The following is a 230,686-nucleotide window of genomic DNA, read 5'->3' on the forward strand; positions in this document are numbered from 1 at the left end:
CCACCAGAATCGACAGCGACGGCACGCCTTTCCCGGCCAGCCACAGCGCCCACAGCGTCGGCCACAGCAGCAGCAGCGTGCCGATCGGTTTATCAATGCGCATCAAATGGCTGTAAGCCCGCCATTTACTTTGAGTCACGCTTCCCTCCAAGGTCTTGCTCTCCTCTCTCATGCGGGAACCGCTGAATACAGCGGTGAAGCCGGTAAAAACAGTTCGGTCAGCAACAGCGGCTTGCCCGCCAACCGCAGCCGCGAACGGCGCGCCCAGAGCGCGTCCTGCCGGCCGATATGAATATAGTCACGGGTCAGATCGCCGCTGCTGAACAGATAGCGCCCGAGCGGCAGCGTGCCCAGATCCACCAATGCCTGATCGGGGCCGGTCAGCGTATTTTCCGGGATCACCGTGCGCCCCAACAGCCAGGGCTGGCCGTCGCCCAGCAGCACCACTTCGCGCAGCCAGTAGCGCGGGCTGTCGGGCAAGTGGTTCGCCTCGTCGCCCAGCGCTTCGCGCGTGACGAAGCATTCGCGCTGCGGTTCGACGCGCACCTGGGCGCAATGGCGTTCAAATCGGCGGGTCATGGAGCCTAACTCCATCAGCCAGTCGCTGACGGCGGCGGGCGCCGGAGGATCCTGTTCGGACAGCCACTCCAGCGGCGGCAGGATGGAATCCCTGATGCCAGACATTGTTTTACTCCTCGCCTGGACCGCAGCCGGTACGGCGCGCCAGACGATACAAACTGTTAACAGGCCCCCATTGTAGCGCAGAAATGCGAAAGCGGCAGGCTGATTCGTGGCGAAAACGGCGCTCGCCTCGTCCGGAAAAACCGAAGTTCTGTCATCTTTTTGCCATCCGCATTCTCTATCTTCATTCCCCGGCACGCTGACGATTCTGTGATCGCACGCAAAGTTTCAGCTTCCTCGCGTTGTGTTATCTACGCGCGTAGATACTCTGATGCCGCAGCGTTGAATCGCCATGCGTCCGACATGATTTGCCGGCACACCTTTGTCGCCGACACCAGGGAAACCATCTTTAACCGCGCCCCTCAAGGCGTAGAACAAAAGAGGATAGCACTGCCATGAGCGAAACAACGCTTGCAACTCCACAGTCCGCCGACGCCGCGCTGGCGGCCGATGAACGCCTGGCAACCAAAGAGGGGCGCAGCCAATTTTGGCGCGCCACCTTCTCCTGCTGGCTCGGCACCGCCATGGAATACGTCGATTTTGCGCTGTACGGCCTGGCGGCCGGCATGGTGTTCGGCGACGTGTTCTTCCCCGAAGCCACGCCGCTGGTCGCGCTGTTGGCCAGCTTCGCCACCTACTCCGTCGGCTTCGTCGCACGGCCTATCGGCGCGTTGGTGTTCGGCTGGATCGGCGATCGCAAAGGCCGCCGCGTAGTACTGATCACCACCGTGGCGCTGATGGGCCTCTCCACCACGCTGATCGGCCTGATCCCGTCCTATGCGCAAATCGGCGTCTGGGCCCCCGCCTGCCTGGTGATCCTGCGCTTCGCGCAGGGGTTCGGCGCCGGCGCAGAGCTGTCCGGCGGCGCGGTGATGCTGGCGGAGTACGCACCGGCCAAACGGCGCGGGCTGGTGGCGTCTATCATCGCCATCGGCTCCAACAGCGGTACCCTGCTGGCATCGCTGGTATGGCTGCTGGTGCTGCAGCTCGACAAAGAAGACCTGATGAGCTGGGGTTGGCGCATTCCGTTCCTCGCCAGCATTCTGATCGCCGGGGTGGCGCTGTATCTGCGCCGTCACGTACGGGAAACGCCGGTTTTCGAACGCGAGCTGCAGCAAAACCACCAGCGCATGCTGGACGCCGCCCATGCCGCGCCAGATACGCGCAGCTACCTGCAACGCACCAAGGCGTTCTGGGTGATGCTCGGCCTGCGCATCGGCGAGAACGGCCCCTCTTACCTGTGTCAGGGCTTTATCGTCGGTTACGTCGCCAAGGTGCTGATGGTCGATAAATCGGTGCCGGCGCTGGCGGTGTTGATCGCCTCGCTGTGCGGTTTTCTGGTGATCCCGCTGGCCGGTTGGTTGTCTGACCGCTTCGGCCGCCGCATCACCTACCGCTGGTTCTGCCTGCTGCTGGTGCTGTACGCCTTCCCGGCGTTCTGGCTGCTCGACAGCCGTGATCCGGCGATCGTCATCTCGGTGATCGTGGTCGGCATGTGCATCGCGTCGCTGGGGATCTTCGGCGTGCAGGCGGCCTACGGCGTCGAACTGTTCGGCGTGAAGAACCGCTACTCCAAGATGGCGTTCGCTAAAGAGCTCGGCTCGATCCTCTCCGGCGGCACCGCGCCGCTGATCGCCACCGCGCTGCTGTCCGGTTTCGGTCACTGGTGGCCTGTCGCCTGCTATTTTGTTGTAATGGCGGCCATCGGCTTAATCACCACCTTCTTTGCTCCCGAAACCCGCGGCCGCGATCTCAACCTGCCGCAGGATGCCGCGTAGCAAGAAGGCGAACAGGATCCCAATTTGGATAATCACTCCGCGCGACGCGTTACCCGCGCCGACGTGGCCCGCGTAGCGGGTACCTCCGTCGCCGTGGTCAGCTATGTGATCAACAACGGCCCGCGCCCGGTGGCGGAAGCCACCCGGCTGCGCGTGCTGGCGGCGATCGAGCAAACCGGCTACCGCCCGAACGATATCGCGCGGGCGTTGGCCTCCGGCAGTACGCAAACCTACGGGTTGGTGGTGCCGGATATTTCCAACCCGTTCTTCGCCACGCTGGCGCGAGCGCTGCAGCAAGAGGCCTTCAGCCGCGGCCGCGTGTTGCTGCTGGGCGACGCCGGCGACGACCGGCAGCGCGAGTATGAGCTGATCAACAACCTGTTACGTCGCCAGGTCGACGGCCTGCTGTACACCAGCGTCGATCGCCACCCGTGGTTCGATCTGATCCGCGCCTCCGGCACGCCCTGCGTAATGATAGACACCATCGACAACCAGGCCGACATCTGCGCCATTCGCGTCGACGAACGCGATGCCGCCTGCCAGGCAACCCGCCATCTGCTGCAGCACGGCTATCGTGATATCGGCATTTTTATCGGCCCGCTGACCATGCTCAACGCGCAGGATCGCCTGAACGGCTGGCGCGATGCACTGCTGGAGGCGGGCATCACGCCGCGCGACGAGTGGATTTTCGAGGTGCCCTACACCCGCCAGGGCGGCTACCAGGCCACCCAGCGCCTGGTGCGGGGCCCGCGCCCACGCGCCATTTTCACCTCTAACGAACAGCAGGCGCTCGGCTGCCTGTCGGCGCTGGCGGAGCATGGGCTGCGCGCACCGGACGATCTGGCGCTGATCTGTTTTAATGGCACGCAGCAATCCGAATTCAGCGTGCCGCCGCTCAGCGCGGTCGAGCAGCCGATCGACGCCATGGCCAAGCGGGCCATCGCCATGCTGGCCGCCGGCGCCGTACCCGCCGAGCCGCACGAATTCGCTTTTCAACTGCGCATCCGCCGCTCGTGCGGCTGTTAGCGGTTTTTCAGGACACCTTATATGCGTTTGATCATTGATTGCGATCCCGGAAACGGCGTTCCCGGTGCCAACGTCGACGACGGCCTGGCGCTGGCCCTGGCGCTGGCGGCCAAACCGCAGCTGCAGCTGGAGCTGATCAGCATCGTGGCCGGCAACACCCCGCGTGAAGTGGGCTTTGCCGTCGCCACCGATCTGCTGGCGCAGAGCGGCTATCAAGTGCCCCTCGCCCTCGGCGCAGCGCGCGCACTGAGCGAACCGCCGGAGCCGTGGCGCGCTCATCTGGACCGCCCGATCGCCGATCCGAAACTGGCGGCGCTGTGGCGCGGCCTGCCCACGCCTTCTTTCGCCAATGCGCCCGCACCGGACGCCGCCATCGCCATCGGTGAGTTGATCTGCCGGCATCCCGGCGAGGTCACGTTGGCGGCGATCGGTCCGTTGACCAACGTTGCGCACGCCATGCAACTTTACCCGCAGATGGCGCAGGCGGTGAAAGAGATCGTCATCATGGGCGGCGTGTTCAACGTTGAGGGGTACATCAAGGACACCAATTTCGGTTTGGATCCGGAAGCCGCGCGGCTGGTATTGAACAGCGGCGCCAATATCACGCTGGCGCCGCTGGACGTCACCACCCAGACCATGCTGACCCAGGCGGATCTGGCTACTCTGACGCAACCGGATACGCCGCTGTGCCGCTATTTACGCGCCACCACGCAGCCGTGGATCGACTATTCGCGCCATACGCGGCGCCTGCCGGGCTGCTGGATCCATGATGCGCTGGTGATCGCCTGGCTGCTGGAACCGCAGCTGGTCACGACCGAAATGTTCCATGTGGATGTGGCGCTGGAAGGAGCGTTGACGCGTGGCAGCTCACGCCGCTGGCGGCCGGACAGCCTGCGCCTGACGGTCGGCATGCCGCCGCCTCCGGGCAAGCCGGTGCGCATCATGCAGCAGGTGGACAACGCCCGTCTGCTGGCGCTGATCGGCGCAACGCTGGCGCGCGGATGAAAAAAGGTGCGCCAAGGCGCACCAATCATCGAGCCAGCATCGGCAGCGCCGGGTGTTACCCCTTGCCTTTAACGCTGCTGATAAAGGTTTTACGCGCGGTGGTCGAGCCCAGCTTTTCGGCCTCATTCATCAGCTTCAGCGCCTTGTCGATATCGCCCGCCTTCACCGCCTGTTTGATGCCGTTATTGAAGTAGCTTTCGGTATCGTTGAGCATCGGCTCCGCCGGTTTCTCCGGGGTCGGTGCTGGCGCGGCGGCCGGGGCGTTCGACCCCACCACCACCGGCGCCACGGTCGGCGCAGGCTGCAGCATGCCAATCATCACGTTGCCGGTGCCCTGTTCGGCGGTCACTTTGAGCTTCAACGTGCCGGTCGTCGCATGACCGGCGATCGGATCCGGGATATCCGGCACCGCGTTGCCCACGCCCTGCGCATAGGCCTTGGCCGGGTTGGTCAGCTGCGTGGTCTTCGCCAAATCCTGGCGGGTGGTGTACACCAGCAGGTAAATCTGTTTTTGACCGAGCGCCGGCGTCAGTTTCAGCGTGCCTTCGAGACGATCGGAGGACATCGCCCCCGGCGGCTGATACGGGAAGTAGCTGCTCGGGTAATACGCCGCCGGGCGCAGATGCTCGTCCAGCACCAGCACGCTCGGCGCGTACAGCGAATTGTTTTTGGCGAGGCTGCTCAGCGTCACTTCCAGCGAACCGCGATCGGCCGGCAGCGTATAGGCGGCGATCGCCCCCTGAATCTCGCCCTGATTGAGTTGCGGGCTGACGGCGTCGAGCTTCACCTCTTGCGACACCGGCGGCTGCAGCGGCTGCCACGGCAGGCTTTGCAGCGTGGCGGCGCTGATGGCCGGCGCGACGGAGACATTGGCCGGCGTATCGGCGTTGGCCGCCAAAGGCGCGCCGACGGTCAGCGCCAGCGACAGGCAGAGTGACAGCAGATTCTTTTTCATCGTTATAGCCTCTTTCAGCGCCGCGAAGGATCAGGCAAGAGATCCGGCTGCGGCGAATGCGGTTGGGGGAGAGCCTGCGGCCCTCCCCATCCTGTCGTTACCACCAAATTTCCATCTGGGCGCCGAAGGTGACTTCGTCATCCTTGCCGCGGCTGAAGGTATGCATGCTGGTGTCGTTGTAAGCGGTACCGGCGTTATACCCGGTATCGTCACTGGTGGCGTAACCCCATTTCTCATCCCACTTGGCGTAGGTGGCGAACAGGCGGATGGCCGGACGCGACCAGATGCTGTTGCCCGCCTGCCACTGCTGCGCCAGGGTCACTTTGTACTGCCCGTTGCGATCGCCGGTGCGCTGGGATTTAACGTTGTCGTAGCCGGCTTCCAGCAGGGTGCTCATGATCGGCGTCCATTTGTACATCGGGCGCACGCCCACGGTGTACCAGGTGGTGCCGTTATTGTTGTCGCGGTCGATATCCTGGAACATGGCGACGTACATCAGCGCCCATTGATCGTTGAAGTCGATGGCGCCGTGATCCAGCACGCGGATCATCTTGCCGTTGTTATCGATGGTGGCGCCTTCGTTGCGGCCGTTGTTCTGCGAGGTCATCGAGTCAGTAGCGTACTGCACCACGAATTTGTTGTAGCCGTTCAGGATGCTCTGCGTGTGTTCCGCAGTGAACATCCAGCCGTCTTTGCTGGCGCCGTCGGCCAGGTGATAATGGTCCTGCGCATTAGCGCGGCCGTAGTCCACGCCCAGCTCCAGGGTGCCGCCCGGGTTCAGCTCCAGCCCGGCCAGACGCAGGTCGAAAGTGTCGTTGACGGTCGGACGTTGTTTCCATTCGTTATCCAGGTAGCCGTAAGAGCCGCCGGATTCGGAGTTGCGGGTCACGGCAGCGGACAGCTTGCCGAAGCCCAGATCGATATTTTCCAGACCGGCGCCCGGGCCGGAGATATCCCAGTAATAGAAGTCGATCATGTGAACGTCATGACGCTGATAGAAGCGCTTACCGGCCCACAGCGTGGAGCCCGGCAGCCAATCGATCAGGTTTTTACCCTGCACGTTGACTTCGCGGAAGCCCGGGGTCACGTCTTCCCAGTCGGAACGTTGCGAGACCGAATAGGCCAGGTTGGTGTCGAAATAGAAGCTCTTGTCGCCTTCTTTCCACACTTCCTGCCCCAGTTTCAGTTCGGCGTAGGTTTCGCATTCGTTGCCGAGACGGTACTTGCTCGCGGCGCCGGTGGCCTTGAAGCACTGTTGCTCACCGCCGCTGCCGGTCCAGCCGATGCCGGAACGGGCGTAACCGTGGAAATCCACGGCCAGCGCCTGGGTGGAGAGAACACCGGCGGCGACAGCCAGTGCCAGAGGAAGTTTGCGCAGAGTAGTCATCATTATTCTCCTGTTATACCGACTTTGATGCTTTAAACGCCCGGCTCCTGGTGCAGCCGTTTACATGCCGTACCGTCTTCACGGAACAGGTGGCAACGGTGAGGCGGCAGGCCGATGGCGAATGTGGCACCTTCTTCTACCAGCACCACGTCGTTCTGGCGGTACACCAGGTTTTGACGGATGGCCGGGATTTGGATGTGGATTTGCGTCTCGTTGCCGAGCTGCTCCACCACCTGTACGTCGCCGGTAAGCCGTACTTCAGAGGCTTCACCGGGCAGCAGATGTTCGGGGCGAATGCCCAGTGACAGGTTGGCGCCGGGCTGAACGCCCGCGCCCTCCACCGGCAGCCACACCAGCTGGCGGTTGGGCAGTTCAACCTGCACCTGCCGTGATTCCGCTGCGGTCACCTTGACCGGCAGGAAGTTCATCTTCGGCGAGCCGATAAACCCGGCGACGAAGCGGTTGGCCGGATAGTGGTACAGTTCCAACGGCTTGCCGACCTGCGCCACGCGCCCGGCGTCGAGCACCACGATCTTGTCGGCCAGCGTCATCGCTTCGACCTGATCGTGGGTGACGTAAATCATGGTGCGCTGCAGGCGCTTGTGCAGGCGGGAGATCTCGATGCGCATCTGCACCCGCAGCGCGGCGTCGAGGTTGGACAGCGGCTCGTCGAGCAGGAACACGTCCGGCTCGGCCACCAAGGTGCGACCGATAGCCACGCGCTGGCGCTGCCCGCCGGACAGTGCCTTCGGCCGCCGATCGAGCAGGTGCGCCAGCTGCAGCACCTCGGAAACCTGATTCACCCGTTGATTGATCTCCGCTTTCCTGGCGCCGGCCAACTTCAGGCCGAACGACATGTTGTCCGCCACCGACAGGTGCGGATACAGCGCGTAGGACTGGAACACCATGCCGATGCCGCGCTCGGAAGGCGGCACCTCATTCATGCGTTGGTCGCCGATCAGCAGATCGCCGGAGGTGATGTCCTCCAGCCCGGCGATCATGCGCAGCAGCGTCGATTTGCCGCAGCCCGACGGCCCGACAAACACCACAAACTCGCCGTCGTCGATGGTCAGATTGACGTCTTTGGAAATCACGGCCTCACCGAAGGCCTTATAAACGCTGCGCAGTGTGACGCTAGCCATGCGTTACTCCCCTGCTTTCGCAGTTAACATGTCGTGTGAAAATGGCGGAGGCAAAGCCCGCCAAAACCCATTGATGACCCTCTTGCTGCGCGCCGTGCTGCCATGCCAACGGCAAGGTCGCCTCAGACGGCGCGGCCGCCTGAGTATAAGGCTGCAGGTTTATCAGCGCTTCAAGGCATTGATCCTGATGGGTAATAAGTAAGCGCACCACGCCATCCCGCTGGCTGATCGCGTTCAGTTCGCCGCGCTGGAACAGCGGCGAACGGCGCAGGGCCAGCAGCGCCTGGCAGTAACGTAAGGTGGAATGGCTATCGTGCTGTTGGCGGCTGATGGCCAGCTCGCGGTGTTCGATCGCCACCTGCTGATACCAGCTGATTTCGCCGGCGGTGACCTGTTCGGGGGCTTCATGCCACGGCATCGGCGTTTGCGCACCGCGCGGATCCTGCAGGCCGGCGGCGTGCGGCAGCCCCAGCTCTTCGCCCTGATACAGGCAGATCGGTGCCGGCAACATCGCCAACAGGGTGAGAAAAGCGGTAGCGGAACGCAGGTCGCCCTGCCCCCAGCGGCTCACCACCCGTGGCTGATCGGCGTCGCCGGTGCTCCACAGGCTGTCCGCCAGCGTCGCGCGGCGGGCGTGCAGCACCGCCACCAGCTTCTCCGCGCTGAACGGCATCACGTCCAGCGCCAGCGCGCCGTGGGCGAGCCGCTGCGGCGCGACGGCATTGCAAACGCGGTTGGCTTCATCGCCATACCACAGCGTCAGCCCTTCGCCCGTCACCGCCGCCTCGACCTCCGGTGCCAGCATCTGCGGCAGCAACAGACCGTCGATAGACAGCGCTTTCAGGTAAGGCAGTGCCGCCAGCATGCCGTGCGCGTCGCCCACACCGTCCCCGTTTCCGTCACGGAAACTGGCCGGATGGATCCGGTACAGGGTGGGCTGAGTGGCGATAGGCATTGGTGACATAAATCCGGTATCCCTGCTGCGCGTGGCGTTGAAAATCAATGGGGCCGATAGTGCGGGAGTCGCCGGAAAGGGTAATCATCCGTAACAGGATTTTTCATGGGGGAGGAGACGGGAGGATGAGAGAACGACCGCAGCGATGAGAAGTTCCGCGCCGAGGGCAAATCTGTGATCAAGCTGGCAAAAATCGCCCCCCTATTTTGTGCCTGACGCCACAGAATAGAGCGCAACGTTAACTGGATCACACTCCTCATCTCAGGGGCGTAGAGGGGGGGAGGATGAGAATATGTCGCGTTGTGACCCACTATGATCGCGAAACGTCTCTCCTTGATTTATGTGCCCACAAAAAGAAGGACTGGATTATGACTCGCAGCATTACCCTCGCCCGCACGCTGGCGCTCTCGGCACTGGCCACCCTGGTGCTCTCTTCTTCCGCCTTCGCCAAGATTGAGGAAGGCAAACTGGTTATCTGGATCAACGGCGACAAGGGCTATAACGGCCTGGCCGAAGTCGGCAAGAAATTCGAAAAAGACACCGGCATCAAGGTCACCGTCGAGCATCCGGACAAGCTGGAAGAAAAATACCCGCAGGTGGCCGCCACCGGCGACGGCCCGGACATCATCTTCTGGGCCCACGATCGCTTTGGCGGCTATGCGCAGTCCGGCCTGCTGGCCGAAATCCACCCGTCCAAAGCCTTCCAGGACAAGCTGTTTTCGTTCACCTGGGACGCCGTGCGTTACGACGGCAAGCTGATCGGCTATCCGATAGCCGTCGAGGCGCTGTCGCTGATTTACAACAAAGACCTGGTCAAACAGCCGCCGAAGACCTGGGAAGAGATCCCGGCGCTGGACAAACAGCTGCGCGCCAGCGGCAAAAGCGCCATCATGTGGAACCTGCAGGAGCCCTATTTCACCTGGCCTATCATCGCCGCCGACGGCGGTTATGCCTTCAAGTATGAAAACGGCAAATACAACATCAAGGATGTCGGCGTCGCCAACGCCGGTTCGCAGGCCGGTCTGCAGTTCATCGTCGATCTGGTGAAAAACAAACACATCAACGCCGATACCGATTACTCGATCGCCGAAGCTGCGTTCAACAAAGGCCAGACGGCGATGACCATCAACGGTCCGTGGGCCTGGAACAACATCGAGCAGAGCAAAATCAACTACGGCGTGACGCTGCTGCCGACCTTCAAAGGCAAACCGTCCAAACCGTTCGTCGGCGTGTTGACCGCCGGTATCAACGCCGCCAGCCCGAATAAGGAGCTGGCGACCGAGTTCCTCGAAAACTACCTGCTGACCAACGAAGGGTTGGCGGACGTCAACAAAGACAAGCCGCTGGGCGCGGTGGCGCTGAAGTCTTATCAGGAGGCGCTGGCTAAAGATCCGAAGATCGCCGCCACCATGCAGAACTCGCAAAACGGGGAAATCATGCCGAACATCCCGCAGATGAGCGCCTTCTGGTACGCCGAACGCAGCGCGGTGATCAACGCCGTCAGCGGCCGTCAGACGGTGAAAGCCGCGCTGGACGACGTGCAGACCCGTATCACCAAGTAATGACGTCGTGCGGGGCGCCACGGTGCCCCGCCATTGCTTCACAGAAAGGAACGCCCTATGCAATTCGCTCACGCCGGGACGCCTGCGCGTAAAAAATCGAAGTGGTGGCAAAGCGACGCGCTGAAATGGCTGGTGGTCGGCCTGTTCAGCCTGGTGACCTGCTACCTGATTGTGTTGATGTATGCACAGGGTGAATACCTGTTCGCTATCCTGACGCTGATCCTGGTCAGCGCCGGACTTTACGTCTTCGCCAACCGCCGTGCCTACGCCTGGCGCTATGTGTATCCCGGCGTCGCTGGCATGGGACTGTTCGTCCTGTTCCCGCTGATCTGCACCATCGCCATCGCCTTTACCAACTACAGCAGCACCAACCAGCTGACCTTTGAGCGCGCGCAATCGGTGCTGATGCAGCGCCAGTTCCAGAGCGGCAAAACCTTCACCTTCGGCCTCTACCCGGCGGAAAATCAGCAATGGCGCCTGCAGTTAACCTCGCCGGACAGTGAACAGCCGTTGATTTCCGAGCCTTTCCGCCTCGACGCCGCTGCACCGCAAACCCTGGCATTGACCACCCAGAGCGCCGCACCGCAGGGCGAGCGTGCCACGCTGCGGGTGATCACCCAGAACCGACAGGCGCTGAGCCAGCTGGTGGCGCAACTGCCCGACGGCGGTGAACTGCGCATGAGCTCTCTTCGCCAATTCTCCGGCACCCGCCCGCTGTATGCGCTGGACAAAGACGGCAGCACGCTGACCAATAACCAGACCCAGGTGCGCTATCGGCCGAACGGCGACATCGGCTTCTATCAGGCGATCAACGCCGACGGCGGCTGGGCGCAAGAAACCCTGAGCCCAGGCTATACCGTCACCACCGGCTGGAAAAACTTCCTGCGGGTGCTGCAGGACGAGGGCATCAAAAAACCGTTCGTGTCGATCTTCATCTGGACCATCGTGTTCTCGGTGATGACGGTGATCCTTACCGTAGCGGTCGGCATGGTGTTGGCCTGCGTGGTGCAGTGGGAGGCGCTGAAAGGCAAGGCGATATATCGCGTGCTGCTGATCCTGCCCTATGCGGTGCCGTCGTTCATCTCGATCCTGATCTTCAAAGGCTTGTTCAACCAGAGCTTCGGCGAGATCAACATGATGCTCAGCCATCTGTTCGGCATCAAACCGGCCTGGTTCAGCGATCCGCTCACCGCCAAGAGCATGATCCTGATCGTCAACACCTGGCTCGGCTACCCGTACATGATGATCCTGTGCATGGGGCTGCTGAAGGCGATCCCGGACGATCTGTACGAGGCCTCGGCGATGGACGGCGCCAACCCGTGGCAGAACTTCTTCCGTATCACCTTCCCGCTGCTGATCAAACCGCTGACGCCGCTGATGATCGCCAGCTTCGCCTTCAACTTTAACAACTTCGTGCTGATCCAGCTGCTGACCAACGGCGGCCCGGACATGATCGGCACCACCACGCCGGCCGGCTATACCGATCTGCTGGTCAGCTACACCTACCGCATCGCCTTCGAAGGCGGCGGCGGGCAAGACTTCGGCCTGGCGGCCGCCATCGCCACGCTGATCTTCCTGTTGGTAGGCGCGCTGGCGATCCTGAATTTGAAAGCCAGCAAGATGAACTTCGATTAGGGAGAATAACGATGGCCATGGTTCAACCCAAATCCCAGCGCCTGCGGCTGTGGATCACCCATATTTTGATGCTGTGCTTTATCGCCCTGATCATGTTCCCGCTGCTGATGGTGGTGGCCATCTCGCTGCGTTCAGGCAACTTCGCCACCGGCAGCCTGATACCGGAAACCCTCTCCTGGGATCACTGGCGGCTGGCGCTCGGCTTCAGCGTCACCCACGCCGACGGCAGCGTGACGCCGCCGCCGTTCCCGGTGCTGCTGTGGCTGTGGAACTCCATCAAGATCGCGGCGATCACCGCGATCGGCATCGTGACGCTGTCCACCACCTGCGCCTACGCCTTCGCCCGCATGCGCTTTCGCGGCAAGAGCACCTTGCTGAAAAGCATGCTGATCTTCCAGATGTTCCCGGCGGTGCTGTCGCTGGTGGCGCTGTACGCCCTGTTCGATCGCCTGGGGCAGTACATTCCGTTTATCGGTCTGAACACCCACGGCGGGGTGATCTTCGCCTACATGGGCGGCATCGCGCTGCACGTATGGACCATCAAGGGCTATTTCGAAACCATCGACAACTCGCTGGAAGAGGCGGCGGCGCTGGACGGCGCCACGCCGTGGCAGGCGTTCCGTCTGGTGCTGTTGCCGCTGTCGGTGCCGATTCTGGCGGTGGTGTTCATTCTGTCGTTTATCGCCGCCATTACCGAGGTGCCGGTGGCGTCGCTGCTGCTGCGCGATGTGAACAGCTACACGCTGGCGGTGGGAATGCAGCAATATCTCAATCCGCAGAACTACCTGTGGGGCGACTTCGCCGCTGCTGCGGTGCTGTCGGCGATACCGATTACCGCCGTGTTCCTGCTGGCGCAGCGCTGGCTGGTGGGCGGCCTGACGGCCGGCGGCGTGAAGGGGTAATGTGTGCCACTGCAGTGCGTTGGATGTCTTTCCTTATCTTTTACCCTATGGATTTCAAGTTACAGCTAGCGAGTGCAGTCAACAACGCTGTAGCTTGAAAGACGACGGGTAATGATATCCTGTGTCTTTGGCGGCCATTGGCCGCCATTTTTATCTCCGCTATTCCCGTTTCAGCCGATCGGTGTTGGCCAGATAGAGCGTCACCACCAGCACCAATATCGCCGCGGCGTAGATCAGGGTATCGATGGGATTCTTGTGATCCACGATAATCAAACGAATAATCGCGGTAATGCCGATATAAATAAAATAGCGCAGCGGGAAATGATAACCCGACTCAAAATACTTGACGATCAAGGCGATAAATTCAAAGTACAAGAAATAAATCACGATGCCTTCAATCAACAGGTATGAAGAAGACTCTTCGCTATTGATAAAGAGTACCTTCGCCAGGTGAATGGTCTCCTTGACCAGAAACACCACCAGAATTGCCGCCAGCAGCAGCAAGCCTACGTTCAGCACCCGCTGCAGCCCTTTCGCTATCATGATCGAACGCGACGTTTTTGCCATAAAACCTCTCTCTGAATACCGCTAATATGATTCAACCGTGCCAATATAGGCATTGTCTTAAAAATCATGCCCCGTGCGAAAGCACTTTAAACCCCATTTAATTCATAAAGTTATAATAAGATGTTTCTGGCTTATAGATTTGTAGCAAATCGAAATGTCAACTATCATGGGTCACAGAGATCTTTACATAAAACCAATAACCTCGAATTAACAAGGGAATTCTTTATGCGCGCTAAACTTAACGGACTGGTCGCTGCGGGCCTGTTTACCTGTGCATTGTCCGGCCACGCCGCCGGCCTGGTAACCCCTGACAACGATCTGCGTAACGATCTCGCTTGGCTGTCTGACCGTGGCGTCATCAACGTCAGCCTGTCCACCTGGCCGCTGAGTCAGGAAGAGATCAGTTCCGTTATCGCGCAGGCCAAGCCGGTCACCAATACCGAGAAAAACGTCATCGATCGCGTGCAGCGCCGTGTCGATGCCTTGAAAGCCAACATCCGCGTCAGCGGTTACGCTTCGACGGATAAGCCCGGTACCCCGCAGGGCTTCGGCCAAAATGAGTACGCCGACGATCGCCTGACCATCGGCGCCGGCGCCAACGGCGAGTTCTGGGACGTACGTCTGCAGGGCTCGGTGGAAGGCGACCAGCGCGTCAGCGACGGCTCCAAATTCAATATGAACGGCTCCTACGGCGCGGTGAAAATCTGGAACCAGTGGCTCTCCTTCGGCGAAGTTTCCCAGTGGTGGGGCCCTGGCTACGACGGCAGCCTGATCCGTTCCGACGCCGCACGCCCGGTGGCGGGCTTTATGCTGCAGCGCGCCGATCAATCGCCGTTTGAAACCCCGTGGCTGTCGTGGATCGGCCGCTGGCAATACCAGCTGACCGCCGGCCAGCTGTCACAGTACAGTTCCGTACCACACACCAAACTGATCGGCGCCCGCTTCACCATGATGCCGACCGATTTCCTGGAGCTGGGCGCATCGCGCGTCATGCAGTGGGGTGGAGAAGGCCGGCCACAATCCTGGAGTTCGTTCTGGAAAGGCGTTAGCGGCCGTGATAATGATGATTCCGGCAGAGGTGATGATCCGGGCAACCAGCTCGCCGGCTTCGACTTTAAGCTGAAAATGCAGCCGTTGATCGGCATGCCGGTCAGCCTGTACGGCCAGTTGGTGGGCGAAGATGAGGCAGGCTATCTGCCGTCGCAAAACACCTATCTGCTCGGGTTGGAAGGCCACCCGGAATGGGGCCCGACCACCATCAACTGGTATATCGAAGGGGCAGACACCCGTTCGGATATGAGCCGTAAAAACTATGTGTACAACCACTACGTTTACAAAGGCGGCTATTACCAACAAGGTTATCCGCTGGGCCACGCCATGGGCGGCGACGGCCAGATGTTGTCCGGCCGCGTAGAGCTGGTGTTGGACGACAGCCAGCGTTGGAGCACCCGCCTGGTATACGCCAAGGTGAACCCGCTGAGCCAAAGCATCAACAAGGCATTCCCGAAATCCGATACGCTGAAGGGCATTCAGGTCGGCTGGGGTTACACCTTCCCGTCGCAGGTTAAGTTCGACACCAGCCTGTGGTACACCGACAACGATCACAGCACCGCCGATGACGTGGGCGCGGGCGTCAGCTTCGAAGTGCCGATCAACCTGTAATTTTCTGCAGACGTAAAAAAACCCGCCGCGGCGGGTTTTTTATTGGCTTCAACTCAGGCGCTTAACGCCATTCCTTGAAGCGGTTGATCAGCGCATTGGTCGAGCTGTCGTGGCTGCTGATTTTCTCACTGCCCGCCAGTTCAGGCAGGATACGGTTAGCCAGCTGTTTGCCCAACTCCACGCCCCACTGATCGAAGGTGAAGATGTTCAGGATCGCGCCCTGGGTGAAGATCTTGTGCTCGTACAGCGCGATCAGGCTGCCCAGGCTGAACGGCGTGATTTCGCGCAGCAGGATCGAGTTGGTCGGGCGGTTGCCTTCAAACACTTTGAACGGCGCCACATGCTTGACCTGTTCAGGGGTTTTACCCTGCGCCGCGAACTCGGCTTCCACCACCTCCAGCGATTTGCCGAACGCCAGCGCTTCGGTCTGCGCGAAGAAGTTGGACAGCAGTTTGGCGTGATGATCACCCAGCGGGTTGTGGCTGATGGCCGGCGCGATGAAATCGCACGGCACCAGCTTGGTGCCCTGGTGGATCAGCTGGTAGAACGCGTGCTGGCCGTTGGTGCCCGGCTCGCCCCAGATGATAGGGCCGGTCTGGTAATCCACCGGGTTGCCGTTGCGATCGACGTACTTGCCGTTGGACTCCATGTTGCCCTGCTGGAAGTAAGCGGCAAAACGGTGCATGTACTGATCGTACGGCAGAATGGCTTCGGTTTCGGCACCGAAGAAGTTGTTGTACCAGATGCCGATCAGCGCCAGCAGCACCGGCAGGTTTTTCTCCGCCGGCGTCTCGGCGAAGTGCTTATCCATGGCGTGCGCGCCGCTCAGCAGCTGCTCGAAGTTGTCATAACCGATGGACAGCGCGATCGACAGACCGATCGCCGACCACAGGGAGTAACGGCCACCGACCCAGTCCCAGAACTCGAACATGTTATCGGTATCGATGCCGAACTCAGCCACCGCTTTGCCGTTGGTAGACAGCGCGGCGAAGTGCTTGGCCACGTGCTGTTGATCGACGGCGCTGCTCAGGAACCAGTCGCGCGCGCTGTGGGCGTTGGTCATGGTTTCCTGGGTGGTGAAGGTTTTGGAGGCCACCAGGAACAGCGTGGTTTCCGGGTTCAGCGGCTGCAGCGTTTCGGCGATGTGGGTGCCGTCAACGTTGGAGACGAAGTGCATGTTCAGGTGGTTTTTATACGGGCGCAGCGCTTCGGTCACCATGTAAGGGCCGAGATCCGAACCGCCGATGCCGATGTTCACCACGTCGGTGATCGGCTTGCCGGTGTAGCCTTTCCACTCGCCGCCGATGACGCGCGCGCAGAACTGTTTGATCTTGGCCAATACCGCGTTCACTTCCGGCATCACGTCTTTGCCGTCGACCAGGATCGGGCTGTTGCTGCGGTTGCGCAGGGCAATGTGCAGCACCGCGCGATCTTCGGTGCGGTTGATTTTCTCACCGGCAAACATCGATTTGATGGCGCCTTGCAGATCGGTTTCTTTCGCCAGCGCCTGCAGCTTCTCCAGGGTTTCCTGCGTGATACGGTTCTTGGAATAGTCCACCAACATTTGGTCGTTGAAGGTCGCGGAGAACCTGGAGAAACGATCGCTGTCCTGGGCGAACAGGTCGGCGATCCGTACGTCTTTCATCTGTGCATAATGTTGCTGCAGGGCTTGCCAAGCAGCGGTTTGACTAGGATTGATATTTTTCATAGCAACACTCTTAGGCTTGAGAATAAAAATGACGCGTTTGTCCGATTGTAGCCTGTTCGACTGTGATTATGATCTCTTTTCTTGCGATAGGCGCTAACTGTCAACACATTGCCGCCTCGTTTCAGCTTTCACTCTATACTTTTGGCTAACGGCCTGTTATCGGGGTTGCCGAATTGTCATCAGGCTGTGTCATCGTTGCTCATTTGGTCATTTGAAAGGGATCTCGCTTATGGAATTATCCGCCCCGCTCATGTTGGTGCTTATCGGTCTGGCGTCGCTGCTGGCGCAGTGGCTGGCCTGGTTGCTGCGCCTGCCGGCCATTTTGCCGCTGTTGCTGTTCGGTATCGTGCTCGGCCCAACGGTGCATCTGGTGCAGCCGGATCTGCTGTTCGGCGATCTGCTGTTTCCGCTGGTGTCGCTGTCGGTGGCAATCATCCTGTTCGAGGGGGCGCTGACGCTGCGTTTCGAGGAGATACGCGGCCTCGGCGGCGTGGTGCGCAACCTGGTCACCGTCGGCATGCTGGTCACCTTTCTGGTCATCAGCCTCGCCAGCTGGTGGCTGCTGGATTTCCCGCCGGAGCTGGCGGCGCTGATCGGTGCGGTGACGGTGGTGACCGGGCCGACGGTGATCGCCCCGCTGATGCGCGTGGTGCGGCCGAATGCCAACATTAACCAGGTGCTGCGCTGGGAAGGGATCGTCATCGATCCGGTCGGCGCCATCTTCACCCTGCTGGTGTTCGAGTTCATCGTGCTGAAGCAGAATGCCGAATCCTATACCCACCTGTTTTGGACGCTGGGCGTGACCGCCGCCGTCGGGCTTATCGCCGGCGCGCTGTTCGGCTACCTGCTCGGCCTGGCGCTGCGTCGCGTCTGGCTGCCGCGCTACCTGCAGAACCTGGCGGTGCTGGCTATTATGCTGACCGCCTTCGGCGTGTCCAACGCCATCGCCGACGAGTCCGGCCTGTTGACCGTCACGGTGATGGGCATCTGGCTGGCCAACATGCGCGACGTGGACACCAGCGATATTCTGGCGTTCAAAGAGGAGCTGTCGGCGATCCTGATCTCGGCGCTGTTCATCATTCTGGCGGCGCGGCTCGACATCCAGGCGCTGTGGAACATGGGGTGGCCGCTGCTTTTGCTGCTGCTGGCGGTGCAGTTCATAGCCCGGCCGCTGTGCATCGCGGTGTCGACCTGGCGCTCTTCCCTGCACTGGCGCGATAGGCTGCTGCTGTGCTGGATAGCCCCGCGCGGCATCGTCGCCGCGGCGGTCAGCTCGCTGTTTGCGCTGACGCTGCAGCGCAGCGGTTATCAAGGCGCCGACCGGCTGGTAACCGTAGTGTTCGCCATCATCATCGGCACCGTGGTGCTGCAAAGCCTGACCAGCAGCATGATGGCGCGCTGGCTGCGCGTGCAGCAGCAGAAACCGCGCGGCGTGCTGATCGTCGGCGCCAACAGCGTGGCGCGCATGCTGGCGCAGGCGCTGATCAAGCTGAACGTGCCGGTGATCGTCACCGATAGCAGCTGGGAATATTACCGTCAGGCGCGCATGGAAGGCATTCCGGCCTACTATGGCCACGCCTACTCCGAACACGCCGAGAACTATCTCGATCTGAGCAATATCGCCCAGGTGCTGGCGCTGTCGCCGAATCGCCACCAAAACGCGCTGGCGGTTTATCACTTCGGTCACCTCTTCGGCGAGGATCACGTGTTCGCCATCCGTTCGGGGGCGCCGTTGAAAGGACGCGGCGCCAGCGCGGAAAGTTCGCGTTTCCGCCGACATGAAATTTTATTTAATCAAGAAGCCACCTACGGCCGCCTGAGCAGCCTGCTCGCCAGAGGCGCCACCATCAAGGCGACCAAATTGAACGAAAATTTCGGTTGGCTGGAGTATTTGGAGAAACATCAGGGCGTTATTCCGTTATTCAGCCAAAAGGAAGACGGTTCTCTGCAACCGATTGGCGCCGGTTCCACGCCCGCGATGCCCTGTACGCTTATCGCGCTGGTACAAGATGAAAATCCCTCAACGTCTGTACGTTGACAGAATGGCGATAACCGGCTATTCCTAACAGCCTACTTGCGCACCCGGTGCGCAAGCCAGAAGAGGCGCGTCGCCCAGGTAGAGTGTCAGAGGAGCCGTTTCTCCGTTGACGGCACCCGAGGGGGAGCGACGCCGAGGTAGGGTAATGGCCGGCCATTATCGTATCGACTACAGGGGCTGAATCCCCTGGGTTGTCACCAGGGGATCGCCCACAGGGCGATCGACAAGGTGGGGCGCTTCTGGGTGTATCGTAGCCTGACCTCTACGCCTGCCCCCTGTTTACCGCTCTCCCCTTGTGCCAAGGCTATGGAATTACAGTGCCCCCAAACGGGCATCCCTGACACGAGGTTTCTACATGAACCAAGCAGTACCCCAGAATTCCACCGTGGTGGCCAAGTTCGGCGGCACCAGCGTCGCCGACTTTGAAGCCATGAACCGCAGCGCCGACGTCGTGCTGGCCAACCCACAGGTGCGCCTGGTGGTGTTGTCCGCTTCGGCGGGCGTCACCAACCTGTTGGTCGCCTTGGCCGAGGGTTGCGAGGCCGACAAGCGCAACTACCAGCTTGATGAAATTCGCCGCATCCAGTACGCCATCCTCGATCGCCTCACGGCGCCGGCGGTGATCCGCGACGAGATCGACCGCCTGCTGGAAAACATCGCCATGCTGTCGGAGGCCGCGTCGCTGGCCACCTCGACGGCGTTGACCGATGAGCTGGTCAGCCATGGGGAGCTGATGTCCACCCTGCTGTTCGTTGAAATCCTGCGCGCCCGCAACGTGCAGGCCGAATGGTTCGACGTGCGTAAAGTGATGCGCACCGACGATCACTTCGGCCGCGCCGTGCCGGACAGCGCCGCGCTCAGCGAACTGGCTCAGGCGCAATTGCTGCCGCGCCTGCAGGAAGCGCTGGTGGTCACCCAGGGCTTTATCGGCAGCGAGCCGAAAGGCCGCACCACCACGCTCGGCCGCGGCGGCAGCGACTATACCGCCGCGCTGCTCGGCGAAGCCCTCGGCGTCAGCCGGGTGGATATCTGGACCGACGTGCCGGGCATCTACACCACCGATCCGCGCGTGGTGCCGGCGGCCAAGCGCATCGACAAAATCGGTTTCGAAGAGGCGGCGGAAATGGCCACCTTCGGTGCCAAAGTGCTGCATCCGGCCACCCTGCTGCCGGCGGTGCGCAGCGACATTCCGGTGTTCGTCGGCTCCAGCAAGGATCCGGCGGCCGGCGGCACGCTGGTGTGCAACACCACCGAGAATCCGCCGCTGTTCCGCGCGCTGGCGTTGCGCCGCAAGCAAACGCTGCTGACGCTGCACAGCCTGAACATGCTGCACGCACGCGGTTTCCTGGCCGAGGTGTTCAACATTCTGGCGCGCCACAATATCTCCGTCGATCTGATCACCACCTCGGAAGTCAGCATCGCGCTGACCATGGACACCACCGGCTCCACCTCCGCCGGCGCCAGTCTGCTGACGACTTCGCTGCTGACCGAGCTGTCGTCGCTGTGTCGGGTGGAGGTGGAAGAGAACCTGGCGCTGGTGGCGATCATCGGCAACCAGCTGTCGCGGGCCTGTGGCGTCGGCAAAGAGGTGTTCGGCGTGCTCGATCCGTTCAATATCCGCATGATCTGCTACGGCGCCAGCAGCTATAACCTGTGCTTCCTGGTACCGGGCGAAGAAGCCGAGCAGGTGGTGCGCGCCCTGCACCACAACCTGTTCGAATAAGTCATTACCCCTGATTGCGGGCGCAGCACGCTGCGCCCCTGCGTCTAAAAAAATCCGTTCAAAACCTGCAGGGGTTCAGCATGTTGAACCCGCAATAAAAAACACAACCACACCCACCGTTCTCAATCTGGCTAAGGAAAACCTGCATGCTGGCACTATTCACGCGCTTATTCCCCCTGTGGGCGATACTGCTGTCCGTCGCCGCTTATTACACGCCGACCACCTTTACCGGCATCGGCCCCTACGTCAGCCCGTTGCTGATGCTGATCATGTTCGCCATGGGCGTCACGCTGCGGCTGGATGACTTTAAACGGGTGCTGGCGCGCCCCGGTCCGGTGGCAGCCGGCATCTTCCTGCACTATCTGATCATGCCGCTGGCGGCCTGGATCCTGGCGATGCTGTTCCGCATGCCGCCGGATCTGTCCGCCGGCATGGTGCTGGTGGGCAGCGTGGCCAGCGGCACCGCCTCCAACGTGATGATCTATTTGGCCAAGGGCGACGTGGCGCTGTCGGTGACCATTTCGGCGGTCTCAACGCTGGTGGGCGTGTTCGCCACGCCCCTGTTGACCCGTCTGTACGTCGACGCCGAGATCAGCGTCGATATCATGGGCATGCTGCTGAGCATCCTGCAGATCGTGGTGATCCCGATCGGCCTGGGCCTGATCGTCCACCATACCCTGACCAAGGTGGTGAAGCGCATCGAGCCGCTGCTGCCGGCGCTGTCTATGGTATGCATCCTGGCGATCATCAGCGCGGTGGTGGCGGGCAGTCAAAGCCACATCGCCTCGGTCGGCCTGGTCGTTATCATCGCGGTGATCCTGCACAACGGCATCGGTCTGCTGAGCGGCTACTGGGGCGGTAAACTGTTCGGTTTCGATGAGTCCACCTGCCGCACGCTGGCGATCGAAGTCGGAATGCAGAACTCCGGGCTGGCGGCTACGCTGGGTAAAATTTACTTCTCACCGCTGGCCGCGCTGCCGGGCGCGCTGTTCTCGGTATGGCACAATCTCTCCGGTTCGCTGCTGGCGGGCTATTGGTCCGGCCGCCCTATCAAGAAAAAATAAACCGCCTGTGGGGGACGCAAACATTTGCGTCCCCACTCTGCTCTGCGAAATTTCGTATTTGCCACTGGTCGGATTGTCATAATTCCCTTCATCCCCTATCATCCGTGGAAAATAAAAATTCAGATTCTTCCTATCCATGCCGATAATGTTGGTAACAGGAAGAGACGTTCTACTTTTTTTAATTAATTAAGTCACCAGGGTTGCCCGCCAAAAAATGAGCAGCCTAATTATTATTTAGATCTATACCCACCGTCTTATTTGCTGCGGCAAATCAAGATACCTCGCAATGTGCATGTCGCTCATTATTTCGGGCCGGCCGTCGGCCGCCCGTGGTTAACCTCATGGATTGGGCTGGCTGCCCCGGCGGCCTCTCAGAATGGATTACAATGATAAAAAAAATCACCGCATTGACACTGCTGGTCAGCACGGCCCTTTCCGCCGAAACCTTGCCGGACTCCCATATGATGATGGACATGTCGATGGGGGAATCACGGCGCGCGTTGCAAGACAGCACGCGTGAAGTCAATCATTTGATCGAGCAGCGCCGCTACCAGCAGCTGAAGCAGCAGCGCTTGCTGGCGGAGCCGGAACCGGCCGCGCCCGCACTGCCGCAGTCCGCGCAGTGCCTGCCGATCGCCGGCGTTTATCTGCAGGGCATTACCCTGCTCTCGCCGGGCGATTTATCTGCGCTGAGCGCGCTGCCGGAAAACTGCATCAGCAGTAACGATATCAATCGCCTGACCCGCGAATTAACGCGTCTTTATGTGCAAAAAGGTTATATCACCGCGCGCGTGCAAATTGTTCGCCCTAATTCACAGGGGGAATTGGGGCTAAGCGTGACGGAAGGATTTATCGAAAAAATAGAAGGCGGCGATCGCTGGGTCAATAGCCGGTTATTATTTCCGGGCCTGGAAGGCAAGCCGTTGAAATTAACCGAACTCGACCAGGGATTGGATCAGGCCAATCGTTTGCAATCGAATACCACCAAGCTGGATATATTACCCGGCCGCCAGGTCGGCGGCTCGGTAATTCGTTTACGCAATCAACACGCCAAACCCTGGTTGATTACCGCCGGTACGGATAATTACGGCCAGAAAAGTACCGGCCAGTGGCTGGCGCGCGCCACCGCCACGCTGGACAGCCCGTTCGGCCTGTCGGACTTCGTCAGCCTGAACGCCAACAGCACGCTGGAAAACCCGGCTCACCGCTACAGTCGCGCCTATACCCTGCTCTACTCGCTGCCGTACGGCGCCTTCACCTTTAGCGGGTTCGCCAGCTTCTCGTCCTATGAGAACCACCAGCAGCTGCAGCACAACGTGGTCAAACTGCACGGCCAGACCCAACAGTACGGGCTGCGCAGCGACTACGTGTTTTATCGCGATCACGATCAGATAGACAGCCTGAGCGGCCAGCTGACCTATAAGCGCATCGACAACTACTTCGAAAGCGTGCGCCTTGAGGTCAGCAGCCCAACGCTGACCCTGGCCGAACTGAGCGCCAGCCACCTGCAAATTCTGCCCAATGGCGTGTTCAGCGCCAACCTCAGCGTCGAGCAGGGGATGCCGTGGCTGGGGGCCGGCCGCCACCCGAGTTCGGTGCACCTCGACAGCCAGTTCACCAAGGGCAAGCTGTTCGCCAACCTCAGCCAGCGCCTCAGGCTGGGCGAAGCCACCTATCAGCTCAACAACCTGTTCTACGGTCAATACAGCCGTGACCCGCTGCCCGGCGTGGAGTGGCTGAGTCTCACCGATCGCAGCGCCGTACGCGGCTTCAGCCGCAGTACCCAGTCCGGCGACAACGGCTGGTATCTGCAAAATACGCTGTCTCGCAGTTTCAATCTGGGCGCCACCACGCTGACGCCGCGCCTCGGCGCCGACGTCGGCCGCATTCTGCCGCGTCAGGACAACTCAGGCTGGCGCAGCAGCGCCGGTATAAGCACCGGCGCCACATTGCGTTATCAGCGAGCGCTGGTCGATCTCGAAGTCAGCCGCGGCTGGATTTTGTCTAACCACGCCACGCCGGAAGATCCCGTTCAGGTGTTGGCCCGCTTTTCTTACACCTTTTAATCAACAGTTTTGCAGGACCCCACGGCAACATACGGAGATACATGGATGAAAAATAATAACTTCAGACTTTCGGCGGCAGGCAAACTGGCCGCCGCGCTGGCGATTATTCTCGCCGCTTCCACCGGCGCCTACGCCGCAGAGATCGTTGCGGCCAACGGCGCCAACGGCCCCGGCGTCTCTACCGCCGCCACCGGCGCGCAGGTGGTCGATATCGTCGCGCCGAACGGCAACGGGCTGTCGCACAACCAATATCAGGACTTCAACGTCAACCAGCCCGGCGCGGTGCTGAACAACTCCCGCGAGGCGGGACTGTCGCAGCTGGCCGGCCAACTGGGCGCCAACCCAAATCTGGGCGGGCATGAAGCCAGCGTGATCCTCAACGAGGTGATCGGCCGTAACCCGTCGCTGCTGCATGGCCAGCAAGAGATCTTCGGCATGGCGGCCGACTACGTGCTGGCCAACCCGAACGGCATCAGCTGTCAGGGCTGCGGGTTCATCAATACCAGCCACTCCTCACTGGTGGTCGGCAACCCGCTGGTGGAAAACGGCGTGCTGCAGGGCTACAGCACCTTCGGCAACCGCAACACCCTGAGCCTCAATGGTACCCTGAACGCCGGCGGCGTACTGGATCTGATCGCACCGAAGATCGACAGCCGCGGCGAAGTGATCGTGCAAGATTTCAAGCATTCGGATGGTAACGTGACCTCGGCGACGATCAACGCCATCAGCGGTCTTAACCGGGTAGCGCGCGACGGCACGGTGCAGGCCAGCCAACAGATGCCGACCGCGCTGGACAGCTACTACCTCGGCAGCATGCAGGCCGGGCGCATCAACATCATCAACACCGCACAGGGCAGCGGCGTGAAGCTGGCCGGCTCGTTGAACGCCGGCGATGAACTCAAGGTGAAAGCCTATGATATCCGCAGCGAAAGCCGCGTCGACGACGCCAGCAGCAACAAAAACGGCGGCGATAACTATCAAAATTACCGTGGCGGCATCTACGTCAACGATCGCAGCAGCAGCCAGAAGCTGACCCGCACCGAGCTGAAGGGCAAGAACATCAGCCTAGTGGCGGATAATCATGCGCACCTCACCGCCACCGATATCCGCGGCGAAGACATTACGCTGCAGGGCGGCAAACTGACGCTCGACGGCCAGCAGTTGAAGCAGACGCAAGGCCATACCGACGATCGCTGGTTCTACTCCTGGCAATACGACGTTACCCGCGAACGCGAGCAGCTGCAGCAGGCGGGCAGCACCGTCGCCGCCAGCGGCAGCGCCAAACTCATCAGCAACCAGGAAGACGTGAAGCTGCTGGGCGCCAATGTCAGCGCCGACCGCGCGCTGAGCGTCAAAGCGGCGCGCGACGTACACCTTGCCGGGCTGGTGGAGAAGGATAAATCCAGCGAGCGCGGCTACCAGCGCAACCACACCTCCAGCCTGCGCACCGGCAGATGGAGCAGCAGCGACGAAAGCGAAAGCCTGAAGGCCAGCGAACTGCGCAGCGAGGGTAAGGGCCAGGACAAGGGTAAACTGACGCTGGAAGCCGGCCGTAACGTTGCGACCCAGGGCGCCAGGCTGCATGCCAACAACGATCTGACTATCGACGCGAAAGACCAGATTCAGATCGGGGTGCAGAAAACCGCCAACGCCAAAGCGGTGCGCGATGACAAAACCTCCTGGGGTGGCATCGGCGGCGGCGACAACAAAAACAACAGCAATCGCCGCGAGATCAGCCACGCCTCCGAATTGACCAGCGGCGGCACCCTGCGCCTGAACGGCCAGCAAGGCGTCACCATTACCGGCAGCAAGGCGCGCGGCCAGACAGGCGGCGAAGTCACCACCACCCACGGCGGCCTGCGCATCGACAACGCGCTGAGCACCACCGTGGACAAAATCGACGCGCGCACCGGCACCGCCTTCAACATCACCAGCAGTTCGCACAAGGCCGACAACAGCTACCAGAGCAGCACCGCCAGCGAGCTGAAATCCGACACCAACCTGACGCTGGTCAGCCGCAAGGATGCTGACGTGATCGGCAGCCAGGTCGCCAGCGGCGGTGAGCTGAGCGTCGAGTCGAAGGCCGGCAACATCAACGTCAAGGCCGCCGAGCGGCAGCAGAAAATCGACGAGCAGAAGACCGCGCTCACCGTTAACGGCTACGCCAAAGAAGCCGGTGACAAGCAGTACCGTGCCGGTTTGCGCATCGAGCACACCAGCGACAGCGAGAAAACCACCCGCACCGAGAACAGCGCCTCAGGCCTCAGCGGCGGCAGCGTGAAGCTCAAGGCGAAGCAGGACGTGACCTTCAGCGGTTCTCAATTGGTGGCCGACAAAGGCGACGCCAGCGTCAGCGGCAACAAGGTTTCGTTCCTGGCGGCCGACGACAAAACGGCCTCAAACACCGAGCAAACCAAGATCGGCGGCGGTTTCTATTACACCGGCGGCATCGACAAACTCGGCAGCGGCGTGGAAGCCGGCTACGAGAACAGCAAAACCCAGACGCAAAGCAGCAAGGCGGTCACGTCCGGCAGCGACGTCAAAGGCAACCTGACGATCAACGCCCGCGACAAGCTGACCCAGCAAGGCGCGCAGCACAGCGTCGGCGGCACCTATCAAGAGAACGCCGCCGGTGTCGATCACCTGGCGGCCACCAACAGCAACAGCAGCACCACCCACAAGACCGACGTCGGCGTGAATATCGGCGCCAACGTCGATTACAGCGCCGTCACGCGTCCGGTCGAGCGTGCGGTCGGCAAAGCGGCCAAGCTGGACGCCACCGGCGTCATCAATGATATCGGCGGCATCGGCGCGCCTAACGTCGGCCTCGATATCGGCGCACAGGGCGGCAGCAGCGAAAAACACAGCAGCAGCTCGCAGGCGGTGGTCAGCTCGGTGAAAGCCGGCAGCATCGACATCAATGCCAAAGGCGAAGTGCGCGATCAGGGCACGCAGTACCAGGCGAGCAAAGGCGCGGTCAACCTGACGGCGGATAGCCACCGCAGCGAAGCCGCGGCAAACCGTCAGGACGAGCAGAGCCGCGACACCCGCGGCAGCGCCGGCGTGCGCGTCTACACCACCACCGGCAGCGATCTGACCGTGGACGCCAAGGGCGAAGGCGGCACCCAGCGCAGCAACAGCAGCGCCAGCCAGGCGGTGACCGGCTCGATCGACGCGGCCAACGGCATCAACGTCAACGTGAAAAAAGACGCGGTCTATCAGGGTACCGCGCTGAACGGCGGCAGCGGTAAAACCGCCGTCAACGCCGGCGGCGATATCCGCTTCGATCAGGCCAGCGACAAACAGAGCGAGAACCACAGCGGCTTTAACGTCAAAGCGTCCGCCAAAGGCGGCTTCACCGCCGACAGCAAAAACTTCGGCGCCGGTTTCGGCGGCGGCACCAACAACGGTGAAAGCAGCAGCAGCACGGCGCAGGTCGGCAACGTCAGCGGCCAGGGCGTGGAGCTGAAAGCGGGCCGCGATCTGACGCTGCAGGGCACCAACGTCAAGAGCCAGGGCGACGTCAGCCTGAACGCGGGCAACAAGGTCGCGCTGCAGACGGCGGAATCGACCCAAACGCGTAAGGAAAGCAAACTGTCCGGCAATATCGATCTGGGCGCCGGCAGCAGCGACAGCAAGGAAAAAACCGGCGGCAGCCTCTCCGCCGGCGGCGCCTTCGACATCGCCAAGGTCAATGAGTCCGCGACCGAGCGCCAGGGTGCCACTATCGCCTCAGACGGCAAGGTCACCCTGTCCGCCAACGGCAAAGGCGATGACGCGCTGCATCTGCAGGGGGCCAAAGTCAGCGGCGGCAGCGCCGCGCTCGAAGCGAAAAACGGCGGCATCCTGCTGGAATCCGCCAAGAACGAGCAGCATAAGGACAACTGGAATCTGGGCATCAAAGCCAACGCCAGAGGCGGCCAAACCTTCAACAAGGACGCCGGCGGCAAGGTCGATCCGAACACCGGCAAAGATACCCACACGCTGGGCGCCGGTCTGAAAGTCGGCGTGGAGCAGCAGGATAAAACCACCCACGCCAACACCGGCATCACCGCAGGCGACGTAGCGCTCAACAGCGGCAAAGACACCCGCCTTGCCGGCGCACGCGTCGACGCCGACAGCGTACAGGGCAAGGTGGGCGGCGATCTGCGCGTTGAAAGCCGCAAAGACGTCGAGACAGGCGTGAAGGTGGATGTGGATGCCGGTCTGAGCCACAGCAACGATCCGGGCAGCAGCATCACCTCCAAGCTGTCGAAGGTCGGCACGCCGCGCTACGCCGGTAAAGTGAAAGAGAAACTGGAAGCCGGGGTGAACAAAGTGGCCGACGCCACCACCGACAAGTACAACAGCGTAGCGCGTCGCCTCGATCCGCAGCAGGATACCACCGGTGCAGTCAGCTTCAGCAAGGCTGACGGCAAAGTCACGCTGCCGGAAACGCTGGCCGGCGAAAAACCGCAGGGCCCGCTGTGGGATCGCGGCGCACGCACCGTCGGCGGCGCGGTGAAAGACAGCATCACCGGGCCGGCGGGTCGCCAGGGGCAGCTCAAGGTCAATGCCGACGTGGTGAACAACAATGCGGTCGGTGAGCAATCGGCGATTGCCGGTAAGCACGGCGTGGCGCTGCAGGTCGGCGGCCAAACCCAACTGACCGGCGGCGAAATCCGCAGCCAGCAGGGCAAGGTGGAACTGGGCGGTAGCCAGGTCAGCCAGCAGGACGTCAGCGGCCAGCGTTATCAGGGCGGCGGCCGCGTCGATGCGGCGGCCACGGTAGGTGGACTGTTAGGCGGCGCGGCGAAGCAAAGCGTCGACGGCAACGTGCCGTTCGCCAGCGGCCATGCCTCAACTCAGCAGGCGGACGCCAAAGCCGGCGTATTCAGCGGCAAATAACGCACTCCCCTACGCAACGCCCCCGGAAAACCGGGGGCGTTTTTTTTACAGCGTGCTTGGGGTGTCTTCCCAGTCGCGATCGTCGTCTTTCGCATCCTGATCCAACACGTTGTAGGCCACGGCGCAAAACAGCGAGTTCAGGCGCTTCATGTCTCCCAACAATCCCAAATGCAGCGAACTGGTCTCGATGCTCTGCACGTTTTGCTGATGCAGGCGATCGACGTGCGCATGCGCGTAGCGGCGATCCAGAATGCGGAAGCGGTGCTTGGAACGACGCAGGCGTTTGGCACTGGTGACGTCGCCGGACAGGAACACCGACAGCCCCAGACGCAGGTTGCCGATCAGCCGTTCGTGCAGCCCGTCCAGCTCCGCCAACCCTTCCGCCGAGAAGGCGCGGCGCGCGGCGTGCGATTTGGCGCCCACGTCGCCGGCCATGCGCTCGATGATGTCGCCCGCCTGTTCCAGGTTGAGCGCCATTTCGATGATCTCCGCCCAACGACGCGAATCTTCCTCGCCCAGATCTTCCTTCTGGATCTGCGCCAGATACAGCTTGATGGCGGTGTAAAGCACGTCGACGTCATCGTCGAGTCGCCGCACCTCTTTATCCACGCCTTGCTTACCGTGCAGCACTTCGCGCTGCAGGATCATCATGTGTTCCACCACGTCGCCCATGCGCAGCGTTTCGCGCGCCGCGTTGGCCAGCGCCAGCGTCGGCGTATCCAACGCGCTGGCGTCCAGATGACGCGGCCGCATGCGCGGGTCGTCGGCCGCCACGTCGACGATCAGCCGTTCGCACAGCGTCGCCATCGGCCCGGCCAACGGGATCATCACCAAACAACGGATCAGGTTGTAGAACACGTGGAAATAGATCACCAGCTCTTCGCTGCCACCCGGCAGCTGAGCCATCACATCCGCCAGATAGGAGACGAACGGCAACACCAGTATGCAGCCCACCAGCTTGAACAGCAGGCTGCCGAGCGCCACGCGCCGCCCGGCGGCGTTCTGGCCGCTGGCGTTGATCATCGCCAGCAGGCCGCTGCCGAGGTTGGCGCCGATCACCAGACAGAGCGCCACCTTCAGCGAAATCACGCCGGTGGCGGTCAGGGTGGCGGTCAGCAACACCGCCGCCAGGCTGGAATAGCTGACGATGGCGAACAGCGCGCCGGTCAGGGCGTCGAGCATCACGTCGCCGGTCAGCGACGAGAACAACACTTTCACCCCGGCCGCCTGGGTGATCGGCGTGGCGGCGGCCACGATCAGCTCGAGCGCCAGCACGATCAGCCCCAGACCGATCAAGACGCGCCCGATCTGGCCGATCCGCATCTGCTTGCGGCTGAGGAACAGGAATACCCCAACCAGGATCAGCAGCGGCGACAGCCAGGACAGATCGAAGGTCAACACGCGCGCCATCAGCGCGGTGCCGACGTCGGCGCCGAGCATGATCACCAGCGCAGGCGCCAGCCCCACCAGCCCTTGCGCGACGAAAGAGGTCACCAGCAGCGCCGTGGCGTTGCTGCTTTGCACCAGCGCCGTCACGCCGATGCCGGAAACGAACGCCAACGGTTTTTTCTCAACGCTGTCGCTCAAAACGCGCCGCAGATTGGCGCCATAAACCCGCATGATCCCGGTGCGCACGATGTGGGTTCCCCACACCAATAGCGCCACGGACGAAAGCAGGTGAAGAAGGGTCAGCACGGAAGATACGCTCCATTAACGCCCGGCCAAAGGAGGCTGGTACCCGATGCCTGTCAGGCGCTGTGGATGGGCGGAACGGTGCTGTTCGCCCCAGCCGCAGCCGGTAGGCTAAAGATGACGGGTACAGCGCGCGGTCCCGCCTGCCGGGCGTGGGTCTGGCAGGACAGCGGGCGGGGGCAGACCGCAGAAGAGAAGGGTTAAGGCGGCGGTGGGAGAGCCCCGGTGCCGCGCTGCGAAGTCATGCAACTTCCCGCAATACAACAGGTTCCAAGTGTAGCCCAATTTCCGCGCCGTCGGGCCGCAGATCGGCCACCGAACGGTTGAGCACGTCAACCAGCAACTCTACCTCGCGAACCTGAATCCGATAGCGTACCACATTCCCGAGCAAACTGTGACCAAGGATCACCCCGCCGATCCCCTGTCCGGCCGGCAACAGGCCGATAGACTCTGGGCGGATCGCCACCTTGCCGGCATAGCTGCGCCCGGTCAGCCGGCCGGCCTGTTCGGCGCTCAGCAGGTTATAGTTGCCGATAAAACCGGCGGCGAAGGCGTCCGCCGGCTGGGTATACAAGGTTTCCGCATCGCCGCTCTGTACGATCTGCCCCTTGTTCATCAGGACGATGCGATCCGACAGGGTCAGCGCCTCTTCCTGATCGTGGGTGACGAAGATCGCCGTCAGGTTCAGCTCGCGCTGAATGCGCCGGATCTGCTCACGCAGATGTTTGCGGATGCGTGCATCCAGCGCCGACAGCGGTTCGTCGAGCAGCAGCAGACGCGGGCGCGTGACCAGCGATCGCGCCAGCGCCACGCGCTGACACTGGCCGCCCGACAGTTGGTGCGGATAGCGCTTCGCCAGATCGCTCAGCTCCACCAGCGCTAGCACCTCCTGCACCCGCTGGCCGATCTGCCCGGCCGCCAGCTTCTGCATTTTCAGGCCGAAGGCCACGTTGCCTTCCACCGTCATATTGGGAAACAGTGCATAGCTTTGGAACACCATGCCGATGCCGCGCTTTTGCGGCGCCAGCGGCACCAGATCCTGGCCCTGCAGTAAAATTTGCCCGCTGTCGACCGGAGTCAGGCCGGCCAGACAGCGCAACAGCGTCGACTTGCCGCAGCCGCTTGGCCCGAGCAGGGTGACGAACTCCCCCTCTTCGGCGGTGAAATCGATATCCTGAAACACCTGGGTCTGGCCATAGTGTTTGTTCAGGCGGGTGACGTTGAGATAAGCCATCGGGTTAACCCTTGTTTTTATTCAGCAGGTTCGCCAGCCAGGTGACGAGCAGCACCACGGCGAAATAAGAGATGACCAGCGCGCTGGTGAAATGCCCGCTGCCGTTGCGCATATTGAACAGATAGACCTGCAGCGTTTCATACTGGCTGCCCACCAACAGGTTGGCGAACACAAACTCGCCGATCAGGAACGAGAACGACAGCAACACGGCGATCATTCCGCCCTTGCGCAAATTTGGCAGCACCACCCACAGCGCCGCCCGCCAGGTACTGGCGCCGAGCAGGTGCGCGGCGTCCATCAGATCGCGCAGGTTGATCGCCTGCATGTTGTTGCTGATGGCGCGGTAGATAAACGGCAGCGCGATGGTGAAATAGCAGCCCACCAAAATCCAGGGGGTGCCGAGCAGCGGCAGCGGATCGGCGGCGAACAGTTGCATCAGCCCCACCGCCGACACCACCGGCGGCACGGCGAACGGCAGCAAAATCAGCACGTTCATCACCGCGTCCAGCTTGGGAAAGTAGTAAGCGATCACAAACATCGCCGGCAGGATCACCACCACCGACAGCAACAGCGTGCCGAAGCAGATCAGCAGCGAGTGCCACAGCGCCTGCAAAAAACGCGGGTCGCTCCACAGCGCCGTCAGCCACTTCAGAGTAAAACCGTCCGGCAAAATGGTGGCGCCCCACTGGGTAGCCAGCGCGTAAATCAGCGTCGCCGCCAGCGGCAGCAGCAGGATCAACAGCAGCAGGCCGGTCACCGTGCGGTGGTACAAGCGTTCAACACGCGACATGAGCATTCTCCAGCCGGTTATGAGCGTGCATTGAGGTAGCTCCTGCGCAGCATCCATTGGTGGATCACCGTGATAAACGCCATCATCACCACCAGCAGCATCGCCAGCGCGCTGGCCAGGTTCGGATCGAGGGAGATGTCCCCCGCCACCAACGCCGAGATGCGGATCGGGATCACGTTGAAGTTGCCGGTGGTCAGCGCGTACACCGTGGCGTAGGCGCCCAGCGCGTTGGCCAGCAGGATGACGAAGGTGCCCATCAGCGCCGGCGCCAACACCGGCAGGCCGATATGCCGCCAGTAGCGCCAGGGGCCGGCGCCGAGCAGCGCCGCCGATTCGCGCCAGTCGGCACGCAGCGCGTCAAATGCCGGATACAGCAGCAGCACCCCGAGCGGGATCTGGAAGTAGGTATACAGCACGATCAGGCCGCTCTTCGAATAGAGGTTGAAGCTCTCCATCAGACCGTATTTGCGCAGCAGCAACGTCAGGCAACCGTTCAGCCCCAACAGTATGACGAAGGCGAACGCCAGCGGCACCCCGGCGAAGTTGCTGGTCATGTTGGTGAACGACATCACGAAGTCATGAAACCGCGTCTGGCCGAGCTGACGCAGTGAGTAACTGCCAACTAACGCGATCAGCAAGCCGTAGACGCTCGACCATAGCGAGATCTCCAGCGAGAACTGAAACGCCTGCAGGTAGAACGGCGAGGTGAGGATATCGACATAGTTGCCCCATCCCCAGCCGCTGGTCTCACTGAAAAAGCTGTGAACGGCGATCCACACCAGCGGGGCGATCTGAAACGCGCCGAACAGCACGATAAACGGCAGCAGGCACAGCGCGGCGATCCATTTGGTTTTGCTGTTCATCGCGCATCCTGCGCCAGCAGCGCCCGACAGCGCGGCTTGTCGTGCGGCGCTTGCAACAGATCGCAGATCGTGCCGCACAGCTCGGTTTGCTGCGGATCGGCGTCATCCAGGCTGAAGCCCGCGCCGAATACGAACAGCGGCACCTGGCGCTCTTCCGGCAATACGCCGCCGTGGCTGCGATCGTCGTTCATGCCGTGGTCGGCGGTAACCAGCACCTGATAACCGGCCGCCAGCCAATCGGGCAGATAGCGCGACAGCGAGCCGTCGGCGCGCCGCGCCGCGTTGCGGTACTGCGGCGAAGAGAGGCCAAAGCGGTGGCCGGCGTCATCGATGTTCATCGGATGGATCAACAGAAAGTCTGGCTGATGACGCAGACGCAGGTTTTCGGCGTCGTCAAACAGATGGCTGTCGGGATAACCGTCGTCGTAATAGAAATGCCCGTGTTGAATCGGCAGCTCGGGGGCGTCGGTATGGCGGTCGCGCGCGGCGTCGAACGGCGTGCGGTTATACAATTCGCTGAACCAGTGGTAAGCGGCGGCGGCGGTGGTCAGCCCGGCGGCGCGCGCGTAATGAAACACACTTTGTTGATGAGAAAGGCGCGAGACGTGATTGTGCACCACGCCGCTCTCCACCGGCGTGACGCCGGTGAGGATGCATTCATACAGCGGCCGGGAGAGCGAGGGCAACTCGCTCTCCAGCAGATACAACCGCCCGCGTCCCGCCGCGCATTCGGCCTGCAGATAACCCATGGCGTCGTGCGCCACCCGGTAGTTGAGGCCGTCCAGCAGCACGAGGATCGTTTTCATGGTGCGTTAACTCACTGCTGCATAAACATAATGACGTTTTCCTGCCACAGGCGCGGCAGCGCTTTGGCGCTCTGTTCCCAGGCCGCCGGATCGGCGATCGGGTGCGCGTTCTTGTACTGCTCGGCCGGCAGCAGCTTGGCTTTGACGTCGTCCGGCAGCGTCAGATGCTCGGCGCGGATCGGGCGGGCATAGCCGCGCGCCAGGTTGATCTGACCGGCGTCGGAGAAGATGTATTCGCGCGCCAGCTTGGCGGCATTCGGGTGCTTGGCGTATTTGTTGATGATGGTGGTGTAGCCGGAAGTGATCGAACCGTCCGACGGGATCAGCACTTCAAAGCGGGTTTTGTCGATCTGATCGCGGTAGTTCAGACCGTTGAAGTCCCATACCACGCCGACCTGCACTTCCCCCTTCTCCAGCGACGCGATCACCGGGTTACTCAGGCTCAGGCGGCCGGCCTTGGCCAGCTTGCCGAAGAACTCCAGGCCCGGCTTGAGGTTTTTCTCGTTGCCGCCCATGGCGTAAGTGGCCGCCAGCACGCCGCTGGCCGCCTGCGAAGCGGTGCCGACGTCGCCGATGGTGACCTGATAGCTGCCCTTCAGCAGATCGGCCCAGCTGTGCGGGATGTCTTTCACCTGTTGCTTGTTAATGATGAAGGCGATGGTGCCGGTGTAAGCCAGCGCCCAGTGGCCATCTTTGTCTTTCGCCCAATCTGGCACCTGATCCCAGGTGGAGGGTTTGTACGGCTGCGTCACGCCCTTCTGCACCGCCACCGGGCCGAAGGCCGCGCCGACGTCACCGATGTCCGCCGTGGCGTTGTTCTTTTCCGCATCGAATTTGGCGATCTCCTGCGCAGAGCTCATGTCGGTATCGACATGCTTCAGGCCGTATTTGCTCAACAGATCTTGCCAGGTGCCTTTCCAGTTGGCCCAGCTGTCCGGCATGCCGACGCTGTTGACTTCGCCTTCTTTTTTAGCGGCCTGCTCCAGCGCCGCCAGATCGGTATCCGCGGCCCAGCTCATCTGGCTGGATAACACGATGGCACTGGTTAACACAGAAGCGCACAAACGTTTCATAACTGATGCTCCAGGTGGTAGTGTGGGGATGGCTGGACTAGTCCAGCAAGGGCCAAACCAATCTAACGGACGAATGTGATAATTATATGTCAGCTTAAAAAAGCGACAGTTTTATCACCCATTGCAACGGCGAAAACGCGACGCTGGTCTACCTTAAAGGCCAAACGCACTGAAACGGGACACCCGCTGTATGAGTGAAGCACCGACGACCGTCGCCACCATCTGCCAAACGCTGCACGCCCGCATCACCGCCGGCGAGTTCGCCGTGGGCGGCAAGCTGCCCTCCGAGCGAGCCCTGAGCGAACAGTTCGCCACCACCCGCATTACCCTGCAGGAGGCGCTCGGCCAATTGGAGGCGCAGGGCGTCATTTACCGTCAGGTGCGGCGCGGTTGGTTTATCTCGCCGCCACGTCTGATCTATAACCCGTTGCAGCGCAGCCATTTTCACGCCATGGCGCAGCAACAGGGGCGCGCCGCCCATACCGAAGCGATCGACAGTGCGCTCGTCACACTCGACGCGCCGCTGGCCGGCCGCCTGGCGCTGCCCTCCGGCGCCAAGGCCTATCGCATTCGCCGGCTGCGCTACATCGACGGGCGTGCGGTGCTGTACTGCGAGCACTACCTCAATCCGGCCTATTTCCCCGGTATTCTGGACGAAGATCTGACCCAGTCGCTGACCGCGCTGTACGCCGCACGCTACGGCATTCACTACGGCCGGGTACGTTTCGACATGCTGCCCACCCTGCTGCCGCAACAGGCCGCCGCCATGCTGAAGGTGACCTACGGCAGCCCGGCGCTGTTCATTACGCGGGTGAACCGCGATCAGCACGACAGAGTGATCGATTGCGACCTGGAGTATTGGCGTTACGACGCGCTGCACATCGACGTGGAAGCGCTGTAAATGACAAGGGCGCATCGCTGCGCCCTTGAAGAGGAAAATCAGTCGGCGTCGTAGCCGAGGTTTGGCGCCAGCCAGCGTTCTACCTCGCTCACGCTCATCCCTTTACGCGCCGCGTAGTCTTCCACCTGATCGCGCTGGATCTGCGCCACCGCGAAATACTTGCTCTCAGGATGGCTGAAGTACCAGCCGGACACCGCCGCTCCCGGCCACATGGCGAAGGACTCCGTCAGCGCCATACCGGTGTGGCGGTTGACGTCGAGCAGCTGCCAGATGGTCGCTTTCTCGGTGTGCTCCGGGCAGGCCGGATAGCCCGGCGCCGGCCGGATGCCCTGATAGTTTTCGCGGATCAGCTCCTCGTTGCTCAGATTCTCGTCAGCGGCATAGCCCCAGTGCAGCTTGCGCACCTGTTCGTGCAGGTATTCGGCGAAGGCCTCCGCCAAACGATCCGCCAGCGCCTTGACCATGATTTTGTTGTAATCGTCGTGCTGTGCGTCGTACGCCGCCGCCAGCGCGTCCTCCTCCAGCCCGCCGGTTACCGCGAAGGCGCCGAAGTAGTCGGCCTTGCCGCTGCTTTTCGGTGCCACGAAGTCCGCCAGGCAGTAGTTTGGGAAGTCGGTTTTTTCTGTCTGCTGGCGCAGATGGCGGCTTACCGCCAGCACCTCGCCGCGCTGTTCGTCGCGGTACACTTCCACATCGTCGCCGACGCGGTTGGCCGGGAACAGGCCGTAAACGCCTCGCGGGTTGAGGCTGCGCTCGGCGGCCAGCCGATCCAGCATCTGATTGGCGTCATGGAACAGGCGTTTAGCCTCTTCCCCCACCACCTCATCCTCCAGGATGCGCGGATATTTGCCCGCCAGCGACCAGGTCATGAAGAACGGCGTCCAGTCGATATAGTGGCGCAGCGTCTCGATGCCGACCGCCACCGGGAACACACCCAATTGCCGTGGCGCCGGCGGCTGATAATCGGCCCAATCCAGCGCCATGGCGTTGGCGCGCGCCTTCTGCAGATCGACCGGCGGCGTGCGCGGTTTTTTGCGCGCGTGCTGAATGCGCACCGTTTCGTACTCTTTGCGAGTGCGCGCCACAAACTCGTCGCGCTGGGTGGCGGACAGCAGTGCCGACACCACGCCCACGGTGCGCGAGGCGTTCTGCACGTAGGTGGTCGGGCCGCTGTAGTTCTGTTCAATTTTCACCGCGGTGTGCGCCTTGGAGGTGGTGGCGCCACCGATCAGCAGCGGCAGGGTAAAACCCTGGCGCTCCATCTCTTTGGCCACGTTGACCATCTCGTCCAGCGACGGCGTGATCAGCCCCGACAGGCCGATGATATCCACCTTCTCTTCGCGCGCGGTGCGCAGGATTTTCTCCGTCGGCACCATCACGCCCAAATCGACGATTTCATAGTTATTGCACTGCAGCACCACTCCGACGATGTTCTTGCCGATGTCGTGCACGTCGCCCTTCACCGTCGCCAGCAGGATTTTCCCTGCGGAGGTGCCCTGCTGCTTGCTGGCTTCGATGTACGGTTCCAGGTAAGCCACCGCCTGCTTCATCACGCGGGCGGATTTGACCACCTGCGGCAAGAACATCTTGCCCTCGCCGAACAGGTCGCCGACCACGTTCATCCCCGCCATCAGCGGCCCTTCGATCACTTCGATCGGGCGTTCGGCCTGCTGCCGCGCTTCTTCGGTATCCAGCTCGATAAACTCGGTGATGCCCTTCACCAGCGAATACTCCAGCCGCTTTTCCACCGGCCAGCCGCGCCACTCCGCCTGCTGCACCGCCGCTTCGCCGTCTTTGCTGCCGCGGTACTTTTCCGCCAGCTCCAGCAGGCGTTCGGTGCCGTCCTCGCGGCGGTTAAGGATCACGTCTTCTACCGCCTCGCGCAGCTCGCCAGGCAGATCGTCATAAATCGCCAGCTGCCCGGCATTGACGATGCCCATGTCCATGCCGTTGCGAATGGCGTGATACAGGAACACCGCGTGGATCGCCTCGCGTACCGGATCGTTGCCGCGGAACGAGAACGACACGTTGGACACCCCGCCGGAGATCATCGCGTGTGGCAGGTGGGTTTTGATGTCGGCGCAGGCTTCGATAAAGTCGACGGCGTAGTTGTTGTGCTCTTCGATGCCGGTGGCGACGGCGAAGATGTTCGGGTCGAAAATGATGTCTTCCGGCGGGAAACCGACGCGTTCGGTCAAAATTTTATAGGCGCGACGGCAAATCTCGAACTTGCGCTCGCGGGTATCCGCCTGGCCCACTTCGTCGAACGCCATCACCACCACCGCGGCGCCGTAGCGGCGCACCAGCCTGGCGTGGTGGATAAAGGCCTCTTCGCCCTCCTTCATCGAGATCGAGTTGACGATGCCCTTGCCCTGAATGCACTTCAGACCTTTCTCGATAACGGACCATTTGGAGGAGTCGATCATGATCGGCACCCGAGCGATATCCGGCTCGCCGGCGATCAGATTGAGGAAGCGCACCATCGCCGCCTCGGCGTCGAGCATCCCCTCGTCCATGTTGATGTCGATGATCTGCGCGCCGCTCTCCACCTGCTGGCGCGCCACGTCGAGCGCTTCGTTGTATTTCTCTTCTTTGATCAGGCGTTTGAAACGCGCCGAGCCGGTGACGTTGGTGCGCTCGCCGACATTGACGAACAGGGTGTTGGCGTCGATGGTCAACGGCTCAAGACCGGCCAGACGGCAGGCGACCGGGATCTCCGGCAGCCGGCGCGGCGGCACGCCCTCAACCACCTTGGCCATCGCGGCGATGTGTTCCGGCGTGGTGCCGCAGCAGCCGCCGATGATATTGAGGAAGCCGGCCTGCGCCCACTCCCCGACCTGGCGCGCCATCTCGGCCGCATCCAGATCGTACTCGCCGAAGGCGTTCGGCAAACCGGCGTTCGGGTGCGCGGTGACGTAGGTCTCCGAGATGCGCGCCAGCTCGGCGACGTACTGACGCAGTTCATCCGGCCCCAGGGCACAGTTCAGGCCGAAGGTCAGCGGCTTGACGTGACGCAGCGAGTTGTAAAACGCCTCGGTGGTTTGGCCGGACAGGGTGCGGCCGGAAGCGTCGGTGATGGTGCCGGAGATCATGATTGGCAGTTCCACCCCCAGCGCTTCGAATTCGGTTTCCACCGCAAAGGCGGCGGCCTTGGCATTCAGGGTATCGAAGATGGTTTCGATCATGATCAGATCGACGCCGCCCTCCACCAGCGCGCGGGTCGATTCGCGATAAGCCGCCACCAGCTCGTCGAACGAGATGTTGCGGAACGCCGGATCGTTGACGTTCGGCGAGATGGATGCGGTGCGGTTGGTCGGCCCCAACACGCCGGCGACATAGCGCGGTTTTTCCGGCGTGCGCGCCGTCCATTCGTCGGCACAGGCGCGCGCCAGGCAGGCGGCCTGGTAGTTAATCTCGGCGGACAGCGACTCCATGTGGTAGTCGGCCATGGCGATGGGGGTGGAGTTGAAGGTATTGGTTTCAAGGATATCGGCGCCCGCCTCGAGGTAGGCGTAATGAATGGCGGTGATCACTTCCGGCTTGGTCAGCACCAGCAGATCGTTATTGCCTTTCAGATCGCTGCCCCAGTCGGCGAAACGCTCACCGCGGAAATCGCGCTCATCCAGACGGTAGCTCTGGATCATGGTGCCCATGCCGCCGTCCAACACTAAAATGCGCTGCGCTAACTGGCGGCGCAGTTGTTCTACTCGATTCGTCACTGTAACCCCTTCCATTGCCATCCAGCCCATCGCTCAACTGCCGCAAAAACCAACGGGTCATCCTAGCACAGCTTGTAGGGACAAAGGGGGAGACGACAATTGAGAGTTTTTCAGGTTGTGCGCCAACACCTCCGATGAGCTGGCGGCGGCTTGCAATTCATCGACAAAAAACGAAAATGAATTCCATCATACGGAAAAAGGAATATCACCCATGGCCACCCCTGCTCCCGCCAAACGCGGCAAGAAGCCCCGCGCAGCAGCCCCGGCCGCCAGTTCGGCGACCGGCCAGGTACAATCGTTGACCCGTGGCCTGAAGCTGTTGGAATACATTTCGGAAGCCCAGGGCAACGTGGCGCTGACCGATCTGGCCCAGCAGGCCGGCCTGCCGAACTCCACCACTCACCGCCTGCTCACCACCATGCAGCAGCAGGGATTCGTGCGCCAGGTCGGCGATCTCGGTCTGTGGACCATCGGCTCGCACGCTTTTGTGGTCGGCAGCAGCTTTCTGCAAAGCCGCAACCTGCTGGCGATGGTTCATCCGACGCTGCGCCGACTGATGGAAGAGTCGGGTGAAACGGTCAACCTGGCGGTACTGGATACCAGCGAGTACCAGGCGATCATCATCGATCAGGTGCAGTGTACGGCGCTGATGCGCATGTCGGCGCCGATCGGCGGCAAACTGCCGATGCACGCCTCCGGCGCCGGCAAAGCCTTCCTCGCCACCCTGCCGGACGATCAGGTGACCAAGCTGCTGCACAAGAAAGGCATGCACACCTACACGCCGCACACCCTGACGCCGCACAACCTGAAAGAGGGACTGGCGCAGATCCGCAAGCAGGGCTTTTCCTTTGACGACGAAGAGCACGCACTCGGCCTGCGTTGCGTGGCGGCCTGCATCTTCGACGAGCACCGCGAAGCCTTCGCCGCCATTTCTATCTCCGGCCCGGTATCGCGCATCACCGACGATCGCGTGATCGAGCTGGGCGCGCTGGTGATCCACGCGGCGAAAGAGATCAGCCTGGCCTACGGCGGCGTACGCTAATCCAGCCCATCCGCGGGGCGCCGCAGTGCGCCTCCGCTCCCCTTCCTTGCTCTGTTGTCAGCATGTAAATGGCTGTTGGTATCCTGTTTAGCCCACAGGAAAAAAGCTTGAAGCCGATCACAGTTAACGATCCTCACGGCGAAAGCCCATTGCAACCGCTCAAACTTCCTTCGACAATGTTACCGATAACATGTTACCGGTAACAATCAAACTGAACGAAGGTAACGTCACCCGGTGTTTTGGAGCCAAGACATGACCAACAATCAAAATCGCATTTACGTCGTTATGGGCGTTTCCGGCAGCGGCAAGTCCGCCGTCGCCGCCGCCGCGGCCCGCCAACTCTCCGCCGGCTTCCTCGACGGCGACTTCCTGCATCCGCGCAGCAATATCCTGAAGATGGCCGCCGGCGAAGCGTTGAACGACGACGATCGCGCCCCGTGGCTGGCCGCGCTCAACGAAGCCGCCTTCGCCATGCAGCGCACCAACAGCGTGTCGATCATCGTCTGCTCGGCGCTGAAAAAGCAGTATCGCGACCGCCTGCGCGCCGGCAACGGCAACCTGTCGTTCATCTATCTGCACGGCGAGTTCCCGGTGATCGAATCCCGTCTGGCGGCACGTAACGGCCACTTCTTCAAGCCGCAGATGCTGGTCACCCAGTTCGCCGCGCTCGAGCAGCCGGGCGCCGACGAAAACGACGTGATGGCGATCGACATCAATCAGCCGCTGGACGCGGTGATTGCCGATACCGTGCGCCATATCCAGAGCTTCCTGCCACAGGACGTGTGCGCGTGAGTACCCTGACGCTGGTCGGTACCGCAGTCGGCTCGGTTTTACTGCTGTTATTCCTGGTGATGAAGGCGCGCATGCACGCCTTCGTCGCGCTGATGCTGGTGTCCATCGCCGCCGGCATTTTCTCCGGCATGCCGCTGGACCATATCGCCGACACCATGCAAAAAGGCATGGGCGACACGCTGGGCTTCCTGGCGATCGTGGTGGCGCTGGGGGCGATGTTCGGCAAGATCCTGCATGAGGTCGGCGCGCTCGATCAAATTGCGGCGCAATTGCTGAAACGATTCGGACAAAGCAAGGCGCACTATGCGCTCGGTATCGCCGGCCTGATCTGCGCGCTGCCGCTGTTCTTCGACGTGGCGGTGGTGCTGCTTATCGGCATCGTGTTCGCCGTGGCGCGCCGCACCGACGGCAATATCGTCAAGCTGGCGATCCCGCTGTTCGCCGGCGTGGCCGCCGCCGCCTCCTTCCTGCTGCCGGGACCGGTGCCGATGCTGCTGGCTTCGCAGATGAAGGCCGACTTCGGCTGGATGATCGCCATCGGCCTGGTGGCGGCGGTGATCGGCATGCTGATCGCCGGCCCGCTGTACGGCAGCTTTATCAGCCGCTTCGTCAACTGGCCAATGCCGCCGGAAGAGAATGAGCCGACGCTGACCAAGGGCAATCTGCCGTCGTTCGGCTTCAGCCTGGCGCTGGTGCTGTGCCCGCTGGTGCTGGTCGGCATGAAAACCATCGGCGCGCGGCTGGTCACCCCCGGTTCGCAGCTGCAGCAGTGGCTGGAGTTTATCGGCCATCCGTTCACCGCCATCCTGCTGGCCTGCCTGATCGTGATTTACGGCCTGGCGAAGCCGCGCGGCATGAGCAACGAACAGACGCTGGCCATCTGCTCCGCCGCGGTGCAACCGGCCGGGATCATCTTGCTGATGACCGGCGCTGGCGGGGTGTTCAAACAGATCCTGGTGGATTCCGGCGTCGGGCCGGCGTTGGGTGACGCCATGATCGGCGCCGGCCTGCCGATCGCCGTGGCCGCCTTTGCGCTCTCCGCCATGGTGCGGGTGATCCAGGGCTCGGCCACCGTCGCCTGCCTGACCACCGTCGGCCTGGTGCTGCCGGTCACCAGCCAGCTCGGGCTGAACGGCGGGCAACTGGCCGCGCTGGCTATCTGCATCGCCGGCGGCTCCATCGTGCTGAGCCACGTCAACGACGCCGGTTTCTGGCTGTTCGGCAAATTCACCGGCGCCAACGAACTGCAAACGCTGAAAACCTGGACGGTAATGGAAACGATTCTGGGCAGCGTCGGCGGCGCCATCGGCATGATTGCATTCACGATGTTTTAACGCCCAAATCGCCCCCGGCCTTGCACACCAGGGCTGCAAATCACCACCGGGGGCACCGCCACAGGCGGCGACTATAACAACAGCAATGTGAGGAAGGCATGATTAACCCAACCTTGTCCCGTGTCACACAGCGCATCATCCACCGTTCCGAGGCCAGCCGCGCCGCCTATCTGGCGCGCATCGAGGCGGCCCGCTCCCAAACCGTCCACCGCGCGCAGCTGGCCTGCGGCAACCTGGCCCACGGCTTCGCCGCCTGTCAGCCCGATGACAAGACGGCGCTGAAAAACATGGTGCGCAGCGATATCGCCATCATCACCGCCTACAACGACATGCTGTCGGCCCACCAGCCCTACGAACACTACCCAGAGCGGCTGAAGCAGGCGCTGAAGGCGGTGGGTGCCGTGGGCCAGGTGGCCGGCGGCGTGCCGGCGATGTGCGACGGCGTGACCCAGGGGCAGGACGGTATGGAGCTGTCGCTGATGAGCCGTGACGTGATCGCCATGTCGGCCGCCGTCGGCCTGTCGCACAACATGTTCGACGGCGCGCTGTTCCTCGGTATTTGCGACAAGATCGTGCCGGGGCTGGTGATGGCCGCCCTCTCCTTCGGCCACCTGCCCGCGCTGTTCGTGCCGGCCGGCCCGATGAGCAGCGGTTTGCCGAACAAGGAAAAGGTGCGCGTGCGCCAGCTGTACGCCGAGGGCAAGGCCGACCGCCTGGCGTTGCTGGAAGCCGAGGCCGCCTCTTATCACGGTATCGGCACCTGCACCTTCTACGGCACCGCCAACACCAATCAGATGGTGATGGAAGTGATGGGTCTGCATCTGCCGGGCGCTTCCTTCGTGCATCCGGACACGCCGCTGCGCGACGCGCTGAACGACGCCGCCGCGCGCCAGGTGACCCGGCTGACCGACACCGCCGGCAACTACCTGCCGATCGGCCGCCTGGTGGACGAGAAAGTGGTGGTGAACGGCATCGTCTCGCTGCTGGCCACCGGCGGCTCCACCAATCTGACCATGCATCTGGTGGCGATGGCGCGGGCGGCGGGCATCATCATCACCTGGGACGATTTCTCCGAGCTGTCGGAAGCGGTGCCGCTGCTGTGCCGCATCTACCCGAACGGCCCGGCCGACATCAACCAGTTCCAGGCCGCCGGCGGCGTGCCGCTGGTGGTGCGCGAGCTGCTGCAACACGGCCTGCTGCACGAAGAGGTGCACACCGTGGCCGGTTTCGGCCTGCACCGCTACACCCAGGAACCCTGGCTGGATAATGGCCAGCTGGCGTGGCGCGAAGGTGTGGCCGGCTCGCTCGACGCCAAGGTAATCGCCAGCGTCGCTCAGCCATTCGAACATCACGGCGGCACCAAGGTGATGGCCGGCAATCTGGGCCGTGCGGTGATGAAAACCTCGGCGGTGCCCGCCGACAACCAGATCATCGAAGCGCCGGCGGTGGTGTTCGACAGCCAGCACGACATCGTGCCGGCGTTCGAAGCCGGCAAGCTGGATCGCGATTGCGTGGTGGTGGTGCGCTTCCAGGGGCCGCAGGCCAACGGCATGCCCGAACTGCACAAACTGATGCCGCCGCTGGGCGTGCTGATGGATCGCGGCTTCAAAGTGGCGCTGGTGACCGACGGTCGCCTGTCCGGCGCCTCCGGCAAGGTACCTTCCGCCATCCACGTCACTCCGGAAGCCTATACCGGCGGCCTGCTGGCGAAAGTGCGCGACGGCGATCCGATCCGCGTCAACGGCCGCAGCGGCGAGCTGCAGGTGCTGGTCGACGCCGAGGAGTTGGCCCGGCGCACGCCGTGCCAACCCGATCTGAGCGCGGAACACATCGGCTGCGGCCGCGAGCTGTTCGGCGCGCTGCGCAGCCAGCTGTCCGGCGCCGAACAGGGTGCCTGCTGCATCAAATTTTAATCGATAGCCTGGCCGCATCGCCGCCTGGCGACGGCCACAGAGGAGAGCGTCATCATGAACAAGTGGAAAACAAGCGCCGAACAGATCCTGACGGCGGGGCCGGTGGTGCCGGTCATCGTTATCAACAAGCTGGAACATGCGGTACCGTTGGCGAAAGCGCTGGTCGCCGGCGGCGTGCGGGTGCTGGAGGTGACGCTGCGCACCGCCTGCGCCATGGACGCCATTCGCGCCATCGCCCAAGAGGTGCCGGAAGCGATCATCGGTGCCGGTACGGTGATTAATCCGCAACAGCTGCGTGAAGTGACCGAGGCCGGCGCCCAGTTCGCCATCAGCCCGGGGCTGACCGACGAGCTGCTGAAAGCGGCCACCGCCGGTTCAATTCCGTTGATTCCAGGCATCAGCACCGTTTCCGAACTGATGCAGGGCATGGATTACGGCCTGCGCGAGTTTAAATTCTTCCCGGCGGAAGCCAACGGCGGCGTGAAGGCGCTGCAGGCGATCGGTGGCCCGTTCCCGCAGGTGCGCTTCTGCCCGACCGGCGGCATCTCGCCGGACAACTACCGCAGTTACCTGGCGCTGAAAAGCGTGCTGTGCATCGGCGGCTCCTGGCTGGTGCCGGCGGACGCGCTGGAAAGCGGCGACTATGCGCGCATCACCGAACTGGCGCGCGCCGCCGTGGCGGGCGCCCAGGCCTGATTTACATCGCAGCGGTGGCGGCCGGCAGCGCCGCCCCGCTGCGCTGGCTGAACCGCTGTTTCTTGCGGTAAGCGAACACATCCTCCACGTGCCCCTCGCGGATACGCTGCTGCAACCCGCGCCAATACTCCGCGGTAAACAGATCGCTGTGCAGCTCTTCAAACACCTGCCGGATGCGCCGATCGCCGCACAGGAAATGGCGGAACTCCTCCGGAAATACGTCGTTGGGCGCGATGCTGTACCACGGCTCGCTGGCCAGCTCATCCTCCGGATAGCGCGGCGGCGGAATGTCGCGGAAGTTGACCTCAGTCATGTAGCAAATCTCGTCGTAGTCGTAGAACACCACTCGCCCGTGGCGCGTCACGCCGAAATTCTTGAACAGCATGTCGCCGGGGAAGATATTGGCGGCGGCCAGCTGCTTGATGGCGTTGCCGTACTCTTCGATCGCATCGCGCATCTGCTGATCGTTGGCCTGCTCCAGATACAGGTTCAGCGGCGTCATGCGGCGTTCCATATACAGATGTTTGATCACGATGCGATCGCCGAGATCTTCCAGCTTGCCCGGCACTTCGCGCCGCAGCTCTTCCAGCAGTTCCGGGCTGAGGCGCGCCTTGTCGACGACAAAATTCTCGTACTCCTGGGTATCCGCCATGCGCCCGACGCGATCGTGCTCTTTCACCAGCTGATAGCAAGCCATCACCTGCGCCTGCGTCACCTCTTTTTGCGGGGCGAATTCGTCTTTGATCACTTTGAACACCCGATCGAAGGACGGCAGAGTGAACACCAGCATCACCATGCCCTTCACCCCCGGCGCGATGATGAACTGCTCCTGCGACTGCGCCATAAAGGTCAGGTATTCGCGATAGCATTCGGTTTTGCCGTGCTTCTGGCAGCCGATCGCCATGTACAGCTCGGCGGTGGTCTTGCCCGGCAGGATCTCGCGCAGCCATTCCACCATCGCCGCCGGCAGCGGCGCGTAGACCATAAAATAAGAGCGGGCGAAGCCGAAAACGATGCTGGCCTCCGCCTTGCCGGTCAGGCAGGCGTCGATAAACAGTGCGCCCGATTCGCTGTGGTGGATCGGCAACAGGAACGGGTAAACGCCGTCGGCCAGGCGCAGCTTGCCAACCAGCCAGGCGGCCTTGTTGCGGTAAAACAGTTCGTTGGCGATCTGAAAGGTCGCGCCCGCCAGCTGCTGTGCGCTGAAGGTGCGTTGCAGCGCTTGCGTGATATAGCGGATATCGCGCGTCAAATCCTCCCACGGCAGCCGCAGCGGCAGATCGCTCAGCAGGCTGCGCAGCATCGCCGGCAGATCGCCATGGGGAGTGAAATCGCGCGCCAGCGGACGCGGAATGTCGCGAAAGCGCCGTTCCGGCTGCGAACTGAACACGAACAGCTTGTCCGGCGTCAGATCGCGATGCTTGAACAGCCGGCAGTAGACCGAGTTAAAAAAGCTTTCGGCTATCTCGAAACGCGGATAGTCCGGCAGCAGATCGATATAGACCGCTTTGACCCGGCTGGGGAAGTCGGCGTCGAAGTATTTCTGCCCGGTGATGCATTTGAGCTGCTCCACCACCAGGCCGACATGATGGTCGTACAGATGGATGCGCTTTTTCATCGCCTGCTGTACCGCCGGCCAGTCCGCCTGCTCGAAGCGCTGCTGCGCGCCGGCGGTCACCTCCAGAAAGCGGCCATACTGCGCATCGAAGCCTTGCAGGATCGTCTGTGCGATCAACAACTCCAGTTTTGCCGCCATCCTTACCCCCGCCAGAAAAAGGAGCCTGCGCATGCAGGCTCCGGGTGAAACGTCTTCAAGCTTGCCGCGTCAGAACTGCTGTTCTTCCGTCGAACCGGTCAGTGCGGTCACCGAAGAGGCGCCGCCCTGAATGATGGTGGTGACCTTGTCGAAGTAGCCGGTGCCCACCTCTTGCTGGTGCGAGGCGAAGGTGTAGCCGCGATCCACTGCGGCGAACTCCGCCTGCTGCACCTTCTCGACGTAGTGTTTCATCCCTTCGCCCTGCGCATAGGCGTGCGCCAGATCGAACATGTTGAACCACATGCTGTGGATGCCCGCCAGCGTGATGAACTGATACTTGTAGCCCATGTCCGACAGCGCCTGCTGGAAGCGGGCGATGGTCTGGTCGTCGAGGTTCTTCTTCCAGTTGAACGACGGCGAGCAGTTGTAGGCCAGCAACTTGCCCGGGTATTTGGCGTGGATGGCGTCGGCGAAGCGCTGGGCAGCATCCAGATCCGGCGTCGAGGTTTCGCACCACACCATATCGGCGTAAGGGGCATAAGCCAGGCCGCGGCTGATCGCCTGCTCGACGCCGGCATGGGTGCGGAAGAAACCTTCCGCCGTGCGCTCGCCGGTGACGAAGGCGCTGTCATACGGATCGCAGTCAGAGGTCAGCAGGTCGGCCGCGTCGGCGTCCGTGCGGGCGATCACCAGCGTCGGCACGCCGAGCACGTCAGCCGCCAGGCGTGCGGCAACCAGCTTCTGGATCGCTTCTTGCGTCGGCACCAGCACTTTGCCGCCCATATGGCCGCATTTCTTCACCGCTGCCAGCTGATCTTCAAAGTGCACCCCGGCAGCACCGGCGGTGATCATCGCTTTCATCAGCTCGAAGGCGTTCAACACGCCGCCGAAGCCGGCTTCAGCATCGGCGACGATCGGCAGGAAATAGTCGGTGTAGCCTTTGCTGCCCGGTTCAATCCGGTTCGCCCATTGGATCTGATCGGCGCGGCGGAAGGTGTTGTTGATGCGCTCGACCACCTTCGGCACCGAGTCCACCGGATACAGCGACTGGTCTGGATACATCGCCGCCGCACTGTTGGCGTCCGCCGCCACCTGCCAACCGGACAGGTAGATGGCCTCGACGCCGGCTTTGGCCTGCTGCAGCGCCTGGCCGCCGGTCAGCGCGCCCAGGCAGTTCACGTAGCCTTTACGCGCCTTGCCGTTCAGCAAGGACCACAGTTTAGCGGCGCCGTTTTGCGCCAGGGTGCATTCCGGGTTGACCGAACCGCGCAGGTTGATCACGTCTTCAGCGCTATAAGGGCGGGTAATGCCTTCCCAACGGGCCGATTTCCATTCCTGTTCCAGCTGCTGGATCTGTTGAGAGCGAGAGGTAGACATAATTTTTATCCTTTCAGTCATGTAGGGTTGATTGGGAAAATTCAGGCCAGCAGCGCATAGCCGGGCAGCGTCAGGAAATCGATTAATTCATCTTGCGTGGTGATGCGCTCCATCAGGCGCGCCGCCTCTTCGAACCGGCTGGCGTTAAAGCGCGCCTCCCCCACTTCTTCACGCACCACCAACATCTCTTCTTGCAACATCTGGCGGAACAGCGCCTTGGTCACCGGACGCCCATCATTCAGGCTCTTCTCGTGGTGGATCCACTGCCAGATAGAGGTACGGGAGATCTCCGCCGTCGCGGCATCTTCCATCAACCCATAGATCGGCACGCAGCCGTTGCCGGAGATCCAGGCTTCGATGTACTGCACCGCCACGCGAATGTTGGCACGCATTCCCGCTTCCGTGCGTTCGCCGTCACAAGGTTCCAGCAGTTGCGCGGCGCTGATCGGTGCATCCTGGTCACGCAGCACGTCCAGCTGGTTTTGGCGATCGCCCAATGCCTTGCCGAACACCTCCATCACCGTGTCCGCCAGCCCCGGGTGTGCCACCCAGGTGCCGTCGTGGCCGTTATTGGCCTCCAGCTCTTTGTCCGCCCGTACCTTGTTCAGCACCCAGGCGTTTTTCTCGGCGTCTTTGCTCGGGATAAACGCCGCCATGCCGCCCATGGCGAACGCACCGCGCTTATGACAGGTTTTGATCAACAGACGCGAATAGGCGCTGAGGAAGGGTTTCTCCATGGTCACCGACTGACGATCCGGCAGCACGCGATCGCCGTGATTTTTCAGCGTCTTGATGTAGCTGAAGATGTAATCCCAGCGGCCGCAGTTCAGGCCAACGATGTGATCGCGCAGGTGATAGAGGATCTCGTCCATCTGGAACACCGCCGGCAGGGTTTCGATCAGCACCGTCGCCTTGATGGTGCCGCGCGGCAGATCGAAACGATCCTCGGTAAAGCTGAAGACATCGCTCCACCAGGCTGCTTCTTCCCAGGACTGGGTTTTCGGCAGATAGAAATACGGGCCGCTGCCCTTGGCCAACAGCTGGCGATAGTTGTGGTAGAAGTACAGCGCGAAATCGAACAGGCCGCCTGGGATGGCCTCGTCGCGCCACAGCACGTGCTTCTCCGGCAAATGCAGGCCGCGCACGCGAGCGATCAACACCGCCGGGTTCGGTTTCAGCTGGTAAATCTTGCCGGCTTCATTGGTGTAGGAAATGGTGCCGTTAACCGCATCGTGCAGGTTGATTTGACCGTCGATGACTTTGTCCCAGCTTGGCGCCAGCGAGTCTTCAAAGTCCGCCATAAATACTTTTACGTTGGCGTTCAGCGCATTGATCACCATTTTGCGCTCGACCGGCCCGGTGATCTCAACCCGGCGATCGCGCAGGTCTTGCGGAATGCCGCGGATCTGCCAGTCGCCCCCACGAATGGAATTGGTTTCCGAAATAAAGCCAGGCAATTCGCCGCGATCGATATTTTGCTGCCAGCGGACACGCGCCGCCAGCAGCTCATTGCGCCGCGGCGTGAATTTCGCCACCAGTTCCGCCAGGAACTCAACCGCTTCATCCGTCAACACCTGGCGCTCCGCAGCGGCGAAACCCTGCGTAAACCTTAACTCCGTGCCTGCTATCTGTTGCGTCATGACCTTGCTCCTTCCCATCGTCGCGCCTGAGCGACCGGCGCATTTTCATCAGAAATCACTGTGGATCAGGGCGGATGAAACGATCCTAAACTGGTCAGATCTCATCCCGATAGCTCTAAGAATACTCAACAAAAAATAAAAATCAAAAACCATTTCCATTTTATTATTAAATATTTTATTAACACTTTATTATCAATTAGTTATGAAAAATAACAACAACACCGAGTAAGGAAATCGGTTCCAATAGGCATGCAGGAACATGATAACGCCTTGTCGAACAAGGTATTTCAGGAAGAGATGGGGGAGAAAAAGAGGATCGAACGAGGGATCGTCAACGCGGCGGCCTCGATTCAGCCGCCGGCAGGCAGAAAAATTCAGTCGAGCGTCGGGTTCATATGGCGCAGATCGTAAGGCGTAATCTGGTAGACGTAATAGTTGAGCCAGTTGGAAAACAGCAGGTGGCCATGGCTGCGCCAGGTGGCTTTCGGTGTCAGTGCAGGGTTGTCATCGGGAAAGTAGTTGAGCGGAACGGTGGGATCGAGGCCGGCATCGTTGTCGCGACAATACTCCCCGGCCAGAGTCAGGGCATCATATTCCGGATGGCCGGTGACAAACGCCAGGCGCTTATCTCTGCTGGCGAACAGATAGGCGCCGGCCTGCTCGGATTCGGCCAGGATATCCAGATCGGTATACTGGCGAATCACCTCGGTCGGGAAATCGGCATAGCGTGAATGCGGCGCCAGGAAGCTTTCGTCGAAGCCGCGCGTCAGCAATGCATGTTGCTGCAGCGTTTGGTGCGGATAAACGCCAGAGAGCTTCACCTCGCGCGTCATCTTGGGAATACCGTACAGGATGTTCAACGCCGCTTGTACCGCCCAGCACACGAACAGCGTGGAGGTGACGTGGTTCTTGGCCCAGTCGATCACCCGTTCGATCTGCGGCCAGTAGGCGACATCGCAGAAGTCGACCAGCCCCAGCGGCGCACCGGTGACGATCAAACCATCGAAGTTCTCATTCTGGATGTCCTCAAAGTCGCAGTAGAAATTGTTCAGATGCTCAGCCGGCGTGTTCTTCGACTCGCGGCTATCGATACGCAGCAGCTGGATATCAATCTGCAGCGGCGAGTTGGAGAGCAGGCGCAGAAACTGGTTTTCCGTTTCGATCTTCTTTGGCATCAGATTGAGGATCAGCACTTTCAATGGCCTGATTTCCTGTGTTTTTGCCCGTGAGGATGTCATTACGAAGACATTCTCATCACGCAAGAAGCTGACCGCAGGTAACTCATCAGGAACACGAATCGGCATTGCTTAATCCTCACACATCCATTTATACGTTTAGACTTCTAGATGCCCGAAGATAGCGTTTTTTTCGGTCGATGTCGAGCATTCAGCGGAAAGGTGAAAATGTTTCATTGCGCGGCCTGCGCCAGGATATGAGCAGAGGGAGTAAAGCGGATGAAAAGCAAAAAGGCCATCCTTTCGGATGGCCTCTTGGCTTATTTGATGCTTGGCAGTGTCCTACTCTCGCATGGGGAGACCCCACACTACCATCGGCGCTACGGCGTTTCACTTCTGAGTTCGGCATGGGGTCAGGTGGGACCACCGCGCTATTGCCGCCAGGCAAATTCGTTTTAATCAACCCGCTTCATCGCTGAAGCCAGTTAATCCAATCTGTAAACAAGCTGAATATTGTCTTGGTCTCACCAAAACACCTTCGGTGTTGTAAGGTTAAGCCTCACGGATCATTAGTACTGGTTAGCTCAATGCATCGCTGCACTTACACACCCAGCCTATCAACGTCTTAGTCTTAAACGTTCCTTCAGGGGCCTTGAAGGCCCAGGGAAGACTCATCTTGAGGCAAGTTTCGCGCTTAGATGCTTTCAGCGCTTATCTTTTCCGCACTTAGCTACCGGGCAATGCCATTGGCATGACAACCCGAACACCAGTGGTGCGTTCACTCCGGTCCTCTCGTACTAGGAGCAACCCCTCTCAATCTTCCAACGCCCACGGCAGATAGGGACCGAACTGTCTCACGACGTTCTAAACCCAGCTCGCGTACCACTTTAAATGGCGAACAGCCATACCCTTGGGACCTACTTCAGCCCCAGGATGTGATGAGCCGACATCGAGGTGCCAAACACCGCCGTCGATATGAACTCTTGGGCGGTATCAGCCTGTTATCCCCGGAGTACCTTTTATCCGTTGAGCGATGGCCCTTCCATTCAGAACCACCGGATCACTAAGACCTACTTTCGTACCTGCTCGAGCCGTCACTCTCGCAGTCAAGCTAGCTTATGCCTTTGCACTAACCTCACGATGTCCGACCGTGATTAGCTAACCTTCGTGCTCCTCCGTTACTCTTTGGGAGGAGACCGCCCCAGTCAAACTACCCACCAGACACTGTCCTCACCCCGGATCACGGGGCAGAGTTAGAACATCAAACATTAAAGGGTGGTATTTCAAGGATGGCTCCACGCAGACTGGCGTCCACGCTTCAAAGCCTCCCACCTATCCTACACATCAAGGCTCAATGTTCAGTGTCAAGCTATAGTAAAGGTTCACGGGGTCTTTCCGTCTTGCCGCGGGTACACTGCATCTTCACAGCGAGTTCAATTTCACTGAGTCTCGGGTGGAGACAGCCTGGCCATCATTACGCCATTCGTGCAGGTCGGAACTTACCCGACAAGGAATTTCGCTACCTTAGGACCGTTATAGTTACGGCCGCCGTTTACTGGGGCTTCGATCAAGAGCTTCGCCTTGCGGCTGACCCCATCAATTAACCTTCCAGCACCGGGCAGGCGTCACACCGTATACGTCCACTTTCGTGTTTGCACAGTGCTGTGTTTTTATTAAACAGTTGCAGCCAGCTGGTATCTTCGACTGGCTTCAGCTCCATCCGCAAGGGACTTCACCTACATGCCAGCGTGCCTTCTCCCGAAGTTACGGCACCATTTTGCCTAGTTCCTTCACCCGAGTTCTCTCAAGCGCCTTGGTATTCTCTACCTGACCACCTGTGTCGGTTTGGGGTACGATTTAATGTTACCTGGAGCTTAGAGGATTTTCCTGGAAGCAGGGCATCAACTACTTCTGCACCGTAGTGCATCGTCATCACGCCTCAGGGTTAGTATGCAACCGGATTTACCAGGTCACACCCCCTACACGCTTAAACCGGGACAACCGTCGCCCGGCTAGCCTAGCCTTCTCCGTCCCCCCTTCGCAGTAACACCAAGTACAGGAATATTAACCTGTTTCCCATCGACTACGCTTTTCAGCCTCGCCTTAGGGGTCGACTCACCCTGCCCCGATTAACGTTGGACAGGAACCCTTGGTCTTCCGGCGAGCGGGCTTTTCACCCGCTTTATCGTTACTTATGTCAGCATTCGCACTTCTGATACCTCCAGCAACCCTCACAGGCCACCTTCAACGGCTTACAGAACGCTCCCCTACCCAACAACGCATAAGCGTCGCTGCCGCAGCTTCGGTGCATGGTTTAGCCCCGTTACATCTTCCGCGCAGGCCGACTCGACCAGTGAGCTATTACGCTTTCTTTAAATGATGGCTGCTTCTAAGCCAACATCCTGGCTGTCTATGCCTTCCCACATCGTTTCCCACTTAACCATGACTTTGGGACCTTAGCTGGCGGTCTGGGTTGTTTCCCTCTTCACGACGGACGTTAGCACCCGCCGTGTGTCTCCCGTGATAACATTCTTCGGTATTCGGAGTTTGCATCGGTTTGGTAAGCCGGGATGGCCCCCTAGCCGAAACAGTGCTCTACCCCCGAAGATGAGTTCACGAGGCGCTACCTAAATAGCTTTCGGGGAGAACCAGCTATCTCCCGGTTTGATTGGCCTTTCACCCCCAGCCACAAGTCATCCGCTAATTTTTCAACATTAGTCGGTTCGGTCCTCCAGTTAGTGTTACCCAACCTTCAACCTGCCCATGGCTAGATCACCGGGTTTCGGGTCTATACCTTGCAACTAATCGCCCAGTTAAGACTCGGTTTCCCTACGGCTCCCCTATACGGTTAACCTTGCTACAAAATATAAGTCGCTGACCCATTATACAAAAGGTACGCAGTCACACCACGAAGGTGCTCCCACTGCTTGTACGTACACGGTTTCAGGTTCTATTTCACTCCCCTCGCCGGGGTTCTTTTCGCCTTTCCCTCACGGTACTGGTTCACTATCGGTCAGTCAGGAGTATTTAGCCTTGGAGGATGGTCCCCCCATATTCAGACAGGATGTCACGTGTCCCGCCCTACTCATCGAACTCACGACCTGTGCATTTTAGTGTACGGGGCTATCACCCTTTACTGCGCGACTTTCCAGACGCTTCCACTAACACACAAGCCGATTCAGGTTCTGGGCTCCTCCCCGTTCGCTCGCCGCTACTGGGGGAATCTCGGTTGATTTCTTTTCCTCGGGGTACTTAGATGTTTCAGTTCCCCCGGTTCGCCTCATGCCACTATGTATTCATGACATGATAGTGTGTCGAAACACACTGGGTTTCCCCATTCGGGTATCGCCGGTTATAACGGTTCATATCACCTTACCGACGCTTTTCGCAGATTAGCACGCCCTTCATCGCCTCTGACTGCCTAGGCATCCACCGTGTACGCTTAGTCACTTAACCTCACAACCCGAAGATGTTTCCATCGTTCGCGCTGCAAACATTTGAGAGACTCTATGACAGGTTACTCTTCATCCCAGTACATCTACGGAGGGACAAATTTCAGCCGTCATGTTTCAATTTTCAGCTTGTTCCAGATTGTTAAAGAGCAATATCTTAAACATGACTCGGAAGTCATCTTTAAGATATGGTGTATCGTCAGATACTTGAGACCGCCGCTTTCACCGGGTGGGTCGGAAGCTTGGCGTCCCCTAGGGGATTCGAACCCCTGTTACCGCCGTGAAAGGGCGGTGTCCTAGGCCTCTAGACGAAGGGGACACGACACCGTACTTTTATGACGCTTTTGCTCGTTACTTTTTCATCAGACAATCTGTGTGAGCACGCCACTCGAACTAATATCTTTAGGTAAGGAGGTGATCCAACCGCAGGTTCCCCTACGGTTACCTTGTTACGACTTCACCCCAGTCATGAATCACAAAGTGGTAAGCGCCCTCCCGAAGGTTAAGCTACCTACTTCTTTTGCAACCCACTCCCATGGTGTGACGGGCGGTGTGTACAAGGCCCGGGAACGTATTCACCGTAGCATTCTGATCTACGATTACTAGCGATTCCGACTTCATGGAGTCGAGTTGCAGACTCCAATCCGGACTACGACGTACTTTATGAGGTCCGCTTGCTCTCGCGAGGTCGCTTCTCTTTGTATACGCCATTGTAGCACGTGTGTAGCCCTACTCGTAAGGGCCATGATGACTTGACGTCATCCCCACCTTCCTCCAGTTTATCACTGGCAGTCTCCTTTGAGTTCCCGGCCGAACCGCTGGCAACAAAGGATAAGGGTTGCGCTCGTTGCGGGACTTAACCCAACATTTCACAACACGAGCTGACGACAGCCATGCAGCACCTGTCTCAGAGTTCCCGAAGGCACCAATCCATCTCTGGAAAGTTCTCTGGATGTCAAGAGTAGGTAAGGTTCTTCGCGTTGCATCGAATTAAACCACATGCTCCACCGCTTGTGCGGGCCCCCGTCAATTCATTTGAGTTTTAACCTTGCGGCCGTACTCCCCAGGCGGTCGATTTAACGCGTTAGCTCCGGAAGCCACGCCTCAAGGGCACAACCTCCAAATCGACATCGTTTACAGCGTGGACTACCAGGGTATCTAATCCTGTTTGCTCCCCACGCTTTCGCACCTGAGCGTCAGTCTTCGTCCAGGGGGCCGCCTTCGCCACCGGTATTCCTCCAGATCTCTACGCATTTCACCGCTACACCTGGAATTCTACCCCCCTCTACGAGACTCTAGCTTGCCAGTTTCAAATGCAGTTCCCAGGTTGAGCCCGGGGATTTCACATCTGACTTAACAAACCGCCTGCGTGCGCTTTACGCCCAGTAATTCCGATTAACGCTTGCACCCTCCGTATTACCGCGGCTGCTGGCACGGAGTTAGCCGGTGCTTCTTCTGCGAGTAACGTCAATTGATGAACGTATTAAGCTCACCACCTTCCTCCTCGCTGAAAGTGCTTTACAACCCGAAGGCCTTCTTCACACACGCGGCATGGCTGCATCAGGCTTGCGCCCATTGTGCAATATTCCCCACTGCTGCCTCCCGTAGGAGTCTGGACCGTGTCTCAGTTCCAGTGTGGCTGGTCATCCTCTCAGACCAGCTAGGGATCGTCGCCTAGGTGAGCCATTACCCCACCTACTAGCTAATCCCATCTGGGCACATCTGATGGCAAGAGGCCCGAAGGTCCCCCTCTTTGGTCTTGCGACGTTATGCGGTATTAGCTACCGTTTCCAGTAGTTATCCCCCTCCATCAGGCAGTTTCCCAGACATTACTCACCCGTCCGCCGCTCGTCACCCAGGGAGCAAGCTCCCCTGTGCTACCGCTCGACTTGCATGTGTTAAGCCTGCCGCCAGCGTTCAATCTGAGCCATGATCAAACTCTTCAATTAAAAGCTTGATTTGCTTCCACTCGAGAAGCGATGCTCAAAGATTTACTGCATGAATTTTACTTCAGTTAGTCACTCTTCAAGACTTGATATTTTTTTGCATCCGAAGATGCTGGATATCGTCTTGTGGAGCGCCCACACAGATTGTCTGATAAATTGTTAAAGAGCAGTGAGTTAGGCACTTTCGCTTGCTAACTCGAGGTGGCGTATATTACGCTTTCCTCTTTCAGAGTCAACCCTAATTTTCAGGATTTTTTCTCTGCGACCCCCGGATACTCTGTGAAGTTGTTCACATGTTCCGTGTCGATGGAGGCGCATTATAGGGAGTTCCTCGCAGGCCGCAACAGGTATTTTCAGCAAAAACGATCGTTCGCTGCATTCCACAGCAAAACCCCGCCTTATACCCACTTGCACACAGTGTTATCCACAGATGCGATTTGTACGGAAAATTTACGAGCGCCACGCAAACGTTTTCGCTACAATTCCCCGCGACGAAACGATCCCCCTTTTATGGGGGCGTTACCTGAATTTGTGCCTGTCCCTCCCTTTATAAGGCAAAAAACCACGCTTTATAGAGAGAACGAGGTGGACATTCACGTAACGCTCTTTAATTGCGACTCAAAGCCAAGGGATAAAACCATGCAACAACCTCGTCCAATCCGCCGGGCCCTGCTCAGCGTGTCTGACAAAACCGGTATCGTTGAATTCGCCGAAGCGCTTTCCCAGCGCGGCGTTGAACTGCTCTCCACTGGCGGCACCGCCCGTCTGCTGGCAGACGCCGGTCTGCCCGTTACCGAAGTTTCCGACTACACCGGTTTCCCGGAAATGATGGACGGACGAGTCAAAACCCTGCACCCGAAAGTCCACGGCGGCATTCTCGGCCGCCGCGGCCAGGACGATGCCGTCATGAATCAGCATGACATCAAGCCTATCGACATGGTGGTCGTCAATCTGTACCCGTTCGCCCAAACCGTGGCGCGCCCGGATTGCTCGCTGGAGGATGCGGTCGAGAATATCGATATCGGCGGCCCGACCATGGTGCGCTCCGCCGCCAAGAACCATAAAGACGTCGCCATCGTAGTGAAGAGCAGCGACTACGCCGCCATCATTACCGAGATGGACAACAACGACGGTTCGCTGCGCTATGCCACCCGTTTCGATCTCGCCATCAAAGCTTTCGAACACACCGCCGCCTACGACAGCATGATCGCCAACTACTTCGGCGCGCTGGTGCCGGCGTACCACGGCGAGACCGAGCAGCCGTCCGGCCGCTTCCCGCGCACCCTGAACCTCAACTACATTAAGAAGCAGGATATGCGCTACGGTGAGAACAGCCACCAGCAGGCCGCCTTCTATATAGAGGAAGAGGTAAAGGAAGCGTCCGTCGCGACCGCCGAACAGCTGCAAGGCAAAGCGCTGTCCTATAACAACATCGCCGATACCGACGCCGCGCTGGAATGCGTGAAAGAGTTCGCCGAACCGGCCTGCGTGATCGTCAAGCACGCCAACCCTTGCGGCGTGGCGATCGGCGACGACATCCTGGCCGCCTACGAGCGTGCTTACCAAACCGACCCGACCTCCGCCTTCGGCGGCATCATCGCCTTTAACCGCGAACTGGACGCCGCCACCGCACAGGCGATCATCAGCCGCCAGTTCGTGGAAGTGATCATTGCGCCAAACGTCACCCAGGAAGCGCGCTCCCTGCTGGCCGCCAAACAGAACGTGCGCGTGCTGGCCTGCGGCCAGTGGCAGCAACGCGTGGCTGGGCTGGACTTCAAACGCGTCAACGGCGGGCTGCTGGTGCAGGATCGCGATCTGGGCATGGTGACCGTCGGCGATCTGCGCGTGGTATCAGAGCGCCAGCCGACCGAACAGGAACTGCGTGACGCGCTGTTCTGCTGGAAAGTGGCCAAGTTCGTGAAATCCAACGCTATCGTGTATGCGCGTGACAATATGACCATCGGCATAGGCGCCGGCCAGATGAGCCGCGTTTACTCCGCCAAGATCGCCGGCATCAAAGCGGGCGACGAAGGGCTGGAAGTAAAAGGCTCCGCCATGGCCTCCGACGCCTTCTTCCCGTTCCGCGACGGCATCGACGCCGCAGCGGCGGTTGGCATCACCTGCGTGATCCAGCCGGGCGGTTCGATCCGCGACGACGAAGTGATCGCCGCCGCCAACGAACACGGCATTGCGATGATCTTCACCGACATGCGTCACTTCCGCCATTAATTCCTTTTGCCGCGTGCGCTCCGGCGCACGCCATTCGTGGAGCCCCTGATGAACATTTTGATTATCGGCAACGGCGGGCGCGAGCACGCGCTGGCCTGGAAAGCCGCCCAGTCTCCGCTGGCGGATAAAGTCTATGTTGCGCCGGGCAATGCCGGCACCGCGCTGGAAGCCAATCTGGAAAACGTGGCGATCGCCGCCACCGACATCCCCGCCCTGGTCGCTTTCGCCCAGAGCCATGACATCGGTCTGACCATCGTCGGGCCGGAAGCGCCGCTGGTGATCGGCGTGGTCGACGCCTTCCAGGCCGCCGGTCTGAAAATTTTCGGCCCGTCACAGGCCGCCGCACAGCTCGAAGGCTCCAAAGCCTTCACCAAGGATTTCCTGGCGCGCCACCGCATCCCGACCGCCGAATATGAAAACTTCACCGAGGTGGAGCCGGCGCTGGCCTACGTGCGCCGCAAAGGCGCGCCGATCGTCATCAAGGCCGATGGCCTGGCGGCCGGTAAGGGCGTGATCGTCGCGATGACGCTGCAGGAAGCGGAAGAAGCGGTGCGCGACATGTTGGCCGGCAATGCCTTCGGCGACGCCGGCCATCGCATCGTCGTGGAAGAGTTCCTCGACGGCGAAGAAGCCAGCTTCATCGTGATGGTCGACGGCGAGAACGTGGTGCCGATGGCCACCAGCCAGGACCACAAGCGCGTCGGCGACGGCGACACCGGCCCGAACACCGGCGGCATGGGCGCCTATTCTCCGGCACCGGTAGTGACCGACGAAATCCACCAGCGCGCCATGGATCAGGTGATCTGGCCGACGGTGCGTGGCATGGCGGCGGAAGGCAACACCTACGTCGGCTTCCTGTACGCCGGCCTGATGATCTCCGCCGACGGTCAGCCGAAGGTGATCGAATTCAACTGTCGTTTTGGCGATCCGGAAACCCAACCGATCATGCTGCGCCTGCGTTCCGATCTGGTGGAGCTGTGCCTGGCGGGCGCCGAAGGCCGCCTGAACGAGAAAACCTCCGACTGGGACGAGCGTCCTGCGCTCGGCGTGGTGCTGGCGGCCGGCGGTTATCCGGGCGACTACCGCAACGGCGAGGTTATCCAGGGGCTGCCGCAACAGGAAAGCGCCGAGGGTAAAGTCTTCCACGCCGGTACGCGCCTGCAGGGCGATGACGTCGTCACCAGCGGCGGTCGTGTGCTGTGCGTCACCGCATTGGGCGACACCGTGGCGCAGGCGCAGCAACGCGCCTATCAGCTGGCGGAAGGCATCCACTGGCCGGGCAGCTTCTGCCGCAAAGATATCGGTTATCGCGCGATCGCGCGCGGAAAATGATTTGACCTTTCACGGTCATGACAAGAGGCTCCGCAGCGCGGGGCCTTTTTTATAGCTGCTCTTCTTTCGGTTCCCAGCTGCAGAAGTCGTCGTTAGCCACCAGCAGCAGCTCGCTGCCTTCCGGCGCTTCCAGCCAGGCGACGCTCACCGGCCGGCTGCTGCTGCGAGCGCGCTTCTCGATCCAGACGATGGCGGCGGCATCCAGCCCAGGTTTTAAGCGCTGGCCGTCGCAGGTTTGCACCTGGCCCTGCATCCAACGCCCCTGCAGCAATTTGACCTTGCCGGCGCGCAGCGCATTGCTCACTTCGAGGATACGCCGCGCCTGATATTGGTACAGGGCGATTTCATCGCTGGTCAGCGGTTCGCGGCGCGTCGCCAACTGGCGCTGCATAAAGCTCACCGTGCCGTCGTCGGCAAAGCGCAGCTGAATGGAATCTCGATCGCCGTCAGCGTCGTTGCGTTTGATTTGGCGCAGCACGTCGCCCTGATAGGTGTACAGCGTGGTGATAGTGCCCGGCCCTCGGTAAGGGCTATAGACGCTGACCAGCACCTGTGGGCGGTGTTGCTCATCGTCTTTACGCCACAGGCGTATCACGCCCTGATCGGCCACGAAGCCGCTGGCGGTAAAGCTGGGGATATCGGAATGGAAACTGCAGGCGCTCAGACCGAGGGCAATGCCGGCGGCCATGAACGCCCGACGAGTAAACAAAAGGGGCATCATCGCCCCCCTGTTTAAACTTTTCACCGAGGCGCGGTCTTATTTAACAGCGTCTTTCAGTGCTTTGCCAGAAACGAACGCAGGCACGTTGGCTGCTGCGATTTTGATTTCTTTGCCAGTCTGCGGGTTGCGGCCAGTGCGCTCGCTACGATGGTTTACTTTGAAAGTACCGAAGCCAACCAATTGTACTGCATCACCTTCTTTCAGAGACTCAGTAATAGCAGCCAGGGTGGATTCCAGAGCCAGTTTAGCTTGTGCTTTGGAAAGGTCAGCCTTGTCCGCGATTACATCAATCAGTTGAGTCTTGTTCATAAGTTATCCTTACAGTGTGTTTATCGTTTGCAAAGCATCGAGTGCGACGGATATGCCGATTGACAGCACTCTCCTGCATACACGCACCGATAGCCACTTTTTTTACGCCCCCCAAATGTAGACCAGACAGGGTGCGGATGTGAAGCCTTAAGGCATGACAAATCAGGCGTTAAATCACGTTTTGTTGCCTTATTGCGCTAAATTTATCCCGATGTTGCTGACACCGGCCTCTCGCAGGTCGGATCGCAGCCCCTTGATCAGGTCTATATCGCGCTCTTCACAGGCGTCCAACAGGCGGAAAATTTCCCATTGAATGTCCCATTCTTCCTCTACCGCCGGCAAACTTTCCAACTCTTCGTCGGTCATTTCCTTACCGGCTTGGGTCATTTCCAACATCGCCACGGTGCGAATCGATGTTTCGCTGATGGCGATGGCGTGCTCCAGCGTCTCCCCGCCGAGCCGCGAATGGATCAGTTCCCCTAATGCGATACAGGCATCAATTGCCGGGTAAACGCCGTAAAGATCGTAATCTTCCGCCGACGGAATCGCCTCTTCCAACTTCTCGAGCTGGCTGTCGAAGTTGACCTTGGCATCCTTCACCACCAGCGTTTCCCACACCAAATCCAGAATGCGGCGATAAACCGCCGGATCGCCGAACTCGGTCTGTTTGCAGAACATCTGGTAATTCGGGTACATACGCTCGCACAAACTGGCCATAAAGGTCAAATGTTGCCAGGCCTCGAGCCGTTCCAGGCGTAAATGAATCGGGTTACGTAGCATGATTTACTCTCTTACGCGTTATCTGCGGCGCAGTGTACCCGAAATCGCTCATCGCGACACCTCCGGATGCTGCTGCAACCAGCGCTGAAACGCCGGGCGACGCGATGCGATGGCGTCGGCCCAGCGGGTCGGCTCCGGTAAACGGTAGCCCGCCATACAGCGTTGCACCCACGCCAGCGCGCTGTCGGCGCCCACGCGATGCCCGGTAGAGATGAACAGCGGGTTGCAGCGCGCCTTGCTGCGCCACACCCAGCCCAGCTGTTCGCCCTTATCTTCCAGCGGCGCCAACGCGCCGACGGCGGCGTCCAGCGGGGCAAATTTGCCGCACAGGCGCTTCTTGGCCACGCCGATGGTCGGCACATCGACCAGCAGGCCGAAATGGCTGGCGACGCCAAGGCGCCGCGGATGTGAAATGCCGTGCCCATCGACGAAGATCAGCCCCGGTTTCTGCTGCAGCTGCCCCCAGGCGGCCAACAACGCCGGGTATTCGCGAAACGACAGGAAGCCCGGGATATAAGGCATGACAGTGGCGATGCGCGCCACCTGATACTCCACCAGTTCCAGCGACGGATAGCGCAGGATGGCGATAGCCGCGCGCGTCACCGCCCCCTCTTGTTCGAAGCCCACGTCGGCGCCGGCGATGAACGCCGGCGGTTCGGTCGGCAGATCGTCATAGCGAATGACTTCAGCGGCGCGCCGCAGCTGTTCGGCGCGCAGGGCCTGCATATCGGTCACCTCGGATCCTCAGCGGTGGTATTTCGCCGACTGCGCGTGCACCGCCTCGACGAAGGCGCCGGCGTGCTCCGGCGGCACATCCTGATGGATGCCGTGGCCCAGGTTGAACACATGACCGTTGCCGTGGCCGAAACCGGCCAGAATGGTCTCCACTTCTTCCGCGATGCGCGCCGGAGAAGCATAGAGCATCGACGGATCCATATTGCCCTGCAGCGCCACTTTGTCGCCTACGCGACGGCGCGCGTCGGCGATGTCGGTGGTCCAGTCCAGCCCCAGCGCGTCGCAGCCGGTGGCGGCCATCGCCTCCAGCCATTGCCCGCCGCCTTTGGTGAACAGCGTCACCGGCACGCGGCGGCCGTCGTTTTCACGCAGCAGACCATCGACGATCTTGTGCATGTAGTGCAAAGAGAACTCGCGGTAGTCGCGCCCGGTCAGTACGCCGCCCCAGGTGTCGAACACCATCACCGACTGCGCACCGGCCTTGATCTGGGCGTTGAGGTACAGAATCACGCTGTCCGCCAGCTTGTCCAGCAACAGGTGCAGCGTCGCCGGTTCGGCATACATCATCTTCTTCAGCTTGGTGAAGGCCTTGCTGCTGCCGCCCTCGACCATGTAAGTCGCCAGCGTCCACGGGCTGCCGGAAAAGCCGATCAACGGCACTTCGCCCTTCAGCTCGCGGCGGATGGTGCGCACCGCGTTCATCACATAGCCCAGCTCCACTTCCGGATCGAACACCGGCAGTTTGTCGACGTCGGCACGACAGGTGACGGGTGAGCTGAAACGCGGACCTTCGCCGGCTTCAAAGTACAGGCCAAGCCCCATGGCGTCAGGAATGGTGAGAATGTCGGAGAACAGGATGGCGGCGTCCAGCGCATAGCGGCGCAGCGGCTGCAGCGTGACCTCACAGGCCAGCTCCGCGTTCTTGCACAGCGACATGAAATCACCGGCCTGGGCGCGGGTTGCCTTGTACTCCGGTAAATAACGACCGGCCTGGCGCATCATCCATACGGGGGTCACATCCACCGGCTGACGCAACAGCGCGCGCAGGTAACGATCGTTCTTCAACTCAGTCATTTATGGGGCTCCCTTAATAATCTGCCGGCCATTGTACATTATTCTGCCCGGCACAGCGCCACGGTGTCCTCAATCAAGCGGCGTGCCACGGTGCCGGGCGGCGGCAACAGCGGCAATTGGTCGTAACGATACCAGCCGGCGTTGAGCAACTCTTTGGGATCGTGACGGATTTCGCCCTGATGGTAATCGGCCATAAAGGCCATCATCAGCGAGTGCGGGAACGGCCAGGGTTGCGAAGTGACATAGCGCAGGTTTTTGATTTCAATGTTGCTCTCTTCCATCACTTCACGCGCCACCGCCTGTTCCAGCGTTTCGCCCACTTCGACGAAGCCGGCCAGCACCGTGTGAATGCCGCCGCGATGGCGCACGTGCTGCGCCAGCAGGATCTGATCCTCGCGCCGAATGGCGACGATCACGCAGGGCGCGATCTGCGGGTAGTAGCGCTCCTTGCAATGGCCGCACAGGCAGGCGCTTTCGGTGCGGCTGAGGTGCATCTCATGGCCGCAGTAGCCGCAATAGCGATGGGAGCGGTAGAAATCCGCCAGCTGCACGCCGCGCCCGGCTAGCTGGAACAAGCCGCGATCCTGATCCAACAGCTGACGCACCGAGCCCATCTCCCGCGGCATAGCCTGGCGCACCAGCCAAACCGGCGCGCCCTCCCATTCACCGATGGTGCGCGCCATGTGGCCCTGCAGCCCGAGGGCGGCGGCCGTTCCCGACGGCAATTCACCGTTCGGTAACCAAAGTTTGCTTTCATGGCTGACGATCCACCAGCCGTTTTCATTGCCCGTTAATGCAAGTTCCATATCGTTGTTGCACAACCTCAGCTTCACTGGCACTCTACGAATCGGCTTTGTTACATTTTAATAACTTACCGGTTACTTTTATTACTTACACGGAGTCAAACATGCTCAACCGTTTGGAAAGGCTGACTCAGCGCGTTGGCGGTAGTAATGAATTAGTTGATCAATGGCTTCAGGCCCGCAAGCAGTTGCTGGTCGCCTACTGCACACTGGTAGGCCTCAAACCGAATAAAGAAAAGCATACGCCGCTGAATGAAAAAGCGCTGGAGAACTTTTGCCACAACCTGGTGGATTACCTCTCCGCAGGGCATTTTCATATCTATGACAGAATTATCAAACAAGTGGAAGGCGCGGCCAGTCCGAAAATGTCGCTGGCGGTGAACATCTATCCCAAGCTATGGGCCAATACCGAACAGATCATGGCGTTCCACGATCGCTATACCGAAGTGGATATCGATCAGGAGGTTTGTCTGGAGTTCCATCAGGCCCTGTCGGATATCGGCGAAACGCTGGCGGCGCGCTTTGCGCTGGAAGATAAGCTGATCCTGCTGGAGGCGGAAGCCGCGCAGCAACCGCTGCCGGACCAGGCGCTGGATCCGGCGCGTTAAAATTTTATAGTTTTTTTTCTTATCCCTCCTATACTGGGGTGCATCTTGTCGGAGTGCCTAGCGCCTGATTTGTTCATCGAATCAGCCAGGCTGAGACCGTTAATTCGGGATCCGCGGAACCTGATCGGGTTAATACCCGCGAAGGGAACAAGAGTAATCTATCGCCACAGGCACGGCCCTCTTTTTGCGGGCGCCCTGCCTTATCGGCCACCATCATTACTCCCTCCGAACTCCAGACAAGCAACTTTCCCAACCCAACACACTGGTAGGAACTTGCTATGTCTAACGTTAATCCACCGCGCGCCCGCAAAGCGCAACGCGAAGCCGCCCAGCAGTTTATCGACACGCTGCAAGGTATGGCTTTCCCTAACTCACGCCGCATCTACCTGCAGGGCTCGCGCAGCGATATCCAGGTGCCGATGCGTGAAATTCAGCTCAGCCCGACCCTGGTCGGCGGCAGCAAAGATAATCCGCAGTATGAACAGAACGAGGCGATCCCGGTGTATGACACCGCCGGCCCGTACGGCGATCCGCAAGCCGAGCTCGACGTGCACGCCGGCCTGGCCAAGCTGCGCGCCGGCTGGATCGACGCGCGCGGCGATACCGCCACCCTGAGCGGCGCCAGCTCCGGCTTCACCCAACAGCGGCTGGCGGACGAAGGCCTCGATCACCTGCGTTTCGAACACCTGCCGCTGCCGCGCAAAGCGTTGCCGGGCAAGTGCGTCACCCAATTGCACTACGCCCGTGCCGGCATCGTCACCCCGGAGATGGAATTCATCGCCATCCGCGAAAACATGGGGCGCGAGCGCATTCGCGGCGAGGTGCTGCGCCACCAGCATCCGGGCCAGAGCTGGGGCGCCAACCTGCCGGACAACATCACGCCGGAGTTCGTGCGTCAGGAAGTGGCCGCCGGCCGCGCTATCATTCCCGCCAATATCAACCACCCGGAGGCGGAGCCGATGATCATCGGCCGCAATTTCCTGGTGAAGGTGAACGCCAATATCGGCAACTCGGCGGTCACGTCGTCGATAGAAGAAGAAGTGGAGAAACTGGTGTGGTCCACCCGCTGGGGCGCAGACACCGTGATGGATCTCTCCACCGGCCGCTATATTCACGAAACCCGCGAATGGATCCTGCGCAACAGCCCGGTGCCCATCGGTACGGTGCCTATTTATCAGGCGCTGGAGAAGGTCAACGGCGTGGCGGAGAACCTCACCTGGGAGATGTTCCGCGATACGCTGCTGGAACAGGCTGAACAAGGGGTCGACTACTTCACCATCCACGCCGGCGTGCTGCTGCGCTACGTGCCGATGACCGCCAAACGCCTGACCGGCATCGTGTCGCGCGGCGGCTCGATCATGGCCAAATGGTGCCTGTCGCACCATCAGGAAAACTTCCTCTATCAGCACTTCCGTGAAATCTGCGAGATCTGCGCCGCCTACGATGTCTCGCTGTCGCTCGGCGACGGCCTGCGCCCCGGATCGATTCAGGACGCCAACGACGAAGCCCAGTTCGCCGAACTGCATACGCTGGGCGAGCTGACCAAAATCGCCTGGGAATACGACGTGCAGGTGATGATTGAAGGCCCGGGCCACGTGCCGATGCAGATGATCCGCCGCAACATGACCGAAGAGCTGGAACACTGCCACGAAGCGCCGTTCTACACCCTCGGTCCGCTGACCACCGACATCGCCCCGGGCTATGACCATTTCACCTCCGGCATCGGCGCGGCGATGATCGGCTGGTTCGGCTGCGCCATGCTGTGTTACGTCACGCCGAAAGAACACCTCGGCCTGCCGAACAAAGAGGACGTCAAACAGGGCCTGATCACCTACAAGATCGCCGCTCACGCCGCCGATCTGGCCAAAGGCCATCCGGGCGCGCAGATCCGCGATAACGCCATGTCCAAGGCGCGCTTCGAATTCCGTTGGGAAGATCAGTTCAATCTGGCGCTCGATCCGGCCACCGCGCGCGCCTATCACGACGAAACCCTGCCGCAGGAGTCCGGCAAGATCGCCCACTTCTGCTCAATGTGCGGGCCGAAATTCTGCTCGATGAAAATTTCGCAGGAGGTGCGCGACTACGCCGCTGCCCAAGAGGCCGCCAAGCCGATCGAGGTGCAGCTGACCGGCATGGAAAAAATGTCCGCCGAGTTCCGCGCCCGCGGCAGCGACCTGTATCACAGCGCCACCTCGCTGCAAGAGGAGACCAGCAATGACTGATATCACTACCCCCTTCCCGGCAACGCCTCACAAACTGGGGCTCTACCCGGTGGTCGACAGCGTAGAGTGGATCGCTCGCCTGCTGGAGGCCGGCGTCACCACGATCCAACTGCGCATCAAGGATCTGCCTGACGAGCAGGTTGAACAGGATATCGCCGCCGCCATCGCGCTGGGCCGGCGTTATCAGGCGCGGCTGTTCATCAACGATTACTGGCGGCTGGCGGTCAAACACGGCGCCTACGGTGTGCATCTGGGCCAGGAAGATCTCGATACCACCGATCTGGCGGCCATCCATCGCGCCGGGCTGCGGCTGGGGGTCTCCACCCATGACGACGCCGAGCTGGCGCGCGCGCTGGCGGTGAAACCTTCCTACATCGCGCTGGGGCACATCTTCCCCACTCAGACCAAAGACATGCCTTCGGCACCGCAGGGGCTGGCGGAGTTGAAACGTCACATCGCCGATTTGGCGGATTACCCGACGGTGGCGATCGGCGGGATCAGCATCGATCGCGTTCCGGCGGTGCTGGCGTGCGGCGTCGGCAGCGTGGCGGTGGTCAGCGCCATCACCCAGGCGCCGGACTGGCGCGCGGCGACGGCCGAGCTGCTGCGGCTGATCGAGGGCGAGGATCCGAACGATGCTTAACGATCGGGAGTTTTTGCGCTACAGCCGCCAGCTGCTGCTGGAGGACGTCGGTCCGGAAGGCCAGGAGAAACTCAAGCGCGCCACGGTGTTAATCGTCGGCCTCGGGGGGCTCGGCTCCCCGGCTTCACTGTATCTGGCCGCCGCCGGCGTCGGCACGCTGCTGCTGGCCGACGACGACCAGCTGCACGTCACCAATCTGCAGCGGCAAATCCTTTACCGCAGCGACGATACCGCCACCGGCAAGGCGGCGTTGGCGCAGCGCCATCTGCAGGCGCTGAACCCTTTGGTGGAGCTCATCCCGCTGGCGCAGCGGCTGCAGGGGCAAGCGCTGCGCGACGCGGTCGCCCGCGCCGATCTGGTGCTGGACTGCTGCGACAATATGGCGACCCGTCATGAGGTCAATGCCGCCTGCATCGCCGCCGCCAAGCCGCTGATCAGCGGCAGCGCCGTCGGTTTCAGCGGCCAGCTGCTGGTGCTCGAGCCGCCCTACGCGCACGGCTGCTATGCCTGCCTGTACCCGGAGCAGGAAGAGCCGCAGCGCAACTGCCGCACCGCCGGGGTGCTCGGCCCGGTAGTGGGCGTGATCGGCACCCTGCAAGCGCTGGAGGCCATCAAGATGTTGGCCGGCATGCCTTCCCCCCTCAGCGGCAAACTGCGGTTGTTCGACGGCAAGCAACAGAGCTGGAGCACGCTGCAACTGAGCCAGGCCCGCGCCTGCCCGGTATGCGGAGGCGCGGCATGAAGATCCGTTTGAACGATCAACCGCTGGAGCTGGCGCAGCCGCTCAGCGTCGCCGCCCTGCTGAGCCAACTGGAACGCCACCAGCCGGGCACCGCGCTGGCGATCAACCAAACCATCATCCCGCGCGCCGACTGGGCCAACCATTTGGTGCAGGACGGTGACGACATTTTGCTGTTTCAAGCGATCGCCGGAGGCTGACATGCTGAAAATCGCCGATACCACTTTCTCTTCTCGTCTGTTCACCGGCACCGGCAAGTTCGCCACGCCGGCGTTGATGCTGGAGGCGCTGGCAGCCTCCGGTTCACAGCTGGTGACCATGGCCATGAAGCGCGTCGATCTGCGCGGCGGCAATGACGCCATTTTGGCGCCGCTGCAGCAGTTGGGCGTCAGGCTGTTGCCCAACACCTCCGGCGCCAAAACCGCCGCCGAGGCAGTGTTCGCCGCCCGGCTGGCGCGCGAAGCGCTCGGCACCCACTGGGTGAAACTGGAGATCCATCCCGATGTGAAATACTTGCTGCCGGATCCGATAGAAACGCTGAAGGCGGCGGAAACGCTGGTGAAAGACGGGTTTGTCGTGCTGCCTTACTGCGGCGCCGATCCGGTGCTGTGCAAGCGGCTGGAAGAGGTGGGCTGTGCGGCGGTGATGCCGCTCGGCGCACCTATCGGCTCCAACCGCGGTCTGCGCACCCGCGACTTCCTCGAGATCATCATTGAGCAAGCCAGGATACCGGTGGTGGTCGACGCCGGCATCGGCGCGCCAAGCCACGCGCTGGAAGCGATGGAGCTGGGCGCCGACGCGGTGCTGGTGAATACCGCCATCGCCGTGGCGCGCGATCCGGTGCAAATGGCGCAGGCGTTTCGCCTGGCGCTGGAGGCCGGCGAGCTGGCGCGCAGCGCCGGGTTAGGCGCGAGCCAGCGCGGCGCGATCGCCTCCAGCCCGCTGACCGCCTTCCTCAGCCAACCCGAGGAGGCGCAGTGATGGCCGACGACTTCAGTAGCCGCTGGCAACAGCTGGATTGGGACGACATTACGCTGCGCATCAACGGCAAAACCGCGCGCGACGTGGAACGTGCGTTGAACGCCGACAAGCTGACGCGCGACGACTTTATGGCGCTGATCTCCCCCGCCGCCGCGCCGTACCTGGAACTGCTGGCGCAGTGCGCGCAGCAGCTGACCCGGCAGCGGTTCGGCAACGTCGTCAGCTTCTATGTGCCGCTGTACCTGTCCAATCTGTGCGCCAACGACTGCACCTATTGCGGCTTTTCGATGAGCAACCGCATCAAGCGCAAAACGCTGGATGCGGCGGAGATCGCCCGCGAATGCGCAGCCATCCAGGCGTTGGGGTTCGAACATCTGTTGCTGGTCACCGGCGAACATCAGACCAAGGTCGGCATGGACTATTTCCGCCAGCACATTCCGGCGATCCGCCGCCATTTCAGCTCGTTGATGATGGAAGTGCAGCCGCTGGCGCAAGAAGAGTACGCCGAACTGAAAACGCTGGGCCTGGACGGCGTGCTGGTGTATCAGGAAACCTACCATCCGGCCACCTATCTGCAGCACCACCTGCGCGGCCAGAAGCAGGATTTCCATTGGCGCCTGGCCACGCCGGATCGCCTGGGGCGCGCCGGGATCGACAAGATCGGCCTCGGCGCGTTGATCGGCCTGTCCAACAGCTGGCGCACCGACTGCTACCTGCTGGCGGAACATCTGTTCTACCTGCAGCAAACCTACTGGCAGAGCCGTTACTCGATCTCGTTTCCACGCCTGCGCCCCTGCGCCGGCGGCATCGAACCGGCGTCTATCATGAGCGAGCCTCAGCTGGTGCAACTGATCTGCGCCTTCCGGCTGTTCGCGCCGGACGTTGAGCTGTCGCTGTCTACGCGTGAGTCGCCGTACTTCCGCGATCATATGATCCCGGTGGCGATCAACAGCGTCAGCGCCGGATCCAAGACGCAACCCGGCGGCTATGCCGACGACGTGCCGCCTGAGCTGGAGCAGTTCGAGCCGCACGACGGCCGCACGCCGCAGCAGGTCGCCGAGGCCATCAGCAACGCCGGGCTGCAGCCGGTGTGGAAAGACTGGGACGGTTATCTGGGACGCGGCGCGCAATAAACGGCAACGTTTACCGCCGTGTGAAGAAAACGCTGGAGCGGCCGCGCAATGCCGAACGGTGGTGCTGGCGCCGACAAACGCGCCGATTATAGTGACGTTGCCGGCCGCCAAACCCGGCGCCGGCCGGGGCCGTTACCCTCTCGATGGCCCCGCCTTATCCCACCCCGGATCGCGCGGAGATTCTCTGCGCGACTCCGGTTCCTCACCAACGGCGACGCCGCATTCTCTTTTGAATTTGCGCCGGTGGGGCATGTGGACAGGCAGTTTTGGCGACTCGGCTGACAGGAGTAACGGCGTTCTGCAATAACTCAGAGTGAGATGCAAAGGGCGGCGGTTACCACAGACACTGGAGAGCGTGGAAAAAGAAGGCACAGCAAAGAAGGTACGGCGACAAGAGAAGCTTGAAGGATAATCCCCGGTGCTGCCAATGGCCCTGGTGTTGGCCGCGGATCTTTTTGCCGCCTGCTCCCTGCTTACGGACAAGAGCAGGCGGTTTATTTTGTGAGACTGGCACCCCCCCAGGACGCGAATCACACAGTATGTGCGCTAATTAATCATATAAACGATTAAATGTGAATGTCTTTTGAGTGTTTTTTTATTTAGTATCGAGTGTGTTTTGAGTTTGCCAAGGAAAATCAAACTGATATCACCGCAATACCCGAGGCTTCATCTATAATCCAGCACGGGTCCTCGCGCAGATTTTGCAACGCTCGCGGTCAACATCAAAAAAGCCAGGGTTGTCATGAAGAAAACGCCAAATTACATCGATGCAATCAGCGCGTTGCTCACTCTGAAAGGAGTTGGCGACAGAAAACATGCCTCCACGATGGCCAACATACTGAACCTCCAATACAACAGCGCCAAGCAGAAACTGGATGGCAAAAGAGGCATCACCCTCGACGAAGTGAAAAAGGTTTTTCAGTATTTCAACGAGCCGTTTGCCGGCCAAAGGACGCATAACGGCGTCTTTATCATGAACAGTATTCACAAGCGCTGTAACATTGAGGTCGACCAACACCCGGTCACACACGCAAACGACGACGAAACCTACGCCTACAAAAAAGACGATCTTTTCATCATCAATACCAGCCGAGATACGCAGGCCGAATTACCGCTGTATAGAGTCAACAAGATAGACTTTCTGCCGGCCCCGCGCATCGCCATCCTGGATAATGACAGCGATATCCTCGAACTTCTGAAGAAGATCGCCAGCCGATACGGCATTGAGACCGAAACCTTCCAAACGGCGGACGCCATGCTGGCCGCGCTGGAGCAGCAGTCCTTTGAGGCGTTTATTTTGGACTGGCTGTTGGACTTCGGCGAGACCTCCGAACGCGTGGTGAAGAAAATTAAAGACGCCCTCGATCCGCACGCCCGCATCATTATTCTCACCGGCCAACTGAACCACTACGAGAAGAACATCGGCGACATGATCCTGCACTATGACGTGCACCTGGTGGAAAAACCGACCAAACCGCTGATTATCTCCTCACTGCTGCTGTCGAACCTATTCTTTAATTAGCTTGACCGGAATGCGAATAAAAAACGATGAGCCAACGCCTTCGACAGATTTAACCCTGATGGTGCCTTTCATCGTCGTGACATAATTTTTGATAATGGTCAGCCCCAGCCCCAATCCCTGCCGCGTTTCTTTTTCTACGCCCTGGTTAAACGCCTTGTATAACCGATCCAGATTATTGACGTTAAACCCAATGCCATTGTCTTTCACCCGTAAATACAGATGGCCGTGGCACACCTTCACATTGAGGCTGACCACGCCGTGGTGCGTAAACTTGTCCGCATTGCTGAGCAAATTGGCCATTATCCGGTAGAGCTTGTACTTATCGGAGCCGATAGGCGCACGATAAGACGAACGGTGGATCTCGAGGCGGTTGCCGCGCCCGGTGCCGATACCGGTCACGGCATCGTCCACCACGTCATTCAGCCGGAAGGTGGAAATATTGACTTTGACCTCCCCCATCTCAAGCCGCGAGTAATCCATCACCTCGCGCGTTTGTTCGGCTATCTTATTGCCGTGATAGGAAATCAGGCGGGCCTCTTTTTTCAGCTCCTCCTGCGCCAGCTCATGCTCCATGATGTCCGCGGCAATGACGATAGCCTGGGTCGAGCCGGCGATCTCGTGGTAGATGGAAGAGATGAAAATGTTCTTGTTCTTGATGATCTCTTTTAATGAGAAGGCATTTCTCAACACCAGGAACATCATCAGGAATACCAAAATCAGCGAAAAGAAGGCGAACATCTCGGCTTTACTCGAATTATCCTGGATGATGCCTTTCACTTCGGTAAAGTTTTTGATCTGTATCCGATAGATAATCTCCTGGATATCAACCAGCGTGCCTTCGATGTCATCCATATAGGCGAGAATATCCGCCTTGCTTTTCTGCCCCGCCAGCAAGCCGGCGGAGAGACCGTCTAACGTGCGGTACTGTTGCTTCAGCAGTGCGACATTCTTGATAAATTCGTCGTCGTAATAAAATGAGTCGCTGAAGGTCGAGCGGCTCTCCAGGATCTGGATCTTTGAGTAAAAGATTTTCTTTTTGATCAGGAAGGCGTCGTAGTCGTTATTTTCACTGAGCAGCAACGCGGTTTTGCTCCTTTCGAACGCCAAAAAAAGGATCTCGGCCACCGAGTAATTGTCCAGATTGGGTTCGATCTGCTTATAACGATCTTTTACGCCGCCGAAATTAATGGCAATCAACAAAATTAATAGGGAGAAGATGGCAACCAACGCGATAAGAGTACCGATCAGTTTCTTGCTCATCTTACTTAATCTCCAACCGTTTGACCTGCCAGACGGTTTTCGCATTCACGTCCAGATTATTCAACTCGGCATATTGATCGCGCGGATAGATAATGGCGAACGGTCCCAGCTCCCCAACGTCGATCGGCTTACCGCCGCGCTGATAGGCGACGATCACGCGATATTTAATCATCTCGTCAATCGGCATTGAGTAGGAATAATCGTCCCAGGCGAAAGCACGCACCGCCTGACCTTGCAGATGATAGGCTTTCACCAGCTCCGCAAACTCAACGCCGGTGAACGTATCTTCCGGGGTGAAATTGGTCGAGGTTTTGATCGTGTGCGGCGGCATCGCCTCCAGCATCTGCCGGGTTATCTTGATCTTCTCGCCATCGAGCGGTTTCAGGTAAAAATAGTCAACCGCCGCATACAGCGGCGCGCAGAACAGCGAAAACAGCAGCAGCGTCATCAATCCTTTGATTTTCATTATTCACCCTCTTTGCGTTTCACCAGTTCGGCCTGGCCGAATTCATCCTGCCCGACCAAGACCCAGCCGTGATGTTGATAAAAGCCTTCGGCCCTGGAGCCCGGATCGGTGGTTAAGTGGATCGCCTCGGCGCCGTGCTCAAACATCCAGGCGGTGACTCGCGCCAACAAGGCGGAGCCGATCCCCAGCGATTGGTATTCCGGCTTCACGAACAGGCCGCCGATCAGCGGTTCGGGGATGAACAGCCCGAATCCCACGCCGGCATAGTCATCGCCATGCTTGCAGATCCAGCCGCCGCCCTGATTGATGTCCTCCAGCGCCTGTTTGCGCTGCAGATACTGAATCTGATGCGGATGCAGCAGGTTTTCTTCGACGGAAAAACGGATCTCATACAGGTAAGGCAGGTGTTGCGCCGTCAGTTTTTCGAAGGTGAGGAGGCTGTCCATGTTTCGCACTGTCCTTGGTTGTCAGATAAAAAGCGCAGGTCAATTCTGCTGTAACCATAGTAGCAAAGTTTGTCATAACCCGATGCGAGGCGAAAAAAAACCGCCCCCGAAGGAGCGGTTTATCTGGCGATAGGGCCCGGCATGCCGGGCCCGCGGCACGGATGACGATTACTCGTCGTCGCTGCCGCCCAGGCCTGCGTTGAGCAGTTCGGCCAGGTTAGCCGTCGCTTCTTCCGCGCTGACTTGCGGAACAACCGGCGTTTCACCCTGAGCACGACGACGCATGCGGTCCTGATGATAAGCGTAACCGGTACCGGCTGGGATCAGACGGCCCACGATGACGTTCTCTTTCAGGCCACGCAGTTCATCACGCTTGCCGGCTACGGCAGCTTCGGTCAGAACGCGCGTCGTTTCCTGGAACGATGCGGCGGAGATGAAGGACTCGGTCGCCAAGGATGCCTTGGTGATACCCAGCAGATCGCGCGAGAAGGTTGCCGCGATTTTACCTTCAGCTTCCAGCTGACGGTTGGCAATCTTGACGCGAGACACTTCAGCCTGCTCGCCTTCCAGGAACTCGGAGCCACCAGCGCTAACGATAGTGCCTTTACGCAGCATCTGACGAACGATAACTTCGATGTGCTTATCGTTAATCTTAACGCCTTGCAGACGGTAAACTTCCTGCACTTCGTTGGTGATGTAGCGGGTAACCGCATGCACGCCACGCAGACGCAGAATGTCGTGCGGAGACTCTGGGCCGTCGGATACGACGTCGCCACGTTCCACCACTTCGCCTTCGAACACGTTGAGCTGACGCCATTTCGGAATCATCTCTTCGTAAGCGTCGCTGCCGTCCAGCGGAGAGATCACCAGGCGACGTTTGCCTTTGGTCTCTTTACCGAACGAGATAATCCCGCTGATTTCAGCCAGGATTGCCGGCTCTTTCGGACGACGTGCTTCGAACAGGTCGGCAACGCGCGGCAGACCACCGGTAATATCCTTGGTACCGCCGGATTCCTGAGGAATACGCGCCAGGGTATCACCCGCACCGATCTGAATGCCGTCTTCCAGCTGAACGATCGCTTTGCCCGGCAGGAAGTATTGAGCAGGCATATCAGTACCTGGGATCAATACGTCTTCGCCCTGAGCGTCAACGATTTTCAGCGCCGGACGCAGGTCTTTACCGCTACCGGTACGCTCTGCGCTGTCCAGAACTACCAGAGAAGACAAACCGGTCAGTTCGTCGGTCTGGCGAGTAATGGTCTGGCCGTCAACCATGTCCGCGAAGCGAATGAAGCCGCTGACTTCACTGATGACCGGCATGGTGTGCGGATCCCAGTTAGCAACGGTTTCGCCGCCGTTAACTTCTTCACCGTCGCCTTTGCCCATCACGGCGCCGTAAGGCACCTTGTAGCTTTCTTTGGTACGGCCGAATTCGTCGATCAGTTTCAGTTCGGTGTTACGCGAGGTGATTACCAGCTTGCCTGCGGCGTTCATAACGAACTTCGCGTTGCTCAGCTTCAGGCTACCCTTGTTTTTCACCTGGATGCTGGATTCAGCAGCCGCACGAGATGCCGCACCACCGATGTGGAACGTACGCATCGTCAGCTGTGTACCCGGCTCACCGATGGACTGTGCCGCGATAACGCCGATGGCTTCACCTTTGTTGATGATGTGGCCACGTGCCAGGTCGCGACCGTAGCAGTTTGCACACACACCAAAGTCGGTTTCACAGCTCACCACGGAACGGACTTTAACGCTGTCGACAGAGTTCTCTTCCAACAGGTCACACGCCTTCTCGTTCAGCAGGGTGTTGCGTGGCACCAGAATGTCCGCCGTACCCGGCTTGAGGACGTCTTCTGCCGTCACACGGCCCAGAACGCGTTCACGCAGCGGCTCTTTCACGTCGCCACCTTCGATAACCGGAGTCATCAGGATGCCGTCGTGGGTGCCACAGTCGTCTTCGGTCACCACCAGATCCTGCGCCACGTCAACCAGACGACGGGTCAGATAACCGGAGTTCGCGGTTTTCAGTGCGGTATCCGCCAGACCTTTACGAGCACCGTGGGTGGAGATGAAGTACTGGAGTACGTTCAGACCTTCACGGAAGTTCGCGGTGATTGGCGTTTCGATGATGGAGCCGTCCGGCTTCGCCATCAGACCACGCATACCGGCTAGCTGACGAATCTGAGCGGCGGAACCACGCGCACCGGAGTCGGCCATCATAAAGATGCTGTTGAAGGAAACTTGCTGTTCCACTTCGCCGTCACGGTTAACCACGTCTTCGACCGACAGGTTTTCCATCATCGCTTTCGCAACGCGTTCGTTCGCTGCAGCCCAGATATCGATCACTTTGTTGTAGCGTTCGCCGGCGGTAACCAGACCAGACTGGAACTGCTCCTGGATCTCGGCAACTTCGGTTTCCGCTTCTTCGATGATCTCCGCTTTCTTGGCCGGGATAACCATGTCGTCGATACCTACGGAAGCGCCGGAACGGGCTGCGTAAGCAAAACCGGTGTACATGATCTGGTCAGCAAAGATAACGGTCGGCTTCAGGCCCAGGATGCGGTAACAGGTGTTCAGCATCTTGGAGATCGCTTTCTTGCCCAAAGGCTGGTTAACGATCGCGTACGGCAGACCTTTCGGTACGATCATCCACAGGATGGCGCGGCCGATGGTGGTGTCGATGATGCTGGTCTGAGAGGTCCATTCGCCTTCGGCGTTCTTGACGTCTTCGGTGATACGCACTTTAACGCGCGCATGCAGAGACGCCAGGCCGGCGCGGTAAACACGCTCAGCTTCTTTGGAACCGTTCAGCACCATGCCTTCGCCTTTGGCGTTAACACAGTCGCGGGTCATGTAGTACAGACCCAGTACAACGTCCTGAGAAGGAACGATGATTGGCTCGCCGTTCGCTGGGGACAGGATGTTGTTGGTGGACATCATCAGCGCACGCGCTTCCAGCTGGGCTTCCAGCGTCAGCGGTACGTGAACGGCCATCTGGTCACCATCGAAGTCGGCGTTATAGGCCGCACAAACCAGCGGGTGCAGCTGGATCGCTTTACCTTCGATCAGAACCGGTTCAAACGCCTGGATACCCAAACGGTGCAGGGTTGGTGCACGGTTCAGCAGTACCGGGTGTTCGCGGATCACTTCGTCCAGGATATCCCAAACGACGGCTTCTTCACGCTCAACCATTTTCTTGGCGGCTTTGATGGTGGTGGCCAGGCCACGCAGCTCCAACTTGCCGTAGATGAACGGTTTGAACAGCTCCAGCGCCATCTTCTTAGGCAGACCGCACTGATGCAGACGCAGGTATGGACCTACGGTGATTACGGAACGACCGGAGTAGTCAACGCGTTTACCGAGCAGGTTCTGACGGAAACGACCCTGCTTACCTTTGATCATGTCGGCCAAAGATTTCAGAGGACGTTTGTTGGAACCGGTGATCGCACGACCGCGACGGCCGTTATCCAGCAGGGCATCTACCGCTTCTTGCAGCATACGCTTTTCGTTGCGCACGATGATGTCAGGCGCAGCCAGATCCAGCAGGCGTTTCAGACGGTTGTTACGGTTGATCACGCGGCGATACAGATCGTTCAGATCCGAGGTCGCGAAACGGCCGCCATCCAGCGGAACCAGAGGACGCAGATCCGGCGGCAGTACCGGCAGCACGGTCAGGATCATCCACTCCGGCTTGTTACCGGACTGTACGAACGCTTCCAGCAGCTTGATACGCTTGGTCAGCTTCTTGCGCTTGGTTTCGGAGTTGGTTTCGTTCAGCTCTTCACGCAGCTGCTCGCACTCGGCTTCCAGATCCATGTTTTTCAACAGGGCCTGAATAGCTTCCGCACCCATCTTGGCGTCGAATTCGTCACCGAACTCTTCCAGCGCGTCCAGATACTGCTCTTCGGTCAGGATCTGACGACGCTCGAGGTTGGTCATACCGCCTTCGACCACCACATAGGATTCGAAGTACAGTACGCGTTCGATGTCACGCAGCGGCATATCCAGCAGCAAACCGATGCGGGATGGCAGCGATTTCAGGAACCAGATGTGCGCGGTCGGCGAAGCCAGCTCGATGTGGCCCATGCGCTCACGGCGCACTTTGGTCTGGGTCACTTCAACGCCGCACTTCTCACAGATCACGCCGCGGTGTTTCAAGCGCTTGTACTTACCGCACAGGCACTCGTAATCTTTTACCGGCCCGAAGATACGGGCGCAGAAAAGGCCGTCACGTTCAGGTTTGAACGTACGGTAGTTAATGGTTTCCGGCTTCTTAACTTCACCGAACGACCACGAACGGATCATGTCTGGCGAGGCCAGAGCAATCTTGATCGCATCAAACTCTTCGGTCTTAGTTTGCGCTTTCAGAAACTTCAATAAGTCTTTCACGGATTGGCTCCTGTCGGAGTTAAACCTGTTGGGTACCCACAACCGCAGTAGGTACCCGTGTGACCTGAACAACCACCCTCAGGCTCCCTTAGGCGGGGAGCCTGAGCCGGCATGACGATTACTCGTCTTCCAGTTCGATGTTGATGCCGAGCGAGCGGATTTCTTTCAACAGTACGTTGAAGGATTCCGGCATGCCTGGCTCCATCCGGTGATCGCCATCCACGATGTTTTTGTACATCTTGGTACGGCCGTTAACGTCATCCGACTTAACGGTGAGCATTTCCTGCAGGGTATAAGCCGCGCCGTATGCTTCCAGTGCCCACACTTCCATCTCACCGAAGCGTTGACCACCGAACTGCGCTTTACCACCCAGAGGTTGCTGAGTAACCAAGCTGTAAGAACCGGTTGAACGGGCGTGCATTTTATCGTCAACCAAGTGGTTCAGTTTCAGCATGTACATATAGCCGACAGTAACCTGGCGCTCGAATTGCTCACCGGTACGGCCATCGAACAGCGTGATCTGACCGGAGGTCGGGATTCCGCCCATTTCCAGCAGCTTCTTGATTTCAGTCTCTTTCGCACCGTCAAACACCGGCGTTGCGATCGGCATACCTTTTTTCAGGTTCTCTGCCAGACGCAGCACTTCGTCGTCGCTGAAGGTGTTCAGGTCAACTTTCTGGCAAACGTCGTCGCCCAGATCGTAGGCCTTCTGGATGAACTCACGCAGCTTGGCCACTTCCTGCTGCTGCTTCAGCATTTGGTTGATCTTCTCACCAATGCCTTTCGCAGCCATACCCAGGTGGGTTTCCAGGATCTGACCGATGTTCATACGTGATGGTACGCCCAGCGGGTTCAGTACGATGTCTACCGGCGTGCCGTTTTCATCGTAAGGCATATCTTCGATCGGGTTGATCTTGGAGATAACACCCTTGTTACCGTGGCGGCCCGCCATCTTGTCACCCGGTTGGATCTGACGTTTAACGGCCAGATAAACCTTGACGATTTTCAGCACGCCCGGCGCCAGATCGTCGCCCTGAGTGATCTTACGACGCTTGGCTTCCAGCTTCTTCTCGAAGTCGGATTTCAGTTCGTCGTACTGCTCAGCCAGCTGCTCCAGCTGGTTTTGCTTCTCTTCGTCGGTCAGGCCCAGTTCCAGCCAGCGATCGCGCGGCAGTTTGCTCAGCTTGTCGGCTTCGATGCCACCGGCAACCAGCACCGCGTGGATACGTGCGAACAGGCCGGCTTCCAGGATCTGCAGTTCTTCAGTCAGGTCTTTCTTCGCCTGCTTCAGCTGCATCTCTTCGATTTCCAACGCGCGCTTGTCTTTTTCCACGCCATCGCGGGTGAAGACCTGCACGTCGATAACCGTACCGGAAACGCCGTTCGGTACACGCAGAGAAGAGTCTTTAACGTCAGACGCTTTCTCACCGAAGATCGCACGCAGCAGTTTCTCTTCCGGCGTCAGCTGGGTTTCGCCTTTAGGCGTTACCTTACCGACCAGAATGTCGCCGCCAGTCACTTCAGCACCGATATACACGATACCGGATTCATCCAGTTTGGAGAGCGCAGCTTCACCCACGTTAGGGATGTCGGCAGTGATCTCTTCAGGCCCCAGCTTGGTGTCGCGAGACACGCACGCCAGTTCCTGGATGTGGATGGTGGTGAAGCGATCTTCCTGCACCACGCGCTCGGAGACCAAGATGGAGTCTTCGAAGTTGTAGCCGTTCCAAGGCATGAACGCTACGCGCATGTTCTGGCCCAGTGCCAGTTCGCCCAGGTCTGTCGATGGGCCATCCGCCAGCACGTCGCCGCGCTCGATTGGCTCACCCAGATTCACACACGGCATCTGGTTGATGCAGGTGTTCTGGTTAGAACGGGTGTACTTGGTCAGGTTGTAAATATCGATACCTGCTTCGCCCGGGTACATCTCGTCTTCGTTAACTTTGATAACGATACGGGAAGCATCCACGTACTGGATCACACCGCCGCGTTTGGCAACGGCGGTTACGCCGGAGTCAACCGCTACAGCGCGTTCCATACCGGTACCGACCAGCGGCTTGTCAGCGCGCAGGGTTGGTACGGCCTGACGTTGCATGTTCGCACCCATCAATGCACGGTTGGCGTCATCGTGTTCCAGGAATGGAATCAGTGAGGCACCAACGGAAACAACCTGTTGGGTGGATACGTCCATGTAGTCAACCTGGTCGCGGCTGAACAGGCTTGATTCGCCTTTGCTACGACAGGTGACCAGGTCTTCTACGAAGCGGCCTTCTTCATCCAGGTTGGAGTTCGCCTGGGCGATAACGAAGTTGCCTTCTTCAATAGCAGACAGGTAGTTGATTTCATCGGTCACCACGCCGTCACGCACGCGGCGGTACGGGGTTTCCAGGAAGCCATACTCGTTAGTCTGTGCGTACACGGACAGGGAGTTGATCAGACCGATGTTTGGACCTTCCGGCGTTTCGATTGGGCACACGCGGCCGTAGTGGGTCGGGTGTACGTCTCGAACTTCAAAGCCGGCGCGCTCACGGGTCAGACCGCCCGGGCCCAGTGCGGAGATACGACGCTTGTGCGTGATCTCGGACAACGGGTTGTTCTGGTCCATGAACTGGGACAGCTGGCTGGAGCCGAAGAACTCTTTCACCGCCGCCGAAATCGGCTTGGCGTTGATCATGTCCTGAGGCATCAGGGTATCCAGATCGCCCAGAGACAGACGCTCTTTCACCGCACGCTCAACACGCACCAGACCTACGCGGAACTGGTTCTCGGCCATTTCGCCGACGGAGCGGATACGACGGTTGCCCAAGTGGTCGATATCGTCCACTTCGCCCTTGCCGTTACGGATATCGATGAGCTTCTTCATCACTTCGATGATGTCGTCTTTGCTCAGGATGCCCGAACCTTCGATCTCGTCGCGCAGCAGAGAACGGTTGAACTTCATACGGCCAACCGCGGACAGATCGTAGCGGTCTTCGGAGAAGAACAGGTTCTCGAACAGGCTTTCGGCAGCTTCGCGCGTTGGCGGCTCACCAGGACGCATCATGCGGTAGATTTCTACCAGCGAGCTCAGACGATCGTTGGTCGGATCGACACGCAGCGTTTCAGAGATGTACGCGCCGTGGTCCAGATCGTTGGTGAACAGCGTTTCGATGCGCTTGTGGCCAGACTGGCTCAGCTTGGCCAGCAGATCCAGCGACAGCTCCATGTTGGCTGCGCAGATCAGTTCGCCGGTATTGGTATCGATATAGTCTTTCGCGACCACTTTGCCCGCGATGTACTCTACCGGTACTTCAATGCTCTGAATGTCGTCTTTTTCCAGCTGACGGATATGACGAGCGGTGATGCGACGGCCTTTCTCTACGTAGATCTTGCCGTTGGCTTCGATATCGAACGAAGCGGTCTCACCACGCAGGCGCTCAGGCACCAGCTCCATCTGCAGCTTGTTGTCGCGGATTTCGAAGACGATCTTGTCAAAGAACAGGTCGAGGATCTGTTCAGTGGTGTAGTTCAGCGCGCGCAGAATGATGGTCGCAGGCAGTTTGCGGCGACGGTCAATACGCACGAACAGGTTGTCTTTCGGATCGAACTCGAAGTCCAACCATGAACCGCGGTAAGGGATGATGCGTGCGTTGTACAGCACTTTACCCGAGGAGTGGGTTTTACCCTTATCGCTGTCGAAGAATACGCCAGGACTACGGTGCAACTGAGATACGATAACCCTCTCAGTACCGTTGATCACAAAGGTGCCGTTTTCGGTCATGAGCGGAATTTCGCCCATGTAGACTTCTTGTTCCTTGATGTCTTTGACCGTACCTTCAGGCGCTTCGCGCTCATAGATAACCAGGCGCAGTTTTACGCGCAGCGGTGCAGAGAACGTCACACCACGGATCTGGCACTCTTTGACGTCGAAGACCGGCTCACCAAGACGGTAGCTAACGTATTGCAGCTCCGAATTGCCACTGTAGCTCTGGATAGGGAAAACAGAACGGAATGCGGCTTCAAGGCCGTACTGCCCTTCTGGATCTTGCTCGATAAACTTCTGGAACGAGTCAAGCTGGATAGAAAGGAGATATGGTATGTCCAGCACTTGTGGACGTTTACCAAAATCCTTACGAATACGTTTTTTCTCGGTATAGGAGTAAACCATAGGGTTCCTCAGCTCGCTGATCAGTGACCCAATCTGTCCGTCCGATTAGGGACAGTTCATGCAACACCGTTTTGTCGACCGGAAAGCGGGAACACTTTCCGCAATGTCTCTTGCTATCACGCTTAAACCATTTCATCGCGCCTTCCCCCAGAACTCCTGGTAGTGCAAAGACCGCGGTATATTAAGTCGTCAATAGAAACAAACATTGGGAGGCGAAACCAGCAGCCAAACAGTGTGAAACGCTACTGGCGCCCTACAGCGCAAAAAGGCTGGTGACTAAAAAGTCACCAGCCATCAGCCTAAAAGACTAGGCTGCAACCGGAAAGGTTGGCTTATTTAACTTCAACTTCTGCGCCAGCTTCTTCCAGAGATTTTTTCAGAGCTTCTGCGTCATCTTTGCTCACGCCTTCTTTCAGAGCGGCTGGAGCAGATTCAACCAGGTCTTTAGCTTCTTTCAGACCCAGGCCGGTAGCGCCACGTACTGCTTTGATAACAGCAACTTTGTTAGCGCCTGCAGCTTTCAGGATAACGTCGAATTCAGTTTTCTCTTCAGCAGCTTCAGCTGGGCCAGCAGCTACAGCTACAGCAGCAGCAGCAGAAACGCCGAATTTTTCTTCCATAGCGGAAACCAGTTCAACAACGTCCATTACGGACATAGCGGCAACTGCTTCCAGGATTTGGTCTTTAGTGATAGACATAACAATTGTTCCTAAAATTCAGAAATAGTTTAAATACGTTAGCAAAGGCTAAGAAAGAGGGGCTTACGCCGCTTCTTTCTGATCGCGTACTGCAGCCAGAGTGCGAACCAGTTTGCCGGCAGCGGCTTCTTTCATGGTTGCCATCAGGCGTGCGATCGCTTCTTCGTAAGTTGGCAGCGTCGCCAGGCGGTCGATTTGCGCCGCTGGGATCAGCTCACCTTCAAAGGCCGCAGCTTTAACCTCGAATTTTGCATTCGCTTTCGCGAACTCTTTGAACAGACGAGCAGCAGCGCCCGGGTGTTCGTGAGAGAATGCAATCAAGGTTGGACCGACAAACGTGTCTTTCAGGCATTCGAATGGAGTGCCTTCAACTACGCGACGCATCAGGGTGTTGCGAACAACACGCATGTAAACGCCAGCTTCACGACCTGCTTTACGCAGTTCAGTCATTTTATCTACGGTAACGCCGCGGGAATCCGCAACAACCGCAGACAGCGCGCCTTTGGCTACTTCGCTGACTTCAGCAACAATCGCTTGTTTGTCTTGAAGATTTAATGCCATTAGCTTTTTGCTCCTGGATTAGCCGGGGAAAATCCCCGGAACTCACTTCACTCGGCGCTTTGTAAAACGCCACGCCGAGCGGCTTAACACGGTGAGCAGAATCCAGCAAAGACATTCTTTTATAAAAAAGAAAAATTTTCTTAGGCTCTGTCACCGTCTACGCAGGAAGGATTAAGTATCTTGCGATACACCTGCGGTCTTGGACGGAGGCCTGGATAGGCCAGGCTCCAACCGAAAAATCTTTGTTTTGCTTACGGCATAGCCAATAGCAAAACCTTGGGGCATAAGATTCTAGACAAATCTCGGCCCCAAGTCAAAGCGATAATCGCAAGTGCGATTAGTTCGCTGCAGCAGACAGACCGCTCTGATCGATAGCAACGCCAGCACCCATGGTGGTGGAGAGGCTAACTTTCTTGATGTACATGCCTTTCGCCTGAGAAGGTTTTGCTTTTTTCAGCGCAACCAGCAGGGCTTCCAGGTTTTCTTTCAGTTTGTCTGCGTCGAAATCAACCTTACCGATAGTGGTATGGATGATGCCGTTTTTGTCGTTACGGTAGCGAACCTGACCTGCTTTAGCGTTTTTCACAGCTTCAGCAACGTTCGGAGTAACGGTACCCACTTTCGGGTTTGGCATCAGGCCGCGTGGACCCAGGATCTGGCCCAGTTGACCTACAACGCGCATTGCATCCGGAGAAGCAATAACAACGTCGAAGTTCATTTCGCCTTTCTTGATCTGGTCAGCCAGATCGTCCATACCTACCAGCTCTGCGCCAGCAGCTTTCGCTGCTTCAGCGTTAGCGCCTTGGGCAAATACGGCAACGCGAACGGAACGACCGGTGCCGTGTGGCAGAACGGTAGCGCCACGAACGTTTTGGTCAGATTTACGAGCGTCGATGCCGAGGTTCACGGCAACGTCAACGCTTTCTACGAATTTAGCGGTGGCCAGCTCTTTCAGCAGAGCAACAGCTTCAGTGATGTCATACTGTTTAGTAGCATCAACTTTGTCACGGATCACGCGCATGCGCTTGGTCAGCTTAGCCATCTCTTAATCCTCCACTACCAGGCCCATGGAACGAGCGGTACCTTCGATGGAGCGAGTCATCGCTTCAACGTCAGAACCAGTCATGTCCGCAGCTTTGGTTTCTGCGATTTCACGTACCTGAGCACGGGTCACTTTACCTACTTTGTCTTTGTTCGGCTTACCGGAACCAGACTTGATACCAGCCGCTTTTTTCAGCAGTACTGCTGCTGGCGGGGTTTTGGTAACGAAAGTGAAGGAGCGATCAGAATAAACGGTAATAACAACCGGAATCGGCAGACCTTTTTCAATGCTGTCAGTCTTAGCATTGAACGCCTTACAGAATTCCATGATGTTAACGCCTTGCTGACCCAGAGCTGGACCAACTGGCGGGCTCGGGTTAGCCATACCAGCTGCAACTTGCAGCTTAACGTAGGCTTGTACTTTCTTGGCCATTTAAATTTCCTCGGTTTGGGTAGTATCGCCTCGTGAGAGGCTCCCCGTGTTTAACCTCGCCGAACAAACGTCAGGCAAGGCATCTAAAAACAAAAGGCGCGAAATTGTAGTTCAATTTCGCGCCTTTGACAAGCGGCAACGGACCGCTTACTGCTGATTATTCGATCAGCCTTTTTCAACCTGGCTGAAGTCCAGTTCCACCGGCGTTGCACGGCCGAAGATGGAAACGGAAACTTTCAGGCGGCTCTTCTCGTAATCGACTTCTTCGACCACGCCGTTGAAATCGGCAAACGGGCCGTCGTTGACGCGCACCAGCTCGCCCGGCTCGAACAGCGTTTTCGGACGCGGCTTGTCACCAACCTGCTGCAGGCGGTTCATGATCGCATCAACTTCTTTATCGCTGATCGGCGCAGGACGGTCAGAAGTACCGCCGATGAACCCCATGACGCGCGGTACGCTGCGCACCAGGTGCCAGCTGGCGTCATTCATTACCATTTGCACCAGCACATAGCCAGGGAAGAACTTACGCTCGCTCTTGCGACGCTGGCCGCCACGGATTTCAACCACTTCTTCCGTAGGCACCATCACTTCGCCGAACAGCTCTTCCATATCGTGCAGTTTGATGTGTTCACGCAGCGATTGCGCTACGCGACCTTCAAAACCGGAAAACGCCTGAACGACGTACCAACGTTTTTTTGGAGCTTCAGACATTTTAGAACCTCAGGCCAGTAATAAACGACACCAGACGGACCAGAATACCATCCAGCCCCCACAGAATCAGTGACATCACGGCGGTTACCGCGGCAACGATCAACGTGGTGTGTAGCGTTTCCTGACGAGTTGGCCAAATCACTTTACGTACTTCGGTACGCGCTTCGCGGGCAAACGCAACGGTGGCTTTGCCTTTGGTGGTCATCAGAGCCACTGCACCAGCAACGGCGATGATCAGCACAACTGCCAGCGCGCGCAATGGCAGGCTTAAATCACGGTAGTAATAGTTACCGACAATAGCCACAACCAACAGAACGGCGACGATCAGCCACTTTGCCGCTTCCAGGCCGCGTCCGCTCCCTTGAGCCTCGGTATTCGCACTCATAAACCAACCTGTCACAATGATGATTCAGAACAAACAACTTTGCCTCGCATTGCGAGGCAAACCAAACCGATCGGATACCGCACTAGCGATATCCCGGTGTTTTACGCTATGACGTATTTCAGTCAATACGGTTTAAGAGCCCATCTCACCAATGATTATGACTGCAAAATCGCTGATGAGATAGGTTCTAGTTCACAGCGTAGAAAAAGGGCATCAAATGATGCCCTTTTACCGCGTGTCGCGTCAAACTTTATCAGCGATTAAGCGATAACTTTGGCAACAACACCAGCGCCAACGGTACGGCCGCCTTCACGGATTGCGAAACGCAGACCGTCGTCCATCGCGATTGGGTGAATCAGGGTTACAACCATGTTCACGTTGTCGCCTGGCATTACCATCTCTACGCCTTCTGGCAGTTCGATGGTACCGGTCACGTCAGTAGTACGGAAGTAGAACTGTGGACGGTAGCCTTTGAAGAATGGAGTGTGACGACCACCTTCATCTTTGCTCAGGATGTACACTTCAGATTCGAACTGGGTGTGCGGCTTGATGGAGCCTGGCTTAGCCAGTACCTGACCACGTTCGATTTCTTCACGTTTGATACCACGCAGCAGAACGCCTACGTTCTCACCAGCACGGCCTTCGTCCAGCAGTTTGCGGAACATTTCAACGCCAGTACAGGTAGACTTAACGGTGTCTTTGATACCAACGATTTCAACTTCTTCGCCAACTTTGATGATACCGCGCTCAACACGACCGGTAACAACGGTACCACGACCGGAGATGGAGAATACGTCTTCGATTGGCAGCAGGAACGGCTTGTCGATTGCACGCTCTGGCTCTGGGATGTAGCTGTCCAGGGCTTCGGCCAGTTCGATGATTTTCGCTTCCCACTCAGCTTCGCCTTCCAGCGCTTTCAGCGCGGAACCGCGGATTACTGGCAGGTCGTCGCCTGGGAAGTCGTAAGCGGACAGCAGTTCGCGAACTTCCATTTCTACCAGTTCCAGCAGCTCTTCATCATCAACCATGTCGCATTTGTTCATGAATACGATGATGAAAGGAACGCCAACCTGACGACCCAGCAGGATGTGCTCACGGGTCTGAGGCATTGGGCCGTCAGTCGCAGCTACTACCAGGATCGCGCCGTCCATCTGAGCAGCACCGGTGATCATGTTTTTCACGTAGTCGGCGTGCCCTGGGCAGTCAACGTGCGCGTAGTGACGAGTCGGGGTGTCATACTCAACGTGAGAGGTGTTGATGGTGATACCACGAGCTTTTTCTTCTGGTGCGTTATCGATCTGGTCGAAAGCACGTGCAGAACCGCCGTAGGTTTTAGCCAGTACGGTAGTGATCGCTGCAGTCAGGGTAGTTTTACCGTGGTCAACGTGGCCGATAGTACCGACGTTAACGTGCGGTTTTGTACGTTCAAACTTTTCTTTAGACATCGATTGTCCCTCTAAGACACGGATAAATCGGTGGTATCACCACATCAACCAAGCATTTGCTCGTTGAATCCAGAACAGAAAGAAAATCAGGGGGCGAGAAATTAAGAAGTGGTGCTGATAGGCAGATTCGAACTGCCGACCTCACCCTTACCAAGGGTGCGCTCTACCAACTGAGCTATATCAGCACATCTTGGAGCGGGCAGTGGGAATCGAACCCACATCATCAGCTTGGAAGGCTGAGGTAATAGCCATTATACGATGCCCGCATCCTGGAACTCGGCTACCTGATTTTTCTGTAGAATTTTGGGATGGAGCAGGATTGTTCATCACTCGGCTCGCATCCTTCGGGCCGGCTGCGCCTTGCGCTGCACAGCTCGAACCTTGCCGAAGGCTTTCGCCTTCTCCTCCCGCCATCAACCGCTGCGGTATTTATCGCATCTCAGTTAATCGCCGAAGGCAAGATTTGGTGGTGGGGGAAGGATTCGAACCTTCGAAGTCTGTGACGGCAGATTTACAGTCTGCTCCCTTTGGCCGCTCGGGAACCCCACCAGATTTTAACTACTTGTGACTTGAATGGTGCCGGCTACCGGAATCGAACTGGTGACCTACTGATTACAAGTCAGTTGCTCTACCTACTGAGCTAAGCCGGCATCAAGTGCAGCGCATTCTAGGTAGAGCGGGCGACCTATGCAACAAAAAAATTGCTTTACGCGCACTTTCGCTCACAAATCAGTCAATTTTGCATGCTGTCATGCAATTCGCAGCCTGCAGCGTGCAAACATTCATCACCCGCGGCAATCATTCTCTACAATTTTATCCACTTTTGGCAAGCCTTGAGCGCCCCTTTCTCCGTGTCGGGCTTCTCATAACGCTTAACCCACGGCGGTAAACTGTGAGCGGGATCGATGCACCAAAAAGAAGATAGCTGCCCCGTGGTGCGGCATGGACTACATTTATTCCTCGCCCTTTCGCCGGCGTCATGCCTTTCGCCGCTCTGGCGCAGTTATTGCTTATCTTCATTACCCCCATCCTGGAGGAATGACCGATGAAAATAGTGCCTGTCAACGCCGCTACGCTCCCAATTTACCGCGACGAGTTGGCCCACCTGTTGACCGATGCCATCACGCACGGCGCTTCGGTGGGCTACGATACCTTAATCCCCCATGAAGATGCCGAAAGTTACTTCCACAGTATTCGTCCTGCTCTGGCTAAGGGTGAACGGCTGTTGTGGATTGCACGCGACGAGCGCGGCGTCGTTGGCACCGTGCAACTCGAACTTTGTCAGAAGCCGAGCGGCCGCAATCGTGCGGAGGTGGTGAAGCTGCTGGTTCACAGCCGAGCTCGTCGCAACGGCGTCGGCCAGGCGCTGATGAAGACGCTGGAGCAAGCGGCATTGCAACAGCGGCGCGGGCTCCTGTACCTGGATACGCAGGCAGGCTCGGCGGCGGAGGCGCTTTACCGCGGCCTGGGCTATCGCTGTCTGGGAGAAATACCGGATTATGCAGCCGGGCCCGATGGCTATTACCACCCGACCGTCATTTATTACAAACGTCTGTTCATCGTGACCCCCTCTTCGCGCGCTATTGCCAGCTAGCCTCGAGGCGGTATCCTGACTCAATGATGCCGCCTTGCAACCCCGCTTTATCAACTGCGCGCCGCTTCGCACAATTGACATAAACTGCTGCCTATCGACAACTTTTGCGAAAAAAGTCTACGCCAAAAACGAAGCTGTCTATAATATGCAGCTTGTTTATTCTCTGGAGTTGGCGTCCGGCGCCTTTCCCAACCTGCGTTAACAGGCAGAATTTGGCTTATGATAAAAAGAGATCAATCTTTAGCAACGCCTTACCTACAGTTCGATCGTGCCCAGTGGGCTGCGTTGCGAGATTCGGTGCCGCTGACGTTGTCGGAAGAAGAGATCGTTAAACTGAAAGGGATTAACGAAGATCTCTCGTTGGAAGAAGTTGCGCAGATTTATCTGCCGCTGTCACGACTGTTGAACTTCTATATCAGTTCCAACCTGCGTAGGCAGGCAGTGCTGGAGCAATTCCTCGGCACTGACGGGCAAAAAATTCCTTATGTCATCGGCATCGCCGGCAGCGTAGCCGTCGGCAAGAGCACGACCGCGCGTCTGTTGCAGGCCCTGCTGAGCCGCTGGCCGGAACACCGCAGCGTTGAGCTGATCACTACCGACGGTTTCTTGCATCCTAACAAGGTGCTGAACGAACGCGGTTTGATGAAGAAAAAAGGCTTCCCGCAGTCCTACGATATGCATAGCCTGGTGAAGTTTGTGTCGGAAGTAAAATCCGGCGCCAAACGCGTCACCGCCCCGGTTTATTCCCATTTGATCTATGACGTAGTCCCCGAAGGCAATAAAGTCATCGAGCAGCCGGACATTCTTATTCTGGAAGGGCTTAACGTATTGCAAAGCGGTATGGATTATCCTCACGATCCGCATCGCGTATTCGTTTCCGATTTTGTCGACTTCTCTATATATGTCGATGCGCCGGAGACGCTATTGCAAAGCTGGTATATCAATCGTTTCCTGAAATTCCGTCAGGGCGCATTTTCCAATCCTGATTCTTATTTCCATAACTATTCAAAATTGCCTGAGCCGGAAGCGATTAATATTGCCACGCAATTATGGAATGAAATTAACGGATTGAATTTACAGCAGAACATACTGCCTACCCGCGAACGCGCGAGCCTGATTATGACCAAAAGCGCCAACCATGCCGTTGAAAGCGTGCGCTTAAGAAAATAAACCAACCGATCTAACAAGGGGGCGTTATCGCCCCCTTGTTTTACTTCACTATTCCGCGCTGCGCAGCGATATTTCCCCGCCGATAAAGGGTTTGATTTCCCCATCCTGCTCCAGCAAAAGCGCACCTTGTGAGTCGATACCCCGGGCGATACCCACAATCTGCCGCTCACCGATCAGCAGTTTGACCGGTCTATCGATAAAATTATCCAGCGCGCGCCAGCGGCCAATGAATGGCGCCAGTCCATCTATCTCAAACTGCTTTAACGACTGCCGCAGTTCATTGAGCAGAGTGGCGGTCAACTCATTACGATCGATGTTAATGCCGGCCTCTTGCAGGTTGATCCATCCCTGATTTATTCCGCCGGCATTGGTATCACGCATCGCCAGATTGATGCCGGCGCCAATAACCAGTTGGGCCGCATCGCCGGTTTTCCCCGTCAATTCAACCAGGATCCCCGCCAGTTTACGATCGTTCAGGTAAAGATCGTTGGGCCACTTCACGCGTACATCTGCCGCACCGAGACGCTGCAGAACTTCTGCCATCACCATACCGATCACCAGGCTGAGCCCCATCGCTGCGGCCGGGCCTTGTTCCAATCGCCAAAACATCGACAGATACAAATTGGCACCGAATGGCGAGATCCACTGACGCCCACGACGCCCTCGCCCCGCCTGTTGATATTCAGCCACGCAGGCATCACCCGAGTTCAATTCGGCAATGCGATCCAACAAATATTGGTTGGTGGAATCAACGACTGGCAACACGCTCACGCGCTTGTCTTCCAGCAGACTGAGAATGCGTTCAGCTTCCAGCAGCTGAATGGCGCCAGGAAGGCTGTAGCCTTTGCCTGGTACGGTAAAGACATCCAGTCCCCACTCGCGAATGGTCTGGATATGCTTATTGATTGCGGCACGGCTCATGCCCAATGACTCACCGAGGTGTTCTCCGGAATGGAACTCGCCGTCGGCCAGCAGTGCAATCAGCTTTAATGGGACCTTGGTATCTTTCATGACAGCACCGCCACAGCGTTCAGCTCACCGGTCGCGCCAATAAAGCGCACCTCAGGTTCCAGCCACACGCCAAATTTATCGGCCACCGTTTTGCGTACATGGCGCGCCAGCGCCACCACATCCTGACTGTGCGCATTGTCGAGGTTCACCAGCACCAGCGCCTGCTGGCGGTGTACCGCTGCGCCACCGATACGATATCCCTTCAGTTCGCACTGATCGATCAACCAACCGGCAGCCAGCTTCACCTGGTCCCCCTGCTGCGGATAATGCGGCATGCCGGGGTATTGCGCGATGAGTTCAGCGGCTTTCCCCGCGTTTACCAGCGGATTCTTGAAAAAGCTGCCGGCGTTGCCGGTTTCACGCGGGTCTGGCAACTTACTGCGGCGCATCGCGCATACGGATTCAAATACCTGAAGCGGTGTCACCGTGGCGGGATCCAGCTTGGTCAGATCGCCATAACTCAGTTTGGGTTGCCATTGCTTGCTCAGACGCAGACCGAGCCCGACAATGACATACCCGGTTTGGAAACGGTGTTTGAAAATGCTTTCCCGATAGCCGAAACCACAATCGGCTGCCGGAATGCGATCGATGGCGCCGGTGGAGAAATCCAGTAGATCGACATACTCACAGACATCTTTCAATTCGACACCGTAGGCGCCGATGTTCTGGATAGGGGCGGAGCCGGCTAAGCCGGGAATCAAGGCCAGGTTCTCCAACCCGCAGATGCCTGCCTGGAGCGTATATTGCACCAGATCGTGCCAATTCTCACCGGAACTGACGTGGAGATACCAGGCGCCATTATCTTCCCGAACATCGATGCCCTTTAGCTGATTAACCATCACCGTGCCCGCAAAATCTTCCAGGAACAGCACGTTGCTACCTTCACCGAGAATCAGCAGCGGCTCCTGACGCTTGCGCGTTTGTTGCCAAACTTTGAGCATCAGCTCAATTCTATCGGCCATGATCAGGTGCGCTGCGTTGACCGGGAGCGCAAAAGTATTGTGGTTTTTTAAAGACGCGCTTTCAGTAGACATAACGTTCAGTACTCATCCGGAAATAATCTGTTGCCTAGTCTACTCGATTCGAGGCGTCTGGCTAATATTTGTTTTAATTAACGTGAAATTTATCGAGGAATGCGCGGAAGAATTAAGACTTATCTTTGATATAACAGGAAAACTCTTATCTACATGTTCATAAATAGACATTTTTATTATTTAAATAATAATCTGGAGCTATCAATTATATATTGAGCTGACAATTTACCTCATCAAAAACATTATGCATGCTTATGAGAGTATGGACATGCGCCCGAAATTGGTATTTTTATAAACAATAGAGACAGTCATGACATTATTTTACGCATAGCAAAAAGCCCTGAACTTCAGTTCAGGGCTTTCGGCTTTGTTTGATGCCTGGCAGTGTCCTACTCTCGCATGGGGAGACCCCACACTACCATCGGCGCTACGGCGTTTCACTTCTGAGTTCGGCATGGGGTCAGGTGGGACCACCGCGCTATTGCCGCCAGGCAAATTCGTTTTAATCAACCCGCTTCATCGCTGAAGCCAGTTAATCCAATCTGTAAACAAGCTGAACATTGTCTTGGTCTCACCAAAACACCTTCGGTGTTGTAAGGTTAAGCCTCACGGATCATTAGTACTGGTTAGCTCAATGCATCGCTGCACTTACACACCCAGCCTATCAACGTCTTAGTCTTAAACGTTCCTTCAGGGGCCTTAAAGGCCCAGGGAAGACTCATCTTGAGGCAAGTTTCGCGCTTAGATGCTTTCAGCGCTTATCTTTTCCGCACTTAGCTACCGGGCAATGCCATTGGCATGACAACCCGAACACCAGTGGTGCGTTCACTCCGGTCCTCTCGTACTAGGAGCAACCCCTCTCAATCTTCCAACGCCCACGGCAGATAGGGACCGAACTGTCTCACGACGTTCTAAACCCAGCTCGCGTACCACTTTAAATGGCGAACAGCCATACCCTTGGGACCTACTTCAGCCCCAGGATGTGATGAGCCGACATCGAGGTGCCAAACACCGCCGTCGATATGAACTCTTGGGCGGTATCAGCCTGTTATCCCCGGAGTACCTTTTATCCGTTGAGCGATGGCCCTTCCATTCAGAACCACCGGATCACTAAGACCTACTTTCGTACCTGCTCGAGCCGTCACTCTCGCAGTCAAGCTAGCTTATGCCTTTGCACTAACCTCACGATGTCCGACCGTGATTAGCTAACCTTCGTGCTCCTCCGTTACTCTTTGGGAGGAGACCGCCCCAGTCAAACTACCCACCAGACACTGTCCTCACCCCGGATCACGGGGCAGAGTTAGAACATCAAACATTAAAGGGTGGTATTTCAAGGATGGCTCCACGCAGACTGGCGTCCACGCTTCAAAGCCTCCCACCTATCCTACACATCAAGGCTCAATGTTCAGTGTCAAGCTATAGTAAAGGTTCACGGGGTCTTTCCGTCTTGCCGCGGGTACACTGCATCTTCACAGCGAGTTCAATTTCACTGAGTCTCGGGTGGAGACAGCCTGGCCATCATTACGCCATTCGTGCAGGTCGGAACTTACCCGACAAGGAATTTCGCTACCTTAGGACCGTTATAGTTACGGCCGCCGTTTACTGGGGCTTCGATCAAGAGCTTCGCCTTGCGGCTGACCCCATCAATTAACCTTCCAGCACCGGGCAGGCGTCACACCGTATACGTCCACTTTCGTGTTTGCACAGTGCTGTGTTTTTATTAAACAGTTGCAGCCAGCTGGTATCTTCGACTGGCTTCAGCTCCATCCGCAAGGGACTTCACCTACATGCCAGCGTGCCTTCTCCCGAAGTTACGGCACCATTTTGCCTAGTTCCTTCACCCGAGTTCTCTCAAGCGCCTTGGTATTCTCTACCTGACCACCTGTGTCGGTTTGGGGTACGATTTAATGTTACCTGGAGCTTAGAGGATTTTCCTGGAAGCAGGGCATCAACTACTTCTGCACCGTAGTGCATCGTCATCACGCCTCAGGGTTAGTATGCAACCGGATTTACCAGGTCACACCCCCTACACGCTTAAACCGGGACAACCGTCGCCCGGCTAGCCTAGCCTTCTCCGTCCCCCCTTCGCAGTAACACCAAGTACAGGAATATTAACCTGTTTCCCATCGACTACGCTTTTCAGCCTCGCCTTAGGGGTCGACTCACCCTGCCCCGATTAACGTTGGACAGGAACCCTTGGTCTTCCGGCGAGCGGGCTTTTCACCCGCTTTATCGTTACTTATGTCAGCATTCGCACTTCTGATACCTCCAGCAACCCTCACAGGCCACCTTCAACGGCTTACAGAACGCTCCCCTACCCAACAACGCATAAGCGTCGCTGCCGCAGCTTCGGTGCATGGTTTAGCCCCGTTACATCTTCCGCGCAGGCCGACTCGACCAGTGAGCTATTACGCTTTCTTTAAATGATGGCTGCTTCTAAGCCAACATCCTGGCTGTCTATGCCTTCCCACATCGTTTCCCACTTAACCATGACTTTGGGACCTTAGCTGGCGGTCTGGGTTGTTTCCCTCTTCACGACGGACGTTAGCACCCGCCGTGTGTCTCCCGTGATAACATTCTTCGGTATTCGGAGTTTGCATCGGTTTGGTAAGCCGGGATGGCCCCCTAGCCGAAACAGTGCTCTACCCCCGAAGATGAGTTCACGAGGCGCTACCTAAATAGCTTTCGGGGAGAACCAGCTATCTCCCGGTTTGATTGGCCTTTCACCCCCAGCCACAAGTCATCCGCTAATTTTTCAACATTAGTCGGTTCGGTCCTCCAGTTAGTGTTACCCAACCTTCAACCTGCCCATGGCTAGATCACCGGGTTTCGGGTCTATACCTTGCAACTAATCGCCCAGTTAAGACTCGGTTTCCCTACGGCTCCCCTATACGGTTAACCTTGCTACAAAATATAAGTCGCTGACCCATTATACAAAAGGTACGCAGTCACACCACGAAGGTGCTCCCACTGCTTGTACGTACACGGTTTCAGGTTCTATTTCACTCCCCTCGCCGGGGTTCTTTTCGCCTTTCCCTCACGGTACTGGTTCACTATCGGTCAGTCAGGAGTATTTAGCCTTGGAGGATGGTCCCCCCATATTCAGACAGGATGTCACGTGTCCCGCCCTACTCATCGAACTCACGACCTGTGCATTTTAGTGTACGGGGCTATCACCCTTTACTGCGCGACTTTCCAGACGCTTCCACTAACACACAAGCCGATTCAGGTTCTGGGCTCCTCCCCGTTCGCTCGCCGCTACTGGGGGAATCTCGGTTGATTTCTTTTCCTCGGGGTACTTAGATGTTTCAGTTCCCCCGGTTCGCCTCATGCCACTATGTATTCATGACATGATAGTGTGTCGAAACACACTGGGTTTCCCCATTCGGGTATCGCCGGTTATAACGGTTCATATCACCTTACCGACGCTTTTCGCAGATTAGCACGCCCTTCATCGCCTCTGACTGCCTAGGCATCCACCGTGTACGCTTAGTCACTTAACCTCACAACCCGAAGATGTTTCCATCGTTCGCGCTGCAAACATTTGAGAGACTCTATGACAGGTTACTCTTCATCCCAGTACATCTACGGAGGGACAAATTTCAGCCGTCATGTTTCAATTTTCAGCTTGTTCCAGATTGTTAAAGAGCAAAATACTTCGCAGCATACTGTCGCCAATATACTCTGAAGTATTGAAATACCGGACTATATGGTGGAGCTAAGCGGGATCGAACCGCTGACCTCCTGCGTGCAAGGCAGGCGCTCTCCCAGCTGAGCTATAGCCCCATACAGTCACGTGCAGTACCTTTTCCACTTCTGAGAAGTGGTAGGCCTGAGTGGACTTGAACCACCGACCTCACCCTTATCAGGGGTGCGCTCTAACCACCTGAGCTACAAGCCTATAAAGGTATTTCTGCTCGTTACTTTCTATCAGACAATCTGTGTGAGCACGCCACTCGAACTAATATCTTTAGGTAAGGAGGTGATCCAACCGCAGGTTCCCCTACGGTTACCTTGTTACGACTTCACCCCAGTCATGAATCACAAAGTGGTAAGCGCCCTCCCGAAGGTTAAGCTACCTACTTCTTTTGCAACCCACTCCCATGGTGTGACGGGCGGTGTGTACAAGGCCCGGGAACGTATTCACCGTAGCATTCTGATCTACGATTACTAGCGATTCCGACTTCATGGAGTCGAGTTGCAGACTCCAATCCGGACTACGACGTACTTTATGAGGTCCGCTTGCTCTCGCGAGGTCGCTTCTCTTTGTATACGCCATTGTAGCACGTGTGTAGCCCTACTCGTAAGGGCCATGATGACTTGACGTCATCCCCACCTTCCTCCAGTTTATCACTGGCAGTCTCCTTTGAGTTCCCGGCCGAACCGCTGGCAACAAAGGATAAGGGTTGCGCTCGTTGCGGGACTTAACCCAACATTTCACAACACGAGCTGACGACAGCCATGCAGCACCTGTCTCAGAGTTCCCGAAGGCACCAATCCATCTCTGGAAAGTTCTCTGGATGTCAAGAGTAGGTAAGGTTCTTCGCGTTGCATCGAATTAAACCACATGCTCCACCGCTTGTGCGGGCCCCCGTCAATTCATTTGAGTTTTAACCTTGCGGCCGTACTCCCCAGGCGGTCGATTTAACGCGTTAGCTCCGGAAGCCACGCCTCAAGGGCACAACCTCCAAATCGACATCGTTTACAGCGTGGACTACCAGGGTATCTAATCCTGTTTGCTCCCCACGCTTTCGCACCTGAGCGTCAGTCTTCGTCCAGGGGGCCGCCTTCGCCACCGGTATTCCTCCAGATCTCTACGCATTTCACCGCTACACCTGGAATTCTACCCCCCTCTACGAGACTCTAGCTTGCCAGTTTCAAATGCAGTTCCCAGGTTGAGCCCGGGGATTTCACATCTGACTTAACAAACCGCCTGCGTGCGCTTTACGCCCAGTAATTCCGATTAACGCTTGCACCCTCCGTATTACCGCGGCTGCTGGCACGGAGTTAGCCGGTGCTTCTTCTGCGAGTAACGTCAATTGATGAACGTATTAAGCTCACCACCTTCCTCCTCGCTGAAAGTGCTTTACAACCCGAAGGCCTTCTTCACACACGCGGCATGGCTGCATCAGGCTTGCGCCCATTGTGCAATATTCCCCACTGCTGCCTCCCGTAGGAGTCTGGACCGTGTCTCAGTTCCAGTGTGGCTGGTCATCCTCTCAGACCAGCTAGGGATCGTCGCCTAGGTGAGCCATTACCCCACCTACTAGCTAATCCCATCTGGGCACATCTGATGGCAAGAGGCCCGAAGGTCCCCCTCTTTGGTCTTGCGACGTTATGCGGTATTAGCTACCGTTTCCAGTAGTTATCCCCCTCCATCAGGCAGTTTCCCAGACATTACTCACCCGTCCGCCGCTCGTCACCCAGGGAGCAAGCTCCCCTGTGCTACCGCTCGACTTGCATGTGTTAAGCCTGCCGCCAGCGTTCAATCTGAGCCATGATCAAACTCTTCAATTAAAAGCTTGATTTGCTTCCACTCGAGAAGCGATGCTCAAAGATTTACTGCATGAATTTTACTTCAGTTAGTCACTCTTCAAGACTTGATATTTTTTTGCATCCGAAGATGCTGGATATCGTCTTGTGGAGTGCCCACACAGATTGTCTGATAAATTGTTAAAGAGCAGTGCCGAGAAACTTCATCGGCGCGGGCTGCGCATATTACGCTTTTCGCCCGGAGAGTCAAGCGTTTATTTCGCTTTCTTCTCGCTGACCCGGCGGCTTGTCAGTCGTTGTTCCCGGTCAGTGGAGGCGCATTATAGGGAGTTCTCGGCGGGCCGCAACCCCTAATTGCAAAAAACTTTTCAAGCGCGGATTTTTTCGGCAAAACGCTGGCCAAACCCGCGTTTTTGTCACTTTTCGTACTGGATCTGGCTAAATTCCTGGGCGAAACGATCGACCTGCTGCCAATCTGTGTACTCCACTTCCTTACTGGTATCCGTTTCACCGCCCGTCATACGCATAATAAATTGAATCATGATGCGGTCGAACCAACGATAGCGCGGATAACGCAATGCGCCGGCAAACACCGCGCACTGTTTTGGCTGCCACGGCGAGGCCAACAGGAACTTGCGGGTATAGGCGTTGGTTTGCGGCGAACGCTTTTCCGGTTTACGCGCGGTCAGGTTCACCGCGAAGAACGCGCTCGGCATCCTATTCAGCTGTTCGGCATGGCGCTTAACGAATTTATCCAGTACCGGGTTAAAGTGCCCGTAGCGGATGGAGGCGCCGATCATCACCTGCTGATACTGGCTAAGGTCGACCTGTTCCGCCTGCAGCAGATCGATCACCTCACAGCGCAGCGTGTCCTGCAACTTGCTTGCTATATAAGAAGCGATAGCACGTGTTTGCCCGTCACGGCTCGAATAAAGTATCAATGCCTTCATGGCGTACTCCTTATATCAGGCTCACTCACGCCAGAAGGTTGGCGTGAACAGCACCAGCAATGTAAACACTTCCAGACGCCCGAACAGCATCGTCACCACCAGGATCCACTTGGCTGCCGCCGGCATCGTGGTGAAGTTATCCGCCACCACGCCCAGGCCGGGGCCAAGGTTATTGAGCGTCGCCGTCACTGCGGCGAACGCGGAAAAGTCGTCGACACCGGTGGCAATGATCGCCAACATGCTGACGATAAACACCAGTGCATAGGCGGAGAAGAATCCCCATACCGCTTCCAGAATGCGTTCCGGCAGCGCGCGGTTGCCCAGTTTGATGGTATAGACCGCGTTGGGGTGCACCAGCCTCTTCAACTCGCGCGAGCCCTGCAGGTATAGCAGCAGAATACGGATCACTTTCAGGCCACCGCCGGTCGAGCCGGCGCAGCCGCCGATGAACGCCGAACATAGCAACAACATCGGTAAGAACAGCGGCCATTTGGCGATGCTGTCGGTCGTAAAACCGGCCGTGGTCGCCATCGAGACCACCTGGAAAAACGCCTGATTGAGCGTTTCCATACCGCTCTTGTACACGCCATGCCCCCAAAGCACCAACGTACACACCACCACCAGCGTCAGCTGAACGAAGATAAACATGCGGAATTCAGGATCGCGCCCATACACCTTCAGACTGCGGCCGCTCAGCAAAGCGAAGTGCAGGCCATAGTTACAGCCGGAAATCAGCAGGAACACGGCGATGATGGTGTTGATGGTCGGACTGGCGTAATAACCGATACTGGCGTCGTGGGTAGAAAAACCGCCGATGGCGATAGTCGAGAAACTGTGGCCGATGGCATCGAACACCGACATCCCGGCACCCCATAGCGCCAGCGCGCAGGCCACGGTCAGCAATACATAGATCAGCCACAGGGTTTTGGCGGTTTCGGCAATGCGCGGACGCATCTTGTTATCTTTCAGCGGCCCGGGCATTTCCGCCCGATACAGCTGCATGCCGCCGACGCCGAGTATCGGCAGTATCGCCACCGCCAACACGATGATCCCCATACCGCCCATCCATTGCAGCATTTGGCGATAAAACAGAATGGCCTTCGGCAACGAGTCCAGCCCCACCAGCGTCGTCGCACCGGTAGTCGTCAATCCCGAGAAGGATTCAAAGAAGGCGTCGGTCAGCGACAAGTTGGGCCGTTCCGAAAACAGGAACGGCAATGCCCCTACGCTGCCCAGCACGGTCCAGAACAATACGACGATCAGGAAGCCTTCGCGCGGCTTCAGCTCGTGTTTCTGTTTGCGGTTCGGCCACCACAGCATCAGGCCGATGGTCAGCGCCACGAAGAAGGTTTGGCTGAACGCGCGCCCCGCCCCATCGCGGTAAATCAATGCCACCAGGCCGGGAATAAACATCGTCCCGGAGAACAGGATGACCAGCAGACCAACGATACGGGTTATGGCGCGAAAATGCATTTCAGCACGATCCTTAGCAATTCAATTGGGAGGAATTATTGCGAAATGGGGGTTAATTGCAAATTACCGCGACTGAGATCACGCAATTTATTCCCAAACAGATCGACCTCGGTGGCCGGCAACGCCAGATGCAGCACGACGGCGGCGCCGTATTCGCCCTGCAGGATCCGACCTGCGGTTTGCTGCAGCAAGTTCTCCACCAACGCCAACTGCGCATAGTCGCACTGCAAGATATATTCGGCTTCCGGCACCTTTTGTACCAATGCCAACTGCTTCAACGCCTGTTGAACGCCGTTGCCATAGGCTTTCACCAGCCCGCCGGTGCCTAATTTGACGCCGCCGTAGTAACGGACAACCACGGCGGTCACTTCGCCGATACCGCTGCCCATCAGCTGCGCGAGGATCGGTTTGCCGGCGGTGCCCGACGGTTCGCCGTCGTCGGAGAACCCCAACTGCTGCGAGTCATCGGGACTACCGGCGACGAAGGCCCAGCAGTGGTGCCGCGCCGCCGGGTGCTCATCCCGTACCTGCTGAATAAACGCCTTTGCCGCTTCTACCCCGCTGGTCGGCGCCAGCAGGGTGATAAAACGGCTCTTCTTTATCTCTTCGGTAAAGCAGGTTGCTTCCGCCGGTATCGGGTACGGCCGCATCAGGCCAGGTTCAGATCGCGCGTCATGTTCTCGATGCGCTTTTCGTGGATCACGATGTTGTCTTCGATACGGATGCCGCCATACGGCTTCAGCGCATCGATGCGATCCCAGGCGAAGTGCTGCTTGAACTCACCGCTGCGCCACGGCGCCAACAGAGAGTCGATAAAGTACAGACCCGGTTCGATGGTCAACACCATGCCCGGCTGCAACACGCGGGTACACCGCAGGAACGGATACTTGGACGGCGCCGCAAGATGGGTGCCTTGCTCATCCTGCATAAAGCCGGCGGCGTCGTGCACCTGCAGGCCCAGCGGGTGACCCAACCCGTGCGGCAGGAACGGCGTGGTGATGCCCGTTTCAACCATCGCCTCTTCGCTAAGGCCGTTCACCAGCTTGTGATTCTTGAGCAGCTTGGCGATGCGCTGGTGCATCTGCACATGATAGTCGGTATAGCGCACGCCGGTCTTGATGGTGTCGATCAACGCCAGTTGTTCACTATTGAGATCTTTCACCAGGTGGGCGAACTCGCTGCCGCTTTGCGCTGCATAGGTGCGGGTCAGATCGGCGGCGTAGCCGTTATATTCCGCACCGGCGTCGATCAGGAAACTCAGTGACTCGGCCGGCGGCTGGTGATCCAGTTTGGTGTAGTGCAGCACCGAAGCGTGTTCGTTCAGCGCCACAATGTTGTCGTAAGGCACGTCGGTATCGCGGTGGCCGGTCGCCGTCAGGTAAGCCAGGTTGATGTCGAACTCGCTCATGCCGGAGAGGAAGGCCTCATGCGCCGCGCGATGGCCGGTTACCGCCGTCTTCTGCGCTTCGCGCATGCAGGCCAGCTCGTAGCCGGTTTTGATCGAACGGTGGAAATCCAGGTAGTTCAACACCGCTTTCGGATTGATGTTCTCAGAAGGGATGCCGAGATCGCGGGCGCGCTGTTGCGCATAACCGATATAGCCGACGCGCTCACGCTGAGGCGGAAGCTGCTGCGCAATAGCGTCAGCGTTGGCCAGCGGCATCAATTCAAGGGATTTGGTCCAGAAACTGTTCGGCAGCGGCTCTACGCTATGCCAATAGTCAACCGGAGAGTAGAACCACAGCTTCGGCTTATTGACGCCGTCGATCCACAACCAGCAGTTCGGCACCGACGTCACCGGCACCCAGGCTTTGAAATGCGCATTCACTTTGAACGGATAGCTATGGTCGTCCAAAAATACCTTTTGCAGTTCCCCGGAGTGAATCAGCAGCGCATCCAACTTGTTGCGCTCAAGCACTTCGCGCGCGCGTTTTTGCAGCTCTGCCAGGTGGTCGTTATACAAAGAAGCCAGCGTTTCCATCACAATACCCTTATGCCTTAGCACGAAAGAAGCCATCTTAACACAGCGCTCCGGCGCACCAACCTCATCGCGTTGGGCATGCGGAGCAGCTCGCAATTCCCTGCAAATGCCGTTACATCCGCAGTTTAACCATCAGCCAACCGGCCAGGCCGAGCAGCGCTATCGCCAGCGCCCACAGGCCATGGTGCTCCAACAACACCGCGCCGGCTGCGGCGACGCCCGCCAGACACTGCTGCAGAAAACCGCACAGCGCCATCGCATAGGCGCCGTACTCTTTGGCATCGCTGACCGCCATCGCCATGCTGTTGGGAAACAGCACCGCCTGGCCCAAAATAGTCAGGCAATACAGCGCGATGAACACCGCCATGCCGGAAAGGCCGGCCAGGATGCCGCTCCACCACAACAGCAGGATCGCTGCCGTCGCCAGAGCCACGATGCCGCTGCCGGTTTGCATCAGCTTTTTCCCGCCGACACGCGCCACCGTGCGGTTCACCGTCAACGCGCCGCTAAAGTAGGCGATGCCGATCACCAATCCCAACGCGCCGAACGCCGTGACGTTGAGACCAAAACCTTGCTGCATGACGAACGGGCTCACCTCCTGCAACGTCACCGTGGTGGCGAAGCCCAGCCCGCCAACGCAGGCCGGCCAAAAGAACCCCGGCCGCCGCAGGATGGCGAAGTAGGTGGCCGCCATCGCCGGACGTGGCCCGCGTGCCCGCCCCGCCTCCAGCGGCAGCGTCGCCATCAGCGCCAGAACGGTCAATCCGGTGGCGCCCATCAAGACGAAGCCCATCTGCCAGTGCGAATATTGGCTGAGTAGGCCGCCGATAAACTGCCCCCCGCCCAGCGCGGTGATGAAAGCGATGGAGAGCACCGACAGACGGCGCGCCAGCTCATCACCGCTCCAGTTATCCCGCACGATGATACGCGCAATGATCGCCGCACCGCCGGCGCCGACGCCCTGCAGAGCGCGCAGGGTCAGCAGCTCGGCACCGTTGCTGCACAGCGCCAACAGCCCGCTGCAGCCAATGAAGAGAAACAGGGAAAGCGTCAGCGGCGCTCGACGGCCAAAGCGATCGGCCGCCGCGCCCCAGAACAGCACCGGCAACGCAGCGCCGATGACGAAGATTGAAATGGACAACTCGGTGGCTCGCCGGCTCATCGTCAACTCCCGCATCACCGTCGGCAGCGAAGGCAGGTACACGGTCGTCGCCATTTGTGCCATGAACACCAACAGACACGCCAGCGTCATGGTTCTGGCGGGAATGCTCCATAAGCCGCTGCGTTTGACACAAGCCGCCTTATTCATGCGTAACCTCGTCTGAATGATCAATCGCTGCGAGCAAGTGTATGAGGGCCGACCAACTCCAGCAAATGCCGATAGCACATAAAATATAACTTCGTTCTAAATCAAAACACTAACTTGGTGAGATGTGATCCGACCAGCAAATATGCAATCTCTTATTTGCATATTATTAACATAAAAACCACACTCCTCTTCATCTGGTCATACCAGATCATACGCTGATTCAGGAGATAGACATGCTCTACCAAGGCGAAACATTACAACTGCACTGGCTCGATAACGACATCGCCGAGCTGGTGTTCAATGCACCAGGCTCGGTCAACAAGCTGGATACCCGCACCGTCGCCAGCCTGGGCGAAGCGCTCACCGTGCTGGAAAACCAGCCTGCGCTGAAGGGGCTGTTGCTGCGCTCCACCAAAGCCGCGTTTATCGTCGGCGCCGATATCACCGAATTCCTTTCTCTGTTCGCCGCGCCGGCCGAAAAGCTGCAAGAGTGGCTGGTGTTCGCCAACAACGTCTTTAACCGGCTGGAAGATTTGCCGGTGCCGACCATTTCGGCCATTAACGGCTATGCGCTCGGCGGCGGTTGCGAATGCATTCTGGCGACCGATTTCCGCGTCGCCTCACCGGACGCGCGTATCGGCCTGCCGGAAACCAAATTGGGCATCATGCCGGGCTTCGGCGGTTCCGTCCGCCTGCCGCGCCTGCTGGGTAACGACAGCGCGCTGGAAATCATCGCCGCCGGCAAAGACGTCAGCGCCAAAGACGCGTTGAAAGTCGGCCTGGTCGATGCGGTAGTGGCGCCGGAAAAACTGGCCGAAGCGGCGCTCAAAATGCTGCAGCAGGCGATCGACGGCAAACTGGACTGGCGCGCCGCGCGTCAACCGAAGCTGGAGCCGCTGAAACTCAGCCCCATCGAAGCGGCGATGAGCTTCACCACTGCCAAAGGCATGGTGCTGCAGACCGCCGGCAAACATTACCCGGCGCCGATGACCGCAGTGAAGACCATTGAAGCCGCCGCCAAGCTGGGCCGCGATGAAGCGCTGAAACTGGAAACCGCCAGCTTCGTGCCGTTGGCGCGTTCCAACGAAGCGCGCGCGCTGGTCGGCATCTTCCTTAACGACCAGTTCGTGAAGGGCCAGGCGAAAAAGCTGGCCAAGAATGTGGATGCGCCGAAACAGGCGGCGGTGCTGGGCGCCGGCATCATGGGCGGCGGCATCGCCTACCAATCGGCGCTGAAAGGCGTGCCGGTGATCATGAAAGACATCAGCGACAAGTCGCTGACGCTGGGCATGAGCGAAGCGGCCAAGCTGCTCAACAAGCAGCTGGAACGCGGCAAGCTGGATGGTCTGAAAATGGCGCAGGTGCTGTCGACCATTCAGCCGACGCTGGACTACGCCGGCATCGAGCGCGCGCAGGTGATCGTCGAAGCGGTGGTGGAGAATCCGAAGGTGAAAGCCGCCGTGCTGTCGGAAGTGGAAGGCCTGATCGGTGAAGACACCGTTCTGGCGTCGAACACCTCGACCATTCCGATTAATCACCTGGCAAAATCGCTGAAGCGCCCGCAAAACTTCTGCGGCATGCACTTCTTTAACCCGGTGCACCGCATGCCGCTGGTCGAGATCATCCGCGGCGAACAGACCAGCGACGACACCATCGCCAAAGTGGTGGCCTACGCCAGCCGCATGGGCAAAACGCCGATCGTGGTGAACGACTGCCCGGGCTTCTTCGTCAACCGCGTGCTGTTCCCGTATTTCGCCGGCTTCAGCCTGCTGCTGCGCGACGGCGCCGACTTCCGTCAGATCGATAAAGTGATGGAGAAACAGTTCGGCTGGCCGATGGGCCCGGCCTACCTGCTCGACGTCGTGGGCATCGATACCGCGCACCACGCGCAGGCGGTGATGGCCGCCGGCTTCCCGGATCGCATGAGCAAAGACTACCGCGACGCCATTGACGTGATGTTCGACAGCCAGCGCTTCGGTCAGAAAAACCAACTGGGCTTCTACCGTTACAGCCAGGACAACAAAGGCAAGCCGCGCAAGGACAACGACGAACAGACCGATGCGCTGCTGGCCGAAGTGAGCCAACCGCGCCAGACCATCAGCGACGAAGAAATCATCGCGCGCATGATGATCCCGATGATCAACGAGGTGGTTCGCTGCCTGGAAGAGAAGATCGTCGCCAGCCCGGCGGAAGCCGATATGGCGCTGGTCTACGGCATCGGCTTCCCTCCGTTCCACGGCGGCGCGTTCCGCTACCTGGATACGCTTGGCACCGCCAACTACGTTGAGCTGGCCCAGCGTTACGCACACCTCGGCGCTCTGTATCAGGTGCCGGCCGGTCTGCGCGCCAAGGCCGAGCGCAATGAAAGCTACTACCCGGTGGCGACACCGCTGTCCGACGTCGCTACCCGCCAACCGGCATGAGGTCATAAAGATGGAAAACGTAGTTATTGTTGATGCCGTACGCACGCCGATGGGCCGCTCCAAGGGTGGCGCCTTCCGCCAGGTACGCGCCGAAGATCTCTCCGCTCACCTGATGCGCGAAGTGCTGAGCCGCAACCCGGCGCTGGACGCCGCCGAGATCGATGACATTTACTGGGGCTGCGTGCAGCAGACGCTGGAGCAAGGCTTCAACATCGCCCGCAACGCCGCGCTGCTGGCCGAGATCCCGCACCGCGTGCCGGCGGTGACCGTCAACCGCCTGTGCGGCTCTTCGATGCAGGCGCTGCATGACGCGGCGCGCGCCATCATGGTGGGCGACGCGCACGTCAGCCTGATCGGCGGTGTGGAACACATGGGCCATGTGCCGATGAACCACGGCGTGGATTTCCATCCGGGCCTGAGCCGCAGCGTGGCCAAAGCCGCCGGGATGATGGGGCTGACCGCCGAAATGCTGGCCAAGATGCACAACATCAGCCGCCAGATGCAGGATGAATTCGCCGCCCGCTCCCACCAGCGCGCGCATGCAGCGACGCTGGCGGGTTACTTTAAAAACGAGATCGTACCGACCAACGGCCACGACGCCGACGGCGTGCTGACCCGTTTCGACTTCGATGAAGTCATTCGCCCGGAAACCACCGTCGAAAGCCTGTCGGCCCTGCGCCCGGCGTTCGATCCGGTCAACGGCACCGTCACCGCCGGCAGTTCTTCCGCCCTGTCGGACGGCGCTTCCGCCATGCTGCTGATGAGCGAATCGCGCGCCAAAGCGCTCGGTTTGAAGGCCCGCGCCCGTATCCGCTCGATGGCGGTCGTCGGCTGCGATCCTTCCATCATGGGCTACGGCCCGGTGCCGGCCAGCAAGCTGGCGCTGAAACGTGCCGGTCTGAGCGTGCAGGACATCGATCTGTTCGAGCTGAACGAAGCGTTCGCCGCCCAGTCGCTGCCGTGCATCAAGGATCTGGGGCTGATGGACAGCCTCGACGACAAGATCAACCTGAACGGCGGCGCCATCGCGCTCGGCCACCCGCTGGGTTGTTCAGGCTCTCGCATCTCGACCACCTTGTTGAACAACATGGAACGTCGCGACGCGCAGTTTGGCCTGGCGACCATGTGCATCGGTCTGGGCCAGGGTATCGCCACCGTCTTTGAACGCGTTTAGCTGTGTCTATCTTGGGATGACCGCGTCACCACTTCAAATCGCGGCATCCCGCCAAGTTTAGTTGCCGTTCTTCCCGCCTGTCAGGGGCGGGTTTTTTATGCCTGAAATTTGCCGACGCCCAAATAAAAACGGGGCGACCCTCGGCCACCCCGTTCACTGTGCATCGCTTCTGTCAGATAAACGAAAACGCGTCGCCGAACATATGCGCTTCCTGCGCGCCGCGCTCGGCGCAGAAACGCTCGCGGGCGATTTTCGCCATCTCGAAACGCCCGGCGATATAGATGTCATGCTCCGCCAGCGTCCCGAAATCCTGCAGCACCGCGCTGAGCACGGTGCCGCTGCGGCCGCGCCATTCGGCATCCGGCTGCTCGACCACCGGGATCACCTTCAGGTTCGGGTGCTGCAACGACAGCGCTTCCAGCTCGCTCAGATCGTACAGGTGCTTCAGCTCACGCCCGCCCCAGTAGATAGAAATGTCGCGATCGGGCTGCTGCTCCAACGCGGTCAGCAGAATTGAACGCGCATAAGAGAAACCGGTGCCACCGGCGATCAGCACCAGCGGACGGCTGCCCTCTTCCCGCAGCCAGGCATCGCCGTGCGGCATGTCGACGGTGATCGCCTGCTCTTTCAGGATGCGATCCATCACCGCCATAGCGTACAAATTCAGTTCCGAAGCGCCGATATGCAGCTCGATATAATCTTGCTGCGTCGGGGTAGATGCCAGCGAGAACGGACGCTTGTCGCGCTCGTCCATCACCACCATCAGATATTGCCCTGCCTTGAAAGAAAACGGTTGTTCAGGCACCAGACGTACCCGATAAACCGTATCGGTAATGGCCTCTACCGAGGTCACTTTACAGCTCAATATTGTCATGCGTTCCCTCTGTCGGGTCATCAATGCAAAGCTGAGAACAGAGCCTGACGTTATAACGTCGGCTCCCTGTCACTGAAGATTGCGAGCTCATCCCAGATTTCGTCGACGCGCGCACGTACCTTTTCATCCATCTGAATCGGACGGCCCCATTCGCGATCGGTTTCACCCGGCCATTTATTGGTGGCGTCCAGCCCCATCTTCGAACCCAGCCCGGAAACCGGCGAGGCGAAGTCCAGATAGTCGATCGGCGTATTCTCCACCAGAACGGTATCCCTTGCCGGATCCATTCGTGTCGTGATCGCCCAAATCACGTCGTTCCAGTCGCGCGCATTGACGTCATCATCACAGACGATAACAAATTTGGTGTACATAAACTGCCGCAGGAACGACCAGACGCCCATCATCACGCGTTTAGCGTGGCCGGCGTACTGTTTTTTCATGGTCACTACCGCCAGGCGATACGAGCATCCCTCCGGCGGCAGATAGAAATCAACGATTTCCGGGAACTGCTTTTGCAGGATCGGCACGAACACTTCGTTCAGCGCCACGCCCAGGATCGCCGGCTCATCCGGCGGCCGGCCGGTGTAGGTCGAGTGGTAGATCGCGTTGCGGCGCTGGGTGATGTGGGTGACGGTGAATACCGGGAACTGGTCGATTTCATTGTAGTAGCCGGTGTGATCGCCGTACGGGCCTTCCGGCGCCATTTCACCCGGTTCGATATAGCCTTCCAGCACGATTTCAGCACTGGCGGGCACTTCCAGATCGTTGGAAAGGCACTTGACCACTTCGGTTTTATTGCCGCGCAGCAGCCCGGCAAAGGCGTATTCAGACAGGGTATCCGGCACCGGCGTGACCGCGCCGAGGATAGTGGCGGGATCGGCGCCCAACGCCACGGCGACTGGGAAACGCTCGCCGGGATGCGCCTGGCACCACTCCTGGTAATCCAGCGCGCCGCCGCGGTGCGACAGCCAGCGCATGATCACTTTATTCTTGCCCAGCACCTGCTGGCGGTAGATGCCGAGGTTTTGCCGTTCCTTGTGCGGGCCGCGGGTCACCGTCAGCCCCCAGGTGATCAGCGGCGCGGCGTCTTCCGGCCAGCAGTGCATCACCGGAATACGGCTGAGATCGACATCATCGCCTTGCCATACCTGCTCCTGACAAGGCGCTGAACCCAGCACCTTGGTCGGCATGTTCAGCACCTGCTTGAACTTCGGCATTTTGTCGAACAGATCGCGGAAACCTTTCGGCGGTTCCGGTTCTTTGAGGAACGCCAGCAGTTTGCCGACTTCGCGCAGCGCGCTGATGTCTTCCTGCCCCATGCCCATCGCCACGCGATTGGCGGTACCGAACAGGTTGCACAGCACCGGCATGTCGTACCCTTTCGGGTTTTCAAACAGCAATGCCGGGCCGCCCGCCCGCAGGGTGCGATCGGCAATCTCCGTCATTTCCAGGTAAGGATCGATCGGCTGGCTGATGCGTTTTAGTTCCCCTCTCTTCTCCAGCAACGAGAGGAAATCGCGTAAGTCACGGTATTTCATGCTGATCATTATAGCGGCCAGTGGGGAGGGCATTATAAGCCCTCTTCACGGTTGTTGCTGCAATTTTGTTAACGCCGCCCGCTGCCGGGCGGCGTTCAGCGGCAGTGGAACGGCACCAGTGAGGCCAATGCGTGCGTATCCTGATATTCGCGCGTCTCTTCGCCGTGGCGGAACACTTTGAAGCCTTGCCCGTTGGCGCTGAAGTAACGCAGCTCGTTGCCTTCAACGTGCAACAGGCTGCCTTCACGCAGCGCCACTACCGATTCGCTCGGGTTGATCGCGCAGAACTCCGCCAGGCGCTCATCACGGGTTTCGCCCATGTGGCCGCTGATATGCGCATCGATGTAATGCGGGTTGATCTGCACCGGGAACAGCCCTAGCGCCGGCAGCACCACGCTGCAGCGCACCGGCATATCGTTGGTGGTGCGAATGCTCGGCGTGGCCACGTTGCAACCGGCACTCCAGCCGACGTAAGGCACTTCGCGTTCGCGCACCGCGCGCTGGATAGGCACAATCAGGCCTTGCTCGTGCAGCATCTGGTTCAGCAACCAGGTATTGCCGCCGCTGACCAAAATGCATTCCGCCTGCGCGATGGCCTCCGCGGGCGAAGCGGCGTGGTGGATGCTGGTGACTTCAATGCCCAACGCTTGCGCCAGCTCCTGCGCACGCCGATCGTAGTCGTAACGGATCAGCGCGTAAGGGATAAAGACGGCGGATTTAATGCCGCGGCGCGCAATCATCGCCAGCAGTTGGCTTTTGGCGTACCCCAGCAGTTCGGCTTCGCCAGACAGCTTGCCGTTGCTCAACAGAAACAGCTCCATTTCTCTCCCCCTCGGTCAAAAACGATGAATAGCGTCACAGCCGGTGGCGCAACGCCTTGCCATACTGTGACGGTAACAAATTTTTCAGCCCTCTGTTATACCAGCGCCGTATCGACAAGTGTGTGCCCCTTCGCTAATAGCCGTAGATTCATAGAGATAGGCGATGTTACATGCTGAAACTTGCATCACTATGTATCCGGAATAGCTTTTGATATGCTTACCGGCTGGCAGAAAGGCATGTGAAATTATGGAATCCTGGTATCTACTTTATTGCAAACGCGGTCAGCTGTTGCGGGCGCAGGAACATCTGGAACGGCAGCAGGTAAACTGCCTCAGCCCGATCATCACGCTGGAAAAAATCGTGCGTGGCAAACGCATTGCGGTCAGCGAACCCCTGTTTCCCAACTATCTGTTTGTGGAGTTCGACCCGGAGCGCATTCACACCACCACCATCAGCGCCACCCGCGGCGTCAGCCACTTCGTGCGTTTCGGCGCGCTGCCGAGCGTCATCCCGAGCAAGGTGATCGATGAGCTGCGCACCCACGCCAGCGAAGCCTATGTCGATCCGGAAACCCCGCAGCCTGGGGATACCGTCCTGATCGTCGACGGCGTGTTCGAAGGATTGCAGGCGATCTACACCGAGCCGGACGGCGAGGCGCGCTCCATGCTGCTGCTGAACCTGATCAACAAACAGGTCAGTCAAAGCATCGACAATCGGCAATTCCAGAAAATGTAATGTAAAAAGGCGCCCTCAGGCGCCTTTTTTACGGTTTCGCGCTTAGCGGCGCAGCGCTTCTTCATGCAGCCACTGGGCGACACGCTTGGCGAAGTAAGTCAGCACGCCGTCGGCGCCGGCGCGTTTGAAGCACATCAACGACTCCATCACCGCCGGCTGCTCCTGCAGCCAGCCGTTCTGAATCGCCGCCATGTGCATGGCGTACTCACCGGACACCTGATAAGCGAAGGTCGGCACGCCAAAGGTATCCTTCACGCGGCGCACCACGTCCAGGTATGGCATACCCGGCTTCACCATCACCATGTCAGCACCTTCCTGCAGATCCTGTGCAATCTCCTGCAGCGCTTCGTCGCTGTTGGCCGGATCCATCTGATAGGTCTTCTTGTTGCCGCCCTTCAGATTGCCGCTGGAGCCCAGCGCATCGCGGAACGGGCCGTAGTAGCAGGAAGCGTACTTGGCGGAGTAGGCCATGATCTGAGTGTTCACCAGGCCCTGCAGCTCCAGACGATCGCGGATTGCCCCGATACGGCCGTCCATCATGTCGCTCGGCGCCACGATTTCCGCGCCCGCTTCGGCATGGGACAACGCCTGACGCACCAGAATGTCTTTGGTCACGTCGTTAATTACGTAGCCCTGTTCATCGATCACCCCGTCCTGCCCGTGCGTCGTGTAGGGATCGAGCGCTACGTCGGTCAGAATGCCCAGCTCAGGCACCGCGTCTTTCAGCGCGCGCACCGTGCGCTGCACCAGTCCTTCCGGGTTATAGGCTTCTTCCGCATGCAGCGATTTCAGGCCCGGTTCGATCACCGGGAACAGGGAAATCACCGGCACGCCGAGTTTGGCGATGGCTTCCGCTTCCTTGACCAGCAGATCGATCGTCATGCGCGATACGCCCGGCATCGAGGCCACTTCTTCCTGGCGGTTGCTGCCTTCCATGACAAACACCGGATAGATCAGGTCGTTGACCGTCAGTTGGTTCTCGGCGACCAGGCGGCGGCTGAAGTCATGACGGCGCACGCGGCGCATACGGCGACCAGGGAAGGTGCCCGGAAATGCATAGCTCATAGTTTTCTCCTAGCTCAAACCAGCCGGAATAGCCGGCGGGCGTTCTCATCGGTTTTTTGCCCCAGCCATTGCGGCTCTTCCTGCCGCCAGATGGCGACCTGATGCACGATGTGGGGCAGGAAACAGGGTTCGTTGCGGCGAGATGCGGGTTTAGGCAGTAAATCCCGGGGCAACAGATAAGGGGCGTCCGTTTCCAGCAGCAGACGCTCGGCCGGGATCTGCGGCAACAGGGCGCGCAATTCCAGGCCGCGCCGCTCGTCGCAGACCCAACCGGTAATCCCGATCGACAGGCCCAACGACAGGCAGCTTGCTAATTCTTCGGCGGTGCCGGTGAAGCAGTGCACCACGGCCGCGGGCAGTTTATCCAACCACGGCGTCAGTAGCTCGGCAAAACGTGCGTGTACGTCGCGGCAATGAAGAAACACCGGCAGCGCCAACTCCGCCGCCAGCGCCAGCTGCGCAGTGAACGCCGCTTCCTGCTGCTCAGGCGTCGAGAAATTGCGGTTGAAATCCAGACCGCATTCGCCGACCGCCACCACTTCGGGGCGGGCGGCCAGGGCATAAATCTGCTCGGCGGTTTGTTCATTCCAACTGCTGGCGTAATGCGGATGCACGCCGGCGGTAGACCAACAATAGCCCGGATGTTGTTGCGCCAGTTCGGCGGCTTCGCGGCTCTCCGGCAGATCGGTGCCGGTAATCAACATCCCGGTCACCCCTGCGGCGCGGGCGCGCTCCACCACCACCTGACGGTCTTTGGCGAATTGGCTGCTGGTAAGATTAACGCCGATATCAAACATGGTTTTTTCCAAAGCAAAAGCCGCCCAATGGGCGGCTCAGCAATCAATGTGGTTCAGGGGGCTGGGGGTTCGTCGCCCTCGTCTTCTTCTTCCGCCTGCGGACGACGTTTGCCGGTATAGAAGCGGGCGAAGAACACCCCGACTTCAAACAGCAGATACATCGGTATCGCCAACAGGGTTTGCGAGAACACGTCCGGCGGCGTCAACAACATGCCGACCACAAACGCGCCGACCAGCACATACGGCCGTTTCTTCTTCAGGTCGTCCGGCGAAGTGACGCCACTCCAGCACAGCAGAATAATAGCGACCGGCACTTCGAAGGCGACGCCAAACGCCATAAACAGCGCCATGACGAAGTCGAGGTAGTTTTTGATGTCGGTAGCAATGGTCACCCCCATCGGCGCGGTCTTGGCGAAGAAGCCGAAGGCCAGCGGGAACACGATGAAGTAGGCGAAGGCCATACCGAGGTAAAACAGCAGGCTGCTGGACACCAGCAGCGGCATCATCAGGCGGCGTTCGTGCTTGTACAGCGCCGGCGCGATGAATGCCCATACCTGATACAGGATCATCGGCGCAGAGACGAACACCGAGACGATCATGGTCAGCTTGATCGGAGTAAAGAACGGTGACGCCACGTCGGTGGCGATCATGCTCGCCCCGGCCGGCAGCTGCTTGAGCAGCGGCGCGGAAACCAGCTGGTAGATGTCATTGGCGAAAAACACCAGCACCACGAACACCGCCAGCACGCAAATAATCGAGTTCAACAGCCGCTTGCGCAGCTCTATCAGATGACTGATAAGGGGTTGGGTATCTTCAACAGCCATGTATTAACGATCGCCACTAGGTTGGTGAGACGCTGGGGTTTTATCCGCAACAGGTTCGACAGAGGCAGGCGCCGTTTCCACCGGCGCTTTAGCGGGTTGCGCCGCCACTGGCGGTGCCGGTGACACGGGCGCGACGGCTTCAGGCTCCGCTGGCGGTTTTGGCGCAGCGGCGGGCGCGCTGGCGCGGGTTGCCGCTTCAGCCGGCGTCACGCCGTCATGCAAGGCTTCCGGATCGGTGACCTGCGGATTATGAATGGTATTCGCCAGCTCTTCTTTCTCGCCCCGGTAGGTGCGTTTCAAAGATTCCGCCGCGTCTTTCAGCTCATCCATCGACGCCTTCAGCTCCGGCGTCAGGTTCTGCAGGCCGGCCTGTTCCGCTTTTTTCAGACTGTCCTGCAGCTCCTGCAGCTTCAGCTCTTGAGACAGTTCGTGCTGCACCGAGGCCGCCAGCGAGCGCAGCGCGCGGATCCAGCCCGACACCGTTCTGACCGCGACCGGCAACCGTTCCGGCCCCAGAACAACCAGGCCGATCACCAGCACCAACAGCAGCTCACTAAACCCAATGTCAAACACGGTTTATACCTGCTCTTTGTTCTTCGACTCTTCCGGTTTCACTTCCGGCTGCTTTTCGGTAATAGGCTTGGCCGAGAAGTCAGCGTCATCCAGGCTGCTTTTTTCAGCCGTGTTGGTAGCCGACGGCGTATCGTCGCCGATCGCCTTCTTGAAGCCCTTGATCGAGGCGCCGAGATCGGAGCCCAGCGTGCGCAGTTTTTTGGTACCGAACAGCAGCACCACGATCACTGCGATGATCAACAATTGCGTAATACTAATACCGCCCATTTTAATTACCTCTAATTTAAAGGGTCTTTTAAAGCCAGCCCGCATTATAGGGCCGACTTTACCAGAGTAACGAATTAAATCAGGTGGTTCGCTTCCAGCCAATCACCCAGCATACGATGCCGGCGGCCATCATCCAGGCGGGAAACACCTCGATTTGCCCCAGCAGCAACAGCGTGCCACTTACCAACAGTGTAGCGCCAACGCCGAACAAATAACGTGACTGCCCCTGACGAACCCGCTGAGCCTGCATCTGATTAGTCAGCTTATCAACGCTTTGTTGCAACAGTTTATGTTGCTGCAGGCTGTCGTAAAACAGCTCGGGCAGTTCAGGCAGCTTCTCCGCCCAGAACGGCGCTTTCTCTTTCAGCGCGCGCACCACCGCCGGAATGCCGACCTGATCGCGCAGCCAGCTCTCGAGGAACGGCTTGGCGGTGGTCCACAGATCCAGCTGCGGATAGAGCTGGCGCCCCAGGCCTTCAACATACAACAAGGTCTTCTGCAATAACACCAGCTGCGGCTGCACTTCCATATTGAAGCGGCGCGCGGTGTTGAACAGGTTCAGCAGCACGTTACCGAAGGAAATCTCCGCCAGCGGCTTCTCGAAAATCGGTTCGCACACCGTGCGGATGGCGAATTCGAAGTCTTCCACATTGGTGTCGCGCGGCACCCACCCGGAATCGACGTGCAGTTCCGCCACCTTGCGGTAATCGCGGTTGAAGAAGGCGATGAAGTTTTCCGCCAGGTAACGTTTGTCATCCTTGTTCAGCGAACCGACGATGCCGCAGTCGATGCCGATGTAGCAGGGATCTTCCGGATGTTCATAGCTGACGAAAATATTACCGGGATGCATGTCCGCATGGAAGAAGCTGTCGCGGAATACCTGGGTAAAGAACACCTGGACGCCGCGTTCCGCCAACAGTTTCATGTTGGTGCCCTGTTGCTCCAGCGTGGCGATGTCCGAAACCGGAATGCCATAGATGCGTTCCATCACCAATACGCTTTCGCGGCAGTAGTCGGAATAGACTTCCGGCACATACAGCATCGGGCTGCCGTCGAAATTGCGGCGCAGCTGAATGGCGTTGGCCGCTTCGCGCAGCAGGTTCAATTCGTCCAGCAGCGTTTTCTCGTACTCGCGCACCACTTCGCGCGGACGCAGGCGGCGGCCGTCCGGCAGCAGCTTCGGCACCCAGCCGGCCAACCGGTACATCAGCCGCACGTCGGCCTTGATAACCGGCCCTATATCCGGCCGGATCACCTTCAGCACCACTTCCTGACCGGTGGTTTTCAGCCGCGCGGTGTGCACCTGCGCTATCGAAGCGGAAGCCAGCGGCTGCTGCTCGAAGTCGTCGAACCAGGTTTCCAGCGGGCCGCCCATCGCCAACTCGATATGCTTGCGCGCCAACGCACCGTCGAAAGGCGCCACCCGATCCTGCAGCAGCGTCAGCTGATCGGCAATCTGCGGTGGAAACAGATCGCGGCGGGTCGACATCATCTGGCCGAACTTGATCCAGACCGGCCCTAACTCCTGCAGCGCCAGCCGCAGGCGTTCGCCCAGCGGTTTGTCCTTGTGCCGATTCGGCATCCAGAACAGCAGCCGGCGGCCGAAGCGCAGCGGCAGCGTCAAACGCATTTTAGGGATCAGCTCATCCAGCCCATAGCTGAGAAAAACGCGGACGATAAAATACAAACGACGCAGTTCGCCTGGGGTCATCGCTTGCCCTCCAACTTGTCCATACGGGCAATCAGCGCTTCCGCGCTGCGGGCGAGCGCGTCGACTTCTTCATGGAACCACACCACTTCCAGCGGCCCTGGCGCCAGACGCCACTCTTCGGTCAGCGCCTCCGCCATGTCTTGTTGCCGACGCATCAATCCGGTCTTGAGTAACGAGGCACCTTTTCCCAGCGCCTGCGTGATGCCCTGAGCGGCGATATCGCCGATGTAGGGCGCCAGCCACTCCGCCGGATCCCACTCCGCCAGATCGAGCAGGACAACCAGCTGTTGCACCACCTGAATATCGCCTTCCACCGTCAATTCACCGCTGCGCATCAGCACCGGCAACTGCTGGCGATCGCGCAGCTTCAGCAAGGAGGGAATACGGCTGCGCACCGTGCAATCAGCGCTGTCTTCAGACTGCCCCAGCACATCCACGCGCAGTTCGCTGAACACCAGCACCAGCGGCGAAGCCAACTCTTCCAGTTCAATGCGCAGCACCTTGCCCGCCAGACGTTGGCGGGCGGCTTTCATGCTGCGATCGCGAAACAGCAGATTATTCAGCGAGGTTTCCAGCGCACCGGTCAGCAGAGGGGTAAACAGCATCGGCATCTCCCTCTCAGAACTTGAAGCCGCGATGCAGGGCGACAATCCCACCGGTCAGGTTGAAATAGGTGACGTTTTCAAAACCGGCGTTGCCCATCATACCCTTCAGGGTTTCCTGATCGGGGTGCATGCGGATCGATTCCGCCAGGTAGCGGTAACTGTCCGGATCTTTCACCACCAGCTCGCCGATCTTCGGCAGCACGTGGAAGGAGTAAGCGTCGTAGGCTTTGCTCAACGGCGCCAGCAGCGGCTTGGAGAACTCCAGCACCAGCAGGCGGCCGCCCGGCTTCAGCACGCGGAACATCGAACGCAGCGCTTTGTCTTTGTCGGTGACGTTGCGCAGGCCAAAGGAGATAGTGATGCAATCGAAGTAGTTGTCCGGGAACGGCAACGCTTCCGCATTGGCCTGGACGTAGTTGATGTTGCCGACAATGCCGCGATCGCGCAGCTTCTCGCGCCCCATTTTCAACATCGAATCGTTGATGTCCGCCAGCACCACCTGCCCCTGCTCGCCCACCATGCGGGAGAACTTGGCGGCCAGGTCGCCGGTGCCGCCGGCCAGATCCAGTACGCGCTGCCCACGGCGCACGCCGCTGCAGTCAATGGTGAAACGCTTCCAGATACGGTGAATGCCGAACGACATCAGGTCGTTCATCACGTCATACTTTGCCGCTACCGAATGAAAAACGTCTGCCACCATGGCCTGTTTTTCGTCTCTAGCGACGGTGCGAAAACCGAAATCGGTGGTTTCCTGCGATTGATCTGCCATTGTCCTGCCTGCTATTCAGTCAATTTTGTGTGGATGAGTGTACCAGAAGCCCGGGGAATACCCCACCTCGCCACGGCCTCAGCCGTGCGAAACGAAGCCCGGTTCCCCGGCGGTATCATCATCGTCGTTCGTCTGCGGCAGCGCGGCGACATCGTCGTCGTTCGCCTCTTCCGCTTCATCGTGTTGCGCGCCGGCTTGCTGCGCCAGCAGCGGGTTGATCGGCCGTTTGACCTCAACCCCCAACGCGCGAAAACCTTCAATTTGGCCAATAAGATTACCACGGCCTTCGCTCAGTTTGTTCATCGCCTGACGATAACTGCCTTGAGCCTTGTCCAGGCTCTGCCCCAGCGCGGACATATCGTCCACGAACAGCCGCATCTTGTCATACAGTTTCGCCGCGCGATCGGCGATGCGTTGGGCGTTCTGGCTCTGATGTTCATAGCGCCACAGATTGGTGATGGTGCGCAGCGCCACCAGCAACGTGGTCGGGCTGACCAGCATGATGTTGTGCTTGAGCGCTTCGCTGATCAGCTCCGGCTCGCGATCGATAGCCAGCAGGAAGGCGGGTTCGACCGGAATGAACATCAACACATAATCCAGCGAGCGCAGCCCCGGCAATTGCTGGTAATCCTTGCGGCCCAGCATGCGGATGTGGCCGCGCAGCGAGGCGATATGTTCGCTCAGCGCCGCTTCGCGCTCCACCTCGTCTTCGCCGTTAAAATAGCGCTCGTAGGCGATCAGCGACATCTTGGCGTCGATCACTACATCCTTGCCCTGCGGCAGACGCACGATGACATCGGGCTGCATGCGGCTCTGGTGATCCACCCGCACGTTGACCTGCGTTTCATATTCGTGCCCTTCGCGCAGGCCTGAGGCCTCCAGCACCCGGCTCAATACCACCTCGCCCCAGTTGCCCTGCGTCTTGTTGTCGCCTTTCAGCGCCTTGGTGAGGTTGATGGCCTCGCGCGCCATCTGCGCGTTCAGCTGCTGCAGATTGCGTATCTCGTGCGTCAGCGTGTGGCGCTCCCGCGCCTCCTGGCCAAAGCTGTCTTGCACCTGACGGCGGAAACCGTCCAGCTGTTCGCGCAGCGGCAACAGTAAACGATCCAGACTTTGCTTATTTTGCTCGTCAACCTTGCGGCCGCTGTGTTCAAAAATGCGGTTGGCGAGATTTTCAAACTGGGTGGTGAGCCGCTGTTCGCTGTTGATAAGCAGGCGTTGCTTCTCTTCCGCCGCCATGCGCGTCTCTTCCAGACGGATGGTGACTTCGCGCAGTTCGGCTTCTTGCGCGCTATTGACCTCGCGCTGGGCACGCAGCTCCTGATTGAGCAGTTCGCATTCGTTGCGCCAATGGTTGAGCTGTTGCAGCTTCTCATGCCCGGCCGCCAGTTGGCTGTGCAGATTGCGCAGCTCCAGCTCGCTCTGGCGCAGCTGTTGCTCGTGGCGCTGCAACGTTTCCTGCCGCGCCGCCGTTTCCTGCTGCGCCTGCTGCAACGCTTGCTCCAGCAACCGCAGCTCGGTTTCATGTTGCGCATGCGTCTGCTGCACCCGCAGACTGGCGATCAGCCACCCCAACAGCATGCCGATCGCTACGCCGCCAATCCCATAAATCAGACTGGTATCCACCCTGCCTCCTGTTGCACCTTGCCGTTGCGGCGTTTTGCACGCCCATTGCCCGTCACGTTAAGGGGAGGCTGTATGGATGTCCAGCCTGATTTTGCCGGCCACGCACAATATTGCGCGGCGCTGCGCAATTTAGCGAGAAATCAACCCAGCCACTGACTGAGCCACTTGATGCCGAATGCCCCCGGCGCCAGAATGCCGAACGCCCAGATCATCGCCGACGTGACGTTGGCCAGTTGGAAGTAGCGCTGCGGCATGCCGCAAATGCCGCCCACCAGCGGCACCACGGCGCGCAGCGGGCCGAAGAAGCGGCCGATGAAAATGCCCAGCACGCCCCAGCGTTCAAAGAACGCGTGCCCGCGCGCCAGCAACTGCGGATTGCGCGACAGCGGCCACATATGGGCCACGCGATCCTGATAGTGGTAGCCGATCCAGTAAGAGAGCCAGTCGCCGAAAAATGCCCCGACGGCGGCGGCGGCCCAAATCGGCCAAAAGGCGATGCCGCTTTCGCCGATCAGCGCGCCCAGCGCCAGCAGGATCACCGTGGCCGGCAACAGCAGCGACAAAAACGCCAACGACTCGCCGAACGCCAGGAAAAAAATGATGGGAATGGCCCAGCCTTCGTGCTGACGCACGACGTCGCTGACCCAGTTGATAACGTCATTGAGGCTCAATGCGGGGCTCCTGATACGCGATAATTCACCGCTTAGGATAGGCCGGGGCGAGTTAAACCCCGGTTAAACACGCGGCGATTTACTCGAGGTAGAACGCCTGCAGCGCTTCGCGCTGTGCCGCGCCCAGACCGTATTCCGCCTCCAGCCAGCGGTCGGTGGAGCCGTATTGCTGACGGATGCAGCCCAGCGCGGTCATCAGGAACTCCTCACGCGCGCTGAGCACGTAGGCGAATTGCTCCAGCGCCGCCGCATTCAGCTTGATAGACAGCTGATCCAGCATCTGCTCGCGGAAAGCGGCCAGCGTGGTTTCGGTCAGCAGATAGTCTTCCAGCACGGTCGCTTCGTCGGCACCCAGCGCGAACAGCACCAGCGCCGAGCCGACACCGGTGCGATCCTTGCCGACCGCGCAATGCTGCACGATGGCGCCACCGCCGGGATTGCTCAGCAGCTGCGCCAGTCGCTGATAGGCCGCATTGCCGAACGGCAGGCGGCGATACAGTTCCAGCATGAACGCGCGGGCGTCGAAAGCGGCCAGCGTTTCGTTGGTGAGCTTCTCCAGGTTGGCGTTGACTTCGCTGCTCAGCGGGTTGGCCGGCACGTGATAATAGTCGGCGCCATTCCACAGAATATCCGGCTTGGCCTGCACTTCGTCGGCATCGCGATAGTCCAGCACCGAACGCACCGGCACACCGGCGAGAAAGGCGCAGTCGTTTTCCGTCAGCCGCTCGAGGGAACCAGAGCGAAACAGCAGGCCGCGCTTGATGCGGCGTCCATCGGCCACGCCGTTGCCGCCGAAGTCACGGAAATTGATGCCACCGTCGAGCGGCGCAAGCGAAGGATGAAGCAGGATCTGGGCGGTCATAAACGTCCTCGTTGTTGTTGTTCTGACAACGCGCGGCGGCCATCGGCGCAGCGCTGAGGAGTATCACCGTAACAGATTAGTCGCGAATGGAAAAACGAGCCGCGTCGGCGGCCCGTTCAGGGAAGGTGATTACAGCAGGCGACGAGCGGCGTCCACCACGATCTGCACCGCTTTGCTTTCGGTGTTTTTCATGGTCTCGGCGTTCGGGATCTCTTGCTGGGTGCGGTTGACGATCACCCCAGCCACCATGCCGGCGCGCAGGCCCTGGCTGGCGCACATGGTCAGCAGCGTGGCGGATTCCATTTCATAGTTCATCACGCCCATCGCCTGCCACTCTTCCATCGAGCCTTTGAAACGGCTGACCACGCGGCCGGAGTAGGTATCGTAACGTTCCTGGCCCGGGTAGAAAGTATCGGAAGAGGCGGTTACGCCAATGTGGGTGGTCGCGCCGCTGGCTTTGGCCGCTTCCACCAGCGCGGTGGTGCAGGCGAAGTCCGCGACCGCCGGGAACTCCATCGGCGCAAAGTGCAGGCTGGCGCCGTCGAGGCGTACCGCCGCCGTGGTGACCAGCACGTCACCGACGTTGATGTTCGCCTGAATGGCGCCGGTGGTGCCGATGCGCAGGAAGGTGCGGATGCCCAACTGCGCCAGCTCCTCCACCGCGATAGAGGTAGACGGGCCGCCGATGCCGGTGGAGCAGACGATCACCGCCTTGCCGTCCAGCTCCGCGCGCCAGGTGGTGAATTCACGATGGGAGGCCAGATGCACCGGATTTTCCATCAGCTTGGCAATCTTCTCTACGCGCTGCGGATCGCCCGGCACGATGGCAAGCTGGGCCCCTTGTAAATCGTTCTTGGTGAGGCCGAGATGAAAAACGTCAGACTGAGACATACGAGACTCCTCATGGATCATGTTTATTGGGAGGAACAAAAAAGCACTCTACTGAAAATCGTCGCCTATTTTCGTGACGACAGTCACTATGAAAAAAGAAACAAATTACATGCTACATATTTTTTGTGATTTTTATCACAAAATAACAAGGCAGCGCCGCCAGCACTCTCTTGCTGAACCTCAGTCTAGCCGACAAAGCTTGCCACCTCTCCCCGTTGGTTGCCGGTTGAAACTATTTAGCTCAACAACCAGAAATAACCCTATCTTATCGGCTGCTTAGGGACAAAAAAGCCATCTAACGCACCTTATGGCAATTACGTGGGCCAAAACCCGCAATAACATGATAAAAAGCGCCTAAAAATGCCGTAAAGCCAGATAATTAGCCGTTTTTTATCGACTTGTCCGAAAGTGCTCCACGCAGCGCCAATAATGGGTAATCTTTCCTATAGTTAATCTCAGCGCTTTTTTCTATTGCACGGAGACCGCAATGAAAACCGAACATGTGATGACATTAGAACAGGCTCAGGGGGGATTCGCCCCGGCCGCCGCGCCGTTGGCCGCCTCCGCGATTATCACGGATGAACAGGGCATTCACGCCGGGCAAACGACCATCCCTTCTCAGGGAGACGCGCTGCCGGCCTACGTCGCCAAACCCGCCGACCATAACGGCCCCTTCCCCATCGTGCTGGTGGTGCAGGAAATCTTCGGCGTACATGAACATATTCAGGATCTGTGCCGCCGCCTGGCGAAACAGGGCTATCTGGCGATCGCGCCCGAGCTCTATTTCCGCCAGGGCGACGCCAATGACTACACCGATATCGGCGAGCTGTTCCAGCAACTGGTGACCAAGGTGCCGGATCGCCAGGTGCTGTCGGATCTGGACCACGCCGCGCACTGGGCCATCCGCCACGGCGGCGACGCCGGCAAGCTGGCGATCACCGGCTTCTGCTGGGGCGGCCGCATTACCTGGCTGTATGCGGCGCACAACCCGCAGTTGAAGGCGGCGGTCGCCTGGTACGGCAAGCTGGTGGGTGAAAAAACGCTGAATTCACCGAAGCATCCGGTCGATGTCGCCACCCACCTGTCGGCGCCGGTGCTGGGGCTGTATGGCGGGCAGGACAGCAGTATTCCGCTGGAGACGGTGGAAACCATGCGTCAGGCGATCCGCGCCGCCAACGCTGATGCTGAAATCGTGGTGTACCCCGGCGTCGGGCACGCGTTCAACGCCGACTATCGCCCCAGCTACAACGCCGAAGCGGCGCAGGACGGTTGGCAGCGCATGCTGGCGTGGTTCGCCCAGCACGGCGTCAAGTAACCTCCCCCGCATAAAAAAGGGCGCCGAAGCGCCCAATCATCACACCAGTAAATCTATAAGCGGCGGTCAATCCGCCGCACTCATCACGCCTGCTCGCGCAGGCGCTGCGCCGCCAATACCATGTTGGCCAGCGACTGGCGGGTTTCCGGCCAGCCGCGGGTTTTCAGGCCGCAATCCGGGTTGACCCACAGGCGTTCCGCCGGGATATTCTGCGCGGCTTTACGCAGCAACGCTTCAATCCATTCCACGCTCGGCACGTTCGGCGAGTGGATGTCGTAGACGCCCGGCCCGATTTCGTTCGGGTATTCGAACTCTTTGAAGGCTTCCAGCAGATCCATATCGGAACGCGAGGTCTCGATAGTGATCACGTCGGCGTCCAGCGCGGCGATGGAGTCCATGATGTCGTTGAACTCGCAATAACACATGTGGGTGTGGATCTGGGTATCATCCCGCGCCACGGCGGCGTTCAACTTGAAGGCGTCCACCGCCCAGTTCAGATAGGCGGCCCAATCGGATTGACGCAGCGGCAGCCCTTCGCGCAGCGCAGGTTCGTCGATCTGAATGATGCCGATGCCGGCTTTTTCCAAATCTTCCACCTCGTCACGCAGTGCCAGCGCAATCTGCTTGGCGATCACTTCGCGGGTCACGTCTTCACGCGGGAACGACCAACACAGGATGGTCACCGGCCCGGTCAACATGCCTTTTACCGGCTTGTCGGTCAGAGACTGGGCGAATTTGGCCCATTCGACGGTGATGGCTTCCGGGCGGCTGACATCGCCGATGATCACCGGCGGCTTCACGCAGCGGGAACCGTAGCTCTGCACCCAGCCGTTCTGGGTAAACACGAAGCCGTCCAGGTTCTCGCCGAAATATTCCACCATGTCGTTGCGCTCGGCTTCACCGTGCACCAGCACGTCCAGCCCGAGGCGCTCCTGCTCAACGATCGCCTGTTTGATGTGCTCACCGATGCTGGTGCGGTAGTTGCTGCCGTCCAGACGGCCCAGCTTGAAGTCCAGGCGCAGGCCGCGGATCTCGGTGGTCTGCGGGAACGAACCGATGGTGGTGGTCGGCCAGGCCGGCAGGTTGAAACGTTCGCGCTGCGCCCTGGCGCGCTCGGCGTAAGCGCTGTGGCGCTCGCTGTCCTGCGCGGTGATAGCGGACAGACGGCGCTCAACCTGCGCATTGTGTACACGGCTCGACTGACGGCGGGCGCGGATCGGCGCGCTGTAGGCGTCCAGTTCGGCCTGTTTCGCCGCGTCGGGCGCGTTCAGCGCCGCAGTCAGCAACGCCAGCTCGGCACATTTTTGCAACGCGAAGGCGAACCAGCTCTTCACTTCTTCGTCCAGACGGCTTTCCACGCTCAGATCGATCGGGCTGTGCAGCAGTGAACAGGAGGTGCCGATCCACAGCGGGCGGCGGCCCACCAGCGGTTGCAGACGTTCGAACCAGCGGCTCAGATCGGCGCGCCAAACGTTGCGGCCGTTGATCGCGCCCAGCGACAGCAGCCACTCTTGCGGCAATGCGGCGCTCAACGCGGCGATATCGTCATGGCCGGCGACCAGATCGACGTGCAGTCCCTGCACCGGCAGCGTGCGAATAGTGTCGAGGTTGTGGCCGACGCTGTCGAAGTAAGTGGTCAGCAGCAGTTTCACCTGCCCTTGCAGCGCGTCGTAAGCCGGTTTAAAGGCGTCCAGCCAGGCCTGCGGCAGCTCCAGCACCAGCGCAGGCTCGTCAATCTGCACCCACTCGACGCCGCGTTTCGCCAGCTCGGCCAGCACCTGCTGGTAAACCGGCAGAATGTCTTTCAGCAGCGACAGGCGATCGAACGGCTCACCCTTCACTTTACCCAGCCACAGATAGGTCACCGGGCCAAGCAGCACCGGTTTGATGCGGTGACCAAGCGCCAACGCTTCGTCCACTTCGTCCAGCAGCTGGGTCCAGCCCAGCTTGAACTGCTGACCTTGCTGGAACTCGGGCACCATGTAGTGGTAGTTGGTGTTGAACCATTTGGTCATTTCCGCCGCGGCCGCCGGCTCGCCGGTCGGTGCGCGGCCTCGGCCGATGCGGAACAGCGTGTCCAGATCGATCGAGCCATCCGCATTCTGATGGCGCGCCGGCACGTTGCCCAACAGCAGGCTGGTGGTCAACACATGATCGTACCAGGCGAAATCGCCGACCGGCACCAAATCCACCCCGGCCTGCTGTTGCTGTTGCCAATGGCGAGCGCGCAGCTCGCGGCCAACCGCCAACAGCTCTTCCTGCGTTGAGTTGCCAGCCCAGTAGCTTTCCTGAGCTTTTTTCAGCTCACGTCGCAGCCCAACGCGAGGAAAACCCAGTGTGTGATTCAAAATTGCCATCGTCATATTCCCCATTTAGCCGTCCAGATGTTTACACATCCATAATCAGCAGGTACTGTATTAACCACAAGCGCAATTTATTCACTGTCAATGTGAAGGACTCTCATGATCGAACTGAAACATTTACGGACGCTGCAGGCCCTGCGCAGCAGCGGTTCGCTGGCGGGGGCGGCGGCCCAACTTCATCAGACGCAGTCTGCCCTGTCGCACCAGTTCAGCGATCTTGAGCAACGTCTGGGCTTCAAGCTGTTCGTGCGCAAGAGCCAGCCGCTGCGCTTCACCGCCCAGGGCGAGATCCTGCTGCAGCTGGCGGAACAGGTGCTGCCACAAATCTCACAGGCGCTGCAGGCCTGCCACGAGCCCCATCAGACTACGCTACGCATCGCCATCGAATGCCACAGCTGCATTCAGTGGCTGACGCCGGCGTTGGACAATTTCCGCCGGCGTTTCCCACAGGTGGTGATGGACTTCACCTCCGGCGTCACTTTCGATCCGCAGCCGGCTTTACAGCAGGGCGAACTGGATCTGGTGATGACGTCGGATATTCTGCCGCGCAGCGGCCTGCACTATTCGCCGATGTTCGATTTCGAGGTGCGTCTGGTGCTGGCGCCGGATCATCCGCTGGCCGGCAAGCCGCACATCGAACCGGAAGACTTGAGCGATGAAACGCTGTTGATTTACCCGGTGCAGCGCCAGCGGCTGGATATCTGGCGGCATTTCCTGCAGCCGGCGGGCGTCAGCCCGGCGTTGAAGAACGTCGATAACACGCTGCTGCTGATCCAGATGGTATCGGCGCGGATGGGGATTGCAGCGCTGCCGCACTGGGTGGTGGAGAGCTTCGAACAGCAAGGCCTGGTGGTGACCAAAACCCTGGGCGACGGCCTGTGGAGCCGGCTGTACGCCGCCGTACGCGACGGCGAGCAGCGCCAGACGGTGACTGAAGCTTTTATCCGCTCGGCCCGTCAGCACGCCTGCGATCATCTGCCGTTTGTGCGCGACGCCGCACGCCCCGGCGCAACCGGCGCCAAAGCGTTGGCGGCCGGCGTATAAACTTGCGGGCCCCTCGCCGGGGCCCATCCTCTTAGCCGTTCTGTTTCGGCGCCACCCAGCGGCGGTGCACCCACAGCGAAGCGACGATCACCGCTCCGCCGATGATAAAGCTCGGCCAGTGCGGCTGCTGTTGCCAGATAGCCAGGTTGACCAACAGCCCGGCCGGCACATGCATATTGTTCATGATGCCGAGCGTGCCGGCATCCACCTGCGTCGCGCCGTAGTTCCACATGAAATAACCCAGCCCCGACGCCACCACGCCCAGCCAGATCAGCACGCCCCACTGCAGGTGAGTGGTCGGCAGCTGTTGCGGATTGCCCCACAGGCACCAGGCCACCACCGCCACCACCGCCGCCCCCAGGTAGAACCAGGAAAATGCGGTGTGCTGCGGCAAGGGATGCACTTCCATCAGACGCTTATAGCCAACCATGCCGATGGCGAAGCTGATGTTCGCCGCCTGCACCAACAGCAGCCCCCACCAGAAGTGCTCGCTCAACTGGTGATAGCGGATGATCGCCGCACCCAGCACCGCCAACAACGCGCTGAATACGTAACCCCAGCGCAAGCGCCGGCCGCTCAGCAAGTCATAGATCAGCGTGATGTACAGCGGCGTCAGCACGGTAAACAGCAGGAACTCCGGCACCGTCAGGTAGAGATAGGCGCGGAAGCTGAACAGGTACATGATGCCCAGTTGGCAGGCGCCCACCAGCATATACAGCAGGATCACCCTGGGTTTGATATTGCGCCAGCGCAGAAACGGCAGGAATACCAGCGCCGCCAGCCCGATGCGCATCAGCACCGAGAACCAGCTGTCGACATGGCCCGCCAAATATTCGCCGATCAGGCTGAAAGAGAACGCCCACAAAATGGTGGTGATAACCAAGAGCAGCACGATGGGTTCATCCTAAAAATACCGAAAGGGCGATTGTAACGGAAGATGGATGCATAAGGGGATGAAAGGCGGCTTACATCTGAGTAAAAGATAAACTACCGGCAAAATTTCGCCGCTGCGTTAGGCTTAATAAAAAAGCGAGGTAACCATCATGAAAACGTCTCACATCCTGTTCGCTCTGTTGCTGCTGCCCGGTCTGGCTGCGGCGGCCAACGGCGTGACCGACCTGCGTTCACAGCAGCAGTTCCTCAACCAAAACAGCCAACAGGCCCAGCAACAGCGCCTGTTGAACAACCGGCAGATGGATCAACGCCGCCAGCAGCAGCAGCGGCAGTTCGACAATCAGCGGCAACAGCTGCTGCAAACCACGCCGAACGGCGGCCAACTGCTGCCTAACGGCAACCAACCGCGCGATCCGTTCAACCGCACCACGCCGGCAGTGCCGCAGGCGCCGCTGCCGGCTACGCCCGCACGCCCATAACGGTGAGGATCAGCGGCGTGGTGATCGCCGCCAGCACGGTGGACATCACCAGGCTGGTGGCGGCCGGGCCGGTGAGCGTATTGAACTGGCGCGACATCAGGTAGACGTTCACGCCCACCGCCATTGAGCCCAGCAGCACCACGACGCGGGTCTCCATCGGCGGCAGCGCCATCATCCAGGCCAGCAGCCAAATCACTAACGGCTGCACCAGCAATTTCAACACGCAGATGGCGCTGCTCAACTGCCAGCCTTCGCTGATGCGGTACTCAGCGAGCCCCATGCCGAGCACCACCAGCGACAGCGGCGCCGCCACCTGGCCGAGCATGCTGACCGGCCGGTCGACGAAGTCCGGCAGCGGCAAGCCGGTCAGGCTGAACAGTGTGCCGGACAAAATGCCGACGATCAGCGGATTGGTCAGTACGCTGCGCGCGGTTTTAGCAAAGCCCCCCAGCGTCGGCGAGCCGTTGCGCGCCCATTCGATCGACACCGTGACCAGCGTCCACAGGATCAGGCCGTTGAACACCAGCACCAGCGCCACCGACGGGATCGCCGCCTCCCCCAGCATCACGCTGGCGATCGGTAAACCGAGCATCACGTTATTGGAGAAAATACCGCCCAGCGCAAACACCGACCCGGCGACGCCATCCAGCCGGAAAAGGTGCCGGGCGACGAGACGGCCGAGCACGAACACGATCAGGCAACTGCCGAAGAACGCGATCAGCAGCCGGGCGTCGACCGCCGGACGCTGCGAGAAGTCGCACATCATGCGAAATAGCATGGCGGGCAAGGCGAGGGAAAACACAAAGCGCGTCAGGCCATCGGTGATGCTGGTGGGCCATTTCCCCCAGCGAATCAGCCCATAACCCAACGCGATCAGGACGAACAGCGGTAAAGACAGCACCATCTGGTGCCACAGTGACAGGATAAAGCCAGGCATCGCATTCCTTCCGCTGGTGCGGCGGCAAGGCTTGTCGTCGCGGGATTCATCGGCGCCGGATTAGAACTCCGGGCCAATCAAATCTATCCGGTCGGTGCAAATGCAGTCAACGCCCCAGTCGAGCAGCAGGCGCGCGCGATCCGGCTGGTTAACGGTGTACACCAGAATGCGCAGACCGGCGTCTTTCAACGCTTTCACCCGCTCGGCGGTCAGCGCTTTATGGTCGATATGCAGCGAGACGCAGTCCAGGCGCTCCGTCAGCTCGCGCCAGTTATCGTCCCAGTCCTCCAGCAGCAAGCCGCGCGGCAAATCCGGCACGGTGCGCTGCGCCGCCGCCAGCGCTTCCACCGAGAAGGAGGAGAGCAACGGGTCGGTCTGCCCTTGCCACAGCAGCCGCGCCGCCAGCGCCACCACCCGGCCGGTTTCATCGTCGCTGCCGGTGGTCGGTTTGATTTCGATATTGGCCATCAGACCATGTTCCTGGCAGCGTTCCGCCACTTCCGACAGCAGCGGCAGCCGCTCGCCCTTGAAGGCCGAGCTGTACCAGTTGCCGGCGTCCAGCTGCACCAGTTTATCCCACGGCAGTTCGCCCGCCACGCCCCAGCCGTTGCTGGTGCGATCCAGCGTATCGTCATGCAGCAGGAAAATTTGTCCGTCCTGCGCCAGCTTGGCGTCGAACTCGATCATCTTGTGGCCATGGCGCGCGCCGACGTCGATCGCCGCCAGGGTATTTTCCGGCGCCAGAGAACCGCCGCCGCGATGGGCGACAATATGAGGATAAGGCCAGGGTCTAGTCATCAATCCATCCGTAATCCGCTGTGGGTGTCAAAGAAGTGCAGCGCCTGAGCAGGCAGCTGCAAATATAGCGTACTGCCCGCCGTCGGCAAGGTTTCATGCGACAACCGCGCGATCACTCCGTGGCCGCCCCACTGGCCGTGCGCCAGATTGTCGGCTCCCAGCAGCTCCAGCGTCTGCAACTGCAACGGCACGCCCTGGCCTTGCGCCACCAGCTGAATATGCTCCGGCCTGACGCCCAGCGTCAACTGCCGCCCCGCCCACTGCGGTTTGGCCACCGGCAACGGCAGCGCCATGCCGTCCGCCAGCAGCAGCTGGCTACCGTCGGCACTGAGGGTGCCGGGCAGCAAATTCATCGCCGGCGAGCCGATAAAGCCGGCGACGAACAGCGAAGCCGGCCGTTGGTACACTTCGCTCGGCGTGCCGATCTGCTCCGCCACGCCCTTATTCATCACGATCACCCGCTGCGCCAGCGTCATCGCCTCCACCTGATCGTGGGTCACGTACAGGCTGGTGGTTTTCAGGCGCCGGTGCAGCTGTTGCAGCTCCAGGCGCATCTGCACCCGCAGTTTGGCGTCCAGGTTGGACAAGGGTTCATCGAACAGGAACACCGCCGGTTCGCGCACGATGGCGCGCCCCATCGCCACGCGCTGACGCTGGCCGCCGGATAGCTCGCGCGGTTTACGCTTGAGCAGCGGCTCCAGCTCCAGAATGCGCGCCGCCTCCTCCACCCGCTGGCGGATATGATCCTTGCCAAAACCGCGGATCTTGAGGCCGTAGGCCATGTTGTCGTATACGCTCATGTGCGGATAGAGCGCGTAGTTCTGGAACACCATCGCGATGCCGCGATCCTTGGGCTCCAGATCGGTCACGCGCCGGGTATCGATATAGATATCGCCGCTGGTGGTGCGTTCCAGCCCGGCTACCATGCGCAGCAGCGTGGACTTGCCGCAGCCGGACGGGCCAACCATCACGATGAACTCACCGTCCGCCACATCGAGATCGATCTGTTTGATCACCGGCGTTTTACCGTCGTAAGACTTGGTGACCGCCTGTAGTTTTAATCCTGCCATCGTCGTTATTTCTCGCTATCAACCAGACCGCGCACAAACCAGCGCTGCATCAGAAGCACCACCGCCAGCGGTGGCAATAAAGTCAGAATCATCGCCGCCATCACCTGGTTCCACTGGGTCGGCGCGCCGGATGTGGAGATCATGCTCTTGATGCCCGCTACCGCGGTGCCCATCGAGGCGTCGCTGGTGATCAGGATCGGCCACAGGTATTGGTTCCAGCCGTAGATAAAGGTGATGACGAACAGCGCCGCCAGATTGGTTTTCGACAGCGGCAGCACGATGTCCCAGAAGAAACGCATCGGCCCGGCGCCGTCGATGCGCGCCGCCTCCAGCAGCTCATCCGGCAGCGTCATGAAGAACTGGCGCAGCAGGAAAGTGGCGGTAGCCGAGGCCATCAGCGGCAGCGTCAGGCCGGTGTAACTGTCCAGCAGGTTGAGGTTGGAGATCACCTCCACCGTCGGGAAAATACGCACTTCCACCGGCAGCATCAGAGTGAGGAAAATCAGCCAGAAGAACAGGCTGCGCAGCGGAAAGCGGAAGTACACGATGGCGTAAGCCGACAGCACCGACACCGCGATCTTGCCGAAGGTGATCGCCAGCGCCATGATCACGCTGTTCAGCAGCAGCAACGAGAACGGCACTTTGAGGTTGCCCACGCCGCCCTGCCAGATATTGCGGATGTTCTCCCACAGGTGGCCGCCGGGCACCAGCGTCATCGGCACCTGAAACACCTGTTTGTCGTCCAGCGTGGCGGCGACAAAGGCCACGTACAGCGGGAACAGCACCACCAGCACGCCGATAATCAGCATCACATGGCTGAAGATGTCCAGCCCGCGTCGATTCTCAATCATTGGTAGCGCACCTTACGTTCAACGAAGCGAAACTGGATCACCGTCAGGCCGATCACCAGCAGCATCAGGATCACCGACTGCGCGGCGGAGCTGGAGAGATCCAATCCGGCGAAGCCTTCGCGGTAGATCTTGTAGATCAACGTGGTGGTGGACTGCACCGGCCCGCCGCCGGTGGCGGCGTCGATCACCGGGAAGGTATCGAAGAAGGCGTACACCAGATTGACCACCAGCAGGAAGAAACTCACCGGTGCGATCAGCGGCAACACCAGATGAAAGAAGCGGCGTACCGGGCCGGCGCCGTCGATGGCGGCCGCCTCCACCAGCGAACGCGGGATCGACTGCAACGCGGCGAGGAAAAACAGTAAGTTATAGCTTATCTGCTGCCATACCGAGGCCAGCACCACCAGGAACATCGCCTGGCCGCTGTTTTGCGCATGGTTCCAGTTATAGCCCAGCCCATTGAGGAAGTGGGTGATCAACCCGAGACCGGGGTTGAACAGAAAGATCCACAGCACCGCCGCCACTGCCGGCGCCACCGCGTAGGGCAGGATCATCAGCGTGCGGTAGAGGCGGCTGCCGCGCAGCACGTAGTCCACCAGCGCGGCGAAAAACAGCGAGACCGCCAGCCCGATGCCCGCCACCAGGAAGCTGAAGATCAGCGTGGTGTAGAACGAGTCGAGGTAGTAAGGATCCTGGAACAACTGCTTAAAGTTATCCAGCCCGACAAACTGGCTGGACAGGCCGAACGGATCGAGACTCTGCACCGAATACCACAGCGCCTCGCCGGCGGGCCATAAAAAGAACACGGCGGTAATCAGCAGCTGCGGCAGCACTAATGCATAGGGCAACCAGCTGCAGCCGAAACCGGGACGGGAAGATGACATAGACGTTAAACCATTAATCGGGTGCGGGAGGATCGGCGTGAAGATGCGAGCCCGGTCTACCGGGCCCGCGACACAGGATTACTTGGTCGACGCTTCGAAACGGCGCAGCAGCACGTCACCGCGCTGCACGGCGGCGTCCAGCGCCTGCTGAGGCGTTTTCTTACCGGTCCACACGCCTTCCAGCTCCTCATCCACCACGCTGCGGATCTGCGGCATGTTGCCCAGGCGCAGGCCCTTGGTGAACGGCAATGGCGGCTTGTTCAGCATCTGGCGAGTGGCAACGTCGGCGCCCGGGTTCTTGTCGTAGAAGCCCTGCTGCTTGGTCAGATCGTAAGCCGCGGTGGTGATCGGCAGATAGCCGGTCTTCTGGTGCCATTCGGCGGCGATTTCCGGCTGCGCCAGGTACTGCAGGAACTCGGCCACGCCCTTGTAGGTGGCGGCGTCTTTGCCGTTCATCACCCACAGGCTGGCCCCGCCGATGATGGCGTTCTGCGGCGCGTTTTTCGCGTCGGCATCGTAAGGCATCATGCCGACGCCGTAGTTGAATTTAGCGTAGTGCTTGATGTCCGCCAGCGAACCGGAAGAGGCGGTGGTGATGGCGCAATCGCCGTTGTAGAACTTCTCGGTGGATTCGTCTTTGCGGCCGAAGTAGGTGAAATCACCCTTCTTGTTCATCGCTTCGAGCAGCTCGATATGCTTGACCTGCAGCGGCTTGTTGAACTCCAGCTTGGCGTTGGTACCGCCGAACCCGTTGTTTTCACTGGCGAACGGCACGCCGTGCCAGGCGCTGAAGTTCTCCAGTTGGATCCAGCCCTGCCAGCCGCTGGCGTAGCCGCATTTCATGCCGGCCGCGCGCAGCTTGGCAGTATCCGCCGCCAGTTCCTGCCAGGTTTTCGGCGGCTGATCCGGGTTCAGGCCGGCCTTCTTGAAGGCATCTTTGTTGTAGTACAGCACCGGCGTGGAGCTGTTGAACGGCTGCGACAGCAGATGGCCGCTCTTGTTGTCGGTGTAATAGCCGGCTACCGTCGGCACGAACACCGATTCGTCGAAGTTGATGCCGGCCTCTTTGAACACTTCGTAGACCGGTTTGATGGCCTTGCTGGCCATCATGGTGGCGGTGCCCACCTCGTAAACCTGCAGGATCGCCGGCGCCTTGCCGGAGCGGTAAGCGGCGATGCCCGCCGCCAGGCTCTGTTCGTAGTTGCCTTTATAAACCGGCACAATCTTGACGTCGCTGTGCGTCTGGTTGAAGCGATCCGCCAGGGAATCCACTTCCTTACCCAGTTCACCTTCCATCGAATGCCAGAACGGGATCTCGGTCGCCGCCAGTGCCTGAGTGCTGACCGCCAGGGTCAACGCGACGCACAGCGTAGTTTTGCGAATAGCGTAGGTGAGCATGCCTAACTCCTGAAAAAAGCTGGTGTAAAAGCGCGTGAGCGAAAAGAATCAATTCTTGATGAGGGAGTGCCCCCTATAGCTTTCGAGTTGCAGCCAGGCGGCAACCTGCTGGCACCCTGGAGCTTAGCTAACTAAGTGACAGGGGGGCAGCCGGGCAGCCAACAACGCTGCGGCTCGAAAGATGACGGGGGATAACATGCCATGCTCGGATGACAGAAAAATAACCGTTACATGACAGCCACATGACGGCAAGGTGAAGTGAAGATGGCGGTTTGATGTCGGCGGCGGGCATGTGCTCCGCCGCCGCGAGGATTACAGCGAACGGCGCAGACGCGCCACCGCTTCCTGCATCTGCTGCTCGGTGGCGGTGGCGAACGACAGGCGGAAGGTCGAACGATCCGGGTTGTCGGAGAAGAAGTATTCCCCCGGCACGAACACCACGCCCTGCTGCAGGGTGGCGTTCAGCCATTCGGTGGCGTTGAACGGCTGGCGGAAACGCGCCCACAGGAACATGCCGCCCTTCGGCTTATCGAAGGTGATGTAGTCGCCCAGTTCCTGTTCCACCAAACCGGCCAGGATCTCGCCCTTCTGTTTGTAGGCGGCGCGGATCTTGTCGATCTGCGCCGGCAGGCGGCCCAAACCGAGGTAGCACTCGACGATGCTCTGCGACAGCGCGCTGGCGTGCAGATCCGCCGCCTGTTTGATGATCGCCACTTTATGCAGCAGGAACGGCGGCAGGATCGCCCAGCCCAACCGCAGGCCCGGCGCCAGGATCTTGGAGAAGGTCGAGGTATAGATGATGTGGTCGGTGTTGCCCAGCACCCGCTGCGACACCTGATGCAGCGTCGGGTGGCGCTCTTCGGTGAAGCGCAGCTCGCCGTACGGATCGTCTTCGATGATCAGGAAGTTATGTTCGGCGGCCAACTTCACCAGCAGTTCGCGGCGCGCGGCGCTCAGGGTGATGCCGCTGGGGTTGCCGAAGTTCGGCACCACGTACACGCCCTTGATGCGCTGGGTTTTCAGCAGCTCGGCCAACTCTTCCACCACCATGCCGTCGCTGTCGGACGAAACCGACATGATGTTGGCCTCCGCCAGTTCCAGCGTTTGCAGCGCCGCCAGGTAGGTCGGGCGCTCCACCACGAACACGTCGCCCGGATTGACGATGGCGCGCATCACCAAATCCAATGCCTGCTGAGAGCCGGCGGTGACCATCACCTCTTCCGCGCGAGCGGTGACGCCGCGCTCGGCGCACAGCGCGCAGATGCGCTCACGCAGCAGCGGGCTGCCCTCGGTCAAGCCATACTGGAACGCGCTTTTCGGCTGTTCGGTGATCGCCTGCTGCGTGGCGATGCTCAATCCTTCGAAATCGAACAGCGCATCAGAGGGGATGCCGCCCGCCAGCGAAATGACGTGTTCCATCTTGCTGTGCTTAAGCAATTCACGGATGGCCGAACTTTTTACGTTAACGATGCGCTGCGCGAGTAACCCTTCTGTCTTCATTTCTTCTTCTCGTACCTGATTATTTTAATTCGTAGGGGGGCGGATTAACCGCCCAGATACGCCGACCTCACTGCTTCGTTGGCTAACAATGCAGCCCCCGTATCTTCCAACACCACGCGGCCGTTTTCCAGCACATAACCGCGGTCCGCCAATTTCAGCGCCTGATTGGCGTTTTGCTCCACCAGGAAGATGGTCATGCCCTCTTCCCGCAGCTGCTGAATGATGTCGAAGATCTGCTGGATGATGATCGGCGCCAGCCCTAGCGAGGGCTCGTCGAGCAGCAGCAGCTTCGGCTGGCTCATCAGCGCGCGGCCGATGGCCAACATTTGCTGCTCGCCGCCGGACATGGTGCCGGAGCGCTGGTTACGCCGCTCCAGCAGGCGCGGGAACAGAGTGAACACCCGTTCGATGCGCTGTTGATACTGCTGGCGATCGGCGAAAAAGCCGCCCATCGCCAGGTTTTCTTCCACCGTCATGCGCGAGAAGACGCGCCGCCCTTCCGGTACGATCGCCACCGCCTCGCGCATGATGCGCGAGGTTTGCCACTGGGTGATGTCCTGATCCAGGAAGATGATGCTGCCTTCGCTGGCGCGCGGTTCGCCGCACAGGGTGCCGAGCAGCGTGGTTTTACCGGCGCCGTTGGCCCCGATTAACGTCACGATTTCGCCCTGCCTGATCGTCAGGCTGACCTGATGCAGCGCCTGAATTTTGCCGTAATGGGCGGATACCTGATTGAATGACAACATATTATTCTTCGCCCAAATAAGCCCGGATCACGTCCGGGTTGTTGCGGATCTCCGCCGGTGTGCCCTGCGCCAGCGGCGTGCCCTGATTCACCACATAAATGCGGTCGGAAATGCCCATCACCAGCTTCATGTCGTGCTCGATCAGCAGTACCGATACCTTATGCCGGTCACGCAGCTCGACGATCAGATGATCCAGCTCATCGGTCTCTTTCGGGTTAAGGCCGGCGGCCGGTTCGTCCAGCATCAGCAACTCCGGCCGGGTCACCATGCAACGGGCGATCTCCAGCCGCCGCTGCTGCCCGTAGGCCAGGTTGCCCGCCGAACGGTTGGCCATATCCAGCAGGCCGACGCGCTCGAGCCACTCCGCCGCGCGCGTCAGCGCCTCGGCTTCGGCGCGGCGGAAGGCCGGGGTTTTCAGCAGTCCGGCGAACACGCCGCTTTTCAGATGCTGATGCTGCGCCACCAGCAGGTTCTCGATCACCGTCATTTCACGGAACAACCGCACGTGCTGGAAGGTGCGCACCACGCCCATACGGGCGATGGCCTGCCCCGCCAGCCCTTCCAGATGGCGATCGCGCAATTTGATGGTGCCGCCGGTCGGGCGGTAAAAACCGGTCAGGCAGTTGAACACCGTCGTCTTGCCGGCGCCGTTGGGGCCGATCAGCGATACGATTTCGCCTTCGTTCAGCGTCAACGCCACATTGTTGACCGCCAGCAGCCCGCCGAAACGCATCGACAGGCCTTCCACCTGCAGTAAAGGTTGAACGCTCATGCCTGCTCCCCCTTGCCCGCGCGAATATCCGCCGCCTGCAGCTTCAGCTGCGGCCGTTTCATCGGCAACAACCCCTGCGGCCGCCAAATCATCATCAGCACCATCAGTGCACCCAGCAGCAGCATGCTGTATTCATTCAGATCGCGCATCAGCTCGCGCGACACCACCAGCAGGATCGCCGCCAGAATGACCGCGAACTGCGACCCCATGCCCCCCAACACCACGATCGCCAACACGAAGGCCGATTCGACGAAGGTGAAGGATTCCGGGCTGACGAACCCCTGGCGCGCGGCAAACAGCGTGCCGGCGAACCCGGCGAAGGCGGCGCTGATGGTAAAGGCGGTCAGCTTGATGCGCGTCGGGCTGAGGCCCAGCGAGCGGCAGGCGATCTCGTCTTCACGCAGCGCTTCCCACGCGCGCCCCAGCGGCATGCGCAGCAGGCGGTTGATGACGAACAGCGTCAGCACCACCAGCAGCAGCGCCACCAGGTACAGGAACACGATGCGATCGCTCGGATCGTATTTCAGGCCGAAGAAGTTATGGAAGGTATCCCAACCGCCGTCGCGCAGGCTACGGTTAAACTCCAGGCCGAAAAAGGTCGGTTTCGGGATCTGGCTGATACCGTTCGGCCCGCCGGTGATCTCGGTATTGTTCAGCAGCAGGATGCGCACGATCTCGCCGAAGCCGAGCGTCACGATCGCCAGATAGTCGCCGCGCAGCCGCAGCACCGGGAAACCGAGCAGGAAGCCGAAAGCGGCGGTGACGATGCCCGCCAGAGGCAGGCTCTCCCAAAAGCCGAGGCCGTAATAGTGATTCAGCAGCGCATAGGTGTAGGCGCCGATGGCGTAGAAACCGCCATAGCCCAACACCAGCAGACCGGACAAACCCACCACCACGTTGAGGCCGAGGCCCAGCATCACGTAGATCAGCGTCAGCGTGGCGATATCCACCGTGCCGCGCGACACCAGGAACGGCCAGGCGACCGCCGCGACGAGCAGCAGAGCCGCCAACAGCTTTTGCCGCGGCGTGGTGCCGTCGAAGCTCGGCAGCACGAACGCCGGGCCGGAGACCTTTTTCAGCCCCTGCTGCATCAGCGGGCGCAACAGCTGGAAGAGAAAGACGATGGCGCAGCCGATGCCGATCCACATCCAGCGCACTTCCGCCGCGCCGTGTACCACCAGTTTGGTGCCGTCCAGACTGAGCTGCATGCCCATCAGGAACGACGCCATCACAAACAGCACCGCCGTGGCGATCAGCGCATTAAGCAGATTGAGTTTCATACTTTCTCAACCTCCGGACGCCCGAGGATGCCGGTCGGCATGATCAGCAGCACCACGATCAGCAACGCGAACGACACCACGTCTTTGTACTCGGTGCTCAGGTAGGCGGAGGTCAATGCCTCCGCCACGCCCAGCACCAGGCCGCCGATCATCGCGCCGGGAATGCTGCCGATGCCGCCCAGGACCGCGGCGGTAAAGGCTTTCATACCGGCCATAAAGCCGATGTAAGGGTTGATGACGCCGTAGAACTGGCCGAGCAACACCCCGGCCACCGCCGCCATTACCGCCCCGATAACGAAGGTCAGCGAGATCACCCGGTCGGTGTTGATGCCCAGCAGGCTGGCCATCTTCAGGTCCTCCGCGCAGGCGCGGCAGGCGCGCCCCATGCGCGAATAGCGAATAAACAGCGTCAGCGCCAACATCGCCAGGAAGGTCACGATCCAAATGGTCAGCTGCATGGTGCTGATGGTGGCGGCGAAGCCGTTGCTTTCCCCCAGCACCCATTGGCCGGTCACCAGGCTGGGCAGCGCCAGATCGCGCGAACCCTGCGTCAGGCTGACGTAGTTTTGCAGGAATATCGACATGCCGATGGCCGAGATCAGCGCAATCAGGCGCTTGGAGTTGCGTACCGGCTTGTAGGCCACCCGCTCGATGCTCCAGCCGTAGGCGCTGGCAATGACGATCGAGACCAGGAACGCGGCGCCGATCAGCAGCCAGCCGACGTCGATGCCGAGCATCATCAGGGCGGCGATGACGATAAAGGAGACATAGCTGCCGATCATGTACACCTCGCCGTGGGCGAAGTTGATCATGCCGATGATGCCGTAAACCATGGTGTAACCGATGGCGATCAATGCATAGGTGCTGCCCAACGTTAAGCCGTTGAACATCTGCTGCAGAAAATAGAGGAGTTGCTCTGACATACTCTGAACCCTTGGCTGCGAAACCCGCCGGCGGAGAACCGGCAGGTAAAGGGAAGCGGGGCCGGCAAGCCGACCCACCGGGCGCAGCGCGCTGCGCCCCACCCTAATCATTATGGCTTATTTGATCGGTGTGGATGTGCCGTTGGCATGCCACTCGAACACGCCGAACTCGAAGCCTTTCAGGTCGCCCTTGTCATCCCAGCTCAACGGCCCCATCACGGTGTCAACCGGCTTGCCGGTTTTCAGAGCCTTGACGATGTCCGCCGGTTCCTGGCTGCCGCTGCGCTCCATGCCGGTGGTCAGCGACTGCAGCGCGGCATAGGTGGTCCAGACGAACGGGCCGGTCGGATCCAGCTTCTTGGCTTTCAACGCATCGACGATCGGCTGGTTGGCGGGCACCTGATCGTAGCGTTTCGGCAGCGTCACCAGCATGCCTTCCGAGGCGGCGCCGGCGATGTTGGACAGCGAGGAGTTACCCACGCCTTCCGGCCCCATGAAGCGGGTGGTCAACCCGGCCTGTTTGGCCTGGCGCAGGATCTGGCCCATTTCCGGGTAGTAACCGCCGAAATACACGAAATCGATATTTTCTTTCTTCAGGCGCGCCACCAGGGTGGAGAAGTCTTTGTCGCCGGCGGTGATGCCTTCGAACATCGCCACTTCGGTGCCCTGTTTTTTCAGGCTGTCGCGCACCGAGCGCGCCAGGCCTTCGCCGTATTGCTGCTTATCGTGCACCACGGCGATGCGCTTCGGTTTGATGTCGCTGAGGATGTACTTGGCGGCAGTCGGGCCCTGATCCGAATCCAGGCCGGTGGTGCGCAGGATCATCTTGTAGCCGCGGGTGGTCAGATCGGCGTTGGTGGCCGCCGGGGTAATCATGATCACGCCTTCGTCTTCATAGATATCGGACGCCGGCTGGGTGGAAGAGGAGCACAGGTGGCCGATTACGTAGCGAATGCCGTCGTTGATCACCTTGTTGGCGACCGCAACCGCCTGTTTCGGGTCGCAGGCGTCGTCGTATTCGACGCCGACCAGCTTGTCGCCCTTGATGCCGCCCTTGGCGTTGATGTCGGCGATCGCCTGGCGCGCGCCGGTAAACTCCATGTCGCCATACTGCGCCACCGGGCCGGACATCGCCCCGACGATCGCCACCTTGATGTCTTTCGCCATGGCCGCCTGGCTCATGGCCATCGCAATACAACCCGCCAGCAGTGCCTTACCTGTTGTTAATTTCATCCGCAAATCCCCATCTGTCGTTGTGAACGTACCTGTTGTGTTTGCCTGCGCCCGATCGTTATTGACCGCTTTTGTTATAAGTAATAATGATTTAGGCGTTTTGTCGGCATTATTTTCTAATAAGACTTTATTTTTCATGCCATTAAACAGGAATTTTCTGCTGCAAATCAACTTCATCTGGCAGAAACAAGCGGTGTAAACAGGATAAAATTCGAATTAAATCTGCGCTGTTTACCTTGAGGCGTAGCGCGTTGTGCTGGTTAACAATCCCTTTACTAACTATTTACTCGGAAAATGCCCCGTGCAAAAAACATATTGCACAGTAATCGTACAGAAAAACTTACACAACGCTCTGCACAAGATCTATTACACTGTCGGCATCATTTAGCTGCGCGGAAATTCTGCATGAAACTGACCATCGAGCGCCTGACCGCGCTGTCCCCGCAAGACCTTATCGACCTCGGTAAAATTTGGCCGCACCAGCAGCCGGAACAGTGGCAGAACTGGCTGAACGACGGCAAAGCGCTGTTCGCCGCCCGCTTTAACGAGCGCCTGCTGGGCGCGGTAAAAATCGTGCTGCAGGACGACCGCGCCGAGCTGCAGGATTTGCTGGTCCGTGAAGTGACGCGCCGCCGCGGCGTCGGTCTTTACCTGGTGCAGGATGCGCAGCGTCAGCTGCCGCAGGCAGCCCACTGGCAGCTGTCGACTGCCGGTCTGACGCCGCGCGAACGCGGCGAAGTCGATAACTTCATGCGCGCCTGCGGCTTCGCACCGCAGGGCGATCTCTGGCAAAAATGAAACGCCGGCTGGCGGCGCTGGTGCTGATTGCGCTGGGGTTGGCGGCCTGGTTCGCCGGGCGCCAGCAGGCGCTGCGCCTGCCCCCTGTCTGGGATCAGCAGGTTTATGTCTGGCAGCGGGTCTGGACGCCGCAACACGCCGATGCGCTGGCGCACAGCCGCGATCTGTTCACCGAGCTGCGAGTATTGGCATTGCAGGTGCATCCAGGCGAAGGTTGGCGAGAAATCCCGGCCGACCTTCGCTTGCTGCGGCAGGACGGCCGCCCGCTGTGGCTGGTGGCGCGCCTTGACGGCCAGCTGCCGCAGTTGGACCAGGCGGCCATTATCCAGCGTTTGCTGGCGCTGGCCCAGCGCTGGCAGACGGCCGGGCTGCACGTCACCGGCGTCGAGATCGATCATGACGCCGCCACCGCTCGCCTGCCCGACTATCAACGTTTTCTGCAGCAGCTGCGCCAACGGCTGCCCGCCTCTTTGCAACTCGGCATTACCGCCCTGCCGGCCTGGATCGGCTCACCCGACCTGCCCGGCATACTGCAACAGGCCGATAGCTCCGTCCTGCAGGTACACGCGGTGCTCTCACCACAGCAAGGGCTGTTTGACGGCCCGCTGGCGCTGCGCTGGGTACGGCAGTACGCCGCCGTCACACCGAAGCCGTTTCGCGTCGCGCTGCCGGCCTATGGCATGGCGCTGCTGGGTTTTGATGCGCAGGGCGCACAGGTGGAGAGCGAATCCTCGCTGCGCGTGGCGGGCAACGGCCGCGAGCTGACGGTCGCGCCGCGGCAGATCGCCGATTTTCTGCAAACGCTGACGCAGCAAACGCCGCCCCGGCTGCGCGGCATTATCTGGTTCCGCTTGCCGCTGGCGGACGATCGGCGCGCCTGGTCGCTCGCTACGCTACGAGCGGTGATCGAACGGCGGTCACTGAACGTCGACTGGCAGGTAAAATTTAGGCCTCAGCCACAGCAAAACGGGCTGTATGATCTGATAATTCATAACAACGGGCCGGTGGACGCCCCGCTGCCGCAAGAAGTGCTCATCCGCGCCGACGACTGTCTGGCGGCGGACGCGGTCGGTAGCTACCGGTTGGAATCCGCACCGCAACGGCAGCGTTTTATCCGCATCAGCAGCGATCAGCTGCGCGCCGGGCAATCCCGGCCGCTGGGCTGGCTGCGCTGCCAACAACTGACGCCAGGAGGCACCCTTGTCACACCTTGATACGCGCGCGGCACGGAACACCCGCCGCCTTCTTCCGCTGGCCATGCTGATCGGTGCCGCGCTGACGCTGCCGCTGAACGGCTATGCCTGCGGCCCGGATTTCCCTAACCGGCTGCTGATCGACCGCAACGGCACCCTGCTGTATATGCCGGAGGGCAATTTCGCCTTCGAAGCCGGCCGGCTGGTGCCGGCGGACAGTCAGTTGCCGCACTGGCAGGCCCCGCCGCCGCCGATGCCGCCGAAACCGATGCCGCAGTCGCTGGAAACGGTGGCGATCGGCAAAATGCGCGCCGCCAATACGGTGGAAGAAGCCGACGCCGTCAATACCCAGGGGTTATCCAATGCCGCGCGTCTTTATCAATTGGGGGCCGTCGCTTTCGCCAGCCACGATCCGCGCGCCACAGACTATTTCCAGCAGGTGTTGAAGCTGCCGGCCGCCGAGCAGGGCGATTGGGGACTGCGGGCGCAGTATTCGCTGGGGCGGGTATTGATGGATGACCACGGTACGCCGGTGAATGAATCTGGTGAAGCGGCTCCCGCCGCCGAGCATCCGCCCAAAGCCGAACTTGAACAGGCGCTGGCGGCATTCCAGCAGGTGATCGACCGGGTGAAAGGCGGCGCCGCCGATCCCGATCAGCTGGCGCTGAGCAGCCTTGGGCAGCAGGCGCGCATCCATCTGTGGCTGGGTGAGGTCACCCCCGCCACCCACCTGTACGCACAGCAGGCGGCGCAGGGCGATCCGAGCGGCGGGCAGTCGTTGCAGTACGTCTCCAGCTTCCTGGTCAACCCCGATCATTTGGACACGCTGAAACAGGCGATCGGCGATCCCTTGATCCAGCAGTTGGTAACCATTGAGCTATTCGCCCGCAGCGGCAACCTGCAAATGGCAGATACCAACGGTAACAGCCGCTCCGCGCAGATCATCAGCCAGATCCTGGCGCTGCTGGATGGCTCCGTGAAAAGCGGCTTCGCCGGCAGCGATCGGCTGGCGGCATTGGCTTACCGCTCCGGCCAGTACCCGATGGCGGCAAGCCTGTTGAAAAACGCCGGTGACAGCGGCCTCGCATGGTGGCTGCGCGCGAAAATGGCGCTGCGCGACGGCGACGTGAAAGCCGCCACCGCAGCCTACGCCAAGGCGGCAAGCGCGTTCCCCGCCGACGAAAGCTGGGGCGAACAGCGCAACGCCGACTTTGTCGCGGAAACCATCGTGCCCGAATGCCGGGTGGCCGGCGAACAGGCCATTCTGGCGCTGAACCGCGGCGACTATCTGCAGGCGATGGACCTGCTGTATCGCGGCAAAGCACTCTATTGGGCCGACGTGGCCGATGTGGCGGAGCGGGTGCTGACCGTCGATGAGTTGAAAGGCTTTGTCGATAAGCACGTCCCGGCGCCGACGACGCCACTCAAGCCGGTTAACCCGGACGACTACGGCGGCCAGCAGATCACGCCGGAGGTGCAGCTGCGCGAACTGCTGGCGCGGCGGCTGATGCGCGTAGGAAGAGCCCCGGAGGCGCTGGCCTACTTCGATATCCCCAACTACCGGCAGTCGGCGCAGCAGTACGCCGACGAGCTGAAGGCCGCCAAGGACAAATCCGCCGCACCACTGGCGCGTGCGCAGGCTTACTATCGCGCCGCCAACCTGCTGCGCACCCAGGGGCTGGAATTTACCGGCTATGAGATGACGCCGGACTACGCCATCTATGGTGCCGGCTATTCCTATCTGGGGGATGCGTTCGATACTCGCGAGCTGCAGCATAAAAGCTGGATCGACAGCGCAGAAGCGGCGCGCGCCAAGGCGGCGTTGCCGCCGGAAGACAACCGTTTCCTGCACTATCGCTGGCAGGCGGTGGGGCTGGCGCAACAGGCGGCCGATTTGCTGCCGCCGAAGAGCCAGGCCTACGCCGCCGTGCTGTGTAACGCCGCCAGCTGGGTTATCAAGCGTGACGCCAAAACCGGCCGGGCGCTTTATCAGCGCTACATCAACACCGGCACCCGCTACCCGTGGGCGGCGAAATTCGGCTACGACTGCCCGGCGCCGGACTTCGCCGCCGTAGCGCCATAACGCCGGATTTCAGGCATGAAAAAGCCCGGCTTGCCGGGCTTTTTTTCGAATATCGCGTCAACTCAGGCTTCGATCGCCATTTTCAGTTTCTTCATGGCGTTCTTTTCCAACTGGCGCACACGCTCGGCGGAAACGCCATACTGATCGGCCAGCTCCTGCAACGTCGACTTGTTGTCGTCGTCCAGCCAACGGGCACGAATGATATGCTGGCTACGCTCGTCCAGACCTTCCAGCGCATAGGCCAGCTTGTCTGCGGCGTTGCTTTCCCAGTTATCTTCCTCGATGCCTTCGGCGAAGTCAGAACTCTTGTCCTGCAGGTACAGCACCGGCGCCATCGACTGGCCGTCGCGGGCCTCGTCGTCCGGAGTCGGATCGAAAGTCATGTCCTGCGCTGCCATGCGAGATTCCATCTCGCGTACGTCTTTGCTGGTTACGCCCAGCTCGCGGGCCACCAGTTCCACTTCGTCCTGGTTGAACCAGCCCAAACGCTGTTTGGTTTTGCGCAGGTTAAAGAACAGCTTGCGCTGCGCTTTGGTGGTCGCCACTTTTACGATGCGCCAGTTGCGCAATACGTACTCGTGGATTTCCGCCTTAATCCAATGCACCGCAAAGGAAACCAGACGCACGCCGACTTCAGGGTTGAAGCGGCGAACGGCTTTCATCAGGCCGATATTGCCTTCCTGAATCAGATCCGCCTGTGGCAGACCATAGCCTGAATAGTTGCGGGCAATATGAGCGACAAAGCGCAGGTGAGACAGGATGAGCTGCTTAGCGGCATCCAGATCGCCCTGATAATGCAGCCGTTCAGCCAGCTCCCGCTCTTCCTCTGCCGTCAGCATCGGATAGGCGTTGGCTGCCCGGATATAGGCTTCCAAGCTACCTTGGGGTACTAAGGCTAAAGTTTGCATTTCTTTGGTCATTCAAACCCTCTCTATGAGAATACAAAATCATGCAGGTGATTATTACAGCGGGGAAATGATTGATTCTACGGCAGTTGCTGAAGCAAAAGCGGTTCCACACGCCGGGCACCTTAACATTTGCTGCAATTTTTGACCGTACTCCGCCCTATAAGTTCACCCTTTTTTGCAAGCATTGTTGCTGACAATACGTGACGAGGGTACAGGCCGATAGGGAATTTGTGCGCTAAGAAGAGAGGGTGGTGCTGACTTCGCTTGAGGTCACTCTTCTCCCGCAACGCGATCAAAAGCAGCAGGAGAAGAGTATACCAAAAAAATCTTACTGTGGTGTAAATCGGCGTAAATGTTGCACCGTCGCCAGCCAGGCGGCGATCCAACCGATCATCGCGGAGATGATCAGCAGCAGCAGCGCCTCATCCCAACCCAGCCCGTGCAGGGTGAAGGTGGTGCCGAACACCTTGGCTACGCCGGTAACCACCGACTCAAGCTGCCACACCAGCGCGCCGGACAGCACCAGCGACAGCAGCGCGCCGGCAAAGCCCAGCATCGCTCCGCCGTTGAGGAACGGCCGCAGAATAAAGCCGTCGGTGGCGCCGATCAGCTTCATCACGTTGATGGTGTCGCGACGGCTGAAAATGCTCAGACGCACGCTGTTGCCGATCACCAGGAACACCGCCACGATCATCAGCACGCCGATGATCGCCGCGATCTGGCCCGCCAGGCCGGTCAGCGCCGCCAGGCGGGCAAACCAGCTGTCATCCATACGCACTTCCTCCACGCCCTGCACCGCCGCTACGCGATCGCGCAGGGTGTTGAGGGTGTCCGAACTCTGGAAGCTCAGCTTCGGCGTGACGATCGCCACCGCCGGCAGCGGGTTCTCCTCCAGCATGTCCAGCGCGCCGCCAAAGCCCGACCAGTTGCGGAATTCGCCGCGCGCTTCTTCACGCGACAGGTAGTTCACTTTCTCCACCCCGGCTTCCGCCTTGATGGCGTCGAGCACTTTCAGCGCCGCATCGTCATCGAGCGATTTATCCAGGTAGACCGTCAACTGCGGCGTCGGGTACCACTGGCTGGCCGCGGTGCTGACGTTTTTCCACACGATGTAGCACACGCTCGGCAGCGTCAGGGAAATGGCGATCACCATCACCGTCAGCAGCGTCGCCAACGGCTGACGCAGCATGTCTTTGATGGCGTTCATCCAGGCATAACGCCACTGTTCGCGCCAGCCGCCGCGCAGCGCCTTGCTCTTGGCGGTTTTTGCGTTATTGGCCATGGTGAGCGCCCCCTTGCATGCGGCCCTGGCTCAGCGTCAGGATGCGGTAATTGCGGCGGGCGATAAGCCCGGTGTCGTGCGTCGCCATCAGGACGGTCACGCCGACGCGGTTGAATTCTTCAAACAGGCGCAGAATGCCTTCCGACAGCGCATCGTCCAGGTTACCGGTCGGTTCATCCGCCAGCAGCACCGCCGGTTTGTTCACCACCGCACGGGCGATGCCCACACGCTGCTGCTCACCGCCAGACAGCTGAATCGGGAAGTTCTTCGCTTTATCCAGCAGACCGACCTTATCCAGCGCGGCGGAGACGCGGCGACGGATGTCTTCGGTGCTGGCGCCGGCGATGATCAGCGGCATCGCCACGTTGTCATACACCGTGCGATCCAGCAGCAGGTGGTGATCCTGGAAGATCATGCCGATCTGCCGGCGCAGGAACGGCACCTCGCGGTTTTTCAAACGGCTGATGTCGTGACCGCCAAACCAGATGTGGCCGGCGCTGGGCCGTTCGATACCGCAAATCAGTTTCAGCAGGGTACTTTTCCCCGCGCCGGAATGGCCGGTCAGAAACGCCATTTCCGCTGGGCGCAGATGGAAATCTACCCCCTGCAGCGCTTGCCGTCCGCCCAGATAAGCTTTACTGACCTGTTCAAAGCGAATCATCCGTATTAATCCTCTCGGGCAAAAAGTGCCTCAATAAAATCGTCAGCCTTAAACGGCCGCAAATCTTCGATGCCTTCCCCGACGCCGATATAGCGAATCGGGATACCGAACTGATCGGCGATGGCGAAGATCACCCCGCCCTTGGCGGTACCGTCCAGTTTAGTCAGCGTGATGCCGGTTAAGCCCACGGCTTCATTAAATAATTTCGCCTGACTGACCGCATTCTGGCCGGTACTGGCATCGAGCGTCAGCATAACCTCATGGGGGGCCTGGTCGTCCAGTTTTTTCATGACGCGGACGATCTTCTTCAGCTCTTCCATCAGATGCGATTTGTTCTGCAGACGGCCGGCGGTATCGGCGATCAAGACATCGATGCCACGCGCCTTGGCGGCCTGCACCGCATCGAAGATCACCGAAGCGGAATCCGCGCCGGTATGCTGCGCCACCACCGGAATGCGGTTGCGCTCGCCCCACACCTGCAGCTGCTCCACCGCCGCGGCGCGGAAGGTGTCCCCCGCCGCCAGCATCACCGACTTGCCTTCCGCCTGGAACTGGCGCGCCAGTTTACCGATAGTGGTGGTTTTACCCACGCCATTCACGCCGACCATCAGGATGACATACGGGTTTTTCCCGCTGACATCCAGCGGCTGATCGACCTTGGCCAGAATTTCGGACATTTCCTCCTTCAGCTTGCCGTACAGCGCTTCGGCGTCTTTCAGCTGCTTGCGGCTGGCGTGCTGAGTCAGGGAGGTGATGATCTTGCGCGTGGTGTCCACACCAACGTCGGCGATCAGCAGCTGTTCTTCCAGCTCGTCGAACAGGTCGTCGTCGATCTTTTTGCCGCGGAACAGCCCCATAAAGCCGGAGCCGAGGTTCTGCTTGGTCTTCAGCAGGCTGCGCTTCAGGCGCGCGAAGAACCCCTCTTTGGTCGGGCGCTCTTGCTCTTGCGCAGCGGCCGGCACGACGGGTTCCAGCGGCTCTTCTTCCGCTTCCGGCTCTGGCTCAACGACTGGCTCGGGTTCAACAACCGGCTCAGGTTCGACGACCGGCTCAGGCTCAACGACCGGCTCAGGCTCAACGACCGGCTCAGGCTCAACGACCGGCTCAGGTTCAACGACCGGCTCTGGTTCAACGACCGGCTCAGGCTCGACAACCGGTTCGGGTTCAACGACTGGCTCTGGCTCGACAACCGGCTCGGGTTCAACGACTGGCTCTGGCTCGACAACCGGCTCGGGTTCGACGACCGGCTCGGGTTCAACGACCGGCTCTGGCTCGACGACCGGCTCGGGTTCGGTGACAGGTTGCTGCTGCGCCGCCACCTGTTCGGTAACGCTGACGATCTCTTCGGCCAGCGCTTGCGCCGCCGGATGTTCGGCCGCCGCAGGCAGATTTTCTGCGATTTGCTCGCCGGCCTGACCGTTATCCCACTCTCCCGGGGTGTCGACGGAGGCGGCAGGTTCAGATTCCTGGGCGGGGAGCTTGTCGTCCAGCTTGGCGGCGACCGGTTCAGCCGGCGTCTCCGCGGCCTGAGGTTCCGCCTGCTCTACCGACGGCTCAGGTTGCTGTTGCTCTTCTTCCTTCTCCTTCTGGCCAAAGCCCAGCCAGGAGAAAAACCCACGTTTCTTATCTTTTGCCATGTTATGACTCTACTCCGTACCGAAGGCTCGCTTACCCTACATACCTGAAGGATATATGCTGACAATAATCCGCCGAGTCTATCACTTTCCCTCGCGCAGCAACACGCATCCGGCATGCTTTCCGGCGTGAAATCAGACAACAACGTTTTACCGTTCCCCCCGACGCCCGTCACCGGTAGAATAGGGACAACTTTTCGTTAACCTCGGCGGCCCCGCGCCGCGAAAGAAACCAAACAACGCTTATGACAAGACTCTCGCCACGGGCGGCGGCCAAAAAACCGCCCCAGGCCGCAGCCGGACAGATCCGCATCATCGGCGGCCAATGGCGCGGTCGCAAACTCCCGGTGCCGAACAGCCCGGGGCTGCGCCCCACCACCGATCGGGTACGCGAAACCCTGTTCAACTGGCTGGCGCCTGTGATTCAGGGCGCACGCTGCCTCGACTGTTTCGCCGGCAGCGGCGCATTGGGGCTGGAGGCGCTGTCGCGCTATGCCGGCAGCGCCACGCTGCTGGAATTCGAACGGCCGGTGGCGCAGCAACTGGAAAAAAATCTGGCGCTGCTGCAGGGCAAAGGGGTAGTTATCAACACCAACGCGCTGAGCTGGCTGGCGGGCGATGGCCAACCGTTCAACGTGGTGTTCCTCGATCCGCCGTTTCGCAAAGGCCTGCTGGCGGAAACCGCTCTGTTGCTGGAGCAACGTGGCTGGCTGGCCGACGAGGCCTGGATCTATGTAGAAGCCGAGGCGGAAAGCGCCGCGGCGGACGTGCCTGCCAGCTGGCAGCTGCACCGGGAAAAGGTCGCCGGCCAGGTGGCCTATCGCCTTTATATTCGTTCGCAAGAGAAAACCGACCATGCTGATTAATCTGGGCCGCCTGCTGATGCTGTGCGTGTGGGGCTTCCTGCTCTCTAACCTGTTCCATCCATTTCCCAAGCCGCTGAAGTATTTCATCGACGTGGCGCTGTTCTTTATGGTGGTGATGCACGGCCTGCAACTGGTGCTGTTGAAATCCACCCAGCCGAAGGATCAGCCGATCAGCTACTGGCAAGAGGCCAAGATCTTTATCTTTGGCGTGTTCGAGCTGCTGGCCTGGCAAAAGAAACAGCCGCCCATCAAGAAGAAGTGACCGCTACGGCTGAGCGGTGAACGAGACGAAGCGCGTGCCCTGCATGTTCAACGTGCCCTGCGCGCCCTTTTCTATCGGGTTGTACTGCCATTGCTTCAGCCGCAACTGGATGTCTTCACCTCCCTGTACCGGGCTGAACACCACCTCGTAATTCATCGGTTCATTGACCAACGGCTCGCGCTGCGGCGCGCGGGTCTTGGTGACCGGCACCGCGCGTTTGTCGCTCACCGTCACCTGCAGACTGCGCATCGGCGCGCGATCGTTTTCCGCCTCCTGCTGCCGCTGCTTGAAGTAGCGTTGCGTGGCCAGCACGGCGATCAACGCAATCACGGCGACAAAAAATAACGGTGGCTTACTCATCGGTTTCCCATTTCCTTCGCGGCTAAATCAGCGTAAACATAGCACACCTGCACAACCTGACGTGAAACTCTATGCTCTCCCGAAGGGGGACAAAGCTGTAAGAACTTGCTCCGCCAATCTATTATAGATGTTCACAACGTTTCTCTGTTTGGAAATGGTTAATTATTATGCTAGCCTAAATCCGGAAATATATTAGCACCCCTCTAATTCTGAATGGCAACATAAAGACCTGCTAAACAATCGATCTTAATCAAACGGATTTGACATGGTAAAAATAAGCAAATTAGCTTGGACAGGCCTGGCGATCAATATCATTCTGGCTGCAATCACCCAGTTTTATTTATCTCAGAATGGCGCATTAAGCAGCTATGAAGAGCTGCTCCTTGAAGATTTCATTAAAATAGTTCTTATTATATTTGCAATATCAATACCTATGCAGGTTATCAGCCTGTTGCTTTTATCTAAAGCGCCGAAAACGGGCCGTGTGCTCGCCTTCATCGCCACCGTCATGATGTTGCCACTGAGCATGATCTTCTTCATCGGCTATCTGTTCAGTTATGAATGGCGTTACAACCGGGGGTTGACGCTCTTCAACGCCAGCGCTTACCCTCCGCTTGATGTCAGCCTGGGATTCAATGTGAAGCAATTTTCATTATCCGGGATATTATGTATCGTCCTCGGCATCGTTATCGCCCTGCTCGGTATCAACGTCGGTTGGGTGGTGGTCGTCGCCGGAGTGGTGGCATTGATCAATTCATTCCGCTTGGAAAACCGCATTATGATCGGCGTCTCACAAGATAATTTGATCATCACCCCGGCGCTATATGCCGAAACGTTTATCATGCCAATAAGTGACGTCACGCTGATACAAGACAAGCCTCAATCATTTAAGCTGAAAATTAAATCCGGTGGCGTTGATAGAACCTGTACCATTCTGAAAAGAAAACATCAGCAGGCGGATTTTGGAAAAGTCATCGCAAAAATTGCCACGAAAAAATAATGCCGTACCACCGATATCGATAGTAAAACGAGGAGGGAATACCTCCTCGCTTTTTTTTAGCACCGCATTCAAAATGCGATAGCGCATACTCCCCCTTGCCAGAATGCTACTCACAAGAGAAACTGCCAAACAGACCGGCCGCCGCCCGTACGCAAGAAAGCATTGTCGATCGCCGGCAGGCTACCTACACTGAAATGAAGAAGTGACATTGGTGACAGTTTGGAGCCGGTTGTTGCGGCTCCCTCATACATAAGGAAGACATAAATGAGTTGGCCGTTCCTTGCCGTATTCTTTTCCGGTTGGCTGTTCGTCGACGCCTCTTACCGTGGGCCGCGCTGGCAGCGCTGGGTGTTCAAACCCGTCACGCTGCTGCTGCTGTTGCTGTTGGCCTGGCAGGCGCCGGTGCTCAGCGCTGCGGGCTATCTGATTGTACTCGGCCTGCTGGCGACGCTGATCGGCGACGCATTGCTCCTGTTGCCGCGCGAACGGGTGCTGTACGCCATCGGCGCCTTTTTCCTGTCCCACCTGCTGTATACCCTGAGTTTCGCCAGCCAGATGACGTTCAGCCTGTTCTGGCCGCTGCCGCTGGCGTTGCTGGCGATCGGCGCACTGCTGCTGGCCACCGTCTGGACCCGGCTGGAAGAGATGCGCTGGCCGATCGTCACCTACGTGGCGATGACGCTGCTGATGGTCTGGCTGGCAGGCGAGCAATACCTCCTGCGCAGCACCGATTTCGGTTTTTCGCTGCTGACCGGCACCTCACTGCTGCTGCTGGCCAACGTAGTTTGGCTGATCAACCGCTACCGCTTTACCTTCCGCGCGGCGGACGCCATCGTAGCCTTCTGCTACTTCTCCGGCCACTTCCTGATCGTGCGCTCGCTCTACCTGTAAATACCTGCCGCGGGTTCGGCGCGCCGAACCCGTTTCTTCATATTACGCCAGCGCTTTCAACGTCAGGGCATCATCAGCGCCCAGCTGGTTGCGATACAGATCGCCGTCGCGCGAGAAGAACGCCAGCGTGCTGCCATCCTCCCTCAGCAACGCGATGCCGTCCGGCGCCGGGCGCCAGCCCGCCACTTCGGTCGCAAACACGCTTTGCAGACAACGTTGCCGATCCACCAGCTGATAGCCGTTGGTCTCACTTTGCTCACTGGCCAGAAACTCGATTTGGCATTGCCGTTCACTGTCGGCAACCTGCCATTGCCCCGCCAGCGACTGCGCGGTCGGCAGCGCCAAACTGCCGGCCATTACCGCACTCGTCACCATCATGCCTCCCGCCGCCAGAGCGGTGCGCGTTAGATTACCTTTCATTCCGGGCTCCCGCATGACGCCCGGCCGAGACAGCGCCGGGCGTTTCGTTGCTGTGTTACACGATAAAGTCGGTGGCAACGTCTACCTGGCCGACAATTTTCACCAGGAAGTCCGGCGCCTGATGGCCGCCGATGTTCACCGCCAGATCGGTCACGTTGTTGGACGCGTTGTAGCTGAGCAGCGCCTCACCGGCTGCGCCGCTGAAGTGATCGACGAAGTGGATGAAATCACTGCTATTCGCTTCTTTGTTGAAGAACGACAGGTCAATTTTGTCGATCCCTTTCTGGAAGTCGCGGATCCAGTCGGAGGCGCCCGGTGCGGACTCGCTGGCGGCAGTGTAGACGAAGGTATCCTGACCGGAACCGCCCCACAGCTCATCCGCCCCGCCGCCGCCGAACAGCACGTCATTGCCCGCGCCGCCTTTCAGCACGTTGTTGGCCGCGTTGCCGACGATCACGTCGTTACCGGAACCGCCAATGGCGTTTTCGATGGTTACACCGGCGGCGATCGACACGTTGCCCTTCAAACCGCCCACGTCGGAGAACGATTTCTCATTCAGGTTAATACGCTGGTTAGCGGTGTAACCGGAGAAGTCGAAGGTATCGTTGCCGCCCGCATCCCAGACCGCAAAGATCAGTTTCTGCGAGTTGCTGGTGGTGCTGAGGAAGTCACGACCGGTGTTGGAGTTGAAGCCATACACGGTGTCACCGGTGCGGGTCGACAGGTTAGCGCCATACAGGTGTTGAATGGCGGCAATGTCGTCCAGCAGCGGAGCGGCGGCGTAGTGACCGCCGTTATCGCCGCCGGTGTTGGTTTCACTCCAGTAGCTCATCAGGCTGAACTGACGGGTGTCTTCCGCATAGCTGGCGTCACGGTAGGTCGGGTTGCCTTCACCGGCGTTGTAATCGCCCGGATGGCTCAGACCCAGCGCATGGCCAATCTCATGGGTGAACGTCTGGCGGCCGTAGTCTTCGGTCGCCGGATGCTTCACGTTGGACTGGTTGACGTTGTACCAGGTCTGGCCGCCCAGATCCTGGCCCTGCCAAATGGTGTTCGGCAGGAAGGCGTAGGCCTGGGTGCCGTAATCATAGTGGCCAGGGCGATCCTGGCTGTAGTTGCCGAAGGTGATGTTGGCCTTTTGCCCGGCCGCCACTTCGGTGAAGGTGATATTGGCAACGTCGGCCCAGGACTGCAGCGACAGCTTAGCCTGCTGCTGCTGTTCCGCGCTGAACTTGCTCAGCCCGGTGTCGCCGGCGACGTTGGTGGCAGAGAACTTATAGTCCGGGAAGGAGAAGGTTAATTTGGCCGGTTGGCCAAATACCTTGTAACCGTTCCAGGTTTGGTTCTCACGGGTAATAAACAGCCCAGCTTGCTCGTTAGAAAATGAATCCTTGCCATTAATCTGAATCCCGTTGCCACGCTCATGATAATGCAGCAGGTCGGCTACAGCATCGTAGCCGGTTTTGGCGGCCGCGAAGTTGGACTCAGTAATTTCAATTGCCTTTTTAGTAGATTGCATTGGTTCGATTCCACTCATTACCTGATTGATATCAATCAGACAGATAGACATAACCTCCCCGTAAGCCACGGTTAATGAACCTTAAGCTTGCTGGAAGGGGCTTATGCGCCGTTGCCGGCAGTGTGTTAGGTAGAATTAATGCATATATATCAGCAAATAAGATCACCACTAAAAATGGTAATCGATTCCAATTATAGGCAGGGTCGCAAAACTGAACATAAAATAATCAACCATTTATTGACTCAACGAAAGATTGTTATGCTACTTTATCGCTATCTTTACAAAACAAATGAAACTCAACACCGATAAGTTGGCACCAAACTTCAATAGAAATGCGGCCTGCAGACACAAGCGAATAATGCTGGCTGCCACATCACAAAAAGGTAAATTTTGCTAAAGCGTCATAGATTAATAACTCTTTATTATTAGGTCGGGCGACTTTTTAGTTTCTATAGGAATATTATTTTCTTATTTAAACTAACGGCGGCGAGCCGCTTTATCGAAATAGGTAATAAGGAAAGCCAATAGATTGAAATTCGCATTATTCATTATTGAATGAATATTCCTGCATGCGCCTGAGCGCCGTTAGCAATAATTCTCATCCATCGCTTGACTCTGGAGTGGACTCCAGGGTGTAGAGTCAGACAAGCAAACCCGGTTAACAGCCCGAAGGGGGACGTTATGCTCAATCAGCAAAATCATAATCATCAGGAACATCACCACGCCGAAGGCGGGTGCGGCTGCAACCACAGCCACAGCAAAACGCAGCACGGCTGCAGCAGCGAGCCGAAAAACGCCGCCGCACAGACCGAACACGCTCACCACCATCACGATCATGGCGATAGCGGCTGCTGCACCGCCGCGCCCGACGATCCGGACGAGGAAAGCGACAGGCTGGCCGCCGCTCCCCCTTCCGGCAGCCAACGTTTCAGCTGGAAAGTCACCGGTATGGACTGCCCCAGCTGCGCCAAGAAAATTGAGAATGCCGTCACCGCCATCCCTGGCGTCGACAGCGCGCGGGTGCTGTTCGCCACCGAGAAATTGGTGGTAGACGCGCAGTCCGACATCAGCCTGCGGATCCAGGACGCGGTCGCCCAGGCCGGCTTTACCCTGCTCGGCGCGCAGACCGCCAAAGGCGCCGCGGAAAAAACCTCGCGCTTCGGCGAATTCGCGCCGCTGCTGCTGTTGACCACCTTGATGGTCGTCAGTTGGGTGCTGGATCGGGTTAACCCGGAGCTGGGCCGCATCGCCTTTATCGCCACCACGCTGGTCGGGTTGGCGCCGGTTGCCGCCAAGGCAGTGCGCCTGATCCGTTCCGGCACGCCGTTCGCCATCGAAACGCTGATGAGCGTGGCGGCCATCGGCGCGCTGTTCATCGGCGCCACCGCCGAGGCGGCGATGGTGCTGCTGCTGTTTATGGTTGGTGAACTGCTGGAATCCTACGCCGCCAACCGCGCGCGGCGCGGGGTGACGGCGCTGATGGAGCTGGTGCCGGAAGATGCGCTGCTGCTGCAAGGCACCGAACGTAAACGCGTGCCGGTCGCCAGCCTGCGGCCTGGTGATGTGATTGAAATCGCCCCCGGCGCACGCCTGCCGGCCGACGCCGAGCTGCTCAATCCGTTCGCCAGCTTCGACGAAAGTGCCCTGACCGGCGAATCGGTGCCGGTCGAACGCCAACAGGGTGAGAAAGTGGCCGCCGGCAGCCTGTCCGTCGATCAGGCGGCGCAGATGAAGGTGATCTCCGAGCCCGGCAAAAATGCCATCGACCGTATTCTGCAGTTGATTGAAGAGGCCGAAGAGCGCCGTGCGCCGATCGAACGCTTCCTCGATCGGTTCAGCCGTTATTACACCCCGGCCATTATGCTGCTGGCGGTCGCGGTGATCCTGTTGCCGCCGCTGCTGTTCTCTCAGCCGTGGGATACCTGGATCTATCGCGGCCTGACGCTGCTGTTGATCGGCTGTCCATGCGCGCTGGTGATCTCGACCCCGGCGGCCATTACCTCCGGACTGGCGGCCGCCACGCGGCGCGGCGCGCTGATTAAAGGCGGCGCAGCGCTGGAACAGCTGGGGCAGGTGCAAACTATCGCCTTCGATAAAACCGGTACCCTGACCGAGGGCAAGCCGACGGTCACCGACGTGCTGCCGATCGGCGCCCTCAGCGAACAACGGCTGTTGCAGCTTGCCGCCGCGGTGGAAGCCGGCTCGCATCACCCGCTGGCGCAGGCGATCATCAACCGCGCCGCCGAGAGCGGAGCTGAGCTGCCGCTGGCGCAGGCGCGCCGCGCCCTGGCCGGCATCGGTGTGGAAGGCATCGTGGACGGCAAGACCGTGCTGATCAGCGCGCCGGGCAAGCTGGTGTCAGGCCTGCTCGACGCCCAATGGCAGAGCCAGGTGGACAAGCTGGAAAACGCCGGTAAAACGGCGGTGGTGGTGCTGGAAGACGGCGCGCCTATCGGTTTGCTGGCGCTGCGCGATACGCTGCGCGGCGACGCCAAACAGGCGATCGCCGAACTGAACGCGCTGGGTATTCGCGGCGTGATGCTGACCGGTGACAACCCGCGCGCCGCCGCGGCGATCGCCGGCGAACTGGGTCTCGACTATCGCGCCGGTCTGCTGCCGGAAGATAAGGTCAAAGCGGTCACCGAGCTGAGCGAACTGCGCCCAACGGCGATGATCGGCGACGGCATCAACGACGCCCCGGCGATGAAAGCCTCCAGCATCGGCATCGCCATGGGCAGCGGCACCGACGTGGCGCTGGAAACCGCCGACGCCGCCCTGACCCACAACCGGCTGCTGGGCGTTGCGGAGATGATTCGCATCTCGCGCGCCACCCACGCCAACATCCGGCAAAACATCACCATCGCGCTGGGGTTAAAAGGGGTCTTCCTGATCACCAGCCTGTTGGGATTGACCGGGCTGTGGCTGGCAGTGCTGGCGGACTCCGGCGCCACCGCGCTGGTCACCGCCAACGCGCTGCGGCTATTGAGAAAGCGCAGCTAAGTTCGGAAACAAACACGGGCGCGGCATACCGCGCCCGTTGTCATTTCGGGGAAAGGGACTTTTCTTTCATCAACACGACCGTGCCGCCGTTATACGCCTTTACGCAGCAGATAACGGTATGGCACCTGTTCGGTCTCCTGCGCCACCAGCGTGTGTTCCATAAAGCGGCAGAACCCCGGGATATCGCGGGTGGTGGCCGGATCGTCGGCAATAATCAGCAGCGTTTCGCCGTTGTCCATATGGCGCACGGTTTTACGCACCATCATCACCGGTTCCGGACAGCGCAGCCCCAGCGCGTCGAGCGTCTGGTCCGCCTGGGCAAATAAGTCAGTCATGCAATTTTTCTCGTTCAAAAACGATCGGCGAACGCTCGCCGCATCTCATTAGCGCCTAGTTTACGCCGGTAGTTTTTCTGCGCAAGATGCGTTAACGTTTGCGTTAAATTTAACCATTGCATTGGTTGCGCAAACGCGTATCATGCCGCCGCGCAGCGTTTTTCGCTGTTTTAACAAGACACACTGGGTTCCCTCACCCCACTGCTAAAAAGGCTACAACATGTATTCGTTTACCGCACAGCAGCGCTTCACGGCGTTGGTCTGGCTTTCGCTGTTTCATATCGCCATCATTACCTCCAGCAACTACCTGGTGCAGCTGCCGATCACCGTTTTCGGCTTTCATACCACCTGGGGCGCTTTTACCTTCCCATTCATCTTCCTGGCGACCGATCTGACCGTGCGCATCTTCGGCGCGCCATTGGCGCGGCGCATTATCCTGGCGGTGATGGTGCCGGCACTGTTCATCTCCTACGTGATCTCCACCGTCACCTATCAGGGAGAGTGGCAAGGGTTTGCCGCACTGAGCAGCTTTAACCTGTTCGTGGCGCGCATCGCCGTGGCCAGCTTTATGGCCTATGTGCTCGGCCAGATCCTCGACGTGCACGTCTTCAACCGCCTGCGTCAGCGCAGTGCCTGGTGGGTGGCGCCGGCGGCGGCGATGTTCTTCGGCAACATCAGCGATACGCTGGCGTTCTTCTTCATCGCCTTCTACAAGAGCAGCGATCCCTTCATGGCCAACAACTGGGTGGAGATCGCGCTGGTGGATTACAGCTTCAAGGTCATGATCTGCCTGCTGTTCTTCCTGCCGATGTACGGCGTACTGCTGAACATGCTGCTCAAACGCATCGCGGCGCGCAGCGGCGACCTGCAGCCAGGCTGAACCGTGCTATGCTGGGCGGCCCTATCCTCTGGAGGCCGCCGATGACTCCGCTCACCCGCACCGCCACGCTCGAAGAAATCCACCGTCTGTATCAACGCATCCCCGAATTCGGCGGCCTGCATAGCCTGGCCGATCTGCAACAGCGCATCGGCGCCGCCCCCGCCAGCCTGCTGCTCGCCGAGATCGACGGCCAACCGGCCGGCTTCAAACTCGGTTATCAACGGCAGGAGACGGTGTTTTACAGCTGGCTGGGCGGCGTGCTGCCGGCGTTTCGTCGCCATGGCGTCGCGCAGGCGCTGCTGGCCGAACAAGAACGCTGGGCTCGGGCGCAGGGCTATCGCCAACTGACGGTCAAAACCCGTAATCGATTTCCCGCCATGCTAACGATGCTGCTCACTCACCACTATCAGATTGTTCAGCTGGAAAAGAAAGGCGAAGTGGCTGATTATCGGCTATTACTGGAAAAAAACTTGTGACAACATCTGCCTTGCATTTCAACCTGGAATAGGTTGCGATACGACAGTAAATCCCTACCGGAAAGGAAGAAGGAAGCCCGATGCGTAAAGTAGCGAAATTGATGGGTATCAGCCTGCTGGCGCTTGGCCTCGCGGCCTGCGACGGCGACACCAAAGACACCAAGGCGGCAACGGACGGTACGGCGGCCAGCGCCTCAGCGGGGCAGCAGGTCAGCCTGTTAAACGGCAACCTGGCGTTCACCCTGCCGGCCGGCATGGCGGATCAGAGCGGCAAACTGGGTAACCAGGCCAACAACATGCACGTTTACGCTGACACCACCGGCCAGCGCGCAGTGATTGTGATCCTCGGCGACAAGACCGCCGACAGCCTGGAAACGCTGGCCAAGCGCCTGGAAAACACCCAGCGCGCGCGTGACGCCAACCTGCAGGTGATCACCAACAAAGCCATCGACGTCAACGGCGTGCCGCTGCGTCAGCTGGACAGCATCATCACCAGCGGCGGCGAAAAGGCTTACTCTTCTATCCTGATCGGCTCGCTGAACAACAATATGCTGACCATTCAGGTGACGTTGCCGGCAGACAACCAGCAGCAGGCGCAGACCGAAGCCGAAAGCATCATCTCCACCCTGAAGCTGAAGCAGTAATCCTACGGGGCCGGCTTGCCGGCCCTTGAACGTTAGGCCAGCGCCTGCGCCAGCAGGGTGATCGGATGCTCGCAGCGCTTGCTGGTGGACATTTCGATCTGCCACTTGCAGGTCTCGCAATCGGTCACCACCAGATCCACCCCGCTCTCTTCTATCTGCCGGAACAGCGGCGCGCCGATGCCTTGCGACGTGGCATAGTTCTCCGACTTGAACCCGTAGGTGCCGGCGATGCCGCAGCACTGCGAATCCAGCACCACCAGCTCCAGCCCAGGTATCTGGCGCAACAACTCCAGGGTGTAGGCGGTCCAGCCCATTTTCTCCATATGGCAAGGCGTGTGGTAAGCCACCCGCAGCGGCGTGTGCTGCAGCGGCAGGCTGCGCCCCTGATTGATCAGACGATAGAGATAGCGCGTCGCCAGCTCTACCCGATCGCGCACCGGGGTGGTGTCCACATCCAGCAAATGGGGGTATTCGTCACGCAGAGTGAAGGTGCAGCTTGATGAGGTCGCCACCACCGGAATACCGCGCTCCAGCACCGTTTCCTGCAGCGATTCGGCGTTGACTCTGGCCTGCTTTTTCGCCTGCTCGATAAACCCGTTGGCGATCAGCGGCACGCCGCAGCATTTCTCGCGCTTCAGCAACTGTACGCCGATATCCAGCGCGTTGAACACTCGGATCAAATCCTTGCCCAGCTGCGGGTGGTTGTAGTTGACGAAGCAGCCGTGGAAGAACGCCACCTGCTCGGCGTAACGCTGCTGGGCCTGCGCCTGTTGCCGGTACCAGCGGCGGAAGGTGCCGAACGAATACTTCGGCAGTTCGCGACGATGATCGATCTTCAGCGCCTTGTCCAACAGCTTGCGCACCGGTTTCAGCCCGGTGGCGGCGTTGACGATCGGCGCAAACGGCGTCGACAGCGATCCCATGATGTCGGTATGGCTAAGGATGGCGTCGCGCAGCGTCGGTTTGCTCTGGGCGAAGTCGGCACGGGCGCGTTGAATGATGTCGCCGATTTTGACGTCCGATGGGCAGGCCACTTCGCAGCGCTTGCAGTTGGTGCAGTATTTCAGCGCTTCGTCATACAGCGCCGGGTCTTTCAGCCGCAGCCGTTCGCCGTCCGGCCCCGCCTGTTTCGGCCCCGGGTAGAGCGGGTTAACTTTGGCGACCGGGCAGTAGGTGGTGCAAACGGTGCATTTGATGCAGCTTTCAAAGCTGTGGTCCTGATGCAGGCTCATGCGTTCTCCTCCGCGGCGATCTGCTGCGCGACGTGCAGCGCCCCGATCAATGACACGCCGGCGCCGCAGCCCTGCTGCAGCGGATCGTAACCGCCGGCGACCGCGCCGATGGCATACAGATTGTCGAACGGCATCCCCTGTTTCATCGCCCGCAGCCTGCCGTCGGTGCGCACGCCGAACTGCAGATAAGGCTGCGGCGCGAACAGTTCGCGTTGGCTCCAGTCGGCACGATCCGCGCGGCTGTGCACGTCCAGCCCGAAGATAGGCTCACGCACCCGGTCGAACTCCGCTACCAACCCGTTGCTGAAGAAGCTGCCGCTGGCCAGCACCACCTGCTGCGCCCGCAGCGGAATATCGCCATGGTTGCGGGTGTACAGGCCGGTGACGCAGCCGGCTTCGCACTCGGCGCGCACTACGCTGTCACCCGGCATGAAAACGCCACCCAGCTGCTGGAGACGCCGCCGCAGCGCCTGATGCAAGCGCATGCCGGGCACCGAAGGCGGCAACGTCGGCAGCAGTCGGATCGGCTTGCCGACCGCATCCTGCAGCACCGCCAGCGACGCATCATCCTCCAGGCCCAGACAGGCCGGCAGGAAGAGCGCCTCGGCCTCACCCGCCAGCCGCCGCAGCTCTTCGGCCATCGGCGGCAGGCTTTCCATCAAATCCAGTACCCGGGCGATGTTCACCGCGCGGAACTCACTGGGGTTATTGCGCAATCGGTCCAGCGCCGGCACGTGCAGATAGGCTACGTCCGTCTGCACGCCGAGCTCCCGGCTTAAGGAGTCGGCAGCCATCTGCGGCTGGAAGTCGAGGAACCCTTCGATGCCGATCACCGCGATGCGCCGCCAGGGCAACTGGCCGGTCAGCGGCAGCGTCGGGATCGCCTGCGGGCTGAGCCAGGTGGCGCGGCGCGTGCCGAGCGGCGTAATGCGCAGATGGTTTTTGGTCCCCTCACCCTGCAGGTTCAGCCCGCAGCGTTCCAGCAGCCGTTGCGCGGCGGCGGACAGCGCCGCCACCCGGCCGGGGCCAATCAGAGAATACGGATGCTGCGGCGCCTGCTGCGCCAGCTGCGGCAACGCCGCCAACGGCATCTCGACCGGCGTGCCGTCCGGCAATCTCGCCAACAGATCGAGCGAACCGGAGGAGAAGTAGAGCGCGCTCTGGCCAGAACTGACCACCGCGCAGCGCTTGCCCTGCTCGGCCACGGCAATGGCGCAGCTCAGGCCCGCCAGGCCGCCGCCAATCACCACTACGTCAAATCGCATCATCCGCCTCCTGCCCCTTGTCGGCCTGGGCCTCAAGCCCGCATAACCCTTGATAAACCCAGCTGGTAAATTCGCTCTCGCGCAGCGCATCGCCCCAGGCGATCGGCCGAACACCTTTCCATCGTTCGTTGAGGAACTGCGACAGCTGCGCGATGGACTGCTGCGGCGTGCTGACGTTAAAGCGCGTCAACAGCCCGGCGGCGCGACAGGCGCAGAGTTCCCCCTGGCAGGTGCCCATGCCGACGCGGGTGCGGCGGCGCAGATCCACCAGGTTATTGACGGTCAGCGAATTGACCGCATAGCGCACCTCCCCGGCGGTCACCGCCTCGCATTCGCACACCAGGCTGGTGTCGAGCCGATCGGCCGCCGGCACCTGGCTGGCGCGATCGCCGTGCCGGTAAATCGCCGAACCGCGAATGCTGGCGGGCAGAGAAACTACGCGGCGCACCGTTTCCTCCGCCGACTGACGGGATCCCGGCAACGCGTCCTGCGCGGTGGTGCACGGGCTGTTTACCCCAAGCTTTTCGCACACCTTGTCGGTGGCCCACTCCGCCATCAGACGGTAGGTCATCAGCTTGCCGCCGGTGATGGTGATGAACCCTTCCAGCCCGTCGCGGGCGGCGTGATCGAGCAGCACGATGCCGCGGCTGACGTTGCGCCCGCTGGGATCGTCGTCGCTGGCCACCAGCGGCCGCACCCCGGCGTAGGCGCGCAAAATGCGGGTCTGCGCCAGAGTGGGCGCCAGCAGCGCCCCTTCGCGGATCAGAATGTCCACCTCCTGCGGGGTCACCAGCATGTTGTCAATTTGGTCGTAGTCGATATGGGTCGAGGTGGTGCCGATCAGCGAGATGGTGTCGCCCGGTACCAGGATGTCGGCGTCCGCCGGTTTGCGGCAGCGGTTGATCACCATGTTGTTGATGCGATGGCCGAGGATCAGCAGCGCCCCCTTGGCCGGGAACATGCGGATGCGCAAATCGGCGTATTCGGCGATCTGCTGGCCCCAGATGCCGGCGGCATTGACCACCACCGGCGCGTGCAGCTCATAGCGCCGCTGACTCTGATGGTCGTAAACGCGCACGCCCGTCACCCGATCGCCGCTGCGCAACAATCCCACCACCTGGTGGTAGGTCAGGATCTGCGCGCCGTGTTCGCGCGCGTCCAACATGTTGGCAGCGGTCAGCCGGAAGGGATCGACGGTGCCGTCCGGCACGCGCACCGCGCCGATCAGCGCGGGGTTAGCCGCCGGCTCCAGCCGCAGCGCCAGCTGCGGGTCGATCGCTTCGGCGTCGATGTCGGCCTGGCGACAGGCGGCGATAAACTGTTGCTGATACTCCAGCGAGTCCTGCGGCAGGGTGATGAACAGCCCATCGGTGCGCTCGATACAGTGATGCGCGATGCGTTTCAGGATGCGGTTCTCTTCGATGCACTCGCGCGCCGACTCGCCGTCAGTCACCGCATAGCGCGCGCCGCTGTGCAGCAAGCCGTGGTTGCGGCCGGTGGCGCCGGTGGCGATGTCATGACGCTCCAGCAAAATGCAGCGCAAGCCGCGCCGCGCACAATCGCGGGCAATGCCTGCGCCGGTGGCGCCGCCGCCGATGATGATCACATCCGTTTCGCCGCCGTCAAAATAGCTGCTCATTTCGCTCCCTCAGGATCGGTAGTTATGAGCCTATTGAGCCACGGTTATTAGGGTCTTTGTTTGATAAGGAACAAGAACGAACATGAAACGAAATAAAAATGTCCACAAAAAACCATCAATGTGATCATAATCACGATTTTTGGACGTTTTTCTATTTCATAACGTTAACGAATCGCTCAAAATCCGCCGTGGTTTCATGAAAGTGTAACAATTGCGCCATTCGTCACAGCGACACCAGGCGTATTTGATGACAATGGCGCTCGTTATGGAACACAAAAACACCACATTCGATATCCGCTCAATCATCAAATGAACGTAAAAGGTCATATTGATGTGATAACAGATAAAGCCATCGGAGGCGCTCATGTTGAGTATTTTTAAGCCGGCCGCACACATCGCCCGTGTGCCGAGCGATAAGGTAGACCCGCTCTACCGTAAGCTGCGCTGGCAAATTTTCCTGGGGATCTTCTTCGGTTACGCCGCTTACTATCTGGTGCGTAAGAACTTCACCCTGGCCATGCCTTACCTGATCGAACAAGGCTTCAGCCGCGGTGACCTCGGCTTCGCGCTGTCGGGCATCTCCATCGCCTACGGCTTCTCCAAATTCATCATGGGCTCGGTCTCCGACCGATCCAACCCGCGGGTATTCCTGCCAGCCGGTCTGATCCTGGCGGCGGCGGTAATGCTGTTCATGGGCTTCGTGCCGTGGGCAACCTCCAGCATCGCCATCATGTTCGTCCTGCTGTTCCTGTGCGGCTGGTTCCAGGGCATGGGTTGGCCGCCGTGCGGCCGCACCATGGTGCACTGGTGGTCGCAGAAAGAACGCGGCGGCATCGTTTCCATCTGGAACTGCGCCCACAACGTGGGTGGCGGCCTGCCGCCGCTGCTGTTCCTGCTGGGTATGGCCTGGTTCAATGACTGGCACGCGGCGCTGTACATGCCGGCCTTCGGCGCCATCCTGGTGGCCCTGATCGCCTTCGCCCTGATGCGCGACACCCCGCAATCCTGCGGCCTGCCGCCGATTGAAGAGTACAAAAACGACTATCCGGACGACTACAGCGAAAAAGACGAAGAAGAGCTGACCGCCAAGCAGATCTTCATGCAGTACATCCTGCCGAACAAGCTGCTGTGGTACATCGCGGTCGCCAACGTGTTCGTCTACCTGCTGCGTTACGGCATTCTGGACTGGTCGCCGACCTACCTGAAAGAAGTGAAGCACTTCGCGCTGGACAAGTCTTCCTGGGCCTACTTCCTGTATGAGTACGCCGGTATTCCGGGCACTCTGCTGTGCGGCTGGATGTCGGACAAGGTGTTCAAAGGCAACCGCGGCGCCACCGGCGTGTTCTTCATGACGCTGGTGACCATCGCCACCGTGGTGTTCTGGATGAACCCGGCCGGCAACCCGACCGTGGACATGATCTGTATGCTGGTCATCGGCTTCCTGATCTACGGCCCGGTCATGCTGATCGGCCTGCATGCGCTGGAGCTGGCGCCGAAGAAAGCCGCCGGCACCGCCGCAGGCTTCACCGGCCTGTTCGGCTACCTGGGCGGCTCGGTTGCGGCCAGCGCCATCGTCGGTTACACCGTGGACTTCTTCGGTTGGGACGGCGGCTTTATGGTGATGATCGGCGGCGGCGTGCTGGCGGTTATCCTGCTGCTGCTGACCATGCTGAACGAGAAGAAACACCACGCGGAAATTGCTGCCGGCAAGCGCGGCTAACCGTCACACGACTTTTGCATGATTTAAAGGCCGCCCTGCGGCCTTTTTACTACCCTGCCCCCAACAACACGGAGAAAACGGAATGCGGACTCAAGTCAAAGCCCTGCTGACAGGAATCATTCTCGCCACCTCAATGGTCAGCACCGCGCAGGCGGCGGACAAAGTGGTGATCGCCCACCGCGGCGCCAGCGGCTACCTGCCGGAACACACCCTGCCGGCGAAGGCGATGGCCTATGCGCAGGGCGCCGATTACCTCGAGCAAGACCTGGTGATGACCAAAGACAACGAGCTGGTGGTGCTGCACGACCACTACCTCGATCGCGTCACCGACGTCGCCGAACGCTTCCCGGATCGCGCGCGTAAAGACGGCCGCTACTACGCCATCGACTTTACGCTGGCGGAGATCAAATCGCTGAAGTTCACCGAAGGCTTTGAAATCGAAAACGGCAAGAAGGTGCAGGGCTACCCTGGCCGCTTCCCGATGGGCAAATCCGACTTCCGCGTACACACCTTCCAGGAAGAGATCGAGTTCGTGCAGGGTCTGAACCACTCGACCGGCAAAAACATCGGCATCTACCCTGAAATCAAGGCACCGTGGTTCCATAAGCAGGAAGGCAAAGACATCTCCAGCAAAGTGCTGGCGGTGCTCAAGCAGTACGGCTACACCGGCAAGAACGACAACGTCTACCTGCAGTGCTTCGACGCCAACGAGCTCAAACGCATCAAGAACGAGCTGGAGCCGAAGCTGGGCATGGATCTGAAGCTGGTGCAGCTGATCGCCTATAACGACTGGCAGGAAACCTACGAGCAGAAAGCCGATGGCAAGTGGGTGGAATACGACTACGACTGGATGTTCAAGCCGGGCGCGATGAAGAAAATCGCGCAGTATGCCGACGGCATCGGGCCGGACTACCACATGCTGGTGGTAGCGGATAAATCCAAGCCGGGCCACATCGTGCTGACCGACATGGTGAAAGAAGCGCACGCCAGCAAGCTGGCGGTGCATCCATTCACCATTCGCGCCGATGCGCTGCCGAAGTACGTGACCGACGTGAATCAGCTGTATGACGTGATTTACAACCAGGCCGGCGTTGACGGCGTGTTCACCGACTTCCCGGACAAGGGCGTGCAGTTCCTGCAGAAGCAGGGCCAGCACAAATAATGCCAAGGGCGCCGCAAGGCGCCCTTGTTATTTCAGAGGAACATTTTGCGCAGGTAGTGCGGCACCGCGTTGTCGACGTTGGAGCCGATCACCTCCAGCTCAGGCAGCATATCCTTCAGGCGCTGATGCGCGTCGCGCATGATGCAGCCCTTGCCGGCCATCGACAGCATCTCCAGATCGTTCATGCCGTCGCCGAAGGCGATGCACTCTTGCAGCGTATAGCCGATGATCTTGGCCACTTCTTCCAGTGCATGCCCTTTCGACACGCCGCCCGCCATCACTTCCAGGCAGGTCGGGAACGAGAAGCTGACGTTGACCCGATCGCCCCAGCGCGCGTTGATGGCGTCTTCCACCTGCAGCAACCGCTCATGGTCTTCACAGGTGAAGTAAACCTTGCAGACGCCGTCGGTTTCCAGCAGGCCCGGCTCGAACAGTTGATATTTGAACACAGATTCCTGGAAGAACTCTTCCTGCTCCGGGCTCTCGCGGTTGATGAACCAGTCATCGTTACGGTAGACGTTGGTGGTGATCTCCGGATCGTCGTGCAGCATGCCGTACAGATCGCGGGCGATATCCCCGTCCAGATTATGGCTGAAGATCAGCTCGCCGGCGGTATTGTGCACCCGCGCGCCGTTGGAGGTGATCATAAAGGCGCTGATCTCCAGGCTGTCGCGGATCTGCGCCACGTCGATATGGTGGCGGCCGGTGGCGAACACGAAATGCACGCCGCGCTGGGTCAGCAGCTTCAGCGTTTCTTTGGCGTACGGCGACAGGGTATGGTCGGGAGACAGCAGCGTGCCATCTAAATCGGAAGCGACGACGTGATACATAGCGTTATGTTCTAACCTCTGATGGAGTTGTCGGCGGCAGCGCACCGCCTAAGTGTTGAGCAAAGAAGCGCAGAATTGCGTTCAGTGCTTCGGCGCGCATCGCGTCCCGCTCGAACAGGATCTCATGGCGTGCGCCGTTGATAACCAACGGGAGCTCCCCTTCGCAAGGGCGCCCCGCGTCTGACAGAGCCTGACAAAAAGCCTGGTGCGAACGGTTGTCGACTACCCGTTCCTCACCGGCTTGCAAAAGCAACAGCGGCGTTGTTATCTCCCCGGCCTGCGCGATAATCTGCCGGCCGGCACGAATGCTCTCCCGCACCCAATGGTAGGTCGGCCCGCCCACCTGCAGCTCGGGGTAATCGGCGTAATAGCGCAGGCTGCGCCGGTAGCGCTCGCGGCTGTGGGTCAACACATTGACCACATAGGGCAGCGGACGCCACTGGCCGGTGCCCACCGCGTAATAGTCGCGGATCGCCGGGTGCGCCTCCGCCCAGTCGAGAATGCGGTCGGCGAGCCAGCCCGGCATCGGCAACTGAATGCCGAACATCGGCGCGCAAAACGCCGCCGCGTCGAACGCCTGCGGCCGACGCTGCAGGAACCGCGCCAGGATCGCGCCGCCCATCGAATGCGCCAGCGCGAAGCGCTGCCGGTAACCGCGCGATTCGACCTCGCACAGCCAAAGCTGCTCGAAATCGTCCACGTAGTCGTCGAAGTTTACCACATGACCGCGGTGCGTATCCGCCAGTAAACGCCCGGAGCGCCCCTGCCCGCGATGATCGACGATCACCACGTCGTAGCCGCAGTGGAACAGGTCGTAGGCCACCTCAGGGTATTTCACGTAGCTTTCGATGCGGCCGGGGCTGACCACCACCACCCGCTGATGCCGCGCGGAACGAAAACGCACAAAGCGGATCGGCACGCCGTCCACGCCGCTGAACTCGCCTTCTTCGCGCTGCCGCCAGAAGTCCAGCAGCGGCCCGGTGGCGAAGGCGGCGAACTGCGTTTCACGCGTTAACCAGTCATCGGAGCTGAGAGTGAACGAGGTCATCGAGAGCGTTTTCCCTGTGGGGCCGGCGGAAAATGTGACCGCTGGCACAAGAAATCATACTAGCGTATTGTGATTCAATTCTTACAAAAAACGGCGCCGCCTCGGCGCATTGTGGCACAAAACGACACTTTCAGGGAGCCGAGAACCATGACCTTGGACTGGTGGTTAACCTACCTGCTGACCACGCTTATCCTCAGCCTGTCCCCCGGCTCAGGCGCCATCAACACCATGAGCACCGGCATCAGCCACGGCTATCGCGGCGCCGCCGCGTCGATCGCCGGGCTGCAGGTCGGGCTGAGCGCGCACATCGTGCTGGTTGGCATCGGCCTCGGCGCGCTGATTTCTCAATCGCTGCTGGCGTTCGAGCTGCTGAAATGGCTGGGTGCCGCCTACCTGGTATGGCTCGGCATCCAGCAGTGGCGCGCCGCCGGCGCGCTGGATCTGCATGCGCTGGCGGGCAGCATGCCGCGCCGCCGTCTGTTCCGCCGCGCGGTGCTGGTCAACCTGACCAACCCGAAAAGCATCGTGTTTCTCGCCGCGCTGTTTCCGCAGTTCATTCTGCCCAATCAACCGCAGGCCGAGCAGTATCTGGTGCTCGGCGTCACTACCGTGATAGTGGATATTCTGGTGATGATCGGTTACGCCACCCTGGCGACGCGCATCGCCGGCTGGCTGAAGACCCCGCGCCAGATGCAGCTGCTCAACCGGCTGTTCGGTTCGCTGTTCATTCTGGTGGCCGGCCTGCTGGCGACAGCACGCAAAGCCTGACAAAAAAGGCCGGGCATCGCTGCTCGGCCTTCGGCGTTTCACTGCCGGTTAACGGGTAAAGATCAGGTGTAACCCGAAGCCGGTGAACAGCACGCCCGCCACCCCGTCGATCCACTTGGCCAACCGCTGATAACCGCGGCGCATCGCCGGCAGCGCGAACACCACCGCCACCAGGCTGAACCAGACGAAGGTCTCGGCGACGATCAGCAGGAACAGCCCCCAGCGCGCCCCGGCACCGACGCTGTCGCCGACGAACAGCGAGAACACGCTGCCGAAATAGATCACCGCTTTCGGGTTGGACAGATTGGTCAGGAAGCCGCGAATAAAGCTGCGTCCGGCCTTCGGCAACGCCACCTGGGCCTCCGCTGCCGGCTGCGCTTGCTGCGCCCGCGCGGAACGCAGCAGTTGCCACCCCATCCAGCACAGGTACATCCCGCCGCCGACCATGATGATCTGATGCAGCCAGGCCATTTTCTGCAGGATCAGGTGCAGCCCCATCAAGGCCACGCCGGCCCACACCACGATGCCGAGCGAAATGCCGACCACGCCCATCATCGCCTCACGGCGCGAACGGCTGGCGGCGGTTTGCGACACGAAAAAGAAGTCTGGCCCCGGGCTCATCAGCGCAATCAGATGTACCAGCGCCACGGTGAGAAACAGCATCAGCATGATTTATCGCCCTCAGTCTTCGTCATTGTCGAGATGGTCGCGGATCATCGCCATAAAGGGCGCGCCGAAACGCTCCAGTTTGCGCTGGCCGACGCCGTTGACGCTCAGCAGATCGCCGGCCTTGATCGGCATTTGTTCGGCCATTTCCAGCAGCGTGGCGTCGTTGAACACCACGTAAGGCGGAATGTTTTCTTCGTCGGCGATCGATTTGCGCAGTTTGCGCAACTTGGCGAACAGCTTGCGATCGTAATTGCCGCCGTAGGATTTCTGGTTGGCGCTGCTGCGCGACTTCAGGCTCTGAATGCGCGGCACCGCCAGCTGCAGCGCCACCTCGCCACGCAATACCGGGCGCGCCGCCTCGGTCAATTGCAGCGCCGAGTGCATGGCGATGTTCTGGGTGATAAAGCCCAGGTGGATCAGCTGACGCAGCACGCTGGTCCAGTGTTCGGTGGTCTGATCGCGGCCGATGCCGTACACCGGCAGCTTGTCGTGACCGTATTCGCGAATGCGTTGGTTGTTGGAGCCGCGCAGCACTTCCACGATGTACCCCAGACCGAAGCGCTGGCCGACGCGATACACGCAGGACAGCGCCTTACGCGCGTCCTCCAGCCCGTCGTAGCGCTTGGGCGGATCGAGGCAGATATCGCAGTTGCCGCAGTTCTCGTGTTTGCCTTCGCCGAAGTAGTTGAGCAGCACCAGACGACGACAGGTTTGCGCCTCGGCGAACGCGCCCATGGCGTTCAGCTTGTGGCGTTCGATGTCCAATTGCTGCCCGGCGGGTTTCTCCTCCAGACAGCGGCGCAGCCAGGCCATGTCGGCCGGATCGTACAGCAGGATGGCTTCGGCCGGCAGGCCGTCGCGCCCGGCGCGGCCGGTCTCCTGATAATAGGATTCGATATTGCGCGGGATGTCGAAGTGCACCACGAAGCGCACGTTGGGTTTGTTGATGCCCATGCCGAAGGCGACAGTGGCCACCACCACCTGCAGATCGTCACGCTGGAACGCCTCTTGCACCTGCGCGCGGCGATCGTTGTCCAGCCCGGCGTGATAGGCGCCGACGCTCAACCCGCGGCTTTGCAGACGCGCGGCGGTGTCTTCCACCTTGGCGCGGCTGTTGCAATAGATAATGCCGCTCTTGCCGCGCTGATCCTGCACGAAGCGCCACAACTGATCGAGCGGTTTGAATTTTTCCACCAGCGTGTAGCGGATGTTCGGCCGGTCGAAGCTACTGACCTGCACCAACGGATCCTGCAGCGACAGCAGGCGCACGATGTCGCCGCGCGTGGCCTCGTCAGCGGTGGCGGTCAACGCGATCACCGGCATCGACGGGAAGCGTTGTTTCAGCTGACCCAGCGCACGGTATTCCGGCCGGAAGTCATGGCCCCACTGCGAAATGCAGTGCGCCTCATCCACCGCCAGCATCGCCGGCAGGCAGTGATCGAGCAGATTGAGGAAGCTTTCCATCATCAGCCGTTCCGGCGCGATGTACAGCATCTTGATGGTGCCGTTGCGGCAACCGGCCATGACCTCCAGCTGCTCTTCGCGGGTTTGCGTCGAGTTGTAGCAGGCGGCGGAGACGCCGTAGGCCAACAGCTGATCGACCTGGTCTTTCATCAGCGAAATCAGCGGAGAAACGACCAGCGTCAGGCCGTCCATCACCAGCGCCGGGATTTGGTAACACAACGACTTGCCGCCGCCGGTCGGCATCACCACCAGGCAATCCTGCCCGCCGATCGCGGCATTGATAATCGTTTGCTGCCCCGGACGGAATTGCTGGTAACCGAAGGTATCGCGCAATACCTGCTCGGCCAGCAACTCTCTGTTAATCACTGCTGCGGTTGACACACACTTCCCCATTTTTTCATCGGTACACACCCACCGGGTATGATTACATAATATCGTTCAGCATGACACCGACGCGCGTGCGACTCTTTTGCCGAAACAGGCTGGAAAGCAACAAAGGTTAAGCATAAAATCAACATGGCATTAACCTGGACTGACCAGTTACCTCCCTTAAAACGCAAAAGAAAAACGGAAACATGCTATGTCGACCACACCTCTCACCCTGGAAACCGCCCGCCAGAAGATCGGCGAAATCTTTGTTTATCACATGCCGTTCAACCGCGAGCTCGGCCTGGAACTGCGCCGTTTCGACGATGACTACGTCGAACTGAGCTTCACCAACCAACGCAAGCTGGTGGGCAACGCCGCGCAGGAGATTCTGCACGGCGGCGTGATCGCTGCGGTGCTCGACGTCGCCGCCGGGATGGCCTGCGCCGGCGGCGTGCTGACGCGCCTGGAACCGCTGATCGAAGAAGAGATAGCTGCCAAGCTGTCGCGCATGGGCACCATCGATCTGCGCGTCGATTACCTGCGCCCCGGCCGCGGCGAGCACTTCGTCGCCACTGCGCATGTGCTGCGCAGCGGCAATAAGGTCGCCGTCGCGCGCGTAGAACTTCATAACCACGACGGTCTGCATATCGCCACCGCTACCGCCACCTATCTGGTCGGCTGATGATTGTGCGCGGTGAGCGTCTTCAGTACACTCACCGCATCTTAAGTTCCCACCCAGAGTGACGTCATGGACGCAAAGCAAACGCGTCAGGGCATTTTCTTCGCCCTGGCCGCCTATTTTATGTGGGGCATCGCCCCGGCCTATTTCAAACTGATTCAGCAAGTGCCCGCCGATGAGATCCTCACTCACCGGATCATCTGGTCGTTTTTCTTCATGCTGGCGCTGATCACGCTGGGCCGCAACTGGCCGAAAGTGCGCGCCGCCTGCCAAAACCGCAAACGGCTGCTGCTGCTGGCGCTCACCGCGCTGCTGATCGGCGGCAACTGGCTGCTGTTCATCTGGGCGGTGAACAACCACCATATGCTGGAAGCCAGCCTGGGCTACTTCATCAACCCGCTGGTTAACGTGCTGTTGGGGATGCTGTTTCTCGGCGAGCGTTTCCGCCGCATGCAGTGGGTGGCGGTGGCGCTGGCGTTCACCGGGGTGCTGGTGCAACTCTGGCAGTTCGGCTCGTTGCCGATCATCGGCCTGGGGCTGGCGTTCAGCTTCGCCTTCTACGGCCTGCTGCGCAAGAAAATCGCCATCGACGCCCAGACCGGCATGCTGATCGAAACGCTGTGGCTGCTGCCGGTGGCGGCGGCCTACCTGTTCCTGTTCGCCGACAGCCCTACCAGCCATCTGAGCGCCAACCCGTGGTCGCTGAACCTGCTGCTGGTCGCCGCCGGCATCGTCACCACCGTGCCGCTGCTGTGCTTCACCGCGGCGGCCACCCGGCTGCGTCTGTCGACGCTCGGCTTCTTCCAGTACCTCGGCCCGACCTTGATGTTCCTGCTGGCGGTCACGTTCTACGGTGAAACCGTCGGCCAGGACAAACTGGTGACCTTCGGCTTTATCTGGGCGGCGCTGATCCTGTTCACCCTCGACGCGCTCTACACCCAGCGCAAGCTGCGCTGAGCCCGGCGCCGCCGGGTTACAGCCAGTTCTTGCGCTTGAAGTACAGGTAAGGGGCCAGGCCGGCCAGGATCATTAGCGTGATGGCCCCCGGGTAGCCGAACGACCATTTCAGCTCCGGCATGAATTCGAAGTTCATGCCGTAGCTGGAGGCCACCAGCGTAGGTGGCAGGAACACCACCGACACCACCGAGAAGATCTTGATGATGCGGTTCTGTTCGATATTGATGAAGCCCATCGCCGCCTGCATCAGGAAGTTCACCTTCTGGAACAGCGATTCGTTGTGCGGCAGCAGGGATTCGATGTCGCGCAGCACTTCACGCGCCTGCTCCAACTGGCCGGTCGGCAGACGCGCCTTGCGCACCAGGAAGTTGAGCGCGCGCTGGGTATCCATCAGACACAAACGCACCTTCCAGCCGATATCCTCCAGTTCCGCCAGCGTCGACAGCGCGGCGTCGTATTCATCGCCCTGATGCCCTTCCATGATCACCCGGCTGAGCTGTTCCAGGTCGCTGTAGATGTTCTCAATCTCGTCCGCCAGCTGTTCAATCTTGGTTTCAAACAGATCCAGCAGCAGTTCGTAGGCGTTGCCTTCGAGCATGGTCTGATTGCGGGCGCGCATGCGGTACAAGCGAAACGCAGGCAGTTCGCGCTCGCGCAGGGTATACAGGCGGCCGTCGCGGATGGTGAACGCCACCGTGGAGTTGCCGGCGTGATCTTCCGCATCTTCAAAGTAGAAGAAGGAGTGGATATGCAGACCGTCTTCGTCTTCGAAGAAACGGGCGGAGGCTTCGATGTCGTCCAGCTCGGGACGCGTCGCCAGGCTTTGTCCCAGCTCATTCTGCACGCGCTCGCGCTCGCCCTCTTCCGGCTCGACCAGATCAACCCACAGCGATGAAGTGAGATCATCTGAGTCGTCCAGTTCCAGGCGGGACAAGCGGCGGTTATCTAATTTAAAAGCGCTCAGCATGTGCCAAAACTCCGTGAAGGTAACGGGTGCGGACAACGCGTTGAAGCACAGAAACAGAGGGGATATGTATCACCGATTTGTTTCAGACCATGAAGAGATCTGACTCATAGCGACACTTTGCGGGGTCGCCGACAACCACGAAGGCTATCAGCAAAAACGGAGAGCCTTAGAAGTTATACCTGCGGCGCAGGTCAGTGAGCCAGTATCTACTGGGTGTGTCCAAGGCGTCTGTCCTCAATGATAATAGTGCGCGCATGTTACGCCGAGAGGAAAAAGCCTGTCAACACGTTAGGAGGGATAATTGCGCAACAAATCATCACGATGATCAATAGCAAAAATCGCGCTTAACCTGGGGTAAACCGTGCTGAAAAAGTCGCGGCGATCGCTTACCGCCAACGAGAATGTTGCTAAGATGACATCACCCTAATGGTACGACAAGCATGCGGATTTAAATGATGAAACAGATTACCGCCCATGAACTGACCGCGATGAGCGAACAGGCCGCCAGCGTGGCCCGCCTGCGCGCGCACCGCACCTTACACGAAGAGCTGAGCGACCCGGTGCAACGCCTGGCGATCGCCATGGAACCCGGCACCTATATCCGCCCGCACCGCCACCCGCAAACCTGGGAACTGCTGACGCCGCTGCGCGGCCGTTTTGTCGTGTTGCAGTTCAACGATGACGGCGTCGTGACGCAGCGCACCCTGCTCGGCGAAGAGACCAAAGTGCTGGAGATGCCGGCATTTACCTGGCATGCAGTGCTGTCGGTCGATGCCGGCGGCGTGGTGTTCGAAGTGAAGCAGGGCCCTTATCAGGCGCTGACGGAAGAGGACTGCATGCAATGGGCGCCGCAGGAAGGCGGCGAAGGCACCGAAGCGGTGATGCGCTGGTATGCCACCGCGCAGGTCGGCGATCGCTACCCTCACTGATCATGAACGATTGCAGGGGCCTGCCCCTGCAACTTCCCTCTCTCTTTATACCGTTTCCAGGCGAGCGTAGGCCGCCACCAGCCACTTGATGCCCTCGCCCGGGAAAGCGATCTGCAGCCGGCTGTGCTCGCCGCTGCCCTCCAGATTGACGATGGTGCCTTCGCCAAACTTGGGATGGCGCACGCGCTGGCCCAGCTTGTAGCCGGTGTCGTTCTCGCTGATCGGCGTGCCCATGCGGCGGTGATTGACCGGGCGGGATACGCTGGCGCGCAGGCGCACTTCTTCCACGCACTCTTCCGGCAGCTCGCCGATAAAGCGCGACGGCCGGTGATACACCTCTTTGCCGTACAAACGGCGCGTTTCGGCATAGGTCAGCGTCAGTTTCTGCATGGCGCGCGTTACGCCCACATAGGCCAGGCGGCGCTCCTCTTCCAACCGGCCGCCTTCATCCAGCGACATCTGGCTCGGGAACATGCCTTCTTCCATGCCGACGATAAACACCAGCGGGAACTCCAGCCCCTTGGCGGAGTGCAGGGTCATCAGTTGCACCGCGTCCTGATAGGCGTCGGCCTGGCCTTCACCCGCCTCCAGCGCCGCATGCGACAGGAACGCCTGCAGCGGCATCAGATCCTGATCTTCTTCCTGATAGCTGAACTGGCGCGTCGCCGTCACCAGTTCCTCAAGGTTTTCGATGCGCGCCTGCCCCTTTTCGCCTTTCTCCTGCTCATACATGATGAACAGCCCGGAATCGCGGATCACCCGGTCGGTCTGCACATGCAGCGGCATGTCGGCGGTTTCATGCGCCAGCGACTCCACCAGTTCGATAAAACGCTGCAGCGCGGACGCGGCGCGGCCGGCCAACACCTTGTCCTGCATCAGCTCGCGCGTCGCCTGCCACAGCGTCAGCTGGCGATCGCGCGCCGCCTGGCGCACCACGTCGAGAGTGCGATCGCCGATGCCGCGCGTCGGGGTGTTGACCACGCGCTCGAAGGCCGCGTCGTCGTTGCGGTTGGAGATAAGACGCAGGTAAGCCAGCGCGTCCTTGATTTCCTGGCGTTCGAAGAAGCGCTGGCCGCCGTAGATGCGGTACGGCATCGCCGTCTGCAGCAGCGCCTCTTCCAGCACGCGCGACTGGGCGTTGCTGCGGTACAAGATGGCGCAGTCGTTCAGCGCGCCGCCGTTGTCTTGCCAGGTCTTGATGCGATTGACCACAAAGCGCGCTTCGTCGAGCTCGTTGAAGGCGCAGTAGATGGAGATCGGTTCGCCTTCGCCGCCTTCGGTCCACAGGTTTTTACCCATGCGCCCGTCGTTGTTGGCGATCAGGGTATTGGCCGCTTTCAGGATGTTGCTGGTGGAACGGTAGTTCTGCTCCAAGCGGATGGTTTCCGCGCCGGGGAAATCCTTCAGGAAGCGCTGGATGTTTTCCACCTGCGCGCCGCGCCAGCCGTAGATTGACTGGTCGTCGTCGCCGACGATCATCACGTTGCTGTTGCCGCCCGCCAGCAGGCGGATCCAGGCGTACTGGATGCTGTTGGTATCCTGGAATTCGTCCACCAGTATGTTGGTGAAACGTTCGCGGTAATGATTGAGGATATGCGGCTTGTTCAGCCACAGCTCATGCGCGCGCAGCAGCAGCTCGGCGAAATCCACCAGCCCGGCGCGATCGCAGGCTTCCTGATAGGCCTGGTAGATGCGCAGCCAGGTGGCCTCCACCGGGTTGTTGTAGGTCTCGACGTGCTGCGGCCGCAGGCCTTCGTCTTTCTTGCCGTTGATGTACCACATCGCCTGACGCGGCGGCCACTGCTTCTCGTCGACGTTCAGCGCCTTGATGATGCGCTTGAGCAGCCGCAGCTGGTCATCGCTGTCGAGGATCTGGAAATCCTGCGGCAGGTTGGCCTCCAGATGGTGGGCGCGCAGCAGGCGATGCGCCAGGCCGTGGAAGGTGCCGATCCACATGCCGCCCTGGCTGGTGCCGATCAGATGTTCGATACGATGGCGCATTTCCGCCGCCGCCTTGTTGGTGAAGGTCACCGCCATGATCGAATACGGCGAGCAGTTCTCCACCGACAGCAGCCAGGCGATGCGATGCACCAGCACCCGCGTCTTGCCGCTGCCTGCCCCGGCCAGAACCAACAGGTTGCTGCGCGGCGCCGCCACGGCTTCACGTTGTTTTTCATTCAGGCTATCGAGCAGATCGGAGACGTCCATAGGCACCACTAATGGTTAAGGGAAAACCCGCCGGCGACGGGTTTTTCACTGGAAATTTATACAGAGTTCTGGCAGGGATTATAACAATGCTGTCAGCGATGCCAACTGTGAAATCTCAATATGCGGCAACAGGCGACTGTCGGCGACCTGCATCAGATCCCGTTGGCGATCGTTGATCCAACAGGCCTGCAGCCCCGCACGCAGCGCGCCGGCAACATCGGTGGTCAGATCGTCGCCCACGTGCAGGATCTGTTCGGGCGCCACGCCCAACCGTTCGACGGCCAGGTGATACATGTCCTGATACGGCTTGGCGCGCCCGTCCGGCCCGGAGCGCAACACGAACTGGAAGTAACCGTCCAGGCCGCACTGCGCCGGATCGGCGTTGCCGTTGGTGATCGCCACCAGCGGATAGCGCGCGGCCAGCGCCTTCAGCGTGGCGTGGGTCGCTTCCGGCACCTCGATGCGGCTTCGCCATAGCGCGAAGTTCTGCATCGCCGCATCGGCTCCGATCGCGGCCTCGGCGTCGCGCAGCCCCTGCCGGCTCAGCGCCAGATGAATGGCGCGCCAGCGCCACTCGGTGACGTCATGATAGATCTCCGGATCCTGCTCGCGCAGCTCCTGGCGCAGGCGGTGAAAATCCGCCGACTGGAAACTGCTCAGGCCGGGGTGATAATTCTGCAGGAAGGCCACCGACTGTTGTTCGGTCTGCCTAATCACCGGAAGATTGTCATACAGCGTGTCGTCCAGATCGAAAGTCAGCGCCGCCAGCGGGCGCAGCGGGCGATAAAAATGCATCAGGATTTCCCCCGTTTGGCGCGCGGATGTGCGGCATCGTACACGTTCGCCAGATGTTGAAAGTCGAGGTGGGTATAAATCTGCGTGGTGGTCAGGTTGGCGTGGCCGAGCAGCTCTTGCACCGCGCGCAGATCGCCGCTGGACTCCAGCATGTGGGTGGCGAACGAGTGGCGCAGCTTGTGCGGATGAATATGACTGTTGACGCCCTGCTTCACGCCCCATTCGGCGAAGCGTTTTTGCACGTTGCGCGTCGAGATGCGTCGCCCCTGGTTGGACAGGAACATGGCGTCGTCCTGCGGCCCGAACAGATCGCGCATCGCCAGCCAGTGTTCCAGCCAAGTGACGGCGGTTCGTCCGATCGGCAATTTGCGCTCTTTGCTGCCTTTCCCCATCACCCACACCTCGCCGGCGGCCATATCGACATGGCGGCAGTCCAGCCCCACCAGCTCGGAGAGGCGCAGGCCGGCGCCGTACATCACCTCCAGCATGGCGCGATCACGCACCGCCAGCGGATCGTTGAGATCGATCTCCAGCAGCTGGTTCATTTCATCGACGTCGATGTTTTTCGGCAGATGGCGGCCGCTGCGCGGCGTGCGGATGCCTTTGGCGGGGTTGGCGTGCAACACGCCCTGGCTGACCAGCCAGTCGAGAAAACTGCGCAACGAAGAGAGCCGCAGCGCCAGGCTGGCTGACTGCAGGCCGGCGCGTTTGCTGCGCGCCGCCAACATGCGCACCCGGGCGGCGTCCAGCGCCGTCCAGTCGGTGACGCCGATCTCCTGCGCCAGGCGCATCAACGCCGCCAGCTGGCGCGAATAGCTGAGCTGCGTCAGCGGGCTGAGTTGCCGTTCTACCTTGAGATAACGCAGAAAAGCGTCCACCGGCTGCTGCAGGCTGGGCGCAATCGGCGTCATGCGCGTTCGACCCAGCGTTCCAGCAGTTCCGGCAGCATGCGCGCCAGTTGATTGAGCATCACCGTGCCCATGCCCTGCTGATAGTGTTGCGTATCGCGACTGCTGAAGATCACCATGCCCAATTCACCGTCGTCGCCCAGCATCGACAGCGCCACCGAGCCAATCTGGCCGATCTGTTTGGCCTGCGGCAACAGCAGCAGCAGTTCGGGGCCATTCAGGCCGCCGAGGTAGTGTTGTTCACTGCCCAGACGCTGGATGCGGAACGGCTCAAACGCCGAGCGCGTCAGCGCCAGATGGGTAAAGTCGGAAGGCGCGCCGATATTCCAGCGATCGGCAAACAGACGCACCGTAGCGCCGGCCAAACCGAAGCCGCGCGCCCAGCGCTGCAGCCGGTTCAGCATATCCTGCAGGCTGTCGGCGGTGGCCAGATCGGCCTGCAGGTGCAGCAGCCTGGCGAACAGCCCTTCATTGGCGCTGGCCTGCTCCATCAACAGCGTGATCTCTTCTTCCAGCCGTTCGATGTGATTGCGTTGGCGGGCCAGATGCCATTCCACCAGCGAAACGGTGCCGCGTACCGGGTGAGGCACGCGCATCTGCTCAACCTGGCGCGCGTTGCGAATAAAGAAATCCGGGTTCTGCAGCAGATACTGCATCACGGTGTCGTCATCCAGCGCCAGGCCGGCGACGCTCTGTTCTTCTACGCTTTTCATAGATGAATAAATCCGTCATAGACATGGGTTGCCGGACCGGTCATAAACAGCGGGTTGCCCGGCCCTTTCCAGCGAATATGCAGGCTGCCGCCCGGCAGTTCTACATGCACCTCTTCTGACAGCAATTCCTGTTGGATCCCCACCGCCACCGCCGCGCAGGCGCCGCTGCCGCAGGCCTGGGTTTCGCCGGCGCCACGCTCATAAACCCGCAGCTTGATGTGATCGCGGCTGACCACCTGCATAAAGCCGATGTTGGCCCGTTCCGGGAAGCGCTCATGCCCTTCCAGCACCGGTCCGAGCAGCTCTACCTTGGCGGTTTTTACATCATCCACCTGCAAAACACAATGCGGGTTGCCCATCGACACCACGCCGCACAGCACGGTATGTTCCGCCGCGCGCATGATGTAAGTCTTTTCCGCTTTGGCGGCGCGGAACGGCACCGCCTGCGGATCGAAATTCGGCTCGCCCATATTGACGCACACCAGATCGTCGTCGGTGACGCTGAGCACCATACGCCCGGTTTGGGTGCTGACGCGGATATCGCGCTTGTTGGTCAGCCCTTTCAGCCGCACAAAGCGCGCGAAGCAGCGCGCGCCGTTGCCGCACTGGGCCACTTCGCTGCCGTCGGCGTTGAAAATCCGGTAGTGAAAATCCAGCTCGGGATCGTAAGGCGGTTCTACCACCAGCATCTGGTCAAAGCCGACGCCCAGGTGCCGATCGGCCAGCCGGCGGATCAGCTCAGGTGAAAAATAGACATTCTGTGTAACGGCATCGACCACCATAAAGTCGTTGCCCAGACCGTGCATTTTGGAGAACTGCATATCATACTCCGCTATCTGGACGCGCTATCCGTCTTGATTTTGCGGCGGCGCTCGCCACCGCAAACCGGGTGTTACTGATCGACCATCGACGGTTTTTGCTGAGAGCCAGACTGCTCCTGCTGGTTCTTTTGCACCTGATCGCCCGTTTGCACCGGCGGCTTGGCCGATTTTTGGCCAGTGGCGTCGGCAGGTGGGAAGTAAAGCGGGCCTTTCAGACCACAGCCGGCGAGGCCGGTAAGCAGAACTGCCATCAGCGCATAGCGTAGTTGTTTTTTCATTTGCATTAATGCCTGTAATTCATGCGTCCAAGGTCTCTATAATCGCAGGTGGATCATGAAAAGCAATAGGAATTGAATATGAACGACAGCGAGTTTCACCAGTTGGCCGACCAGCTGATGCTGAATATTGAAGAAACACTGGACGATTTTGACGGCGATGCGGACATCGATTACGAAACCAATGGCGGCGTGATGACGCTGAGCTTCGAAAACGGCACCAAGATCGTCATCAACCGCCAGGAGCCGCTGCACCAGGTGTGGCTTGCCACCAAGGCCGGCGGTTATCACTTCAACTACCGCGACGGCGTCTGGCTATGCGATCGCAGCGGGCAGCCGTTTTATCAGCTGCTCAGCGAAGCAGCCAGCACGCAGGCCGGCGAAGCACTGCGTTTTTCCTGAAGCAATGCAGGGCTCGGCCACCGAGCCCTTGCGGCGTCAATGCAGCTGGAACTGCTGTTTGAGCGGCTGAGCGGCGCCGTCGGCCACCGTCACGCACAGGCTGGACAGCACGTTGCTGCGGAACGGGATCACCTGCGTGCGCCCGTCGAGCTGCACGATCTGATAGAACTGCGGCAGGTTGAAGTTGATAAAGCTGGAACCGTAGGTGAAGCGATCGTGCGACGAGGAGTAGAAGCGGCTGACGTCGCGTACCAGTTCCTCTTTACTGCCCTCGCAGTGGTGATACACCTCCACCCGATTAGACTCATCCAGAATATAGATGTTGAAGCCCTTGTCGTCTGAGGTGTCTTCGAAGAAGAACTGAATGATCCCCTCACTGGCGAAACCGTCCACCACCGGCGGCAGATGCACCTGATCGGTTTCCACCTTGATAGACAGGCCGTGCAGCTTGTTGTTGGAGATGGCGCCGTAAAACTCCACCGCGTTCTCCAGCTTTTGCACCGATACGCTCAGACGTTCGAAGAACAGCCCCCAGGTCTGCCCGGCGACGCGCACCGCCTTGAAGCGGCCGGGTTCCAGCCGGGTGCTGGACAGGCGCAGCTCGATGCACTCCGACACCAACTGCTGGATGCGGGTGCGGATCAGGCCGCGCAGGTGCTGGCTGTAGCAGAATACCTCCACCGACTCCGGCGGCGCGGCATCCTGGTGCATCTTGCCGAGAATGGTCTTCAACGCTTCCAGCACCGACTGCTCGCCGCTGAAATGCAGGGTACGCACTTCGTTCCAGGAGTTGCGATACAGCAGATCGATGCTGCCCACCAAACACTGTTGCTGCTGGCCGAAACTGAACACGTCCAGCTTGCGGAAATCGAAGTGCACCACCTGATTGCGGAACGCGGCGGTCGGATCGTTTTCCAGATTGACGATGATCGCCAGATGGCGAATCTCACACGGGCTGTACAGCGCTTTCGGCGTCGGCGCCGGCAGGCGCAGCGGGAAGTGATGAGAAACGTCGGCCACCAGCTCCTGCAGCTTGGCGGTGTCGCACAGGTTGCCGCTCTTGATGTGCAGGCGGGTCTGCGGCGTCAGCAGGCCGTTGAAATAGGCCCAGGCCACCAGCTTGTTCAGGTAGCGGTTATATTCCAGCGGCTGATGGCTGACGATAGAATCCATGGCCGGCGCCTGATTATACAGGTACCAGCCGGTGCGGTTGGCGCGGCCAACCGGCACGTGAATAAAGGTTAAATCGTTTTCCGACAGGTCCGGCGAGATCTGCGGGTTCACCAACGTCACCTTGCCGGGCAGCGCTTCAAACGCCGCGTACAGTTTGCGGGTCAGCACGCCGATATCCTGCGGGCTGGCGCTGACGCTGAGATTGTTGCGGCGGGCGAAACGGATCAGGTTGCGGTAGCTCTGCATCATCGCGTCGAGCAGCTCGTTATGCGCTTCACGCACCCGTTCGATTTTCCAGTTGGCGCGGTTGTCCAGCATCGCCAGACGCTCTTCGCTCCAGCCCCACTCGCTGACCAACTGGCTGAGGATCTCGCGCCGCCAGCCGACGCAGGCCTTGGCCAGCGACAGCTTTTCACACACTTTCAGATAGAAACAGCGGCGGGCCAGATCGAGGCGGGTAGTGTCGTTGATGTCGGTCAGGTAGCGGGTGACGCGTTCGAGCATCATGCAGTAGGCGTCGAGCCCGAAGCTGACGATCTCGCCCTGATGCAGACGATGTTTGATGTCCGTCGCCAGCAGTTGGGTATTGGGGTATTCCCAGGAATAGGCTTCCAGCAGCAGGGTCTTCAGCACCGCCTTGTAAGGCGAATCGATGCTCTTGTACAGCTGCCACAGGCTGGCGCCGAAGTACTCTTCCGCCGACAGCGAGCTCAAGCCGCCGAGATCCAGCCACTCGTTGGGCGTCAGCGCGCCCTGCGCGTACAGCGACAGCACGTATTCATCGTAGTGCGCTTCTTCTTCGCCCGGCACCATGTTCCACAGGATGCGTTTGCCGGCCAGGCGCACGGCGGTGCGGTAGAATTCGTCGAGCAACAGGATATGCTGCGTCGAGCCGCAGTCTTCGCCGCCCAGGCTACCGCTTTCATTGTGGCGGAAACGATTTTCGTCGATCAGGAAGAAGCTGACTTCCACCCCCATCGAGGCGGCCCACTTCTCAAGCAGGCTGCATTTTTGCTGCAGGCGGGTACGTTCTTCGTTGTCCAGCCAGGACTGGTGGCAGACCCAGATATCGAGATCCGAGCTGCAGCTTTGGCCGATAGACGAGGTGCTGCCCATCGAGTAGACGCCGGTGATCGGCAGCTCGCCGCTGGCCGGCTTATCAAACGGGCTGCCCCATTTGTCTTCTAAATCGTTCAGGTAATCTTGTTGAGTTTCATCAGGCGTGTAGAGGCAAATGCCGTGGGGAACGTTACCGTTCAGGTAACCCGGCATCAGCGGGTGGTGGTGGTGCAGTAAGGTGGGCAGCAGACTGTATACCCGTTGAAACGCGGGCTTCATAGCCGCCAGGGCGCGATCGACGCGTAGCTGATTGATCGCATCCAGTCTCTGCTTCAATGTCTCGATGTAGAGGTACAAGACGTCTCGCCTGATTATCCCGGTGTTTAGAAAAAAACCCGTATTCCATAAGCGCCGTTAGTGTAAGAAGAATATTTGGCGACTTATTGCTGGAAACGTGATCAATTTAACACCTTGCTGATTGACCGTAAAGGAGGTAACGCTTCACAATTATTGTAGCGCTTCCCTAAACGATTTACCCGCAGTGTTAACTGCCCCAAAGCACATCACACGTCCCTTTGATTCCGTTGTCCTTTTTCCGCCTCCGGCTTCTTGCACTGACAGTATTGGCTCTCAGTGGTAGGATGGATGGCGAAATATAAAAACGGTAACAAGCATGTTAGACAAAATTATTCGAATTGCCACCCGACAAAGCCCGCTTGCACTTTGGCAAGCACATTATGTGCAGCAACGTCTGATGGCCAGCCATCCCGGCCTGCAGGTCGAGTTGGTGCCGATGGTGACGCGCGGCGACGTTATTCTGGATACGCCGTTGGCGAAAGTCGGCGGTAAAGGCCTGTTTGTTAAAGAACTCGAACTGGCGCTGCTGGAAGGCCGCGCCGACATCGCCGTGCACTCGATGAAAGACGTGCCGGTCGACTTCCCCGCCGGCCTCGGTTTGACCACCATCTGCGAGCGCGAAGATCCGCGTGACGCTTTTGTTTCCAATCGTTTCGCCTCGCTCGATCAACTGCCGCAGGGCAGCGTGGTCGGCACCTCCAGCCTGCGCCGCCAATGCCAGCTGCGTGAACGCCGCCCGGATCTTGTCGTGCGCGACCTGCGCGGCAACGTCGGCACGCGTCTGGCCAAGCTGGACAACGGCGACTACGACGCGATTATTCTGGCGGTGGCCGGCCTGAAGCGCCTGGGGCTGGAGCAACGCATCCGCAGCCCGCTGAGCGCCGAAGAGTGCCTGCCGGCGGTCGGCCAGGGTGCGGTCGGCATCGAATGCCGTCTCGACGACAGCGTCACCCGCGCGCTGCTGGCGCCGCTGAACCATGCGGCCACCGAAACCCGCGTGCGCGCCGAACGGGCGATGAACACCCGTCTGGAAGGCGGCTGCCAGGTACCGATCGGTAGCTATGCCGAACTGGATGGCGACAGCCTGTGGCTGCGCGCGCTGGTCGGCGCGCCGGACGGCAGCCAGATGGTGCGCGGAGAGCGCCGCGGCCCGGCCGCCGAGGCCGAACGGATGGGCGTTGAGCTGGCGGAAGAGCTGCTGGCGCGCGGCGCACGCGAGATCCTGCGCGAAGTTTATCAGGGAAATCCGCCGGCATGACCATTCTGGTAACCCGCCCATCGCCTTCGGGAGAGCTGCTGGTGAGCCGGCTGCGCGCGCTCGGCCGGGTTGCCTATCATGCACCGCTGATCGACTTCGCCCCCGGCGGCGATCTGCCGCAGCTGCCGCAGGCGTTGCAGCAGCTTAGCGCCGGCGATCTGGTGTTCGTGCTGTCGCAACATTCGGTGAACTATGCCGATTCGGTCATTGGCCGCGCCGGGTTGAGCTGGCCCGCTCACCTGGCTTATTACGCCATCGGCCGCACCACCGGGCTGGCACTGCATCGCATCAGCAGTTTGCCGGTGGAGTACCCGCGCGAACGCGAAATCAGCGAAACGCTGCTGCTGCTGCCGGCGTTGCAAAAGCTGGCGGGCAAACGCGCGCTGATTTTGCGCGGCAACGGCGGCCGCGAACTGTTGGGCTCGACGCTGAGCGAGCGCGGCGCCGACGTCAGCTATTATGAATGTTATCAACGCAGCCCGGTGCACTACGACGGCAGCGAGCAAAGCGCCCACTGGCAGCGCGCCGGTGTGGATACGCTGGTGGTGACCAGCGGTGAAATGTTACAACAGCTCTATACTTTAGTTCCTGATTACTATCGTTCTTCATGGCTGCTGCGTTGCCGCCTGGTAGTAGTGAGCGAACGCCTGGCTACCCTCGCCCGGGAATTGGGCTGGCGTACGATTCGGGTAGCTGACAACGCCGATAATGACGCGCTGATCCGCGCGCTACAATAATCTGACTATGGGATGTGCCACTATGACGGAACAAAATACCCCATCCGCCCCGGTTGAAGAGCCAACCACCGCGGTTGAGAGCTCCCAGCAGCCAGCCGCTGCCAGCCGCAAAGGCAAGAATACCGGCCCGGTGCTCGGCGCGATCGCTATCGTGCTGGTCATCGCCCTCGGCGCGGGCGGCTATTACCACACGCACAAGCAAGCGCAGCAGCTGATCGCCGCCAACCAGGCACTGCAGCAGCAGCTCGAAGGCGTGAAGCAGAGCCAGCAGCAGGAAAGAAACGCGCTGGAAGGCCTGCTGCAACAGCAGGGTAAAACCCTGGACGCCGCCGATCGCGAGCAGGCGAACCTGGCGCGCCAGCTGAGCGAGCTGCAGGAAAAAGTGGCGACCATCTCCGGCAGCGACGCCAAAACCTGGCTGCTGGCTCAGGCCGATTTCCTGGTGAAAATGGCCGGCCGCAAACTGTGGAGCGATCAGGACGTGACCAGCGCCGCCGCGCTGCTGAAAAGCGCCGACGCCAGCCTGGCGGACATGAACGATCCGAGCCTGCTCGACGTGCGTCGCGCCATTACCGAAGACATCGGTACGCTTTCAACCCTGACCCAGGTCGATTACGACGGCATCATCCTCAAAGTTAATCAGCTGTCCAATCAGGTGGATAACCTGCGCCTGGCGGACAACGACACCGACGAAGCGCCGATGGATCAAAACAGCAACGAGCTCTCCGGCTCGATCGGCGAATGGCGGCAGAATCTGGCCAAGAGCTGGCGCAATTTCATGGCCGACTTCATCACCATCCGCCGCCGCGACACCAGCGCCGAGCCGCTGCTGGCGCCGAACCAGGACATCTATCTGCGCGAAAACATCCGTTCGCGCCTGCTGGTGGCGGCACAGGCCATTCCGCGTCACCAGAACGAGACCTACAAGCAATCGCTGGAAACCGTCTCTACCTGGGTGCGCGCCTATTTCGACACCACCGACCCGGCGACCAAGGCCTTCCTTGAAGAGCTGGATAACCTGAGCCAACAGTCGATCTCGATGGACGTGCCGGATCAGCTGAAAAGCCAGCCGCTGCTGGAAAAAGTGATGCAGACCCGGGTGCGCAACCTGATGACCCAGTCCCCTGCCGTTCACCAGGAGGGTTAAGCCATGTTACGCGTGCTATTTCTGTTTCTGGTGGTGATCGCCAGCGTGGTGCTCGGGCCGATGCTGGCCGGGCATCAAGGCTATGTGCTGATCCAGACCGATAATTACAATATTGAAACCAGCGTCACCGGCCTGGTGATCATGCTGGTGCTGCTGTTCGTGGTGCTGTTGGCGATCGAGTGGATCCTGCGTCGAATTTTCCGTACCGGCGCCCGCACGCGCGGTTGGTTTATCGGCCGCAAGCGCACCCGCGCGCGCCAGCAAACCAAAGCCGCGCTGATCAAACTGGCGGAAGGCGACTACAAGCAGGTTGAAAAGCTGATGACGCGCAACGCCGACCACGCCGAACAGCCGGTGGTGAACTATCTGCTGGCCGCCGAGGCCGCGCAGCAACGCGGCGATGACTTCCGCACCAACCAGTATCTGGAACGCGCCGCCGAAGCCGCCGACACCGATCAGCTGCCGGTGGATATCACCCGGGTTCGCATTCAGCTGGCGCAGGGCGAGAACCACGCCGCGCGCCACGGCGTCGATCGTCTGCTGAACCAGGCTCCGCGCCATCCGGAAGTGCTGCGCCTGGCGGAACAAGCCTATCTGCGCACCGGCGCCTATGCGTCGCTGCTGGAAGTGCTGCCGTCGATGCGTAAAATCGAACTGCATAGCGAAGAGCAGCTGCAGGCCCTGCAGCAACAGGCTTACATCGGGCTGATGAATCAGGCGATGGCGGACGAAGGCAGCGAAGGCCTGAAGCGCTGGTGGAAAGATCAGAGCCGCAAGACGCGTCACGAAGTGCCGCTGCAAATCGCGATGGTGGAGCACCTGATCGAATGCAACGACCATGAACTGGCGCAGGAAATTGTGCTCGACAGCCTGAAGCGCCAATACGACGAGCGTCTGGTGCTGTTGCTGCCGCGGCTGAAGTCCGGCAATCCCGAGCAGTTGGAGAGAGCGCTGCGCCAGCAGATGAAACAACACGGCGCGACACCGCTGTTGAACAGCACGCTGGGGCAGTTGCTGATGAAGCACGGCGAATGGCAGCAGGCGGCCGACGCCTTCCGCGAAGCGTTGAAGCAGCGCCCGGACGCCTATGATTACGCCTGGTTGGCCGATACGCTGGAGAAACTGCACCGTTCGGATGAAGCGGCACAGATGCGGCGTGAAGGGCTGATGTTAACGCTGAAACAGAACGGCGGCGAGTAACGCCCCGTTCGGTTGAGAGAAGCGCGGCCCCGATGCCGCGCTTTTTTTTGCCCGCGAGCTGGCTGAAGCGCAAAAAAAAAACACTTGCCGTAGGGCAAGTGTATAAAGAAGCAATCAGGTCTAGGACAACAGGGGCGGTGCCTCACTCAACGTTCTGCCCTGAGCGTGATGACGGGTTAGTCATCGTTCTCGTGGGCGATAGGCACCCTAAATCGGCTCTGCGTCATTCCCAGGGTTTATGAAGCCTAAGGCGAACATAAGAGATGGAATGAGCATCTACGCTGTAGATATTGCACTTGCCGTGCCAACTTTTAGATTTAAGCGACCACCCATAAAAAATAGAATTCAATGCATTGAAATATATCTATTTTTTATTTAACTCCGCCTTCCTAGTCATGTGCCGCACCCTTCGTTCCATACCGACGGCCGATCTGAAGATGTCGCCTCGCAACGACGACTTAAGCCAAAGCTGATTATGTTGTTTAAAATCAATTGATTATTTGTCTCAAACTGACGACAGCATCAGGCGATACTGTCGCTGAAAACCAACAGGCTTGCCGGTATAAACAAGGCGCCAACTCCAGACCGGCAAAAAACCCGCACAGGGTTGCACAGGCTGCTCATTGTTCGTCTCGCCATGCTGAGCCTCATAAACTGCAGACGTAAAAAAACCGACTTGCGTCGGTTTCTTTGAAAGTGGTCGGCGAGAGAGGATTCGAACCTCCGACCCACTGGTCCCAAACCAGTTGCGCTACCAAGCTGCGCTACTCGCCGATTTGTGTTGCTTATACTACCCGATTTATCAGACCATTGTCCATATAAATCTTATATTTATCAGATATTTTGCGTGGTGCGAAGAGAGGGACTTGAACCCTCACGTCCGTAAGAACACTAACACCTGAAGCTAGCGCGTCTACCAATTCCGCCACCTTCGCACTGTCACAAAATACTGCTAAATCTTCACTTCGTTAGGAAGTGGGGTGGCTAATGGGACTCGAACCCACGACAACTGGAATCACAATCCAGGGCTCTACCAACTGAGCTATAGCCACCATTACTACTTCTTACTCACGCGGTAATATTACCACCGCAGCTCCTGCGCACAAACTTAATGGCGCGCCCGACAGGATTCGAACCTGAGACCTCTGCCTCCGGAGGGCAGCGCTCTATCCAGCTGAGCTACGGGCGCGTAGCGCCGTTGCGGGAGGGGATACTACGGATTTACGCCAATTCTGTCTAGTGCTTTTTCGCAGAAATGTTGCGTTTGATTACGCTTTGCTCACTCCCACGCACAAAAGCGCACTCCGTAGCCCCTTTTCACCGTTTATTGGCGCGTTTCTACCCGATTTTCAGCCGGATGATGTTTCTTGTGCATGCCGAAAGTGAAGTAGCACAGGCTGACGCCGGCTAAGAAAATCGCCCCGACCAGCAGGGAAATCCGCGTATCCGGGTTGATTCCCATACCGACCAGCACGCACACCAGAAAAGCGATGGTCAGATAGTTCACATACGGGAACATGATCGACTTGAAGCTGTGGTTTTTGATCGCTTCCTTGTGGGCGCGGCGGAAATAGAGTTGGCTAATCAGCACCACGAACCACGGCACCATGCCCGGCAGTACGCTGGCGCTATAGACGTAGACGAACACCTGCTCCGGATTAGGGATGATGTAGTTCAGCGCGGATCCCACCAACAGGCAGCCGATGGTGACGGCGATGCAGTTGACCGGCACGCCGCTGGCGGAAAGCTTGGTCAACGCCGCTGGCAGCTGGCGGTTCTTGGCCAGGGCGTACAGCATGCGGCCGCCGCTGTACATGCCGCTGTTGCAGCCGGAGAGCGCGGCGGTCAACACCACGAAGTTGATGATGCCGGCGGCGGCGACGATGCCAATCTTGGCGAAGGTCAGTACGAACGGGCTACCGGTGGTGCCGATGCCGTTCCACGGGAAGATGGTAACGATGACGAAGATGGCGCCGACATAGAAGATCAGGATACGCCACAGGATATTGTTGATCGCGCGTTTCAGCGTCACCTGAGGATTCTTGGCTTCCCCGGCGGTGATGCCCACCAGCTCTACCCCCTGATAGGACGCCACTACGATGCACAGCGCAAACAGGAAGCCTTTCCAGCCGCCGGCGAAGAAGCCGCCGTGCGCCGTCAGATTAGCGAAACCAACGGGTTCACCGCCGTTGCCGAAACCGAAGAAGATCACCCCCAGCCCCACCAGAATCATCACGATGATGGTGGTGACCTTGATCATGGCGAACCAGAACTCCAGCTCACCGTACAGGCGCACCGCCGCCAGGTTGGCCAGCGCCACCATCGCCACGGCGATCAGCGCCGGCACCCACTGCGGTATTTCGGGGAACCAGAACTGCACATACACCCCAATGGCGGTGATCTCCGAAATGCCGACGGCGATCCACATAAACCAATAGCCCCAGGCGGTCAGATAGCCGAAATAGGGATTCATGTATTTATGCGCGTAAACGGCGAACGACCCGGCGACCGGCTCGAGGAACAGCATTTCCCCCATCGAACGCATAATGAAGAACACGAACAGCCCGGCGATGATGTAAGCCAGCAGCACCGATGGCCCCGCCCACTTCAGCGTACTGGCCGACCCCATAAACAGGCCGACACCGATGGTGCCCCCCAGAGCGATAAGCTCGATATGCCGGGCCTCAAGGCCCCGGTGTAGCCCTTGCGGTTTCTCTTTGTGTGCCATAAATCCTCAATAATTTTTCTCGGGTTGTGTTTGCCTGCCGGCCGCTGCCGGTCGTTATTGTCATTATTAAAAGAATAAATCATCCCCTGCCGATCGGGTTGGCATCAACGGGTAGTCGGAGCGAAGTTACCGTGAGAAGAACATCGTTCAGCGCTGGCGCAACAGGCGCAGCGGCCAGGGATAATTTCCGGGCGGTATCGTTTCGCATTTCGCCGCTATAAGCAAACCGCAATTTAAAACTTTATGGAATAAATGCGGCGGCGTTTAGGGCCGGGGGTTATAGATATGCGGGAGAAATGGGCAAAAACAGATTATTGGTATAGCAGACCGGGGCGGAACAACACTTTCCGCCCCGGATGAGGGGTTACATCTTGCCGCGGTAGTAGTAGCCGACAAACTTCAACAGCTTCAACTGCCGGCCGATGCGGCTGGGCTGGCTGAGCAGGCGGTAGAGCCACTCCAGGCCGAGGTTCTGCCAGACCTTGGGCGCGCGCTTCACGTGCCCGGTAAACACGTCATAGGTACCGCCTACGCCCATGTACAGCGCCTGTGGATGCACCTTGCGGCAATCGCGCATCAGAATCTCCTGCTTCGGCGATCCCATCGCTACCGTCACAATGGCGGCGCCGCTGGCGCGAATACGCTCGAACAGCGCCTCTCGCTGCTCCGGCTTGAAATAGCCGTCCTGGCTGCCCACCAGGTTGACATTCCACTGGCTGCGCAGCTTCTGCTCGGTTTCCACCAGGACTTCCGGCTTGCCGCCGACCAGAAAGACCGGCGTGCCTTCCTGCCCGGCGCGCTGCATCAAGGCTTCCCAAAGATCGGCGCCCGCGACGCGCGAAACCTCCGCCGCCGGGTATTTGCGGCGGATCGAACGCACCATGCTGATGCCATCGGCGTACTTGTACTCCGCCTCATCCAGCAACGCATGCAGCGCCTGGTCCTCTTCCGCCTTCAGGATCTTTTCCGCGTTCATCGCTACCAGCGTGCCCTGCTTTACCCGGCCGCCGTCGAACAAAAAGTCCATGCAGTGCGCCATATCGCGAAAGCCCCACAGGCTGAAACCGCGCAGCTCGTACTGCGGCACCGAAATCTTTGCTTCCATCGTTCTCATTACCCTTACAAAAGACCGCTCGCCCGAGGCGGAGACGCCGGCGCGCGAGCGCGCGTCACTCTGGCCTTGATCAACCCGGCGGTATCGAACAGCCAATACAGCAACTTCGCCAGCACCAGACAGGCGCCGAAAATAATGCAGAAGAACACCACGCGCGACACGAAGGAGTCCACCCCTTCGCGCGCCAGCACGATCATGTTGAACACCGCGCCGAAGCAGAAGCCTTGCAGGATAGCCGCCTTGTAGCGGTTCGGTTCGGTTTTGCCCAACTCGTACAGCCAGTCGAACCACTTGATGATCATGCCCACCAGAATCGCACCGAGCGGAATAAACAGCGCGCCGCCCATCACGACCAGCGAACCGATCAGCGTCGGAGAAATCGCCAGCCCGGAGTGGTTGTTCAGCACTTCCCAGGTGAAATAGTTGGCCGAGTTCAGCACCACGTCCGGCCGGCCCGGCCACAGCCAGGTTGGGATAAAGACATAGAAATCGCGCACGATCGGCGCCAGCCCCTGGAAGTCGATCTTGTCGTAATTTTGCAGCAGCAGCGCCAGGTTTTCCCACGGCGAGAAGGTATCGCGAGTCAGATAGAGGAAGGTATAAAACGCTTCCGCGCCGCTGACGTCCAGGCTGTAGCGCTTCAACGCCAGCCAGAACATGCCGACCACGCCGAATATGCCCGCCGCCGCCAGCATCCACAGCGTGATCCAGCCGCGCACGATGCCGATAAACAGAAACAGCGCGAAGGCGATGATGATATTGGCGCGGGTGCCGCCGACGATCACATAGGTCAGAATGCCGAACGCCACCGTCGCCACCAGGAACAAGAACCAGGCGCGCAGATCCTGTCGCAGGAAATAGACCACCAGCATGGCCGGAATAAAGAAGTAGAAGAAACGCTTGAGCGCCACGCCGGACACGTCGCTGGAGAAGATCTGGCTGTAGGAATTGAGCTTGAACAGCAGGAAGCCGTTCTGCATGAAGAAGATCCCCACGGTGCCGATCGCCACCAGCGCCAGCAACACCCAGGTCATATGAGTCTCTACCCGGTTCATGGTGAACAGCGCCGCGCGCGGCTGAACGCGCCGCTTGCGCAGCCGCGTTTTGTAAGTGACGTAATAGATGGCGTAAAACGCCGTCGCCGACAGCAGGGCGTACAGCAGGAACTCCACCGGCACCACCTCGACGTCAAACTGAAACACCAGCAGGCAGGTCAGCGGGAAGCCGAAATAAAACGTCAGCAAATACAGCAGCGAGAAGAAGACGTTGAAGTTAAAGCGCACGCGCCGAAACTCCTGGTAGGTCAGCGTCAGAATAAACGTCAGGCTGACCAGATAGACGACAAACAGGCCGCCGAATTGCGCCAACGTCATGAGTGCTCTCCCGCCGCCAACGCCAGGGCTTGCTGCCAGCCGTCGACATAGTTCGGATTGAAGAAGGCGATCGCCTGTTTATCCACCGCCGCCAGCTGGCGCTGCGCTTCGCGCACCACCGCTTCGTCCAGCGAATCACCATAGAACAACACCGGCAGGTGCTGTTCCGCCAGATCCTGCCAGAACGGGTTCTGCCGGCTGAGCACGAAAGGCACGCCGAACTGAATCAGCAGGCACAGGGTGCCGATCCCCTGCTGGCGATTGAAAATGAAATAGCCGAGATCGCAGGCGCGCAGAATATTGAGGTAATCCTCAAACGCCACCTGCTGCGTGAGCAGCTGCAGGTTTTTCTCGCCGAACAGCGGCAATCCGGCGGCGCGCACCTGCTCGATGTAGGCGTCGTTGTTGGCCGGATAACCCATCGGCAGGATCACGCGCACGTCGGCACCAAACTGCTGATGAATCGCCTGCAGCGCTTCGATATGCCGATTGCTGCGATCGCCGGAATTGCCCACCAGAATCGTCATCGGCCCGGCCAGATTTTTTTCGACGTGAACGTCGGTCAGCGCCGGGTCCATGCGGGTCGGGAAATACAGCAGCGAGGCCGGTACCCGCGCATGGCGCTGCTGGTAGTGAATCACGTCGCCACGAGTGGCGAACACGTTCCCCACCCGCCCCTGCGCAATGCGCCGCAGCAGATAGAACAGGCGGAATTTCCAGCTGGTGGCGTCTTCATACAGATCGGCGCCCCAAATATGCCAACTGACCTGACGCGCCTTGATCTTGCCGCTCAGCAGCGCCAGCCACAGCCCCGGGTTAAATTGGCCATGCAGGAAGAAACGCGCATCACGATCGGACTGGGCGCGGGCGATCACCGCCGCCGCCAAACTCTTCTTGTCGGCGTAAGGCTCAATATTAAGGGCCGGAAACTCCCCCAACGCCGCCACATCCTTGGCCGCCACCATAAAATGCCGCGTCTGCTCAGCCGGCAAACGCGGCGCCAGCACGTCGTTGAAGAAGCGCAGCACCGTCTGGTTATGATGCGGGATATCGGATCCCAGAACGTGAATCAGTGTGGTCATACTCGTCTACGATAAATAAGAAACACGCAGCTACAGAGCGCGAAATACACGATGTAGGTTGCCATATAGGCCTGAGCCGCTCCCAGCGCGCCGTGCAGCGGGATCAGCCAGTGCGAGAACAGCGTCAGCAGCAGAAACTGGCTGACTTCTGTCAGGATATAAAAGCGCAGCGACGCTTTGGCGATCACCAGATAGCCGAACACATAAGCTCCGACTTTCAGCACATCGCCCACCAGCTGCCAGGCAAACAGATCGCGCATGGCAACGAATTTGTCCGAGAACAGCAGCCAAATGGCGAAATCGCGCAGCAACCACACCGTAAAGCTCGCCGCCGCTACCGCCGGCAGCACGAATTTCAGCGAGCGCACGATCTCTCGCGAGATGGCGCCCTTGTCCGTCAGCCGCGACAGCGTCGGCAGCAGATAGACGGTAAACGAGGCGGTGATAAACTGCAGATAGGCATCGGAAATGCTGCTGACGCCCTGCCAGATCCCCACCTCATCCCAACCGTAATGCGCGGCCAACAGGTTACGCATCATCACGTAGGCCACCGGCAACGTCACCGAGGTGATCAACGCCATGATGGTGAATTTGCCGAGGTTGCCGGCCACCGGTTTGTCCCAGCGCGGCGCCAGATAGCGCAGCTGCAACGTTTTGCGCCGCCATAACATCAACCCTGCCGGCAACACCACCAACGCCGGCACCAGCGCCAGCCCCGCCAGCGCGCCTTCATAGCCGCCCAGCTTGAAACACAGATAGTAAGCCACCACGCCGATCAGGCTGCCGCCTATCACCGCCAGCGCATTACCCATCGCATCGCGATAGCCTTTCAGCACCGCCATAAACAGGTTGGCGTAGGCGATACCCATCTGAATGAAAGCCACGGCGCGCACCACGCCGACATAATCGGCATGCCCGAACAGCCCTATGCTGATCGGCTCGGCGGCGAACAGAAACACCAGCGCCAACAAGGTCGAAAAGCCCAGCACGATGCTCGACGCGGTGCCGACCGCCAGACGCAGACGCTGAGGATCCTGATGGTACTCCGCCACGTATTTGGTGATGCCGTTAAAAATGCCCGCGCCGGACAGCACGCCCAGCACGGTAATCAACTGACGGAAGTTACCTGCCTGCCCCACCCCGCTGGGGCCAAACGCCACCGCCAGCAGTTTCACCACCAACAATCCCACGCCGATTTTGATCAGCGTGGAGCCGGCGGTCCATATCGATGCTTTTGCCAACGACATATCAGGCGAAGAAGCTCAGTATGCTATTGATAACCGTACGTTGATTAACATCGGACATATTGTAGAACAACGGCAAGCGCACCAGACGCGCGCTTTCCTGTGAGGTGTATCGGTCTTCGCCGGCAAAGCGACCAAAACGTTCGCCGGCCGGACACTCATGCAGCGGGATATAGTGGAACACCGCCATGATCTCGGCTTCTTTCAAATAGTCGATAAATGCGGTGCGATCGTCGATATCGCGCAACTTGATATAGAACATATGCGCGTTATGCACGCAGTCCGGCGGAATGCTCGGCAGCTCGATGCGCCCTGATCTCGCCAACGGCAGGAAACTGTCGTAGTACTTCTGCCACAGCGACAGGCGGCGTTGATTGATGCGTTCCGCCACTTCCAGCTGGCCCCACAGGTAGGCGGCCTGCAGGTCAGACATCAGATAGCTGGAACCGATGTCGCGCCAGGTGTATTTGTCGACCTGACCACGGAAGAACTGGCTGCGGTTGGTGCCTTTCTCGCGGATGACTTCCGCCCGATCGACCAGCGCCGGATCGTTCACCAGCGTCGCGCCGCCTTCGCCGCCGGCGGTATAGTTTTTGGTTTCATGGAAGCTGAAGCAGCCGATATGGCCGATGGTGCCCAATGCCTTGCCTTTGTAGGTCGACATCACGCCCTGCGCGGCATCTTCCACCACGAACAGGTTATATTTCTTCGCCAGCGCCATGATGGTATCCATCTCGCAGGCGACGCCGGCGTAGTGTACCGGCACGATCGCGCGGGTTTTATCGGTGATCGCCGCTTCGATTTTGGTTTCGTCGATGTTCATGGTGTCCGGACGCAGGTCGACGAACACCACTTTGGCGCCGCGCAGCACAAAGGCGTTAGCAGTGGAAACGAAGGTAAAGCTCGGCATGATCACTTCGTCACCCGGCTGAATATCCAGCAGAATGGCGGCCATTTCCAACGACGCGGTGCAGGAAGGCGTCAACAATACTTTCGCGCTGCCGAAACGCTGTTCCATCCACTGCTGGCAGCGGCGGGTAAAGCCACCGTCGCCGCACAACTTGCCGCTGCCCATGGCAGCCTGCATATATTCCAATTCAGTGCCAACAACCGGTGGAGCGTTAAATGGAATCATGTTTACCTCTGTATAACCAGTACGCGGTGCTTTCAATCACGGCACCCTGTCGTTGATAGAGTCGTAATGCGGCGATATTGCTTATCTGGGTCGCCACCCGCAGGCGCTGCATCCCCTGGCGCCGACTTTCGGCGATCGCCGCCACCATCAGCCGAGTGCCAATGCCCCGGCCAGATGCGCCGGGGAAAGCCGCCAGCAGGCCGATACGCATGTCCTGGCCGCCAATGTTACGCAGGCTGACAAAGCCTTCTGGTTGCCCCTGTTCGTCCAGTGCCAACAGGCACAGATGATCGAAAGTGCCTAAAACGGCCTTTTCGATCCACAAAGCATAAAACCGACCGCTGTCATCAGGTTGATACCAAGGCGCGCGAAAGCGGCTGACGGTGAACGCCTGAGCCGCCGCAGCGCGCAATGCCGGAATATCGGCCTCAGTCGCCAGGCGGGAAGTCTCAACGCCGTCGCCGGGTTCATCCGCTCGTCCATCCTCGAGGGCCAGGACCAGATCGACCTCGCCTTCAACCAAACGGAATCCCAACCCTGCCAGGCCGTCCGCCAATGCCAATTGCTGCGCGGGGATTTTGGCCTGCACCAACGTATAAGCATCCAAATCAGCCTCGGCCACGGGTGCCACCGAGCTATCCAAATGCAACTTGGCGCTATCTAATTGGAAGAAGTCGCTCTCCCAATGCAGCGGTTCAATACTGGCGTGGACGCGCATGCAATAAATCCAGTAAGTATTTGCCATAGCCGGTTTTGGCCAGCGTCTGAGCCGCGCGCTTCACGCCCTCATCTTCCAGCCAGCCATTGCGCCAGGCGATCTCCTCGAGACAGGCGATTTTAAAGCCCTGGCGTTTCTCGACCGTCTGCACGAAGCTGCTGGCTTCCAGCAGGCTGTCGTGCGTGCCGGTGTCCAGCCAGGCAAAACCGCGCCCCAACAGCTCGACGGTCAGCTCTCCGCGTTCCAGATACATCTGGTTAATGCTGGTGATCTCCAATTCACCCCGAGGTGACGGTTTGATCTGCTTGGCGAACTCCACGACCTGCGCATCGTAGAAATACAACCCGGTCACCGCCCAGTTGGACTTCGGTTTAGCCGGCTTTTCTTCGATCGACAGCGCACGGAAGCGGTCGTCAAACTCCACCACGCCAAAACGCTCAGGATCCATCACCTGATAGCCGAACACGGTCGCACCGGTGGTGCGCGCCGCAACGTTTCTCAGCTTGGGGCTGAACGCCTGACCAAAGTAAATATTGTCACCCAATACCAGACAGCTCGGCTCACCGGCCAAAAACTCTTCGCCGATCAAAAATGCCTGGGCCAGGCCATCGGGGCTTGGCTGTTCGGCATAGCTGAGATTGATGCCGAACGCTTCGCCGCTGCCCAACAGCCTCTTGAATAAAGGCAGATCTTCCGGCGTGGAGATAATCAGAATGTCTTTGATTCCCGCCAGCATCAGCACCGACAACGGGTAATAGATCATCGGCTTATCGTAAATCGGCAGCAGCTGTTTCGATACGCCGCGGGTAATCGGATGCAGACGCGTACCGGAGCCCCCAGCCAGCACAATACCTTTCATACTTGCTCCCAAATCTGCCACGTCGCCCACAGGCGGCAAAGCATGATATTCACTCGGACAGCCCTAAACGCTCGCCGGCATAAGAACCGTCTTGCACCCGGCGCCACCAGGTTTCGTTGTTCAGGTACCAAACCACGGTTTTGCGAAGGCCGCTTTCGAACGTTTCCTGCGGCCGCCAGCCCAATTCACGATCGATTTTGCCGGCGTCGATGGCGTAGCGCATATCGTGTCCCGGGCGATCCTTCACGTAAGTGATCAGATCGCGGTAGTTCGCCACGCCTTGCGGTTTGTTCGGCGCAAGCTCTTCCAACAGATCGCAAATGGTCTGCACCACTTCGATATTCTTGCGCTCGTTATGGCCACCAATATTGTAAGTTTCGCCAACTACGCCTTCGGTCACGACCTGATAGAGTGCGCGCGCGTGATCTTCGACATACAGCCAGTCACGCACCTGCGCGCCGTTGCCGTATACCGGCAGCGGTTTGCCGGCTACCGCATTCAGGATCACCAGCGGGATCAGCTTCTCCGGGAAGTGATAAGGGCCATAGTTGTTCGAACAGTTGGTCACAAGGGTCGGCAGGCCATAGGTGCGCAGCCAGGCGCGCACCAGATGATCGCTCGACGCTTTGGAAGCGGAATACGGGCTGCTCGGCGCATACGGCGTGGTTTCGGTGAACAGATCGTCGGTGCCGTGCAGATCCCCGTACACTTCGTCGGTGGAGATATGATGGAAGCGGAAGGCCAGTTTCTTCTCCGCCGCCAGCGGCTGCCAGTAGTGACGCGCCGCTTCCAGCAGGGTGTAAGTGCCGACCACGTTAGTCTCGATAAACGCCGCTGGGCCGTCGATAGAGCGATCGACGTGGCTTTCCGCCGCCAGGTGCATCACCACGTCCGGCTGATACTGGGCGAACACCCGATCCATCTCGGCGCGATCGCAAATGTCGGCCTGCTCGAAAGCATAGCGATCGCTCTCAGCCACCGCTGCCAGCGACTCGAGGTTACCGGCATAGGTCAGCTTATCCACCACCACCACGCTATCGCCGGTGGCCTCGATGATGTGCCGCACGACCGCAGAGCCGATAAATCCGGCGCCACCAGTCACCAAGATACGCTTCAACGCCAGACTCCCTTGGTATCCACCACCCAACTTTGCTTGATCTCTTCCGGTCGGATGGCCTTGAACTGCTGGTGATCGACCAACATCACGATCACATCGGCCTGCTGCAACGCCTCGGCGATTGGCGTCAACGTCACATGGCCCGCCAGTGACTTCGGCAGCTGTTCGACGTTCGGTTCCACCGCCAGCGTTTCGCCGACGTGCCATTCGGCGATCAGGTGCGCGACTTCTACCGCCGGGCTTTCACGCAGATCGTCAATATTCGGCTTGAAGGCCAGGCCGAAGCAGGCGATTTTCACCTCAGACGCACGCTTGTCGGTGGCGGCCAGACAATCGGCCACCGCCGCTTTCACCCGATCGACCACCCACAACGGTTTGCCATCGTTCACCAGACGCGCGGTATGGATCAAGCGCGCCTGCTGTGGGTTCTGCGCCACGATAAACCACGGATCGACGGCGATGCAGTGGCCGCCGACGCCTGGCCCCGGCTGCAGAATATTCACTCGCGGGTGGCGATTCGCCAGGCGAATCAGTTCCCAGACGTTGATCCCCTGTTCGGCGCAAATCAACGACAGTTCGTTCGCAAAGGCGATGTTCACGTCGCGGAAGCTGTTTTCCGTCAGCTTGCACATCTCGGCGGTGCGCGAGTTGGTAACCACGCATTCCCCCTCGAGGAAAATCTTGTACAGCTCGCTGGCGCGCGCCGAACACTTCGGCGTCATGCCGCCGATCACGCGGTCGTTTTGAATCAGTTCCACCATCACCTGCCCCGGCAGCACGCGCTCCGGGCAGTAGGCGATATTCACGTCCGCCGCTTCACCCGCCTGCTGCGGGAAGCTCAGATCGCTGCGCGCCTGCGCCAACCATGTCGCCATCTGTTCGGTGGCGCCCACCGGCGAAGTGGACTCAAGGATCACCAGGTCGCCCTTTTTCAGCACCGGCGCCAGCGATTTCGCCGCCGCTTCAACAAAAGCCAGATCCGGCTCATGGTCGCCTTTGAACGGCGTAGGCACCGCGATCAGGAACGCATCGGCCGCCAGCGGTTTGGTTACCGCCTGCAGGAAACCGCCGTCGACGGCCTCCTTGACCACTTTGTCCAGATCCGGTTCAACGATGTGGATCGCACCACGGTTAATGGTATCTACCGCATGTTGGTTAACATCTACGCCCACCACTTTTTTCTTGCGGGAGGCAAACGCCGCCGCCGTTGGCAAGCCGATATAACCCAGGCCGATAACCGAAATAGTGTTAAAACTCATAGTGTCACCTGATGATTCTTTAAAGCTTCGAGGATACGCTGACAGGCATGCCCGTCACCGTATGGGTTGTGCGCCCGGCTCATCGCGTGATATTCGCTTTCGTCCGTCAACAGTCGGGTCACCGCTTCAACAATTTTGGCCACGTCGGTGCCGACCAAACGCACCGTGCCCGCATCTATCGCCTCCGGGCGTTCGGTGGTGTCGCGCATCACCAGCACCGGTTTGCCTAACGACGGCGCTTCTTCCTGAATGCCGCCCGAATCGGTGAGGATCATGTAAGCGTGCGTCATCAGATAGACAAACGGCAGATAGTCCTGCGGTTCGATCAGCATGACGTTGTCGATGCCTTTCAAAATGCGATTCACCGGCTCGCTGACGTTCGGGTTGAGATGCACCGGATACACCACCTGCACTTCCGGATGATTGCGGGCGATCTCCGCCAGGGCGCTGCAAATTCGCTCAAAGCCGCCACCAAAGCTTTCGCGGCGATGGCCGGTGACCAGAATCAGTTTCTTGTCGGCGTCGAGGAACGGGTAACGCTGCGCCAGGCTAGCCCGCAATGCGGCATCGCTCATCACGCGATCGCGCACCCAGAACAACGCGTCGATCACCGTATTGCCGGTCACGAAAATACGGTTGTCGGGCAGCAGCTCGCGTAACAAATTTTGGCGTGAGTTCTCGGTTGGCGCGAAATGGTACATCGCCAAATGGCCGGTCAATTTGCGGTTGGCCTCTTCCGGCCAGGGAGAGTACAGATTGCCGGTGCGCAGCCCGGCCTCGACATGCCCGACAGGGATGCGTTGATAGAACGCAGCCAGGCTGGTCGCCAGCGTGGTGGTAGTATCACCGTGCACCAACACCACGTCCGGTTTGAACTCTTCCAGCACCTCTTTCAGCCCTTCCAGGATGCGACAGGTGATCTCCGTTAGCCCCTGGCCGGGTTTCATGATGTTCAGGTCGTAATCCGGCGTGATCTCAAACAACCGCAAAACCTGATCCAACATCTCACGATGCTGTGCCGTTACGCAGACTCTTGCGTCAAAGGCCTCGTCCTGGGCCAGTGCATGTACCAGTGGCGCCATTTTAATGGCTTCAGGCCTGGTGCCGAAAACAGTCAACACTTTCACAGCGAATCTCTTTTGGTCGGTTAATCGCAGGCCCCGCCTGCGAATGGGACGCTCACGCGCCCTGCATCAGATTATTATATTATTTTTTTAACTACGCGGCCGACGCGCCAAGGCAACACCCGCGCCAACCAAAGCGCCCATCGCGCCCCACAGAATCAGCCAGAAGACCCGGCGTGGGCTGTCGCGTTTTACCGGCTCTTCCGGCGTACGCAAATAGCGATAGGTCTGGAACTTCTCATCCAACGTCGGGCCAACGTTCAGCGTCGCCAACATCGCGCGGTTCTGATCGTAATCCAGATCGTAAGTCGGGCCGGAAGCCTGCAGGCCTTCCAGGCGCGCCTGCAGCATTGGCCGGCCCAGCAGGAACAGATCCGAATCCGGCAGTTGCTCGACCGGGGTGTCGGTTTGCGTGCGGCTGATCCCCTGGCTCTCGGCGATTTTCAGCGCCTGCTGCGTGGTGTTCAGCTCACGCTTGTAAACCGACTCCGCCACCGCTTCCTGGCGCTTGACCTGCGCTTTCATCGAGGTAGTGCGTGCGGCCCAGGCCCCCTGAATCTCTTCGTTCAGATGCTGGGCCGCGCGGTGGCTGGCGAAGGCCACGTATTGGCGCAGCAGACGGTTGGCGTCCGCAGCGGTTTCCGCCGTCAGCTTCACACCGTCGTTCGGTACTTTCTTGTCGTCGCGCGGCGTGAACAGGATGTTGTTGATCAGCTCGTCGAGCAACGCCGCATCGGCGCGGGCATCCCCTTCCTGACGCTGCTTGTAGTAATCGCTCTGCAGCCAGAAATCGCGACGCGTATCATAAGCCGCCAGCTGCATGATGAACTCATTGTATGCTTCGTCCGCGATGCTCGGCTGATCGCCGGCCGTCGCCGGCAGCGTACGCACGTCCAGATTACGCAGGAACTGCTGCTGCGAGTAGTAACCGCCCAGCGCATTCACCGTAGGTCTGTCCGTGATTGCGGTGGCGCTCCACTCTTGCTTAACCAGATAAGAGACGATCAGCGCGACCGCCGCGAACAGCACCGCAATGCCGATAATCCACGGTTTGCCGCGCCACAGGGTGCAGCACAGGCCGCGGATATCGAGTTCGTTATCCACCGCCGGGGTATGCTTGTCAGACGTTGTTTCTGGATTCATCACAGCCAAAAAGCCTCTGGTTAAGATACTTGCTTGTTATCGCTCGAACGCCGCAAGCGGCGCTTGATACGCTTAATGTACCGCGCAACCCGCCAGGCGCGCTTGATGCAGTAACCGTACAGGAAGAAAGCAAGCAAGAATAATGCCAACATAACCCACTCAGGGATAAAAGTCAGGCGTTCGCCGATCACGCCAACCGCCGCCAGCAATGCGGCCGCCAGGGTGATCAACACAAAAGCCTGCCGCGGCGTAAAGCCGGCGCGCATGATCAGGTGGTGAATATGTTGACGGTCGGGAGAGAAGGGGCTCATTCCCTTGCGTAAACGACGATACATGATTGCTATCATGTCCATCAGTGGAATAGCGATGATCCACAGCGCGGTCACCGGGTTAATCGAGTGTGCCTTTCCCTGTGAACTTTGCAGCAGCAGCCAAATGGCGGTAAAGCCGATCAGGGTACTGCCGGCGTCCCCCATGAACACTTTATAACGGCGGCCGAGGATGCCGAGGTTGAGCAAAATATAGGGAACGATGGCGGCGATCATCGCAAAGCACCAGAACGCCAAATCATTATGTCCGCTCAGGTACAGCAGCAGGCCCAGCGCGCCGAAGGAGACGCACGACAGCCCCCCCAACAGACCATCGATGCCGTCGACCATGTTGAAGGCGTTGATCGCCGCCCATACCGCGAACAGCGTCACCAGATAGCCGAACGGCCCCAGCACCATCTCCCAGTCACCCAGCACATGGCCGAAACTGCGCAGATACAGGCCAGCGAATGCCATCATGGCGATGCCGACCAATGCCTGAACGAATGCCCGAATCTTAACGCTGATATCAAAACGGTCATCCAAAGCACCGATGAACACTAAAATGCCCGCGCAGATGAGGTAAAGTGTACTGTGTACAATCTTTTGTTCCGATATAAAGAAAGCGAAACACAGACCGGCATAGACCGCAATCCCACCAACCAATGGGATTAATCCTTGGTGGCGTTTGCGATAGTTAGGCTTATCAACCAACCCAATACGTTTTGCTACCTTACGGGCAACAAAGAGGAAAGCTAAGGAGAATAGGAAAACAAATAGGATTTCAGTACTCATAGTGAGTAAGTTCACAATTAACAGATCTCGTAAGAAGATAAGGCAGCTTAACATGGGAGACAGGTTATGCGATGGGATCCCGTTGCCTTTCAGTCATTTCTTATGATGCCGGAATTCATTCTCATTCACCCCAGCACCGCAGCCAATTCCGGTTGTAACATGCAGCACACCCAGATATCGAAAGTAAGAAGAATTCTCAATAAGTCGAGGAAACAACTTACTTTTCCATTACTGCTACTTATCGTATCCGCCAAAAGCGAAAAACGCCACGACTAGGCGTGGCGTTCAGCGAATTTTTTAACGAATTATGAGCGTTTCATCATATCGAAGAATTCATCGTTGGTTTTGGTCATCGCCAACTTATTAATGAGGAACTCCATCGCGTCAATCTCACCCATCGGGTGAATGATTTTGCGCAGGATCCACATTTTTTGCAGCTCTTCGGAGGTGGTGAGCAGCTCTTCTTTACGGGTACCGGAACGGTTGTAATCGATCGCAGGGAATACGCGTTTCTCGGCGATTTTACGCGCCAGGTGCAATTCCATGTTGCCGGTGCCTTTAAATTCTTCGTAGATCACTTCGTCCATCTTCGAACCGGTATCAACCAGCGCCGTCGCGATGATGGTCAGGCTGCCGCCCTCTTCCACGTTACGCGCCGCACCGAAGAAACGCTTCGGACGGTGCAGGGCGTTGGCGTCCACACCACCAGTCAGCACCTTGCCGGAGGCCGGTACCACGGTGTTGTAGGCGCGCGCCAGACGGGTGATGGAGTCGAGCAGAATGATAACGTCTTTCTTGTGTTCAACCAGGCGCTTGGCCTTCTCGATCACCATTTCGGCCACTTGCACGTGACGCGAAGCCGGCTCGTCGAAGGTCGAGGCGATCACTTCGCCTTTCACCAGACGCTGCATCTCGGTCACTTCTTCCGGACGCTCGTCGATCAGCAGCACCATCAGCACGCAGTCTGGGTGGTTGTAGGCGATGCTCTGCGCGATGTTCTGCAGCAGCATGGTTTTACCGGCTTTCGGCGGTGCCACGATCAGGCCACGTTGGCCGCGGCCAATCGGCGCCGCCAGATCCAGTACGCGCGCCGTCAGGTCTTCGGTAGAGCCGTTGCCGCGCTCCATCCGCAGACGTGAATTGGCGTGCAGCGGCGTCAAGTTCTCGAACAGGATCTTGCTGCGGGCGTTTTCCGGCTTGTCGTAGTTGACTTCGTTGACTTTCAACAGGGCAAAATAGCGCTCGCCTTCTTTTGGCGGACGAATCTTACCGGAAATGGTGTCACCTGTGCGGAGGTTGAAACGGCGGATTTGGCTAGGGGATACATAGATGTCGTCGGGACCGGCGAGGTAGGAACTGTCTCCAGAGCGGAGGAAACCGAATCCATCCTGCAATATCTCGAGCACGCCGTCGCCGAAGATATCTTCTCCGCTTTTCGCATGTTGCTTCAGAATGGAGAAGATAATGTCCTGCTTGCGCATGCGGGCAAGGTTTTCCAGCCCCATATTTTCGCCGAGAGTAATCAGCTCAGAAACCGGCGTATTCTTTAATTCGGTAAGATTCATAATGGTGGGTTCTTAAACTCGGGGTATGTCTCGAACTTGTATCGTGAATGGTATGGCAGCGAAATGCGTGCCTGTCTACTGGACGTTCGATCACCGGGCGCAGAGCCGTCGCGGTAAGAAATGGCTTACATCGGGCGTACGCATTGACGGTTGAAGATCGAAGGTACCTTAAAAATGATTTTGCAAAACCGTTTGATTGCCAAAACACGGGCTGAGTTCAGTTTACTTTCAACGCCAGTGGTTCAACACAGAGTATAGCTTTAGATTCAAACTCTTTAGATTTAAAACTTCGGGCAAGTTCTATATGCAGTGTGGTTAAACTTAACACGCTTCTTGGCAGGCGTCTAGCGGTGAATTGAACATCACCGCCAGCCGCCTGATATGGGGCTTCCCGCCCGATTACAGATTCGCGTTCAGGAAATCTTTGAGCTGACCTTTGGACAACGCGCCCACCTTGGTCGCGGCCACTTCACCGTTCTTGAACAGCAACAGCGTAGGGATGCCACGGATACCGTACTTAGGCGCGGTAGCCGGGTTCTGATCGATATTCAGCTTGGTGATGGTCAGCTTGCCTTCGAACTCTTCGGCAATCTCATCCAGAATCGGAGCAATCATCTTGCACGGCCCACACCATTCAGCCCAGAAATCGACCAGGATCGGCCCTTCCGCTTTCAGCACATCGGCTTCGAAGCTGCTGTCAGTCAGGTGAATAATTTTATCGCTCATGTTCTACTCCACAGGATTATGTCTACCTTGTTGGTGTAGCATTAACCAACTCAAGGTGATTTTATTGCACCGCGTTTATTTCAACGGATGTGCTTTCGTAAAGCAATAGTTAGCTGATATTCTACCACACTATGAGCAAAACACACTTGACCGAACAGAAGTTTTCCGACTTCGCCCTGCACCCGTTAGTCCTTGAAGCCCTTGAGAAAAAAGGGTTTCACAATTGCACGCCCATCCAGGCGTTAGCATTGCCGCTCACGCTCTCCGGGCGTGACGTTGCAGGTCAGGCGCAAACCGGTACCGGAAAGACGCTGGCGTTTTTGGCGTCTACTTTTCACTATTTGCTGACTCACCCGGCGAAACAGGATCGCCAGACCAATCAGCCGCGCGCCTTGATCATGGCGCCTACGCGTGAACTGGCGGTGCAAATCCACTCCGATGCGGAAGCTCTCTCCCAGACCACCGGCCTGAAACTGGGCCTGGCCTACGGCGGCGACGGCTACGACAAACAGCTGAAAGTGCTGGAAAGCGGCGTGGATATTCTGATTGGCACCACCGGCCGTTTAATCGATTACACCAAACAGAACTATGTCGATCTCGGCGCGATGCAGGTTGTCGTGCTGGATGAAGCCGATCGCATGTACGATCTGGGCTTTATCAAAGACATCCGTTGGCTGTTCCGTCGCATGCCTGCGGCCGATCAACGCCTGAACATGCTGTTCTCCGCCACCCTGTCCTATCGCGTACGCGAGCTGGCCTTCGAGCAGATGAACAACGCCGAATATGTTGAAGTGGAACCGGAACAGAAAACCGGCCACCGCATTAAAGAAGAGCTGTTCTACCCGTCCAACGAAGAAAAAATGCGTCTGCTGCAGACGCTGATCGAAGAAGAGTGGCCGGATCGCGCCATCATCTTCGCCAACACCAAGCACCGCTGCGAAGACATCTGGGGCCACCTGGCCGCCGACGGTCACCGCGTCGGCCTGCTGACCGGTGACGTGGCGCAGAAAAAACGCCTGCGCATCCTCGACGACTTCACCAAGGGCAACCTCGATATCCTGGTCGCCACCGACGTTGCCGCGCGCGGTCTGCACATCCCTGCCGTCACGCACGTTTTCAACTACGATCTGCCTGACGACTGCGAAGACTACGTGCACCGCATCGGCCGTACCGGCCGTGCAGGCGCCAGCGGTCACTCCATCAGTCTGGCTTGTGAAGAGTACGCGCTCAACCTGCCGGCGATCGAGACCTATATCGACCACAGCATTCCGGTGAGCAAGTACAACAGCGATGCGCTGCTGACCGATCTGCCGGCGCCGAAGCGCCTGTCGCGTCCGCGCGGCGGCAACGGCCCACGTCGCAACTCCGCGCCTCGTCGCGGCGGCGCGCCGCGCAACAACCGTAAACGTTCGAGCTGATCGCCATGCTCAGTTCCAGCACGCTTTATGCTGCCATCGATCTCGGCTCCAACAGCTTCCATATGCTGGTGGTGCGCGAGGTGGCCGGCAGCATTCAGACTCTGGCGCGGATCAAGCGCAAAGTGCGCCTGGCGGCCGGGCTGGATCAGAACAATCACCTGTCGCATGAGGCCATGCAGCGCGGCTGGCAGTGTCTTCGGCTGTTCTCCGAACGCCTTCAGGACATTCCGCGCGAGCAAATCCGCGTTGTCGCCACCGCCACGCTGCGTCTGGCGTCCAACGCCGATGAGTTTCTGCAGGCCGCCGAGCACATCCTCGGCTGCCCGATACAGGTGATCAGCGGTGAAGAAGAGGCGCGGCTGATTTATCACGGTGTCGCACACACCACCGGCGGGCCGGATCAGCGGCTGGTCGTCGATATCGGCGGCGGCAGCACCGAGCTGGTCACCGGCACCGGCGCGCAGGCATCGCAGCTGTATAGCCTGTCGATGGGCTGCGTCACCTGGCTGGAACGCTACTTCAGCGATCGCAACCTCGCGCAAGAAAACTTCGAGCGCGCCGAACAGGCCGCGCGCGAAATGGTGCGGCCGATCGCGCCACAGCTGCGCCAGCAGGGTTGGCAGGTTTGCGTTGGCGCTTCCGGCACCGTGCAGGCGCTGCAGGAGATCATGGTGGCGCAAGGCATGGATGAGCGCATCACCCTGGCCAAATTGCGCCAGCTGAAACAGCGCGCCATTCAGTGCGGCAAGCTGGAAGAGCTGGAGATAGAAGGGTTAACGCTGGAGCGCGCGCTGGTGTTTCCAAGCGGCCTGTCCATTCTGCTGGCCATCTTCCAGGAGCTGGGCATCGAGAGCATGATGCTGGCCGGCGGGGCGCTGCGCGAAGGCCTGGTTTACGGCATGCTGCATCTGCCGGTGGAACAGGATATCCGCATTCGCACTATCCGCAACCTGCAACGTCGTTACCTGATCGATACCGAGCAGGCCGAACGCGTCAGCCAGCTCGCCGCCAACTTCTCGCAGCAGGTCGCCAACGAGTGGCAGCTGGATGCGCGATGTCGCGAGCTGTTGCACAGCGCCTGTCTAATCCACGAGCTCGGCCTCAGCGTCGATTTCAAGCAGGCGCCGCAACACGCCGCCTACCTGATTCGTCACCTGGATCTCCCCGGCTTTACCCCGGCGCAGAAAAAACTGCTGGCCACCCTGCTGCAAAACCAGAGCAACCCCCTCGACCTGTCGCTGTTGAACCAGCAAAACGCCCTGCCGCCGCGCACCGCGCAGCGTCTGTGCCGCATTTTGCGCCTGGCGATCATCTTCGCCAGCCGCCGCCGCGACGACACGCTGCCGGCGGTGCGTTTACGCGCCAATCAGGATGATGAACTGACGGTGATCTTGCCGCCAGGCTGGCTGGAACAGCATCCGCTGCGCGCCGAAGCGCTGGAGCAGGAAAGCCACTGGCAGAGTTACGTCCACTGGACGCTGCGGCTGGAAGAGCAACGTTGAAATGACAAGGGCGCGATGAGCGCCCTTTCTTTTTAATTCCCGCCTTTGGCCTTGGCCAGCTGGGCGCGGATGTTGGCCAGATGGCTCTGTCCCTTCTGCATCCGCTCCTGCGGGCTCACCACTTTACGCTCGGTTTCCCATGCCAGATCGTCCTGCGGCAATTCCAGCAGGAAGCGGCTCGGCTCCGGCCGCACCAGCTCGCCATACTGGCGGCGCTCGCGGCACAGGGTGAAAATCAGTTCTTTTTGCGCGCGAGTGATCCCCACATAGGCCAGGCGCCGCTCTTCATCGACATTGTCTTCATCGATGCTGCTCTGGTGCGGCAGCAGGCCCTCTTCCATGCCCACCAGGAACACGTAAGGGAACTCCAGCCCCTTGGAGGCGTGCAGCGTCATCAGCTGCACCTGATCCAATTCTTCTTCGCTTTCACCTCGCTCCATCATGTCGCGCAGGGTGAAGCGGGTCACGACCTGGGTCAGCGTCATCGGCTCGTCCAGATCGTTGCCCTCCAACATCTCCGTCATCCAGCCGAACAGCGTATTGACGTTCTTCATTCGCATTTCGGCGGCCTTCGGGCTGGTCGAGGTTTCAAACAGCCAGCTCTCATAATCCACGCCGCGGATCAGATCGCGCACCGCCGCCACCGGCTCACGCTCCGCCTGCTGGGCGATGCCGCCCAGCCAGTGGGTGAAACGCTGCAGCGATTCCAGCCCGCGCCCGGTCAGGTGCTGGCTCAGCCCCAGATCGAAGCTGGCATGGAACAAACTCTTGTTGCGCTGGTTGGCCCACTCGCCGAGCTTCTGCAGCGTCGCCGGGCCGATCTCGCGCTTGGGAGTATTGACGATACGCAGGAAGGCGCTGTCGTCCTCCGGGTTGGTCAGCACGCGCAGGTAGGCCAGCAAATCCTTGATCTCGGGGCGGGAGAAGAACGACGTACCGCCGGAAATCTTGTACGGGATGCGGTTCTGCATCAGCATCTTTTCAAACACCCGCGACTGATGATTGCCGCGGTACAGAATCGCATAGTCGCCGTAATTGGTCTTTTTCACGAAGTGGTGGGCGATAAGCTCCCCCACCACGCGCTCGGCTTCGTGATCCTCGTTATTGGCGGTCACCACCTTCAGCTCTTCGCCATACCCGAGTTCGGAAAACAGCCGTTTTTCAAACACGTGCGGGTTATTGGCGATCAGGATGTTGGCCGCCTTCAGAATGCGCTCGCTGGAGCGATAATTTTGCTCCAGCTTGATCACCTGCAGCGCCGGGAAATCTTCCTTCAACAGCACCAGGTTCTGCGGCCGCGCGCCGCGCCAGGAGTAGATCGACTGATCGTCGTCGCCCACCACGGTAAAGCGCGCGCGGTTGCCCACCAGCAGCTTCACCAGCTCGTACTGGCTGGTGTTGGTATCCTGATACTCATCCACCAGCAGATAGCGGATGCGCTGCTGCCAGCGTTCGCGCACCTCTTCGTTGCGTTGCAGCAACAGCGTCGGCAACAGGATCAGATCGTCAAAGTCCAGCACGTTGCACGCCCGCATATGGGCGTGGTACAGGCCGTAGCAGTGGGCGAACAGCTTGTCGCGCTCCGAGCGCGCCAGCTCCGCCGCCCGCTGAGGATCGATCAAGTCGTTTTTCCAGTTGGAGATGGTCGAGATCAGCTGCGCCACCAGCGTTTTGTCACTCTCCAACCACTTTTCGGTCAGCTCTTTCAACAGCGCCAGCTGATCCTGGTCGTCGAACAGCGAGAAGTTGGACTTCATTCCCAGCGCCACGTATTCCCGTTTGATGATCTCCAGCCCCAGGGTATGGAAGGTGGAAATCATCAGCCCGCGCGCCTCTTTGCGGCCCAGGGTTTGCGACACGCGCTCTTTCATCTCGCGCGCGGCCTTGTTGGTGAAGGTCACGGCGGCGATATGCCGCGCCTGATAGCCGCAGTGGTGGATCAGGTGAGCTATCTTGTTAGTGATAACGCGCGTCTTGCCGGAACCGGCGCCGGCCAACACCAGGCAGGGCCCGGTAACGAATTCGACGGCTTGTTGTTGGCTGGGGTTTAATCGCATGGTGCTGACTTGCTCGACTGTAAAACGTGGAAGGGAATTGTAGCAGAAAGCGCCGATGAGATTTAGCGGGTATAATCAGCGCAATTTTCGCATCGACAAAGGCATTACCATGGCAAAAACGGCGTGCGCCCTGCACATTCTGGTAGACAATGAAAAGCTGGCCAACGAGCTGCTGGCCAAGCTGAAGCGCGGCGTCAGCTTCGACACGCTGGCGCGCAAATACTCGAGCTGCCCGTCAAAACGCAACGGCGGCTCGCTGGGCGAATTCAACAAGGGCGCGATGGTACCGGCGTTCGACAAAGCGGTGTTCAGCATTCCGCTGCTCAAACCCTACGGCCCGGTCAAAACCCAGTTCGGTTACCACATCATCAAGGTGCTGTACCGCAACTAGGGGGCCTGCGCCCCCTGCTGCAAATTACTGCGCGCTGGCGTCCGTCGCCGGCGCAGCCACCGCGGTGTCGGCCGGTTTGGCTTCTTCCGTCACCACCGCCGGCGCCGGCATCATGATGCCGTCATAGGTTTCCTGCAGCTGCTTCATGCTCATTTCCGGCTCGCCCTTCGGCTGCAACAGCACCAGCGTCGCCTCCTGAGACAGCTGCAGCTTCAGCGCCTGATTCAGCGTCTCCAGCGTCAGGCTGGACAAGAACTCCTGGCGCAGCTTCTGATACAGCTCCGGCGCGATATCCACCACCCCGCTCTGCTGCGAACGCAGGCGCTGGCTCATCAGCACGTCGGTGTCGGTGCGAGCGTAGGTGGCGAACAGCTTGCTCAGCTGATCGTTTTTCTGCGCCAGCAGCGCATCGAATTCCTCTTTCGACAGGCCGTTGTCACGCACGTTGGCCAGCTCGCGGGCGATAAAACCCAGGCTACCGTTCAGGTTGTTGTTCGGCGTATCCAGGTGGATGGCGCACTGCCCGCGCTGGTACTGCACGCGGCAGTCAAAGCCCAGATGCAGGTTCTTCTGGTCGCTTTTTTCCAGCGTTTGCTGGAGATGCCAGAACAGCGCCTCGCGGGCGAGATCGCCACGCCAATAGCGGAGCAGGCTCTGCGAATCGCGAATTGGGTGCCACGGCGAATCCCACATGATCGACAGCGTATCCTGTTTCACCTGCTCGCTGATCAGGCTCACCGGCTGCTGCGGCAGCGGCGTCAGGGTCGGCATCGGGGCCGGGGTTTCACGCTTGCCTTGCAGCGGCGAGAACGCCTTGTTGATCTGCTCGCCCAGGCTGCGGCTGTCGACTTTGCCGACCACGAACAGCGTCATGGCGTCCGGGGTATACCACTGCTGATAGAATTTCTTCAGCTGTTCGAGATTGACCGGCCGTTTCGCCGGCTGCGCCGGATCGTGCGCCAGCAGCGTCGAGCCTTTCAGGCGGTAACGCCACCAGGCGTCTTTGGTATTGGGCGGGAACGTGCCGACCGGATTGATGCTGGAGTTCATCACCGCATGCACCGTATGCTCGTCGATCGCCAGTTTGCCGGTGGTGTCCGCCAGCCAGGCCAGCGCTTCCTTCAGCAGGTCGGGCCGGTTGTTCGGCAAGCTGAGGTTATACATGGTGAAGTCATACGAGATGATAGCCGGCGGCAGCGGTCGCTCGTTATCCACGCTCTGTTGCCACAGGGCGCGCAGCTGCGGCGCGGTGAAGCTTTCGCTACGCGCCAACGCCAGCCGCGGCAGCAAGTGGGCGAAGCCGGTCTGTTGAGAAGACTCCACCAAAGAGCCGGTATTGACGATCAGCCGCAGTTCGACGCGGTCGCTCGGCCGCTGCGGCGTATCGAGAATCTGCCATGAAAACCCGTTGGCCAACGCCCCCTGCTGCCAGGCAGGATCGGGTTGTAGTGCTTCAGCCTGCACGCTGCTACTGGCTGCAGCCAATAGCAGCCCACCAACTATAAGATGAATTCTGGTGCCCTGCATGTGAACCCCTACTTAATGACTATCCAATTTCTTATGCAAATGCGTGTATTCCATTCAATGGAATCATAAAAATACGCCCTGAGTTTCACAGTGGGGCGGAAAGCAGAAAGTGTACCATCGTGTTAGACCGCGCGCCTTTGCGGATGTCACTCATTAGAGTGAAAAATAATGGATAGCGGGGTTTTTAATGCAAGAAATCGTTACGAGGCAGGGATAGAACCTCACCGGCCGCGGCTGCGGCCGGTGATTTACCGCCGATATCAGGCGGAAGGCAGCGTTTTGTCCGCGCCGGCGTTTTTGTTGTTCAGCGTGTCTTTCAGCTGTTGCTCATCCAGCTGATTACACCATTTCGCCACCACCACGGTCGCCACGCCATTGCCCACCAGGTTGGTCAACGCGCGGGCCTCCGACATAAAGCGGTCGATGCCGAGGATCAGCGCCAGGCCGGCCAACGGCAGGTGGCCGACGGCGGAGATGGTGGCGGCCAACACGATAAAGCCGCTGCCGGTCACGCCCGCTGCCCCTTTGGAAGAAAGCAGCAGCACCACCAGCAAGGTAACCTGATGCATGATGTCCATATGGGTGTTGGTCGCCTGCGCGATAAACACCGCGGCCATGGTCAGGTAGATCGAGGTGCCGTCCAGGTTGAAGGAGTACCCGGTCGGGATCACCAGGCCCACCACCGATTTCTTGCAGCCCAGCTTCTCCATTTTATCCAGCATGCGCGGCAGCGCCGACTCGGACGACGATGTCCCCAGCACGATCAGCAGCTCTTCTTTGATGTAGTTGACGAATTTGAAGATGCTGAAGCCGTTGGCGCGGGCGATGCTGCCCAACACCACCACCACGAACAGGATACAGGTGATATAGAAGCACACGATCAGCTGGCCGAGTTGCACCAGCGTGCCGACGCCATATTTACCGATGGTAAACGCCATGGCGCCGAAGGCCCCCAGCGGCGCCAGGCGCATGATCATGTTGATGATGCCGAAAATCACCCGCGAGAAGCTGTCAATCACGTTGAAGATCAGCTGCCCTTTCTCGCCCAGACGATGCAGAGCGAAGCCGAACAGCACCGCGAACAGCAGCACCTGCAGAATGTTGCCGCTGGCGAACGCGCCGATCACGCTGCCGGGGATGATATCCAGCAGGAACGGAATGATGCCCTGCTGCTGCGCCTGCTCGGCATAGACCGCCACCGCTTTGGCGTCCAGCGTGCCGGGATCGACGTTCATGCCGGCGCCCGGTTGCACCAGGTTGACGATCACCAGGCCGATAATCAGCGCAATGGTGCTGACGATTTCAAAATACAGCAGCGCGATGGCGCCGGTGCGCCCCACCGCCTTCATGCTTTCCATACCGGCGATACCGGTCACCACGGTGCAGAAGATCACCGGGGCGATAATCATCTTGATCAGTTTGACGAAGCCATCGCCCAGGGGTTTCATTTGGGCGCCGAGGTCAGGGTAGAAGTGGCCAAGCAGGATACCCAGCGTGATCGCCGTCAGCACCTGAAAATAGAGGCTCTTAAAAATCGTTGTTTTCATATGAACATCCTATGGGGGGAAGACACGCACCAGGCAGCAGTCTAAAAATCCAGCCTGTTCATTGCTTGCGCGGAAAATAACACCCACTTAACAACATGGAAATAATTTGTTGCACCCCAGCCTCGGGGTTGATGTGAATTTAAGAGCTGAAACGCGTCAGTCCGGGTGCAAAGCTGAAAATTGCGTAAGCCTATGTTTGCACTAACGCAAAAGAGGTAGGGAGAGAATGGCGGTTTTCGGACAGGGAAAAGTACCGGAAAGGTCACGCGGCGCTCAAGGCGCCGCGCGGCAAAACTCGGCTTCGAAGGCTTCGCGCGGCAGCGGCCGGGCGAACAGGAACCCTTGCCCGCTGCGAATGCCGTGCCTCAGCAGCCAGTCGCGCTGCTCGGCGTTTTCCACGCCTTCGGCCATCACCGGCAGCGCCAGCACTTCGGAGATCGAACTGACGATGCGTACCATCGCATCGTCGGCCGGCAGCCCCTGAATGAAGCTGCGGTCGATTTTAATCAAATCGATCGGCAGGGATTTCAACCGGTTCAGGTACTCCAGGCTGGAGTAGCCCATGCCGAAGTCGTCCAGCGCGATCGACAGCCCCAGATCGTGCAGCTCGCGCAGCAGCGCCAGCGCGCGGTCGAGATCGTCGATGCGTACCGTCTCGGTGATCTCCAGCAGCAGCTTGCGCGGATCGATCCGATACTGCGCCAGCAGACTTTTCAGATGCGGAACGAACGCCTCGTCCTGCATCTGAATGCCGGAAACGTTGACCGCCAGCGGCAGCGCAATGCCGCGCTGCTGCCAGTCCGCCAGGATACGGCAAGACTCTTCCAGCACCCAGTTGCCGAGGGGCACGATCACGCCCAGCTCTTCCGCAAGCGGGATGACGTCGGCCGGCAGGGTATAGCTGCCGTCGTACTGCTGCCAACGCAACAGCGCTTCGGCGCCGATCACCTCATTGGATTGCATGTCGATCTGCGGCTGCAGGAACAGCGTGAAATGCCGCTGTTCAATGCCGTGCAGGATCTCGCTCTCCTGCGTCAGCCGCTTCTGCGTGCGTTCCGTCAGGCTGGGTTCGAAGAACAGGATCTGATTTTTTCCTTCGCGGTGCGCGGACATCATCGCCGAGGTAGCGCTGCGCAGCAGCTGTTCCGCGCTCTCCTCCTGATTGAGGTAGTGCGCGATGCCGATGCTGGCGTTAGGCCGCAGCGCCAGGCCTTCCAGCGTCAACGGCGCGTTGATCTCCGCCATGATGCGCCGCGCCAGCTGCATGGCGTGGAACGGCCGCTCGATGCCCTTGGCCAGGATGGCGAATTCGGTATTGCTCAGCTGCGCCAGCACGCCGTTTTCGTCGATGCAGCCGCGCAGTTTCTTCGCCAGCGCCAACAGCAGGGCTTCACGCATCGCCGGGCTCATCACGCCGGAGGCCTCATGCAATGTCTCGATGCCGATCACCAGCAGATTAAAACGCTCAGGGCGCAGGCTGGAGGCGATATGCTGTTCCAGCAGCGCGTTCAAGAGCACCGCATTCGGCAGTTCGGTCACCGGGTGACGGGTGCTGAGGCGGCTCATGTCGGCATGCGCCTTGGCCAGCGTCTGTTGATTGCGGTTGTAGTTGCGCACCAGCAGGCCGAGCTCGTCGTCCTGATGCAGCGCCGGCAGCATCAGCTGGTGATAAGGCGCTTCGTCCTGCGAGATGTTTTCCAGCTCTTTGGCCATCGCGCGCAGTGGATGCACCATCAGCCGGTTCATGCACCAGGTGATGGCCACCGACAGGATCAGCGCCAGCAGCAGGTACGTCGACAGCATGGTCGACAAAATGCTGAGGATAAACTGGTACATGCGGAACGAATCGGCCTGCAGCACCAGATAAGCCAGCGGCTGCTGGTTGGCCGGCACCCGCTCCAGCGAATAAAGCGGCACGGAAATTTGGATAGGCAATTCAAACAGCCGGGCGATCAGCGTCGGCACCGGCCGCTCCGGCGGAAAATTGGCATGCAGCGCCTGAAACTCATTCGGCAAGACGATATCCGCCCGGCTCAGAATGCCGACCGGCAACAGCGTGTTCAGCACCTTTTTGGCTTCCGGCACGTCCATGCGCAGCACCGCTTCCGCCAGTGGCTGGCGCACGGAGTGGGCGATATTCTCCAGTTGCTGGGCGTAGTCATCCCTGCGCTGCTGCACAAAGTGGAATAACTGGATCACGATAAAAATGCAGATCGTGACCAGCGCCACGCCGGACACCGTCGCCATCTGCTTAATCGTTAACGAACGCCTGACCCGCAAACCTGCTCTCCGTAAAATCGGGCTGAAACAAAAAAGGGGGCTGACTCTTACCCGCCCCCTCGAACCGGGCTGAGTATACTCGATCATCGGCTGTTTTTATCTGGCTATGCCGCAGGCAGAACCAAGAAAATCGCGGGTTTCAGTCTTTTCCTAAAGCGGACAAACGCAACCCGGACACAGGGTAACAAAACTCCCCGGTGTCCGACACTCCGAATCTTCCCCCTCCCGGCTACTTGAAGTCGGCGTATGGCGTCAGCGGCTGCGGCGGCAAATCGAGATCCCCCTGCCAGCCGGCCAGCGAATAGCGCAGATAAATTAATGCGTGGCTCGGCGTATAGTCTTTCGCCTGCTGGATATCGATGCCGGCGCCGAGCGTCCAGTGCGAACTGAGGCGGCGTTCGACGATCGCCCGCAGGGTATAGCCGACGCCGCTCGAGGAACTGCCGTCCTCGACGGCGAACTTGTCGGGCAGCGAGTCCGGGATCAGGCCCTGCAGCGGATAGCGGCGCTGGCTGTCGGTTTTTGAATGGGACAACGACACCGAACCGCCCAGCTCCCACGACCAGTTCTCGGTGCGCTGGCGGTAGTTGACCGGCAGTGACAGCGACAGATATTGCTGCGGGCTGTAATAGCCGCCCTGTCCCAGCGAATAGCCGCTCAAATCCTTCTGATAGTGCCACAGCATGGTATTGAGCCCGATGCTCAGACGGCGATTGTCTTCGTTGATCAGCTTGTAGTAATAGCCGGCCATCAACCGCTGCCGCTGGTTGTCCGCCACGTTCTTGCCGGTAATCTGGTGCGCGCTGAGATCGGCCCAGACGCCGTTCGCCTCGCCGCGATCGTAGCTGGCGCTCAGGCTGACGCCGGTGGCGCGCACGCCGCCCCAGGTGACGCCGGTATTCGGGTCTTTGGCGCCGCCGAACGCCAGCAGCGAGCTGGAGATTGGCCGCCGCGAAGCCGCCAGCGTCCAGCCGATGTGGTTCCAATCGCCGCTGTAGGCCAGGCCGCCGGTCCAGTCGACCACCTCAAAGCCCATCGGCGTCGTGCCGATGTCGGCGGCCCAGCGATCGTTTTTCCAGCCGGCCGCCACGCTGGTACCGGTGGTTTTCTGGTGTTCATCGCCGCGGCACCCTTGCGTGTGGCAGGTGCCGAAGGTCTCGTAGTATTTGCCGCTGCCGTCGGTCGAGAAGCGGCCGGCATCCAGCTGCACGGTGTCGGTGCGCAAGAAGGCGCGCCCGTCATACAGCGGCATGTCCATCTGCAGCATGGTGTCATGCGCGTTGAAATCGGAAATGCCGCCGGTGCCGCTCGAGCGCCAGTAATCGTGATCGAGCGTGACGTTCACGTCTTGCTGTCGATACAGATCCGCCGCGTCGGAGCGGATGCCGCGTTTCAGCCAGTCGTCGCTCGGATTATTGCGCGTCAAATAGGTGTAACTGTCATTGCCCTGCGGCAGCGTCGGCGTGATGCCGCTGGCCACCATCGCCTGGCGGTAATCCTGCTGCGCCCGCTCAGGCTGTTGCTGAGCCCGCTCCAGCCGGGCGGCGTCACGGTAAACCAGCGCCTTGGTCTGCCCGACGGGCTCCGAAGCCGCCGCCGTTTTCAGTCGGTCGAAGATAGCTTCGGCCTGCTGCGGATCGCCGACCGCCCCCCAGGCGTTGGCGACTCGCCGCTGGCTGTTGAGCGAAGCGTCTTGTGGCTGCGGTTCGGTTTTCAGCCGTTGACGCGCCGCTTCCAGATCCCCCTGCGCCACATAGGCTTCAATCTCGCCCAGTTGCGCATCCGGGTTATTCGGTTCACGCCGTTTCACCCGCTGATAGTCGTCCAGCGCCGCCGCATACTCCCCGCGCGCCAGCGCCCAGTCGGCCAGCAGCAAATCGATGCGCGTGTCCGCCGGCTGCCGGCGCAGATAGGCTTCCGCCGCCGGTTCGTCACCGGCCGCCCGCAGCCGTTCGGCATGATCGATCACCGCCTGCATTTTCAGCCGCTGCGCCAGCTCGCGCATGTTGTCGTTCCACTGCGCAACAGGCAGCGTATTGAGCTGCGCCAGCGCCTGATCGTCGCGATCGCTGCCGGAAAGGTAGAGCGCATAGGCGTAGACCAACTGCGGATTGGCGTGCTGACGCTGCGCCAACTGTCGGAATAAGGCATCCGCCTGCTGCGGCTGCCCGGCCTGGCGCAGCGCCTGGGCGTAGCGGTAGGTCAGCCAGACGTCGTCGGGATCCATCGGCTGGGCGCGGCGATAGATTTCCGCCGCCTGCCGCCACTGCTGTTGCGCCGCCAATGCCTCCGCCTGCTGTTTCAGCATATCGAGCCGCAGTCCGTCGAGGGTGCTGCGCAGTTTGGCCTGCTGGCTGCCTGGCAGCCCATTAAGGTAGGCCAACGCTTTTTCCGGCGACTGCCGTTGATAGATATTCACCAGGCCGCGCAACGCGCTGCCGTTACCGGGATCGCGCCGCAGCGCCTGCCGATAAAACCCTTCCGCTGCGGCGTCATCTTTGCTCACCACCGCCACATCGCCCAGGCCGATGAACGCGTCGCCGTCGCTGTCGTCGAGCTGACGCGCCTGCTGATATTTCTGGCGGGCCAGCGAGAGATTACCGGCCTTCAGCGCCTTGTCGCCCTCATCGATCGCCAGCCAGTAGCCGGTGCTCTTGATCAGGCTTTGCCACTTGCCGCTGTCGTAGCCGTTCTTGTCGGCGGCCAGCGCCTGACGAAACAGCTTCAGCGCCTGCGGGCGATTGCCGGCGCGCGAATAGGCCTGGCCGAGCGCACCCAGCACCTCGGCGTCGTTCGGCGTCGCCGCCAGCGCCTTTTGCAATTCCGGAATAGCCGCCCGGCTGCCGCCTTTATCCACCTGCGCCAGGCCGCGCACCCGCGCCTGATAGGCCGGATCGGCCAACAATTTCTGCTGTCTGGCCAGCTCTTCGCGGGCGCTGGTCGCCTGATCGCCGGTGTCGAACACGCCGAGGAAACGGTTGAGCGCCGCCACGCTTTGCACGCTGACCGGCATCGCTTTGACCTTGTCCAACCACAGGTCGGCGGCATCGCCGCGCCCGGCCGGATCGGCGGCGATCTTCTGCAGCAGTTCATAAGCCTGCGCGTCCTGATTCTGACTGAACAGCATGCGCGCCAGCGACATGCGCAGCGCCACGTTGCCTGAATATTGCTGGTCCAGCGCCTGCAGCTGCTTCAGCGCCTTCGCTTCCTGCCCCGGCAAGCGCGCCACCAGCCGCCAGTATTCCACCGCCAGGTCGAGCGTCGGCGGCTCGCCGTGGAACAGCGCATCGTACTGCGCCTTGGCCTCCGGCAACCGGCCGGCGGTCGCCATCAGGCGCGCCTGCTGCAGCTTTTGCCGGGTTTCCGGCTGGGTCAGCAGCATGTTCATTTGCGCCTGGCGATAGGCGCTGGATTGCGGCGCGAGGGTTTTCAGCTTATCCAGCTGCTGCTGCGCCAGCGCCATGTTGCCCTGCCGCAGCGCCAAACGCATGCGCGCGGCGATCACGTCCGGGTTGTTCGGATCCATCAGCTCGAGCCGGTACAGCGACTGGCGCACCAGATCGTCCTTGTTGCCGGCCTCGCCGATGCGCACCTGCTCCAACAGCCACTGCTCCGGGGCCACGGCCTCCGCGGCGCGCGCCTGCGGCAGCATCGCCAGACTCAGCGGAATCAAATTCAGCCAGTTTATTTTGAAGTTGTGCATTGGCCGTCCCACGAGGGTTGCAATTCACCCTGACGATTAAAGCGATAACGTTGTTGATCCCATCCCTGACCGAATAGCGTCAGCGAGGCGCTGAAATAGGCGTCGTCGCCCGGCGGATGATCGCTGATGCGCTGCCGCTGCACCGCCAGCGCTTCAGCCTGCGTCGCCAGCATCGGTAGCATGGAAGCGGAGAAACCGACCGGGCCGTCGCCGGTCGTTTTGCCGCTGGCGGTATCGGTTTTCTCCGGCGGCACGCCCTGTTTGGCGGTGAGCTGCGCCATCGGCTGGAAGCGTTCAAGCAGCGCCGCCTTGTGCTCATCGTCGTCCGCCAGCATGCCGGCCCACAGATAGACCCGAATGGCGTCGTAACTGCCGACGTTCGGCTTGACGGGGTCCGGCTGCCAGCCGGTACCGACCCGCCACACCACCCAGTCCGGTGAGAAACCGTGCGGCGCGGTGTCCAGCCACAGCCGCTGATTGATCTCGCGCATCGCGCGCCACGGGCCGTTCAGCGCCGCAAAGCGCGCCAACAGCTGCGGCGGCAGATAGCTGGGGTTCAAGCGCCAACGATCTTCCGCCACGAACCCGACCTTGCCCGGCAGCAGCATCAACCCCAGGCCGGGAATGTCGGCCACTTCCTCGCGGCCGATGCGTTGCAGCAGCAGCGTTCCCAGGGTTTGATAACGCCGGCTTTTCCACAGGCGGCCGGCTTCGAGCAGGTTGTATGCTATCCACAGATCGGCGTCCGATGCCGAGTTGGCGTCCAGCACCTTCCACTGCTTGTCGTCGCCTTCGCCCCACAGCCAGGCAGGCAAATGCGCGCTGAGATCGCCCGCCGCCAGGTTGTTCTCCGTCCAGGTCAACAGCCGGTCGAAGGTCGGCCGGTCGTTGGCCACCAGGGCGAAGAACAGGCCGTAACTCTGCCCCTCCGAGGTGGTGATTTTGTTCGGGCTGCTCGGGTCGATCACCCGCCCCTGCGGACTGATGTAGAACTGCTTGTACTGTTGCCAGCCCGGCCACTCGCAGGCCGCCGCCGCGCTGAAGGCGCACAGCAGCAGCATGCCGAGCGACAGGCGTTGCAGCATCGCGTTCACCGCCGTCAATCCCGATCTTCAGGCGCCAGGCGACGCCGGCTGAAGGCCTTCAGGCCGCGCCACAGCATCAGCCCCAGGATCACCACCAGCACCACCGCGATCGCCGCCAGCAGGACCGGATGGGTGGAGAGGGCATACCACAGCCGCTCCCACCACGGCAGGTGGCCAACATAGTAAACATCGCCGACGCGCAGGCTGTTGACCCCCGATTCGCGGATCACCGCCACCGAACCGAACACCGCGGCGCGCTTGCCGCTGTCCAGCAAGGCGTCATTCAGCAACTCATAGCCGCGCGGGCTGTCCGCCAACAGCGCCACGATGCTGCGCTGGTCGTTGAACGGCGACTGCACGCCGATAATCGCCGACATCGCCCCCTCTGAGCTGACGGTCGTTTTACTGTCCGGTTTGGTATCTTCCGCCAGCACTTCTGCGCTGGGCAGCGGCGGTTGGCGCGTCGGCTGTTTCACCCAGCTTTGGGTGGCGTCCACCAACAGGCTGATTTTCTTATCGTCACGCAGCTCCGGCGGGATGGTACCGACCATCAAGATATCGTCGTCGCGATCTTTGGCCTGCGACCAGTCGTCGCTGAGCGTGAAGGCCAGCGCCGGATAGCCGGTTTGCGCACCGATCACCCCCAGCGCATTCAGCAGCGCGCTGACCTGCGCCGGCTGAGGTTTCTGGTTCACCAACACCAGCGTTTGCGACAGATCCGCCAGGCGGCTGAACGGGAAGCCGGCGTTGGCGAAGGCGCGCAGATCCGGCATCGCCATAAAGTGGCGGTAGCCGGAGAAATCGATGGTGGAAGCACCGTCGATCACCGCGTGGTTTTGCGTGAAGGAATACGTTTCGCAGCGCCCTTCGGCGCCGCTGGCCAGCAGCGTGGTGTAGTCGAAGTCAAAGCGCAGCTGGTTGGTGGCCCCCAGACGCAGCGCCGGGATGCTGACGTTCTTGTCGGAATCGAGCAGCCCCTGCGTCAACGGCAGGCGCAGCAGCTGCGCCCCCTGCTCGTGTTCCGGCACCAGCGAGTAAGCCTGCACGAACTGGTTGTTCAGGCTGACGCTTAGCCGTGAACCGTCCTGAATGCGCGGCGCGGTGTAACGGTACTTCAGGTGCATGTCGATGCCGGTGCTGCGGATCAGGAACAGGTCCGGCGGCAGGTTCATGGTCAACGAAATCGGGCCGGGTTCGATGCCGCTGGTCTGCAGCTGTTCGGCGTATTGCTGCAGTTCGGCGAAGGTCATCGGCCGATCGGTGCGCACCCAGTTCGGCGCGTCGTAAGGCTGGCGCGGCGCAAGTTGCTCCACCTTGTCCACCGTTACGTTCTGGCCGCGGAACAGGATGTTGCCCTGCGCGATGCCTTTCACTGCGGTGATCAAATCGTTGTCGTCGCGCCCCTGAATCAGCAGCAGTTTGACGTACGGATTGTCCGGGTGGCTGATCATCTCCACCGTCGGGCCGTTGACCGCCGGGTAATCGCGCAGGAAATCCGGGCGCTGCTGGTTGGTGGCGAACACCACCGCATGCTGCGTCGGCAGCGCATTATACAGCGTCGGGAAAGACTGCCCGCGCCACTGCGCCTTGCTGCCGAACCAGGAGGCCAGGATGCCCGCCGCGCGCTGCTGGGCGAGATCCGGCTGGCCGGCAAACACCATCGGCAGCGTCAGCGGCCGATTATCGCGGCTGTCGAAGAACGGCTCAGGGAAATGCGACAGTTCGTTTTTCACCGGCAGCGTCTGGAAACGCAGCTTCAGCGCGCTGGATTTGCTGACGTCGAGCCACAGCGAGGTGCTGGCCGGGTTTTCGCAAATGTTCTGATAATGACCGACAAACACCAGCCGGACGCGGTTAAAATCGGTGATATAGCGCGGATCGATCGCCATCTGGATGCGATTGGGCTTGCCCAGCTGCTCTTTGGCGATAGTGGTTACGCCCATCAACTCGTCGTTGAGGTAGACCTTGACGTGCGACTCCACCGGGATCAGCGCCGGCGACGGCGTAAACTCCATATCGAGCATCGCCTGCGAAACCACTTCATCGCTGCGCACGCCGAATTCAATCTGCCCATCCGGGCGGGTGCCGCGCAGAATAAAGGTGCCCGGCGGCGGCGCTATCTGCGCGAACGGCAGCGACACGTCGCGCACCGGCGCATTCGGATCCTGCGGCACGGCGAGCGGCGGCGCGTTCGAGGTATCGGCCGGCGCCGCAATCGGCGGCTGTGCCGCCACGGTCGGCGCGGTGGCGGTTTCGGCCTGCGACAGGGTACTGATGCCTAAGGCCAGAGCAGTTAACCAGGTTATTTTTCTCGTCATCGTATCATCATCAATGTTGGAGCCTGTTCACCGGGCGAGTGAGCGGGCGGTTGAACTCGCAGCTAACCCACTGTTTCTTGTTGACCCAAAGTCGGATCCCTGCCGACGCCGCGCGGAATAAACGACACTACCCAGGCGGTCAGCGAAGTGACCCCGACCAGCAGACCGCGCACCAGCGGCGGCGCGTAGTCCGCCATGCGCACATACCCTCGGAAACCCAGCGCCAGCACGTCGCGCAGGCTGTCGATCGGCCGGTCTTCAGGGAACCCGTCCTGCCACAGCGCCCAGGTATCGGCGCGGGCGAAGGTGCACTGAATGAAATCGATATGTTCACAGGTAGAGAGCTCGACCAGGCGCACCCCCACCTTGTTGCCGAAGGCGCGCGTCACCACGCAGGGGAAGCTGTATTCCTGCTGGCCACGTTTGAGCAACAGCGAAACCTTGTCGCCGTCTTTCAACGCATTCTCCACCCGCATCTCGATGCCCACGCCGCCATCGGAGTAATCGCGCAGCGTGCAGGGATACAGATGACCGTCGGCGCGCGCGATCGCCGCCGGCATGGCGATCTCCACGCGGTGCGCCTGGCGCACCTGTTTGGCCTCCACCGCCACCGCCACCGCGCCGCCGAGAATCGTCATGTTGTACAGCACCCACACCAGGCTGATGATCACCGTCATCACCTCGTCCGTCGGGCCATAGGCCAACCGCCAGGCGCCGAACGCCAGCCCGGCCAGATTCAGCACGACCAGGAACATGTAAGGCCGGGTGATCACCCAGTCGACGTGTTCCTCTTCCACCAGGCCGCCTTTGGCGGTGACGTTGAATTTGCCCTTGTGCGGATTGAACAGCGCTACCGTCGTCGGCCGCGCGATATACCAGGCCAGCACCGTTTCATAGATCTCGCTCCAGAACGAATGGCGGTATTTCCCCTGAATGCGCGAGTTGGTCAGGCTGGCGTGGATCATGTGCGGCAGCACATACAGCGCGATCGCCAGCGCCGGCGCAAAAATGATGTAGGCATGCAGCAGCAAAAACGCCAGCGGCGCGGTGAGGAAGATCAGGCGCGGAATGCCCGACAGGAAATGCAGCATGGCGTTGGCATAGCACAGGCGCTGGGCCAGTTTCAGCCCCTTGCCCAGCAGCGGGTTGTCGAGCCGGAAGATCTGCACCATGCCGCGTGCCCAGCGAATGCGCTGGCCGATATGCGCCGACAGGCTTTCGGTCGCCAGCCCGGCGGCCTGCGGAATGCGGATGTAGGCCGAGGTGTGCCCACGCCGGTGCAGACGCAGCGAGGTATGGGCGTCTTCGGTGACGGTTTCCACCGCAATGCCGCCGATCTCGTCGAGCGCGCTGCGGCGCAGGATGGCGCAAGAACCGCAGAAGAAAGTAGCGTCCCACATGTCGTTGCCGTCCTGCACCAGCCCGTAGAACAAAGTGCCTTCGTTAGGCGTCTGGCGGAAGCGGCCGAGGTTGCGCTCGAACGGATCCGGCGAGAAGAAGTGGTGCGGGGTCTGCAGCATCGCCAGCTTTTTGTCTTTGAAGAACCAGCCCATGGTCAGCTGCAGGAAGGAGCGCGTCGGCACGTGGTCGCAGTCGAAAATCGCCACGAATTCGCCGGTGGCCTGCTTCAGCGCATTGTTGATGTTGCCGGCCTTGGCGTGTTCGTGGGTCGGCCTGGCGATGTACTTCACGCCGACTTCGGCAGCGAACGCCCGGAATTCGGGGCGATTACCGTCGTCGAGGATATAGATGTTCACCTTTTCCTTCGGCCAGTCGATACCCAACGCCGCATAGATGGTGGGCTTCACCACCCCGAGGTCTTCGTTGTAGGTCGGCACCATCAGATCGATGGTCGGCCAGGTCGCGCTGTCTTCGGGCAACGGCACCGGCTGGCGGTTAAGCGGCCAAACGGTCTGGAAATAGCCCAGCACCAGCACCACCCAGGCATAGGTCTCCGCCACCAGCAGCAGCAGGCCGCATGTCAGGCTGAGCGGATCGTCCCAGTTCAGCGTGGCGGTATAGCGCCACCACAGGTAGCGGCAGGACACGGTCAGCGACAGGACGATCAGCATCAGCCCCGGCAAGCGCCCCGGCACCCGGCGCACCACCATGGCGATTCCCCACAGCAGCAGAACGAACACGAACTGCGCCGGCAGATCGAACGGCTGCGAAATGCACAGCATGGCGAGGATCGCCGCCAACACCCCGATCAGGATAAACAGCGCGCGCCGCATGCCGCGGCTCATGCGGCCAAGGCGCGCCACCGAGCGCTGCTCCACGCCGGCGTTTTCCAGCCGTTGCGGCAGGCTCTGCAACCAGTCGGCATAGCGCTGCTGCAGGCGGCGCCAGCCGGCGAAATAGTCGCGCTGCACCGGCGCGCGGCCGCTGCGAAACAGCAGCAGCCACAGCCCTTGCAGCAGATAGCGCAGCGCATCCGCCGGACGCGGACGTTCGGCGGACAGGTGCGGGAACCAATAAGCGCGGCCGGCGCGCACGCGTTGCCAGGCCGGCGACTCGAAGCGCAGCAGCAGCCACCCCAACGCCACCAGCAGCGTGGCGAAAAAGGCGGTCAGCGCCGACGCGCCGCTGCGGCGATAGCCGCGATAGCGCGCCTGCACCGCCTGACGCACCGGCGGCACCAGCAGCAGGCTCAGCACCCGACTCATGGCGCAACGCCCGGTTTAAGATTGATCAGACACCAGTTGGCCAGCGTCAGCACTTCATCCGCCGCCAGGCTCTCGGGGCGGTACTCGCCCAACGGCTGCTTGACCGCCATCGCTTCCGCCAACGCTTCATCGCGATGGATCACCACAGGCAGCAGACCGCCCAGGGTTTGCAGCCACAGCTGATGCAGATCCTGCTGCAGCTGGCTGGCGGAGGAGTAGTGATTGACCAGGAAACGACAATCGTTCGGCAGCGTCTGCTGATGGAGCCGAACCTGGCAGTTGGCGTCGGGATTCAACAGCACGAACACGCTGTCGGCAAGCTGCAGCGCCTGTTGCGCCAGCGCGCCGTCCCCGACCGGAACATCCAGCAGGATCCAGCGCTGCGGCTCGCCGGCGATCAGTTGGCGCACATTGTCGCGCCAGCGCTCGGGCTGCTGCTGACATTGACGTTGCACTTCCAGCCGTTCCGCCGCATTCAGGCGGCCAAACGGTAAAAAGTCGAGGTTTTCGCAATAACGCAGCGCGCCTTCCCGCCAGCCGCCGCCGTCATGTTCTGCGCGGGCCCAGCCGCGCGTCAGCTCGAACGGCGTGTTGAAATGCAGACGCAGCAGATTATCCGGCGTGAAATCGATCGCCAGCACCGATTCGCCCAACTGCTGCAACGCCCAGGCGAGCGCCGCCGTGACCGACGTCGTCCCCATTCCACCCCGCAACCCTTGCAGCGCGATCACCGGCATAGATCAATGGCTCCCCGTGGTCTGCGCCAATTCGGCCAACAGAGGCCAACGCGTCATCATTTGCGTTAACCGCTCCTGCCGTGAAATATCGACATAGCTTAATTTCGGCAATGAAAAAGCCTGGCTGAGCGCCTGCAGGTCATCCTGGCTCTCCCCAGGTGCCGCTGCACGAAAATGGGTGGGTGCGTTATTCATTCTTCCGCCTTTGCGAAAATAGGCTATGTTAATTAACTATAGCAACGATACAAAAAGAGAGAGGCAATAAGATGATTCTCAACAAATATTGTTGCAGAGCGTCGGAGATTTGTTATTGCCAGAGTAAAAATGGCTATCTTTAAATATAAACGCCTTTAGTCGGCTTTCAACGAAAGTAGAACACATCCTATGGCGCACTCTTTTTCTCTAGGCATTCGGCAGATTTGGGAAGAGCTGTCGGTGATGCAGGCACCCGGCCTTTATTGGGTGAATATCGATCGGCAAAGCGACGCCGCGTTGCTGTGTCGTCAGGCCATCGCCGCCCAACCGGCTACCCACAAAGTTGCCCTGATCTGCAGCGGCGACAAACCCGATCGCCTATTGGCCGAGCTGGCGTCGCCTGCCCTGCAGAAGCTGCCGCTGTATCAATTGCCGGAGAAAAAAGCCGCGCTGACGCAGCTGAGCGACGATTTGATGCGCGCCCTGCGGCCGCAAAATCGCTTACTGATCCTGCTGGCCCACGCCAACCTGTGGCAAACCTTCACCACCGAAGAACTGCGCGAGTGGACGCGCGCGCTCGCCGCCTGGCTGCGGCGTCAGGAATGCACGTTGCTGATCCTCAGCCACGGCGGCGGTATCAATAAGCTCAAGGGCCAGCTCAGCGCGCAGCACCGCATTCTGAACGGCTTGTCCAGCCTGCAATGGCAGCAGGACAGCGCGCAATACCTGGTGAACTGGTGGAGCACCGAAAACGGCATCAACGCCAATCAGCTGCTGACGCTGTACGCCGCGGAGGGCGGTTGGCAGGGCGAGGATGAAAATAGCCAGCCCTCCCCCACCGCCCTGCGCAGCGACGAAGGCCTGTATCTGGCCGAACGCAGCATTCTGGAAGGCGCGCCGCCGCTGTCCGCCAACTGGCAACTGCTGGAGAGCAACGACGAGCTGGCGCAGCACGGCATGCTGAGACTCTCGGCGACGCTGATTTTCGCCCTGTACCAAAGCGACCAAATCGATCACCTGGCGCACCAGATCCACACCCTGCGCCGCAGCCGCGGCAACGGGATCAAAATCGCGGTGCGCGAAATGAGCGCCAGCCTGCGTTACAGCGACGAACGGCTGCTGCTGGCCTGCGGCGCCAACCTGATCGTGCCGCACGTCGCGCCGCTGTCGCGTTTTCTGACCATGCTTGAGGGCATCCAGGGGCAGCGTTTCTCACGCCATGTGCCCGCCGACATCGATGCGCTGCTGGCCGGTTTGCGCCCGCTGCAGCTGAAAGGCTACATGCGGCCGGAAGCGTTCAGCCAGGCGGTGCTCTCGCTGATGGGCAACACGCTGCTGCCCGAAGACGGCAAGGGCGTGATGGTGGCGCTGCGCCCGGCCACCGGCCTGCGCGCCGAACAGGCGATGACCCTGTGCCACCTGCGGCGTTTCGGCGACGTGATGACCGTGGTGCAGGGGCGACTGGTGCTGTTCCTCTCCACCTGCCGCATCAACGATCTGGATACCGCGCTGAAATTC

The 230,686-nt window shown here is 59.7% G+C and carries 183 protein-coding genes, 11 tRNA genes, 6 rRNA genes, 1 other RNA gene and 2 riboswitches (2 of these 203 running past the window's edge); of the genes, 62 read left to right on the top strand and 139 right to left on the bottom strand.

Annotation, left to right across the window (positions count from 1 at the left end; genetic code table 11):
• Together ubiA and ubiC are read right to left on the bottom strand one after the other, a co-directional pair.
• On the bottom strand, positions 1–172 hold the start of the coding sequence (ubiA, locus tag AAIE04_RS06500) for a 4-hydroxybenzoate octaprenyltransferase (RefSeq protein ID WP_074054963.1). It extends 722 nt beyond the left edge of the window; the window shows 172 of its 894 coding nt (coding positions 1–172); it begins with the start codon at positions 170–172; the stop codon falls past the left edge of the window.
• Positions 169–684 (bottom strand): chorismate lyase, encoded by a 516-nt coding sequence (ubiC, locus tag AAIE04_RS06505; RefSeq protein WP_063918667.1) that lies wholly within the window; start codon positions 682–684, stop codon positions 169–171. Before ubiC ends, ubiA begins: the two co-directional genes overlap by 4 nt.
• Before the next feature lie 392 nt (positions 685–1,076).
• On the opposite strand from ubiC, the gene AAIE04_RS06510 reads away from it, so the two are divergent.
• The 3 genes from AAIE04_RS06510 to AAIE04_RS06520 are packed head-to-tail and all read left to right on the top strand — an operon-like array spanning position 1,077 to position 4,490.
• Positions 1,077–2,459 carry an MFS transporter gene (locus tag AAIE04_RS06510; protein ID WP_019453226.1) on the top strand — a complete coding sequence of 461 codons (1,383 nt, stop codon included), beginning with the start codon at positions 1,077–1,079 and terminating at the stop codon, positions 2,457–2,459.
• Between the two features lie 24 nt (positions 2,460–2,483).
• Entirely contained in the window at positions 2,484–3,485 is a 1,002-nt protein-coding gene (locus tag AAIE04_RS06515; protein WP_019453227.1) for a LacI family DNA-binding transcriptional regulator, read from the top strand.
• A 21-nt stretch (positions 3,486–3,506) separates the two neighbouring features.
• The gene (locus tag AAIE04_RS06520; protein ID WP_154747260.1) at positions 3,507–4,490 is read left to right on the top strand and encodes a nucleoside hydrolase; all 984 of its coding nucleotides are present in this window, start codon (positions 3,507–3,509) and stop codon (positions 4,488–4,490) included.
• A 55-nt stretch (positions 4,491–4,545) separates the two neighbouring features.
• Here AAIE04_RS06520 and malM read toward each other — a convergent pair whose 3' ends face one another.
• From malM to AAIE04_RS06540, 4 genes are all read right to left on the bottom strand, one after another.
• Positions 4,546–5,445 carry a maltose operon protein MalM gene (gene malM, locus AAIE04_RS06525; RefSeq protein WP_063918664.1) on the bottom strand — a complete coding sequence of 300 codons (900 nt, stop codon included), beginning with the start codon at positions 5,443–5,445 and terminating at the stop codon, positions 4,546–4,548.
• 97 nt (positions 5,446–5,542) lie between these two features.
• Positions 5,543–6,835 carry a maltoporin gene (locus AAIE04_RS06530; RefSeq protein ID WP_156785443.1) on the bottom strand — a complete coding sequence of 431 codons (1,293 nt, stop codon included), beginning with the start codon at positions 6,833–6,835 and terminating at the stop codon, positions 5,543–5,545.
• A gap of 29 nt (positions 6,836–6,864) precedes the next feature.
• A complete protein-coding gene (gene malK / locus AAIE04_RS06535) occupies positions 6,865–7,974 on the bottom strand; it encodes a maltose/maltodextrin ABC transporter ATP-binding protein MalK (RefSeq protein WP_063918663.1) in 1,110 nt (369 codons plus the stop codon).
• Entirely contained in the window at positions 7,967–8,938 is a 972-nt protein-coding gene (locus AAIE04_RS06540; RefSeq protein WP_043129202.1) for an alpha-amylase family glycosyl hydrolase, read from the bottom strand. The genes malK and AAIE04_RS06540 overlap by 8 nt, the downstream gene beginning before the upstream one ends.
• A gap of 359 nt (positions 8,939–9,297) precedes the next feature.
• Here AAIE04_RS06540 and malE point away from each other — a divergent pair, with 359 nt between their 5' ends.
• From malE to malG, 3 genes are read left to right on the top strand one after another with little or no spacing between them, the layout of a single operon-like run.
• Positions 9,298–10,491 (top strand): maltose/maltodextrin ABC transporter substrate-binding protein MalE, encoded by a 1,194-nt coding sequence (malE, locus tag AAIE04_RS06545; RefSeq protein ID WP_498576692.1) that lies wholly within the window; start codon positions 9,298–9,300, stop codon positions 10,489–10,491.
• 57 nt (positions 10,492–10,548) lie between these two features.
• Entirely contained in the window at positions 10,549–12,126 is a 1,578-nt protein-coding gene (gene malF / locus AAIE04_RS06550; RefSeq protein ID WP_019453234.1) for a maltose ABC transporter permease MalF, read from the top strand.
• A gap of 11 nt (positions 12,127–12,137) precedes the next feature.
• Positions 12,138–13,028: a maltose ABC transporter permease MalG gene (gene malG / locus AAIE04_RS06555; protein WP_004936696.1), complete on the top strand. Its 891-nt coding sequence runs from the start codon at positions 12,138–12,140 to the stop codon at positions 13,026–13,028.
• Positions 13,029–13,187: 159 nt separating this feature from the next.
• Here malG and psiE read toward each other — a convergent pair whose 3' ends face one another.
• Entirely contained in the window at positions 13,188–13,595 is a 408-nt protein-coding gene (gene psiE / locus AAIE04_RS06560; RefSeq protein WP_015379238.1) for a phosphate-starvation-inducible protein PsiE, read from the bottom strand.
• A gap of 225 nt (positions 13,596–13,820) precedes the next feature.
• Here psiE and AAIE04_RS06565 point away from each other — a divergent pair, with 225 nt between their 5' ends.
• On the top strand, positions 13,821–15,257 hold the full coding sequence (locus tag AAIE04_RS06565) for a capsule assembly Wzi family protein (RefSeq protein ID WP_498576693.1): 1,437 nt from the start codon (positions 13,821–13,823) through the stop codon (positions 15,255–15,257).
• Between the two features lie 61 nt (positions 15,258–15,318).
• On the opposite strand, the gene pgi is transcribed toward AAIE04_RS06565, so the two are convergent.
• Positions 15,319–16,965, bottom strand: a complete 1,647-nt coding sequence (pgi, locus tag AAIE04_RS06570; RefSeq protein WP_025160140.1) for a glucose-6-phosphate isomerase — start codon at positions 16,963–16,965, stop codon at positions 15,319–15,321.
• A gap of 229 nt (positions 16,966–17,194) precedes the next feature.
• Between pgi and AAIE04_RS06575 the strand changes: the two genes are divergently transcribed.
• The 5 genes from AAIE04_RS06575 to AAIE04_RS06595 all read left to right on the top strand — a co-directional run bounded on the left by AAIE04_RS06575 (position 17,195) and on the right by AAIE04_RS06595 (position 28,743).
• Positions 17,195–19,003: a cation:proton antiporter gene (locus AAIE04_RS06575; protein WP_019453237.1), complete on the top strand. Its 1,809-nt coding sequence runs from the start codon at positions 17,195–17,197 to the stop codon at positions 19,001–19,003.
• A 52-nt stretch (positions 19,004–19,055) separates the two neighbouring features.
• Positions 19,056–19,250: riboswitch (Lysine riboswitch) on the top strand.
• Positions 19,251–19,358: 108 nt separating this feature from the next.
• A complete protein-coding gene (gene lysC, locus AAIE04_RS06580) occupies positions 19,359–20,726 on the top strand; it encodes a lysine-sensitive aspartokinase 3 (RefSeq protein ID WP_025160141.1) in 1,368 nt (455 codons plus the stop codon).
• Positions 20,727–20,872: 146 nt separating this feature from the next.
• Positions 20,873–21,790 carry a ketopantoate/pantoate/pantothenate transporter PanS gene (panS, locus tag AAIE04_RS06585; RefSeq protein ID WP_019453239.1) on the top strand — a complete coding sequence of 306 codons (918 nt, stop codon included), beginning with the start codon at positions 20,873–20,875 and terminating at the stop codon, positions 21,788–21,790.
• Positions 21,791–22,176: 386 nt separating this feature from the next.
• Complete coding sequence (locus AAIE04_RS06590) at positions 22,177–23,856, top strand: ShlB/FhaC/HecB family hemolysin secretion/activation protein (RefSeq protein WP_019453240.1); 1,680 nt, start codon at positions 22,177–22,179, stop codon at positions 23,854–23,856.
• A gap of 45 nt (positions 23,857–23,901) precedes the next feature.
• Positions 23,902–28,743 (top strand): hemagglutinin repeat-containing protein, encoded by a 4,842-nt coding sequence (locus tag AAIE04_RS06595; protein WP_498576694.1) that lies wholly within the window; start codon positions 23,902–23,904, stop codon positions 28,741–28,743.
• Between the two features lie 45 nt (positions 28,744–28,788).
• Here AAIE04_RS06595 and AAIE04_RS06600 read toward each other — a convergent pair whose 3' ends face one another.
• The 6 genes from AAIE04_RS06600 to AAIE04_RS06625 form a co-directional block, all read right to left on the bottom strand.
• The gene (locus AAIE04_RS06600) at positions 28,789–30,438 is read right to left on the bottom strand and encodes a Na/Pi cotransporter family protein (protein ID WP_004936675.1); all 1,650 of its coding nucleotides are present in this window, start codon (positions 30,436–30,438) and stop codon (positions 28,789–28,791) included.
• Between the two features lie 238 nt (positions 30,439–30,676).
• Entirely contained in the window at positions 30,677–31,669 is a 993-nt protein-coding gene (locus AAIE04_RS06605) for an ABC transporter ATP-binding protein (RefSeq protein WP_033631956.1), read from the bottom strand.
• A 4-nt stretch (positions 31,670–31,673) separates the two neighbouring features.
• Positions 31,674–32,459 (bottom strand): ABC transporter permease, encoded by a 786-nt coding sequence (locus AAIE04_RS06610; protein WP_309530690.1) that lies wholly within the window; start codon positions 32,457–32,459, stop codon positions 31,674–31,676.
• A 17-nt stretch (positions 32,460–32,476) separates the two neighbouring features.
• On the bottom strand, positions 32,477–33,322 hold the full coding sequence (locus tag AAIE04_RS06615) for an ABC transporter permease (RefSeq protein WP_015379247.1): 846 nt from the start codon (positions 33,320–33,322) through the stop codon (positions 32,477–32,479).
• Positions 33,319–34,128 (bottom strand): alkaline phosphatase family protein, encoded by an 810-nt coding sequence (locus AAIE04_RS06620; protein ID WP_154747251.1) that lies wholly within the window; start codon positions 34,126–34,128, stop codon positions 33,319–33,321. Before AAIE04_RS06620 ends, AAIE04_RS06615 begins: the two co-directional genes overlap by 4 nt.
• Positions 34,129–34,139: 11 nt before the next feature.
• Positions 34,140–35,201: an ABC transporter substrate-binding protein gene (locus AAIE04_RS06625; RefSeq protein ID WP_004936660.1), complete on the bottom strand. Its 1,062-nt coding sequence runs from the start codon at positions 35,199–35,201 to the stop codon at positions 34,140–34,142.
• A gap of 190 nt (positions 35,202–35,391) precedes the next feature.
• On the opposite strand from AAIE04_RS06625, the gene AAIE04_RS06630 reads away from it, so the two are divergent.
• Positions 35,392–36,102 carry a UTRA domain-containing protein gene (locus AAIE04_RS06630; protein WP_498576695.1) on the top strand — a complete coding sequence of 237 codons (711 nt, stop codon included), beginning with the start codon at positions 35,392–35,394 and terminating at the stop codon, positions 36,100–36,102.
• A gap of 38 nt (positions 36,103–36,140) precedes the next feature.
• Here AAIE04_RS06630 and metH read toward each other — a convergent pair whose 3' ends face one another.
• A complete protein-coding gene (gene metH, locus AAIE04_RS06635) occupies positions 36,141–39,836 on the bottom strand; it encodes a methionine synthase (RefSeq protein ID WP_498576696.1) in 3,696 nt (1,231 codons plus the stop codon).
• A 196-nt stretch (positions 39,837–40,032) separates the two neighbouring features.
• On the opposite strand from metH, the gene iclR reads away from it, so the two are divergent.
• The 5 genes from iclR (at position 40,033) to AAIE04_RS06660 (ending at position 45,598) form a co-directional block, all read left to right on the top strand.
• On the top strand, positions 40,033–40,863 hold the full coding sequence (gene iclR / locus AAIE04_RS06640) for a glyoxylate bypass operon transcriptional repressor IclR (protein ID WP_498576697.1): 831 nt from the start codon (positions 40,033–40,035) through the stop codon (positions 40,861–40,863).
• Positions 40,864–41,115: 252 nt separating this feature from the next.
• Positions 41,116–41,655: a gluconokinase gene (gene gntK / locus AAIE04_RS06645; RefSeq protein ID WP_498576698.1), complete on the top strand. Its 540-nt coding sequence runs from the start codon at positions 41,116–41,118 to the stop codon at positions 41,653–41,655.
• Complete coding sequence (gntU, locus tag AAIE04_RS06650; RefSeq protein WP_025160143.1) at positions 41,652–42,989, top strand: gluconate transporter; 1,338 nt, start codon at positions 41,652–41,654, stop codon at positions 42,987–42,989. Before gntK ends, gntU begins: the two co-directional genes overlap by 4 nt.
• Before the next feature lie 98 nt (positions 42,990–43,087).
• On the top strand, positions 43,088–44,902 hold the full coding sequence (gene edd / locus AAIE04_RS06655; RefSeq protein WP_197667954.1) for a phosphogluconate dehydratase: 1,815 nt from the start codon (positions 43,088–43,090) through the stop codon (positions 44,900–44,902).
• Between the two features lie 54 nt (positions 44,903–44,956).
• On the top strand, positions 44,957–45,598 hold the full coding sequence (locus tag AAIE04_RS06660; protein ID WP_063918651.1) for a bifunctional 4-hydroxy-2-oxoglutarate aldolase/2-dehydro-3-deoxy-phosphogluconate aldolase: 642 nt from the start codon (positions 44,957–44,959) through the stop codon (positions 45,596–45,598).
• 1 nt (position 45,599) lies between these two features.
• Here the strand turns inward: AAIE04_RS06660 and aceK are convergent, their stop codons facing one another.
• The 8 genes from aceK to AAIE04_RS06700 all read right to left on the bottom strand — a co-directional run bounded on the left by aceK (position 45,600) and on the right by AAIE04_RS06700 (position 56,947).
• Positions 45,600–47,354 carry a bifunctional isocitrate dehydrogenase kinase/phosphatase gene (gene aceK / locus AAIE04_RS06665; RefSeq protein WP_019453252.1) on the bottom strand — a complete coding sequence of 585 codons (1,755 nt, stop codon included), beginning with the start codon at positions 47,352–47,354 and terminating at the stop codon, positions 45,600–45,602.
• Positions 47,355–47,423: 69 nt separating this feature from the next.
• Positions 47,424–48,731, bottom strand: coding sequence for an isocitrate lyase (aceA, locus tag AAIE04_RS06670; protein WP_019453253.1), 1,308 nt, complete (start codon positions 48,729–48,731; stop codon positions 47,424–47,426).
• Between the two features lie 41 nt (positions 48,732–48,772).
• The gene (gene aceB, locus AAIE04_RS06675; RefSeq protein WP_498576699.1) at positions 48,773–50,371 is read right to left on the bottom strand and encodes a malate synthase A; all 1,599 of its coding nucleotides are present in this window, start codon (positions 50,369–50,371) and stop codon (positions 48,773–48,775) included.
• Between the two features lie 374 nt (positions 50,372–50,745).
• Positions 50,746–51,675, bottom strand: a complete 930-nt coding sequence (gene metA, locus AAIE04_RS06680; RefSeq protein ID WP_025160144.1) for a homoserine O-acetyltransferase MetA — start codon at positions 51,673–51,675, stop codon at positions 50,746–50,748.
• 200 nt (positions 51,676–51,875) lie between these two features.
• A 5S ribosomal RNA gene (gene rrf, locus AAIE04_RS06685) occupies positions 51,876–51,991 on the bottom strand.
• A gap of 103 nt (positions 51,992–52,094) precedes the next feature.
• Positions 52,095–55,002 (bottom strand): 23S ribosomal RNA (locus AAIE04_RS06690).
• 239 nt (positions 55,003–55,241) lie between these two features.
• Positions 55,242–55,317 (bottom strand) — tRNA-Glu (locus tag AAIE04_RS06695).
• An 88-nt stretch (positions 55,318–55,405) separates the two neighbouring features.
• Positions 55,406–56,947: ribosomal RNA gene (locus AAIE04_RS06700) — 16S ribosomal RNA — on the bottom strand.
• The 16S, 23S and 5S rRNA genes sit together here with 1 tRNA gene alongside, the layout of an rRNA operon.
• Positions 56,948–57,583: 636 nt before the next feature.
• Between AAIE04_RS06700 and purH the strand changes: the two genes are divergently transcribed.
• Positions 57,584–59,173 (top strand): bifunctional phosphoribosylaminoimidazolecarboxamide formyltransferase/IMP cyclohydrolase, encoded by a 1,590-nt coding sequence (purH, locus tag AAIE04_RS06705; RefSeq protein ID WP_498576700.1) that lies wholly within the window; start codon positions 57,584–57,586, stop codon positions 59,171–59,173.
• A 48-nt stretch (positions 59,174–59,221) separates the two neighbouring features.
• A complete protein-coding gene (purD, locus tag AAIE04_RS06710) occupies positions 59,222–60,505 on the top strand; it encodes a phosphoribosylamine--glycine ligase (protein ID WP_019456427.1) in 1,284 nt (427 codons plus the stop codon).
• A 49-nt stretch (positions 60,506–60,554) separates the two neighbouring features.
• On the opposite strand, the gene AAIE04_RS06715 is transcribed toward purD, so the two are convergent.
• The 6 genes from AAIE04_RS06715 to nudC all read right to left on the bottom strand — a co-directional run bounded on the left by AAIE04_RS06715 (position 60,555) and on the right by nudC (position 64,930).
• Positions 60,555–61,226: a DUF1481 domain-containing protein gene (locus AAIE04_RS06715; RefSeq protein ID WP_498576701.1), complete on the bottom strand. Its 672-nt coding sequence runs from the start codon at positions 61,224–61,226 to the stop codon at positions 60,555–60,557.
• Between the two features lie 36 nt (positions 61,227–61,262).
• Positions 61,263–61,535 (bottom strand): nucleoid-associated protein HU-alpha, encoded by a 273-nt coding sequence (gene hupA, locus AAIE04_RS06720; RefSeq protein WP_004929874.1) that lies wholly within the window; start codon positions 61,533–61,535, stop codon positions 61,263–61,265.
• A gap of 189 nt (positions 61,536–61,724) precedes the next feature.
• On the bottom strand, positions 61,725–62,315 hold the full coding sequence (locus AAIE04_RS06725) for a YjaG family protein (RefSeq protein WP_025160203.1): 591 nt from the start codon (positions 62,313–62,315) through the stop codon (positions 61,725–61,727).
• Positions 62,316–62,363: 48 nt separating this feature from the next.
• On the bottom strand, positions 62,364–63,050 hold the full coding sequence (gene nfi / locus AAIE04_RS06730) for a deoxyribonuclease V (protein WP_019456429.1): 687 nt from the start codon (positions 63,048–63,050) through the stop codon (positions 62,364–62,366).
• Positions 63,051–63,059: 9 nt separating this feature from the next.
• Positions 63,060–64,124, bottom strand: a complete 1,065-nt coding sequence (gene hemE / locus AAIE04_RS06735) for a uroporphyrinogen decarboxylase (protein ID WP_004929877.1) — start codon at positions 64,122–64,124, stop codon at positions 63,060–63,062.
• A 38-nt stretch (positions 64,125–64,162) separates the two neighbouring features.
• Positions 64,163–64,930, bottom strand: a complete 768-nt coding sequence (gene nudC, locus AAIE04_RS06740; protein ID WP_025160202.1) for an NAD(+) diphosphatase — start codon at positions 64,928–64,930, stop codon at positions 64,163–64,165.
• Between the two features lie 101 nt (positions 64,931–65,031).
• Here nudC and AAIE04_RS06745 point away from each other — a divergent pair, with 101 nt between their 5' ends.
• From AAIE04_RS06745 to AAIE04_RS06780, 8 genes are all read left to right on the top strand, one after another.
• Positions 65,032–65,535 (top strand): Rsd/AlgQ family anti-sigma factor, encoded by a 504-nt coding sequence (locus tag AAIE04_RS06745; RefSeq protein WP_019456431.1) that lies wholly within the window; start codon positions 65,032–65,034, stop codon positions 65,533–65,535.
• Positions 65,536–65,574: 39 nt separating this feature from the next.
• Positions 65,575–65,699: riboswitch (TPP riboswitch) on the top strand.
• Positions 65,700–65,813: 114 nt separating this feature from the next.
• Positions 65,814–67,757: a phosphomethylpyrimidine synthase ThiC gene (gene thiC / locus AAIE04_RS06750; RefSeq protein WP_019456432.1), complete on the top strand. Its 1,944-nt coding sequence runs from the start codon at positions 65,814–65,816 to the stop codon at positions 67,755–67,757.
• The gene (thiE, locus tag AAIE04_RS06755) at positions 67,750–68,400 is read left to right on the top strand and encodes a thiamine phosphate synthase (protein ID WP_498576702.1); all 651 of its coding nucleotides are present in this window, start codon (positions 67,750–67,752) and stop codon (positions 68,398–68,400) included. Before thiC ends, thiE begins: the two co-directional genes overlap by 8 nt.
• Positions 68,393–69,142, top strand: a complete 750-nt coding sequence (locus tag AAIE04_RS06760; RefSeq protein ID WP_498576703.1) for a HesA/MoeB/ThiF family protein — start codon at positions 68,393–68,395, stop codon at positions 69,140–69,142. Before thiE ends, AAIE04_RS06760 begins: the two co-directional genes overlap by 8 nt.
• Positions 69,139–69,339, top strand: coding sequence for a sulfur carrier protein ThiS (gene thiS, locus AAIE04_RS06765; protein WP_019456435.1), 201 nt, complete (start codon positions 69,139–69,141; stop codon positions 69,337–69,339). Before AAIE04_RS06760 ends, thiS begins: the two co-directional genes overlap by 4 nt.
• Position 69,340: 1 nt before the next feature.
• A complete protein-coding gene (locus AAIE04_RS06770) occupies positions 69,341–70,120 on the top strand; it encodes a thiazole synthase (RefSeq protein ID WP_498576704.1) in 780 nt (259 codons plus the stop codon).
• A complete protein-coding gene (gene thiH, locus AAIE04_RS06775; protein ID WP_498576705.1) occupies positions 70,120–71,253 on the top strand; it encodes a 2-iminoacetate synthase ThiH in 1,134 nt (377 codons plus the stop codon). Before AAIE04_RS06770 ends, thiH begins: the two co-directional genes overlap by 1 nt.
• A gap of 826 nt (positions 71,254–72,079) precedes the next feature.
• Complete coding sequence (locus tag AAIE04_RS06780) at positions 72,080–72,775, top strand: response regulator (protein WP_232807657.1); 696 nt, start codon at positions 72,080–72,082, stop codon at positions 72,773–72,775.
• Here AAIE04_RS06780 and AAIE04_RS06785 read toward each other — a convergent pair.
• The 17 genes from AAIE04_RS06785 to AAIE04_RS06865 form a co-directional block, all read right to left on the bottom strand.
• Positions 72,761–74,035, bottom strand: a complete 1,275-nt coding sequence (locus AAIE04_RS06785; RefSeq protein WP_154747883.1) for a sensor histidine kinase — start codon at positions 74,033–74,035, stop codon at positions 72,761–72,763. The two genes, AAIE04_RS06780 and AAIE04_RS06785, sit on opposite strands and share 15 nt — an antisense overlap.
• Before the next feature lies 1 nt (position 74,036).
• Entirely contained in the window at positions 74,037–74,501 is a 465-nt protein-coding gene (locus AAIE04_RS06790; protein ID WP_063917919.1) for a putative pterin-binding protein, read from the bottom strand.
• Complete coding sequence (locus tag AAIE04_RS06795; protein ID WP_198637371.1) at positions 74,501–74,947, bottom strand: GNAT family N-acetyltransferase; 447 nt, start codon at positions 74,945–74,947, stop codon at positions 74,501–74,503. Before AAIE04_RS06795 ends, AAIE04_RS06790 begins: the two co-directional genes overlap by 1 nt.
• Before the next feature lie 168 nt (positions 74,948–75,115).
• The gene (gene rpoC / locus AAIE04_RS06800; protein ID WP_019456442.1) at positions 75,116–79,339 is read right to left on the bottom strand and encodes a DNA-directed RNA polymerase subunit beta'; all 4,224 of its coding nucleotides are present in this window, start codon (positions 79,337–79,339) and stop codon (positions 75,116–75,118) included.
• A gap of 118 nt (positions 79,340–79,457) precedes the next feature.
• Positions 79,458–83,486 carry a DNA-directed RNA polymerase subunit beta gene (rpoB, locus tag AAIE04_RS06805; RefSeq protein WP_004929900.1) on the bottom strand — a complete coding sequence of 1,343 codons (4,029 nt, stop codon included), beginning with the start codon at positions 83,484–83,486 and terminating at the stop codon, positions 79,458–79,460.
• 332 nt (positions 83,487–83,818) lie between these two features.
• Positions 83,819–84,184, bottom strand: a complete 366-nt coding sequence (gene rplL, locus AAIE04_RS06810; protein WP_004929903.1) for a 50S ribosomal protein L7/L12 — start codon at positions 84,182–84,184, stop codon at positions 83,819–83,821.
• A gap of 63 nt (positions 84,185–84,247) precedes the next feature.
• Positions 84,248–84,745 (bottom strand): 50S ribosomal protein L10, encoded by a 498-nt coding sequence (gene rplJ, locus AAIE04_RS06815; protein ID WP_004929905.1) that lies wholly within the window; start codon positions 84,743–84,745, stop codon positions 84,248–84,250.
• A gap of 337 nt (positions 84,746–85,082) precedes the next feature.
• Positions 85,083–85,787, bottom strand: coding sequence for a 50S ribosomal protein L1 (gene rplA, locus AAIE04_RS06820; RefSeq protein WP_019456443.1), 705 nt, complete (start codon positions 85,785–85,787; stop codon positions 85,083–85,085).
• 3 nt (positions 85,788–85,790) lie between these two features.
• Entirely contained in the window at positions 85,791–86,219 is a 429-nt protein-coding gene (rplK, locus tag AAIE04_RS06825; protein WP_004929911.1) for a 50S ribosomal protein L11, read from the bottom strand.
• Positions 86,220–86,384: 165 nt separating this feature from the next.
• Positions 86,385–86,930, bottom strand: a complete 546-nt coding sequence (nusG, locus tag AAIE04_RS06830) for a transcription termination/antitermination protein NusG (protein WP_004929914.1) — start codon at positions 86,928–86,930, stop codon at positions 86,385–86,387.
• Position 86,931: 1 nt separating this feature from the next.
• Complete coding sequence (secE, locus tag AAIE04_RS06835) at positions 86,932–87,315, bottom strand: preprotein translocase subunit SecE (RefSeq protein WP_004929916.1); 384 nt, start codon at positions 87,313–87,315, stop codon at positions 86,932–86,934.
• 260 nt (positions 87,316–87,575) lie between these two features.
• Positions 87,576–88,760 carry an elongation factor Tu gene (gene tuf, locus AAIE04_RS06840; RefSeq protein WP_015376315.1) on the bottom strand — a complete coding sequence of 395 codons (1,185 nt, stop codon included), beginning with the start codon at positions 88,758–88,760 and terminating at the stop codon, positions 87,576–87,578.
• Between the two features lie 109 nt (positions 88,761–88,869).
• A tRNA-Thr gene (locus AAIE04_RS06845) sits at positions 88,870–88,945 on the bottom strand.
• A gap of 6 nt (positions 88,946–88,951) precedes the next feature.
• Positions 88,952–89,026, bottom strand: a tRNA-Gly gene (locus AAIE04_RS06850).
• Between the two features lie 36 nt (positions 89,027–89,062).
• Positions 89,063–89,178, bottom strand: a non-coding RNA gene (locus AAIE04_RS06855) — RtT sRNA.
• Positions 89,179–89,224: 46 nt separating this feature from the next.
• Positions 89,225–89,309: transfer RNA gene (locus AAIE04_RS06860), tRNA-Tyr, on the bottom strand.
• A 25-nt stretch (positions 89,310–89,334) separates the two neighbouring features.
• Positions 89,335–89,410, bottom strand: a tRNA-Thr gene (locus AAIE04_RS06865).
• 395 nt (positions 89,411–89,805) lie between these two features.
• On the opposite strand from AAIE04_RS06865, the gene AAIE04_RS06870 reads away from it, so the two are divergent.
• Both AAIE04_RS06870 and coaA read left to right on the top strand, forming a co-directional pair.
• On the top strand, positions 89,806–90,354 hold the full coding sequence (locus AAIE04_RS06870) for a GNAT family N-acetyltransferase (RefSeq protein ID WP_498576706.1): 549 nt from the start codon (positions 89,806–89,808) through the stop codon (positions 90,352–90,354).
• Positions 90,355–90,573: 219 nt separating this feature from the next.
• Positions 90,574–91,524, top strand: coding sequence for a type I pantothenate kinase (gene coaA / locus AAIE04_RS06875; protein ID WP_025160419.1), 951 nt, complete (start codon positions 90,574–90,576; stop codon positions 91,522–91,524).
• Between the two features lie 48 nt (positions 91,525–91,572).
• Here coaA and birA read toward each other — a convergent pair whose 3' ends face one another.
• The 12 genes from birA to AAIE04_RS06935 all read right to left on the bottom strand — a co-directional run bounded on the left by birA (position 91,573) and on the right by AAIE04_RS06935 (position 104,775).
• A complete protein-coding gene (gene birA, locus AAIE04_RS06880; protein ID WP_019456481.1) occupies positions 91,573–92,535 on the bottom strand; it encodes a bifunctional biotin--[acetyl-CoA-carboxylase] ligase/biotin operon repressor BirA in 963 nt (320 codons plus the stop codon).
• Positions 92,532–93,569 carry a UDP-N-acetylmuramate dehydrogenase gene (murB, locus tag AAIE04_RS06885; protein ID WP_198637391.1) on the bottom strand — a complete coding sequence of 346 codons (1,038 nt, stop codon included), beginning with the start codon at positions 93,567–93,569 and terminating at the stop codon, positions 92,532–92,534. The genes birA and murB overlap by 4 nt, the downstream gene beginning before the upstream one ends.
• A 376-nt stretch (positions 93,570–93,945) precedes the next feature.
• Positions 93,946–94,061 (bottom strand): 5S ribosomal RNA (gene rrf / locus AAIE04_RS06890).
• 103 nt (positions 94,062–94,164) lie between these two features.
• Positions 94,165–97,072, bottom strand: a 23S ribosomal RNA gene (locus tag AAIE04_RS06895).
• Between the two features lie 207 nt (positions 97,073–97,279).
• Positions 97,280–97,355 (bottom strand) — tRNA-Ala (locus tag AAIE04_RS06900).
• A gap of 38 nt (positions 97,356–97,393) precedes the next feature.
• Positions 97,394–97,470 (bottom strand) — tRNA-Ile (locus tag AAIE04_RS06905).
• A gap of 74 nt (positions 97,471–97,544) precedes the next feature.
• Positions 97,545–99,086 (bottom strand): 16S ribosomal RNA (locus AAIE04_RS06910).
• A gap of 392 nt (positions 99,087–99,478) precedes the next feature.
• Complete coding sequence (gene hemG, locus AAIE04_RS06915) at positions 99,479–100,012, bottom strand: menaquinone-dependent protoporphyrinogen IX dehydrogenase (RefSeq protein ID WP_004934493.1); 534 nt, start codon at positions 100,010–100,012, stop codon at positions 99,479–99,481.
• 21 nt (positions 100,013–100,033) lie between these two features.
• Positions 100,034–101,485, bottom strand: coding sequence for a Trk system potassium transporter TrkH (trkH, locus tag AAIE04_RS06920; RefSeq protein WP_004934492.1), 1,452 nt, complete (start codon positions 101,483–101,485; stop codon positions 100,034–100,036).
• A 35-nt stretch (positions 101,486–101,520) separates the two neighbouring features.
• On the bottom strand, positions 101,521–102,135 hold the full coding sequence (locus AAIE04_RS06925; protein ID WP_063918300.1) for an IMPACT family protein: 615 nt from the start codon (positions 102,133–102,135) through the stop codon (positions 101,521–101,523).
• Positions 102,135–103,466: a Xaa-Pro dipeptidase gene (gene pepQ / locus AAIE04_RS06930; RefSeq protein ID WP_019455276.1), complete on the bottom strand. Its 1,332-nt coding sequence runs from the start codon at positions 103,464–103,466 to the stop codon at positions 102,135–102,137. The genes AAIE04_RS06925 and pepQ overlap by 1 nt, the downstream gene beginning before the upstream one ends.
• A 112-nt stretch (positions 103,467–103,578) precedes the next feature.
• Positions 103,579–104,775 (bottom strand): MFS transporter, encoded by a 1,197-nt coding sequence (locus AAIE04_RS06935; RefSeq protein WP_498576707.1) that lies wholly within the window; start codon positions 104,773–104,775, stop codon positions 103,579–103,581.
• A 233-nt stretch (positions 104,776–105,008) separates the two neighbouring features.
• On the opposite strand from AAIE04_RS06935, the gene fadB reads away from it, so the two are divergent.
• Both fadB and fadA read left to right on the top strand, forming a co-directional pair.
• Positions 105,009–107,198 (top strand): fatty acid oxidation complex subunit alpha FadB, encoded by a 2,190-nt coding sequence (gene fadB / locus AAIE04_RS06940; RefSeq protein WP_498576708.1) that lies wholly within the window; start codon positions 105,009–105,011, stop codon positions 107,196–107,198.
• A gap of 10 nt (positions 107,199–107,208) precedes the next feature.
• Entirely contained in the window at positions 107,209–108,372 is a 1,164-nt protein-coding gene (gene fadA, locus AAIE04_RS06945) for an acetyl-CoA C-acyltransferase FadA (protein WP_063918298.1), read from the top strand.
• 172 nt (positions 108,373–108,544) lie between these two features.
• Here the strand turns inward: fadA and fre are convergent, their stop codons facing one another.
• From fre to pepE, 3 genes are all read right to left on the bottom strand, one after another.
• Positions 108,545–109,246 (bottom strand): NAD(P)H-flavin reductase, encoded by a 702-nt coding sequence (gene fre / locus AAIE04_RS06950; protein WP_025160385.1) that lies wholly within the window; start codon positions 109,244–109,246, stop codon positions 108,545–108,547.
• Positions 109,247–109,296: 50 nt separating this feature from the next.
• The gene (gene ubiD / locus AAIE04_RS06955) at positions 109,297–110,817 is read right to left on the bottom strand and encodes a 4-hydroxy-3-polyprenylbenzoate decarboxylase (protein WP_043129093.1); all 1,521 of its coding nucleotides are present in this window, start codon (positions 110,815–110,817) and stop codon (positions 109,297–109,299) included.
• A 62-nt stretch (positions 110,818–110,879) separates the two neighbouring features.
• Complete coding sequence (pepE, locus tag AAIE04_RS06960; RefSeq protein WP_498576709.1) at positions 110,880–111,605, bottom strand: dipeptidase PepE; 726 nt, start codon at positions 111,603–111,605, stop codon at positions 110,880–110,882.
• A gap of 247 nt (positions 111,606–111,852) precedes the next feature.
• Here pepE and rfaH point away from each other — a divergent pair, with 247 nt between their 5' ends.
• Positions 111,853–112,341, top strand: coding sequence for a transcription/translation regulatory transformer protein RfaH (rfaH, locus tag AAIE04_RS06965; RefSeq protein ID WP_019455282.1), 489 nt, complete (start codon positions 111,853–111,855; stop codon positions 112,339–112,341).
• 42 nt (positions 112,342–112,383) lie between these two features.
• Here rfaH and hemB read toward each other — a convergent pair whose 3' ends face one another.
• The 12 genes from hemB to udp all read right to left on the bottom strand — a co-directional run bounded on the left by hemB (position 112,384) and on the right by udp (position 123,002).
• Entirely contained in the window at positions 112,384–113,406 is a 1,023-nt protein-coding gene (hemB, locus tag AAIE04_RS06970; protein WP_019455283.1) for a porphobilinogen synthase, read from the bottom strand.
• 14 nt (positions 113,407–113,420) lie between these two features.
• Positions 113,421–114,203 (bottom strand): 3'-5' ssDNA/RNA exonuclease TatD, encoded by a 783-nt coding sequence (gene tatD / locus AAIE04_RS06975; RefSeq protein WP_498576710.1) that lies wholly within the window; start codon positions 114,201–114,203, stop codon positions 113,421–113,423.
• A gap of 53 nt (positions 114,204–114,256) precedes the next feature.
• Entirely contained in the window at positions 114,257–115,027 is a 771-nt protein-coding gene (tatC, locus tag AAIE04_RS06980) for a Sec-independent protein translocase subunit TatC (RefSeq protein WP_019455285.1), read from the bottom strand.
• Between the two features lie 3 nt (positions 115,028–115,030).
• Complete coding sequence (gene tatB / locus AAIE04_RS06985) at positions 115,031–115,600, bottom strand: Sec-independent protein translocase protein TatB (RefSeq protein ID WP_019455286.1); 570 nt, start codon at positions 115,598–115,600, stop codon at positions 115,031–115,033.
• 3 nt (positions 115,601–115,603) lie between these two features.
• Positions 115,604–115,867, bottom strand: coding sequence for a Sec-independent protein translocase subunit TatA (gene tatA / locus AAIE04_RS06990; protein ID WP_498576711.1), 264 nt, complete (start codon positions 115,865–115,867; stop codon positions 115,604–115,606).
• Between the two features lie 79 nt (positions 115,868–115,946).
• Positions 115,947–117,578 carry a ubiquinone biosynthesis regulatory protein kinase UbiB gene (ubiB, locus tag AAIE04_RS06995; RefSeq protein WP_019455288.1) on the bottom strand — a complete coding sequence of 544 codons (1,632 nt, stop codon included), beginning with the start codon at positions 117,576–117,578 and terminating at the stop codon, positions 115,947–115,949.
• On the bottom strand, positions 117,575–118,183 hold the full coding sequence (gene ubiJ, locus AAIE04_RS07000) for a ubiquinone biosynthesis protein UbiJ (RefSeq protein ID WP_498576712.1): 609 nt from the start codon (positions 118,181–118,183) through the stop codon (positions 117,575–117,577). The genes ubiB and ubiJ overlap by 4 nt, the downstream gene beginning before the upstream one ends.
• 13 nt (positions 118,184–118,196) lie before the next feature.
• Positions 118,197–118,952 (bottom strand): bifunctional demethylmenaquinone methyltransferase/2-methoxy-6-polyprenyl-1,4-benzoquinol methylase UbiE, encoded by a 756-nt coding sequence (gene ubiE, locus AAIE04_RS07005; protein ID WP_004934443.1) that lies wholly within the window; start codon positions 118,950–118,952, stop codon positions 118,197–118,199.
• Between the two features lie 78 nt (positions 118,953–119,030).
• Positions 119,031–120,578 (bottom strand): DNA recombination protein RmuC, encoded by a 1,548-nt coding sequence (gene rmuC / locus AAIE04_RS07010; RefSeq protein WP_063918295.1) that lies wholly within the window; start codon positions 120,576–120,578, stop codon positions 119,031–119,033.
• A gap of 140 nt (positions 120,579–120,718) precedes the next feature.
• Positions 120,719–121,249, bottom strand: a complete 531-nt coding sequence (locus AAIE04_RS07015) for a DedA family protein (protein ID WP_019455291.1) — start codon at positions 121,247–121,249, stop codon at positions 120,719–120,721.
• 79 nt (positions 121,250–121,328) lie between these two features.
• Positions 121,329–122,111, bottom strand: coding sequence for a tyrosine-protein phosphatase (locus AAIE04_RS07020; RefSeq protein WP_498576713.1), 783 nt, complete (start codon positions 122,109–122,111; stop codon positions 121,329–121,331).
• Between the two features lie 129 nt (positions 122,112–122,240).
• Positions 122,241–123,002 carry a uridine phosphorylase gene (udp, locus tag AAIE04_RS07025; RefSeq protein ID WP_004934432.1) on the bottom strand — a complete coding sequence of 254 codons (762 nt, stop codon included), beginning with the start codon at positions 123,000–123,002 and terminating at the stop codon, positions 122,241–122,243.
• Between the two features lie 487 nt (positions 123,003–123,489).
• Here udp and AAIE04_RS07030 point away from each other — a divergent pair, with 487 nt between their 5' ends.
• A complete protein-coding gene (locus AAIE04_RS07030) occupies positions 123,490–124,317 on the top strand; it encodes a dienelactone hydrolase family protein (protein ID WP_498576714.1) in 828 nt (275 codons plus the stop codon).
• 83 nt (positions 124,318–124,400) lie between these two features.
• On the opposite strand, the gene metE is transcribed toward AAIE04_RS07030, so the two are convergent.
• Positions 124,401–126,689, bottom strand: a complete 2,289-nt coding sequence (gene metE / locus AAIE04_RS07035; protein ID WP_498576715.1) for a 5-methyltetrahydropteroyltriglutamate--homocysteine S-methyltransferase — start codon at positions 126,687–126,689, stop codon at positions 124,401–124,403.
• A 90-nt stretch (positions 126,690–126,779) separates the two neighbouring features.
• On the opposite strand from metE, the gene metR reads away from it, so the two are divergent.
• The gene (gene metR / locus AAIE04_RS07040) at positions 126,780–127,724 is read left to right on the top strand and encodes an HTH-type transcriptional regulator MetR (protein ID WP_063918291.1); all 945 of its coding nucleotides are present in this window, start codon (positions 126,780–126,782) and stop codon (positions 127,722–127,724) included.
• A gap of 31 nt (positions 127,725–127,755) precedes the next feature.
• Here the strand turns inward: metR and AAIE04_RS07045 are convergent, their stop codons facing one another.
• Positions 127,756–128,616, bottom strand: coding sequence for a carboxylate/amino acid/amine transporter (locus tag AAIE04_RS07045; RefSeq protein WP_019455296.1), 861 nt, complete (start codon positions 128,614–128,616; stop codon positions 127,756–127,758).
• A gap of 151 nt (positions 128,617–128,767) precedes the next feature.
• On the opposite strand from AAIE04_RS07045, the gene AAIE04_RS07050 reads away from it, so the two are divergent.
• Entirely contained in the window at positions 128,768–129,097 is a 330-nt protein-coding gene (locus AAIE04_RS07050; protein WP_198636712.1) for a hypothetical protein, read from the top strand.
• Here AAIE04_RS07050 and AAIE04_RS07055 read toward each other — a convergent pair.
• The 12 genes from AAIE04_RS07055 to AAIE04_RS07110 form a co-directional block, all read right to left on the bottom strand.
• On the bottom strand, positions 129,078–130,034 hold the full coding sequence (locus tag AAIE04_RS07055) for an AEC family transporter (protein ID WP_074055617.1): 957 nt from the start codon (positions 130,032–130,034) through the stop codon (positions 129,078–129,080). The genes AAIE04_RS07050 and AAIE04_RS07055 overlap by 20 nt on opposite strands.
• Before the next feature lie 60 nt (positions 130,035–130,094).
• Positions 130,095–130,832, bottom strand: a complete 738-nt coding sequence (ugpQ, locus tag AAIE04_RS07060) for a glycerophosphodiester phosphodiesterase (RefSeq protein ID WP_019455299.1) — start codon at positions 130,830–130,832, stop codon at positions 130,095–130,097.
• Positions 130,832–131,902: a sn-glycerol-3-phosphate import ATP-binding protein UgpC gene (locus AAIE04_RS07065; protein WP_019455300.1), complete on the bottom strand. Its 1,071-nt coding sequence runs from the start codon at positions 131,900–131,902 to the stop codon at positions 130,832–130,834. The genes ugpQ and AAIE04_RS07065 overlap by 1 nt, the downstream gene beginning before the upstream one ends.
• 5 nt (positions 131,903–131,907) lie before the next feature.
• Positions 131,908–132,753 (bottom strand): sn-glycerol-3-phosphate ABC transporter permease UgpE, encoded by an 846-nt coding sequence (gene ugpE / locus AAIE04_RS07070; protein WP_019455301.1) that lies wholly within the window; start codon positions 132,751–132,753, stop codon positions 131,908–131,910.
• Positions 132,750–133,637, bottom strand: a complete 888-nt coding sequence (gene ugpA, locus AAIE04_RS07075) for a sn-glycerol-3-phosphate ABC transporter permease UgpA (protein WP_442516684.1) — start codon at positions 133,635–133,637, stop codon at positions 132,750–132,752. Before ugpA ends, ugpE begins: the two co-directional genes overlap by 4 nt.
• Before the next feature lie 78 nt (positions 133,638–133,715).
• On the bottom strand, positions 133,716–135,035 hold the full coding sequence (gene ugpB / locus AAIE04_RS07080; protein WP_498576716.1) for a sn-glycerol-3-phosphate ABC transporter substrate-binding protein UgpB: 1,320 nt from the start codon (positions 135,033–135,035) through the stop codon (positions 133,716–133,718).
• A 312-nt stretch (positions 135,036–135,347) separates the two neighbouring features.
• Positions 135,348–136,535, bottom strand: a complete 1,188-nt coding sequence (locus AAIE04_RS07085) for an aminotransferase-like domain-containing protein (protein ID WP_019455304.1) — start codon at positions 136,533–136,535, stop codon at positions 135,348–135,350.
• A 44-nt stretch (positions 136,536–136,579) separates the two neighbouring features.
• On the bottom strand, positions 136,580–137,281 hold the full coding sequence (gene livF, locus AAIE04_RS07090; protein ID WP_019455305.1) for a high-affinity branched-chain amino acid ABC transporter ATP-binding protein LivF: 702 nt from the start codon (positions 137,279–137,281) through the stop codon (positions 136,580–136,582).
• A gap of 1 nt (position 137,282) precedes the next feature.
• Positions 137,283–138,053 carry a high-affinity branched-chain amino acid ABC transporter ATP-binding protein LivG gene (gene livG, locus AAIE04_RS07095; RefSeq protein ID WP_154747355.1) on the bottom strand — a complete coding sequence of 257 codons (771 nt, stop codon included), beginning with the start codon at positions 138,051–138,053 and terminating at the stop codon, positions 137,283–137,285.
• Entirely contained in the window at positions 138,050–139,333 is a 1,284-nt protein-coding gene (locus AAIE04_RS07100) for a high-affinity branched-chain amino acid ABC transporter permease LivM (protein WP_019455307.1), read from the bottom strand. The genes livG and AAIE04_RS07100 overlap by 4 nt, the downstream gene beginning before the upstream one ends.
• Positions 139,330–140,256, bottom strand: a complete 927-nt coding sequence (livH, locus tag AAIE04_RS07105) for a high-affinity branched-chain amino acid ABC transporter permease LivH (RefSeq protein ID WP_019455308.1) — start codon at positions 140,254–140,256, stop codon at positions 139,330–139,332. The genes AAIE04_RS07100 and livH overlap by 4 nt, the downstream gene beginning before the upstream one ends.
• A gap of 117 nt (positions 140,257–140,373) precedes the next feature.
• The gene (locus AAIE04_RS07110; RefSeq protein ID WP_498576717.1) at positions 140,374–141,489 is read right to left on the bottom strand and encodes a branched-chain amino acid ABC transporter substrate-binding protein; all 1,116 of its coding nucleotides are present in this window, start codon (positions 141,487–141,489) and stop codon (positions 140,374–140,376) included.
• A gap of 405 nt (positions 141,490–141,894) precedes the next feature.
• On the opposite strand from AAIE04_RS07110, the gene panM reads away from it, so the two are divergent.
• From panM to AAIE04_RS07125, 3 genes are read left to right on the top strand one after another with little or no spacing between them, the layout of a single operon-like run.
• Positions 141,895–142,287 (top strand): aspartate 1-decarboxylase autocleavage activator PanM, encoded by a 393-nt coding sequence (gene panM / locus AAIE04_RS07115; protein ID WP_019455310.1) that lies wholly within the window; start codon positions 141,895–141,897, stop codon positions 142,285–142,287.
• Positions 142,284–143,501 carry a DUF3142 domain-containing protein gene (locus AAIE04_RS07120; RefSeq protein WP_498576718.1) on the top strand — a complete coding sequence of 406 codons (1,218 nt, stop codon included), beginning with the start codon at positions 142,284–142,286 and terminating at the stop codon, positions 143,499–143,501. The genes panM and AAIE04_RS07120 overlap by 4 nt, the downstream gene beginning before the upstream one ends.
• Before the next feature lie 43 nt (positions 143,502–143,544).
• Positions 143,545–145,563, top strand: coding sequence for a hypothetical protein (locus tag AAIE04_RS07125; RefSeq protein WP_498576863.1), 2,019 nt, complete (start codon positions 143,545–143,547; stop codon positions 145,561–145,563).
• A 62-nt stretch (positions 145,564–145,625) separates the two neighbouring features.
• On the opposite strand, the gene rpoH is transcribed toward AAIE04_RS07125, so the two are convergent.
• The 4 genes from rpoH to ftsY form a co-directional block, all read right to left on the bottom strand.
• Positions 145,626–146,483, bottom strand: a complete 858-nt coding sequence (gene rpoH / locus AAIE04_RS07130; protein WP_004934345.1) for an RNA polymerase sigma factor RpoH — start codon at positions 146,481–146,483, stop codon at positions 145,626–145,628.
• A 316-nt stretch (positions 146,484–146,799) separates the two neighbouring features.
• Positions 146,800–147,753 (bottom strand): permease-like cell division protein FtsX, encoded by a 954-nt coding sequence (gene ftsX, locus AAIE04_RS07135; protein ID WP_019455313.1) that lies wholly within the window; start codon positions 147,751–147,753, stop codon positions 146,800–146,802.
• A complete protein-coding gene (gene ftsE, locus AAIE04_RS07140) occupies positions 147,743–148,414 on the bottom strand; it encodes a cell division ATP-binding protein FtsE (RefSeq protein ID WP_004934337.1) in 672 nt (223 codons plus the stop codon). Before ftsE ends, ftsX begins: the two co-directional genes overlap by 11 nt.
• Before the next feature lie 5 nt (positions 148,415–148,419).
• Positions 148,420–150,051, bottom strand: a complete 1,632-nt coding sequence (ftsY, locus tag AAIE04_RS07145; RefSeq protein WP_498576719.1) for a signal recognition particle-docking protein FtsY — start codon at positions 150,049–150,051, stop codon at positions 148,420–148,422.
• 242 nt (positions 150,052–150,293) lie between these two features.
• Here ftsY and rsmD point away from each other — a divergent pair, with 242 nt between their 5' ends.
• The gene (gene rsmD, locus AAIE04_RS07150; protein ID WP_498576720.1) at positions 150,294–150,914 is read left to right on the top strand and encodes a 16S rRNA (guanine(966)-N(2))-methyltransferase; all 621 of its coding nucleotides are present in this window, start codon (positions 150,294–150,296) and stop codon (positions 150,912–150,914) included.
• A complete protein-coding gene (locus AAIE04_RS07155) occupies positions 150,904–151,176 on the top strand; it encodes a DUF1145 family protein (RefSeq protein ID WP_004934327.1) in 273 nt (90 codons plus the stop codon). The genes rsmD and AAIE04_RS07155 overlap by 11 nt, the downstream gene beginning before the upstream one ends.
• 3 nt (positions 151,177–151,179) lie before the next feature.
• Here AAIE04_RS07155 and AAIE04_RS07160 read toward each other — a convergent pair whose 3' ends face one another.
• Positions 151,180–151,536 carry a DUF2500 domain-containing protein gene (locus AAIE04_RS07160; RefSeq protein WP_015376283.1) on the bottom strand — a complete coding sequence of 119 codons (357 nt, stop codon included), beginning with the start codon at positions 151,534–151,536 and terminating at the stop codon, positions 151,180–151,182.
• Positions 151,537–151,801: 265 nt separating this feature from the next.
• Between AAIE04_RS07160 and AAIE04_RS07165 the strand changes: the two genes are divergently transcribed.
• Positions 151,802–152,536 carry a hypothetical protein gene (locus tag AAIE04_RS07165; protein ID WP_498576721.1) on the top strand — a complete coding sequence of 245 codons (735 nt, stop codon included), beginning with the start codon at positions 151,802–151,804 and terminating at the stop codon, positions 152,534–152,536.
• Between the two features lie 264 nt (positions 152,537–152,800).
• Entirely contained in the window at positions 152,801–153,427 is a 627-nt protein-coding gene (locus tag AAIE04_RS07170) for a lysoplasmalogenase (protein ID WP_498576722.1), read from the top strand.
• A gap of 42 nt (positions 153,428–153,469) precedes the next feature.
• On the opposite strand, the gene AAIE04_RS07175 is transcribed toward AAIE04_RS07170, so the two are convergent.
• The gene (locus tag AAIE04_RS07175; RefSeq protein WP_025160390.1) at positions 153,470–153,847 is read right to left on the bottom strand and encodes an AprI/Inh family metalloprotease inhibitor; all 378 of its coding nucleotides are present in this window, start codon (positions 153,845–153,847) and stop codon (positions 153,470–153,472) included.
• A gap of 55 nt (positions 153,848–153,902) precedes the next feature.
• Entirely contained in the window at positions 153,903–155,366 is a 1,464-nt protein-coding gene (locus AAIE04_RS07180) for a serralysin family metalloprotease (protein WP_019452520.1), read from the bottom strand.
• A 681-nt stretch (positions 155,367–156,047) separates the two neighbouring features.
• Between AAIE04_RS07180 and AAIE04_RS07185 the strand changes: the two genes are divergently transcribed.
• A complete protein-coding gene (locus AAIE04_RS07185; RefSeq protein ID WP_498576723.1) occupies positions 156,048–158,366 on the top strand; it encodes a zinc/cadmium/mercury/lead-transporting ATPase in 2,319 nt (772 codons plus the stop codon).
• Positions 158,367–158,455: 89 nt separating this feature from the next.
• Here the strand turns inward: AAIE04_RS07185 and tusA are convergent, their stop codons facing one another.
• Positions 158,456–158,701, bottom strand: a complete 246-nt coding sequence (tusA, locus tag AAIE04_RS07190; protein ID WP_004934314.1) for a sulfurtransferase TusA — start codon at positions 158,699–158,701, stop codon at positions 158,456–158,458.
• 220 nt (positions 158,702–158,921) lie between these two features.
• On the opposite strand from tusA, the gene AAIE04_RS07195 reads away from it, so the two are divergent.
• The 3 genes from AAIE04_RS07195 to AAIE04_RS07205 all read left to right on the top strand — a co-directional run bounded on the left by AAIE04_RS07195 (position 158,922) and on the right by AAIE04_RS07205 (position 160,701).
• The gene (locus tag AAIE04_RS07195; RefSeq protein WP_063918197.1) at positions 158,922–159,581 is read left to right on the top strand and encodes a 7-cyano-7-deazaguanine/7-aminomethyl-7-deazaguanine transporter; all 660 of its coding nucleotides are present in this window, start codon (positions 158,922–158,924) and stop codon (positions 159,579–159,581) included.
• 41 nt (positions 159,582–159,622) lie between these two features.
• A complete protein-coding gene (locus AAIE04_RS07200) occupies positions 159,623–160,057 on the top strand; it encodes a GNAT family N-acetyltransferase (protein WP_498576724.1) in 435 nt (144 codons plus the stop codon).
• A gap of 80 nt (positions 160,058–160,137) precedes the next feature.
• Positions 160,138–160,701: a DcrB family lipoprotein gene (locus tag AAIE04_RS07205; RefSeq protein ID WP_198636720.1), complete on the top strand. Its 564-nt coding sequence runs from the start codon at positions 160,138–160,140 to the stop codon at positions 160,699–160,701.
• Between the two features lie 32 nt (positions 160,702–160,733).
• On the opposite strand, the gene glpC is transcribed toward AAIE04_RS07205, so the two are convergent.
• The 3 genes from glpC to glpA are packed head-to-tail and all read right to left on the bottom strand — an operon-like array spanning position 160,734 to position 164,837.
• Entirely contained in the window at positions 160,734–161,933 is a 1,200-nt protein-coding gene (gene glpC, locus AAIE04_RS07210) for an anaerobic glycerol-3-phosphate dehydrogenase subunit GlpC (RefSeq protein ID WP_019452528.1), read from the bottom strand.
• Positions 161,930–163,198, bottom strand: coding sequence for a glycerol-3-phosphate dehydrogenase subunit GlpB (gene glpB / locus AAIE04_RS07215; RefSeq protein ID WP_019452529.1), 1,269 nt, complete (start codon positions 163,196–163,198; stop codon positions 161,930–161,932). Before glpB ends, glpC begins: the two co-directional genes overlap by 4 nt.
• Complete coding sequence (gene glpA / locus AAIE04_RS07220; protein WP_019452530.1) at positions 163,188–164,837, bottom strand: anaerobic glycerol-3-phosphate dehydrogenase subunit A; 1,650 nt, start codon at positions 164,835–164,837, stop codon at positions 163,188–163,190. The genes glpB and glpA overlap by 11 nt, the downstream gene beginning before the upstream one ends.
• Before the next feature lie 364 nt (positions 164,838–165,201).
• On the opposite strand from glpA, the gene glpT reads away from it, so the two are divergent.
• Together glpT and glpQ are read left to right on the top strand one after the other, a co-directional pair.
• The gene (gene glpT / locus AAIE04_RS07225; RefSeq protein ID WP_004934295.1) at positions 165,202–166,557 is read left to right on the top strand and encodes a glycerol-3-phosphate transporter; all 1,356 of its coding nucleotides are present in this window, start codon (positions 165,202–165,204) and stop codon (positions 166,555–166,557) included.
• 82 nt (positions 166,558–166,639) lie between these two features.
• Positions 166,640–167,719, top strand: coding sequence for a glycerophosphodiester phosphodiesterase (gene glpQ / locus AAIE04_RS07230; RefSeq protein ID WP_498576725.1), 1,080 nt, complete (start codon positions 166,640–166,642; stop codon positions 167,717–167,719).
• Positions 167,720–167,751: 32 nt separating this feature from the next.
• On the opposite strand, the gene yigL is transcribed toward glpQ, so the two are convergent.
• Positions 167,752–168,549, bottom strand: a complete 798-nt coding sequence (yigL, locus tag AAIE04_RS07235; RefSeq protein WP_019452532.1) for a sugar/pyridoxal phosphate phosphatase YigL — start codon at positions 168,547–168,549, stop codon at positions 167,752–167,754.
• Positions 168,550–168,553: 4 nt separating this feature from the next.
• Entirely contained in the window at positions 168,554–169,597 is a 1,044-nt protein-coding gene (gene pldB, locus AAIE04_RS07240) for a lysophospholipase L2 (protein WP_498576726.1), read from the bottom strand.
• 147 nt (positions 169,598–169,744) lie between these two features.
• Here pldB and rhtB point away from each other — a divergent pair, with 147 nt between their 5' ends.
• Positions 169,745–170,365: a homoserine/homoserine lactone efflux protein gene (rhtB, locus tag AAIE04_RS07245; protein ID WP_019452534.1), complete on the top strand. Its 621-nt coding sequence runs from the start codon at positions 169,745–169,747 to the stop codon at positions 170,363–170,365.
• A gap of 48 nt (positions 170,366–170,413) precedes the next feature.
• Here rhtB and rhtC read toward each other — a convergent pair whose 3' ends face one another.
• Together rhtC and recQ are read right to left on the bottom strand one after the other, a co-directional pair.
• A complete protein-coding gene (gene rhtC / locus AAIE04_RS07250) occupies positions 170,414–171,034 on the bottom strand; it encodes a threonine export protein RhtC (protein ID WP_004934276.1) in 621 nt (206 codons plus the stop codon).
• A 12-nt stretch (positions 171,035–171,046) separates the two neighbouring features.
• Complete coding sequence (gene recQ / locus AAIE04_RS07255; protein WP_498576727.1) at positions 171,047–172,879, bottom strand: ATP-dependent DNA helicase RecQ; 1,833 nt, start codon at positions 172,877–172,879, stop codon at positions 171,047–171,049.
• A gap of 199 nt (positions 172,880–173,078) precedes the next feature.
• Here recQ and AAIE04_RS07260 point away from each other — a divergent pair, with 199 nt between their 5' ends.
• Together AAIE04_RS07260 and rarD are read left to right on the top strand one after the other, a co-directional pair.
• Positions 173,079–173,549: a thioesterase family protein gene (locus AAIE04_RS07260; protein ID WP_019452536.1), complete on the top strand. Its 471-nt coding sequence runs from the start codon at positions 173,079–173,081 to the stop codon at positions 173,547–173,549.
• Between the two features lie 66 nt (positions 173,550–173,615).
• Positions 173,616–174,503: an EamA family transporter RarD gene (rarD, locus tag AAIE04_RS07265; RefSeq protein WP_019452537.1), complete on the top strand. Its 888-nt coding sequence runs from the start codon at positions 173,616–173,618 to the stop codon at positions 174,501–174,503.
• Positions 174,504–174,519: 16 nt separating this feature from the next.
• On the opposite strand, the gene corA is transcribed toward rarD, so the two are convergent.
• The gene (corA, locus tag AAIE04_RS07270; protein ID WP_004934262.1) at positions 174,520–175,470 is read right to left on the bottom strand and encodes a magnesium/cobalt transporter CorA; all 951 of its coding nucleotides are present in this window, start codon (positions 175,468–175,470) and stop codon (positions 174,520–174,522) included.
• 455 nt (positions 175,471–175,925) lie between these two features.
• On the opposite strand from corA, the gene AAIE04_RS07275 reads away from it, so the two are divergent.
• Positions 175,926–176,399: a WbuC family cupin fold metalloprotein gene (locus AAIE04_RS07275; RefSeq protein WP_025160392.1), complete on the top strand. Its 474-nt coding sequence runs from the start codon at positions 175,926–175,928 to the stop codon at positions 176,397–176,399.
• A gap of 45 nt (positions 176,400–176,444) precedes the next feature.
• Here AAIE04_RS07275 and uvrD read toward each other — a convergent pair whose 3' ends face one another.
• From uvrD to lptM, 6 genes are all read right to left on the bottom strand, one after another.
• Complete coding sequence (uvrD, locus tag AAIE04_RS07280; RefSeq protein WP_019452539.1) at positions 176,445–178,607, bottom strand: DNA helicase II; 2,163 nt, start codon at positions 178,605–178,607, stop codon at positions 176,445–176,447.
• A gap of 78 nt (positions 178,608–178,685) precedes the next feature.
• Complete coding sequence (gene yigB, locus AAIE04_RS07285) at positions 178,686–179,402, bottom strand: 5-amino-6-(5-phospho-D-ribitylamino)uracil phosphatase YigB (RefSeq protein WP_498576728.1); 717 nt, start codon at positions 179,400–179,402, stop codon at positions 178,686–178,688.
• Positions 179,402–180,313 (bottom strand): tyrosine recombinase XerC, encoded by a 912-nt coding sequence (gene xerC / locus AAIE04_RS07290; protein WP_019452541.1) that lies wholly within the window; start codon positions 180,311–180,313, stop codon positions 179,402–179,404. The genes yigB and xerC overlap by 1 nt, the downstream gene beginning before the upstream one ends.
• Entirely contained in the window at positions 180,310–181,023 is a 714-nt protein-coding gene (locus tag AAIE04_RS07295) for a DUF484 domain-containing protein (protein WP_019452542.1), read from the bottom strand. Before AAIE04_RS07295 ends, xerC begins: the two co-directional genes overlap by 4 nt.
• Positions 181,020–181,844 carry a diaminopimelate epimerase gene (gene dapF / locus AAIE04_RS07300; RefSeq protein ID WP_004934244.1) on the bottom strand — a complete coding sequence of 275 codons (825 nt, stop codon included), beginning with the start codon at positions 181,842–181,844 and terminating at the stop codon, positions 181,020–181,022. Before dapF ends, AAIE04_RS07295 begins: the two co-directional genes overlap by 4 nt.
• Positions 181,845–181,915: 71 nt before the next feature.
• On the bottom strand, positions 181,916–182,122 hold the full coding sequence (gene lptM, locus AAIE04_RS07305) for an LPS translocon maturation chaperone LptM (protein WP_282437009.1): 207 nt from the start codon (positions 182,120–182,122) through the stop codon (positions 181,916–181,918).
• 78 nt (positions 182,123–182,200) lie between these two features.
• On the opposite strand from lptM, the gene cyaY reads away from it, so the two are divergent.
• Complete coding sequence (cyaY, locus tag AAIE04_RS07310; protein ID WP_019452545.1) at positions 182,201–182,521, top strand: iron donor protein CyaY; 321 nt, start codon at positions 182,201–182,203, stop codon at positions 182,519–182,521.
• Between the two features lie 36 nt (positions 182,522–182,557).
• Here the strand turns inward: cyaY and AAIE04_RS07315 are convergent, their stop codons facing one another.
• Positions 182,558–185,110, bottom strand: coding sequence for a class I adenylate cyclase (locus AAIE04_RS07315; RefSeq protein ID WP_019452546.1), 2,553 nt, complete (start codon positions 185,108–185,110; stop codon positions 182,558–182,560).
• Positions 185,111–185,426: 316 nt separating this feature from the next.
• Between AAIE04_RS07315 and hemC the strand changes: the two genes are divergently transcribed.
• The 4 genes from hemC to hemY are packed head-to-tail and all read left to right on the top strand — an operon-like array spanning position 185,427 to position 189,452.
• Positions 185,427–186,368 (top strand): hydroxymethylbilane synthase, encoded by a 942-nt coding sequence (hemC, locus tag AAIE04_RS07320; protein WP_063918206.1) that lies wholly within the window; start codon positions 185,427–185,429, stop codon positions 186,366–186,368.
• On the top strand, positions 186,365–187,105 hold the full coding sequence (gene hemD, locus AAIE04_RS07325; RefSeq protein ID WP_154747367.1) for a uroporphyrinogen-III synthase: 741 nt from the start codon (positions 186,365–186,367) through the stop codon (positions 187,103–187,105). Before hemC ends, hemD begins: the two co-directional genes overlap by 4 nt.
• A 22-nt stretch (positions 187,106–187,127) precedes the next feature.
• Positions 187,128–188,252, top strand: a complete 1,125-nt coding sequence (hemX, locus tag AAIE04_RS07330; RefSeq protein ID WP_063918208.1) for a uroporphyrinogen-III C-methyltransferase — start codon at positions 187,128–187,130, stop codon at positions 188,250–188,252.
• A gap of 3 nt (positions 188,253–188,255) precedes the next feature.
• Positions 188,256–189,452: a protoheme IX biogenesis protein HemY gene (gene hemY / locus AAIE04_RS07335; RefSeq protein WP_019452550.1), complete on the top strand. Its 1,197-nt coding sequence runs from the start codon at positions 188,256–188,258 to the stop codon at positions 189,450–189,452.
• A 697-nt stretch (positions 189,453–190,149) separates the two neighbouring features.
• On the opposite strand, the gene AAIE04_RS07340 is transcribed toward hemY, so the two are convergent.
• From AAIE04_RS07340 to trxA, 19 genes are all read right to left on the bottom strand, one after another.
• Positions 190,150–190,226 (bottom strand) — tRNA-Pro (locus tag AAIE04_RS07340).
• Positions 190,227–190,300: 74 nt separating this feature from the next.
• A tRNA-Leu gene (locus tag AAIE04_RS07345) sits at positions 190,301–190,387 on the bottom strand.
• A gap of 41 nt (positions 190,388–190,428) precedes the next feature.
• Positions 190,429–190,504 (bottom strand) — tRNA-His (locus AAIE04_RS07350).
• A 60-nt stretch (positions 190,505–190,564) separates the two neighbouring features.
• Positions 190,565–190,641, bottom strand: a tRNA-Arg gene (locus AAIE04_RS07355).
• A gap of 135 nt (positions 190,642–190,776) precedes the next feature.
• Positions 190,777–192,180: a bifunctional threonine/serine APC transporter ThrP gene (gene thrP, locus AAIE04_RS07360; protein WP_498576729.1), complete on the bottom strand. Its 1,404-nt coding sequence runs from the start codon at positions 192,178–192,180 to the stop codon at positions 190,777–190,779.
• 364 nt (positions 192,181–192,544) lie between these two features.
• Positions 192,545–193,285 (bottom strand): lipopolysaccharide N-acetylmannosaminouronosyltransferase, encoded by a 741-nt coding sequence (wecG, locus tag AAIE04_RS07365; protein ID WP_435981633.1) that lies wholly within the window; start codon positions 193,283–193,285, stop codon positions 192,545–192,547.
• A gap of 14 nt (positions 193,286–193,299) precedes the next feature.
• Positions 193,300–194,667 carry an ECA oligosaccharide polymerase gene (wzyE, locus tag AAIE04_RS07370; protein ID WP_063918210.1) on the bottom strand — a complete coding sequence of 456 codons (1,368 nt, stop codon included), beginning with the start codon at positions 194,665–194,667 and terminating at the stop codon, positions 193,300–193,302.
• Positions 194,664–195,749: a TDP-N-acetylfucosamine:lipid II N-acetylfucosaminyltransferase gene (locus AAIE04_RS07375; protein ID WP_498576730.1), complete on the bottom strand. Its 1,086-nt coding sequence runs from the start codon at positions 195,747–195,749 to the stop codon at positions 194,664–194,666. The genes wzyE and AAIE04_RS07375 overlap by 4 nt, the downstream gene beginning before the upstream one ends.
• Complete coding sequence (gene wzxE / locus AAIE04_RS07380; RefSeq protein WP_498576731.1) at positions 195,746–196,996, bottom strand: lipid III flippase WzxE; 1,251 nt, start codon at positions 196,994–196,996, stop codon at positions 195,746–195,748. Before wzxE ends, AAIE04_RS07375 begins: the two co-directional genes overlap by 4 nt.
• 1 nt (position 196,997) lies before the next feature.
• Complete coding sequence (rffA, locus tag AAIE04_RS07385) at positions 196,998–198,128, bottom strand: dTDP-4-amino-4,6-dideoxygalactose transaminase (RefSeq protein ID WP_498576732.1); 1,131 nt, start codon at positions 198,126–198,128, stop codon at positions 196,998–197,000.
• Positions 198,115–198,846, bottom strand: a complete 732-nt coding sequence (gene rffC, locus AAIE04_RS07390; protein ID WP_498576733.1) for a dTDP-4-amino-4,6-dideoxy-D-galactose acyltransferase — start codon at positions 198,844–198,846, stop codon at positions 198,115–198,117. The genes rffA and rffC overlap by 14 nt, the downstream gene beginning before the upstream one ends.
• Entirely contained in the window at positions 198,824–199,705 is an 882-nt protein-coding gene (gene rfbA / locus AAIE04_RS07395) for a glucose-1-phosphate thymidylyltransferase RfbA (protein WP_498576734.1), read from the bottom strand. Before rfbA ends, rffC begins: the two co-directional genes overlap by 23 nt.
• A 49-nt stretch (positions 199,706–199,754) precedes the next feature.
• Positions 199,755–200,822, bottom strand: a complete 1,068-nt coding sequence (gene rffG, locus AAIE04_RS07400) for a dTDP-glucose 4,6-dehydratase (protein ID WP_498576735.1) — start codon at positions 200,820–200,822, stop codon at positions 199,755–199,757.
• A complete protein-coding gene (gene wecC / locus AAIE04_RS07405; RefSeq protein WP_498576736.1) occupies positions 200,819–202,081 on the bottom strand; it encodes a UDP-N-acetyl-D-mannosamine dehydrogenase in 1,263 nt (420 codons plus the stop codon). Before wecC ends, rffG begins: the two co-directional genes overlap by 4 nt.
• A complete protein-coding gene (gene wecB / locus AAIE04_RS07410; protein WP_498576737.1) occupies positions 202,078–203,208 on the bottom strand; it encodes a non-hydrolyzing UDP-N-acetylglucosamine 2-epimerase in 1,131 nt (376 codons plus the stop codon). The genes wecC and wecB overlap by 4 nt, the downstream gene beginning before the upstream one ends.
• Positions 203,209–203,295: 87 nt before the next feature.
• Positions 203,296–204,348 carry an ECA polysaccharide chain length modulation protein gene (gene wzzE / locus AAIE04_RS07415; protein WP_498576864.1) on the bottom strand — a complete coding sequence of 351 codons (1,053 nt, stop codon included), beginning with the start codon at positions 204,346–204,348 and terminating at the stop codon, positions 203,296–203,298.
• Between the two features lie 20 nt (positions 204,349–204,368).
• Positions 204,369–205,466 (bottom strand): UDP-N-acetylglucosamine--undecaprenyl-phosphate N-acetylglucosaminephosphotransferase, encoded by a 1,098-nt coding sequence (gene wecA, locus AAIE04_RS07420; RefSeq protein ID WP_169540737.1) that lies wholly within the window; start codon positions 205,464–205,466, stop codon positions 204,369–204,371.
• 290 nt (positions 205,467–205,756) lie between these two features.
• Positions 205,757–207,016 carry a transcription termination factor Rho gene (rho, locus tag AAIE04_RS07425; protein WP_004934188.1) on the bottom strand — a complete coding sequence of 420 codons (1,260 nt, stop codon included), beginning with the start codon at positions 207,014–207,016 and terminating at the stop codon, positions 205,757–205,759.
• A gap of 399 nt (positions 207,017–207,415) precedes the next feature.
• Positions 207,416–207,742 (bottom strand): thioredoxin TrxA, encoded by a 327-nt coding sequence (trxA, locus tag AAIE04_RS07430; RefSeq protein WP_004934187.1) that lies wholly within the window; start codon positions 207,740–207,742, stop codon positions 207,416–207,418.
• A 131-nt stretch (positions 207,743–207,873) separates the two neighbouring features.
• Between trxA and rhlB the strand changes: the two genes are divergently transcribed.
• The gene (rhlB, locus tag AAIE04_RS07435; RefSeq protein WP_025160400.1) at positions 207,874–209,160 is read left to right on the top strand and encodes an ATP-dependent RNA helicase RhlB; all 1,287 of its coding nucleotides are present in this window, start codon (positions 207,874–207,876) and stop codon (positions 209,158–209,160) included.
• Between the two features lie 5 nt (positions 209,161–209,165).
• Entirely contained in the window at positions 209,166–210,662 is a 1,497-nt protein-coding gene (gene ppx / locus AAIE04_RS07440) for an exopolyphosphatase (RefSeq protein WP_498576738.1), read from the top strand.
• A gap of 32 nt (positions 210,663–210,694) precedes the next feature.
• On the opposite strand, the gene rep is transcribed toward ppx, so the two are convergent.
• Positions 210,695–212,719: a DNA helicase Rep gene (rep, locus tag AAIE04_RS07445; RefSeq protein WP_004934177.1), complete on the bottom strand. Its 2,025-nt coding sequence runs from the start codon at positions 212,717–212,719 to the stop codon at positions 210,695–210,697.
• 109 nt (positions 212,720–212,828) lie between these two features.
• Here rep and ppiC point away from each other — a divergent pair, with 109 nt between their 5' ends.
• Positions 212,829–213,110, top strand: a complete 282-nt coding sequence (gene ppiC / locus AAIE04_RS07450; protein ID WP_004934175.1) for a peptidylprolyl isomerase PpiC — start codon at positions 212,829–212,831, stop codon at positions 213,108–213,110.
• 24 nt (positions 213,111–213,134) lie between these two features.
• On the opposite strand, the gene AAIE04_RS07455 is transcribed toward ppiC, so the two are convergent.
• From AAIE04_RS07455 to bcsR, 9 genes are all read right to left on the bottom strand, one after another.
• Positions 213,135–214,637, bottom strand: coding sequence for a M16 family metallopeptidase (locus AAIE04_RS07455; RefSeq protein WP_063918217.1), 1,503 nt, complete (start codon positions 214,635–214,637; stop codon positions 213,135–213,137).
• Positions 214,638–214,897: 260 nt separating this feature from the next.
• Positions 214,898–216,184, bottom strand: a complete 1,287-nt coding sequence (locus AAIE04_RS07460) for a dicarboxylate/amino acid:cation symporter (RefSeq protein WP_019452569.1) — start codon at positions 216,182–216,184, stop codon at positions 214,898–214,900.
• A 273-nt stretch (positions 216,185–216,457) separates the two neighbouring features.
• A complete protein-coding gene (gene hmsP, locus AAIE04_RS07465; protein ID WP_063918218.1) occupies positions 216,458–218,464 on the bottom strand; it encodes a biofilm formation regulator HmsP in 2,007 nt (668 codons plus the stop codon).
• Positions 218,465–218,693: 229 nt separating this feature from the next.
• Positions 218,694–222,167, bottom strand: coding sequence for a cellulose synthase complex outer membrane protein BcsC (bcsC, locus tag AAIE04_RS07470; protein WP_498576739.1), 3,474 nt, complete (start codon positions 222,165–222,167; stop codon positions 218,694–218,696).
• Positions 222,149–223,261 (bottom strand): cellulose synthase complex periplasmic endoglucanase BcsZ, encoded by a 1,113-nt coding sequence (gene bcsZ / locus AAIE04_RS07475; protein WP_498576740.1) that lies wholly within the window; start codon positions 223,259–223,261, stop codon positions 222,149–222,151. Before bcsZ ends, bcsC begins: the two co-directional genes overlap by 19 nt.
• A 5-nt stretch (positions 223,262–223,266) precedes the next feature.
• The gene (bcsB, locus tag AAIE04_RS07480; RefSeq protein ID WP_019452573.1) at positions 223,267–225,570 is read right to left on the bottom strand and encodes a cellulose biosynthesis cyclic di-GMP-binding regulatory protein BcsB; all 2,304 of its coding nucleotides are present in this window, start codon (positions 225,568–225,570) and stop codon (positions 223,267–223,269) included.
• Positions 225,571–225,632: 62 nt separating this feature from the next.
• Positions 225,633–228,236: a UDP-forming cellulose synthase catalytic subunit gene (gene bcsA / locus AAIE04_RS07485; RefSeq protein ID WP_498576741.1), complete on the bottom strand. Its 2,604-nt coding sequence runs from the start codon at positions 228,234–228,236 to the stop codon at positions 225,633–225,635.
• A complete protein-coding gene (bcsQ, locus tag AAIE04_RS07490) occupies positions 228,233–228,973 on the bottom strand; it encodes a cellulose biosynthesis protein BcsQ (RefSeq protein WP_019452575.1) in 741 nt (246 codons plus the stop codon). Before bcsQ ends, bcsA begins: the two co-directional genes overlap by 4 nt.
• A 3-nt stretch (positions 228,974–228,976) precedes the next feature.
• Complete coding sequence (gene bcsR / locus AAIE04_RS07495) at positions 228,977–229,168, bottom strand: cellulose biosynthesis protein BcsR (protein WP_033649881.1); 192 nt, start codon at positions 229,166–229,168, stop codon at positions 228,977–228,979.
• Positions 229,169–229,357: 189 nt separating this feature from the next.
• On the opposite strand from bcsR, the gene bcsE reads away from it, so the two are divergent.
• A protein-coding gene (bcsE, locus tag AAIE04_RS07500; protein ID WP_498576742.1) for a cellulose biosynthesis protein BcsE crosses the window boundary here: on the top strand, positions 229,358–230,686 show its 5' portion. The gene runs 240 nt beyond the window's last position; the window shows 1,329 of its 1,569 coding nt (coding positions 1–1,329); the start codon lies at positions 229,358–229,360; its stop codon lies beyond the right edge, outside the window.

The sequence above is a fragment of the Serratia sp. Ae19-1 genome, assembly GCF_059801225.1.

Bases quoted from the DNA above. Each gene is read 5' to 3' on its own strand.
- AAIE04_RS06565 (WP_498576693.1), top strand. From the start codon at position 13,821: ATGCGCGCTAAACTTAACGGACTGGTCGCTGCGGGCCTGTTTACCTGT.
- AAIE04_RS07295 (WP_019452542.1), bottom strand. From the start codon at position 181,023: ATGAAAAGCGTAGAAGAACAGAGCGTCGCCGGCCTGGCGCTGGATGAC.
- hemB (WP_019455283.1), bottom strand. From the start codon at position 113,406: ATGAGCTATGCATTTCCGGGCACCTTCCCTGGTCGCCGTATGCGCCGC.
- aceB (WP_498576699.1), bottom strand. From the start codon at position 50,371: ATGACGCAACAGATAGCAGGCACGGAGTTAAGGTTTACGCAGGGTTTC.
- tatA (WP_498576711.1), bottom strand. From the start codon at position 115,867: ATGGGCGGTATTAGTATTACGCAATTGTTGATCATCGCAGTGATCGTG.
- glpB (WP_019452529.1), bottom strand. From the start codon at position 163,198: ATGCGATTTGACGTAGTGGTGATTGGCGGCGGCCTGGCGGGCCTGAGC.
- wzyE (WP_063918210.1), bottom strand. From the start codon at position 194,667: ATGACGTTGGCGCAATTCGGCGGCCTGTTTGTCGTCTATCTGGTCAGC.
- AAIE04_RS06540 (WP_043129202.1), bottom strand. From the start codon at position 8,938: ATGTCACCAATGCCTATCGCCACTCAGCCCACCCTGTACCGGATCCAT.
- ubiB (WP_019455288.1), bottom strand. From the start codon at position 117,578: ATGACCCCAGGCGAACTGCGTCGTTTGTATTTTATCGTCCGCGTTTTT.
- bcsR (WP_033649881.1), bottom strand. From the start codon at position 229,168: ATGAATAACGCACCCACCCATTTTCGTGCAGCGGCACCTGGGGAGAGC.
- thiC (WP_019456432.1), top strand. From the start codon at position 65,814: ATGTCTAACGTTAATCCACCGCGCGCCCGCAAAGCGCAACGCGAAGCC.
- ubiC (WP_063918667.1), bottom strand. From the start codon at position 684: ATGTCTGGCATCAGGGATTCCATCCTGCCGCCGCTGGAGTGGCTGTCC.
- glpA (WP_019452530.1), bottom strand. From the start codon at position 164,837: ATGAGCAGCTATTTTGACGGCGGCGAAACGGATGTGATCATCATCGGC.
- metA (WP_025160144.1), bottom strand. From the start codon at position 51,675: ATGCCGATTCGTGTTCCTGATGAGTTACCTGCGGTCAGCTTCTTGCGT.
- glpT (WP_004934295.1), top strand. From the start codon at position 165,202: ATGTTGAGTATTTTTAAGCCGGCCGCACACATCGCCCGTGTGCCGAGC.
- pepQ (WP_019455276.1), bottom strand. From the start codon at position 103,466: ATGGAAACGCTGGCTTCTTTGTATAACGACCACCTGGCAGAGCTGCAA.
- yigB (WP_498576728.1), bottom strand. From the start codon at position 179,402: ATGCATTTTTATCGCCCGCTGCGCCCGCTGGCGGCGCTGACTTTCGAT.
- pepE (WP_498576709.1), bottom strand. From the start codon at position 111,605: ATGGAGCTGTTTCTGTTGAGCAACGGCAAGCTGTCTGGCGAAGCCGAA.
- AAIE04_RS06785 (WP_154747883.1), bottom strand. From the start codon at position 74,035: ATGAGCAAGAAACTGATCGGTACTCTTATCGCGTTGGTTGCCATCTTC.
- rfaH (WP_019455282.1), top strand. From the start codon at position 111,853: ATGGAATCCTGGTATCTACTTTATTGCAAACGCGGTCAGCTGTTGCGG.
- purH (WP_498576700.1), top strand. From the start codon at position 57,584: ATGCAACAACCTCGTCCAATCCGCCGGGCCCTGCTCAGCGTGTCTGAC.
- AAIE04_RS07160 (WP_015376283.1), bottom strand. From the start codon at position 151,536: ATGAGTAAGCCACCGTTATTTTTTGTCGCCGTGATTGCGTTGATCGCC.
- AAIE04_RS07180 (WP_019452520.1), bottom strand. From the start codon at position 155,366: ATGCAATCTACTAAAAAGGCAATTGAAATTACTGAGTCCAACTTCGCG.
- AAIE04_RS06715 (WP_498576701.1), bottom strand. From the start codon at position 61,226: ATGATGCCCCTTTTGTTTACTCGTCGGGCGTTCATGGCCGCCGGCATT.
- lptM (WP_282437009.1), bottom strand. From the start codon at position 182,122: ATGAAAAAACAACTACGCTATGCGCTGATGGCAGTTCTGCTTACCGGC.
- corA (WP_004934262.1), bottom strand. From the start codon at position 175,470: ATGCTGAGCGCTTTTAAATTAGATAACCGCCGCTTGTCCCGCCTGGAA.
- malK (WP_063918663.1), bottom strand. From the start codon at position 7,974: ATGGCTAGCGTCACACTGCGCAGCGTTTATAAGGCCTTCGGTGAGGCC.
- aceK (WP_019453252.1), bottom strand. From the start codon at position 47,354: ATGGCGGCAAAACTGGAGTTGTTGATCGCACAGACGATCCTGCAAGGC.
- rfbA (WP_498576734.1), bottom strand. From the start codon at position 199,705: ATGAAAGGTATTGTGCTGGCTGGGGGCTCCGGTACGCGTCTGCATCCG.
- ppx (WP_498576738.1), top strand. From the start codon at position 209,166: ATGCTCAGTTCCAGCACGCTTTATGCTGCCATCGATCTCGGCTCCAAC.
- malG (WP_004936696.1), top strand. From the start codon at position 12,138: ATGGCCATGGTTCAACCCAAATCCCAGCGCCTGCGGCTGTGGATCACC.
- malE (WP_498576692.1), top strand. From the start codon at position 9,298: ATGACTCGCAGCATTACCCTCGCCCGCACGCTGGCGCTCTCGGCACTG.
- gntK (WP_498576698.1), top strand. From the start codon at position 41,116: ATGACCAACAATCAAAATCGCATTTACGTCGTTATGGGCGTTTCCGGC.
- yigL (WP_019452532.1), bottom strand. From the start codon at position 168,549: ATGTATCACGTCGTCGCTTCCGATTTAGATGGCACGCTGCTGTCTCCC.
- AAIE04_RS07170 (WP_498576722.1), top strand. From the start codon at position 152,801: ATGAGTTGGCCGTTCCTTGCCGTATTCTTTTCCGGTTGGCTGTTCGTC.
- AAIE04_RS07195 (WP_063918197.1), top strand. From the start codon at position 158,922: ATGTATTCGTTTACCGCACAGCAGCGCTTCACGGCGTTGGTCTGGCTT.
- rffA (WP_498576732.1), bottom strand. From the start codon at position 198,128: ATGATTCCATTTAACGCTCCACCGGTTGTTGGCACTGAATTGGAATAT.
- secE (WP_004929916.1), bottom strand. From the start codon at position 87,315: ATGAGTGCGAATACCGAGGCTCAAGGGAGCGGACGCGGCCTGGAAGCG.
- AAIE04_RS07375 (WP_498576730.1), bottom strand. From the start codon at position 195,749: ATGACCACACTGATTCACGTTCTGGGATCCGATATCCCGCATCATAAC.
- bcsQ (WP_019452575.1), bottom strand. From the start codon at position 228,973: ATGCCGGTGATCGCGCTGCAAGGGTTGCGGGGTGGAATGGGGACGACG.
- AAIE04_RS07260 (WP_019452536.1), top strand. From the start codon at position 173,079: ATGTCGACCACACCTCTCACCCTGGAAACCGCCCGCCAGAAGATCGGC.
- pgi (WP_025160140.1), bottom strand. From the start codon at position 16,965: ATGAAAAATATCAATCCTAGTCAAACCGCTGCTTGGCAAGCCCTGCAG.
- ubiJ (WP_498576712.1), bottom strand. From the start codon at position 118,183: ATGCTGTTTACCCCTCTGCTGACCGGTGCGCTGGAAACCTCGCTGAAT.
- metE (WP_498576715.1), bottom strand. From the start codon at position 126,689: ATGGGGAATATGACGATGGCAATTTTGAATCACACACTGGGTTTTCCT.
- AAIE04_RS06795 (WP_198637371.1), bottom strand. From the start codon at position 74,947: ATGGACAGCCTCCTCACCTTCGAAAAACTGACGGCGCAACACCTGCCT.
- AAIE04_RS06615 (WP_015379247.1), bottom strand. From the start codon at position 33,322: ATGAACAGCAAAACCAAATGGATCGCCGCGCTGTGCCTGCTGCCGTTT.
- purD (WP_019456427.1), top strand. From the start codon at position 59,222: ATGAACATTTTGATTATCGGCAACGGCGGGCGCGAGCACGCGCTGGCC.
- ftsX (WP_019455313.1), bottom strand. From the start codon at position 147,753: ATGGCCAATAACGCAAAAACCGCCAAGAGCAAGGCGCTGCGCGGCGGC.
- rpoB (WP_004929900.1), bottom strand. From the start codon at position 83,486: ATGGTTTACTCCTATACCGAGAAAAAACGTATTCGTAAGGATTTTGGT.
- AAIE04_RS06925 (WP_063918300.1), bottom strand. From the start codon at position 102,135: ATGCGGCCGTACCCGATACCGGCGGAAGCAACCTGCTTTACCGAAGAG.
- panM (WP_019455310.1), top strand. From the start codon at position 141,895: ATGAAACTGACCATCGAGCGCCTGACCGCGCTGTCCCCGCAAGACCTT.
- fadA (WP_063918298.1), top strand. From the start codon at position 107,209: ATGGAAAACGTAGTTATTGTTGATGCCGTACGCACGCCGATGGGCCGC.
- AAIE04_RS06605 (WP_033631956.1), bottom strand. From the start codon at position 31,669: ATGGCTTATCTCAACGTCACCCGCCTGAACAAACACTATGGCCAGACC.
- AAIE04_RS07175 (WP_025160390.1), bottom strand. From the start codon at position 153,847: ATGAAAGGTAATCTAACGCGCACCGCTCTGGCGGCGGGAGGCATGATG.
- hemC (WP_063918206.1), top strand. From the start codon at position 185,427: ATGTTAGACAAAATTATTCGAATTGCCACCCGACAAAGCCCGCTTGCA.
- AAIE04_RS07460 (WP_019452569.1), bottom strand. From the start codon at position 216,184: ATGAAAACAACGATTTTTAAGAGCCTCTATTTTCAGGTGCTGACGGCG.
- AAIE04_RS07050 (WP_198636712.1), top strand. From the start codon at position 128,768: ATGAAAACGTCTCACATCCTGTTCGCTCTGTTGCTGCTGCCCGGTCTG.
- hemE (WP_004929877.1), bottom strand. From the start codon at position 64,124: ATGACTGAGTTGAAGAACGATCGTTACCTGCGCGCGCTGTTGCGTCAG.
- trkH (WP_004934492.1), bottom strand. From the start codon at position 101,485: ATGCATTTTCGCGCCATAACCCGTATCGTTGGTCTGCTGGTCATCCTG.
- rffC (WP_498576733.1), bottom strand. From the start codon at position 198,846: ATGCGCGTCCACGCCAGTATTGAACCGCTGCATTGGGAGAGCGACTTC.
- AAIE04_RS07100 (WP_019455307.1), bottom strand. From the start codon at position 139,333: ATGAAACTCAATCTGCTTAATGCGCTGATCGCCACGGCGGTGCTGTTT.
- ppiC (WP_004934175.1), top strand. From the start codon at position 212,829: ATGGCAAAAACGGCGTGCGCCCTGCACATTCTGGTAGACAATGAAAAG.
- trxA (WP_004934187.1), bottom strand. From the start codon at position 207,742: ATGAGCGATAAAATTATTCACCTGACTGACAGCAGCTTCGAAGCCGAT.
- AAIE04_RS06620 (WP_154747251.1), bottom strand. From the start codon at position 34,128: ATGAAAACGATCCTCGTGCTGCTGGACGGCCTCAACTACCGGGTGGCG.
- thiS (WP_019456435.1), top strand. From the start codon at position 69,139: ATGAAGATCCGTTTGAACGATCAACCGCTGGAGCTGGCGCAGCCGCTC.
- ugpB (WP_498576716.1), bottom strand. From the start codon at position 135,035: ATGCTCACCTACGCTATTCGCAAAACTACGCTGTGCGTCGCGTTGACC.
- tatD (WP_498576710.1), bottom strand. From the start codon at position 114,203: ATGTTTGATATCGGCGTTAATCTTACCAGCAGCCAATTCGCCAAAGAC.
- hemG (WP_004934493.1), bottom strand. From the start codon at position 100,012: ATGAAGGCATTGATACTTTATTCGAGCCGTGACGGGCAAACACGTGCT.
- AAIE04_RS06745 (WP_019456431.1), top strand. From the start codon at position 65,032: ATGCTCAACCGTTTGGAAAGGCTGACTCAGCGCGTTGGCGGTAGTAAT.
- ftsE (WP_004934337.1), bottom strand. From the start codon at position 148,414: ATGATTCGCTTTGAACAGGTCAGTAAAGCTTATCTGGGCGGACGGCAA.
- AAIE04_RS07120 (WP_498576718.1), top strand. From the start codon at position 142,284: ATGAAACGCCGGCTGGCGGCGCTGGTGCTGATTGCGCTGGGGTTGGCG.
- tatC (WP_019455285.1), bottom strand. From the start codon at position 115,027: ATGGCTGTTGAAGATACCCAACCCCTTATCAGTCATCTGATAGAGCTG.
- nusG (WP_004929914.1), bottom strand. From the start codon at position 86,930: ATGTCTGAAGCTCCAAAAAAACGTTGGTACGTCGTTCAGGCGTTTTCC.
- AAIE04_RS07030 (WP_498576714.1), top strand. From the start codon at position 123,490: ATGAAAACCGAACATGTGATGACATTAGAACAGGCTCAGGGGGGATTC.
- murB (WP_198637391.1), bottom strand. From the start codon at position 93,569: ATGTCTACTGAAAGCGCGTCTTTAAAAAACCACAATACTTTTGCGCTC.
- fadB (WP_498576708.1), top strand. From the start codon at position 105,009: ATGCTCTACCAAGGCGAAACATTACAACTGCACTGGCTCGATAACGAC.
- AAIE04_RS06630 (WP_498576695.1), top strand. From the start codon at position 35,392: ATGAGTGAAGCACCGACGACCGTCGCCACCATCTGCCAAACGCTGCAC.
- bcsA (WP_498576741.1), bottom strand. From the start codon at position 228,236: ATGAGTCGGGTGCTGAGCCTGCTGCTGGTGCCGCCGGTGCGTCAGGCG.
- ftsY (WP_498576719.1), bottom strand. From the start codon at position 150,051: ATGGCAAAAGATAAGAAACGTGGGTTTTTCTCCTGGCTGGGCTTTGGC.
- AAIE04_RS06520 (WP_154747260.1), top strand. From the start codon at position 3,507: ATGCGTTTGATCATTGATTGCGATCCCGGAAACGGCGTTCCCGGTGCC.
- rhtC (WP_004934276.1), bottom strand. From the start codon at position 171,034: ATGCTGATGCTGTTTCTCACCGTGGCGCTGGTACATCTGATTGCGCTG.
- AAIE04_RS06870 (WP_498576706.1), top strand. From the start codon at position 89,806: ATGAAAATAGTGCCTGTCAACGCCGCTACGCTCCCAATTTACCGCGAC.
- thrP (WP_498576729.1), bottom strand. From the start codon at position 192,180: ATGGCACACAAAGAGAAACCGCAAGGGCTACACCGGGGCCTTGAGGCC.
- AAIE04_RS07055 (WP_074055617.1), bottom strand. From the start codon at position 130,034: ATGCCTGGCTTTATCCTGTCACTGTGGCACCAGATGGTGCTGTCTTTA.
- fre (WP_025160385.1), bottom strand. From the start codon at position 109,246: ATGACAATATTGAGCTGTAAAGTGACCTCGGTAGAGGCCATTACCGAT.
- livF (WP_019455305.1), bottom strand. From the start codon at position 137,281: ATGTTGTCATTCAATCAGGTATCCGCCCATTACGGCAAAATTCAGGCG.
- glpQ (WP_498576725.1), top strand. From the start codon at position 166,640: ATGCGGACTCAAGTCAAAGCCCTGCTGACAGGAATCATTCTCGCCACC.
- hemD (WP_154747367.1), top strand. From the start codon at position 186,365: ATGACCATTCTGGTAACCCGCCCATCGCCTTCGGGAGAGCTGCTGGTG.
- AAIE04_RS06935 (WP_498576707.1), bottom strand. From the start codon at position 104,775: ATGAATAAGGCGGCTTGTGTCAAACGCAGCGGCTTATGGAGCATTCCC.
- AAIE04_RS07020 (WP_498576713.1), bottom strand. From the start codon at position 122,111: ATGACCGCCCAGATCCTGCTTCATCCTTCGCTTGCGCCGCTCGACGGT.
- udp (WP_004934432.1), bottom strand. From the start codon at position 123,002: ATGTCTCAGTCTGACGTTTTTCATCTCGGCCTCACCAAGAACGATTTA.
- AAIE04_RS06610 (WP_309530690.1), bottom strand. From the start codon at position 32,459: ATGTCGCGTGTTGAACGCTTGTACCACCGCACGGTGACCGGCCTGCTG.
- wzxE (WP_498576731.1), bottom strand. From the start codon at position 196,996: ATGTCGTTGGCAAAAGCATCGATATGGACCGCCGGCTCCACGCTGATC.
- AAIE04_RS07185 (WP_498576723.1), top strand. From the start codon at position 156,048: ATGCTCAATCAGCAAAATCATAATCATCAGGAACATCACCACGCCGAA.
- rho (WP_004934188.1), bottom strand. From the start codon at position 207,016: ATGAATCTTACCGAATTAAAGAATACGCCGGTTTCTGAGCTGATTACT.
- hemX (WP_063918208.1), top strand. From the start codon at position 187,128: ATGACGGAACAAAATACCCCATCCGCCCCGGTTGAAGAGCCAACCACC.
- ugpA (WP_442516684.1), bottom strand. From the start codon at position 133,637: ATGTCATCTTCCCGTCCCGGTTTCGGCTGCAGCTGGTTGCCCTATGCA.
- AAIE04_RS06660 (WP_063918651.1), top strand. From the start codon at position 44,957: ATGAACAAGTGGAAAACAAGCGCCGAACAGATCCTGACGGCGGGGCCG.
- AAIE04_RS06770 (WP_498576704.1), top strand. From the start codon at position 69,341: ATGCTGAAAATCGCCGATACCACTTTCTCTTCTCGTCTGTTCACCGGC.
- metH (WP_498576696.1), bottom strand. From the start codon at position 39,836: ATGGAAGGGGTTACAGTGACGAATCGAGTAGAACAACTGCGCCGCCAG.
- iclR (WP_498576697.1), top strand. From the start codon at position 40,033: ATGGCCACCCCTGCTCCCGCCAAACGCGGCAAGAAGCCCCGCGCAGCA.
- AAIE04_RS07155 (WP_004934327.1), top strand. From the start codon at position 150,904: ATGCTGATTAATCTGGGCCGCCTGCTGATGCTGTGCGTGTGGGGCTTC.
- rep (WP_004934177.1), bottom strand. From the start codon at position 212,719: ATGCGATTAAACCCCAGCCAACAACAAGCCGTCGAATTCGTTACCGGG.
- AAIE04_RS06530 (WP_156785443.1), bottom strand. From the start codon at position 6,835: ATGATGACTACTCTGCGCAAACTTCCTCTGGCACTGGCTGTCGCCGCC.
- ubiE (WP_004934443.1), bottom strand. From the start codon at position 118,952: ATGGCAGATCAATCGCAGGAAACCACCGATTTCGGTTTTCGCACCGTC.
- hupA (WP_004929874.1), bottom strand. From the start codon at position 61,535: ATGAACAAGACTCAACTGATTGATGTAATCGCGGACAAGGCTGACCTT.
- malF (WP_019453234.1), top strand. From the start codon at position 10,549: ATGCAATTCGCTCACGCCGGGACGCCTGCGCGTAAAAAATCGAAGTGG.
- rarD (WP_019452537.1), top strand. From the start codon at position 173,616: ATGGACGCAAAGCAAACGCGTCAGGGCATTTTCTTCGCCCTGGCCGCC.
- uvrD (WP_019452539.1), bottom strand. From the start codon at position 178,607: ATGGACGTCTCCGATCTGCTCGATAGCCTGAATGAAAAACAACGTGAA.
- AAIE04_RS06510 (WP_019453226.1), top strand. From the start codon at position 1,077: ATGAGCGAAACAACGCTTGCAACTCCACAGTCCGCCGACGCCGCGCTG.
- rplL (WP_004929903.1), bottom strand. From the start codon at position 84,184: ATGTCTATCACTAAAGACCAAATCCTGGAAGCAGTTGCCGCTATGTCC.
- thiH (WP_498576705.1), top strand. From the start codon at position 70,120: ATGGCCGACGACTTCAGTAGCCGCTGGCAACAGCTGGATTGGGACGAC.
- AAIE04_RS06575 (WP_019453237.1), top strand. From the start codon at position 17,195: ATGGAATTATCCGCCCCGCTCATGTTGGTGCTTATCGGTCTGGCGTCG.
- bcsB (WP_019452573.1), bottom strand. From the start codon at position 225,570: ATGACGAGAAAAATAACCTGGTTAACTGCTCTGGCCTTAGGCATCAGT.
- bcsC (WP_498576739.1), bottom strand. From the start codon at position 222,167: ATGCACAACTTCAAAATAAACTGGCTGAATTTGATTCCGCTGAGTCTG.
- birA (WP_019456481.1), bottom strand. From the start codon at position 92,535: ATGAAAGATACCAAGGTCCCATTAAAGCTGATTGCACTGCTGGCCGAC.
- aceA (WP_019453253.1), bottom strand. From the start codon at position 48,731: ATGTCTACCTCTCGCTCTCAACAGATCCAGCAGCTGGAACAGGAATGG.
- AAIE04_RS07125 (WP_498576863.1), top strand. From the start codon at position 143,545: ATGCTGATCGGTGCCGCGCTGACGCTGCCGCTGAACGGCTATGCCTGC.
- rhlB (WP_025160400.1), top strand. From the start codon at position 207,874: ATGAGCAAAACACACTTGACCGAACAGAAGTTTTCCGACTTCGCCCTG.
- xerC (WP_019452541.1), bottom strand. From the start codon at position 180,313: ATGACGCCGATTGCGCCCAGCCTGCAGCAGCCGGTGGACGCTTTTCTG.
- AAIE04_RS07200 (WP_498576724.1), top strand. From the start codon at position 159,623: ATGACTCCGCTCACCCGCACCGCCACGCTCGAAGAAATCCACCGTCTG.
- rplK (WP_004929911.1), bottom strand. From the start codon at position 86,219: ATGGCCAAGAAAGTACAAGCCTACGTTAAGCTGCAAGTTGCAGCTGGT.
- glpC (WP_019452528.1), bottom strand. From the start codon at position 161,933: ATGAGCCTGCATCAGGACCACAGCTTTGAAAGCTGCATCAAATGCACC.
- tuf (WP_015376315.1), bottom strand. From the start codon at position 88,760: ATGTCTAAAGAAAAGTTTGAACGTACAAAACCGCACGTTAACGTCGGT.
- wzzE (WP_498576864.1), bottom strand. From the start codon at position 204,348: ATGAATCCAGAAACAACGTCTGACAAGCATACCCCGGCGGTGGATAAC.
- tusA (WP_004934314.1), bottom strand. From the start codon at position 158,701: ATGACTGACTTATTTGCCCAGGCGGACCAGACGCTCGACGCGCTGGGG.
- AAIE04_RS06625 (WP_004936660.1), bottom strand. From the start codon at position 35,201: ATGAAACGTTTGTGCGCTTCTGTGTTAACCAGTGCCATCGTGTTATCC.
- AAIE04_RS06790 (WP_063917919.1), bottom strand. From the start codon at position 74,501: ATGAAAATCAAAGGATTGATGACGCTGCTGCTGTTTTCGCTGTTCTGC.
- livH (WP_019455308.1), bottom strand. From the start codon at position 140,256: ATGTCAGAGCAACTCCTCTATTTTCTGCAGCAGATGTTCAACGGCTTA.
- AAIE04_RS07085 (WP_019455304.1), bottom strand. From the start codon at position 136,535: ATGAAGACAGAAGGGTTACTCGCGCAGCGCATCGTTAACGTAAAAAGT.
- lysC (WP_025160141.1), top strand. From the start codon at position 19,359: ATGAACCAAGCAGTACCCCAGAATTCCACCGTGGTGGCCAAGTTCGGC.
- AAIE04_RS06780 (WP_232807657.1), top strand. From the start codon at position 72,080: ATGGCCAACATACTGAACCTCCAATACAACAGCGCCAAGCAGAAACTG.
- rplJ (WP_004929905.1), bottom strand. From the start codon at position 84,745: ATGGCATTAAATCTTCAAGACAAACAAGCGATTGTTGCTGAAGTCAGC.
- malM (WP_063918664.1), bottom strand. From the start codon at position 5,445: ATGAAAAAGAATCTGCTGTCACTCTGCCTGTCGCTGGCGCTGACCGTC.
- AAIE04_RS07275 (WP_025160392.1), top strand. From the start codon at position 175,926: ATGAAACAGATTACCGCCCATGAACTGACCGCGATGAGCGAACAGGCC.
- hemY (WP_019452550.1), top strand. From the start codon at position 188,256: ATGTTACGCGTGCTATTTCTGTTTCTGGTGGTGATCGCCAGCGTGGTG.
- livG (WP_154747355.1), bottom strand. From the start codon at position 138,053: ATGAGCGTTCAACCTTTACTGCAGGTGGAAGGCCTGTCGATGCGTTTC.
- AAIE04_RS06595 (WP_498576694.1), top strand. From the start codon at position 23,902: ATGAAAAATAATAACTTCAGACTTTCGGCGGCAGGCAAACTGGCCGCC.
- wecC (WP_498576736.1), bottom strand. From the start codon at position 202,081: ATGAGTTTTAACACTATTTCGGTTATCGGCCTGGGTTATATCGGCTTG.
- AAIE04_RS06760 (WP_498576703.1), top strand. From the start codon at position 68,393: ATGCTTAACGATCGGGAGTTTTTGCGCTACAGCCGCCAGCTGCTGCTG.
- psiE (WP_015379238.1), bottom strand. From the start codon at position 13,595: ATGGCAAAAACGTCGCGTTCGATCATGATAGCGAAAGGGCTGCAGCGG.
- rhtB (WP_019452534.1), top strand. From the start codon at position 169,745: ATGACCTTGGACTGGTGGTTAACCTACCTGCTGACCACGCTTATCCTC.
- nudC (WP_025160202.1), bottom strand. From the start codon at position 64,930: ATGGAACTTGCATTAACGGGCAATGAAAACGGCTGGTGGATCGTCAGC.
- ubiD (WP_043129093.1), bottom strand. From the start codon at position 110,817: ATGCCCTCCCCACTGGCCGCTATAATGATCAGCATGAAATACCGTGAC.
- AAIE04_RS07165 (WP_498576721.1), top strand. From the start codon at position 151,802: ATGGTAAAAATAAGCAAATTAGCTTGGACAGGCCTGGCGATCAATATC.
- AAIE04_RS07110 (WP_498576717.1), bottom strand. From the start codon at position 141,489: ATGAAATTAACAACAGGTAAGGCACTGCTGGCGGGTTGTATTGCGATG.
- pldB (WP_498576726.1), bottom strand. From the start codon at position 169,597: ATGACCTCGTTCACTCTCAGCTCCGATGACTGGTTAACGCGTGAAACG.
- AAIE04_RS07065 (WP_019455300.1), bottom strand. From the start codon at position 131,902: ATGGCAGGATTAAAACTACAGGCGGTCACCAAGTCTTACGACGGTAAA.
- AAIE04_RS07205 (WP_198636720.1), top strand. From the start codon at position 160,138: ATGCGTAAAGTAGCGAAATTGATGGGTATCAGCCTGCTGGCGCTTGGC.
- thiE (WP_498576702.1), top strand. From the start codon at position 67,750: ATGACTGATATCACTACCCCCTTCCCGGCAACGCCTCACAAACTGGGG.
- dapF (WP_004934244.1), bottom strand. From the start codon at position 181,844: ATGCAGTTCTCCAAAATGCACGGTCTGGGCAACGACTTTATGGTGGTC.
- ugpQ (WP_019455299.1), bottom strand. From the start codon at position 130,832: ATGACTAGACCCTGGCCTTATCCTCATATTGTCGCCCATCGCGGCGGC.
- AAIE04_RS06725 (WP_025160203.1), bottom strand. From the start codon at position 62,315: ATGCTACGTAACCCGATTCATTTACGCCTGGAACGGCTCGAGGCCTGG.
- metR (WP_063918291.1), top strand. From the start codon at position 126,780: ATGATCGAACTGAAACATTTACGGACGCTGCAGGCCCTGCGCAGCAGC.
- wecG (WP_435981633.1), bottom strand. From the start codon at position 193,285: ATGGAAGCAAAGATTTCGGTGCCGCAGTACGAGCTGCGCGGTTTCAGC.
- AAIE04_RS06590 (WP_019453240.1), top strand. From the start codon at position 22,177: ATGATAAAAAAAATCACCGCATTGACACTGCTGGTCAGCACGGCCCTT.
- rsmD (WP_498576720.1), top strand. From the start codon at position 150,294: ATGACAAGACTCTCGCCACGGGCGGCGGCCAAAAAACCGCCCCAGGCC.
- coaA (WP_025160419.1), top strand. From the start codon at position 90,574: ATGATAAAAAGAGATCAATCTTTAGCAACGCCTTACCTACAGTTCGAT.
- cyaY (WP_019452545.1), top strand. From the start codon at position 182,201: ATGAACGACAGCGAGTTTCACCAGTTGGCCGACCAGCTGATGCTGAAT.
- panS (WP_019453239.1), top strand. From the start codon at position 20,873: ATGCTGGCACTATTCACGCGCTTATTCCCCCTGTGGGCGATACTGCTG.
- rplA (WP_019456443.1), bottom strand. From the start codon at position 85,787: ATGGCTAAGCTGACCAAGCGCATGCGCGTGATCCGTGACAAAGTTGAT.
- ugpE (WP_019455301.1), bottom strand. From the start codon at position 132,753: ATGATTGAGAATCGACGCGGGCTGGACATCTTCAGCCATGTGATGCTG.
- rpoH (WP_004934345.1), bottom strand. From the start codon at position 146,483: ATGACCAAAGAAATGCAAACTTTAGCCTTAGTACCCCAAGGTAGCTTG.
- AAIE04_RS07455 (WP_063918217.1), bottom strand. From the start codon at position 214,637: ATGCAGGGCACCAGAATTCATCTTATAGTTGGTGGGCTGCTATTGGCT.
- edd (WP_197667954.1), top strand. From the start codon at position 43,088: ATGATTAACCCAACCTTGTCCCGTGTCACACAGCGCATCATCCACCGT.